At 38.0% G+C, this 230,686-nt stretch carries 214 protein-coding genes, 2 tRNA genes, 6 pseudogenes, 1 riboswitch and 1 other annotated feature (2 of these 224 only partly in view); of the genes and pseudogenes, 31 read left to right on the forward strand and 191 right to left on the reverse strand.

Annotation, left to right across the window (positions count from 1 at the left end):
* The 40 genes and pseudogenes from eutL to rpsJ form a co-directional block, all read right to left on the reverse strand.
* Nucleotides 1-8 carry the 5' end (the start) of an ethanolamine utilization microcompartment protein EutL gene (gene eutL, locus I2490_RS11105; protein ID WP_206459839.1) on the reverse strand. It extends 643 nt beyond the left edge of the window, so only the first 8 of its 651 coding nucleotides appear in the window; it begins with the start codon at nt 6-8; its stop codon lies beyond the left edge, outside the window.
* Between the two features lie 22 nt (nt 9-30).
* The gene (gene eutC, locus I2490_RS11110; protein ID WP_206459840.1) at nt 31-921 is read right to left on the reverse strand and encodes an ethanolamine ammonia-lyase subunit EutC; all 891 of its coding nucleotides are present in this window, start codon (nt 919-921) and stop codon (nt 31-33) included.
* A gap of 15 nt (nt 922-936) precedes the next feature.
* Nucleotides 937-2,307, reverse strand: a complete 1,371-nt coding sequence (locus I2490_RS11115; protein WP_206459841.1) for an ethanolamine ammonia-lyase subunit EutB — start codon at nt 2,305-2,307, stop codon at nt 937-939.
* 53 nt (nt 2,308-2,360) lie between these two features.
* Nucleotides 2,361-3,779: an ethanolamine ammonia-lyase reactivating factor EutA gene (eutA, locus tag I2490_RS11120; protein WP_330634627.1), complete on the reverse strand. Its 1,419-nt coding sequence runs from the start codon at nt 3,777-3,779 to the stop codon at nt 2,361-2,363.
* A gap of 144 nt (nt 3,780-3,923) precedes the next feature.
* On the reverse strand, nt 3,924-5,357 hold the full coding sequence (locus tag I2490_RS11125; protein WP_206459843.1) for a sensor histidine kinase: 1,434 nt from the start codon (nt 5,355-5,357) through the stop codon (nt 3,924-3,926).
* 15 nt (nt 5,358-5,372) lie between these two features.
* Entirely contained in the window at nt 5,373-5,954 is a 582-nt protein-coding gene (locus I2490_RS11130; protein ID WP_206459844.1) for an ANTAR domain-containing response regulator, read from the reverse strand.
* A gap of 53 nt (nt 5,955-6,007) precedes the next feature.
* The gene (gene eutS / locus I2490_RS11135) at nt 6,008-6,352 is read right to left on the reverse strand and encodes an ethanolamine utilization microcompartment protein EutS (RefSeq protein ID WP_209010612.1); all 345 of its coding nucleotides are present in this window, start codon (nt 6,350-6,352) and stop codon (nt 6,008-6,010) included.
* A gap of 235 nt (nt 6,353-6,587) precedes the next feature.
* Nucleotides 6,588-7,097 (reverse strand): EutP/PduV family microcompartment system protein, encoded by a 510-nt coding sequence (locus I2490_RS11140; RefSeq protein ID WP_206459846.1) that lies wholly within the window; start codon nt 7,095-7,097, stop codon nt 6,588-6,590.
* Between the two features lie 241 nt (nt 7,098-7,338).
* On the reverse strand, nt 7,339-8,601 hold the full coding sequence (locus I2490_RS11145; protein ID WP_206459847.1) for an S-layer homology domain-containing protein: 1,263 nt from the start codon (nt 8,599-8,601) through the stop codon (nt 7,339-7,341).
* Between the two features lie 216 nt (nt 8,602-8,817).
* Complete coding sequence (gene rplQ / locus I2490_RS11150; RefSeq protein ID WP_206459848.1) at nt 8,818-9,159, reverse strand: 50S ribosomal protein L17; 342 nt, start codon at nt 9,157-9,159, stop codon at nt 8,818-8,820.
* Between the two features lie 20 nt (nt 9,160-9,179).
* Complete coding sequence (locus I2490_RS11155) at nt 9,180-10,127, reverse strand: DNA-directed RNA polymerase subunit alpha (RefSeq protein WP_206459849.1); 948 nt, start codon at nt 10,125-10,127, stop codon at nt 9,180-9,182.
* Between the two features lie 91 nt (nt 10,128-10,218).
* The gene (gene rpsD / locus I2490_RS11160) at nt 10,219-10,839 is read right to left on the reverse strand and encodes a 30S ribosomal protein S4 (protein WP_206459850.1); all 621 of its coding nucleotides are present in this window, start codon (nt 10,837-10,839) and stop codon (nt 10,219-10,221) included.
* Nucleotides 10,840-10,860: 21 nt separating this feature from the next.
* Nucleotides 10,861-11,259 (reverse strand): 30S ribosomal protein S11, encoded by a 399-nt coding sequence (gene rpsK / locus I2490_RS11165; protein WP_206459851.1) that lies wholly within the window; start codon nt 11,257-11,259, stop codon nt 10,861-10,863.
* Between the two features lie 15 nt (nt 11,260-11,274).
* Nucleotides 11,275-11,646, reverse strand: coding sequence for a 30S ribosomal protein S13 (gene rpsM / locus I2490_RS11170; RefSeq protein WP_206459852.1), 372 nt, complete (start codon nt 11,644-11,646; stop codon nt 11,275-11,277).
* A gap of 180 nt (nt 11,647-11,826) precedes the next feature.
* Nucleotides 11,827-11,940, reverse strand: coding sequence for a 50S ribosomal protein L36 (rpmJ, locus tag I2490_RS11175; protein WP_005999442.1), 114 nt, complete (start codon nt 11,938-11,940; stop codon nt 11,827-11,829).
* A gap of 20 nt (nt 11,941-11,960) precedes the next feature.
* The gene (infA, locus tag I2490_RS11180; protein ID WP_206459853.1) at nt 11,961-12,179 is read right to left on the reverse strand and encodes a translation initiation factor IF-1; all 219 of its coding nucleotides are present in this window, start codon (nt 12,177-12,179) and stop codon (nt 11,961-11,963) included.
* Between the two features lie 85 nt (nt 12,180-12,264).
* Entirely contained in the window at nt 12,265-13,011 is a 747-nt protein-coding gene (map, locus tag I2490_RS11185) for a type I methionyl aminopeptidase (RefSeq protein ID WP_206459854.1), read from the reverse strand.
* Nucleotide 13,012: 1 nt separating this feature from the next.
* On the reverse strand, nt 13,013-13,657 hold the full coding sequence (locus I2490_RS11190; RefSeq protein WP_206459855.1) for an adenylate kinase: 645 nt from the start codon (nt 13,655-13,657) through the stop codon (nt 13,013-13,015).
* A 16-nt stretch (nt 13,658-13,673) separates the two neighbouring features.
* Entirely contained in the window at nt 13,674-14,954 is a 1,281-nt protein-coding gene (gene secY, locus I2490_RS11195; RefSeq protein WP_206460324.1) for a preprotein translocase subunit SecY, read from the reverse strand.
* Nucleotides 14,955-14,961: 7 nt separating this feature from the next.
* The gene (gene rplO, locus I2490_RS11200) at nt 14,962-15,402 is read right to left on the reverse strand and encodes a 50S ribosomal protein L15 (protein ID WP_206459856.1); all 441 of its coding nucleotides are present in this window, start codon (nt 15,400-15,402) and stop codon (nt 14,962-14,964) included.
* Between the two features lie 18 nt (nt 15,403-15,420).
* Nucleotides 15,421-15,600, reverse strand: coding sequence for a 50S ribosomal protein L30 (gene rpmD / locus I2490_RS11205; protein WP_206459857.1), 180 nt, complete (start codon nt 15,598-15,600; stop codon nt 15,421-15,423).
* A gap of 14 nt (nt 15,601-15,614) precedes the next feature.
* Nucleotides 15,615-16,118 (reverse strand): 30S ribosomal protein S5, encoded by a 504-nt coding sequence (gene rpsE, locus I2490_RS11210; protein WP_206459858.1) that lies wholly within the window; start codon nt 16,116-16,118, stop codon nt 15,615-15,617.
* A 16-nt stretch (nt 16,119-16,134) separates the two neighbouring features.
* Nucleotides 16,135-16,503, reverse strand: coding sequence for a 50S ribosomal protein L18 (gene rplR, locus I2490_RS11215; protein ID WP_206459859.1), 369 nt, complete (start codon nt 16,501-16,503; stop codon nt 16,135-16,137).
* 16 nt (nt 16,504-16,519) lie between these two features.
* Nucleotides 16,520-17,067, reverse strand: a pseudogene (rplF, locus tag I2490_RS11220) (50S ribosomal protein L6).
* 28 nt (nt 17,068-17,095) lie between these two features.
* Complete coding sequence (gene rpsH / locus I2490_RS11225) at nt 17,096-17,494, reverse strand: 30S ribosomal protein S8 (RefSeq protein WP_206459860.1); 399 nt, start codon at nt 17,492-17,494, stop codon at nt 17,096-17,098.
* Between the two features lie 28 nt (nt 17,495-17,522).
* Complete coding sequence (locus tag I2490_RS11230) at nt 17,523-17,708, reverse strand: type Z 30S ribosomal protein S14 (protein WP_206459861.1); 186 nt, start codon at nt 17,706-17,708, stop codon at nt 17,523-17,525.
* A gap of 12 nt (nt 17,709-17,720) precedes the next feature.
* The gene (gene rplE / locus I2490_RS11235) at nt 17,721-18,263 is read right to left on the reverse strand and encodes a 50S ribosomal protein L5 (RefSeq protein ID WP_206459862.1); all 543 of its coding nucleotides are present in this window, start codon (nt 18,261-18,263) and stop codon (nt 17,721-17,723) included.
* A gap of 24 nt (nt 18,264-18,287) precedes the next feature.
* A complete protein-coding gene (rplX, locus tag I2490_RS11240; protein WP_206459863.1) occupies nt 18,288-18,593 on the reverse strand; it encodes a 50S ribosomal protein L24 in 306 nt (101 codons plus the stop codon).
* Between the two features lie 14 nt (nt 18,594-18,607).
* Nucleotides 18,608-18,976 carry a 50S ribosomal protein L14 gene (gene rplN / locus I2490_RS11245; protein WP_206459864.1) on the reverse strand — a complete coding sequence of 123 codons (369 nt, stop codon included), beginning with the start codon at nt 18,974-18,976 and terminating at the stop codon, nt 18,608-18,610.
* 18 nt (nt 18,977-18,994) lie between these two features.
* Nucleotides 18,995-19,252 carry a 30S ribosomal protein S17 gene (gene rpsQ, locus I2490_RS11250; protein ID WP_206459865.1) on the reverse strand — a complete coding sequence of 86 codons (258 nt, stop codon included), beginning with the start codon at nt 19,250-19,252 and terminating at the stop codon, nt 18,995-18,997.
* A 19-nt stretch (nt 19,253-19,271) separates the two neighbouring features.
* Complete coding sequence (gene rpmC, locus I2490_RS11255; RefSeq protein WP_206459866.1) at nt 19,272-19,475, reverse strand: 50S ribosomal protein L29; 204 nt, start codon at nt 19,473-19,475, stop codon at nt 19,272-19,274.
* Entirely contained in the window at nt 19,475-19,909 is a 435-nt protein-coding gene (rplP, locus tag I2490_RS11260; RefSeq protein ID WP_206459867.1) for a 50S ribosomal protein L16, read from the reverse strand. The genes rpmC and rplP overlap by 1 nt, the downstream gene beginning before the upstream one ends.
* 26 nt (nt 19,910-19,935) lie before the next feature.
* Nucleotides 19,936-20,811, reverse strand: coding sequence for a 30S ribosomal protein S3 (gene rpsC / locus I2490_RS11265; RefSeq protein ID WP_206459868.1), 876 nt, complete (start codon nt 20,809-20,811; stop codon nt 19,936-19,938).
* 24 nt (nt 20,812-20,835) lie between these two features.
* Nucleotides 20,836-21,168, reverse strand: a complete 333-nt coding sequence (rplV, locus tag I2490_RS11270) for a 50S ribosomal protein L22 (protein WP_206459869.1) — start codon at nt 21,166-21,168, stop codon at nt 20,836-20,838.
* Between the two features lie 17 nt (nt 21,169-21,185).
* Nucleotides 21,186-21,464, reverse strand: coding sequence for a 30S ribosomal protein S19 (gene rpsS, locus I2490_RS11275; protein ID WP_206459870.1), 279 nt, complete (start codon nt 21,462-21,464; stop codon nt 21,186-21,188).
* A gap of 20 nt (nt 21,465-21,484) precedes the next feature.
* A complete protein-coding gene (gene rplB / locus I2490_RS11280) occupies nt 21,485-22,318 on the reverse strand; it encodes a 50S ribosomal protein L2 (RefSeq protein ID WP_206459871.1) in 834 nt (277 codons plus the stop codon).
* A 14-nt stretch (nt 22,319-22,332) separates the two neighbouring features.
* Nucleotides 22,333-22,623 carry a 50S ribosomal protein L23 gene (gene rplW / locus I2490_RS11285; protein WP_206459872.1) on the reverse strand — a complete coding sequence of 97 codons (291 nt, stop codon included), beginning with the start codon at nt 22,621-22,623 and terminating at the stop codon, nt 22,333-22,335.
* The gene (gene rplD, locus I2490_RS11290) at nt 22,623-23,246 is read right to left on the reverse strand and encodes a 50S ribosomal protein L4 (protein ID WP_206459873.1); all 624 of its coding nucleotides are present in this window, start codon (nt 23,244-23,246) and stop codon (nt 22,623-22,625) included. Before rplD ends, rplW begins: the two co-directional genes overlap by 1 nt.
* 27 nt (nt 23,247-23,273) lie before the next feature.
* Complete coding sequence (gene rplC, locus I2490_RS11295; protein WP_206459874.1) at nt 23,274-23,909, reverse strand: 50S ribosomal protein L3; 636 nt, start codon at nt 23,907-23,909, stop codon at nt 23,274-23,276.
* 166 nt (nt 23,910-24,075) lie between these two features.
* On the reverse strand, nt 24,076-24,384 hold the full coding sequence (gene rpsJ, locus I2490_RS11300; RefSeq protein WP_206459875.1) for a 30S ribosomal protein S10: 309 nt from the start codon (nt 24,382-24,384) through the stop codon (nt 24,076-24,078).
* A gap of 655 nt (nt 24,385-25,039) precedes the next feature.
* Here rpsJ and I2490_RS11305 point away from each other — a divergent pair.
* Complete coding sequence (locus tag I2490_RS11305; protein WP_206459876.1) at nt 25,040-25,939, forward strand: polysaccharide deacetylase family protein; 900 nt, start codon at nt 25,040-25,042, stop codon at nt 25,937-25,939.
* A gap of 17 nt (nt 25,940-25,956) precedes the next feature.
* Entirely contained in the window at nt 25,957-26,673 is a 717-nt protein-coding gene (locus tag I2490_RS11310; RefSeq protein ID WP_206459877.1) for a bactofilin family protein, read from the forward strand.
* A gap of 186 nt (nt 26,674-26,859) precedes the next feature.
* On the opposite strand, the gene I2490_RS11315 is transcribed toward I2490_RS11310, so the two are convergent.
* From I2490_RS11315 to I2490_RS16685, 3 genes are read right to left on the reverse strand one after another with little or no spacing between them, the layout of a single operon-like run.
* Nucleotides 26,860-28,041: a quaternary amine ABC transporter ATP-binding protein gene (locus I2490_RS11315; RefSeq protein ID WP_206459878.1), complete on the reverse strand. Its 1,182-nt coding sequence runs from the start codon at nt 28,039-28,041 to the stop codon at nt 26,860-26,862.
* Entirely contained in the window at nt 28,038-28,940 is a 903-nt protein-coding gene (locus I2490_RS16680; RefSeq protein WP_245157163.1) for an ABC transporter permease, read from the reverse strand. Before I2490_RS16680 ends, I2490_RS11315 begins: the two co-directional genes overlap by 4 nt.
* 45 nt (nt 28,941-28,985) lie before the next feature.
* On the reverse strand, nt 28,986-29,966 hold the full coding sequence (locus I2490_RS16685) for an ABC transporter substrate-binding protein (RefSeq protein ID WP_245157164.1): 981 nt from the start codon (nt 29,964-29,966) through the stop codon (nt 28,986-28,988).
* Between the two features lie 333 nt (nt 29,967-30,299).
* Between I2490_RS16685 and I2490_RS11325 the strand changes: the two genes are divergently transcribed.
* Nucleotides 30,300-31,814 carry an N-acetylmuramoyl-L-alanine amidase gene (locus I2490_RS11325; protein ID WP_206459879.1) on the forward strand — a complete coding sequence of 505 codons (1,515 nt, stop codon included), beginning with the start codon at nt 30,300-30,302 and terminating at the stop codon, nt 31,812-31,814.
* A 229-nt stretch (nt 31,815-32,043) separates the two neighbouring features.
* On the forward strand, nt 32,044-32,724 hold the full coding sequence (locus I2490_RS11330) for an ATP-binding protein (protein WP_206459880.1): 681 nt from the start codon (nt 32,044-32,046) through the stop codon (nt 32,722-32,724).
* 175 nt (nt 32,725-32,899) lie between these two features.
* Here the strand turns inward: I2490_RS11330 and I2490_RS11335 are convergent, their stop codons facing one another.
* The 49 genes and pseudogenes from I2490_RS11335 to I2490_RS11570 all read right to left on the reverse strand — a co-directional run bounded on the left by I2490_RS11335 (nt 32,900) and on the right by I2490_RS11570 (nt 86,060).
* Nucleotides 32,900-34,090 carry a cation:proton antiporter gene (locus I2490_RS11335; RefSeq protein WP_206459881.1) on the reverse strand — a complete coding sequence of 397 codons (1,191 nt, stop codon included), beginning with the start codon at nt 34,088-34,090 and terminating at the stop codon, nt 32,900-32,902.
* A gap of 173 nt (nt 34,091-34,263) precedes the next feature.
* A complete protein-coding gene (tuf, locus tag I2490_RS11340; RefSeq protein ID WP_206459882.1) occupies nt 34,264-35,457 on the reverse strand; it encodes an elongation factor Tu in 1,194 nt (397 codons plus the stop codon).
* A 78-nt stretch (nt 35,458-35,535) separates the two neighbouring features.
* Nucleotides 35,536-37,599 carry an elongation factor G gene (fusA, locus tag I2490_RS11345; protein WP_206459883.1) on the reverse strand — a complete coding sequence of 688 codons (2,064 nt, stop codon included), beginning with the start codon at nt 37,597-37,599 and terminating at the stop codon, nt 35,536-35,538.
* A 21-nt stretch (nt 37,600-37,620) separates the two neighbouring features.
* On the reverse strand, nt 37,621-38,091 hold the full coding sequence (gene rpsG, locus I2490_RS11350) for a 30S ribosomal protein S7 (protein WP_206459884.1): 471 nt from the start codon (nt 38,089-38,091) through the stop codon (nt 37,621-37,623).
* A gap of 115 nt (nt 38,092-38,206) precedes the next feature.
* Nucleotides 38,207-38,623, reverse strand: coding sequence for a 30S ribosomal protein S12 (gene rpsL / locus I2490_RS11355; protein WP_206459885.1), 417 nt, complete (start codon nt 38,621-38,623; stop codon nt 38,207-38,209).
* Between the two features lie 192 nt (nt 38,624-38,815).
* Nucleotides 38,816-42,496 carry a DNA-directed RNA polymerase subunit beta' gene (rpoC, locus tag I2490_RS11360; protein WP_206459886.1) on the reverse strand — a complete coding sequence of 1,227 codons (3,681 nt, stop codon included), beginning with the start codon at nt 42,494-42,496 and terminating at the stop codon, nt 38,816-38,818.
* A 60-nt stretch (nt 42,497-42,556) separates the two neighbouring features.
* Complete coding sequence (gene rpoB / locus I2490_RS11365) at nt 42,557-46,378, reverse strand: DNA-directed RNA polymerase subunit beta (protein ID WP_206459887.1); 3,822 nt, start codon at nt 46,376-46,378, stop codon at nt 42,557-42,559.
* Nucleotides 46,379-46,680: 302 nt separating this feature from the next.
* Nucleotides 46,681-48,135, reverse strand: coding sequence for a sodium-dependent transporter (locus I2490_RS11370; protein WP_206459888.1), 1,455 nt, complete (start codon nt 48,133-48,135; stop codon nt 46,681-46,683).
* 386 nt (nt 48,136-48,521) lie between these two features.
* Nucleotides 48,522-49,424, reverse strand: coding sequence for a ribose ABC transporter substrate-binding protein RbsB (rbsB, locus tag I2490_RS11375; RefSeq protein WP_206459889.1), 903 nt, complete (start codon nt 49,422-49,424; stop codon nt 48,522-48,524).
* 65 nt (nt 49,425-49,489) lie between these two features.
* Nucleotides 49,490-50,455, reverse strand: coding sequence for a ribose ABC transporter permease (gene rbsC / locus I2490_RS11380; protein ID WP_206459890.1), 966 nt, complete (start codon nt 50,453-50,455; stop codon nt 49,490-49,492).
* Nucleotides 50,443-51,954 (reverse strand): sugar ABC transporter ATP-binding protein, encoded by a 1,512-nt coding sequence (locus tag I2490_RS11385; protein WP_330634629.1) that lies wholly within the window; start codon nt 51,952-51,954, stop codon nt 50,443-50,445. The genes rbsC and I2490_RS11385 overlap by 13 nt, the downstream gene beginning before the upstream one ends.
* A 15-nt stretch (nt 51,955-51,969) precedes the next feature.
* Nucleotides 51,970-52,389 carry a D-ribose pyranase gene (rbsD, locus tag I2490_RS11390; protein WP_206459891.1) on the reverse strand — a complete coding sequence of 140 codons (420 nt, stop codon included), beginning with the start codon at nt 52,387-52,389 and terminating at the stop codon, nt 51,970-51,972.
* A 2-nt stretch (nt 52,390-52,391) separates the two neighbouring features.
* Nucleotides 52,392-53,318, reverse strand: a complete 927-nt coding sequence (gene rbsK, locus I2490_RS11395) for a ribokinase (RefSeq protein ID WP_206459892.1) — start codon at nt 53,316-53,318, stop codon at nt 52,392-52,394.
* An 11-nt stretch (nt 53,319-53,329) separates the two neighbouring features.
* Nucleotides 53,330-54,340 (reverse strand): LacI family DNA-binding transcriptional regulator, encoded by a 1,011-nt coding sequence (locus tag I2490_RS11400; RefSeq protein WP_330634630.1) that lies wholly within the window; start codon nt 54,338-54,340, stop codon nt 53,330-53,332.
* A 244-nt stretch (nt 54,341-54,584) separates the two neighbouring features.
* Nucleotides 54,585-54,950: a 50S ribosomal protein L7/L12 gene (rplL, locus tag I2490_RS11405; RefSeq protein WP_206459893.1), complete on the reverse strand. Its 366-nt coding sequence runs from the start codon at nt 54,948-54,950 to the stop codon at nt 54,585-54,587.
* A 77-nt stretch (nt 54,951-55,027) separates the two neighbouring features.
* Nucleotides 55,028-55,525, reverse strand: a complete 498-nt coding sequence (gene rplJ / locus I2490_RS11410) for a 50S ribosomal protein L10 (RefSeq protein WP_206459894.1) — start codon at nt 55,523-55,525, stop codon at nt 55,028-55,030.
* A 16-nt stretch (nt 55,526-55,541) separates the two neighbouring features.
* Nucleotides 55,542-55,672: a sequence feature (ribosomal protein L10 leader region), on the reverse strand.
* A 10-nt stretch (nt 55,673-55,682) separates the two neighbouring features.
* Complete coding sequence (gene rplA / locus I2490_RS11415; protein ID WP_206459895.1) at nt 55,683-56,381, reverse strand: 50S ribosomal protein L1; 699 nt, start codon at nt 56,379-56,381, stop codon at nt 55,683-55,685.
* 49 nt (nt 56,382-56,430) lie between these two features.
* Complete coding sequence (gene rplK, locus I2490_RS11420; RefSeq protein ID WP_206459896.1) at nt 56,431-56,856, reverse strand: 50S ribosomal protein L11; 426 nt, start codon at nt 56,854-56,856, stop codon at nt 56,431-56,433.
* A 113-nt stretch (nt 56,857-56,969) separates the two neighbouring features.
* Nucleotides 56,970-57,617, reverse strand: coding sequence for a transcription termination/antitermination protein NusG (gene nusG, locus I2490_RS11425; RefSeq protein WP_245157165.1), 648 nt, complete (start codon nt 57,615-57,617; stop codon nt 56,970-56,972).
* A 26-nt stretch (nt 57,618-57,643) separates the two neighbouring features.
* A complete protein-coding gene (gene secE / locus I2490_RS11430; RefSeq protein ID WP_206459897.1) occupies nt 57,644-57,865 on the reverse strand; it encodes a preprotein translocase subunit SecE in 222 nt (73 codons plus the stop codon).
* Between the two features lie 15 nt (nt 57,866-57,880).
* On the reverse strand, nt 57,881-58,030 hold the full coding sequence (rpmG, locus tag I2490_RS11435) for a 50S ribosomal protein L33 (protein WP_206459898.1): 150 nt from the start codon (nt 58,028-58,030) through the stop codon (nt 57,881-57,883).
* Nucleotides 58,031-58,291: 261 nt separating this feature from the next.
* Nucleotides 58,292-58,564, reverse strand: a complete 273-nt coding sequence (locus I2490_RS11440) for a DUF1294 domain-containing protein (RefSeq protein WP_206459899.1) — start codon at nt 58,562-58,564, stop codon at nt 58,292-58,294.
* 127 nt (nt 58,565-58,691) lie between these two features.
* Nucleotides 58,692-59,885 carry an elongation factor Tu gene (gene tuf / locus I2490_RS11445; protein WP_206459882.1) on the reverse strand — a complete coding sequence of 398 codons (1,194 nt, stop codon included), beginning with the start codon at nt 59,883-59,885 and terminating at the stop codon, nt 58,692-58,694.
* 76 nt (nt 59,886-59,961) lie between these two features.
* Nucleotides 59,962-60,037: transfer RNA gene (locus I2490_RS11450), tRNA-Thr, on the reverse strand.
* A gap of 88 nt (nt 60,038-60,125) precedes the next feature.
* Complete coding sequence (gene sigH / locus I2490_RS11455; RefSeq protein WP_206459900.1) at nt 60,126-60,806, reverse strand: RNA polymerase sporulation sigma factor SigH; 681 nt, start codon at nt 60,804-60,806, stop codon at nt 60,126-60,128.
* A gap of 32 nt (nt 60,807-60,838) precedes the next feature.
* Nucleotides 60,839-61,597 carry a 23S rRNA (guanosine(2251)-2'-O)-methyltransferase RlmB gene (gene rlmB / locus I2490_RS11460; protein WP_206459901.1) on the reverse strand — a complete coding sequence of 253 codons (759 nt, stop codon included), beginning with the start codon at nt 61,595-61,597 and terminating at the stop codon, nt 60,839-60,841.
* A 2-nt stretch (nt 61,598-61,599) separates the two neighbouring features.
* Nucleotides 61,600-62,109 carry a dihydrofolate reductase gene (locus tag I2490_RS11465; RefSeq protein WP_206459902.1) on the reverse strand — a complete coding sequence of 170 codons (510 nt, stop codon included), beginning with the start codon at nt 62,107-62,109 and terminating at the stop codon, nt 61,600-61,602.
* 18 nt (nt 62,110-62,127) lie between these two features.
* On the reverse strand, nt 62,128-62,958 hold the full coding sequence (gene thyA, locus I2490_RS11470; protein ID WP_206459903.1) for a thymidylate synthase: 831 nt from the start codon (nt 62,956-62,958) through the stop codon (nt 62,128-62,130).
* 133 nt (nt 62,959-63,091) lie between these two features.
* Nucleotides 63,092-64,369 carry an MFS transporter gene (locus I2490_RS11475; protein ID WP_330634667.1) on the reverse strand — a complete coding sequence of 426 codons (1,278 nt, stop codon included), beginning with the start codon at nt 64,367-64,369 and terminating at the stop codon, nt 63,092-63,094.
* Nucleotides 64,353-65,744 (reverse strand): class II fumarate hydratase, encoded by a 1,392-nt coding sequence (gene fumC, locus I2490_RS11480; protein ID WP_206459905.1) that lies wholly within the window; start codon nt 65,742-65,744, stop codon nt 64,353-64,355. Before fumC ends, I2490_RS11475 begins: the two co-directional genes overlap by 17 nt.
* 30 nt (nt 65,745-65,774) lie before the next feature.
* On the reverse strand, nt 65,775-66,947 hold the full coding sequence (locus I2490_RS11485) for an NAD(P)-dependent malic enzyme (RefSeq protein WP_206459906.1): 1,173 nt from the start codon (nt 66,945-66,947) through the stop codon (nt 65,775-65,777).
* A gap of 109 nt (nt 66,948-67,056) precedes the next feature.
* Nucleotides 67,057-68,439: an argininosuccinate lyase gene (argH, locus tag I2490_RS11490; RefSeq protein ID WP_206459907.1), complete on the reverse strand. Its 1,383-nt coding sequence runs from the start codon at nt 68,437-68,439 to the stop codon at nt 67,057-67,059.
* A gap of 28 nt (nt 68,440-68,467) precedes the next feature.
* Nucleotides 68,468-70,012, reverse strand: coding sequence for a Na+/H+ antiporter NhaC family protein (locus I2490_RS11495; protein WP_206459908.1), 1,545 nt, complete (start codon nt 70,010-70,012; stop codon nt 68,468-68,470).
* Between the two features lie 190 nt (nt 70,013-70,202).
* Entirely contained in the window at nt 70,203-72,320 is a 2,118-nt protein-coding gene (locus I2490_RS11500; RefSeq protein WP_206459909.1) for a sigma-54 interaction domain-containing protein, read from the reverse strand.
* A 9-nt stretch (nt 72,321-72,329) separates the two neighbouring features.
* On the reverse strand, nt 72,330-72,722 hold the full coding sequence (locus tag I2490_RS11505) for a Mini-ribonuclease 3 (protein WP_206459910.1): 393 nt from the start codon (nt 72,720-72,722) through the stop codon (nt 72,330-72,332).
* A 75-nt stretch (nt 72,723-72,797) separates the two neighbouring features.
* On the reverse strand, nt 72,798-73,346 hold the full coding sequence (locus I2490_RS11510) for a YfcE family phosphodiesterase (protein WP_206459911.1): 549 nt from the start codon (nt 73,344-73,346) through the stop codon (nt 72,798-72,800).
* A 34-nt stretch (nt 73,347-73,380) separates the two neighbouring features.
* A complete protein-coding gene (scfB, locus tag I2490_RS11515) occupies nt 73,381-74,739 on the reverse strand; it encodes a thioether cross-link-forming SCIFF peptide maturase (RefSeq protein WP_206460328.1) in 1,359 nt (452 codons plus the stop codon).
* Nucleotides 74,740-74,951: 212 nt separating this feature from the next.
* Nucleotides 74,952-75,101: a six-cysteine ranthipeptide SCIFF gene (scfA, locus tag I2490_RS11520; RefSeq protein ID WP_206459912.1), complete on the reverse strand. Its 150-nt coding sequence runs from the start codon at nt 75,099-75,101 to the stop codon at nt 74,952-74,954.
* Between the two features lie 127 nt (nt 75,102-75,228).
* A complete protein-coding gene (gene add, locus I2490_RS11525) occupies nt 75,229-76,245 on the reverse strand; it encodes an adenosine deaminase (RefSeq protein ID WP_206459913.1) in 1,017 nt (338 codons plus the stop codon).
* Between the two features lie 35 nt (nt 76,246-76,280).
* Nucleotides 76,281-77,681 (reverse strand): cysteine--tRNA ligase, encoded by a 1,401-nt coding sequence (gene cysS, locus I2490_RS11530; RefSeq protein ID WP_206459914.1) that lies wholly within the window; start codon nt 77,679-77,681, stop codon nt 76,281-76,283.
* Entirely contained in the window at nt 77,678-78,361 is a 684-nt protein-coding gene (cysE, locus tag I2490_RS11535; RefSeq protein WP_245157166.1) for a serine O-acetyltransferase, read from the reverse strand. Before cysE ends, cysS begins: the two co-directional genes overlap by 4 nt.
* Before the next feature lie 306 nt (nt 78,362-78,667).
* Complete coding sequence (locus I2490_RS11540; protein WP_206459915.1) at nt 78,668-80,086, reverse strand: M23 family metallopeptidase; 1,419 nt, start codon at nt 80,084-80,086, stop codon at nt 78,668-78,670.
* A 280-nt stretch (nt 80,087-80,366) separates the two neighbouring features.
* On the reverse strand, nt 80,367-80,858 hold the full coding sequence (locus I2490_RS11545) for a peptidylprolyl isomerase (RefSeq protein WP_206459916.1): 492 nt from the start codon (nt 80,856-80,858) through the stop codon (nt 80,367-80,369).
* Between the two features lie 35 nt (nt 80,859-80,893).
* Entirely contained in the window at nt 80,894-81,412 is a 519-nt protein-coding gene (locus I2490_RS11550; RefSeq protein WP_206459917.1) for an NUDIX domain-containing protein, read from the reverse strand.
* Between the two features lie 22 nt (nt 81,413-81,434).
* Entirely contained in the window at nt 81,435-83,153 is a 1,719-nt protein-coding gene (locus I2490_RS11555) for a proline--tRNA ligase (RefSeq protein ID WP_206459918.1), read from the reverse strand.
* Nucleotides 83,154-83,200: 47 nt separating this feature from the next.
* The gene (gene ispF / locus I2490_RS17080; protein WP_334300412.1) at nt 83,201-83,689 is read right to left on the reverse strand and encodes a 2-C-methyl-D-erythritol 2,4-cyclodiphosphate synthase; all 489 of its coding nucleotides are present in this window, start codon (nt 83,687-83,689) and stop codon (nt 83,201-83,203) included.
* A gap of 48 nt (nt 83,690-83,737) precedes the next feature.
* Nucleotides 83,738-84,412: pseudogene (gene ispD / locus I2490_RS17085) on the reverse strand (2-C-methyl-D-erythritol 4-phosphate cytidylyltransferase); the annotation flags it as partial.
* A gap of 23 nt (nt 84,413-84,435) precedes the next feature.
* Complete coding sequence (locus I2490_RS11565; RefSeq protein WP_206459920.1) at nt 84,436-85,545, reverse strand: PIN/TRAM domain-containing protein; 1,110 nt, start codon at nt 85,543-85,545, stop codon at nt 84,436-84,438.
* A 41-nt stretch (nt 85,546-85,586) separates the two neighbouring features.
* Entirely contained in the window at nt 85,587-86,060 is a 474-nt protein-coding gene (locus tag I2490_RS11570) for a CarD family transcriptional regulator (protein WP_206459921.1), read from the reverse strand.
* Nucleotides 86,061-86,281: 221 nt separating this feature from the next.
* Here I2490_RS11570 and I2490_RS11575 point away from each other — a divergent pair, with 221 nt between their 5' ends.
* Complete coding sequence (locus I2490_RS11575; RefSeq protein WP_206459922.1) at nt 86,282-86,953, forward strand: response regulator transcription factor; 672 nt, start codon at nt 86,282-86,284, stop codon at nt 86,951-86,953.
* The gene (locus I2490_RS11580) at nt 86,943-88,421 is read left to right on the forward strand and encodes a sensor histidine kinase (protein WP_206459923.1); all 1,479 of its coding nucleotides are present in this window, start codon (nt 86,943-86,945) and stop codon (nt 88,419-88,421) included. Before I2490_RS11575 ends, I2490_RS11580 begins: the two co-directional genes overlap by 11 nt.
* 164 nt (nt 88,422-88,585) lie before the next feature.
* Here I2490_RS11580 and radA read toward each other — a convergent pair whose 3' ends face one another.
* From radA to I2490_RS11705, 25 genes are all read right to left on the reverse strand, one after another.
* Nucleotides 88,586-89,971, reverse strand: a complete 1,386-nt coding sequence (radA, locus tag I2490_RS11585) for a DNA repair protein RadA (protein WP_206459924.1) — start codon at nt 89,969-89,971, stop codon at nt 88,586-88,588.
* 11 nt (nt 89,972-89,982) lie between these two features.
* Complete coding sequence (locus I2490_RS11590) at nt 89,983-91,320, reverse strand: hypothetical protein (protein ID WP_206459925.1); 1,338 nt, start codon at nt 91,318-91,320, stop codon at nt 89,983-89,985.
* A 188-nt stretch (nt 91,321-91,508) separates the two neighbouring features.
* Nucleotides 91,509-93,569, reverse strand: coding sequence for an elongation factor G (fusA, locus tag I2490_RS11595; protein WP_206459926.1), 2,061 nt, complete (start codon nt 93,567-93,569; stop codon nt 91,509-91,511).
* A gap of 303 nt (nt 93,570-93,872) precedes the next feature.
* Complete coding sequence (locus I2490_RS11600) at nt 93,873-94,991, reverse strand: amidohydrolase (RefSeq protein WP_206459927.1); 1,119 nt, start codon at nt 94,989-94,991, stop codon at nt 93,873-93,875.
* Nucleotides 94,992-95,009: 18 nt separating this feature from the next.
* Complete coding sequence (locus I2490_RS11605; protein WP_206459928.1) at nt 95,010-96,413, reverse strand: YfcC family protein; 1,404 nt, start codon at nt 96,411-96,413, stop codon at nt 95,010-95,012.
* Nucleotides 96,414-96,652: 239 nt separating this feature from the next.
* Nucleotides 96,653-98,047, reverse strand: coding sequence for an asparagine--tRNA ligase (asnS, locus tag I2490_RS11610; RefSeq protein ID WP_206459929.1), 1,395 nt, complete (start codon nt 98,045-98,047; stop codon nt 96,653-96,655).
* A 22-nt stretch (nt 98,048-98,069) separates the two neighbouring features.
* A complete protein-coding gene (gene lysS, locus I2490_RS11615) occupies nt 98,070-99,578 on the reverse strand; it encodes a lysine--tRNA ligase (RefSeq protein ID WP_206459930.1) in 1,509 nt (502 codons plus the stop codon).
* A 73-nt stretch (nt 99,579-99,651) separates the two neighbouring features.
* Nucleotides 99,652-100,125 carry a transcription elongation factor GreA gene (greA, locus tag I2490_RS11620; RefSeq protein WP_206459931.1) on the reverse strand — a complete coding sequence of 158 codons (474 nt, stop codon included), beginning with the start codon at nt 100,123-100,125 and terminating at the stop codon, nt 99,652-99,654.
* A gap of 158 nt (nt 100,126-100,283) precedes the next feature.
* Nucleotides 100,284-101,273: a tRNA dihydrouridine synthase DusB gene (dusB, locus tag I2490_RS11625; protein ID WP_206459932.1), complete on the reverse strand. Its 990-nt coding sequence runs from the start codon at nt 101,271-101,273 to the stop codon at nt 100,284-100,286.
* A gap of 18 nt (nt 101,274-101,291) precedes the next feature.
* On the reverse strand, nt 101,292-102,110 hold the full coding sequence (locus I2490_RS11630) for a type III pantothenate kinase (RefSeq protein WP_206459933.1): 819 nt from the start codon (nt 102,108-102,110) through the stop codon (nt 101,292-101,294).
* A gap of 31 nt (nt 102,111-102,141) precedes the next feature.
* The gene (locus I2490_RS11635; RefSeq protein ID WP_206459934.1) at nt 102,142-103,311 is read right to left on the reverse strand and encodes a PucR family transcriptional regulator; all 1,170 of its coding nucleotides are present in this window, start codon (nt 103,309-103,311) and stop codon (nt 102,142-102,144) included.
* A 57-nt stretch (nt 103,312-103,368) separates the two neighbouring features.
* The gene (gene ftsH, locus I2490_RS11640) at nt 103,369-105,381 is read right to left on the reverse strand and encodes an ATP-dependent zinc metalloprotease FtsH (protein WP_206459935.1); all 2,013 of its coding nucleotides are present in this window, start codon (nt 105,379-105,381) and stop codon (nt 103,369-103,371) included.
* A 67-nt stretch (nt 105,382-105,448) separates the two neighbouring features.
* Nucleotides 105,449-106,915, reverse strand: a complete 1,467-nt coding sequence (gene tilS / locus I2490_RS11645; protein ID WP_206459936.1) for a tRNA lysidine(34) synthetase TilS — start codon at nt 106,913-106,915, stop codon at nt 105,449-105,451.
* A 124-nt stretch (nt 106,916-107,039) separates the two neighbouring features.
* Entirely contained in the window at nt 107,040-108,893 is a 1,854-nt protein-coding gene (locus I2490_RS11650; RefSeq protein WP_206459937.1) for a SpoIIE family protein phosphatase, read from the reverse strand.
* Between the two features lie 175 nt (nt 108,894-109,068).
* Nucleotides 109,069-109,887 carry a TatD family hydrolase gene (locus I2490_RS11655; protein WP_206459938.1) on the reverse strand — a complete coding sequence of 273 codons (819 nt, stop codon included), beginning with the start codon at nt 109,885-109,887 and terminating at the stop codon, nt 109,069-109,071.
* Between the two features lie 86 nt (nt 109,888-109,973).
* Nucleotides 109,974-111,944 carry a methionine--tRNA ligase gene (gene metG / locus I2490_RS11660; RefSeq protein ID WP_206459939.1) on the reverse strand — a complete coding sequence of 657 codons (1,971 nt, stop codon included), beginning with the start codon at nt 111,942-111,944 and terminating at the stop codon, nt 109,974-109,976.
* Between the two features lie 119 nt (nt 111,945-112,063).
* Nucleotides 112,064-112,738: a dethiobiotin synthase gene (bioD, locus tag I2490_RS11665; protein ID WP_206459940.1), complete on the reverse strand. Its 675-nt coding sequence runs from the start codon at nt 112,736-112,738 to the stop codon at nt 112,064-112,066.
* Nucleotides 112,728-113,702 (reverse strand): biotin synthase BioB, encoded by a 975-nt coding sequence (gene bioB / locus I2490_RS11670; RefSeq protein WP_206459941.1) that lies wholly within the window; start codon nt 113,700-113,702, stop codon nt 112,728-112,730. Before bioB ends, bioD begins: the two co-directional genes overlap by 11 nt.
* Nucleotides 113,693-114,268, reverse strand: a complete 576-nt coding sequence (locus I2490_RS11675) for a biotin transporter BioY (protein ID WP_206459942.1) — start codon at nt 114,266-114,268, stop codon at nt 113,693-113,695. The genes bioB and I2490_RS11675 overlap by 10 nt, the downstream gene beginning before the upstream one ends.
* A 129-nt stretch (nt 114,269-114,397) precedes the next feature.
* Nucleotides 114,398-115,003, reverse strand: coding sequence for a histidine phosphatase family protein (locus I2490_RS11680; RefSeq protein WP_206459943.1), 606 nt, complete (start codon nt 115,001-115,003; stop codon nt 114,398-114,400).
* A gap of 122 nt (nt 115,004-115,125) precedes the next feature.
* Complete coding sequence (locus I2490_RS11685; RefSeq protein ID WP_206459944.1) at nt 115,126-116,121, reverse strand: lysylphosphatidylglycerol synthase transmembrane domain-containing protein; 996 nt, start codon at nt 116,119-116,121, stop codon at nt 115,126-115,128.
* Nucleotides 116,122-116,154: 33 nt separating this feature from the next.
* Nucleotides 116,155-117,303, reverse strand: coding sequence for an MGDG synthase family glycosyltransferase (locus tag I2490_RS11690; protein WP_206459945.1), 1,149 nt, complete (start codon nt 117,301-117,303; stop codon nt 116,155-116,157).
* 147 nt (nt 117,304-117,450) lie between these two features.
* Entirely contained in the window at nt 117,451-118,380 is a 930-nt protein-coding gene (locus I2490_RS11695; protein ID WP_206459946.1) for a DUF4097 family beta strand repeat-containing protein, read from the reverse strand.
* 1 nt (nt 118,381) lies between these two features.
* The gene (locus I2490_RS11700; protein WP_206459947.1) at nt 118,382-118,975 is read right to left on the reverse strand and encodes a DUF1700 domain-containing protein; all 594 of its coding nucleotides are present in this window, start codon (nt 118,973-118,975) and stop codon (nt 118,382-118,384) included.
* Nucleotides 118,968-119,288 carry a PadR family transcriptional regulator gene (locus I2490_RS11705; protein WP_206459948.1) on the reverse strand — a complete coding sequence of 107 codons (321 nt, stop codon included), beginning with the start codon at nt 119,286-119,288 and terminating at the stop codon, nt 118,968-118,970. Before I2490_RS11705 ends, I2490_RS11700 begins: the two co-directional genes overlap by 8 nt.
* 228 nt (nt 119,289-119,516) lie before the next feature.
* Between I2490_RS11705 and I2490_RS11710 the strand changes: the two genes are divergently transcribed.
* The 6 genes from I2490_RS11710 to I2490_RS11735 are packed head-to-tail and all read left to right on the forward strand — an operon-like array spanning nt 119,517 to nt 126,935.
* Nucleotides 119,517-120,020: a hypothetical protein gene (locus I2490_RS11710; protein WP_206459949.1), complete on the forward strand. Its 504-nt coding sequence runs from the start codon at nt 119,517-119,519 to the stop codon at nt 120,018-120,020.
* 19 nt (nt 120,021-120,039) lie between these two features.
* Nucleotides 120,040-121,404 carry a peptidoglycan-binding protein gene (locus I2490_RS11715; RefSeq protein ID WP_209010613.1) on the forward strand — a complete coding sequence of 455 codons (1,365 nt, stop codon included), beginning with the start codon at nt 120,040-120,042 and terminating at the stop codon, nt 121,402-121,404.
* A 14-nt stretch (nt 121,405-121,418) separates the two neighbouring features.
* Complete coding sequence (locus tag I2490_RS11720; protein ID WP_206459950.1) at nt 121,419-122,777, forward strand: peptidoglycan-binding protein; 1,359 nt, start codon at nt 121,419-121,421, stop codon at nt 122,775-122,777.
* A 14-nt stretch (nt 122,778-122,791) separates the two neighbouring features.
* On the forward strand, nt 122,792-124,162 hold the full coding sequence (locus I2490_RS11725) for a peptidoglycan-binding protein (RefSeq protein ID WP_206459951.1): 1,371 nt from the start codon (nt 122,792-122,794) through the stop codon (nt 124,160-124,162).
* Nucleotides 124,163-124,191: 29 nt separating this feature from the next.
* Nucleotides 124,192-125,550: a peptidoglycan-binding protein gene (locus tag I2490_RS11730; protein WP_209010614.1), complete on the forward strand. Its 1,359-nt coding sequence runs from the start codon at nt 124,192-124,194 to the stop codon at nt 125,548-125,550.
* Between the two features lie 14 nt (nt 125,551-125,564).
* Nucleotides 125,565-126,935 carry a peptidoglycan-binding protein gene (locus I2490_RS11735; RefSeq protein WP_206459952.1) on the forward strand — a complete coding sequence of 457 codons (1,371 nt, stop codon included), beginning with the start codon at nt 125,565-125,567 and terminating at the stop codon, nt 126,933-126,935.
* A gap of 96 nt (nt 126,936-127,031) precedes the next feature.
* On the opposite strand, the gene I2490_RS11740 is transcribed toward I2490_RS11735, so the two are convergent.
* A complete protein-coding gene (locus I2490_RS11740; RefSeq protein WP_206459953.1) occupies nt 127,032-128,297 on the reverse strand; it encodes an O-acetylhomoserine aminocarboxypropyltransferase/cysteine synthase family protein in 1,266 nt (421 codons plus the stop codon).
* Nucleotides 128,298-128,342: 45 nt separating this feature from the next.
* Nucleotides 128,343-129,137 carry a nucleoside phosphorylase gene (locus tag I2490_RS11745; RefSeq protein ID WP_206459954.1) on the reverse strand — a complete coding sequence of 265 codons (795 nt, stop codon included), beginning with the start codon at nt 129,135-129,137 and terminating at the stop codon, nt 128,343-128,345.
* A gap of 329 nt (nt 129,138-129,466) precedes the next feature.
* Between I2490_RS11745 and I2490_RS11750 the strand changes: the two genes are divergently transcribed.
* From I2490_RS11750 to I2490_RS11775, 7 genes are all read left to right on the forward strand, one after another.
* Nucleotides 129,467-130,630: a PucR family transcriptional regulator gene (locus I2490_RS11750; RefSeq protein ID WP_206459955.1), complete on the forward strand. Its 1,164-nt coding sequence runs from the start codon at nt 129,467-129,469 to the stop codon at nt 130,628-130,630.
* Between the two features lie 123 nt (nt 130,631-130,753).
* A complete protein-coding gene (locus tag I2490_RS11755) occupies nt 130,754-131,683 on the forward strand; it encodes a DMT family transporter (protein ID WP_206459956.1) in 930 nt (309 codons plus the stop codon).
* Nucleotides 131,684-131,895: 212 nt separating this feature from the next.
* Entirely contained in the window at nt 131,896-132,939 is a 1,044-nt protein-coding gene (locus I2490_RS11760; RefSeq protein WP_206459957.1) for a biotin--[acetyl-CoA-carboxylase] ligase, read from the forward strand.
* 36 nt (nt 132,940-132,975) lie between these two features.
* The gene (locus tag I2490_RS11765; protein ID WP_206459958.1) at nt 132,976-133,515 is read left to right on the forward strand and encodes a biotin transporter BioY; all 540 of its coding nucleotides are present in this window, start codon (nt 132,976-132,978) and stop codon (nt 133,513-133,515) included.
* A 70-nt stretch (nt 133,516-133,585) separates the two neighbouring features.
* Nucleotides 133,586-133,786, forward strand: coding sequence for a hypothetical protein (locus tag I2490_RS16700; protein WP_245157167.1), 201 nt, complete (start codon nt 133,586-133,588; stop codon nt 133,784-133,786).
* A 9-nt stretch (nt 133,787-133,795) separates the two neighbouring features.
* Nucleotides 133,796-134,107, forward strand: coding sequence for an RNA polymerase sigma factor (locus tag I2490_RS16705; protein ID WP_330634669.1), 312 nt, complete (start codon nt 133,796-133,798; stop codon nt 134,105-134,107).
* The gene (locus tag I2490_RS11775; protein ID WP_206459959.1) at nt 134,100-135,026 is read left to right on the forward strand and encodes a DUF3298 and DUF4163 domain-containing protein; all 927 of its coding nucleotides are present in this window, start codon (nt 134,100-134,102) and stop codon (nt 135,024-135,026) included. Before I2490_RS16705 ends, I2490_RS11775 begins: the two co-directional genes overlap by 8 nt.
* A gap of 152 nt (nt 135,027-135,178) precedes the next feature.
* Here the strand turns inward: I2490_RS11775 and ribH are convergent, their stop codons facing one another.
* The 9 genes from ribH to I2490_RS11820 form a co-directional block, all read right to left on the reverse strand.
* Entirely contained in the window at nt 135,179-135,640 is a 462-nt protein-coding gene (gene ribH / locus I2490_RS11780) for a 6,7-dimethyl-8-ribityllumazine synthase (RefSeq protein WP_206459960.1), read from the reverse strand.
* A gap of 64 nt (nt 135,641-135,704) precedes the next feature.
* Nucleotides 135,705-136,913, reverse strand: coding sequence for a bifunctional 3,4-dihydroxy-2-butanone-4-phosphate synthase/GTP cyclohydrolase II (locus I2490_RS11785; RefSeq protein ID WP_206459961.1), 1,209 nt, complete (start codon nt 136,911-136,913; stop codon nt 135,705-135,707).
* 87 nt (nt 136,914-137,000) lie between these two features.
* Nucleotides 137,001-137,666 (reverse strand): riboflavin synthase, encoded by a 666-nt coding sequence (locus I2490_RS11790; protein WP_206459962.1) that lies wholly within the window; start codon nt 137,664-137,666, stop codon nt 137,001-137,003.
* Nucleotides 137,667-138,758, reverse strand: a complete 1,092-nt coding sequence (ribD, locus tag I2490_RS11795; protein WP_206459963.1) for a bifunctional diaminohydroxyphosphoribosylaminopyrimidine deaminase/5-amino-6-(5-phosphoribosylamino)uracil reductase RibD — start codon at nt 138,756-138,758, stop codon at nt 137,667-137,669. It abuts the gene before it with no gap.
* A gap of 212 nt (nt 138,759-138,970) precedes the next feature.
* A riboswitch (FMN riboswitch) is annotated at nt 138,971-139,085 on the reverse strand.
* A gap of 75 nt (nt 139,086-139,160) precedes the next feature.
* Complete coding sequence (locus I2490_RS11800; RefSeq protein ID WP_206459964.1) at nt 139,161-139,988, reverse strand: chemotaxis protein CheW; 828 nt, start codon at nt 139,986-139,988, stop codon at nt 139,161-139,163.
* 24 nt (nt 139,989-140,012) lie between these two features.
* The gene (locus I2490_RS11805; protein ID WP_206459965.1) at nt 140,013-141,899 is read right to left on the reverse strand and encodes a heavy metal translocating P-type ATPase; all 1,887 of its coding nucleotides are present in this window, start codon (nt 141,897-141,899) and stop codon (nt 140,013-140,015) included.
* Between the two features lie 56 nt (nt 141,900-141,955).
* Nucleotides 141,956-142,177 carry a cation transporter gene (locus I2490_RS11810; RefSeq protein WP_206459966.1) on the reverse strand — a complete coding sequence of 74 codons (222 nt, stop codon included), beginning with the start codon at nt 142,175-142,177 and terminating at the stop codon, nt 141,956-141,958.
* A gap of 15 nt (nt 142,178-142,192) precedes the next feature.
* Entirely contained in the window at nt 142,193-142,558 is a 366-nt protein-coding gene (locus I2490_RS11815; RefSeq protein ID WP_245157169.1) for an ArsR/SmtB family transcription factor, read from the reverse strand.
* 145 nt (nt 142,559-142,703) lie between these two features.
* A complete protein-coding gene (locus I2490_RS11820; protein WP_245157170.1) occupies nt 142,704-144,023 on the reverse strand; it encodes a CCA tRNA nucleotidyltransferase in 1,320 nt (439 codons plus the stop codon).
* Nucleotides 144,024-144,169: 146 nt separating this feature from the next.
* Between I2490_RS11820 and I2490_RS11825 the strand changes: the two genes are divergently transcribed.
* The gene (locus I2490_RS11825; RefSeq protein WP_206459968.1) at nt 144,170-145,045 is read left to right on the forward strand and encodes a YitT family protein; all 876 of its coding nucleotides are present in this window, start codon (nt 144,170-144,172) and stop codon (nt 145,043-145,045) included.
* 131 nt (nt 145,046-145,176) lie between these two features.
* Here I2490_RS11825 and I2490_RS11830 read toward each other — a convergent pair whose 3' ends face one another.
* The 10 genes and pseudogenes from I2490_RS11830 to I2490_RS11875 all read right to left on the reverse strand — a co-directional run bounded on the left by I2490_RS11830 (nt 145,177) and on the right by I2490_RS11875 (nt 155,718).
* Nucleotides 145,177-146,583, reverse strand: a complete 1,407-nt coding sequence (locus I2490_RS11830) for a YfcC family protein (protein WP_206459969.1) — start codon at nt 146,581-146,583, stop codon at nt 145,177-145,179.
* Between the two features lie 20 nt (nt 146,584-146,603).
* Complete coding sequence (locus tag I2490_RS11835; RefSeq protein ID WP_206459970.1) at nt 146,604-147,782, reverse strand: M20 family metallopeptidase; 1,179 nt, start codon at nt 147,780-147,782, stop codon at nt 146,604-146,606.
* A 117-nt stretch (nt 147,783-147,899) separates the two neighbouring features.
* A complete protein-coding gene (locus I2490_RS11840) occupies nt 147,900-148,193 on the reverse strand; it encodes an ArsR/SmtB family transcription factor (RefSeq protein WP_206459971.1) in 294 nt (97 codons plus the stop codon).
* Between the two features lie 30 nt (nt 148,194-148,223).
* Complete coding sequence (locus tag I2490_RS11845) at nt 148,224-149,594, reverse strand: YfcC family protein (RefSeq protein WP_206459972.1); 1,371 nt, start codon at nt 149,592-149,594, stop codon at nt 148,224-148,226.
* 86 nt (nt 149,595-149,680) lie between these two features.
* Complete coding sequence (locus I2490_RS11850; protein ID WP_206459973.1) at nt 149,681-150,484, reverse strand: ABC transporter permease; 804 nt, start codon at nt 150,482-150,484, stop codon at nt 149,681-149,683.
* Nucleotides 150,477-151,367 carry an ABC transporter ATP-binding protein gene (locus tag I2490_RS11855; protein ID WP_206459974.1) on the reverse strand — a complete coding sequence of 297 codons (891 nt, stop codon included), beginning with the start codon at nt 151,365-151,367 and terminating at the stop codon, nt 150,477-150,479. Before I2490_RS11855 ends, I2490_RS11850 begins: the two co-directional genes overlap by 8 nt.
* Nucleotides 151,368-151,616: 249 nt before the next feature.
* Nucleotides 151,617-152,084, reverse strand: a complete 468-nt coding sequence (locus I2490_RS11860) for a hypothetical protein (RefSeq protein ID WP_206459975.1) — start codon at nt 152,082-152,084, stop codon at nt 151,617-151,619.
* Between the two features lie 240 nt (nt 152,085-152,324).
* A complete protein-coding gene (locus I2490_RS11865; protein ID WP_206459976.1) occupies nt 152,325-152,927 on the reverse strand; it encodes a hypothetical protein in 603 nt (200 codons plus the stop codon).
* Nucleotides 152,928-153,086: 159 nt separating this feature from the next.
* A pseudogene (locus tag I2490_RS11870) lies at nt 153,087-154,450 on the reverse strand (IS1182 family transposase).
* 668 nt (nt 154,451-155,118) lie between these two features.
* Entirely contained in the window at nt 155,119-155,718 is a 600-nt protein-coding gene (locus I2490_RS11875) for a hypothetical protein (protein WP_206459977.1), read from the reverse strand.
* 603 nt (nt 155,719-156,321) lie between these two features.
* Here I2490_RS11875 and I2490_RS11880 point away from each other — a divergent pair.
* Nucleotides 156,322-157,569, forward strand: a complete 1,248-nt coding sequence (locus tag I2490_RS11880) for an IS1634 family transposase (RefSeq protein WP_206459978.1) — start codon at nt 156,322-156,324, stop codon at nt 157,567-157,569.
* 197 nt (nt 157,570-157,766) lie between these two features.
* On the opposite strand, the gene I2490_RS11885 is transcribed toward I2490_RS11880, so the two are convergent.
* Complete coding sequence (locus tag I2490_RS11885) at nt 157,767-158,792, reverse strand: IS110 family transposase (RefSeq protein ID WP_245157171.1); 1,026 nt, start codon at nt 158,790-158,792, stop codon at nt 157,767-157,769.
* Nucleotides 158,793-159,095: 303 nt separating this feature from the next.
* Nucleotides 159,096-159,171: transfer RNA gene (locus I2490_RS11890), tRNA-Ala, on the reverse strand.
* Nucleotides 159,172-159,498: 327 nt separating this feature from the next.
* On the opposite strand from I2490_RS11890, the pseudogene I2490_RS17190 reads away from it, so the two are divergent.
* The 7 genes and pseudogenes from I2490_RS17190 to mnhG form a co-directional block, all read left to right on the forward strand.
* Nucleotides 159,499-159,681 (forward strand): annotated as a pseudogene (locus I2490_RS17190) (hypothetical protein); the annotation flags it as partial.
* Between the two features lie 39 nt (nt 159,682-159,720).
* Complete coding sequence (mbhE, locus tag I2490_RS11895; RefSeq protein WP_245157172.1) at nt 159,721-162,234, forward strand: hydrogen gas-evolving membrane-bound hydrogenase subunit E; 2,514 nt, start codon at nt 159,721-159,723, stop codon at nt 162,232-162,234.
* A 13-nt stretch (nt 162,235-162,247) separates the two neighbouring features.
* A complete protein-coding gene (locus I2490_RS11900; protein WP_206459980.1) occupies nt 162,248-162,595 on the forward strand; it encodes a Na(+)/H(+) antiporter subunit C in 348 nt (115 codons plus the stop codon).
* The gene (locus I2490_RS11905) at nt 162,585-164,084 is read left to right on the forward strand and encodes a proton-conducting transporter transmembrane domain-containing protein (RefSeq protein WP_206459981.1); all 1,500 of its coding nucleotides are present in this window, start codon (nt 162,585-162,587) and stop codon (nt 164,082-164,084) included. The genes I2490_RS11900 and I2490_RS11905 overlap by 11 nt, the downstream gene beginning before the upstream one ends.
* 9 nt (nt 164,085-164,093) lie before the next feature.
* Nucleotides 164,094-164,576, forward strand: a complete 483-nt coding sequence (locus I2490_RS11910; protein ID WP_206459982.1) for a Na+/H+ antiporter subunit E — start codon at nt 164,094-164,096, stop codon at nt 164,574-164,576.
* Entirely contained in the window at nt 164,569-164,940 is a 372-nt protein-coding gene (locus tag I2490_RS11915; protein WP_206459983.1) for a monovalent cation/H+ antiporter complex subunit F, read from the forward strand. Before I2490_RS11910 ends, I2490_RS11915 begins: the two co-directional genes overlap by 8 nt.
* A 2-nt stretch (nt 164,941-164,942) precedes the next feature.
* A complete protein-coding gene (gene mnhG / locus I2490_RS11920; RefSeq protein ID WP_206459984.1) occupies nt 164,943-165,302 on the forward strand; it encodes a monovalent cation/H(+) antiporter subunit G in 360 nt (119 codons plus the stop codon).
* Nucleotides 165,303-165,366: 64 nt separating this feature from the next.
* On the opposite strand, the gene I2490_RS11925 is transcribed toward mnhG, so the two are convergent.
* The 30 genes and pseudogenes from I2490_RS11925 to I2490_RS12065 all read right to left on the reverse strand — a co-directional run bounded on the left by I2490_RS11925 (nt 165,367) and on the right by I2490_RS12065 (nt 197,547).
* Entirely contained in the window at nt 165,367-165,735 is a 369-nt protein-coding gene (locus tag I2490_RS11925; RefSeq protein ID WP_206459985.1) for a VOC family protein, read from the reverse strand.
* Between the two features lie 32 nt (nt 165,736-165,767).
* Nucleotides 165,768-166,571: a hypothetical protein gene (locus tag I2490_RS11930; protein ID WP_206459986.1), complete on the reverse strand. Its 804-nt coding sequence runs from the start codon at nt 166,569-166,571 to the stop codon at nt 165,768-165,770.
* A 121-nt stretch (nt 166,572-166,692) separates the two neighbouring features.
* Nucleotides 166,693-167,085 (reverse strand): 30S ribosomal protein S9, encoded by a 393-nt coding sequence (gene rpsI / locus I2490_RS11935; RefSeq protein ID WP_206459987.1) that lies wholly within the window; start codon nt 167,083-167,085, stop codon nt 166,693-166,695.
* A gap of 18 nt (nt 167,086-167,103) precedes the next feature.
* Entirely contained in the window at nt 167,104-167,532 is a 429-nt protein-coding gene (rplM, locus tag I2490_RS11940; RefSeq protein ID WP_206459988.1) for a 50S ribosomal protein L13, read from the reverse strand.
* 226 nt (nt 167,533-167,758) lie between these two features.
* Nucleotides 167,759-168,205: a phosphate-starvation-inducible PsiE family protein gene (locus tag I2490_RS11945; RefSeq protein ID WP_206459989.1), complete on the reverse strand. Its 447-nt coding sequence runs from the start codon at nt 168,203-168,205 to the stop codon at nt 167,759-167,761.
* 44 nt (nt 168,206-168,249) lie between these two features.
* Nucleotides 168,250-169,590: an ABC transporter permease gene (locus I2490_RS11950; protein WP_206459990.1), complete on the reverse strand. Its 1,341-nt coding sequence runs from the start codon at nt 169,588-169,590 to the stop codon at nt 168,250-168,252.
* Nucleotides 169,583-171,619 carry a COG1361 S-layer family protein gene (locus I2490_RS11955; RefSeq protein WP_206459991.1) on the reverse strand — a complete coding sequence of 679 codons (2,037 nt, stop codon included), beginning with the start codon at nt 171,617-171,619 and terminating at the stop codon, nt 169,583-169,585. The genes I2490_RS11950 and I2490_RS11955 overlap by 8 nt, the downstream gene beginning before the upstream one ends.
* A gap of 2 nt (nt 171,620-171,621) precedes the next feature.
* Entirely contained in the window at nt 171,622-172,392 is a 771-nt protein-coding gene (locus tag I2490_RS11960) for an ABC transporter ATP-binding protein (RefSeq protein WP_206459992.1), read from the reverse strand.
* 459 nt (nt 172,393-172,851) lie between these two features.
* Nucleotides 172,852-174,285, reverse strand: coding sequence for a Na+/H+ antiporter NhaC family protein (locus tag I2490_RS11965; protein WP_206459993.1), 1,434 nt, complete (start codon nt 174,283-174,285; stop codon nt 172,852-172,854).
* 219 nt (nt 174,286-174,504) lie between these two features.
* Entirely contained in the window at nt 174,505-175,884 is a 1,380-nt protein-coding gene (locus tag I2490_RS11970) for a sigma-54-dependent transcriptional regulator (protein ID WP_245157173.1), read from the reverse strand.
* Nucleotides 175,881-177,992, reverse strand: a complete 2,112-nt coding sequence (locus tag I2490_RS11975; protein WP_206459994.1) for a transporter substrate-binding domain-containing protein — start codon at nt 177,990-177,992, stop codon at nt 175,881-175,883. The genes I2490_RS11970 and I2490_RS11975 overlap by 4 nt, the downstream gene beginning before the upstream one ends.
* 31 nt (nt 177,993-178,023) lie before the next feature.
* Complete coding sequence (gene tyrS, locus I2490_RS11980) at nt 178,024-179,283, reverse strand: tyrosine--tRNA ligase (RefSeq protein WP_206459995.1); 1,260 nt, start codon at nt 179,281-179,283, stop codon at nt 178,024-178,026.
* A gap of 81 nt (nt 179,284-179,364) precedes the next feature.
* Nucleotides 179,365-179,994, reverse strand: coding sequence for a uracil phosphoribosyltransferase (upp, locus tag I2490_RS11985; protein ID WP_206459996.1), 630 nt, complete (start codon nt 179,992-179,994; stop codon nt 179,365-179,367).
* A 15-nt stretch (nt 179,995-180,009) separates the two neighbouring features.
* Nucleotides 180,010-180,441, reverse strand: a complete 432-nt coding sequence (gene rpiB, locus I2490_RS11990) for a ribose 5-phosphate isomerase B (RefSeq protein ID WP_206459997.1) — start codon at nt 180,439-180,441, stop codon at nt 180,010-180,012.
* A gap of 10 nt (nt 180,442-180,451) precedes the next feature.
* Nucleotides 180,452-181,492 (reverse strand): L-threonylcarbamoyladenylate synthase, encoded by a 1,041-nt coding sequence (locus I2490_RS11995; protein WP_330634632.1) that lies wholly within the window; start codon nt 181,490-181,492, stop codon nt 180,452-180,454.
* A 7-nt stretch (nt 181,493-181,499) separates the two neighbouring features.
* Nucleotides 181,500-182,567, reverse strand: coding sequence for a peptide chain release factor 1 (gene prfA, locus I2490_RS12000; RefSeq protein WP_206459998.1), 1,068 nt, complete (start codon nt 182,565-182,567; stop codon nt 181,500-181,502).
* A 118-nt stretch (nt 182,568-182,685) separates the two neighbouring features.
* Nucleotides 182,686-182,886, reverse strand: a complete 201-nt coding sequence (gene rpmE / locus I2490_RS12005; RefSeq protein WP_206459999.1) for a 50S ribosomal protein L31 — start codon at nt 182,884-182,886, stop codon at nt 182,686-182,688.
* Nucleotides 182,887-183,036: 150 nt separating this feature from the next.
* Nucleotides 183,037-183,933, reverse strand: a complete 897-nt coding sequence (prmC, locus tag I2490_RS12010; protein WP_245157174.1) for a peptide chain release factor N(5)-glutamine methyltransferase — start codon at nt 183,931-183,933, stop codon at nt 183,037-183,039.
* Between the two features lie 3 nt (nt 183,934-183,936).
* The gene (locus tag I2490_RS12015) at nt 183,937-184,992 is read right to left on the reverse strand and encodes a DUF1385 domain-containing protein (RefSeq protein WP_206460000.1); all 1,056 of its coding nucleotides are present in this window, start codon (nt 184,990-184,992) and stop codon (nt 183,937-183,939) included.
* Nucleotides 184,993-185,003: 11 nt separating this feature from the next.
* Nucleotides 185,004-186,479, reverse strand: a complete 1,476-nt coding sequence (rho, locus tag I2490_RS12020; RefSeq protein WP_245157175.1) for a transcription termination factor Rho — start codon at nt 186,477-186,479, stop codon at nt 185,004-185,006.
* A 2-nt stretch (nt 186,480-186,481) separates the two neighbouring features.
* Nucleotides 186,482-187,474, reverse strand: coding sequence for a class II fructose-bisphosphatase (gene glpX, locus I2490_RS12025; RefSeq protein WP_245157176.1), 993 nt, complete (start codon nt 187,472-187,474; stop codon nt 186,482-186,484).
* Nucleotides 187,475-187,649: 175 nt separating this feature from the next.
* Nucleotides 187,650-188,672: an LCP family protein gene (locus I2490_RS12030; protein ID WP_206460001.1), complete on the reverse strand. Its 1,023-nt coding sequence runs from the start codon at nt 188,670-188,672 to the stop codon at nt 187,650-187,652.
* 106 nt (nt 188,673-188,778) lie between these two features.
* Nucleotides 188,779-189,765, reverse strand: a complete 987-nt coding sequence (locus I2490_RS12035) for an LCP family protein (RefSeq protein ID WP_206460002.1) — start codon at nt 189,763-189,765, stop codon at nt 188,779-188,781.
* Nucleotides 189,766-189,924: 159 nt separating this feature from the next.
* Nucleotides 189,925-189,999, reverse strand: a pseudogene (locus I2490_RS17195) (hypothetical protein); the annotation flags it as partial.
* Nucleotides 189,978-190,823 (reverse strand): annotated as a pseudogene (locus I2490_RS12040) (3-hydroxybutyryl-CoA dehydrogenase); the annotation flags it as partial. The pseudogenes I2490_RS17195 and I2490_RS12040, both read right to left, overlap by 22 nt.
* 143 nt (nt 190,824-190,966) lie before the next feature.
* A complete protein-coding gene (locus tag I2490_RS12045; protein WP_206460004.1) occupies nt 190,967-191,740 on the reverse strand; it encodes an enoyl-CoA hydratase-related protein in 774 nt (257 codons plus the stop codon).
* Between the two features lie 76 nt (nt 191,741-191,816).
* A complete protein-coding gene (locus I2490_RS12050; protein WP_206460005.1) occupies nt 191,817-193,094 on the reverse strand; it encodes a glucose-6-phosphate isomerase in 1,278 nt (425 codons plus the stop codon).
* Nucleotides 193,066-195,081, reverse strand: a complete 2,016-nt coding sequence (locus I2490_RS12055) for a polysaccharide biosynthesis protein (RefSeq protein WP_206460006.1) — start codon at nt 195,079-195,081, stop codon at nt 193,066-193,068. The genes I2490_RS12050 and I2490_RS12055 overlap by 29 nt, the downstream gene beginning before the upstream one ends.
* 65 nt (nt 195,082-195,146) lie before the next feature.
* The gene (locus I2490_RS12060; protein ID WP_206460007.1) at nt 195,147-196,100 is read right to left on the reverse strand and encodes a hypothetical protein; all 954 of its coding nucleotides are present in this window, start codon (nt 196,098-196,100) and stop codon (nt 195,147-195,149) included.
* A 25-nt stretch (nt 196,101-196,125) separates the two neighbouring features.
* Nucleotides 196,126-197,547 carry an MBOAT family O-acyltransferase gene (locus I2490_RS12065; RefSeq protein WP_330634633.1) on the reverse strand — a complete coding sequence of 474 codons (1,422 nt, stop codon included), beginning with the start codon at nt 197,545-197,547 and terminating at the stop codon, nt 196,126-196,128.
* A gap of 142 nt (nt 197,548-197,689) precedes the next feature.
* Between I2490_RS12065 and I2490_RS12070 the strand changes: the two genes are divergently transcribed.
* Nucleotides 197,690-198,868 carry a patatin-like phospholipase family protein gene (locus I2490_RS12070; RefSeq protein ID WP_206460009.1) on the forward strand — a complete coding sequence of 393 codons (1,179 nt, stop codon included), beginning with the start codon at nt 197,690-197,692 and terminating at the stop codon, nt 198,866-198,868.
* 33 nt (nt 198,869-198,901) lie between these two features.
* On the opposite strand, the gene I2490_RS12075 is transcribed toward I2490_RS12070, so the two are convergent.
* From I2490_RS12075 to I2490_RS12170, 20 genes are all read right to left on the reverse strand, one after another.
* Complete coding sequence (locus I2490_RS12075; RefSeq protein ID WP_206460010.1) at nt 198,902-199,138, reverse strand: hypothetical protein; 237 nt, start codon at nt 199,136-199,138, stop codon at nt 198,902-198,904.
* Nucleotides 199,139-199,418: 280 nt separating this feature from the next.
* On the reverse strand, nt 199,419-200,543 hold the full coding sequence (locus I2490_RS12080; RefSeq protein ID WP_206460011.1) for a DegT/DnrJ/EryC1/StrS family aminotransferase: 1,125 nt from the start codon (nt 200,541-200,543) through the stop codon (nt 199,419-199,421).
* Between the two features lie 30 nt (nt 200,544-200,573).
* The gene (locus I2490_RS12085; protein WP_206460012.1) at nt 200,574-201,125 is read right to left on the reverse strand and encodes an acyltransferase; all 552 of its coding nucleotides are present in this window, start codon (nt 201,123-201,125) and stop codon (nt 200,574-200,576) included.
* A complete protein-coding gene (locus I2490_RS12090) occupies nt 201,122-202,201 on the reverse strand; it encodes a Gfo/Idh/MocA family protein (RefSeq protein ID WP_206460013.1) in 1,080 nt (359 codons plus the stop codon). The genes I2490_RS12085 and I2490_RS12090 overlap by 4 nt, the downstream gene beginning before the upstream one ends.
* Before the next feature lie 15 nt (nt 202,202-202,216).
* Nucleotides 202,217-203,113: a DapH/DapD/GlmU-related protein gene (locus I2490_RS12095; protein ID WP_206460014.1), complete on the reverse strand. Its 897-nt coding sequence runs from the start codon at nt 203,111-203,113 to the stop codon at nt 202,217-202,219.
* Nucleotides 203,114-203,515, reverse strand: a complete 402-nt coding sequence (locus tag I2490_RS12100) for a MaoC family dehydratase (protein ID WP_206460015.1) — start codon at nt 203,513-203,515, stop codon at nt 203,114-203,116.
* Between the two features lie 13 nt (nt 203,516-203,528).
* Nucleotides 203,529-204,254 (reverse strand): hypothetical protein, encoded by a 726-nt coding sequence (locus I2490_RS12105; protein ID WP_206460016.1) that lies wholly within the window; start codon nt 204,252-204,254, stop codon nt 203,529-203,531.
* A 2-nt stretch (nt 204,255-204,256) separates the two neighbouring features.
* Nucleotides 204,257-205,516, reverse strand: coding sequence for a nucleotide sugar dehydrogenase (locus I2490_RS12110; RefSeq protein WP_442859745.1), 1,260 nt, complete (start codon nt 205,514-205,516; stop codon nt 204,257-204,259).
* Between the two features lie 64 nt (nt 205,517-205,580).
* Nucleotides 205,581-206,615, reverse strand: a complete 1,035-nt coding sequence (gene wecB, locus I2490_RS12115) for a non-hydrolyzing UDP-N-acetylglucosamine 2-epimerase (protein WP_206460338.1) — start codon at nt 206,613-206,615, stop codon at nt 205,581-205,583.
* Between the two features lie 70 nt (nt 206,616-206,685).
* Nucleotides 206,686-208,386 (reverse strand): glycosyltransferase, encoded by a 1,701-nt coding sequence (locus I2490_RS12120; protein WP_206460018.1) that lies wholly within the window; start codon nt 208,384-208,386, stop codon nt 206,686-206,688.
* A gap of 4 nt (nt 208,387-208,390) precedes the next feature.
* Nucleotides 208,391-210,583 (reverse strand): class I SAM-dependent methyltransferase, encoded by a 2,193-nt coding sequence (locus I2490_RS12125; RefSeq protein ID WP_206460019.1) that lies wholly within the window; start codon nt 210,581-210,583, stop codon nt 208,391-208,393.
* A gap of 98 nt (nt 210,584-210,681) precedes the next feature.
* Nucleotides 210,682-212,976, reverse strand: coding sequence for a D-glucuronyl C5-epimerase family protein (locus I2490_RS12130; RefSeq protein ID WP_330634635.1), 2,295 nt, complete (start codon nt 212,974-212,976; stop codon nt 210,682-210,684).
* A complete protein-coding gene (locus I2490_RS12135) occupies nt 212,958-214,748 on the reverse strand; it encodes an ABC transporter ATP-binding protein (RefSeq protein ID WP_206460021.1) in 1,791 nt (596 codons plus the stop codon). Before I2490_RS12135 ends, I2490_RS12130 begins: the two co-directional genes overlap by 19 nt.
* Nucleotides 214,741-215,538 (reverse strand): ABC transporter permease, encoded by a 798-nt coding sequence (locus tag I2490_RS12140; RefSeq protein WP_206460022.1) that lies wholly within the window; start codon nt 215,536-215,538, stop codon nt 214,741-214,743. Before I2490_RS12140 ends, I2490_RS12135 begins: the two co-directional genes overlap by 8 nt.
* Nucleotides 215,539-215,557: 19 nt before the next feature.
* Nucleotides 215,558-217,462: an asparagine synthase (glutamine-hydrolyzing) gene (gene asnB / locus I2490_RS12145; RefSeq protein WP_206460023.1), complete on the reverse strand. Its 1,905-nt coding sequence runs from the start codon at nt 217,460-217,462 to the stop codon at nt 215,558-215,560.
* 75 nt (nt 217,463-217,537) lie between these two features.
* Nucleotides 217,538-220,603, reverse strand: a complete 3,066-nt coding sequence (locus tag I2490_RS12150) for a D-glucuronyl C5-epimerase family protein (RefSeq protein WP_206460024.1) — start codon at nt 220,601-220,603, stop codon at nt 217,538-217,540.
* A gap of 34 nt (nt 220,604-220,637) precedes the next feature.
* Nucleotides 220,638-222,557 carry an asparagine synthase (glutamine-hydrolyzing) gene (gene asnB / locus I2490_RS12155; protein WP_206460025.1) on the reverse strand — a complete coding sequence of 640 codons (1,920 nt, stop codon included), beginning with the start codon at nt 222,555-222,557 and terminating at the stop codon, nt 220,638-220,640.
* Nucleotides 222,558-222,561: 4 nt separating this feature from the next.
* Nucleotides 222,562-223,659 carry a glycosyltransferase gene (locus I2490_RS12160; protein ID WP_206460026.1) on the reverse strand — a complete coding sequence of 366 codons (1,098 nt, stop codon included), beginning with the start codon at nt 223,657-223,659 and terminating at the stop codon, nt 222,562-222,564.
* Nucleotides 223,656-225,350 (reverse strand): glycosyltransferase, encoded by a 1,695-nt coding sequence (locus tag I2490_RS12165; RefSeq protein WP_206460027.1) that lies wholly within the window; start codon nt 225,348-225,350, stop codon nt 223,656-223,658. The genes I2490_RS12160 and I2490_RS12165 overlap by 4 nt, the downstream gene beginning before the upstream one ends.
* A 253-nt stretch (nt 225,351-225,603) precedes the next feature.
* Nucleotides 225,604-227,079: a transglutaminase-like domain-containing protein gene (locus I2490_RS12170; RefSeq protein ID WP_206460028.1), complete on the reverse strand. Its 1,476-nt coding sequence runs from the start codon at nt 227,077-227,079 to the stop codon at nt 225,604-225,606.
* 265 nt (nt 227,080-227,344) lie between these two features.
* On the opposite strand from I2490_RS12170, the gene I2490_RS12175 reads away from it, so the two are divergent.
* Entirely contained in the window at nt 227,345-228,079 is a 735-nt protein-coding gene (locus tag I2490_RS12175; RefSeq protein WP_206460029.1) for a glycosyltransferase family 2 protein, read from the forward strand.
* Between the two features lie 200 nt (nt 228,080-228,279).
* The gene (locus I2490_RS12180) at nt 228,280-230,244 is read left to right on the forward strand and encodes an O-antigen ligase family protein (RefSeq protein ID WP_206460030.1); all 1,965 of its coding nucleotides are present in this window, start codon (nt 228,280-228,282) and stop codon (nt 230,242-230,244) included.
* A 70-nt stretch (nt 230,245-230,314) separates the two neighbouring features.
* Here I2490_RS12180 and I2490_RS12185 read toward each other — a convergent pair whose 3' ends face one another.
* A protein-coding gene (locus I2490_RS12185) for an NAD-dependent epimerase/dehydratase family protein (protein WP_206460031.1) crosses the window boundary here: on the reverse strand, nt 230,315-230,686 show its end. It continues 435 nt past the right edge of the window; 372 of the gene's 807 nt are visible here — the last part of the coding sequence; its start codon lies beyond the right edge, outside the window — the gene reads right to left on this strand; its stop codon occupies nt 230,315-230,317.

The following is a 230,686-nucleotide window of genomic DNA, read 5'->3' on the forward strand; positions in this document are numbered from 1 at the left end:
CTTTTCATTTCCTAATTTCCTCCTTTTTGATTACAATTTCAAGTTTGTTCCACTTGCTTTCTTTTCCAGCATTATCTTAATAATCTCAGCAATATGAGCGCCAGCTTCTACCGGCATAGTTCCAGCTTTATGAATATTGGAAACTACAGTTCTTCTTGCTTCCGGCATACCTACGGTTGCTTTGTAAGCAATGTATGCACTCATAGATTCTGCGGTAATTAAACCAGGTCTTTCTCCAATTAAGGCGCAAATAACATCTGCATTTGTAATTTCGGAAATTTGATCCATAACACCGACACGTCCGTACTTTACAAAGAATGGTGTACCTACATCAATACCTTGACTTTGCAATCCCTGCATGATTCCAGGAAGGAGATCTTCAATGTTTGCTGCTACCGCTGCGGAAGATAATCCATCTGAAACGTAAATCTGTACGGTTGGATTCTTTTTACACTTTTCCTTAATTGTATTTACCGCATCTTCATTGAGCTTTCTACCTAAATCCGGTCTCGTTAAATAAATATCTTTATTTTCACACTGCGTTTGAACTGCAAATAAATTCATCTTTTCTAAAAACTCTTCATCAACATCGTTGAAAACAGCATCCTGTGCTGCAGAATGAGCTGCCTTAAATTGAAGCATAGGATCCGTTTTGTAACGTGCTCCACACTTTCCGATACCAAGACGACAAGGTGCAAATTGTTTTAATTCATAAAACACCTCACCATTTTGCGGATTTTCAACAAGGTATTGTTCACGAATATCCACTTCAGTTACATCAGGAATCGATCCATCTTCTATTTCTGGTATTCTCCTCTGCTCATCTTCACCATCACATTTCTGGTTTTCATTTGGTGCACTGCAAAGCTGCATTTCCTTTAACACCTGTTCAATAATTTGCTTTAAATCATTTTGTTCCATTGTTTTACCTCCCTTCTATTTTTTCAAAAATACAGAAGCATCTCCTGCCAAAGGTGTCAACTTCCCATTCTCTGAAAATCCCATTTTTTCCAACCAAAGATCAAACTCTTTAATTGGTCTTAATCCGAAAACTTCTCGAAGTGCAGCAGCTTCATGATATCCGGTGCACTGATACATAAGCATACAGTCATCACCCTGAGGTACACCCATGATATAGTTGCATCCGGAAGCAACAAGAAGGGTGGCTAGATTTTCAATGTCATTTTGGTCTGCTTTCATATGATTGGTATAACAAGCATCACATCCCATAGGAATTCCTGTGAGTTTCCCCATAAAATGATCCTCTAAACCTGCACGAATGACTTGCTTTGAATCATATAAGTATTCTGGTCCAATAAATCCAACTACTGTATTTACTAAGAATGGATTGTAACGTTTTGCAAAACCGTAGCACCGTGCTTCCATTGTCACCTGATCCCATCCATTATGTGCTTCTGAAGACAATTCCGATCCTTGCCCGGTTTCGAAATACATAACATTTGGCCCTGTACTCGTTCCTTTTTTCAGCATCATGTCGTGACCTTCATCTAACATAGTTGCTGTCAATCCAAAAGCTTCATTTCCTTTTTGCGAACCGGCGATGGACTGAAACATTAAGTCAATTGGGGCATTAAATTTGTCTGCTGCCTCTGTTTGTGTCGTTACATGAGCCAAAACACAAATTTGAGTTGGCACTTCCCATTTATTTTTAAATTCATCAAAACTCTTTAATATCCTTGCAACACTTTCTACCGAATCATCAACCGGATTTAATCCGATTACCGCATCACCACAACCTAAACTTAAGCCTTCCATCACGGATGCCATGATTCCTTTTGGATCATCAGTCGTATGATTTGGCTGAAGACGAGAAGAAAAAGTACCCGGAAGTCCAATGGTCGTATTACAATGTGCAGAAACTCTCATTTTTCTTGCACAGTAAATAAGGTCTAAATTCGTCATCAGCTTACAAACTGCTGCAACAATTTCACTTGTGATTCCTCGGGACGCTCTCCTTATCATGCTTGAAGTTGTCTTTTCATCAAGTAACCATTCTCTGAATTCTGCAACCGTCATGTGTTTCACTTCGTTAAAAATAGACTCATTCACTGCATCTTGTATGATTCTGGTTACTTCATCCTCCTCATAAGGAACTGCTGGTTGATTACGCAGTTCTTCCAATGTAATGTGAGATAGCACAACTTTAGCGGCTACACGTTCTTCTGCGGTTTCCGCAGCGATTCCCGCTAATTTGTCACCGGACTTTTCCTCGTTTGCCTTAGCCATTACTTCTCTGAGCGATTTAAACTCATAATTGTGGCCAAATAGCTTTGTTTTCAGTATCATGCTCCTTTTCACCTTTCCTTTCTCTATATTGATTTCTTCCAAATGGAAGCCATCTACGAATTAAAAATTAATGTTTTTACTACTACAGGCAATACATGACCACCCCCAACAGGCTCTCCTAAATCGACATAATCTCCACCTTGCGCTTTAATTCCGTCAATACAAACAACATCGGTCTTTCCTCGAAGCTTTATATTAATTGCATTACCTAAGGCTTTACCAACATCGGATTCCAACATTACAATTAAAGGTATCCCTTTTTTCTGTATAGAGACCGTCGCATTTATAATTGCATCCGCAAGTTTTTGAATAGAAGTAAAAGAAGAATACCGACTTCCCGTTAATGATATAGCGATCGGATCTAACTTATCTTCCGACTGATAAATGGGCATTTGTCGTAAAATTGCCTGAGAAACCAAATCTGGTGTTTCCTCATCCGCATCAGCAAGTCTAAGTATTGGAACGTTTTTCATCGGTAGCTTTTCTTTTTTATAAAAGATAGTACTTCCACTCACTTCCGTGGTATGGGTTCCCGCTCCAACCACAGTAGCGCGTATGGTTTCATCACTTTTATAACAAAGGACCTGATCCAAAATTCCACATCGGTTTATTTCCTGTCCAAGAAGAACACCAACATCCCCATATCGGAATAAGTCTTTCTCTTCTGGCTCATAGACATATCCTGCAACTCCGCCCGAAAAAGTAACTGCACTGATTTTTAAGTCTTCCGGTAAACCTTTCCCATCATTGGTATAAAGAATAAAATTCTTTTCTACATTTTTTGATAATTGTAAGGCTTCTTTTATTTGATTTGCCATCAGCTTGCAAATTTTTCTTAGCTTTGCTTCCTCAGCACTTTCTCCAACTTGAATCAAGATTCCATTTCTTTCTGCCAATTCTTTTAACTTCGTATAGATATATGTAATTTTTCCATTCTCCACTTTTACGAGACGCCCTCCGACATCAAGACAAGTTACTGCATAAAGGCTTCCTTTTCGAAATACAGAAATATTTGTTGTTCCTCCACCAATATCTAAATTTGCAACGATATTTCGATTTTCTTCGCTTAGTCGGTCAGCTCCGGCACCCCTACCGGAAAGAACAGACTCTAAATCAGGTCCTGCAGTTGCTACTACAAAATCACCTGCTAAATCACTGAGTCGATTTAATACCAAATTAGCATTTTGTTTCCGTGCAGTTTCTCCCGTAATGATTACCGCTCCAGTGGTAACTTGATCTGGAGTCATGCCAGCTTTTTGGTATTCATTTCGTATTATTTGGCTGACAGCTTCTGCATCAATTTCCGTAGAAGATTGAAGAGGAGTAAAATAAATTTCACTGGAATAAATCACTTCTTTATTTACAATCTCTACTCTAGGCACTGCATAAGCAGAGGCTCGATTTTCAATGGTTAATCGACTAAAAATAAGTTGTGTTGTTGAAGTTCCAATATCAATACCTACACTTATCACAACTTCCCTCAAATAAATCACATCCCTTCCATTCGTCTTTTATTGAAAACATAATGCAAAGTAATATTGTATTTAAACAAAAAACAGCCTAGACACAGAATTACTATCTGTACCTAAGCTGCTTCACTTAGTCTCGGAAAAATGTTACGTCACATTATCCATATTCGCTATTTTATTTTTAAAATCAAAATTGATTTTCGTTCCAAGATTTCCTGAATCAATTCGTAAGTTTCCTTTTAACTTTTCTTTTATAATGGATATTACTATGTTCAGTCCAAGACTGCTACCCTTAACCAGTTCAAAATCAAATCCTTTTCCATCATCGCTTACTTCAATATTGGAATACATTTGACCTCGTGTAATTTGAATGTGAATTAGCCCTTCAGGACGATTCGGAAACGCATGTTGCAAAGAATTATGCATAAGTTCACTCACAACTAATGCAACGGAAGTGGAAATTTCGGAATCGACTTGAAAATTATCACCTTCAATTTTTATAGCTACTTTTGTTGTTGGTTTTTGAAAATACTGTAAGGTGTTATTTTTAATATTTTCTAATACATCTCGAATATTAACCTGATCGACACCTACCTTAGCAAGCAACTCATGCGTGGTAGCGATGGCTAAAATTCGATTCATACTTTCATCTAAAATCATTTTTGCTTCTTCATTTTTTGTTCTTCTTCCCTGTAGCCTTAGTAAGCTGGCAATCGTTTGGAGACTGTTTTTTACTCGGTGGTGCATCTCTTTAATCGCTACAGATTTTAAAATCAGCTCTTTTTCTTTTTCTCTTATATGTGTAATATCTCGAATCATAATCGCAAAATCAACATTATTATTCTTTAAAAAAATTTGTTTTACTGTTAAATCTAAATTCGAAACGGAAACCTCTATACCGGAATAGCTGGCATCTTGATCAAACCATTCAAGATCTGATCCATGAAGTGCAATACCTTTATATGGCATCCCCAAAATATCATTCGTATAGCCCAATCGTTCAAAAATATCCCGCGCCATTTTATTTCGGAAGCTTACATACCCTTGCATGTCTACAAGAATGACTGCTTCATCAATATAATCTGTAAGCCATGAAGATTGTTCATCCATACGAGTAAGCATATCTGCTACAATTGCATAACTCGCATCGGAAAAACGAATGCGCTCACTCATTTCGCTGTTTTCATCGGCACGTTTTTCCTCAATCAGTACCCCAATCACTCGATCCCCATGCTTAATGGGCTCTACAGACTGTATTACCATGGTGGATTCTTGGGTAACTGCTTTCATCTGTTTCGTTGATAGCCCTAACCGAAAGGTTCTAGCAACAGCTGGCTCATTATTCGGTTTTGCCAATAGACCTACTACTGTTTTTTTATAAGAAGATGGAACATTCTCCGGTTTTGCTTCCGCAACTACGATTGCATCCACACCATCCGTAGTGGGACAATCAATAAAAAAATCTGCATCCTCTAAATTTGCCAACAGCTGTAAACCTAAGCCTAGCTGTTTAATTACCTCAATTTCTTCTCCTGTTAAATCTGTATATTCTTTACATAGTCTTTCAATGGTATCTGGCATACTATCACAATCCTTCTAAGTCAATATGATTTCTGCAATACGCTTCATAGAGACTTTTTTTTCTTTGCTTAAATTTTTAATGTATTCGTAAGCTTCTGCTTCCGACATTTTCATAGACTCCATCAAAAGTCCTTTTGCCTTTTCGATTATTGTCCTATTTTCTAATCTTTGTGATATACATTCACATTCTTTTTTTACTAGGGCCATTTCACGACTTCGAGCAACGGCAATTTCAATATTTGGAACTAGAGATTTTTCATCAATTGGTTTGACCATATATCCCGAAACACCTATATCTGTAGCGCTTCGGATAAATTCGCTATCACTGTATGCAGTAAGTAATAAAATGGTTTGTGCACTTCCTTCTTCGCAAATTACTTTTGCAGCGGACAATCCATCCAATAAGGGCATTTTAATATCTAGAAGGACGACATCTGGTTTTTCTTTTTTACAAAGTTCGATTGCATCAAATCCTTCGGATGCTTCACCGACTACATTGTAACCTGCGGTAATGAGCATTTCACGTAAATCCATTCTAGTTATGGGCTCATCTTCGGCGATGATTACCCGAATTCCTTTTCTTCCATTTTCCTTCATGGTATCACTCCTAAGGGCTATATTATGTGTTTTTTCCAGTCTCACGATGTCAATTATGTTTTGCTAATCTCAGTTGCCGCAAACCCCATTTTGTCACATAAAACTACCATAACATCTCTAATTGCAGCCTCGACAGCTGCAACATCACCTAGTATAACCAGCGTCCCATTAAATCGATCAACAAACCCAATGGAAATATTTGCTGCCTTGGATGCTACATCCGCCGCGATCATTGCTCCTTCACTTGGTGTAATTGTTAAAATGCCGATTGCACCCTTCTCTTGCACCATTCCCAACTTCGGATATAACTCTTTGTTCGGATTCGCAATAACATGCGCTAACGTAACCTGTTTTCCAGGAACAAATTCTTGTATAATTCGTTGTTTTACCTCTTCCAAATGCCTCACACACCTTTCTTGCTTAAGGATAATGAGTTGCTTACCATGATATTGTACAAGCAATTTTACAAAAAAAGCACCTAAACAAATACATTGTATTCTGTCTAGATGCTACTTCGCATTCTTCCATTGAGCCCTTTACTACGCCGCACAGTGCTCTTTAACTTTATAGTAAGCATTATATAGAAATGTATTTTTGTTGTCAAGCATCTATTCATTAATTTTTCTCAATATTCTATGAATTGGATATTGCTTTCACTTTATTTCTGATATACTTTAGAAAGGGTTCAAAACCCAATCCCTTAATGCTGCTCGTAACAAAGCATTTTTCTGCACCTGCACGGACTAAATGACTGATTGCTTGTTGAATTTGCTCTGTATTTGCAGCATCACTCTTTGTTATTATACCGATGATTGGTTTTCCTGCAAACATCATCCCGAAAGAGGGCGCAAACATTGTACCATCTTCTGTAGCATCTTGTACAAGTACAATTATCTGAGCGTCGGCTGCTGTGACAGAAAGTGCACCATAAAAACCCTTTTGCTCTAAATATTCACCTGGTGTATCTAAAATGCAATGATCAATAAACTGTACCGTTTGGGTTTTATGATAATGTAGTTGTTGGTTTGTTAAATATTGACAAAGTGTTGTTTTACCGCTATGAGATCTTCCTACTAATATCATTCGAGGAAAACTGTTTCCACTATCTTTTAAGGATTCTAAGGTAATCTCTTTCTTTATCATAAGAAGAACATCCTTTCATTTTTGCTGTTTCGTCAATTATAGCATTCCTTATTATAATTTCAAATCCTTAAATTCTTTTCTATTCCATACAAGGTATGCTCACGATATTTTTTTATAACAAAAAATAGAGCATATAAGAAATTTCAATTTAAATACTCTTAATAGGAATCCTTATTGAAGTTTCTATCTATGCTCTTTCATAATATTTCTTTGTATTGTAACTTTTTATTTTATATTTGCGCTACATATTAATGGCATCTTGTTGCGTTACAATAATAATAACATCTGCGCTTTCTATTGAATCATCTGTGATATCATAAGCCCGAATTAAACAACCTTTCTCTATAGCATGAATCCTTCCATTTTCATATTCATCAATCGCCCCCTTATAAAATTCCGCTGTATAAATATCAACATACTTCGATAATTTTATTTGTGTTGCATTAGCATCTTCCAGAGTGATAATGTCATCCTTTTTATCTGTAACAGTTACCCATTTGTGTGTCAATTCTTTAAAATGACTTATAAATTTGCCATCTGCACTAATATCGGTTATGAAGCCATTCACCACTTTTAAACAATACAGTTCGCCATCTTTTACAATTGGATATGGGACTTTGCAGTTCTCATCCGTCACTAATAAATATGTTCGATTAGCTGATATTAATTTTACCTCATAAACTTGTATCTTATTAGCGTTATTTACTTTCATTATATCTGAAATTATCCCTACTTTTACCTCTATAACATCCTTCTTATTATCTGTATTTTTTTCATTTATTACAAGATTTTTGTCTTCCGTATTCTTTTGCTCCTTCTCGTCTGCTTTTATTGCAGATTCGGTTGGTATTAAAGTAGCCGGATTAACGGTTACACTATCATCCACTATTTTACTTTTTCTATCTATTTGATTGATAAATTCATTCATCATTAATACTGCATCGCCTCTATTTACTTGCTTGCCTGAATCAAAATGGCTTAAATCGCTGCTGATTTCTTTAAAAAACGAAAGTTCGAAAGCTTTGTTTAAATAATTCTCTGGCCATTCCCCTTGTAGATCACTTCCTCTATACCCCATGGCATTTACAAGCATAGCAGACAATTCGTTATAATTTACATTTTGCTGGGGCATAAAAGTACCGTTACCATATCCACTTACTATGCCGTTTTGTGCTAAATAATTGATTGCCTGTTCAGCCCATTTATATCCTTGCAGATCTTCATATCCGCTATCTTTTGCCTTCATCATTGCAGCATTATTCACGTTCATACAATTTAAAATTGCAATGCAAGCTTCAGCTCGGTTAATGGCATACTCTGGGCGAAAAGTGCCATCTTCATATCCCTTGATAATCCCTCTGCTCATTAAATTCTGTACTGCATCTTCATATCTTGTTCCTTCCACATCAATCGGCAAATTCTGATTGATTTCAACTGCAAATGAAACTATGCTTCCTGCTGATACCATCAAAAGTACCAAAAAAAACATCAATACTTTTTTCATTTTTTCCCCTTTCAAATTTCATATTGTAAATAAATAATTTTATAGTTTTATTATATGTTAATATTTAAAATTTTCAATAATTTATTTAAACTTTAAAAATATTTAATAATTTAAATAAATTTTGGAAGGGCAAGAATGATTAAACAAATATTTTTACATAATAAAAAAAGCCTGAAGGAAATCCTTCAGGCTCTGTATTTGATTCACAAAATCAGCTTATACTAATTCTAAAAATACCAATTCGGCACAGTCCCCTCTTCTAGGTCCTAGCTTTAGAATTCTGGTATAGCCACCGTTACGTTCTGCATATTTTGGTGCAATTTCATCAAACAGCTTTGTTACTACATCTTCATCAAAGACATAAGCAAGTACCTGTCTTCTTGCATGCAAATCTCCACGCTTTGCCAATGTGATCATCTTTTCTGCTTCTCTTCTCGCTTCTTTTGCTCTTGTATCAGTCGTTGTAATACGACCTTCTCTCAGAAGATCGGTTACAAGGTTTCTCAACATAAGCTTTCTATGAGCAGTCGGTCTGCCTAATTTTCTATAACCTGGCATAATTCATCCTCCTTCCGCAATTATTCTTCGCTCGGCTTTAATCCAAGGCCTAATTCTTCTAACTTGTGCTTTACCTCATCCAAAGATTTCTTACCAAGGTTTCTAACCTTCATCATATCATCTTCCGTTCTATGAGTCAGCTCTTCTACAGTATTAATTGCCGCACGTTTTAAACAATTGAAAGAACGAACGGAAAGTTCAAGCTCTTCAATAGTCATCTCTAAAGCTTTTTCTTTCTGATCTTCTTCTTTTTCAACCATGATTTCAACCGAATCCATGCTATCTGTTAAGTCAATAAATAATTTCAAATGCTCTTGCATAATCTTTGCACCAATAGAGACGCCTTCATCAGGGGCAATGCTACCATCAGTCCAAACCTCTAAAATCAGTCTATCATAATCTGTTACCTGACCAACTCTAGTATTCTCAACCATAAAATTGACTTTACGAACCGGTGTATAAATGGAATCCACCGGAATCACCGCAATCGGAGTAGATTCTGTTTTATTCTGATCTGCAGGTACATAACCTCTTCCTTTTGCAATGTTAATTTCCATTACTAAAGTCGCATTTTCCTCCAAGGTTGCTATATGCAGATCCGGATTGAAGATATCCAAATCACTGTCAGCAATGATATCTGCTGCAGTTACCACTTTCGGCCCAACTGCATTGATGATTACTCTTTTTGTACTTTCATTGTTTAAGCGAACAGCGAGTTTCTTTAAATTAAGAATAATCTCGGTAACGTCCTCTTTTACACCCGGAATGGTTGAAAATTCATGAAGAATGCCATCAATTTTTACAGATGTTACAGCGGCTCCAGGAAGTGAAGAAAGTAGAATTCTTCGCAAGCTGTTACCTAATGTTGTACCATATCCTCTCTCCAGAGGTTCAACTACAAACTTACCATAGCTCATATCCTCATCCGAATAGATACACTCGATTGTTGGCTTTTCAATTTCGATCACTCAAAATCCCTCCTTTTTTAATCGAATTAACTGGAGGAATTCCCACTCGGCCTAGGCCGCGGAATTCCCGTATGGGACCATCTTACGTGGCTTACTTTGAGTACAATTCGACGATGAGATGTTCTGCGATCGGTGTATCGATGTCTTCTCTTCTTGGCATTGCAAGAATTTTACCTTCAAGCTTATCTGGCTCAACCGTAATCCAGTTTGGAGTGCTGATAGACATTTCTCTAATTTCTTTAAACTTAGGAGAAGAAGCACTCTTTTCCTTTACTTTAATTACGTCACCCGGTTTTACTTCAAGGGAAGGAATGTTTGCTTTCTTTCCATTAATCGTAAAATGTCCGTGTCTCACGAGTTGTCTTGCTTCTTTTCTTGAAGAAGCAAATCCCATTCTATATACTGCATTGTCAAATCTTGTTTCTAACATGATTAACAAGTTTTCACCGGCAATACCCTTTTTCTTTTCTGCTTTATCAAAATAATTTCTAAACTGAGTTTCCAGTATACCATAGAAACGCTTTGCTTTTTGCTTTTCTCTTAGCTGTAGACCATAATCAGAAATCTTCTTTCTGCTCTGACCATGCTGTCCCGGAGCGTAGCTTCTCTTATCAATAGCACATTTGCTGCTATAGCATCTTTCGCCCTTTAAGAACATCTTTTGGCCTTCTCTTCTGCATAATCTACAAGCAGGACCTATATATCTAGCCATATTAACTACACCTCCCTTTCACTAAACTCTTCTTCTCTTTGGTGGTCTGCATCCGTTGTGTGGAATTGGAGTAATATCTTTAATCATATTAATCTCAAGACCTGCAGTCTGTAATGCTCTGATTGCAGCTTCACGTCCGGAACCAGGTCCCTTTACGTATACTTCTACGGTCTTAAGTCCATGTTCCATAGCGCCTTTTGCAGCTTCTTCTGCCGCCATTTGTGCTGCGAATGGTGTAGATTTTCTAGAACCCTTAAATCCTAAAGAACCAGCACTGGACCAAGACAATGCATTACCGCTTAAATCGGTAAGAGTTACAAGAGTGTTATTGAAGGTCGATTGGATATGAGCTTGACCGCGTTCAATATTTTTACGTTCTCTTCTCTTTTTACGAACCGTCTTTTTTATTGCTTTTGCCATTTTAATCTCCCCTCCTTACTTCTTCTTCTTTCTACCAACTGTCTTCTTAGGACCCTTACGAGTTCTTGCGTTGGTCTTTGTCTTCTGTCCGCGAACAGGAAGACCTCTTCTATGTCTGATTCCTCTATAGCAACCAATTTCCATCAATCTCTTAATGTTTAAGGAAACTTCTCTACGAAGGTCTCCTTCTACGTTGTATTCGCTATCAATGATTTTTCTGATTGCACCTACCTCGTCCTCAGACAAGTCTTTAATTCTGGTATCTGGGTTGATTCCAGCTTCTTCTAAAATTTTAGCAGAAGTTTTTCTACCGATACCATATATATAGGTGAGTCCAATTTCTACTCTTTTGTCTCTTGGTAAATCGACACCGGCTATACGAGCCATCCTTACACCTCCTATTTTTTCCTTTTTTTGTCCTTTCCATACAGGACTTTATGGAAAACAATTTACTAGTCTCCAATTGCTTCTATTTGAATGCCCTTAAGTTGTTTCGTTGCCTCCCGGCAAGAAAACACAGCCGCTCCCTAGGGTACATCCTTCTGATTTTGTGACGATTGTCGTTTATCAGCCTTGTTTCTGCTTATGCTTTGGATTTTCGCAGATAACCATAACTTTACCGTTTCTCTTGATTACCTTGCACTTTTCGCAGATAGGCTTTACTGAGGCTCTTACTTTCATATTAATCCTCCTTAACTGCTCTATTTGTCTCTCCAGGTAATTCTACCTCTAGAAAGATCGTAAGGTGACAATTCCACCTTTACTCTGTCTCCCGGTAGAATCCTGATAAAGTTCATTCTAATCTTACCGGAAATGTGTGCAAGCACTTCATAACCATTTTCAAGTTTTACAACAAACATAGCATTAGGTTGTGCTTCCAACACGGTGCCAAATACTTCTATGACATCTTTTTTTGCCATATATGGCGCACCTCCTCCTTTACCCGGTTCTACTTATTTAACAATACCGATTCATTCATTTGCAATAGATTTTACTTAGCTGCTTTTATAAAGTCAGCAGTTCAGGTTCATCTTCCGTAATCACAACCGTATTCTCATAATGAGCGGAAAGCTTTCCATCACAGGTCTTTACTGTCCAATTGTCCAGCATTACATCTACCTCATAGCTTCCTTGGTTAATCATTGGCTCAATTGCAAGTACCATTCCCGGAACAAGCTTTGGACCTCTACCGGGCTTTCCGTAATTCGGAATCTGAGGATCCTCATGCATCGATCTTCCAATGCCATGTCCAACGTAATCTCTTATGGCAGAAAATCCAGCGGCTTCAACAGTTACCTGAATGGCATGAGATACATCTGATAGACGAAATCCTGGCTTGCAGAATTTTAAGCCTTCAAAAAAACTCTGTTCTGTTACTGTGATTAAGCGTTGTGCTTCTTCAGAAATTTTTCCTACACCATAAGTTCTTGCAGCATCGCTGTAATACTTATGGTGTATGGTTCCTAAATCAACACTGACAATATCTCCGTCTATCAGCTTCCGTTTCTTTGTCGGAATGCCATGAACAACTTCGTCGTTTACCGATATGCAAGCACACGCAGGGAATCCACCGTAACCTTTAAATGCAGGAATCATATTATTTTTTAAAATGGTTTCCTCCACATAATCATCGATGTCCTTTGTACTCATTCCCGGCACAATGATGCTCGGGAGTTCTTTCAGCATGGCCTTTGTCACAGTAGCCGCTTCTCTCATAATATCAATTTCTTCTTGTGATTTCAGAATAATCATTCTATGCTCCTAAAACCTCCACAATTTCGCTAAAGACTTTGTCTAAAGCGCCAGCTCCATTAATATGAGCAATGTTTCCGGCTTTTTCATAATAATCAATCAGTGGACTCGTTTGCTCAAGATAAACTTGAAGACGATTGCTTACTGTCTCCAATGTATCGTCCGCTCTCTGGTAAATCTCTCCACCGCAAACATCGCATATACCTTCCTTTTTCGGAGGCATATTTTTTACGTGATAAGTTGCACCACAGTTTTTGCAAACTCTTCTACCAATCATTCGGTCAATCAATATATCTTTTTCTACATCAATGTCCAAAACCTTATCGATTGCCGAATTTTTTTCTTTTAAATAAACATCAAATTTTTCTGCCTGATAAACGGTTCTTGGAAAACCATCCAATAAAAATCCGCCCTTGCAGTCATCTTCTGTCAAGCGATCCTCTACTAATTCAATCACTAAATCATCCGGAACAAGCTCTCCCTTAGACATATACTCTTGCGCTTTTTTGCCAAGAGGTGTTCCTTCTTTTACATTCTTTCGAAAAATATCACCAGTAGAGATATGAGGAATATTATATTTCTCAGCAATTTTGGTTGCTTGTGTACCTTTGCCGGCACCCGGAGGGCCTAACAAAACTAAATTCATTTTTTTTATCCTCCAATTATTTCAAGAAGCCTTGGTAGTTTCTCATTACCATTTGCGATTCCAGCTGCTTCATCGTGTCAAGTGCAACACCGACTGCAATCAGAAGGGAGGTTCCACCGAAACCAATCTGCAAATGTGTAAACTGTTGCAGAAGGGTTGGCATGATGGCAATGGCAGCTAAGAATACTGCTCCTACAAAAGTAATTCTTGTCATAACTTTGTTTAAATAATCAACGGTTGGTCTTCCCGGACGAATTCCAGGAATAAAACCGCCATTTGCTTTCATATTATCAGCTACTTCCATCGGATTAAATGTAACTGCCGTATAGAAATACGTAAAGAAGATAATTAACAGTACATCCAATGCTGCATACAGCCATATACCGGGTGCTGGAGCTGCTGGAGATAACCATGCATGCACAAAATTAGCAAATCCCGTATTTGGCCAGAAATAAGTTAAGGTCAATGGGAACTGTAACAAGGAAATCGCAAAGATAACCGGAATTACACCTGCCTGATTTACCTTCATTGGAATGTGTGTGCTTTGTCCGCCATACATCTTTCTTCCAACCACTCTCTTTGCATACTGAACAGGAATTTTTCTCTGTCCCTGTTGTATAAGGACAATACCTACGACTACAACAAATGCAAACAGGATAAAAAGAATAACGGAAAGCCAAGATACATCACCAGCTTGAAGCTTCGTCCAAGTCTGAGCAATACCACCAGGCATTCTGGATACAATACCGGCAAAGATAATCAAAGAGATACCGTTTCCGATTCCTTTTTCATTAATCTGTTCACCGAGCCACATAAGGAATGCCGTACCAGCTGATAACGTCATAACAATGACTATTACAGAAAAAATATCTGTGCTAACCAATGCGCGACGGAATAAGCCAACTGTCAATCCAACTGCTTGAACCAAAGCCAAAACCACTGTTAAATATCTTGTATATTGTGCTATTTTTTTCTTACCTTCGGTACCCTCCTTTGCAATTTCCTCAAGACGAGGGATTGCAATGGTGAGTAACTGAAGAATAATCGATGCCGTAATGTACGGCGTGATGCTGAGAGCAAAAATGGTGAAGTTACTAAACGCACCGCCAGAAAACAAGTCAAACAATCCAAATAGGCCCGCATCATTTGAGTTAAATAACTGTGACAACGTAGCTCTGTTAATACCCGGTACCGGAATGTTCGATCCCAAGCGGAAAACAACCATCATAAATACTGTAAACATAATTTTATTACGAATATCTGAAATTTTCCACGCTTGAGCCATTGTTTTAATCATGCTCATATTAGATCACCTCTGCCTTTCCTCCGGCAGACTCGATTTTTTCAATTGCTGTTTTACTAAATTTCTGAGCCTTTACGGTTACGTTCTTCTCGAGTGTTCCATTTCCTAGAATTTTAATACCGTCAACAACCTGCTTCGCAAGTCCTTTTTCCATTAGTAGCTCAGGTGTAACCACGGTTCCATTTTCAAATACGTTTAATGCTTCGACATTAACACCAACGTATTCTTTTCTCCAGATGTTTGTAAAACCTCTCTTCGGGATTCTACGATACAATGGCATCTGTCCGCCTTCAAAACCAAGTCGAACGCCGCCGCCACTTCTAGAATTTTGACCGTTCATACCTCTACCGGCAGTTTTACCCTGACCAGTAGCAGTACCTCTACCTTTTCTCTTCGGCTTTTTGGTTGACCCTTCAGCCGCTCTTAATTCATGTAGTTTCATTCTCATACACCCCCATTCTTAGTCTTCTACTTTTAAAAGATGTGATACTTTTGCTACAGCTCCGCGCGTTTGCGGTGTATCTGGGAGCTCAACTGTATGTCGAATTTTTCTTAGTCCTAACGCTTCTACCACTTTTCTCTGAGCAGGGGAAGCGCCGATTACACTTTTAATCAGTGTGATTTTCACTGTCTTAGCCATTTTGCGTTTCCTCCTTATCCTAAGATTTCTTCCTTAGTTTTCCCTCTTAGTCTGCATACTTGATCAAGTGTTTTCAGGTTTCTTAGTCCTTCAACTGTCGCGTAAGCCATATTTCCATTGTTATTAGAACCAATCGATTTCGCTCTTACATCTTTCAGTCCAGCATGTTCCAATACGGTACGAACGGAACCACCCGCGATTACTCCAGTACCCTGTGCAGCAGGCATAATCAATACTCTTCCTGCTCCAAATACACCTAAAGATCTATGTGGTATCGTTGTTCCAACCATTGGAACTAATATTAAATTCTTTTTAGCATCTTCGATTGCTTTTCTTACTGCTTCAGGAATTTCCTGAGCTTTTCCAAGGCCGCAACCTACATGACCTTCACCGTCACCGATTACTACAGTTACGCTGAATCTGAAGTTCTTACCGCCTTTAACAACCTTCGCAACTCTTCTGATGTTTACGATCGATTCTTTTAAGTCAAGCTTGGATGCATCAATCATATTTCGCATTCTGTTCCTCCTCCTGTTAGAATTTGAGTCCAGCTTCACGAGCACCGTCAGCTAATTCTTTCACTCTCCCGTGATATAAGAATCCACCTCTGTCGAAGCATACTGTTTCGATACCCTTCTCTAAAGCTCTCTTTGCAATTGCAGCGCCTACTAGCTTTGCAGCTTCTTTGTTCCCACCATAAGCAGCCTGTGCTTTGATGTCATTATCCAAAGAAGAAGCAGCAACTAAAGTCTTTCCAGCAACATCATCAATGATTTGTACGGAAATGTTCTTTATGCTTCTATAAACGCACATTCTTGGTCTTTCAGGAGTTCCAGATACATCTTTTCTAACTCTGGCATGTCTTGCCAGACGTCTATCATTTCTACTATCTTTCTTTGCCATTTCTATTCACTCCTTCCTACTTTTTCTTAGCGCCGGCCTTGCCTTCTTTTCTACGAACTACTTCATCAATGTAACGAACGCCCTTGCCCTTATAAGGTTCTGGCTTTCTCCACTTACGAATGTTTGCTGCGTAGTTTCCAACAAGTGCCTTGCTGATGCCTTTTACCGTAACTTCCGTAGGAGAGGTAACCTCCGTCTGGATTTCATCTGGATCCGGCATTTCGATTGGATGTGAATATCCTAAATTAAGAACAAGTACTTTACCTTTTTCTCAGCCTTGTAACCAACACCAATCAATTGAAGTTTCTTTTCAAATCCGTTGGTTACACCGACAATCATGTTCTGAATTAATGTTCTGGAAAGTCCGTGTGCGGATCTTGCTTCCTTAACATCATTGTCTCTCGTTACGGTCAACACACCGTCATTCATTTCTACTTTTATTAAATTGCTAATCTGCTCCTGCAGCTCTCCCTTTGGTCCTTTTACAGTAACAAGATTGCTGTCACTGACTTTTACTTCGACACCAGCAGGAATCGTTACAGGGAGCTTGCCTATTCTTGACATTTGCTATACCTCCTAATTCCTTCTCTTGTTACCAAACGTAGCAAATTACTTCGCCGCCGACACCAAGTTCTCTAGCTTCCTTGTCGCTGATCAATCCCTTAGATGTAGAGATGATTGCAATTCCTAAGCCACCAAGTACCTTAGGCACCTCGCCGCTTTTTGCATATACTTTTAGTCCCGGTTTGGAGATCTTTTTGATTCCACTAATTACTCTTTCTTTGTCAGTACCGTATTTCATTTGAACTCTAATTACGTCCTGAACTTCGTTCTCTATTACATCGTACCCTTTAATATAACCTTGTTCGATTAAAATTCCTGCAATCGCTTTTTTCATCTTAGAAGCAGGAATATCAACGGTAGCGTGTCCTACAGTATTGGCATTTCTGATTCTTGTAAGCATATCTGCTATAGGATCTGTCATGGTCATAGTTCAAGTGCCTCCTTCCTTTTTAATACTACCAGCTGGCTTTTCTTACGCCAGGAATTTCTCCTTTATAAGCCAATTCTCTGAAACAGATACGGCAGATACCGTATTTTCTCAAGTATGCATGCGGTCTTCCACAGATTCTGCATCTAGTGTATTCCTGTGTGCGATACTTTGCTTTTCTCTGTTGCTTTACTTTGAGAGATGTCTTTGCCATAATTCCCTCCTACTACTTTTCAAACGGCATACCGAGCAATTCCAAAAGCGCCTGCGCTTCTTCGTCAGTCTTAGCCGTTGTTGTGAATACAATGTTCATGCCTCTGATTTTTTCTACCTTATCATAGGAGATTTCAGGGAAAATTAATTGTTCCTTGATACCCATGGAAAAATTTCCTCTTCCATCGAAGGAATTTTTACTTACACCCTTAAAGTCTCTTACGCGAGGAAGTGAAATGTTAAAGAATTTATCTGCAAATTCATACATTCTTTCGCCTCTTAAGGTTACCTTTGTACCGATTGTCATACCTTCTCTAAGCTTAAAGTTAGCGATAGATTTTCTTGCTTTTGTAGCAACTGGCTTTTGACCGCTAATCAAAGCAAGCTCTTCAATTGCCATTTCAACCAACTTTGCATTGTCTTTGGAATCTCCAAGGCCCATATTAATGGTGATCTTCTCTAGCTTAGGAACTTCCATAACATTCTTGTATTTAAACTTATCCATTAAGCCGTTAAATACTTCATTCTTATATTTGTCTCTTAGTCTAACTGCCAAGATTATTCCCTCCTTTCAAACTGATTAGTCCAAAACCTGGCCCGTTTTCTTGGATACTCTCTTCTTATGACCGTTCTCAACCTTGTATCCAATTCTGGTTGGAGCCTTAGCCTTTGTATCGTAGTACATTACATTGGAAACATGAATAGAACCTTCCTGGTGCTTGATTTCACTCTGCGCCGTTCTGGTTTGTTTCTGATGCTTTGTCTGAATGTTTACACCTTCTACGATGACTCTTTCAGTCTTAGGGAATACCTTTAAAACCTTACCCTTTTTACCTTTATCTTTACCGGTAATTACTAATACCGTATCATCTTTTCTAATCTGCATCTTCTCACCTCCCATTAAAGTACTTCAGGTGCCAAAGACACGATTTTCATGAAGCTCTTATCTCTTAGTTCTCTTGCAACAGGCCCGAAAATACGAGTCCCAACAGGATTCTTATCATCCTTAATAATTACTGCTGCATTTTGATCAAACTTCACATAACTGCCGTCAATTCTTCTGGCTCCCTTGCAAGTACGTACCACTACGGCCTTTACAACATCACCCTTCTTTACAACACCACCAGGTGTTGCATCTTTAACGGCACATACGATAATATCGCCAATGTTCGCGTATTTACGGCGTGTTCCACCGAGAACACGGATACACAATAATTCCTTAGCGCCTGAATTATCAGCAACTTTTAATCTGCTTTCCGGCTGAATCATAATTGGTGCCTCCTTCTACTATTTTACCTTTTCAATTATGTTTACAAGTCTCCATCTCTTATCTTTACTTAGAGGTCTTGTTTCCATAATTCTTACTTTATCACCGATATTGCACTCATTTTCTTCATCATGTGCCTTAAAGTTCTTCGTTCTCTTTACTGATTTTCCGTAAAGGGAATGTCTAACGGACTGTTCCACAGCGACAACGATTGTTTTATCCATCTTATCACTGGTAACGAAGCCAACTTTTGTCTTTCTTCTGTTTCTGTCTAACATGTTTGCACCCTCCTTCCGGTTAACCTTCTACTTTCTTAAGTTGTTTTTCTCTTAAGATAGTCTTTACGCGAGCGATATCTTTCTTGATATCTCTCAATTTAATAGGGTTTTCTAACTGACCAGTTACATGCTGGAATCTTAAGTTGAATAATTCATTCTTAAGCTTCTTTACCTCTGCGTTCAGTTCAACCTCAGACATATTTCTAATGTTTTCAATTTTCATTACGCTTCACCACCTTCTGCTAACTCTTGGCCTTTGATGGCAAATTTACACTTTACAGGGAGTTTGTGCATTGCAAGTCGCATAGCTTCTCTTGCAGCTGCTTCCGATACGCCCTCAATTTCGAACATAACTCTTCCCGGTTTTACAACAGCTACCCAATACTCAGGAGCACCTTTACCGGAACCCATACGTACTTCAGCTGGTTTCTTAGTCACTGACTTGTGCGGGAAAATCTTAATATATACTTTACCGCCTCTCTTGATGGATCTTGTCATCGCGATACGTGCGGATTCTATTTGGTTTGAACGAATCCAACCACATTCCTGTGCAACTAATCCATACACACCATAGGTGATGGTATTGCCCTTGGTTGCTACGCCCTTCATTCTTCCTCTGTGGACTCTACGACGTTTTACTCTTTTTGGCATTAACATCGTTTCACTCCTCCTTTCTCTGACGATTATTCTTCTACGCTTGCAACTTCTGCTTCTACAGCTACTTCTTCTTGAGGTGCTGGCTGAGCCGGTTTCGCAGGACGTTTTCTAGGGTTTACAAACTTCTTTTCTTCTTTAAAGTCTCTGTCACCTCTAGAGCCTCTTCTGTCACCGCGATCACCACGATCTCTTCTTGATCTGTCGTTATTGCGGTTATTTCTACGGCCTTCTGGTTTTCCAGATTCTTCTGGTAAATTGCTCTTTAAACCTTTAGTCAAAATTTCTCCATGGTTAATCCAGACCTTAACACCAAGCTTACCATAAGTAGTGTCTGCTTCTGCAAAACCATATCCGATATCTGCTCTCAAAGTGTGTAGTGGAACATTACCTTCACTGTATTTTTCGCTTCTTGCAATTTCCGCACCGCCAACACGACCGGAAACGACAACTTTAATTCCCTTTGCGCCAGCTTTCATTGTTCTGCCGATTGCCTGCTTCATAGCTCTTCTGAAAGAAATTCTCTTTTCCAAAGCCTGTGTAATATTTTCTGCAGTTAATTGCGCATCAAGTTCGGTTCTTCTTACTTCTATAATGTTAATTTGAGTGGTCTTTTTCGTTAATTTTTCAACCGCACGCTTTAATTGGTCAATGCCATCTCCGCCACGACCGATTACCATACCTGGCTTACCTGTCAGTACGGAAATCTTTAACTGGTTGTTTGCTGCTCTTTCGATTACTACTTTAGAAACTCCAGCGGCATATAGCTTTTTCTTTACAAATTCTCTGATTTTCTGATCTTCTACCAGATAATCAGCAAAGTTTTTCTTATCTGCATACCATTTGGAATCCCAGTCTTTTATAACGCCCACTCTTAATCCATGTGGACTTACTTTCTGACCCATTCAATAAACCTCCTGTCCTGAAAATTATTTTTCCTTTAGTGTTACGCCAATGTGGCTGCTTCTCTTAAGAATAACGGATGCACGTCCTTGAGATCCTGCTCTCCATCTCTTCATAGTAGGTCCCTGATGTGCATACACTTCAGCAACATAAAGCTTATCGACGTCCATATCGTGATTATTTTCTGCGTTTGCTGCTGCAGATTTTACTACGTTTTCCACCAACTCCGCACCTTTGCCCGGAGTAAATTTTAAAATAGTCAGTGCCTCCTGCAGGCTCTTTCCTCTTACTAAATCAGTAACAGGCTTAAGCTTGATCGGAGACATTCTAACGTATTTTGCAACTGCTTTTGCTTCCATCTTTCATATCTCCTTTCTTATCTCTTGACCTTAGAAGACTTATCCGCATGTCCTCTATAGTTTCTTGTAGGAGCAAACTCTCCAAGTCTGTGTCCTACCATATCTTCAGTGATGTACACTGGAACATGTTTCTTTCCGTCATGTACAGCAATTGTGTGTCCTACCATCTGCGGAAATATAGTTGATGGTCTTGACCATGTCTTTAATACTTTCTTTTCGTTTGCTGCGTTCAACTCTTCAATTGCTTTCAAAAGCTTTGCATTGACGAAAGGGCCTTTTTTTAGCGATCTACCCATTTAATTTATCCTCCCCTCAACTATTTTTCGTTACGTCTTTTTACAATATATTGGTTAGAAGCTTTGTTCTTCTTTCTGGTCTTATATCCAAGAGCAGGTTTACCCCAAGGAGTAACCGGACTCACACGACCGATACCAGCTTTACCTTCACCACCACCATGAGGGTGATCGTTCGGGTTCATTACGGAACCTCTTACAGTAGGTCGAATACCCATGTGTCTTTTACGTCCAGCTTTACCGATCATAATATTACCATGATCTAAGTTACCAACTTCACCAATGGTTGCTCTGCATTCAATTCTGATCTTACGAACTTCACCGGATGGCAGTCTAACCGAGCAGTAATTGCCTTCTTTTGCCATCAACTGAGCACCGTTTCCTGCAGAACGAACTAATTGAGCTCCTTTTCCAGCTTTTAATTCGATACAGTGAATCACTGTACCAACTGGAATGTTACGAAGAGGTAGTGCGTTACCAACCTTAATGTCTGCTTCAGGACCGGAGAAAATCACATCACCGACGTTTAATTTGTTTGGTGCAATAATATATCTCTTTTCACCATCTGCATACACAACTAATGCAATGTTTGCACTTCTGTTTGGATCATATTCGATTGTAGCAACTTTACCAGGAATTTCGTCCTTATTTCTCTTAAAGTCGATAATTCTGTATTTTGCTCTTGTACCGCCACCTCTATGTCTTACGGTAATTTTACCTCTTACATTTCTACCGGCATTCTTTTTAAGTGTGACTGTCAAAGATTTTTCCGGTGTGCTTGTGGTGATTTCTTCAAATGTGGAAACCGTCATACCTCTTACTCCAGGAGAGGTCGGTTTGTACTTTTTAATACCCATTTAAGCGTCCCTCCTTATAGACCCTGGAAGAATTCGATTTCCTTACTGTTATCTGTAAGGGTTACGATTGCTTTCTTGGAAGCAGGCCGTCTTCCTATATTTCTTCCCATTCTCTTTAATTTACCGTTAACGTTCATAATGTTGACTTTTGCAACTTCTACACCAAAGATTTCTTCAACTGCCAACTTAACTTGAGTTTTGTTAGCGTCTACTGCAACCTTGAACGTGTATTTCTTTTCCTGCGCATCATCCATACTTCTTTCGGAGATTACAGGCTTTATAATTACATCATAAGGCGTTGACATTATGCGTACACCTCCTCGATTTTATTAATCGCATCCTTTGTAATGATGAAGCTTGTATAATTTACGATTTCATACACGTTCATCTGGGATACCATAGTGGTTTTAACTCCAGGAATGTTCGCTGCGGACTTCACTACATTTTCATCCTTTTCGCCTGTGATAATTAAGGCTTTCTTTGCAGCTTTTACATTTTCTAATACTTTAATCATTTCCTTTGTTTTTGGAGCATCAAACTTTAATTCATCCAAAACAATGATTTCGTTTTCTAAAACCTTTGAAGAAAGTGCAGACTTCATTGCAAGTCTTCTTAACTTCTTAGGTAATGTGTATCTGTAATCTCTTGGCTTTGGTGCAAATACCACACCACCACCAATTTGGTTCGGGGATGTTAAACTTCCCTGACGACCGCGGCCTGTTCCCTTCTGTCTGAAAGGCTTTCTTCCGCCTCCGCGAACTTCAGATCTTGTCTTTGCGGACTGTGTACCTTGTCTTTGATTTGCTAAATAGTTCTTAACAACGGCATGTACCGCAAACTCATTAATTTCTATTCCAAAGATATCATCTTTCAATTCAATCTTACCGGCTTCTGCTCCGGCCATGTTCAGCATAGTTACTGTTGCCATTTGACTTCCTCCTTTCTGAGTCGATTCTTATTTTTCCTGTCCTTTTATTGCATATTGGATACGAAGCAATCCACCCTTGCGTCCAGGAACAGCTCCCTTAACAAGCATTACGTTTCTGTCTGCGATTACTTTAACAAGCTCTACATTCTGAACCGTGATGGTTTCTCTACCCATTCTTCCAGGACCTTCGTTTCCTTTGAATACTCTGGAAGGATACGTACCAGCAGCCAAGCCGCCTGGCAATCTCTTATGCTTAGAACCGTGAGTCATAGGTCCTCTATGATGTCCGTGTCTCTTAATGTTACCCTGAGTACCTTTACCCTTTGAAGTACCGGTTATGTCAAGCTTTACACCTTCTTCAAAGTCAGCAACAGTAATCACTTGACCAGCTTCATAGCTTTCGCCGTCAGCAAGTCTGATCTCTGTTAAATGCTTCTTCAAAGGAGCCTGCCATTTTGCGAAATGTCCTTTTGTTGGCTTGTTGAGTCTGTGTTCTTTGGCATCTTCAAAACCAATCTGTACAGCATTGTAGCCGTCTGTCTCAACAGTCTTGATCTGGGTAACCACTGCCGGTCCTGCTTCGATTACAGTTACCGGAATTGCTGCACCCATCTCAGAAAAAATTTGTGTCATTCCGACTTTTTTCCCTAAGATTGTTTTCATTCTTTCTTCCTCCTAATTTCTTACAGCGGATTACGCTACGTAATCATACTAAGTGGTGGAGATCCTTTTGAAGCCCTGCCTGTACGGCGTGCAGGCCTCATACAGAAATTTCCGAAATCTGCGATTTCGTGAAATTTTTCAGTTGGAATCTATCTTTTCTTAGTACTTACAGTTTAATTTCGATATCTACGCCAGCTGGCATATCAAGCTTCATCAAAGAATCGATTGTCTTTGGTGTTGGGCATAAGATATCAATCAATCTCTTGTGGGTTCTCTGTTCGAACTGCTCTCTGGAGTCCTTATACTTGTGAACCGCTCTCAAGATAGTTACTACCTGCTTTTCAGTTGGTAGTGGAATCGGTCCGGAAACTTCTACTCCGGTTTTCTTGGCTGTTTCCACAATTTTAGCTGCGGACTGATCTAAAGATTTATGATCGTAAGCCTTTAATTTGATTCTGATTTTCTGACTGCTCATTTTTCTTCCTCCTTAATTTTCGTACGTTTTCGCTATGCTGTACGAGGGGTTTTCATTCCCGACTTTACGGTTTTTTGCTTTTTTCATCATTCACACGTCACCGTGTGTTTCATAAATTTTTACTCAAAGCAAAAAGCATGAGAATCCCTTCGCCCGTTTCTAGAACGGACAATTCTCTGCAGAAATTACCTGATAGCTCAGCAACTTCCTGCTTCATCGCATTACAAGCAAGCTTTTTTAGTATAAAACAGTACAGCCCATAATGCAAGCTTTTTTTAAAAAAAAATCAATTTTTTTCAAAATTTTTTTATTGATGATTTCTTGATGTTTTCAATGCTTTTGACGATTATACACTTTCGAATTCGTCGAACACGCATCCTAGTGTTTCTTTTTATGAAAAAAATATCATTTTTTTCTGAATATTAACCAATATTATAAGGATAAAAGAAAAAAATTATATCATTATTATTTAATTTATTTATATAAAATATCTTTTCAGTGACAAAATAATCTAAAAATTCTTCATTCTTATGCAAATTTCTTGTTTTTATCTTTGTTTTTTACAATTCTTTTGTTATAATTAGTTATTAAGCGAACAGATTTACAAAAATATGAAAAAAGTTGCACTGCTTATTGCAGGATTAAAGGAGAAAATATGTATTGGGGCAGCGTTCGTTTTTTTAAACATTTAATTTTTGGTATTATTTTTCTTTTAATTCTTATTCCAACAATTGGTTGCGCTGTATTGGGAAATGCTTATCTTACTTTAGAAAAAGAAATTTCCGAAAAGAATTCTTCAAAGAATACAGCGAGCGACATAAAACCCGAAGCGGTTTATGCTTTAGAATTAAATAATAATTTGGATAAAATGGACTATCAAAAAAAATATGAGGACTTGTACATTAAACGTGTAATCGAGTATAAAACAGAAATGCCCAAGACCGTTTATTTAACATTTGATGATGGTCCTTCTATAAATACAGAAAAAATTTTAGATATTTTAAAAGAACTTCAAGTACATGCAACCTTCTTTGTAATATATAAAAATGATGCAAAGTCACGTGCTATTTATAAAAGAATTGTTGATGAAGGTCATACCTTAGGCGTTCATAGTACCTGTCACGAATACAGCATTATTTATCAATCGGTAGAAGCTTATTTAGATGACTTTGCTACGACTGCTCTATTATTAGAGGAAGTTACCGGTATAAAACCAACCATTTTCCGGTTTCCGGGTGGAAGCATTAATGCTTATAATCATACAATTTATCAGGAACTTATTGCAGAAATGCTTCGTCGTGGTTATACTTACTATGATTGGAATGTTGCTTCAAGCGATACTTCTACTAATATAAATGTAGATAAAATTACAAACAATGTAATAAATGGTGTCCATAAAAAAGAAAAAGCAATCGTTTTAATGCATGATTCCTATTCTAAAACTGCTACTGTAGCAGCCATTCCTAAAATAGTTCGGAACCTTCAGGTGGAGGGTTATCAATTTGCAAATCTGGATAACACTATAAAACCCATCTGTTTTAGCTATATTAATTAATTTAAAGGAGAACAACAATGGCAGAGAGACCCTTAAACAACTTCAAAAGTGCAGTAAATGACCTTATGAACGGAAAAATAAAGACCGAGGAAACTACAGGGGCTACATACACCTCAGAGGTAACAAAACCGTTATATGCTGAGCATTCATCCTCCTCTACTTTTACAAAGGTGGTCGAGGATACAATCCCTAAAAATGGTATATCCATTATTTCCTCCGATTTAGTCATCGAAGGAAATGTGAAATCCAAATCCGATATTCGTTTAAATGGATACATCAAGGGAGACATCCTTTGTGAAGGTTCTTTAATTTCAACCGGTACTGTAGATGGAAATGTTAGAGGTATCGGTGTAACGTTATCCGGTTCTACAATCAATGGTAATGTGATTGCAAAAGGCGATCTTGTATTGGATAATTCTTCTACTATTATTGGCGATGTTCGCTCTGCAGCTTTAAGTGTAAATGGTAAAATTAAAGGAAATGTCATGGTATCCGGTAGTGTTATCCTACAGGAAAATGCAATTGTTATGGGTAATATTACAGCAAAAAGTATTTCTGTTGAAAATGGCGCTAGTATCAAGGGTACTATGGAAATTCGAAGTGCTGCAATTAATGACGAGGACTTCAATGCAAAAATGCCATCACCAAGATCTACATCCACATCGGTATCAAAAACAGCAGCGGCCACTTCCGTTGCAACTGCATCCGCAGCATCCGCTACTTCAAAGGAATAAATGTTTTATACAGCAGGTTAAGGGTACCAAAACATTGTAAACAGATAAATAGAAAGTATTAATATGAGACACTCATATGTCTAATAATCCTGTTGGGTTTAAAAAAGTGGGCAATCCTGCCATTGAAATAGCGGGATTGTCCACTCGTTTTTTGCAACTATTAACTTGTGCTTACACAAAGACTTTTTAGTTGAGGGATGAGAGGATACTTGCTTTTGTTACGATACCCAACATAACGCCGTCCTCATCGGTGACGGCAATGGGATAGGCGGATTCGGTAGCAATGAGAATTACATCAGAGACCAGCGTATCCGCTGAAATAGTTGCGATGCCCGTTTGCAACACTTGGGCAATTGACTTTCCATCTTTTCGTGCTTGCAGGGCTTCACCGATAAAAAGCATTCCCTTAGGGTGAAGCTCATCGTCCATAACGATAACGGAGGACAGGTTATTCTTACGCATTTCATGAACAGCTCTGTCCATATTATCGCCAAGACGAACGATGCACGACGGAGTTATCATAATATTACGGACGGTCATCACCTTCGTTTTGTCCGCCGTCTCAAGAAAGTCACGCACATAATCATCGGTGGGATTCATGCTCAGTTCCTCTGGCGTGCCCGTCTGCACCACCTTGCCATCCTTCATGATACAGACGGTATCACCCATCTTAAACGCCTCGTCGATATCGTGGGTGATGAATACAATGGTCTTTTTCAGTTTCCGTTGGATTTGCAGAAGCTCAAACTGCATATCCCTGCGCACCAGAGGATCCAGTGCCGAAAAGGGCTCATCCATTAAAAGTACCTCCGGGTCGTTGACCAGTGCCCGAGCGATCCCCACACGCTGGCGCATTCCACCAGAGAGCTTCCCACAGGACTGATGCTCCCAGCCGTCAAGTCCAATCATGGAGATAAACCGTTTTGCAATTTCCTCCCGTTTGCTCTGCTCTATTCCTTTCACCTCAAGACCATAGCTCACATTGCCCAAAACGTCTCTGTGACTCATCAAGCCAAAGGACTGAAATACCATGGATATTTTATTGCGGCGGTATTCAAGGAGCTCTTTTTTGCTCATCTCATGTACATTCCGATCTTCATAGACCACCTTTCCACCGGTAGGATCGGTCAGCCGGTTAAAGCAGCGTACCGCGGTAGACTTACCCGAGCCGGAAAGCCCAATGATAACAAATATTTTTTCTTTGGGGATTTCCAGATTTACATCCCACAATGCAACGGTGCATCCAGTTTTTTTATTCACCTCATCCTTGTTCGAGCCATTGGTCATCATTTTTGAGGCCTCCGCACGGTTGGGACCATAGAGCTTTGTCACATGCTCCATCTTTAAGATGAAATTATTTTTTTTCATTGCCCTTGCCCCCCCTCGTTTATATTCTCTACTTTCTCCGCAGACTTATTTTTATCTGACGTAACACCACCTTGCGTCAACCGGTCAAGGACAATGGCAAGAATCACAACAGCACTGCCGGCAACCAGCCCTCGGCCGATTTCGATGCGGTTTACGGCATTCAGCACTTCCATACCCAATCCACGCACACCAATCATAGATGTGGTAACCACCATTGCCATGGCCATCATCAGAGTCTGATTGACACCGGTCATAATCGTGGGCATCGCCTGAGGTACCTGAACCTTTTGCAGCAACTGCCACCTGGTTGATCCAAAGGACTTTGCGGCCTCGATTACTTCCTTATCGACCTGTCGAATACCTAAGCTGGTCAGGCGGATCACTGGAACCACCGCATAGATGACCGTGGCAATGACGCCGGAAGCGTTTCCGGTGCCAAAGAGAAGCAACGCCGGTATCAAATACACAAATACCGGCATGGTCTGCATGGTGTCCAGAATGGGGCGAACGATTTTGTTCGCCGTTTCCGAATTTGATATCAGTATCCCTATGGGTATTCCTATCACAAGGGCGATAGCCACACTGGCCAGTACCACGGCCAGTGTAGTTCGCATAAGCTCCCAAAGGCCTACCGCGCCGACCAAGAAGACTAGGGTTCCATAAAGGATGCCGCTTTTCAGGCTTTTTCGTATGCGCCATCCTAAAAATACAATCAACAGTAGGAAAATCGGCCACGGTATGTAACTTAAGAACATACTGACGAAATTTACCTGCCCATTAAGCCCTCCTTTTATCATATCCAGCACAGCCTCCGCACTTACGGCAAAGGATCGCACTGCATTATCAATCGCTGTAGTATCCAGATCAAAGAGCTCCGGAAAATTAAATAACCACTCCATAGTCTACCCCCTTTATTTGTATGACTTTGCCAAACAGTCGTCTTCTTACAGTGTGTTTTTCAGTTCAGTAGCCTGCTCTTCATCAAGCCATTCCTCAATCAGTTCAGGATGAGCTTCTGAGAGGAGCCATTTTGCCGCCTCCTCGTAGTCCGCATTCGTCTCATTCATATATGCCAGTGTTTCGCTGATAACAGCCGATGACATTTTGAATCTACTCAGAAATTCACAGTATTCTGGATTGGTTGCGGCAAAATCGTTGCTGACTGCAATCGTGACAGTCACAGCCGGGCAGGCACCATAACCTGTTTGAAATTTTTCGGCATCATAGGCTTCATCGTCCAATAGAACAAAATCATATTTTCCCAGCAGCCAGGTCGGCTCCCAATAGTAAGCAACGATAGGCTCCTGCTTATCCCACGCCGAGGTCATTGCTGCACTGAGTATGGCATCACTACCACTCTCAAAATAGTTATAGAATTTATCTAAGCCATAGAGTTCCACTTTTTTCGCCATAATCTCTGTAATTTCCCAGCCAGTTACGCCGCCATAAATGATGCCCAAGGAGGAATCCTCAGGGTCTGGGAAAAGCTCCGGGTACTCGGCCAGATCCTGGACGGAATTCAGATCCGGGTACTCGTCGGCAACATATCTGGGAATGTAGAAGCCCTGATAGTTATCGTCAAAATTAATGCCTAGCTCGGTGAATTTCCCTTCTTCCAAGTCAGGAGCGTAAGAGGGAATATTGTTTGTCCATTCCTCCATATGTATATCCACCTCACTCTTTATCAAAGCCTCGTGGGAAATTGGAGTAGACCCGGGCGTTTCCTGCCATGTATAACCAAACACCTCTTCCGCAACAAGACCAGCTAAAGCATTGTTCAGCTTGATGGAGTCCCAACCTACATCAGCAAAGGAAATTGTCGTCTTCTCTGCTGTGCCGCTTTCGTCTCCATTTGAACCGCCACAGCCGGTTAGCGCTAAAACTAAGGCAAGCGCCAATATAAGTGCTATTTTAAGTCTCTTCATTGTAAAAGTACCTTCCTTCCATTGTTGTTCGGGACAGAATCAACGATTCGACGTCTTCTTTCCCTAAAATAATTAGTGCACAACGCACTAACATCACAAAGTAACTACTTAATGCTATCATAAAGTTGGTACTTTGTCAAACACACGCCACAAACTACCTTTGCACTTACGTTTCTTATCTTGTTCCTATGGGACTGTCGAATTACCTATTTTTTCTTTTTTTAAAAATTGATGTCGGATATCTTACAATTATGTAACATTGCAGTCTTTTCTTTTTCATTTTGACGAAATGCAGTATACTATAAGTAAGAAAATAGAAATGGGGTAAAAACTATGAAACAATCACGAAGAAATTCGCTTCTGCGTATGACAATACAACTTCTGTTACTAATTTCATTACTTTTATTAAGTACTATGATTTCATTTGCTATTGGTTCACCCGATGGCAGTGATCATCGACTGACAATTGACGGTAATCTGATTCAAACATCAGTACCTCCTTACATAGAAAATGATCGGTCTTTGGTTCCGGCAAGAGCAGTTTTTGAAGCGATTGGTGCCAATGTTACTTGGTCACCGAGTGATCCAAATCATGTGGGTATCTCCTATGCAAATACGCAGGTGTCTCTGACTCTTAATTCTCCTATTGCTTACGTCAATGGGGAAGAAAAAAAGCTAGATGTACCGGCAAGACTTCATAACAATAGCACAATGATTCCAGTTCGTTTTGTATCGGAGTCCTTATCCTTTGGTGTCGGATATGACGTAGATCAGCGTATCATCCAATTAACTTCACCAAAGGTAGAGCCGATTTATGGTTCCGTTTCAAAAGTTAGCTATGAGGATCTTCAATATTTCTACCGTGTTGAAATAGATGCGACAGAGCCTATTAAGATATATCAGGATTCAACATTGGCTGATCCAAATCGTTATATTTTAGATTTAACTGGATTTACATTAGATGCTTCAATCAATGAAAAGCTTGTACCATCTGATGAAACAAACAATGAGGTTTTTTCTGCAATTCGAAGCTCACAATTTACCCCTGATACGGTTCGTGTTGTAGTTGATTTAAAGGACAAGCAAACAGGCGCAATCACCTTATCACCAGATGAGAAAAATATATACATTGATTTTTCAAAACCTTATATAGATAATAATAATGACACCTCTGACCCTATTGAAATTCCGAGCGATCCTATAAACCCAGTGAATAAAAAACCAGCAAACTTAAATGAAGTACTTATTGTAATTGATCCTGGTCACGGGGGGAACGATCCCGGTGCACAAGGAAAATCAAATGGTGCTGTAATATTGAATGAAAAAGATATAAATTTAGATGTAGCAACTCGACTAAATGAAAAGTTACAGGCAGCAGGATTAAATACGATAATGTCTCGAAACGGTGATCATTCTGCAAGCCCTAATTCAAAAAATGCACTTGAAGATCGTATCTATCGCTCCAATTGGGCAAATAGTGAAAATGCTACTCTATTTGTATCAATTCATAACAATTCCGCAGGAAACGTAACCAGTGCAACCGGTACAGAAACATTTTACAATGAAACCGAAGGCAAAGCAGCTTATGGTATCTCAAGTAAGGAATTAGCTGCATCCGTCCAAAAAAAGATGACAGCCTATCTAGGCACACGCAACCGGGGTGTAAAAAACGGATCGGAATTGTCTGTTCTTCGCCGAACAGAAATGCCTGCAATTCTTATGGAAGGCGCTTTTCTAAGCAATCCAGACGATTTACAGCTTATGCTAACCGATACTTTTCGCGAGAACTACGCAAATGCAGTGTCCGAAGCTATTATTGAATATTTGAATGAAATGTATCAAAATTAAATTCTTTATTGCAATATTCCAAGCCTGTCAGAAATAGACAGGCTTTTTTTATTTTATAGTTGTGTCATGTACTCTCTCAAGCTCGCAATTCAATAGAAAAAAAAATTGTTTTTGCGTTGTAAAAACAACAGAATAAATAAAAAAAATACTTTATACTAAAGCTACAATATGCAATACAAAATAAATTAAAAATGAGTATAACTTAGATATAAATCCAAAGGAGGATATTATGAAAAGACGAATTATAAAAATTAATGAAGAAAAATGCAATGGTTGTGGAATTTGTGCTGCCGCTTGCCACGAAGGGGCAATCGGCATGGTCGACGGCAAAGCAAAATTGCTTCGCGAAGACTATTGTGATGGCTTAGGCGATTGTTTGCCTTCCTGTCCGACAGGAGCCATCACCTTTGAGGAGCGAGACGTTCCGGCTTACGACCATGCCGCAGTTTTGGCCGCCCAGGCGGAAAAAACTGCAGCGGCAGGCGGATGTGCTTCCGGTGGTTGTCCCGGCTCACAATCCAGAACTCTGCATCATTCACCGCAAGGCTCACAATTGAATCAGTGGCCAGTTCAAATAAAATTAGCTCCTATCAATGCACCTTACTTTTCCAATGCGCATTTATTAATTGCAGCCGATTGCACCGCATATGCACATGGTAATTTTCACAATACATTTATGAAAAATAAAGTAACCTTGATTGGATGTCCAAAGCTCGATGCAGTGAATTATGCCGAAAAGCTGACTGCAATTCTAGCAAACAATGACATTCAGGCTGTTACCGTTGTCCGTATGGAAGTTCCTTGCTGTGGCGGTATTGTACAAGCTGTAAAAACCGCAATGGAAAATAGCGGAAAGCACATTCCGTGGCAAGTCATTACAATTACAACTGACGGAGAAGTACAATATTAATCGAAACAAAAAAGCAAAGAAATGGTTTTTGATAACCTTTCTTTGCCTTTTTAATTATCTTATATCATTGGATAAACCGATGCAATTTCTCACTTTTACATAACAGTCAATTCCCTTAGATGACAACATTTGACGAATTTCACACCCACTTTTTAAATTTTAATTCTTATAAAATTTATCCGGTTGCACCTTCTATCTTTGTCCGATCTTTCATTATTAATCCCAAAAGAACTGGTGTGATGAGTGTTGTTACAATAACCATTAATACCAAAGCAGGAAATAGTTCTTCATCAACCAAAGCAGCTTCTGAACCTTTTTGCGCTACAATCAATGCAACTTCACCTCTGGATACCATACCGATTCCCACACCTACTGCTTCTTTATTACTAAATTTGCATAGCTTTGCACCTAGGCCACAGCCAACCATCTTTGTCAAAATAGCAACCACTGTTAATACAATGGAAAAAATAAGAATGGACCCGCTTAGACCTCGAATGTCTGTTTTGATTCCGATACTTGCAAAAAACATTGGTGAAAACATAAGATAAGATATAACTGTAAGTTTTTTAACAATATATTCTTTTGTCTTGGTAATATTACAAAGGAATAAGCCGGCAAAATAAGCCCCTGTGATATCTGCTATCCCAAAAAAGACTTCTGTAATATATGCCATAATCAAACAATATGCAAATCCATAAATCGCCATACGCCTTACGGTTCCATGCCATTTTTCTAAAGATTTAAAAACTCTTGGAATAAAAATACCAACAAAAAATAAAAAGACAAAATAGAGTCCAATTTTTATAAAGACTTGCTTTGGCTGAACATTAGGATTCGTAAAACTTGTAACCAAGCTTAAGATGATGATGCCTAAAATATCATCAATAATAGCAGCTCCTAAAATACTGCTCCCCACTTTACCATTTAATTTTCCCATTTCTCGAAGTGTTTCTACCGTAATGCTGACAGAAGTAGCGGTTAAAATAACGCCTACAAATACAGCTTTTAAAAAATGCTGCGGATCGGTTGTATCTTGAAAAAACATTTGGTATACACCATATCCGCCAATCAACGGTACAATAACACCAATTATCGCAATCACTAATGATGCAATGCCAGTCTTTTTTAATTCCTTAATTTCAGTATCCAGACCGGCAAGGAACATCAAAATAATCACGCCTATTTCCGAAGTCTTAAACAAGAAGTCCGTTTCTGCGATCTGTCCTAGAACACTTGGCCCTAAAACGACACCTGCTACCAGCGCACCAACCACTTGCGGCATATGCACCTTTCTCGACATGAGACTAAATATTTTGGTAACTAACAAAATAATTGCTATAGACAATAAAAAATCGTAAGATTCCATATCTGATCCTTCTCTACATATCTTCAACAATAATTGACACTTAAATATAAAAAAGTATAAATTCCATTAATATATAATCGATATTTCATATAACAAAAAAGCACGCTGATTCCAGCGTGCTTTCTATGCTAAATGATTTCCTCAATAGCGCCGGAAGTCTCTATTATAAGCAATTACGCTTCAATTTTAGCTACAACTCCGGATGCTACGGTTCTTCCGCCTTCACGAATAGCGAAACGTAAACCTTCTTCAATTGCGATTGGAGTAATCAATTCAATTTTCATTTGAATGTTATCTCCAGGCATACACATTTCAGTTCCTTCTGGTAATGTTACATTTCCAGTTACGTCTGTTGTTCTGAAATAGAACTGTGGTCTGTATCCGTTAAAGAATGGAGTATGACGTCCGCCTTCTTCCTTCTTTAATACATATACTTCAGAGCTGAACTTTGTGTGTGGATGAATCGTTCCAGGAGCAGCAAGTACCTGTCCTCTTTCGATTTCACTTCTCTGTACACCACGAAGCAATGCACCGATGTTATCTCCTGCTTCGCCCTGATCTAACAGTTTACGGAACATTTCGATACCTGTTACGACTACTTTTCTTGCTTCGTCTGCAAGTCCTACGATTTCAACTTCATCAGATACCTTTAAGATACCTCTTTCTACTCTTCCTGTTGCTACTGTTCCACGTCCTGTGATGGAGAATACGTCTTCTACCGGCATCAAGAATGGCTTATCAGTTGCTCTTGTTGGTTCAGGAATGTATACATCAACCTGTTCGAACAATTCAACGATCTTATCTCCCCATGGACCTTCTGGATTGTTTAATGCTTCCAATGCAGATCCTCTGATGATTGGTGTATCATCTCCTGGGAATTCATATAAGTCAAGTAATTCTCTTACTTCCATTTCTACTAAGTCAAGTAATTCTTCGTCGTCTACCATGTCGCACTTGTTTAAGAATACTACGATGTATGGTACGCCTACCTGTCTGGAAAGCAAAATGTGCTCTCTAGTCTGTGGCATTGGACCATCGGTTGCTGCTACTACTAGGATAGCTCCATCCATCTGTGCAGCTCCTGTGATCATGTTCTTTACATAGTCAGCATGTCCCGGGCAGTCTACGTGTGCGTAGTGTCTGTTTGGTGTTTCATACTCTACGTGAGCGGTCGCAATTGTAATACCTCTTTCTCTTTCTTCTGGTGCCTTGTCAATCTGGTCAAATGCAACCTGTTCGCCAAGTCCATATCTCTGTTGAAGAGTCTTTGTAATTGCAGCTGTTAATGTAGTCTTTCCGTGGTCTACGTGACCAATAGTACCGATGTTTACATGCGGTTTTGTTCTCTCAAATTTAGCCTTTGCCATTATAAAATTCCTCCATTTTATAAATATGTCAGACATTCCTCACAGCTTATGCATGCAAGGAATGTCTCTTATATTTCATTATTTATTAATTTTGTCAATTAAGCTATCTGGTAACTTTTCAAAGTGATCCATCTGCATTACATAAACGCCACGGCCCTGTGTCTTAGAACGTAAGTCTGTTGCGTATCCAAACATTTCAGATAGCGGAACAAAAGAACGAACGGTTACAGCTCCGTTATTGATTTCAGAACCTTCGATTCTTCCTCTTCTGGAACTGATATCACCGATAACGTCACCCATATAATCTTCTGGAGCGTTTACTTCTACCTTCATAATTGGTTCAAGCAATGCTGGCTTTGATTTTTTAACTGCTTCTCTGAATGCCATGGAAGCGGCAATTTTAAATGCCATTTCAGAGGAGTCAACTTCATGGTAAGAACCATCATATAACTCAACACCAACATCTACAACCTGGTAGCCTGCTAAAGGACCATTTTGCATTGCTTCACGAATACCTTCATCAATTTTTGGAATGTATTCCTTCGGAATTGCACCACCGATAATGGCATTCTTAAATTCATAACCTTCACCCGGATTTCTTGGGTAAATTCTAATTTTAACGTGACCATACTGTCCACGACCACCAGACTGCTTCGCATATTTATGGTCAACATCAGCATTACCAGTAATAGTTTCTTTGTAGGATACTTGCGGTTTACCTACATTTGCTTCCACTTTGAATTCACGAAGAAGTCTGTCAACAATGATTTCCAAGTGAAGCTCACCCATACCAGCAATGATTGTCTGTCCGGTTTCTTCATGTGTAAATGTCTTAAAAGTAGGGTCTTCTTCTGCTAATTTAGCAAGAGCAATACCCATTTTTTCTTGACCGGCCTTTGTTTTAGGCTCAATTGCGATTTCAATTACCGGTTCTGGAAAATCCATAGATTCCAGAATAATTTCTTCCTTTTCATCACACAGAGTGTCACCAGTTGTTGTATCTTTTAATCCTACTGCTGCTGCAATATCACCGGCATAAACCATGTCGATTTCTTCTCTCTTGTTTGCATGCATCTGTAGAATTCTTCCGATTCTTTCTTTTTTACCTTTTGTGGAATTATAAACGTAAGAACCTGAAGATAATGTACCCGAATATACACGGAAAAATGCTAGCTTACCAACAAATGGGTCAGCCATAATCTTAAATGCCAATGCCGAAAACGGTCCATTGTCATCTGCGATTCTTTCCGCTTCTTCTTCTGTATCCGGTAGAATTCCCTTAATTGGAGGAATATCTATTGGAGATGGTAAGAAGTCAAGTACTGCATCAAGCAAAGGCTGTACACCTTTGTTTCTATATGCGGAACCACAAGTTACAGGAACCATTTGTCCTGCAATGGTCATCTTACGAATGGTTGTCTTGATTTCATCATTCGTTAGCTCTTCGCCATCCAAATACTTCATCAAAAGTTCTTCGTCACCTTCTGCAACCGCTTCGACCATCTTTGCTCTCCACTCTGCAGCAATTTCTTTCATATCATCCGGAATTTCTACAAATTCAAGTTCTCTTCCAAGCTCATCTTTGTATACTTCCGCTTTCATTTGAATCAAGTCAATGATTCCAACGAAATGATCTTCCTTTCCTATCGGCAATTGGATTGCTACTGCATTTGCCTTAAGGCGATCTACTATCATGTTCATAACATGATAGAAATCAGCACCTAAAATGTCCATCTTATTGATAAAGATCATTCTTGGTACTCCATATTTATCTGCTTGTCTCCAAACAGTTTCGGACTGTGGTTCAACACCGCCCTTTGCACACAATACCGTTACAGCACTATCCAATACTCGAAGAGATCTTTCAACTTCTACGGTAAAGTCAACGTGTCCTGGCGTGTCAATTATATTAATTCTGGTATCCTTCCACTGAGCAGTTGTTGCAGCAGAGGTAATAGTAATTCCTCTTTCCTGCTCTTGCGCCATCCAGTCCATGGTAGCCGCACCTTCATGAGTTTCACCAATCTTGTGAGTTCTTCCTGTGTAAAACAAAATTCTCTCTGTTGTTGTGGTTTTTCCTGCATCAATGTGGGCCATGATACCTATATTTCTAGTCTTTTCTAACGGAAACTGTCTAGGCATATCTGACTCCTCTCTCTATGATTACCATCTGTAGTGAGCAAATGCCTTATTTGCTTCAGCCATCTTATGGGTATCTTCTTTCTTCTTTACGGAAGCTCCGGTATTATTAGCTGCATCCATAAGTTCTTTTGCAAGTCTTTCTGCCATATACTTTTCGCCTCTAAGTCTGGTATATTTGGTTAACCATCTCAAACCAAGTGTCTGACGTCTTTCTGCTCTTACTTCAACCGGAACCTGATAGTTTGCACCACCAACACGTCTTGCCTTAACTTCAACAACAGGCATAATGTTGTTCATTGCTTTTTCGAACACTTCTAAAGGTTCTTCATTTGTTACTTCCTTAATTTTATCAAAAGCGTCATAAACGATCGACTGCGCTACGCCCTTTTTTCCATCCAACATAATGCTGTTGATTAGCTTCGCTACAACAACACTGCCGTACACTGGATCAGGAAGCACTTCTCTCTTTGGAACATTTCCTCTTCTTGGCACTTCTCTTCCCTCCTATTTCGGTACTCGACACAATGCATTCATGTGCCGCGGTGCCACTCAATATCTATATTAAGGGCACGTTTTAGTTTTCCCGATTCTTTCTTAAATATAACTCTTATTTTTTCTTAGCTCTCTTCGCACCATACTTGGAACGAGCCTGGTTTCTGTTAGCTACTCCAGCTGTATCAAGTGTACCTCTAACGATATGGTATCTTACACCTGGAAGGTCCTTAACTCTACCACCACGAATTAACACAACACTATGCTCTTGCAAATTGTGTCCAATACCTGGGATATAAGCAGTAACTTCGATACCGTTAGTAAGCTTAACTCTTGCTACTTTTCTTAGTGCGGAGTTTGGCTTCTTAGGAGTTACAGTCTTTACGGAAGTACATACGCCTCTCTTCTGAGGTGCTTCTGTTTCGGTAGGTACTCTCTTAATGGAATTCATACCTCTTAACAGTGCCGGAGAGTTGGACTTCTTTTCAGCTCTGATTCTTCCCTGTCTTACCAGTTGATTAATTGTAGGCATCTAAATCTCCTTTCTTTGCACAAATCTAACCGTGCAAAAACTAAATAATTTATGTTTAAACCAAAATGGTTTAAATCCATAGCGAACCAAAGCTCAGTATATCATTAAACAAACAAAGTTGTCAATTTTTTTCATACTGAGCAATGATTATTTTTTATTCTTTTATTTTTTACAAATTTTTATCTGTTTTTACTAAACCTCAGTAAACCCTAAATCTAAATCTTCACTTGCATCATTTGTTTCTGTTGCAGCAGCCACCTCAAGGTTTACAGTTTCATCCTCTGGCTTGAAAAATGGCGCGTTATCTTCTAAAACATCTTCAAATTCATCGTCTTCTTCAGAATGTGTTTTAAAAGAATTCATGTATTCAGTATTTACACCATAGTCCAAATTAATGTTACGATAACGTTTCATTCCAGTTCCTGCCGGAATCAGCTTACCGATGATAACATTTTCCTTAAGTCCAAGAAGCTTATCATTCTTACCCTTAATTGCTGCATCAGTTAGGACTCGAGTTGTTTCCTGGAAGGATGCGGCTGATAAGAAAGAGTTCGTTGCAAGGGATGCCTTTGTGATACCAAGGAGCACACGCTTGCCGACAGCCGGCTGCTGCCCCTCTTCCAATGCAGCATTTGCTTCTTCTAATTCCATTTGACTGTAAAGACCTCCCGGAAGGAGTGCCGTGTCACCAGCTTCTTCAATCTTACACTTAGAAAGCATCTGACTTACAATTACTTCAACGTGTTTATCATTAATGTCTACACCTTGCTGCTTATATACTCTCTGTACTTCCTTCAGAAGATACTGATATACACCTTCTACACCATTGAGTCTTAAGATATCATGCGGATTAAGCGGTCCTTTTGTAATCGCATCACCTGCTTTGATAAAATCACCTTCCAATACACGCAAACGTGCACCGTAAGGAATGATATATACATGTTCTTCTTCACCTTGAATCTTAACCTCTGTTTTATTATCTTTCCGGCTTTCGATGGATACAACCGTACCATCGGCTTCACAAACTTCGGCAAGACCCTTTGGCTTTCTGGCTTCGAACAATTCTTCAACTCTTGGAAGACCCTGTGTGATGTCATTTCCTGCAACGGATACACCGCCCGTATGGAATGTACGCATTGTCAACTGAGTACCCGGTTCACCAATGGACTGAGCAGCTGTAATTCCGACTGCCTCACCGATATTAACCGACTCACCCGTAGCAAGATTTCTGCCGTAACATTTTGCACAGATGCCAGACTGGCTCTTACAAGCTATTACGGAACGAATCTTAACTGCTTCAATTCCAGCGTTCTCAATTGCCTCTGCTGCAGCTTCTTTGATTTCCTCTCCACCTGCGACAATCAAATTGCCCTTTGGATCGTAAATATCTTCCATTGCAGTTCTTCCTACAATACGAAGTTTTAAAGCTTCAATAACCTCTTTTCCATCCACAAACGCTCTTACTTCAATTCCTTCTCTTGTTCCGCAATCCACTTCACGAACGATAGCATTATGGCTGACATCTACTAATCTTCTTGTCAAATATCCAGAGTCAGCGGTACGAAGAGCCGTATCAGCTAGACCCTTTCTTGCTCCGTTGGAGGAAAGGAAGTACTCCATAACAGAAAGTCCTTCACGGAAGTTTGCTGTGATTGGAATTTCGATGGTTTTACCAGTTGCGTTTGCCATCAGACCACGCATACCACCGACCTGTTTAATCTGGTTCTTACTACCACGGGCTCCAGAATGAGCCATGATATATAAGTTATTTAAAGTTCCTAAGGAAGCCATCAAAGCATCTGCAACATCATCCGTTGCTTTATGCCATGTCTGGATTACCTTTTCATAGCGTTCATCATTAGACATCAAACCACGACGATAAGCAGATTCATATTTATCAACAGTTGCCTGCGCCTGTTCAATGATTGATGCCTTTTCCTTCGGCATTTCCATATCTGCAACACTGATGGTAATTGCCGCCTTTGTTGAATAACGGAACCCCGTACTCTTAATGTGATCAAGCATCTTTACCGTCTCAGTGTTACCATGTCGACGATAACATTTATCAATAATTTGACCTAACTTTTTCTTATCACAAAGGAAATCAACCTCCAAAGAATATGGGTCAACAGTTCTATCAATATAACCCAAATCTTGAGGAATTTTATCATTAAAAATAAAACGTCCTACGGTTGATTCAACCAATTTACCGGAATCTTCCTTAGATAGCTTTTTTCGAACCTTAACTTTTGCGTGAATTCCAACTGCATCGGTTTGATAAGCCATCAAAAGTTCATCATAGTCAGTAAAGATTCTTCCATCGCCCTTTTCAGCCTTACTGCTTCTGTCCTCTAAACCTGGATGAGTCAAATAATAACTTCCCAGAATCATGTCCTGTGTTGGAGTGGTGATTGGAGAACCATCTTTTGGCGCAAGGATATTGTTGACGGAAAGCATCAAGAATCTGGCTTCTGCCTGTGCTTCTACCGAAAGCGGAACGTGTACCGCCATCTGGTCACCGTCAAAGTCAGCATTGTATGCAGTACATACCAATGGATGAAGCTTAATTGCTTTTCCTTCTACCAATACTGGTTCAAATGCCTGAATACCCAATCGATGCAACGTCGGTGCACGATTTAAAAGTACCGGATGATCCTTAATAACTTCATCTAAAACATCCCATACTTCCGGACGTACTTTTTCTACCATACGCTTTGCACTCTTAATATTGTGTGCATGACCGTCCTGAACTAATTTTTTCATAATAAATGGCTTAAATAATTCCAATGCCATTTTTTTTGGAAGACCACACTGATAGAATTTCAGTTCTGGACCTACAACGATTACGGAACGTCCAGAGTAGTCAACACGTTTACCTAACAGATTCTGACGGAAACGTCCTTGCTTACCCTTTAACATATCTGATAAAGATTTCAATGGTCTGCTTCCCGGTCCAGTTACCGGTCTGCCTCTTCTGCCATTATCAATCAAGGCATCGACAGCTTCCTGAAGCATTCTTTTTTCATTTCGAACAATGATGTCTGGTGCTCCCAAATCTAAAAGTCTTTTTAGACGATTGTTTCTATTAATTACTCTTCGATATAAATCGTTTAAGTCGGATGTCGCGAATCTTCCGCCATCCAATTGTACCATCGGTCTAAGATCCGGTGGAATAACAGGAATGACTTCTAAAATCATCCATTCCGGTTTATTTCCCGAAGTTCTTAATGCTTCAATGACTTCCAGTCGACGAACAATTCGGATTTTCTTCTGTCCGGAAGCTTCTTTCAACTTATTTCTTAAGTCCTCAGATAAGGCAACCAAGTCGATTTGAGAAAGCAATTCTTTAATCGCTTCCGCACCCATAGCGGCTTTAAATCCGCTTCCAAATTTATCTTTTGCTTCTCTATATTGCTGTTCGGTTAGTATTTCTTTGTAACCCAATCCGGAATCACCCGAATCGGTTACAATATATGCCGCAAAATATAAGACCTTTTCTAGATTTCTAGGTGAAATATCAAGTACTAAGCCCATTCTGCTTGGAATACCTTTAAAATACCAAATGTGAGAAACTGGAGCAGCAAGTTCAATGTGCCCCATTCTCTCTCTTCTAACCTTTGCCTTTGTTACTTCAACACCACAACGGTCACATACAATTCCCTTATAGCGAATTCGTTTGTATTTACCACAATGGCATTCCCAGTCTTTTGTAGGACCAAATATTTTTTCACAAAACAAACCTTCTTTTTCCGGTTTTAATGTTCTGTAGTTAATGGTTTCCGGCTTTTTGACTTCACCGTGCGACCAGCTTCGAATCTTTTCTGTGGAAGCTAAACTTATTTGTAATGATTCAAAATTGTTTAATTCGTACAAGGAGCGTCTCCCCTTCCCTTTATTCGTTCTCAAGTGAAACAACGGATGCTTTTGTATTGTCTAAACAAGATCGTCGTCTACGAAATCTTCTTCCAGATCTAACTCGCCGTCGGCATCGTCCAAATCCCCATCCATCAATTCTTCACTGAATCCGGACTCTTCTTCGAATAATTCTTCTTCAGAAGAAACCGCCTCAATATCAATGATGCTTTCCAAGCCGGAAGCACTGTCTAAGTCATCGGATTCTTTGATCTGAATCTCTTGCTCATCATCAGTTAAAACCTTTACATCCAAGGCCAAACTCTGCATTTCTTTGATCAATACCTTAAACGATTCCGGAATTCCTGGTTCTGGAATGTTTTCATCCTTTACAATCGCTTCGTATGTTTTTACACGACCCACTACATCATCGGATTTTACGGTTAAAATTTCTTGTAGTGTATACGCTGCGCCATAAGCCTCAAGCGCCCATACTTCCATTTCTCCGAAACGCTGTCCGCCAAATTGAGCTTTACCGCCCAAAGGCTGCTGTGTAACAAGAGAATACGGACCCGTACTTCTTGCGTGAATCTTGTCATCAACAAGGTGATGCAGTTTCAGCATATACATATATCCTACGGTTACCGGATTATCAAATTCTTCTCCGGTTCTGCCATCACGCAGCAAAAGCTTCCCGCTTTCCGGATAACCACATTCTTTTAATAATTCAATAATATCTATTTCGCTTGCGCCATCAAATACAGGAGTAGAAATATACCAACCTTTATATCTGGCAGCCAAACCCAAATGTACTTCCAATACCTGCCCGATATTCATACGAGAAGGTACGCCAAGAGGATTTAACATGACTTGAAGCGGTGTACCATCCTGCATAAATGGCATATCTTCCTGCGGCAGAATTCTGGAAATAACACCCTTATTTCCGTGGCGTCCTGCCATCTTGTCTCCAACATTAATTTTTCTCTTTGTTGCAATATAGCAACGTACCAATTTATTTACACCAGGAGGCAGCTCATCGCCGTTCTCCCTTGAGAAAATCTTTACATCGACAATAATACCGGTTTCTCCGTGAGGTACGCGCAAAGAAGTATCACGAACTTCTCTGGCTTTCTCTCCAAAGATGGCACGAAGTAATCTTTCTTCTGCCGTTAATTCGGTTTCTCCTTTTGGTGTTACTTTTCCAACCAAAATATCGGATGCATCTACCTCCGCACCAATACGGATAATACCTTCTTCATCCAAATCTTTTAACGCGTCTTCACCAACATTCGGAATGTCTCTTGTGATTTCTTCCGGTCCCAGCTTTGTATCTCTGGCCTCTGATTCATATTCTTCAATATGAATGGAAGTCAAGGCATCCTCCATAAGAAGCTGTTCATTCAAAATAACAGCGTCTTCGTAATTGTATCCTTCCCAAGTCATGAAGCCAATCAGTAAGTTCTTTCCAAGTGCAACTTCTCCTAAATCCGTTGATGGACCGTCTGCAATGACTTCACCAGCTTCCACAAACTCACCGTGAGATACAATCGGCTTTTGATTGATGCAAGTACCTTGATTGGATCTCTTATATTTAAGCATCTTATATTCATCTAGGCCGCCGTCCTTATCTCTGCGGATTTTAATACGAACCGCATCTACATATTCAACGACACCTGTATTCTTTGCTAAGATTACAACCCCGGAATCACAAGCGGCCTTGTATTCCATACCCGTACCTACGATTGGGGCATCACTAATCAATAGAGGCACGGCCTGACGTTGCATGTTAGCTCCCATCAATGCACGGTTTGCGTCATCATTTTCAAGGAATGGAATCAGTGCTGTCGCAACAGATACAACCTGTCTTGGAGATACATCCATGAAATCTACAACTTCTTTATTGTAAAGGTCAATTTCTCCGCCGGCACCTCTGGCTACTACCTTACGATTAACAAAATGTCCTTCGCTATCCAATGGTTCATTCGCCTGAGCAATAATAATCTGTTCCTCTTCGTCGGCAGTCAAATAATGAATGTCTTCGGTTACAATACCAGCTTCTTTATCAACTCTTCGATATGGCGTTTCAATGAAACCATATTCGTTCACAATTCCATAAGTCGTAAGGGAACCGATCAAACCAATGTTTGGACCTTCTGGAGTTTCTATCGGACACATTCTTCCATAATGAGAATGATGTACGTCACGAACCTCGAATCCAGCTCTTTCTCGAGAAAGACCACCCGGTCCCAATGCAGAAAGTCTTCTCTTATGAGTCAACTCTGCCAATGGATTGTTCTGGTCCATAAACTGTGATAACTGTGAACTTCCAAAGAATTCTTTGATTGCAGCCGTAACCGGTCGAATATTCATAAGAGCTTGCGGTGTTGTTACTTCAATGTCCTGAATGGTCATTCTTTCTTTTACAACACGTTCCATACGAGCAAGACCGATACGGAATTGGTTCTGAAGCAATTCACCAACCGTTCTCAATCTACGATTTCCCAAATGATCAATGTCATCAATGATTCCAATGCCATCAGAAAGATTTAAAATGTAACTTACCGAAGCAATAATATCATCTATAATAATATGTTTTGGCGAAAGTTGATTTTTCATAGATATCAACGTTTCTTTCAAGTTAGCTTCATCCGTATTTTCCAAAATAGAACGTAATACCGGATAGAAAACCTTTTTCGGAAGCTTATTTTCTTCCGGATCAAAGTCTACATAATTCTGCAAGCTGACAAAATTATTACCGATTACTTTTACGGCTTTTTCTTCATCAATCTTACTGTAGACCATCACGCTTTCAACACCAGCATTTTCAATCATAAATCCTAGTTCTCTGGAAATTTTCGTATCTTTTTCCACTAAAAGCTCGCCTGTGGAAGGATCAAATACATCCTCAGCAGCGATACAACCTATAATACGATTACTTAATCCTAGCTTTTTATTATATTTGTAACGGCCAACCTTAGCTAAGTCATATCTCTTGGCATCAAAAAACAACGCTTCAATCAAATCATAAGCGCTATCAAACGTAGCAGGTTCACCAGGTCTTAATTTTTTATATATTTCTTTTAAGCCTTCATCATAATTGCTTGTAACATCCTTTGCCATAGACTTATTTAGTCTCTCATGGCTACCAAAAATTTGTTCAATTTCTACGTTGTTACCTTCATAGAGAATTTTTGCAATCTCTGTAGAAAATTCATTATAACGGCGAATCTTCTTAGCAATTTCTGCTTCTGTAATATTCGGGTTCTTTCTTCGTTCCGTTTCCACCTTGTCCTCAACGGATTTATAAGCCAAAGCTCTTAAAATGGTGGTAATCGGCTGTTTTCTTGTTCGGTCTACACGAACCGAGATAATTTCATTCGAGTCTGTTTCATACTCCAACCATGCTCCTCTATTCGGAATGATTGTAGTTGAATATAACTTATTATTTGATTTATCAATTGCTACATCATAATAAGGTCCCGGTGATCTTACAAGCTGTGTAACAACAACACGTTCTGCTCCATTATAGATAAAGGTTCCCTTTTCGGTCATAATCGGGAAATCTCCCATAAATACTTCCTGTTCCTTTACCTCTCCGGTTTCCTTATTGACCAGACGAACCTTTACCTTCAAAGGAGCCGCATATGTTACATCGCGTTCCTTGCATTCTTCCTGATCATATTTTGGTGCATCCGTTAAGGAATGTCCAATAAATTCTAGTACTAGATTGTCGGCATAATCCCGTATCGGGGATATGTCTTCAAAAACTTCTGTCAAACCCTCTTCCAAAAACCATTTGTAAGAATCTGTCTGAATTTGAATCAGATTTGGCATAGGAGCTACAACATTAATTTGCGAGTAGCTCATGCGTTCTTTTTTACCTATTTTAACGGGTTGAGGCATGTTCTTCCCTCCTTGCATTGAAAACAAAATACTTTGCGTGGCAATGTACTATAATAGCATACGTTTTTCAACTAGTCAAGGAAATTATTGACTATTTCATAAAATATTAATCCAAAAACTATATTTTAAAAGAAAATGACTACTAAATACGTAAAGTATAATTAAAAATTATACTTCTAATATAAAAAAAAGTGATTTTGCCACGATAATTTCTATTCAATGAAAAAAGAGGTCGTCTCTGAATGATTTTTTCAATCATTTGGAGACAGCCTCTTTTTATCTTCTATTATTAATTATTTCTATTAAGCTTTTTTATTTTTTTTCCCGCCAAAAGAAACATATCCAATATATGCTAAGAATGCAAATCCAACAAGCATCCAACCTACAGAATGGAATTTATCCCAATAACCTTTTAAGTAAATTCCTACTACAAGTATTGGTAATACATAGGTCATATATCCTCTCATAGAATTAGGGAATCTCATACCTTCTCCGGAATTTGCCTCTGCAATGAAATTATTCCAACCCCATCCATAACGTGACGTACAGAAAATCAAATATACCATAGAACCCAAAGGAAGCAGATTACTAGAAACAATAAAGTCTTCTAGATCCATGATATTTGTACCTTCGCCAAGAGGCTGAATTGCAGAAAGTGTGGAAAAACCTAAAATACAAGGAAGTGATAATAAAATGATAGCTACCATATTAACTAATACAGCTTTTTTACGTTCCCAACCCCATAAATCAATTGCAAAGGAAATAATGTTTTCAAATACTGCAATAATCGTCGACAATGCTGCAAAGGATAAGAAAAGGAAGAAAAAGGCTCCCCAAATACGTCCACCTACCATTTGTTCAAAAATATTCGGCAGTGTAATAAATACCAAACCAGGGCCAGCGCCAGGTTCTACATCAAATGCAAAGCAGGCCGGAATAACAATCAATCCTGCCATAATCGCAACAAAGGTATCCAAAAGTGTGATACTCGCAGCTTCGCCACCCAAAGAGCGAGATTTATCTAAGTAACTCCCGAAAATTGCCATAGAACCGATACCGATACTTAATGTAAAGAATGCCTGTGAAAGAGCTCCAAAAACAACATTCCCTACTCCATTTTCAACCATCTTTTCAAAATCAGGTATTAAATAGAATTTAATGCCTTCTTCGGCACCAGGCAAAGTCAAAACACGAATAACTAATACCACCATGATTGCTAAAAGACAAATCATCATAATTTTTGTAATACGCTCTACTCCATTTTGCAATCCAATGGAACAAATTCCAAAGGAAAGTATAACAGCAATGATCATCCAAAGTGTCATTGTCCCTGGGCTTCCAAGCATACTCCCGAATCCGTTTGCCACTTCATCTGGTGAAGCACCCACAAATTCACCACTCATCATGCGGTAACAATAATACATCATCCATCCGCCTACCATGGTATAAAACATCATAAGTACATAGTTTCCAATCATTCCAAAATATCCGAAATTATGAAACTTGCTGCCTTGAGGTTCTAATGTATGGAAAGAGGATGCCACACTCTTTTGACTGGCACGCCCTACTGAAAATTCGCACACCATAATTGGTAACCCCAAAATAACTAAAAAAATTAAATAGATGAGGATAAATGCAGCGCCACCAAACTGTCCAGCCATGTAAGGGAATTTCCATACATTTCCCAGTCCAACAGCGCAACCTGCGGAAACAAGAATAAATCCTAACCGTGATCCGAATTTTTCTCTTTCTGCCATTAAAAACACATCCTTTCTTATTATTATATTGCATTAATGCAATCATACTTAGTATAATATATTGCTTTTATTTACAGGTCAATCATTCTCAATTGATGAAATGTCCAATTCTTCAACAAATAATTCTGTCGAATACTTATTTTACAGAATTTCCTAAACTTATCTTGTAAAATCGTCGCCTGTTCACTTACCCAAAAAAGAATGTATCGCAATTTCAAATTATTTTTACAAATAGAATTTACTTCCTTTTTTCGACGAATCTTATTCTATTAATAAAAAATATAACGTACACAAATAAATAATATTTTTCAAAAAACAAATGCCGAGCAAATTATCTGCTCGGCATCTACTATTTTATTTTATACGTTTGAATAAAGATAATCTCATTATTCTTTTGTAACAAGTGCCAATTCAACTGGAATGTAAGAATCCACTTCTTCTCCAGCAATTACTTTAAATGCTGCATCCACACCATTTGCACCAATTTCTTTCGGAAGCTGCTGCACGGTTGCAGCCATAGTTCCAGCCTCTACTGCTGCCACAGCGTCATCCGTTGCGTCGAATCCCACAATCATAATTTCTCTCCCGGAATCTTTAATTGCTTCCAATGCTCCAAGAGCCATTTCATCATTATGTGCAAATACTGCATTGATTTCAGGCTGTGCCTGTAAAATATTTTCCATTACGGAAAGACCTTCTGCGCGGTCAAAATTTGCAGTCTGCTTTGCTACAACTTCCAAACCACTTCCTTCAATAGCTTTATTGAAACCTTCGCCGCGATCTCTTGCTGCAGAAGCACCCGGAATTCCTTCCAGTTCAACAACCTTTCCACTGCCACCAAGCTGTTCAACGATATACTTTCCAGCCATTTCACCACCTGCAACATTATCCGATGCAATGTGAACTGCAACCTCACCAGAATTTGCTGCCCGATCTAATGTAATAACCGGAATATTCGCCTCATTTGCTGCTGCAACAGCACTTCCAACGGCATCTGAATCAGTCGGATTAATTAGAATCAGGTCAACCCCCTGTGTAATCAAATCTTCTACATTTGACATTTCTGTTGCTGCATCATCCTGAGAATCCAAAACAACAAGAGTGGCTCCTAATTCATCCGCTTTTGACTGTGCTCCATCTCTTAAATCTACAAAGAATGGATTATTTAATGTAGAAACAACTAGCCCGATTGTAGGTGTGTCGCTCTCTTCCGTTGTTTGGTTAGCGCCACACGCACCCATTCCGAAAGTAAGAACAACTACTAATAAAATAAGAAATCCTTTTTTCATTTTTTTCTCCTCCTCACTTTGGTTCGAAATTTTTTTATTTATCTTAATCCAATTGGATTAAAACCTTAACGAGATGCTTTTTGTTGTCGATCAAGCAATACGGCAATTAAAATAACAACTCCTTTTGCAACACCTTGGTAATAGGATGGTACTTGCATCAAATTTAAAGCATTATTTAAAATTCCAATAATCAGAGCACCGATTGCCGTGCCGAAAATAGTACCAACACCTCCAGACATACTGGTTCCACCTAATACAACGGCTGCAATCGCATCCAATTCATATCCTTCCCCAGCTGTCGGCTGTGCCGAACCCAATCGCGCTGTAACTAAAATTCCAGCGAGGGCAGCCAATAAGCCAGCTGTCCCATATACAAATATCTTGATACGATCCACTTTGATCCCGGAATAAATCGTTGCTTCTTCATTAGACCCTAAAGAATAGATGTATCTTCCAATTCTCATATGTCTTAAAATATAGTATGCAATGACGAAAATGATAATCATGATACAAACAGGGACCGGAATACCAACAAAAAATCCTTTCCCAATTTTACCAAACACATCAGCTGCCTCTGCACCGCTTGTACTGATTGGCTTTCCTTGTGTATAGACCAAGGTAGCGCCTCGAAGCAATGTCATAGTGCCCAAAGTCGCAATAAAAGGCTGTAATCGTCCTTTGCTTATCAGTAAACCATTGACAACACCAATGCCAAGCCCCAGAAGGAGTGTCAAAAACAGCGTCAGGACTACATCCATGCCTGCTGCAATCATCGTTGCTGCAATTGCACCGCAAATACCCAAAACCGACCCTACAGAAAGATCAATCCCCCCAATTAAAATTGCAAATGTCATTCCTGTAGCAATCACTGCATTAATTGAAGTTTGACGTAAAACCGTAATTATGTTTCCCCATGTGAAAAATCGATCATTCAAGAATGACATAGTAAGTCCTAAAATAAATAATACGATTAATGGCTTATTTTTTAATAAAATTTCCTTCATAGAAGTTTCTTTTTTTAAATATCGCATGCTGTTCTCACCTCTTTTCCAACTGCCAAGCTCATTATCTTTTCCTGGTTCGCTTCTTCATGGCTAAGCTCACCCATAATTCTTCCTTCATGCATAACAACAATGCGATCACTCATTCCCAATATTTCCGGAATCTCTGATGATATCATTAAAATGCTCATGCCTTGTTTTTTAAATGTATTAATTAAATCATAAATTTCCTTTTTCGCACCAACATCCACCCCTCGTGTCGGTTCATCTAAAATTAATACCTCCGGACTAACATTTAAATTTTTTGCCAAGGATACTTTTTGCTGATTTCCTCCGCTCAAATGTTTAAGAAGCTGCTTACTGCCTGAAGTTTTAATTGACATCTCTTTCATATATTGTTGTGCAGAACTCTCTTCCTTTTTTCTATGAAGATTTCCCAGTCTTCCACTGAATTTTTTAAGAGATGCCAGAGTAACATTCTCTCTAACACACATTCCCAATACAATTCCATTGTTCTTACGGTCTTCTGAAACATAAGCAATTCCATGATTTAATGCATCCGTTGGATGATTGATTTTTATCTTTTCTCCCTTTACGTAAATATCCCCTTCCTTAGCTTTATAAATTCCATATATCGTTCTTGCAAGCTCCGTACGTCCAGAACCCATAAGACCTGATATGCCAACAATTTCATTTTTTCTTAAAGATAAATTTACCTTTTCCACAAATTGATTGCTTATATTTTTTACTTCTAAAACAGTCTCTCCCGCCTTGCAGGAAACTCTGGGATATTGTTCGGTTAGCTTTCTTCCAACCATACTTTCAATTATTTTATCTTCATCCAATTCTGAGATGGGTTGTTCACTCACAAATTGGCCATCCCTCAAGATTGTAACATCATCGCATATTTCGAAAATTTCCTTTAAGCGGTGTGAAATATATACGATACTTTTCCCTTCTGCCTTTAACTCCTGAATCACCTGAAACAATTTTTCTGTTTCAGAAACAGTAAGCGCTCCTGTAGGTTCATCCATAATCAGAATTCTTGCATTCAAAGAAAGCGCTTTTGCAATTTCTACCAATTGCTGTTTCCCTACACTGATGTTCTTTACTAAGGTTTTCGGATTCTCATTTAGTCCTAACTTCTCAAGCCATAAATAAGCATCTTCATTTAATTTTTTCCAATTAACCTGCATACCTAATCTCAGAGGCTCTCTTCCAAGAAAAATATTTTCTGCAATGGACAAGTCCTTTACAAGATTTAACTCTTGATGAATAATAGCAATTCCTTTGGCTTGGGACTGCCGAATGTTTTGAAAATCAATCGGTTCACCATCCACGATGATTTCACCCTGATTTTTCTGATAGGCACCTGTAAGAATTTTCATTAATGTAGATTTTCCTGCTCCATTTTCACCTAACAGTGCCATGATTCTACCTTCATACACGTTAAAATCAACGCCCTTTAAAACAGGAACGCCAGAAAAGCTTTTGGTGATACCTTTCATTGCAATTAACTTTCTTGGCAATCATTCCACCTCCTTTTAAAATACAACACCAGAGACCAATATGATGTTTGCAAAAGGAGTAAATTCTCCCGTTCTAACAGCGCCCATACATTGCTGAGTTTCCTCTTTAAATACTTCATGCGGTACATATACAACCTCCAACTCAATTTCCTCTCTCTGCTCCATTTCAAAAAGCAAAACAATTACCTTCTGATGTAAATCAGGGCTTATTTGCGTAAATTCTTCTGCCATAATAACCTTTTCAATTTTTTGTTCCGATAATATTGCCTCTAAAACGGTTAAAAAATCCGGTACTCCTTCAGAAACTGCCAAATCAATTTGTTGAACTTGATTTGAAATAGGAAGTCCAGCATCACCAACCACCAAACTGTCCTTATGTCTCATTCTTGCTATAAGATAAGAAATTTCTGAATGAATCAGTTTTGTTTTTTTCATTGCTATTTCTCCCTTTCTTTTAGCCAAGTATTAAATCCCTTTACTTCTTCCTTATATGGAAGTGATGTCTGTGCACCTTCCGTAGTCACAGTCATTGCTCCGACCTTCATCGCAAATTCAATTGCCGTTTCTATGTTTTCTCCCGTGCTCAATGAAACGGCTAACGCACCATTAAAGCTATCTCCTGCGGCAGTAGTGTCAATACTCTTTACTTTATAAGCTTTAAATACTTTTTCAGTATTTTCTGTGACATAAATGCAGCCTTTTTCCCCAAGTGTAACAATAACTTCACTTATACCATTATTAATTAGTTTTCTTGCTGCATTTACAATCTGATCCTTTGTATCCGTTTCACACCCGGTTAATGTCTCTAGTTCTGTCTCATTTGGGGTTAGGATATCAATGTTTTTTAAGAAAGTATGACTCAACGATGCAGCGGGTGCAGGATTCAATATGGTTTTTTTTCCAGCCTCCTTTGCTATATGCAAAGCATTTTCAACGACATCCATTTTTGTTTCTAATTGCATAAGAACAATGTCAGTATTTTGAATGATATCTTTTTTGCTATTTAAATCATCGACCGTAAGCTCAAAATTTGCACCAGGTGCAACCGTAATCATATTGCCTCCGGACTCTTCAACAAGGATTGCGGCAACACCAGTAGAAATGTTTTCTTTCTCAATAATGTGATTCGTATCAACACCATCCTTTTCTAAAGACTTTTTCAGCACTTCTCCCATTGCATCTTTGCCGATACAGCCAATCATCTGTACATTAGCTCCCAACCTTGCAATTGCCGCTGCTTGATTTCCGCCCTTTCCTCCAGGTACCTGCTTAAACTCTTTACCCATAACAGTTTCCCCTGGTTTTGGTAACTTGGATGTATTGATTACCAAATCCATATTTAAACTACCTATAACTGTAATCATAAAGACCTCCTTTATTTTGTAGATTGTCTTATAACAAGTTCGGTATCTAAAATAATTCGTTCTTTTTTCTCTTCTTGCTTTTTCTCTTTTTCAATAACATCAATTAATAATTCTGCTGCCCTATACCCCATCTCATACTTTGGCTGTCGTATAGTCGTCAGCGGCGGCGTTGTCATTTGTGCGAGATAAACATCATCAAAGCCTAGTATGCCCACATCTTTTGGAACATAAATCCCTTTTTCTTTCAACGCCTTAATTGCACCAATTGCAATTAAATCATTTCCGCAAAATATAGCATCAAAAGACAGAGATTCCTTCTCAAATTCCTGAATGGCATCATAGCCCCATTGACTTCGGTAGCTGCCTTTCTTAACCCACTTTAAATCGTATGGCATTCCATGTTCCATCAGTGCTCGACGATAGCCTGCCAAACGATCCTGTGCCGTTTTCGTTTTCATTGACCCGGCAATGTATGCAATCTTTTTATATCCCTGCTGGATTAAGTAGCTCACACCCGCCATTGAAGCTGCTTCATTGTCCACCAAAACTCTTCCGACCACATTATCAGCTTTTGAATCTCGATCGATTAATACAATTGGAATGCGAAATTTATTAAAATCTGCTTCTGCTTTTTCTGCAGAGTGTGCAAAAATAATCCCATCGACCATTTTCTCTGTTAATATCTTAATGTAATTATCTTGTCTCTTTATCTTATCATCGGTATTACAATAGATTACGCTGTATCCTGATTTACTCGCCATGTCTTCTGCACCTCTTGCAATTTCAGGAAAAAATGGATTTGTAATATCCGGAATAATCAAACCGATTGTTTTTGTTTTTTTAGTAACTAAACTACGTGCCATGACATTAGGTACATAGCCTCGTTTCGCGATTAATTCTAAGATCCGAGTTCTTGTTGCTTCACTTATATTTTTATCTTTGTTATTGCATATCATGGAAACAGTGGCGATTGACACTCCCGCTTCTTTGGCAATATCCTTCATGGTCACTTGTCTTTTCACACTTATCTCCTTTTATAAATATTGTAAATACTATTAGTTAAACGTTTAACTTAAGGTACCACTATTCTACTATAGACGAATCAATATTACAACTCAAAACTTTATTTTAACCATTTGTACCTTATTTCAATCATTGCTGTTATTGGACAAAATTCTTCTTATTCAATAAAAAAACCGCTGCATTCTTTCGAATGCAACGGTTTTTATTTCGCTAATAATCAGTTTCTTTCCAAAAAGAATCAAATTACTTTAATTCTACGGAAGCTCCAACTTCTTCTAACTTAGTTTTGATTTCATTAGCTTCTTCCTTAGTAACGCCTTCCTTCAATGTTGCAGGAGCGCCATCTACCATGTCTTTTGCTTCCTTAAGTCCAAGACCGGTGATTTCTCTTACTGCCTTGATAACCTTAATCTTTTCTCCACCAGCGGATGTTAAGATTACATTGAATTCAGTCTGCTCTTCAGCAGCAGCTTCGCCACCAGCAGCACCAACTACAGCAACTGGAGCAGCTGCAGATACGCCGAATTCTTCTTCACAAGCCTTAACTAATTCATTTAATTCCAAAACGGTCATCGCTTTGATCGCTTCAATGATCTGATCTTTGTTCATTTTTTAATCCTCCATATAGATTTTTCATTTAGAAAATTTTACTTAACATTTTCATTTTTATTTTTTATATAACTGCTTTATTCAGCAGGCTTTTCATCTGCAATCGCCTGTAAAGTACGAACAAACTTGGATACAGGGGATTGGATGCTTCCCATAAATTTCGCAATCATTTCGTCTCTGGACGGTAGATTTGCGATTGCTTGAACGCCTTCTGCGTCAAACAAAGTTCCTTCAATAACACCAGCTTTGAACGACATTTTCTTGTAATCCTTGATAATTCCGTTCAATACTCTAGCAGGTGCTACTGCATCATCGTAACCAATCGCAATTGCACTTGGTCCTTCCAAAACGTCTTTTAGACCTTCGTAAGGAGTTCCTTCAATGGCTCTAGCCATTAATGTATTCTTATAAACTGTGTAATCTACGTTTGCTTCACGAAGCTTTCTTCTCATTGCATCCGCCTGCGCAACGGTGGTTCCGATGTAATCAATGACAACAGCAGACTGTGCTTTTTCAAGCTTTGCTTTGATTTCATCAATAATCAGCTGTTTTGCCTGTAAATGTTCTACTGACATTTCAATCTCCTTTCCGGCTTTTATAAAAAAAGCCTTTTCGGTTCTGTAGACGGAAAAGGCTCATAAATTATATGATACAATAACCTCGGCAGGATATTAAGTCCGTCTTCGGACACCGGCTGTCTACAGTTCTTATTTACTTTTTAATTGATTTCCCTTATAGGGTAATCTTTAGTGCATTCACCTTTACTCCAGGACCCATAGTTGTAGCTACGGTTACACTCTTCAAATACTGTCCTTTTGCTACGGATGGCTTTGCCTTTAAGATTGCTTCAAGCAATGCATTAAAGTTATTAGTCAATTTTTCCGGTCCAAAAGAAACCTTTCCAATTGGTGTGTGGATGATGTTTGTTTTGTCAAGTCTATACTCAACTTTACCGGCTTTAATTTCTTGAAGCGCTTTTTCAACATCCATAGTAACGGTTCCAGACTTTGGATTTGGCATTAATCCCTTAGGACCTAACACTTTACCTAATCTACCTACAACACCCATCATATCAGGAGTTGCAACCACTACATCAAAATCAAACCAATTTTCTTTTTGAATTTTTTGAGCTAATTCATCAGCACCTACGTAATCAGCACCAGCTGCTTCCGCTTCTTTTGCTTTGTCGCCCTTTGCAAATACAAGAACTTTCTTGGATTTACCAGTTCCGTGTGGAAGAACAATCGCGCCTCTAACCTGCTGGTCAGCGTGTCTTCCATCAACACCAAGCTTTACATGAACTTCAACTGTTTCATCAAACTTAGCCTTTGCTGTCTGCACTACCAATGCGAGTGCATCATTCACCTCATAAAAGGTGGCTCTGTCAACTAATTTTGCAGAGTCTTGATACTTTTTACCTCTTTTAGGCATTTCTTACCTCCTCGTGGTACAAACGGTTCTTCTCGAACCTCCCACCTTCTTAGTCTTCAATAACGATTCCCATGCTTCTTGCAGTACCCTTGATCATGGAAGTTGCAGATTCAAGGTTTGCAGCATTTAAGTCAGGCATCTTGAGCTTAGCAATCTCTTCTACCTGTGCAGTTGTCAACGTTGCAACCTTCTTTTTGTTCGGTTCACCAGATGCGGATTGAAGATTTGCAGCCTTTTTCAGCAATACTGCTGCAGGCGGAGTCTTCGTAACGAACGTAAATGATCTATCAGAATATACAGTAATAACAACTGGTATGATCATCCCTGGTTGGTCAGCTGTCTTTGCATTAAACTGCTTACAGAAATCCATAATGTTTACGCCCTTTTGTCCAAGAGCCGGACCTACTGGTGGTGCAGGGGTTGCATTACCCGCAGCAATCTGCAGTTTAATTAAGCCTTCTACTTTCTTTGCCATTTCTATGTCTCCTTTCTTTCTTTACACAATAAAGCTGCTCTTATACAGCCTATTATACTTGTAAAGAATAATGATTTTGATGCGAATTCATCATTTTATTTGCAATGTTTGTTCTAGATTTTATCAACCTGTCCAAATTCAAGCTCAACCGGCGTATCTCTTCCAAACATAGATATCTTGACCTTAAGAGTCTGCTTATCCATATTGACCTCTTCAACAACACCCATAAAGCTTTCAAACGGCCCGTTGATTACCTTAACATTATCGCCAGGTTCGATATCCAAATCAATGTATACCTTTTCGATACCCATTCTTCGAACTTCCTCATCCGAAAGCGGAATCGGCTCGGAACAATGACCAACAAAACCGGTTACACCCTGTGTGTTTCTTACCAAATACCATGATTCATTGGTTACAATCATTTTTACAATAACGTAACCCGGAAACATTTTTCTAGTTTTTACCTTTCGTTGACCGTTCTTAATTTCAACTCGATCTTCTGTAGGCACCACAACAGCGAGGACCAAATCTTGCATTCCTCTATTTTCAACGAGCTTCTCAATATTAACTTTTACTTTGTTTTCGTGGCCAGAATAAGTGTGCACAACATACCATTTTGCAAGTTTGGAAGGATCGGTATCATCCGGTCTTCCATCTTTGATTGCTTCGTCTTCCTTCCAATCGTTTTTCGATTCTTCCGGTTCAAAATCCATCAAAGGAACTTCTTCTTCCACAAATTCTCTGTTTTTTTCATCTGACATTTTTGCCTTCCTTTTCGCTTGAACTCTTAGAAAGTAATATTTAAAATGCCTTGCAATGCAGCTAGAAATACGCTGTCTACCAGCCAAATTCCAAGAGCGGAAACAGCACAAGTAAGTATAACCACACTAGTATAAGAAGAAAGCTCCTTCTTTGTTGGCCATACTACCTTTTTCATCTCTGTCTTGATTCCTCTAAAATATTCACGCGTACCGCCTGACTTTTTAACGGCTGTGTTTTTATCTGCCATATTTCACACCTCCTATTATTTGGTTTCCTTATGAAGTGTGTGCTTTTTACAGAATTTGCAATACTTTTCAAACTCAAGACGATCAGGATCGTTCTTTTTGTTTTTTGTCGTGTTGTAGTTTCTTTGCTTGCATTCTGCGCACGCTAATGTAACTTTTACTCTCATGACTGACCTCCATTATAAATTTTCAAAGCCACAATTTAATTGCAACTTATCTTTTTATTTATGACATACTGTGAACAATTTTATCATATTAACCATAGATTCACTTTATAAAACTATCATAGTTGTACCCGTATGTCAATACATTTATTTTAAAACGGTTTTACTTTTGAATTAGATATAGAATAACATTCAAATTTAATACCATTTAAAAAGACCTCCGCATCTGAAGCGGTAGGTCAATGTCTTATTATTATTTTACACCTAAATGAAATAAAATACAAGTCGAACTATAATACAATCAAAAATAATTCCCAAAGGAACTAAAATACGAAAACTCAAATGACGCGTTTTATGGTGAAAAGTAAGCATACCCATCCCAATCCCAATTCCTGCAAAACACCATGCCAAAAGGAAGAGCGTTTTTTCAGGAATACGCCACTTATGTTTGATTGCACATCGTTTGTCCCATCCCATTATAAAAAAGGAAATGGTATTCCATACAATTAATAGTGTTATCCAAAATTCAAACGTCATACAATTACTCCTTTTATAAAAAACATATAAAAGTGGAACCAGTCTTTACGTTCGTTGCACCCTTTATCTAAAAGAAAAAAAGCCCAATCATTGGATTGGGCTCTTAAAAATCTATTGTTGTGAGCAATTAAGCTTCAATCTTAGCTACAACTCCGGATGCTACGGTTCTTCCGCCTTCACGAATAGCGAAACGTAAACCTTCTTCAATTGCGATTGGAGTAATCAATTCAATTTTCATTTGAATGTTATCTCCAGGCATACACATTTCAGTTCCTTCTGGTAATGTTACATTTCCAGTTACGTCTGTTGTTCTGAAATAGAACTGTGGTCTGTATCCGTTAAAGAATGGAGTATGACGTCCGCCTTCTTCCTTCTTTAATACATATACTTCAGAGCTGAACTTTGTGTGTGGATGAATCGTTCCAGGAGCAGCAAGTACCTGTCCTCTTTCGATTTCACTTCTCTGTACACCACGAAGCAATGCACCGATGTTATCTCCTGCTTCACCCTGATCTAACAGTTTACGGAACATTTCGATACCTGTTACAACTACTTTTCTTGCTTCGTCTGCAAGTCCTACGATTTCAACTTCATCAGATACCTTTAAGATACCTCTTTCTACTCTTCCTGTTGCTACTGTTCCACGTCCTGTGATGGAGAATACGTCTTCTACTGGCATCAAGAATGGCTTATCAGTTGCTCTTGTTGGTTCAGGAATGTATACATCAACCTGTTCGAACAATTCAACAATCTTATCTCCCCATGGACCTTCTGGATTGTTTAATGCTTCCAATGCAGATCCTCTGATGATTGGTGTATCATCTCCTGGGAATTCATATAAGTCAAGTAATTCTCTTACTTCCATTTCTACTAAGTCAAGTAATTCTTCGTCGTCTACCATGTCGCACTTGTTTAAGAATACTACGATGTATGGTACGCCTACCTGTCTGGAAAGCAAAATGTGCTCTCTAGTCTGTGGCATTGGACCATCGGTTGCTGCTACTACTAGGATAGCTCCATCCATCTGTGCAGCTCCTGTGATCATGTTCTTTACATAGTCAGCATGTCCCGGGCAGTCTACGTGTGCGTAGTGTCTGTTTGGTGTTTCATACTCTACGTGAGCGGTCGCAATTGTAATACCTCTTTCTCTTTCTTCTGGTGCCTTGTCAATCTGGTCAAATGCAACCTGTTCGCCAAGTCCATATCTCTGTTGAAGAGTCTTTGTAATTGCAGCTGTTAATGTAGTCTTTCCGTGGTCTACGTGACCAATAGTACCAATGTTTACATGTGGTTTCGTTCTCTCAAATTTAGCCTTTGCCATTTGAATACTCCTCCCTTTTTACTCGCGTGTTCTCGCAAATATCATTTCATAAATAAATTTCGTTTATTACTAAAATTGGAGCTGTTGAGCAGGTTCGAACTGCCTACCTCTTCCTTACCAAGGAAGTGCTCTACCTACTGAGCTACAACAGCGCATCAACAAATATAGACAACTTGCCTACATCGTTACATATTCTACTATGGTTTAGGTATGAATGTCAACCTATTTTATATTTTCTTTTTAATTTCCATTTCTAAGGTAGGCTGCAATTTTTCTTTTCGTTCTTTGTATTGCATTATCTATTGTTTTCGGATTTTTTCCCATTCGATGTGCAATTTGTGTATAGGTACTTCCTTGCAAATATTCATACCAAACCTTCAGCTCCAATTCACTGAAAATATTAGCTCCATTCCCATGTATATAATCAACAACTTCCTTTAGAAGCAATCTTGCCTCCGGATCGGAATTGCTGTCAGAAAATAAGGTTTCCTGCAATGTATTATTTTCATTCTCTTCAGAAAGCGGTTTACTTAGAGAGATAGAGGTATTTAAGGGTGCATGCTTTAACCGACTTGCTCGTTTAATCGCCGTGATAATCTGACGATTAATGCAAAGCTCTGCAAAGGTACGAAATGATGCCTTTCGACCGGTCTTATAACTTCGAATCGCTTTAAAAATACCAATCATTCCTTCTTGAACAACATCTTCGCGATCCGCTCCCACCATAAAATAAAGGTGAGCCTTTGTTTTTACCACATCTTTATATTTCCGAATTAAATATTCCTCTGCATCCGTATCGCCTTGCTGCGCCAAGTGAACCAATTCCTCTTCCGTATATTGGTCACTGAATGACATCCAATCATTTGCATCGTTCTTCTGGAGTTCTTTTTCCTTTAAACGTTCCAAATTTTCCTTGCTCATATTTCTAATCCCGTTCCCCTATTCTAATTTCATTATTTTGTCTCAGTATTTTTTCTCTGCCGAAATACTTCATACATCAAAACAGCGGCTGCATTTGATGCATTTAATGATGTTATCTTTCCTTTCATCGGGATGGAAAGAACAAAATCGCATTTTTCACGAACTAAGCGACTTACACCTTGGCCTTCCCCACCTACAACAATGCCGATTCCTCCGGTCAAATTCGCTTCATAAAACGTTTGTCCATTCATATCACAAGCACCAATCCAAAGTCCAGCCTGTTTTAATTTTTCTATTGTCTGTACCAAATTTGAAACCCTTGCAACCGGTACGTATTCTATTGCACCAGCTGAAGCTTTTGCGACAGTATCTGTCAGCGACACCGACCGCCGATTAGGTATGATCACGCCATGCGCTCCGACCGCGTCGGCTGTACGCATAATGGCACCCAAATTATGCGGGTCTTCCAATCCGTCCAACAAAATAAGAAACGGATCTTCTCCCTTTTCTCTTGCAACATGCAAAAGATCTTCCATTTCACAATACTCATAAGCTGCAATGTAGGCGGCAACACCTTGATGGCTTCCACCTTCTGCAACACGATCCAACGCCACTTTATCAACATATTGGATAATAATCTTTTGTTCACGAGCCATCGCAGCAATTTTTTTAATGGAACCTTCCCCATCTTTTTGCATTAATATTTTATCAATTTTTCGACCACTTTTCAGTGCTTCTATAATTGGATTTCTACCAATTAATAGATTTACATTATTGTTCTGCTTCGCCAAAGCTATTTTCTCCTATATTCCATAAAATGATAGGAGTGCCCATTTTCTGTTATCGGGGCCTCCTCAGATATCACTTCCCATATATCCGGCTGCATATCCAAATTTGGAAAATGCTTATCCGCTCCCGGAAATGCGAAATCAATCTTAGTAATATAAACTTCCGTGCAATACTCTAAAAGCTGCTTATATATTTTTTCTCCTCCAATGACAAAGGAGTCCTCCATATCTCCATTCGCAATTAGCTCAGTAAACAATGTACCCATGGAACTACAAACTGTAAAATCACATTTCATGAAATCTTCAGTCAAACGTGCATTTTCAGTCAGCACTATATTTTTTCTTCCAGGTAATGGCTGTTGCTTCGGTAAGGATTGCAAGGTCGCACGTCCCATTATTACGGTCTTTCCCAAAGTAATCTCTTTAAAATGTTTTAAATCACCGGAAAGATGAACCAAAAGCCCCCCGTCTTTTCCAATGGCCCAGTTTTGATCCACTACAACAATTGCTTTCATCCTAAGTACCCCCTCATTTTAAACCGCTACCGGAATGCCTTTAATCTGCGGTCCGGCTTCGTAATCCTCAAATATAAAATCACTGACTTTAAAATCATAAAAGTTTTTTACATCAGGATTGATTTTTAATCTAGGTGCAGAATACTGCGGACGTTGGATCAACTCTTTAACCAAAGGTATATGGCGATCATAAATATGCGCATCAGCAATAACATGTACCAATTCTCCAACCTGAAAACCATTTACCTGTGCAAGCATGTGCACTAAAACAGCATATTGGGCAACGTTCCAATTATTGGCAACCAATATATCTTGAGAACGTTGATTCAAAATAGCATTCAATCGACCATCCACAACATTAAAAGTCATACTATATGCACATGGATATAAGTTCATCTCATGAAGATCTTCGTGTACATAAATATTGGTCATAATTCTTCGGCTGTACGGATTATGCTTCAAATCATAAAGTACTCGATCAACCTGATCCATCTCGCCCTCGCTGTATTTATGCTTAACGGATAACTGATACCCATATGCTTTCCCAATGGAACCCGTTTCATCCGCCCAAGCATCCCAAATATGGCTTGCTAAATCATTTACATTGTTTGATTTCTTGCTCCAAATCCAAAGAAGCTCATCTATCGCTGATTTCATTGGCGTAGGTCTTAGGGTTAATGCTGGAAATTCCTCAGACAAATTATACCGATTTACTACACCAAATTTTTTGATTGTATGCGCCGGTGTTCCATCTTCCCAAACAGCACGAACGCTCTGTCCTTCGGAAGAATACCCATTTTGAATGATGTCGTTACACATTCCTACAAAAATCTGATCTGCCTTACTCACTGGCGCCTCCTTTATCTTTCACTTCGTATTTTATTGATCAATTCTATTATTCTTTATCTCTCAATTTATTTTACCATAGTTCTACTATTTCTCAACTATATTAGCTTAAATGTATTATATAAAATCTTAAAATTCATGCGATATCCTTAATGTTATTATAATTATGTTTCATTGTTTGTTCAATCCGAAAAAGAATAAAAAGAACAATCCCAGTTAAAACACAAATCCATGCGATCAGAATCCAAGCCGCTGCCATACTATGTTTTAAAAGAAACAAGCCAAATACCAAAGGTCCAAAGGCTTTTCCCACACCGCGGGCAAACTCATATAAGGATTGAAAGCGCGCTCTATGACTTTCTGGCGAATGAGAAGCTATGTATTCGCCGGAGCACGTAGAAATCAAAATCTCTCCAGACGTCCAAATTGCTACAAATACCATATATAATAGAAGCGAACGTGTTATCGCATAAAATCCAAATCCGACAGCATAGAGCAATGCTGCAATAAACATATTAAACAACGGCTCTTTTTTCTTTGTCATTAACACTAGAATCGGAGAAGCTATTACAACCACAAAGCCATTACAAGCACTCATAATCCCAAAATATTTTGCGCCGGCTTCTATACCGAATATATCCTTCACCTGCAAAGGTAAAATAAAATCGACTTCAATATAGCAAAATGTCAGCACTGCCAGACAGAAAATAAAACACAGTAAAACAGGACGTTCTAACAATAACAAAAATAAGCTTTTTTCTGCATCTTCCCTTTTTCTATCTTTTAAATCTATGTCCTTTCTATTATCTTCTAAGTTTTCTTCCTTTGTGATATTCAATGATGAGTCAGGCATAGTATCATTTATTGTAAAAAATACAATCAATGCTGTTACCATACAGCTGATTCCCTGCCCCCAAAAAATCCAGGAAGTATAATTATAAAACAGCATTCCCGCAATTAAAGGGCCCATTGAAAATCCAATGTTGGTACTTAAATATAAAAGAGAGAAACATTCTCTTCGATTGTTTTCATCTGATAAGTCTGTAATCATTGCAGCCAAAACAGGCATGGTCATACTTACAAAAAAGTAAACCAGCACTACCACAGGTACTATTAAAAACTTCTCACAAACAAAGCCTCCAAAAAACAAGGAAGCAACGCAGCCGATCAGTGCATAAAGATATATTTTCTTTCTTCCAAACCGATCAGCCAGTTTTCCTGCAAGCAAGGTTCCTATTATGTTTGCAACGGCAATATAAAGCATAACTTGACCGATTTGAAATTCATTATAGCCTAACCTTGTATTTAGCAATAATGATAAAAAAGGATAAATGAACATCCCCATAGCTGTAATCATTCGTGCTAAAGAAAGTAAATAAATAGGCCTTGGAAGTCCTTTATATTGTTGAATCACATTCAATTGTTTTTACCATATTGGCCGGAACCACTGCCTTATCAAATTCTTCTGCTGTTAATAACCCCAGTTTTACTGCAGCCTCTTTCAGAGTAATTCCCTCCTTATGAGCGGTCTTAGCAACCTTAGCTGCATTTTCATAACCAATATAAGGATTTAATGATGTTACCAGCATCAAGGAACGATTTAGATTTTCCTTAATTTTCTCTTCGTTTGGTTGAATCCCAATTGCACAATTGTCACGGAATGAAACTAACGCGGTAGAAAGTAATCGCACTGACTGCAAAAAGTTATGGATAATCATCGGCATAAACACATTTAACTGAAAGTTTCCTTGTGAAGCTCCCATAGATACCGCAAAATCGTTTGCCATTACTTGTACACACGCCATGGTCATCGCTTCACATTGTGTTGGATTTACCTTTCCAGGCATAATGGAGCTCCCTGGTTCATTCTCCGGAATTTGAATTTCACCAATACCACAGCGAGGTCCGCTCGCAAGCCAACGTACATCATTTGCAATCTTCATCAAATCACAAGCCAATGCTTTTAAAGCTCCATGGGAATAGACCAATGCATCTTTGCTGGTCAGGGAATGAAATTTATTCGGTGCAGTTTCGAATTCTTTCTGTGTTATATTTGAAATTTCCTCTGCAACAAGTATTCCGAATTGCTTATGGGCATTCAGTCCTGTCCCTACAGCAGTTCCACCCAAAGCCAGCTCTCTTAATCCATTCTCAGATTCGACAATCATATCTGCACATTTTGAAAGCATTTCTCGCCATGCACTGATTTCCTGTCCAAGTGTAAGCGGTGTTGCATCCTGCAAATGGGTTCTTCCGGTCTTTATGATGTCCTTGTTATCCTCAGATAATTTATGAAAGGTTTCTTCTAATTTCCAGATTGCCGGCAGCAATGCATTCTCGATTTCCATAATTGCCGCAATATGCATCGCTGTAGGAAAGGTATCATTTGAACTTTGTGATTTATTAACGTGATCATTTGGATGTAAAAGTTTCTCACCCAAAATCTCATTCCCTCGATTTGCAACCACTTCATTTACATTCATATTTGACTGTGTACCACTTCCTGTCTGCCAAACAACCAAAGGAAAATGCTCGTCCAATTTTCCTTCCATGATTTCATCACATACAGCAGAAATGGCATTTGCTCGTTTTTCATCCAGCATTCCAAGCTTACAATTTGTAAGCGCCGCAGCCTTTTTTAAAACGCCGAAAGCACGAACGATCTCAATCGGCATTTTCTCGCCTCCGATTTTAAAATTTTCAAAACTACGTTGCGTTTGTGCCCCCCAATATTTATCGGACGGTACCTTGACTTCTCCCATTGTGTCATGCTCAATTCGATACTCCATCGTACTCCTCCTTTACAATATTTCATTCAATTATTTTCGATTCAAACCCAATCGGATCGCTTCTTTAGCCACTGCTTCAGAAACTGCCTTTACTACATTGGGATCAAACGCATCCGGAAGCACATAATCTGCTTTCAAATGTTGTTCATCAATGACACCTGCGATGGCTCTTGCCGCTGCTTCTTTCATGGAATCGGTAATTTCTCTGGAACGAACCGATAAAACACCCTTAAAGATTCCGGGGAAAGCAAGCACATTATTTACTTGATTTGGAAAATCACTTCTTCCAGTTCCCACAACAGCTGCACCTGCCTCCTTTGCCAAATCCGGCATAATTTCCGGGGTTGGGTTGGCCATAGCAAAAATAATTGGATCGTTCGCCATAGAACATACCATATCCTGTGTCACAATACCCGGCTTAGAAACACCGATAAATACATCAGCACCCTTCATTGCATCCGCTAAGCTGCCAACCAATTTTTCTTTGTTTGTAACCTTTGCCATTTCCTGTTGTGCTTCATTATTATAAGGAGCATTTTCATAAATGGTACCTTTGCTACCGCAAAGAATTACATCTCCGAATCCCATTTGTAAAAACAATCGAGCAATAGAAATTCCTGCAGCACCGGCACCGCTAATCACAATTTTTAATTCTCCCATTTTCTTCCCGGTTAAACGGATTGCATTTAGGAGCCCGGCTGATGTAATGATTGCTGTACCATGCTGGTCATCATGAAAAACCGGAATATCGCATTTTTTAATCAATTCTTTTTCAATTTCAAAACAACGAGGTGCAGAAATATCTTCAAGATTAATCCCACCAAAACTTTTAGAAATGGCAACTACCGTATCTATAATTGTTTTTGGATCTTTTGAATCAATGCAAATTGGGAATGCATCAATATCTGCAAACCGTTTAAATAAGGCGCATTTTCCTTCCATAACCGGCATACCGGCGCTCGGTCCAATATCTCCCAAGCCTAAGACAGCACTACCGTCTGTAATAACCGCGACCAAATTTCCTTTTCTAGTATAATCATAAGCCAAATTTTCATCTCGCGCTATTTCCAAGCATGGTTCTGCAACCCCCGGCGTATAAGCAATCGCCAACTCTTCTCTTGTATTAATGGGAGCTCTCGTAATCACCTCAAGTTTTCCTTGCCACTCCAAGTGCTTCTCCAATGCAACCGATTTTTTTGTCATGCTGAAATTCCTCCTCTGTTCTATCTACGAAACAATGGAAGGTCAAAAGAGCCTTCCATTGAAAAATACCATATTATCTCTACACTCCGATTTTAACATAAATTTTATTTTATGCAAATGCGTTAAGCCAATCTTCTTCTTGTCGAATTTGACGACGAACCTCATCTGGGGCTGTTCCTCCAAAGGATACTCTTGCATTCACACAGCCTTCAATGCTTAAATCCGGCATTTTCTCCAAAGAAAGACGTTCATCAATCTCCTTTAAATCACTCTCTGTTAAATCACAAAAATCATTATTATGATGTTCACAGTATTTAACCATTTTCCCAACAATTTCATGCGCTTCACGAAATGGAATCTCAAGCTTAACAAAGTGTTCTGCTAAATCCGTTGCATTTAAGAACCCTTTGCTTAAATGCTTTTCAATCACATCCATTCGGAATTCTGTTTTTTCTATCATCTTTGCAAAAATTCTCAAAGAAGCTTTCCAAGTATCAATGGTGTCAAACATCCCTTCTTTGTCCTCTTGGAAATCCTTATTATAGGCAAGTGGAGTTCCTTTCATCACAGTAAGAATTTGCATCAAATGGCCATAAACACGTCCTACTTTACCGCGAAGAAGCTCTGCCATATCCGGATTCTTTTTCTGCGGCATAATGCTGCTTCCGGTACAGAAGCTGTCATCGATAGCAATATAGCTGAATTCTTGAGAATTCCACCATACAAATTCTTCTGCAAAACGACTGATATGCATCATTGAAATGGATGCATCACTTAAAAATTCGATGATATAATCACGATCACTGACACTATCCATTGCATTTTGGGTCGGTGCTTTAAATCCTAAGAGTTCTGCCGTTCTATGACGGTTCGTTGGTAACGTAGTCCCTGCTAATGCACAAGCTCCAAGCGGGCAATAATCCATTCGTTCATAGGTATCCTGCAATCGCTGAATATCTCTTTTAAACATTTGAAAATAAGCCATAAAATGAAATCCAACTGTAACCGGCTGTGCATGCTGCATATGTGTAAACCCAATCATAATTTTATCTGCATAGCTTTCTGCTTTTTCTAAAAGAACACGTTCCATGTAAATTAAATTTTCAAGGATTTCTTTTATTTGCTCTTTTAAGTAAAGTCTTGTATCTACTGCCACTTGGTCATTACGGCTTCTCGCAGTATGGAGCTTTTTTCCAACATCGCCAAGTTCCGAAATTAAAGTACCTTCTACTGCCATATGAATGTCTTCACTTTTAACAGTGAAAGTCAATTCTCCCTTATCAATACGTTCTTTGATGCTCTTGAGTCCATCAATAATCTTATCCTTTTCTTCGCTGCTTACAATCCCTTGCTCAGAAAGCATAGTTACGTGAGCAATGCTGCCCTGAATATCACAAGCGTACAATCTCTCGTCAAATCCAATGGATGCATTGAATTTTTCAACAATTTCATCCATTCCTTTTTCAAATCTTCCGCTCCATAAATTTGCCATTTTTCCATTTCCTTTCTTCGAGTTCCTATTATTCTTCTATTTTTTCTATATCAGCTAAAGTTAAGTTATCTACCTTAATGCCCCAAATTTTTGCTGCTAAAGCATATACGATTGTTATTGCAGCAATACATGCAATTGTGACAATTACACTTTCAAAGAATCCTGCAAACAAATAACCAACAATTGAAACCGATGCACAAAGTAATGCATAAGGGAACTGCGTTTTTACGTGATCCAAAAGAGAACAATTGGAACCCGTTGCAGCTAAAATAGTGGTATCCGATATCGGTGAACAGTGGTCACCAAATAATCCACCAGAAAGTACTGCAGCAATAGAAACATATAGTGGTGCTCCTAAATGAAATGCCATAGGGATAGCAATCGGCATCATAATTGCGAATGTTCCCCACGAAGTACCTGTTGCAAAGGAAATTAAAGCACCTACAATAAAGATAATTGCAGGAATACTCCAGCTCGGTATATTTCCTTTTGCTATGTTTACGATAAAGTCCGGCGTTCCAATGGCTTTTCCCACTGAACTTAGCGACCAAGCCAATATCAATATAACGATACACTCAAACATTTTACCATATCCTTTAAAGTAAATGCGTATACCCTCTTTAATGGTTTTTACCTTATACCATGCCATCATTAATATCATTGTAATTGCTCCGTAGAAATATCCACTGATCAAAGCAATACGAAATTGACTGCCGGGAACCTGTTTTACAGGAAAACCCAAAGGAGCTAAAATCCCAAATAACGTTACAAATAATACCAACAAAGGGATAATAACAACTAGTGGTGAAACGTTATTATTCGTTAACATAGTCGGTGCCTTGACTGCATTTTCATCAAGCTGACTGAAAATACCTTTTTGTGCATTTTGTTCTGCCTTTGCCATAAAGCTGAATTCCCTTCCGGAAAATGCAACCAATGGTACAATCACAAGGCATAATATTGGATAAAATTGAAATGGAATTGCAGAAATAAATGCAGTCCAATCTGTAATTTCTGTAATCTTCAGTGCATCAAATTCTTCTTGAATTAACCCCATAGAGTAGACGCCCCATCCAATAAACGGAATTAATACACAAACCGGAGAAGCCGTTGTATCAATAATCCATGCAAGTTTCTCTTTTGAAACTCGAAGTTTCTCAAACAAAGGTGAAAATACAGGCCCTACAATTAACGGTGTTCCCAATTCAGAAAAAAATACAAGAATACCGCCAATCCATGCAGCTAGCTGTACTTTACATCGATTGTTTACCAATCCTGCAACCTTTTTTGCAAAGGCCTCAGCACCTCCGGACTGCTCAATTAAGGTTACAAACCCTCCTATAAAAACAAGTAGAATAATAATGCCCGCATTATAGCTATCCTGAAGCTGAGCAAACAAATAGTCTCCAACCATTGTCGTTGTAGCAGTAATCGGATTACCACCCACCTGTAACAACACGCCGGAAAACACACCGATTCCCAAAGACAATATTACATTTTTCGTCTTAATTGCAAGACCAATCGTTAGGATTACCGGTATGAGTGATAAAATTCCCAAATAAGATGTTTCCATGATGATTCCTCCTTTTTCATACTGGTATTAAATAGAGCAAACACCATGCCAACTATAATTTTCGTCCATACATATTTTAAATAAACTACTTTAAAGCTTCTAATTTTAATAGAAAAAATATTTTATATTCATTTATTCAACAGTTAATTTCGAATTATTAGATAAATCAAAAGGTTTAATTGGCTATTTATTAACCTATTAAACCTTTTATATCATTTAATAACATAAAACCACTAGTGGTAATCGCACTACCGCTTCTTCCAACTCCTGTAGAAACAAATCCAAAATCATCTAATTTTCGAAGCGCAGTTCGAATTTCAGCTTCAGTAAAAATTAAATTTTTATTTATTGCCTTTTGCATTAAGGAGACACGCCCCAAACGTTCTCTACGTTTATATGCATCCGCCAGCTCTGATAATATAAAATCAAACAGTTCAATTCGTTTCCCTTCTCTTAGAAGAAACCGAGAATTAAAATGCTCTGAATGATTTTTTTCTATAATTGACGGTTCTTCCAATGAATGGATTGTATTTATAACTTTTTGTTCGACTTTCTGTTCTTCTGCAAAATACTTTATGGCTGGCGGCAAATCCGTTACGTCAATATTTGTTTTATCGAGATTCGCCATATATTCCGCAGCATTACGCAATTCACGAATGTTTCCTTTCCAAGGATACTGTTCAATAACTTTCTTTGCCAAATCACTAAAGGTAAAATGGCATCTCATAAGAAACATAAACCATTCTAATAATCCTATGATATCTTCAGAACGCTCCCTAAGGCTTGGTATCTGTAACGGAAGTACATTAATTCGATAATACAAATCTTCTCGAAATTTTCCTTCTTGAACCAGCTGTAATAAGTTTTTATTACTCGCTGCAATAATTCGCACATCCACATTAATCACTTTATGGGATCCTATTTTTACAATCTTTCTTTCTTCAATAACACGAAGCAGCTTTGACTGCAGCAGCAGCGGCATTTCACCAATTTCATCTAAAAAAATGGTTCCTTTATGTGCTAATTCAAAATAACCGATTTTACCACCTTTTTTTGCTCCCGTAAAGGAACCCTCTTCGTAGCCAAACATTTCGCTTTCTAATAAGTTTTCAGGAATAGCAGCACAATTAACTGCAACAAAATTATATCTTGCTCTAGAAGACTCATTATGAATACTTTGTGCAAATACTTCCTTTCCTACACCACTTTCTCCTGTAATAAGCACGGATGAATCTGACGATGCCATCCGTCTTGCAGCCAAAATAACTTCTTTAAGGCTCTCGCTTTTTCCTTTAATATCTTCAAAGTGGTACCGTGCTTCATGATCAACACCGCTTAGTTTGGTTCGAAGTCCATGCTGCTGTTCTTCAATCTTTTCAAAATCATCTAAAATAATTACATTTCCTAACCGTTCTTCATCGTGAACAATACCAGTTAATGAAACGACTAAATTTTCTCCATTAATTTCAATAAGCTCTTTATCTCCAAATTCTTTTCCATTTTTATCAATTAAATGTTTTAATTCAGGCAAAAGATCTAACATATCAAAACCCATTAAAAGTTCTGACCGATGCTTTAAAAGAGATTGTGCCTTATCATTATGTAAGCATACTTTGCCAAGAACATCCGTAATAATAATCCCTTGATCCATAAGATGAAGTAAAGCCCCTATACGTCCAGATAAACTTTTATTAATACCTAAAATACGTTCTATGTTTGCATTGCCAAAATACATGTTATTTTTTGCTTCAAACGCTTCTCTTGAACCAAAAATAGTCTCTGCACCAAGCTTATCTGCAATGTCATAAATACAATTTAAATCAACAATACGTTCACCGATATTAATAATTCGATCCATATCATTTGGCACTAACCATTCTTCATCCGGCGTGATTGCTAATTTAATGGTTCGATCATAATCGTTCTTTCCCCAATAAGGGATTAACTCTACATTACGGAATCCGGCAGCATATAAAGAGGTAATCACTTGCATGCAGGTTCGTTCGTCAATGTTTACAAGAAGTGCACGCGTACCTTTCGGGAGATTACGCAAAGGCTCAACCTTTTCTTTATTTAAAGTAATACTTATTACAATTAATTCCGAAGATTCTTTGATTTTTTGTTTTACTCTTTGAAAAATCGTGAAGGCAGATACCACTACAAATTCCTCAGAAATTTGCAACATTTGTTCCACCTCTGCTACGGTGTAATAACGAATTTCTGCATACTGATCCAAATAAAGAGCCAGATTATCTCTTAAATATTTCGCATATTCCTTTTCCATCGCAACGACTGCAATTCGTTTCATAATATTCCCTCAAGATTTCTCAATAATAGAAACAGTTTTTTCCATAATTTCATTCCTGCGATCCAGTTGCTCACTTAAATGCAAATACCCAATTAAAGCTTCAAAGGCAGTTGCCCATTTATACGTAATCGGGTCTGCATTCTTCGGTTTAGATGTAATTTTTTTATTTCGAGCGCGCTTTACTAGAGCCAATTCAGTTTCGGATAATTCCTCTAACATACTCTTTAAAGCCTTTGCTTGTCCCTCTGCTCTTACATATTTGATTGCAGAATGATGAAGCTTATCCGCATGAATCTGTCCGGTTGCAATTACGCGTTCCCGAACAAAAACCTCATATACAGCGTCACCCATATAAGCAAGCACTGTCGTATTCATATATGCTATATTTTCTGCTTTTACCATCTTATTTCCTATCCGTAGCCAATTACTCCGCTACCATTATTCTTCCCCAAGAATGCGCCTTTTTAATTTAAAACTTTATGCTCGATCACTGTTATTCAAGATATCTCGCAAATATCCTCCTGTTACCTTTGGTTTTTTAGGAGGTTCAAATAAAATAGAGGCTTTAAATTCACCCTCCGCGATTTCGACCATCGCATAAGAACCTGGGTTTCCCCCTTTAGGCAGAGATAAGCTTCCTGGATTCAATAAATAAATCCCATTTGCATCCACAAAAGAAGGTATATGGGTGTGTCCAAAAAGGGCAGCCTTGCAGCCAAGTTCCTCCGCCCGATACAATAGATTCTGCGTAGTTACTTTTACATTTTGCATATGTCCATGACACAGCAATAATTTCCCATACTCAGTTTCTAATATTTTATAATCCGCCTCCGAATGACTTCCATCCATATTGCCCTTTACGCTAATTACCTTTGCATTAAGCCTTATTCTCAATGCGTTAGCATCAGATACCAAATCGCCTAAATGAACAATGCAATCAATGGGCTGTAATTCATGCTGCATACGATATATCTCCATTGCAGACTGTACATACCCATGCGTATCGCTTACCACTAAAATTCTCAATCGTTTCCTCCTGCTTCCCTTCCAATTTCCTTCTCTATTCCTGACAAGCCTCTATAGCCTTAATGCCAATCGCACATTCCAACCGTTTCTTCTCCAGTTCACATCCAAGTTCATACGGCTTTAGAACATCCCCATTGCTGTGATATGCATTTGCATGACATCCACCACTGCAATAAAATTTTGCCCAGCATTCCTGACAAGCTTCTTTATTATAAATATGCGCTTTATTAAATCGGTCAAAAAGTTTGTTTTCAAACACAGAATCCGAAACATTACCAAGTTTAAATTCTTCATTGCCTACAAACTGGTGACAAGGATAAACATCACCTTCCGGCGACACAGCAACGTATTCCGTTCCGGCTCCGCAGCCAGCCACTCTCTTATAAACGCATGGGCCTTGATTTAGATCTAAATTAAAGTGGAAAAAAGAAAATTCCTTTCCCTGTTTTTCATATTCCAAAAACAACTCTGTCAAACGATCATACTCTGCTTTTATAGTTTCTGCATCACTGTCATGAAGAGCATAATCTAAAGAAGGATCTGTTACTACAGGCTCGACCGATACATTTTTAAACCCTAAATCAACTAAATGTTTCACATCTTCAGCAAAGTCTAAATTTTTTGCCGTGAAAGTACCTCTCACATAATAAAGACCCTCTCTCTTTTCTACAAAACGCAAATAGTTGTCCATAATTACATCATAGCTTCCCTGACCGTTTATGGTTTGCCGCATCTCATCGTTTACTTCTTTTCTTCCATCTACACTTAAAATAACATTTGACATCTCTTTGTTAATGAAATCCATCTTTGCTTCATCTAATAAAACACCGTTTGTTGTAATAGTAAAACGAATGTTTTTATTCAAAGGTTTTTCTGCTTCTCTCCCATAACGGACCAATTCTTTGACGACATCAAAATTCATAAGCGGTTCTCCACCAAAGAAATCAAGTTCCAAATTTCTTCGGCTTCCTGATTGATTTAACAAGAAATCAATTGCTTTTTTCCCGGTTTCCAAAGACATCAATGCACGTTCTCCAACGTAAGCACCTTTATCGGCAAAACAATATTTGCAGCGCAAATTGCAATCATGAGCTACATGCAGACACATCGCTTTAATGACAGAGCCACGTCCTTCTAACATTTCATTCGTAATTTGAGAATCGTCTGAAAAAAGCATGTTTTCCTTTTCCAAGGTTTGAATGTCTTCATATGCCTTTTCCAGCTCCTCTTCATCATATCTATTATTTAATGAAGAAATAATCTCTTCCTTTGTTTTCTCTTTATAACTTTCTAAAATGTCAAAAATGCTGTCACTCACAAGATGAATAGCCCCACTGTTAACATCTAAAATAATATTTTGGTCTTTAAATTTATATTTATGTACCACAATTATCCTCCTATTTGTCCTTAGTCGTTAATTACTTATATATTAAAAATTATCCAATCAAATAAATGGGTCATTGAATAAAAAAAGTGGCTTTACCACGCCACTAGGGAACCCCATGGTTCCCTTTGGCGCTCATTTCATTCGCTGAGCACCCTCCTAATATTTCCTACTAGATAAAAAAAACAGCAAGACTGCTGTTTTTTTAACTTCAAATTTAACTATCTGCGTCTAGTATTTTCACATTCCTGATTTGCAACAGTGCAAGAAGTCTTACAAGCAGACTGGCAAGAAGTCTGGCATTCGCCACAGCCACCCTGACAAGCAGATGTTTTTAATGTAGGTTTTGCAATTGTTTTTACATTTTTCAAAGTAGTCCTCCTTCGATGTCCTCGGTTTAGTGAGTCCTTCTAATTTTATTAATAATACATTGTAAATTGTATCGAATAAATATTCTATTGTCAAGTTTATAATCCCTCAAGGAAAAAAGGGTAAATCTTAACGATATGATTTCATTCTATTAAGATAATCTGCCTTTTCCGCCTCAGATAAAAATGATGCCCGAATGCTGTTTTCATTCAGTGTAATCAAATCCAACCTTGTAAATCCATATACCTTTTGTGCAATGGCATACTCCGAATCCAGTGTCACATTCGAAAGTACCATATTATCCGTGTTCATTGTAACCGCAGCTCCCATCTCATAGAGCAACTTAATCGGATGCGCCTCATAAGACGGCTGATTTTTGCATTGAATATTACTTGTAATACAAATCTCAAGTGGGGTTTTTGTTTCTAATACAAGACGTAACACGTTTGCATCATCAATGCAATGGTGTCCATGTCCAATTCGTCTTGCACCAAACTCTATGGCAGTTTTCACATTTTCCGCACACTCTACCTCTCCGGCATGAATGGTAAACGGTATATTCAGTTCTTTCGCTCGAGAAAAAAGAGGTTTACGCTTAATGAGCGGTACAATCCCTTCCGCACCTGCCATATCAAGACCAACCACACCCTGTCCAAGAAACTCTTTAGCCAGTTCTACCGTCTCAAGGTTTTCCTTTTGATTTTGTTCTACTGTCATCAATGTCATGGTGCATAGTAATATACCCACTTGAATCGTTGTTTTTTGCTGCATCGCCCTCTTAGCACCACGAATTACGGATTCTACAATCTCTCTTTGGGTACAACCTTTTTTTGTATGCAGCTGAGGAGCAAAGCGAATTTCAGCATAGCACAATCCAAGATCCGCCAAATGCAAAACAAGCTCAAAGCTGACACGTTCCAAAGCCTCCGTGTCTTGTAAAATTGCAGTTGGAACATCAAATTTTTTCAAATAATCATAAAGGCTTTCAATTTCTTCCTCTAAAACCATACCTTTTCGAAATTGTTCAAATGGCACATCTGCAATCAAAAGCTTTCGTTCTTTCGCCATCTCATATGCACTTTTGGGATTTACAGAGCCATCTAAATGCAAATGTAAATCTACCTTGGGAAAATCATAGCGATTCATACATTCCTCTTTTTCTTAATGGTATTTATAAAATTTTATTCTCGAATAATTTGAATCCCTTGCGGTGTATCTTTTAACGTAATGCCTTTTTCTTTCAGCAAATCACGGATTTCATCGGCTCTTGCAAAATTCTTTGCCTTTCTTGCTTCCTGTCTTTCATCAATTAATTTCTGAATGTCTTCATCAATAGAATCACCAGCGTCATCTTTACGAAGCAACCCTAAAACTTCGGTTAATTCATCTAATAACAATAGACACTTCTCTGCAAATACTTTAGAAGCACCTTCTTTTGTTACAGTATTAATGTCTCGAATCAATTCAAATACAACGCTAATTGCATCAGCTGTATTTAAATCATCTTCCATAGCATCAATAAACTTTTGACGATACTTTTCTAGATCAGTATATTGAGCAGATTCTTCCGCTGTCATTTCACCGTTTCCATTTTGAATCAAATGCTGTAAGTGAAGTTTTGCATTTTGCATGCGCGCCAAACCATTTTTTGCTTGATCCATCAATTCTTTACTAAAATTAATTGGACTTCGATAATGACCAGAAAGTAAGAAAAAGCGCATTACTTCTCCATCATAATTTTGCAAAATGTCTCTTACTGTGAAAAAATTACCCTTTGACTTTGACATTTTTTCATTATCAATGGTGATATAACCATTGTGCATCCAATAGTTTGCAAACGGTTTTCCTGTTTGAGCCTCCGTCTGAGCAATTTCATTTTCATGGTGCGGGAAAGTTAAATCTTGTCCACCTGCGTGAATGTCAATTGTCTCACCCAAGTATTTTGTAGACATAACCGAGCACTCAATGTGCCATCCGGGTCTACCCAATCCCCAAGGGGACTGCCATGCCAGCTCATCCTCCGTTTTCTGTGCTTTCCATAGAGCAAAATCCAATGGATCTTTCTTCTTTTCCCCGATTTCAATACGTGCACCTGATTCCAGATCCTCAATGTTCTGTTTCGATAATTTTCCGTAATCAGCAAACTTGCGTGTGCTATAATAAACATCACCATCTACTTCATACGCATACCCCTTCTCAATCAAACCTTGTACAAAATGAATAATTTCATTCATGTTTTCAGTTACCTTTGGATGTACGCTTGCTTTCTTTACATTTAATGCAGATGCATCCTTATAGTACTCTCCAATATATTTTTCACTGATTTCTCCGGCAGAAACGCCTTCTTCTCTAGCTTTATTAATAATTTTATCGTCAACATCTGTAAAATTCTGTACAAATTTAACATTCTTGCCACGGTACTTCAAATAGTTTCTTAACGTATCAAATACTACAAAAGGTCTTGCATTTCCAATGTGAAAATAATTATATACCGTCGGACCACATACATAAATTTTAATCTCATTTTCATCAATAGGCACAAACTCTTCTTTTTGTCGTGTCAAGGTATTGTAAATTTTCATTTTGTTTCCTCCTCACTATTGCACGTCTCGTGCACTTTGCCTTTTTCCGTTTCACGCAACTTGTTCTCTAACATAACAATACGCCTGCGTAAGCATTCCATCTCCACTGCAATCGGATCTGGCAAATCTACCTGGTTTAAATCCTCTGCTTTTTGGTTTCCACGTTTTACAATCTTACCTGGGACGCCCACTACCGTACAATTAGGGGGCACCGCTTCAAGCACCACGGCACCTGCACCAATCTTTGAATTGTCGCCGACTGTAAAAGGTCCTAAAACCTTCGCTCCGGAACTAATCATTACATTATTGCCAATGGTCGGATGCCGTTTGCCGCTATCCTTCCCTGTTCCTCCTAAAGTAACTGCTTGATAAATCGTAACATCATTTCCAACTTCTGTCGTTTCTCCAATGACCACAGCCATACCGTGATCTATAAAACATCGACGTCCGATTGTAGCACCAGGATGTATTTCAATCCCAGTAATAAATCTTACCAACTGTGACAATATTCGTGCAATCAGCTTTAGATGATGATGATACATCCAATGCGCCGGTTTATGTAAAATCAACGCCCAAACACCTGGATAACAAAGCAATACTTCAAAACCGGTTCTTGCAGCAGGATCTCGATTCAGTACTGCCTGAATATCCTCCTTTACTTCACTAAAAAAAGTCATCATTGCCTCCATCCATATAAAAAAGTGGCTCCGCCAATCCGCTGGAAACCCTAGCTTCCCCTCGGCGCCTGTTTCACAGACTGCGCATCCTGCTTTATGACTGCGCCACTACTGTATAAAAACCTTATAACTGATAATAAGAACTACTATGTCCTATTATACAAAAAATCACATAGTATTATTAATACCACGGATTTTATTATGTAAACAGTTTAGAGCGAGTATACGATACTCGCTCTAAAAATTATATATCATATTTGATTTTTAATCAAAAGTTTTCTTATTGAAAATTCAAGTTCTAATGAATTCTTATAGATAATTCATTGGATTTTGTGGCACACCATTCTTTCGCACCTCAAGATGAAGATGGTATCCTGTTGCTCTTCCCGTTATTCCTACGGTTGCAATTTGCTGTCCTTTGCTCACGCGTTCACCAACCGATACCAACATTGTATTACAATGCGCATACCAAGTCTCAATACCATTACCATGAGAAACCTTTACAATATTACCGTAGCTTCCGGAATAAGCAGCAAAGGTTACGACTCCATCATCAACAACATGAATCGGCGTCCCTTTCGGATTTCGTAGATCGACACCAGTATGTCTTCCTCCGCCTCTAGAACCAAACGGAGATGAAACATTAAGAGGTACCGGTCTTGTAAAGCTTCCGGATCCTACAAACGTAGACAATGATTTTGTCCCTCGATAAGCAACCTGTGTCTGCGGTTCTGAAACAACAGTTGTTCCTAAATCTACGGCAGAAGTTTGAACACCATTCTCTTTAACTATCTCAGTTATGGTTTCTTTCTTGCCGTATACACCAGCTGTTTTTACTTTTACTTCTCCCTTATATAACGTATTTGTGTTTTCAAAAACAGTCTCAAAATTAATCTTTTCTTCTTTTGCAACTTGTTCTTTTGTAACAATTGTAATATAAGGATGCATTTCAACCAGATTTAAAGTTTGTCCGATTTGAATTTTATTCGGATCAAATCCCGGGTTCATATGCTGAAGCTGATCGGTTGTCATATTATTTCCTTTAGCAATATCCCAAACGGTATCACCGGACTGAACAACATAGGTTTTAGGTTCAGCGTTTCCCGTAAGAAGTAAATTTACTCCATCTTCAATGGTCAAAACGTCAGAAGCAGGAACTTTCTTCTGTACAACTTTTACATTTTCTTTATAAACCGTACTCACAATTTGTGAACCTGCGGTTTGATAATTTGCAATGACCGAATCCAATACTTTTTTTGCATCTTTTTCGGTTGCCAATGCGAAAATATTATTATCATTTACTGTAATACTCCAAGCATTTGCAGTGAATAGCTTTGTTAACAAAAACTTTTCCTTCAATTGCTCTTCGGATAAAATGTTTGCATTCTTTTTTAAATTTCTTACTGCAGTGCATTTTAATGCGGAATCATCAAAAATGATTTCTTCTACACCTTTGGATTCACTCATCTCTGTCTTAATATCATCAATTGCTTCTTCCATTACAGTCTGATTCGCAATATAAGCAAACGGCACATCGTTTACCGCCAACATATATGCATCCGGACTCATCATCTTGATTGCTGCAAACGATACAGCTGCAATACCAATCACAGCAGCACTTGCAATTGCAATACTTTTTCTTTGGCGAGAATGGTACAATACCTTGTCCTTTATTATTTGAAGTATTTTAAAAATCTTTTCTTTATTAAAATTATCTTTTAAGTTCATTTTACTCTCCTTTGTGCAAATCTACCGTTTTATTTACATACCTCCTTGCTTCTGGATTTCGTATTAAACTTTTATAAAATAATTATAGAATCTTTTAGTAGTTTCTCCTATTTATTCTTATGTATGTACCATATGAAAAAGTACATTTAAATGTTACAAGAATGTTACAACAAAGTCAAGCAAATCACTATTTTTTCATAATATTTCATAATTCCTACATAAAAAAAGTAAGAGCATCCTATTAATGGGAATTCTCTTACTTTTAAGTCTTTATTATATGTTAGTCTTCCATTTCCTCAACTGTAACACTCTTCATTTTTTGTTCAACTTTCGGCTTATCCATTGCATCTCTTTTTACAGAAACAATCATTCTTGCTACATCCAATCCTTCAATCAGTTTTCCAAAGCCTGCATATTGGCCGTCAAGATGCGGAGCATCCTCTACCATAATAAAAAACTGTGATCCTGCTGAATTTGGATCCATAGCTCTTGCCATAGATAAAACACCAGCTGTATGTTTTAAGTCATTTTTAAAACCGTTTGCCGCAAATTCTCCTTCAATGGTATGTCCCGGTCCTCCCATTCCAGTACCGGTCGGATCACCACCTTGAATCATAAAACCTGGAATGACTCTGTGAAAAATAGTCCCATCATAAAACTTTTTTTCAATCAGACCAACAAAGTTTTCTACCGTTTTAGGAGCAATCTCCGGATAAAGTTCTGCCTTCATCACATCGCCATTTTCCATTTCAATGGTTACAATCTTTTTCATACAACATCTCCTTTTCTAAATTACAAATCATTTTATTATTTTCTTAGTTTAAATGGATTATATCCATTTTCTTTCTCTTTAAAATGATCCAGCATAAGTTTATGAACTGAATTGGACAATACGTCACAGTCAATATAACGTCCAATGGCATACCAAAGCTCATCTCGTAAGTAGTCTGGATAAACATGCTCCAACTCTAAAACTTCTTTTTGTGTAAGAAATCTGATATCACGTAATACCTGATGTTCAGAATCAAATTCCGGATCTTCACCAAGATGCAATTCCCCTCCGACTTTATTCGCTAGAAAGAAATTAACAAAACGTTGCCCCCTTTGTTCCGAAACTTCTTCTACATGCCAAAGCAGCTTTACTACTTCAACATCAAGTCCAGTTTCTTCCTTAACCTCACGTACTGCGGCTTGTGATGCATCTTCTCCCTGTTCAATGGCTCCACCAGGCACCATCCAAATGTCTTTATCCTCATGATGCTGCTTTACCATTAAAATACGCTTGTATTCATCTAAAATAACAACACGTACACCACCAATCCACATATTAACCCCTCCTACCTTTTGATTATTTTCTCTGATTTACCAAAACAACCGTTTCTTCTACCGCTTCTGTAGCATTCATATTGATAGAATCACTACACTCACGAAGCTTAAATTCAACGATTTTATCGGAAGCCTTCTTCCCAACTGTAATACGGACCGGGATACCTAATAAATCAGCGTCCTTAAATTTAACACCAGGACGTTCTTTGCGATCATCCAGCAACACTTCTACACCTGCACGCTGTAATTCTTCATATATTTCTTCTGCAAGAGCAACTTGTTCCTCATCACCTATATTTACAATAGTGACTACAACATGATAAGGAGCAACTGACATTGGCCAAATAATACCATTTTCGTCATGGTGCTGTTCAACGATTGCAGCTAGAGTACGGCTCACTCCAACTCCATAACATCCCATAATCATTACTTGGTCTTTCATGTTTTCGTCTTTATAATAAGCATTCATTGCTTCACTATATTTTGTACCAAGCTTAAATACCTGCCCCACCTCAATGCCTCTTGCAAGCTTGACGGGCGCACCGCATACCGGACAAGGATTTCCCTCTTTTAATAATTTTAAATCGGTTACAACGTCACCTTTATAATCTCTTCCATAATTCACATTCTTGATATGGTGATCCGTCTTACATGCACCGGCACACAAATTTTTAGTCTCTACTAATTCTGTGTCAACGACAATTTTACAATCGTGCAATCCAATCGGTCCCGTAAATCCACCTACGCATCCAGTTTCTTGATGCATTTCATTTTCATCGGCAAATTCGATTTCATGCTCTGCAATCTTCAAAGCATTGATCAACTTTGTCATATTTAATTCTCGATCCCCTCGAATAAAAGCAGCTACATATTTATAATCTTGATCGTATACACGGAATAAGAGTGCTTTCATCGTCTTTGTTTCCGGAATGCCTAAGAATTCAGCAACCTCGGCAATGCTCTTTGTTCCCGGAGTCAATACTTCTTCTAACGGAAGTTCCGCTTCATCTGGTGCTTTGTCATCAACGCAAGCAGCACGTTCTGTCGTTGCAGCCATTTGACATTTTTCACAATAAGCAATTTCACTTTCACCGACTTCTGATAGTGCACAAAATTCATGCGAGTTACTTCCACCCATTGCACCTGTATCCGCTTCAACAGCGCGGAAGGTCAAGCCACAACGTGTAAAAATTTTCGTATATGCATCATACATATCATCATAGCTCTTATCCAAACCTTCCCAATCCCGGTCAAAGGAGTAAGAATCCTTCATAATAAATTCACGGCTTCTCATAAGTCCAAATCTTGGTCTTTTTTCATCTCTGTATTTTGTTTGAATCTGATATAGATTTAAAGGAAGCTGTCGATAAGAATTCACTTCGTTGCGAACAATATCCGTAAATATCTCTTCATGTGTAGGCCCCAGACAAAACTGTCTCTCATTTCGATCCTTAAGGCGGAACATCTCCGGACCAAACGCAGCCCATCTTCCGGATTCTTCCCACAATTCTGCTGGCTGAATCGCAGACATCAATATCTCCTGTGCGTTCTTTTTATCCATTTCTTCACGAACAATTTGCTCAATTTTACGTAAAGAACGATAGCCCAAAGGCATAAATCCATATACACCGGAAACCAATTTTCGAATCATACCGGCACGTAAAAGCAAGATATGGCTTGGTATCTCTGCTTCAGCCGGAACTTCTCTCAACGTTCTTAGGTACATCTTTGAAAGTCTCATATAAGAATTCTCCTTCTATCTTTATAGTTTCTATATGTTTTGTTTTCTTATCGATATAAAATAACAGAAGCCTGTGCCGCAATTCCTTCTCCACGGCCGCAAAATCCAAGTTGCTCTGTCGTTGTCCCCTTTATATTAATGCAATCTAATTCTATTTGCAATGTCAAGGCTATTTTTTGTCTCATTTCTTGTAAAAATGGGGCAATCTTTGGTTTTTGGGCAATCACTGTAGCGTCAATGTTCCCAATTGAAAACCCTCTTTCTCGAATTGCTTGTTCTACTTTTTTTAATAATTTCAAACTGGAAACACCATAATATTCTGGATCGTTATCCGGAAAATGTCGCCCTATATCTCCCAATGTTGCAGCACCAAGTAAAGCATCCATAATTGCATGCAGCAATACATCTGCATCCGAGTGTCCCAGCAAACCTTTTTCATAAGGAATTTCTACGCCACCTAAAATCAACTTTCTTCCTTCAACCAGTCTGTGAACATCATATCCAGTTCCAACTCTGAATTTATTTTGATTATGGATTGCTTCCAAAAGTACTCCACCTTCTTTATCCGCTCTCTCCGCAATTGCTTGTCCAAAAATCAAGTCTTCTTCTGTAGTAATTTTAATATTATTATAATTGCCTTCTACAAGATACACTTTTTGACCGATTCTTTCAACCAAAACCGCATCATCTGTCCCATAAAAACGATCTGCATTTGCTTTTTCTATAGCATCTTTTAAAACAGAAAAATGAAAACCCTGTGGTGTTTGCACTCCAAAAAGAAGATCACGATTTGGTGTTCCTGTAAAAACACCTTCCTCACATGTTTTTATGGTATCCTTTACCGGTACAGCTGCTGCCACAGCATTATGCTGAAACAAAGATTCAATCGTTCGCGTTATAATATCGGATGATACAAACGGTCTCGCTCCATCATGAACCAAAACAAAATCAACACTTTGGCTTAAAGCATTGATTCCCTTATAGACAGAATCCTGCCGTTGTTCTCCACCAGCAATAACCGCCTTTACCTTTTGCAATCCATATTTTTTTACCATATGTGATAAGACAAACTCTCGCTGTTCTTCTTTTGTTACAATATAAACTTCATCAACCAAAGGATGCTCAGAAAAAGCACCAACGGCTCTTACCAATACAGGCAGGCCGCTGATTTCTCTAAACTGTTTTGAGATACCGCTGCCCATTCTCGTTCCGGAACCAGCGGCCGCAATAATAACAGCAATTTTTTTATTTTGATACATAATTATCCCTATGATTTCTACTTCTAACGTTTTGGCTTTGCGAAAATCATACGTCCGGCAGATGTTTGCAACACACTGGTTACTGTGACATCAATTGTTTTTCCAATATATCTTTTTCCCTCTTCTACAACAATCATCGTTCCGTCATCTAAATAAGCAACTGCCTGATTATTTTCTTTTCCTTCTTTTACAAGAAAGAGCTGCATGTCCTCACCCGGAAGTACAACTGGTTTTAACGTATTTGCCAATTCATTGATATTAAGAACCTCAACCCCTTTAATCATGGCTACTTTGTTCAAGTTGAAATCATTGGTAACAACCTTTCCGTTCATAATCTGTGCAAGCTTTAAAAGCTTTACATCTACCTCCGGAATTTCATCCAAAGATTTCTCAGAATTTGTATTATAAATATCAATACCATAATCATTTTGGATACGGTTGAGGATATCCAAACCTCTTCGTCCACGATTTCGCTTTAGGCTGTCCGAAGAATCTGCAATGTGACGAAGCTCCACCAATACAAATTCAGGAATGACAATATTGCCTTCAATAAACCCTGTTTTCATGATATCGGCAATACGACCATCAATAATAACACTGGTATCTAAAATCTTTGGGCTGGCATCGTTACCCTTACCTTTACCCTTGGATTGTTTTTTTGAAGTTGTCATCCATTGATAAGCCGGCACATCTTTGCTTTTCTTTTGCGCTACACTCATTCCTAGATATCCTAAGAATAAGTAACTAATAACAGACAAAATTGTATTAATATAAGCAACATTTAAAACAGTAATGGAATACAATATTTGACTAATAAAAAATGCGATGATTAATCCAATGATTAATCCAATAATTCCCGCAACCATATCATTCGTTGGAACCTTTGCCAAATCCGACTCAATTCCTCTGGCCACTTTCACGCCATGTTTCCGAACAAATGGTGCCAATTTAAAAAATATAATACCAGACAAAAGAACAAAAGCTACAGACATGACAACTTCTTCTGAATGACTCATTCCCAATGCCACACTTAAATTACTCACCATTAAAAATTTATTAATTAATAAGGCAACGCCGTATCCAAATAACAGCCCGCATAGTGTAAATACAATCCGAAATATTTTAGTGAACACGCTTTCACCTCCCTCCTTTATTTTTTGTTTTCCTTATTTGTTCATACTGCCGCATCAACAATTGCCGTTGCAGCATCTTGATCTATGTCTTTGACTAAAATAATTTCACTAACTAAAATCTGATTTGCATTGATAAGCATTTTCTTTTCTCCAGTAGATAGTTTTTTATCTCGCTCACAACGAGTCAGATCTCTCACAACTTCTGCAACTTCTTCAATTTCTCCCGTTTTTAATTTTTCCATATTTTCTCGATATCTACGATTCCAATTTGTGGACATAACGGAAGACTTACTATGCAATATTTCAAAAACACAAGATAGTTTTTCCTCTGACACGATCCCTCTTACTCCTATATCATTAGAAGTATCTACTGGAATCATAATTTTAATGTCACTACAAGACAGCTTTAATATATAATACCGCCTTGATTCTCCTAAGATTTTCTTTTCTTCAATGGTTTCAATTACACCCGCACCATGCATTGGATATACGATTTTTTCACCGATTGTAAACATAATAAACGCCCCCAGTCTATTTATAGTATAAATGACGGCAGCATAATATGTCAAGAAAACAATTTTTTATTTTATCACAATGAAATTTGCGTGTCAACACAAATATTTTATTAAAAAAACACTTGTTTTTCACAAAGGAAAGTTATTCTTAAAGAAATCGTTATGTTATAATGTTATAATCAAAAATATAACTAAAGCACGAAGAGAAAGGAGACATTTTTATGCCGCATATTTTAATTGTAGATGACGAACAAAAAATTCGTGAGGTCATCCGCGAATATGCCGAATTCAACGGTTATGAAGTCAAAGAAGCTGCAGATGGCATGGAAGCCATTGCACTTACCAAGCAATTTGACTTCGATCTCATCGTGATGGATATTATGATGCCAAAGCTGGATGGATTTTCAACTTGCAAAGAGATAAAGAAAACAACCGACATTCCTGTTATCATGCTTTCCGCTCGCGGAGAAGAATACGACAAATTATTTGGATTTGAACTCGGTATTGATGATTATGTAGTAAAGCCCTTTAGCCCCAAGGAATTAATGGCGCGTATTAACGTTGCATTGACTCGAAGAAAGCAGTGCGATGCACAGAATAATGATATTCTTTCATTTGATGGCTTGGAAATTGACATCCCTGCTCGTAATGTAACAATTGATGGGGAAAAAATAGAATTAACGCCAAAGGAATACGATCTTTTATTTTATCTCGTTCAAAACAAAAACATTGCTCTATCCAGGGACAAGCTGCTGCGTGATATCTGGGGATATGATTTCTTTGGAGACGATCGTACCATTGATACGCATATTAAAAATTTACGTAATAACTTGGGTAAATATCGCGATCATATCGTGACACTTCGAGGGGTAGGTTATAAATTTGAAATTTAATTTGAGTTCGTATAAAACGATAGATACAAAAAGCCTTCAATTTAAGTTATGGCTATATTTTGGCTTGTTTGCAGCTTTCGTTTTGGTTATCTTGTGGTTTTTGCAAATATTTTTTCTACAAACCTATTATCAAGATATGAAAGCACGCCAAATTTTAAAAATTGCAGATGCCATCTCCAAAGATTATGCATCTGCAGATGCATCAACCTTTACAAGTATGATTGAAGAAATCACTCAGATTTCTTACAAAAATGATATGTATGTGTTTATGGAGTTTCCAGAAGGAATTATTCTTACTTCCTGTGGAGATTATCCTCCAACGCGTGCTTCTTATAAACCATTGCAAGATATAAATTTAATCAAACATCAAGTAACTCAAAGTCCTACACATACCGTTTCTTTTACCGCAGCAAGCCCTTCGGGTGAAAAAGATACGATGATATACGGTAGTTTGATTACGAATAACAAGAATGAAACAACCTTTCTTTGTATTTTTGCACCGCTTTCGCCGGTGGAAGCAACGGTAGATATCTTAGCCAATCAATTGATTTACGTAACCATTATCTCTTTGACCTTGGCCTTTGTATTTTCTCTGTTACTTTCACGTCGAGTTACCAAGTCTATTATTCATATTAAAAATTCAGCTGCGCAACTTGCGAAAGGTAATTATAACGTTACCTTCGATGGTGGGCATTATTCTGAAATGATTGCACTTGCTGATACGCTTACTTATACATCACAAGAATTAGCAAAAACAAGCAATTTACAGAAAGATTTAATTGCAAACGTCTCTCATGATTTACGTACACCGCTTACAATGGTAAAATCCTATGCAGAAATGATTCGAGATTTATCGGGAGAAAATCCGAAAAAGCGTAATGCACATTTGCAAGTAATCATTGATGAAGCGGATCGTTTAAATCTATTGGTAAGTGATTTACTCACGATTTCTAAAATGCAATCAGGAGTAGAAGCTTTGCAAATTCATGATTTCGATTTGAAAAGTGTAGTGACAAGCCTTCTTCAAACCTATCTTATTTTAGAAGAACAAGAAGGATATCAATTTGAATTTAATTGCAATATGGAGAATTCCGAGAGTTATATGATATCAGGAGATGAAACCAGACTAACACAAGTGGTTTCAAATCTTCTGAATAACGCAATTCGATATGGAGGCGATTCAAAGCACATCCTTGTAACGCTGAATAGAGAAGATGAATGGGTTCGACTAAGCGTAACTGATTTCGGACAAGGCATTCCACCCGAAGAACTCGATCACATCTGGGATCGTTATTATAAAGCCAGCAGTAATCGAGTACGCTCACTATCCGGTGGTTCCGGACTCGGTCTTTCTATTGTAAAAGAAATTCTCCTCCTTCATAAAGCTCACTTTGGCGTCGAAAGCAAAGAAGGAAAAGGGAGCACATTCTGGTTTGAAATAGAAGCAAAGGAAATGCCCGATAAATAACCAACCGAATTGGATTATGGAATAACAATATTTAAAAATTGAACAAGGGAGCAAGATGTTCGAAGTTATCACTCGAATCACCTTGCTCCCATTTTTAATAAGAATTATTAATTTTATTCATATACTTATTCTTTTTATATAATTTTCTATTGATTATTTAAAAACTATGCCTTATATATTTTTTCAATGGCTTCCTTTAAACTGATTACACCAATTAATGTAATCCCTTTTGGTATCTCAGTTATTTTTTCTGCATTCTTTTTTGGCAATAAGATTCTTTCAAATCCCATTCGAGCAGCTTCTCTTACAATTTTGTCTGCATTTTGAACAGAACGTAAATCACCAGTCAATCCGATTTCACCCATCGCTAACATTTTAGAAGATCCAGGCATACCCTTTAAGGTTGAATAAATTGCCAATGCTACTGCTAAATCGGTAGACGTTCCTTCAGGTTTTAATCCTCCCACCACATTAATATATACATCTTGATTGACAAGTGATACACCGGCTTTTCGCTCAAGTACGGCTAAGATCATGTTTAACCGGGATAATTCCACGCCCAAAGCCGTCCGTCTGGCAAATCCGATATTAGTCGGAGATGTTAATGATTGCACTTCTAACAGCAAAGGCCGTGTTCCTTCATAAACAGCAGTCGCCATAGCACCTTCTGTTCCATCCTCTAACCCTTCTAAAAAACTTTTTGAAAGATTTTCTATCTCAATTAAGCCTTCTTCCTCCATTTCAAATGCCCCAATTTCACTGGTTGTTCCGAAACGATTTTTATAGGCACGTAAAATACGTAATTCTTGATTTCTCTCTCCTGTAAAATGTAAAACACAATCTACAAGATGCTCTACAATTTTGGGGCCTGCCAAATCACCATTTTTTGTGACATGTGCCACAATAAAAATAGGAAGTTGTCCATTTTTTCCTATCCGCATTAACATATTTCCACAAATGCGTACCTGTGATACACTACCCGGCGCCGAGTCCAAATCCTCAGAATACATTGTTTGGATGGAATCTATAATAAGAAAAGTCGGCTGCAGCTCTTCCGCAACCTTAGCAATCACATCCATATTCGTTTCCGCAAGAAGAAATAAATCCTGCAAATCGCCTTCACAAACACGATCAGCTCTCATCTTAATCTGCTCCTCTGATTCTTCTCCGCTTACATAAAGAACTTTTCCATACTTCTTTGCTATTTTTGAGGCTGCTTGTATGATTATCGTTGATTTTCCAATTCCCGGTTCACCTGAAATTAAGGTAAGAGAACCTTTTACAAGACCACCTCCCAATACTCGATTTAACTCCGAAATTCCCGTATCTAATCGGCTATAGTCTCCAGAATGTACCTGATTAATCGGAATTGCTTTTGGACAAACACTACTATTGCTCGTTCCTCGTCTCCGCTTATCATCGGTTTGAATTTCAACTACCTTTTCTTCTACCATCGTATTCCATGCACCACAAATGCATTGTCCCATCCATTTTACACTTTCATATCCACACTGTTGACACACAAACACTGTTTTTGATTTTTTTGCCATTACTACTCCTTTTAAGCCGCCTCTTCTTCATATAGCGGGTCAATTTCCGGACTAAGATCAATTTTATTTTTCTTTACATTATTTAAAATTTCATTCTTCAATTCAACAAATTCCGGATATTGATCAAAGAAATCATATTTATTTTTTAACTGAGGAGATTTTGCTTTTTCTTCTAATACATAACCAGCAAAGCTTTCTGCGAAGTCCTCAGAACAATCCGTAGCTGCATATTCAGTTGGAAATTCACTTTGATGTCTTGAATAAAAGTATTCATTTTCCGAATCCGACAGCCAATCCATATAAATCGGTTCCCAAAATTGTTCGTAATACGCTTGCAGATAAGAATCTTTCTTTGCTATACATTCATAATCCCAATACGTATCCATTGGATAAGCAACATCACTGTCATAATACTCCACTTGATTATTATTTAAAGAAAGATAATGCGCATATTCATGTACAATGGTATATGGGAACAAGCCATCATCAATTTTATCTGCAGGGTCAATACTAATACACCAATTCTCTCCTGTTTTATCGATACGCATTACATAAGCACACGTTCCCCATTCACCATCACTGGTTACTGCAAAATATTTAAACTGATTTAATTTACTCTCCGGTAAAATACTCTTTATTTCATTCCAATGGCTCCCCATTTCCTTTTGTTTTTCTATATTTAAATCATTTAAACCACTTTTACTTCCCTTTTCATAAATAATCGAATAATCGTTTTGAATTCGATATACTGCTATATGATTTTGAGCGGGTTCATCCAGTAAGTTCATAATAGTTGCAGACACATCAAGCTGAGAATATTTTCGTAATATTAATTTCATCTTATCCTGCGCATCAATTGTCTCTTCTACACTGGAGTCGTCAGCGTTCACTACCTCCATCAGTTGATGAATCTCTGCATAATCTTCTTTTGAGATTGTCTTCTTTAATCGAGTAAGAACTTCCTCTACATAATCAACATCAGGCGATTCCTCATACTCATCCTCATCATCTTCTATTTTCCCAAACTGACGAATAGTTTCTTTATCTAATATACCGGAAATTTTATTCCATAATTTTCCCTCAGTTTTTCCCATTTCATAATTTTGTTTATTTTCACGCTTTTGGCATAAAGAGATTGCCTCCGCTACCAGACCCTCTAACTTCTCCCGATTTGAATCCGACACTTTATCGTTCAGATCACCCAATAAGGAAATTGTCTGGGTACTTGCCTGTTTCAGTATTTCGGGATTTATTTCTATTTGTTCGGCAAACAGGTCACATCCTGATAAAAAAACCATCGTGCCGAGCATCAATGGTAAAAAAAACCGATTTAATTGTCTTAATTTCATAAATAATACTCCTTTATTGCGTATAATGCGTGATTTTTTTTTATTCATTTACTCAGCCCAAATTATAAACGGATGATTCAGTCCCGTCAACTATTTGTCATATTTTGTAATATAATTATGATTGAATCAACAAAAATACCGCGGTTAATTGGAGGCCCGCGGTATTTTTGTTATTCAAAATTTAACGGTTATTCGCCGTTCTGTTTTGCTTCTTCAATAATTTTTTGGCTTAGATGCATTGGTACTTCCTCATATCGTTCGAACCACATACGGAAGCTTGCTCTTGCCTGTGTCATTGAGCGTAATGTAATTGCATAGGAAAGCATTTCTGCCATCGGTACCTCGGCCATAAGCTTTTGTTCGTCGGACAGTGGCTCCATACCTAAAATCTTTCCTCTTCGCTTATTGAGATCCCCCATAACATCGCCCATGTATTCATCTGGAACCAATATTTCTACATGCATGATTGGCTCTAATAAAATCGGTTTTGCTTCAACGATTCCCTTTTTGAAAGCTAAGGATGCTGCTATTTTAAATGCCATTTCATTAGAATCTACATCATGGTACGATCCGTCATATAATACAGCCTTTACATTTACAACCGGATATCCAGCCAAAGGTCCCTTAGCCATACATTCTCTTAAACCCTTTTCAACCGCAGGAACATAAGATTTTGGAACCGATCCGCCAAATAATGCTTCGCTAAACTCAAATTCCTCTGTGGAAGGTGAAAAACGAATGTGTACATCACCATACTGCCCTGCACCTCCGGATTGTTTTTTATGTTTACCCTGTACATCGGAATTCCCTTTGATCGTCTCTCTATAAGGAATTTTTTGGCCTTCAATTTCCACATCAACACCAAATTTTTCTTTCAGTTTTGCCATTATAATGCTGATCTGAATTTCACCCTGACCACCAATTAGCATTTGATGTGTTTCCGGGTTACGGATAATCGTAAAGGATGGATCTTCCTCCATCAGCTTATTTAAACCAGTTCCTATTTTTTCATCATCTCCCTTAGACTTTGGAACAATTGCCATTTGCAAAGATGGTTCCGGGAAGAAAATTTCAGGAAAACGAATCGGAGCCGCTTTATCACAAAGTGTATCACCAGTTTTCGCATATTGTAATTTTGCGATGGCTGCAATGTCTCCAGCCTCAGCTGCCGGTGTATCAAACTGTGATTTTCCTCTCATAAAAAACAGCTTTCCAATTTTTTCATTTTTTTCTGCATGCATATTGTAATATTCATTTCCAGCCTTTATTGTACCGGAAATCACTTTTATCATAGAAATTTTCCCTACGAATGGGTCAACAAGTGTTTTAAAAATAAATGCGGAAGTATTTTCATCAGAGGAGCATGTACGTACCTCTGTTTCATCTTTTTCGTTTAAACCAGTGTATTCTTTATGTTCTTTTGGCGTTGGGAAGTAATCACAAATCATTTCCAAAAGTGCTTTGATCCCTACAACTTTTGTTGCAGAGCAAACCATAACCGGTGCTAGCGTTCCGGCATTAATCCCAGCACGCAATCCTTTTAAGATTTCCTCATCGGTAAACTCTTCCCCTTCAAAGAATTTATCCAAAAGTGCTTCATCTGACTCTGCCACAGATTCAATCAGCAACTGACGATATTCCTCCATCATAGCTTCTTTATCTTCTGGTACTTCAATCTCTTCTGAGCCTTTACCTGTAAACTTGTAAGCCTTTCGATTCACAACATTTACATAACCCTTCAGCTCTTCTCCATCCATAATCGGAAGCATAAAAGGTGTCACAATTTTACCGAACTTTTCTCTTAGGCTGGATAAAACGCTTTCAAAATCTACGTTTTCTTTATCCATTTTATTTATAAGGAAGAATGCAGGCATATCACTATGTACAGCTTTCCATGCTTTTACGGTCCCAACTTGAATTCCCGCCGACGCATCAACCACTACAATGGCGCTTTCCACAGCGCGTAGTGCTGACTTCATTTCACCAACAAAGTCAAAATAACCTGGAGTATCTACAAAGTTGATCATAGTGTCATTGTATTCTGCAGAAACGATAGTTGCGTTGATGGAATAGCCTTTTTCCATTTCCATTTTGTCATAATCGGATACGGTATTTTTTTCTTCTACCTTACCCATTCTGGTAATGACTCCGGTATCAAATAAAAGAGCTTCGAGCAGCGTAGTCTTTCCACAGCCTCCGTGCCCGATAAGGGCAACATTTCTGATCGCATCACTTGTATATCCTTTCATCTCAGCATCCTCCTAAACTTTTTATTTTCTTTTTCAGCTTTTCACCTTGGGTTTATTATAGCATTCAAGATATGAAATAGCAAAATAAAAATCAAAATAGTTCGCCTTTTCAGAATTGTTTGTCTTGTGTTTACCTAAAAAAATTAAAGCAATTTTAATAATTATTTTAAAAAAAACCTGCTCATACATACGTAAAAGCAGGTTTCCTTTATTTTTTTCTCAAAACACATTAAAGTACTTTTCTATCTTTTTTTAAATACAATCAATATCCCCGATATTTCTGATGTCCTTTCCTAATATTTTCTAGTTTTGCAGGATTGCCATATAATTTAAAAGCACTTTTGCCCCATTAACGATTCCTGTATGAGTCTGCTCATTCGTCATAGCATCTGCAAACTCCTTTGTATGTACATTCAATTCTTGTCCAATACTTACCACAGGATGAAAAGCGGGACAAATATAATCTACATTTCCTATATCGGAAGAACCTACAAATTTCTCATAGGAAAGTTCCAATCCAACTTCTTTGAAACACTCTTCCAATATCGTTTTTTCTTCTGAACTGACATGCAGGTCAAAAAATGGTTCCCCTAACGGCTGTATTTTCACTTCTGTACGCGTAGCCAATGCTGCTGCTCTTCCGCAATCTTTCATCCAATCTACAATGTCTTTTACTTCATCCGTGTGGGGTGCTCTCGCTAAGAATTCCGCTTCTGTATAATCTGGTACAACATTGGATGCATTTCCTCCATTTTTAATATATCCATGAATGCGAGCTTCCGAAGTAACATGCTGGCGCATCATATCTACACTATCAAACAGTAAACGAACTGCATTTAATGCATTTCTTCCCTTTTCCGGTGCTTGTGCAGCATGAGCTGCTTGTCCATAAAATTGAAATGTCAAACCAGTTAATGCAATAAAATCAACTTCTAATGTATTGGTACCACCCATGTGTACCATGGCTGCAAAGTCATATTCATCAAAAACATGATGATCTGCCATGAGACATTTCATTCCATTCATTTCCTCATCTGGAGTTCCAATGAGATCAATCTGTGCATCAATCTCATCCTTTGACAAATATAACGACAAACCTGCCATTATACTTGCCATGCCGCTTGCACAATGCCCACAAGCATGACCTATGTCTGGAAGAGCATCGTATTCTACAAGCAAAGCTACTTTGTTTTTCTTTCCTTTATTAATAGATGCTTTAAATGCTGTATCCATCCCGTCAAATGGATAAATTACATCTAACCCTTCATTTTGAAGTAGATTTACAATTTTTTTTGATGATTCAAACTCTTCACTACCTAACTCAGGATGTAAAGCTATATAATCATTTAACTCAAAAATCTTATCCATTACCTGAGGAATATTATTTTCAATTAATCGCATTAATGTTTCTTTACTCCACATAAAGCTCTCCTATTCCCTTTAAAATGGTCCATAATTTATCAGTGCTGCAAAAATCAAAAATGCAGACTGTAACAGGAACATAATTCCAAACAGTGGCAAGAAATAACGATACCACTTTCCAAGAGGTATCTTTGCAATACCACACATAATAGAACAAGCAGCTGTCGGCCATATAAGATTAGAAAAACCGTCTCCAAATTGATAAGCAAGAATCGCTACTTGACGATTTAATCCTGCTAAATCTGCCAAAGGAATCATAATTGGCATAATAGCAGTTGCCTGCCCGCTTCCAGATGGGATAAAGAAATTTAAAATATTTTGCACAATCAGCATTGCTTCTGCTGTAATCCAGTTTGGAAGAGATTTCATTGGTGCATTTAACGCATAGATAATCGTATCAATAATTGTCCCATCTTGAAGAATTACCAATATTGTTCTTGATAAGCCTACTACTACCATTGCAACGGTCATCTCTGAACAAGCTGTTAAAAAGTTAGAAGCAATTTTTTCTGCTTTATCACCCGCAATAATAGAAGACAACAATCCAGAAATTAAAAAGACTCCACTCATTTCATTAATATACCAGCCTCGATTTAAGGATCCAAATACAATAACACCAACCGTTAACACCATACCTAGCATTAATATTTTATGTATTGCAGTAAATTCTGCAGTATCCTTACTCAATTCTAAACGAAAAGACGAATAATCAAGTTCAGAAACAATACTTCTGGATGGATCTTTCTTAATTTTTGCTGCATAATGCATAACCCATGCAATTGCTGTCGCTAAAAATACAAAAAATACAATCCACCTCAGCCAAAGGCCTGAGAAAATAGGAAGTTCACCAAATGATTGTGCAATACCCAACGTAAATGGATTTGTAGTTGCTGCTGCAAATCCAACTGCTACAGCCATTCCCGAAATACTTAATCCTACCAGTGCATCATAACCTAATGCAATCGATAAAGCAATAAAAATTGGTATGAGTCCATAAATTGTCTCAAATTCACCATACGTAGATCCGGCCAAAGCAAAAATAGTCATAACAATAGGAATAAACCATTTACTATCTTTTGCCTTTCCTGCAAGTAAACGTTGAATCATTGCTGAAAAGGCACCAGTTTGCATAATAGAATATACCCAAAAATACCCAAATAAAATCAAGAAAATAATGGATGCTCCATTAATAAAGCCTTCTTGAATTGCTACAAACATACGGAATGGGCTTACAGGACTTTGATCTACAACATGATAAGAACTGGCATTAATCATTTCCGTACCTGTTTTCTCGTTCATCATGGTATCAAACTGCCCAGCTGGTACAACATAGGTCATTATTGTAACAATACATATAAGTATAAATAGCATAACTGTACTGCTTGGCAATTTGAACCCTTTTTTAGTTTTACCGATTTTCATGACTTCAACTCCTTCTTTATTTTAGTTCCCGCCCCCTTGTGTTTCATATATTATATATTATATATTATATATGCACAAGCAAAATTCATTTAATTTAAAATTTTCTTTCTTTTTAATGAATCGATTTGTTTTTTGTATTCCATTTCATTTTTACCGAATATGTCCACTATCTATTTTTCTATAATAAAAAAAGAGAGCTAGAATTTAACTCTAACTCTCCTTAAGATTTCATAATTCAATTAAAATTCAGCATTCTTTGGTGTTCTAGGGAACGGTAGTACATCTCGAATATTACTCATTCCCGTAATATACATAATGATACGTTCAAATCCTAAACCATAACCGGCATGTTTTACACCGCCATATTTTCTCAAATCTAAATACCAACTATAATCTTCTTCATGAAGACCAAGCTCCTTAATTCTATTTACTAAATGATCAAGGCGCTCTTCTCTCTGGCTTCCACCAATGATTTCACCTACACCTGGAACCAATAAATCCATTGCCGCAACCGTCTTATTATCGTCATTCATACGCATATAAAACGCTTTGATTTCTTTTGGATAATCGGTTACAAATACCGGCTTCTTAAAAATTTGCTCGGTAAGGAAACGTTCATGTTCGGTTTGTAAATCAATCCCCCAAGAAACTGGGTACTGGAATTCCTGACCAGATTTAAGAAGTAAATCAACGGCTTCTGTATAAGTTACTCTGGCAAAATCAGAATTTACAATATGATCCAAACGCTCTAATAAACCCTTATCAATAAATTGATTAAAGAATTCCATTTCTTCCGGTGCATTTTCAATAACATAACGAATGATGTATTTTATCATTGCTTCCGCAAGCTCCATGTTATCCTCTAAATCAGCAAAAGCTACCTCCGGTTCAATCATCCAAAATTCTGATGCATGTCTTGCTGTATTGGAGTTTTCTGCACGGAATGTAGGGCCAAATGTGTAAACATTTCGGAAAGCTAAAGCAAAGGTTTCCGCTTCTAATTGTCCGCTGACCGTTAAGCTCGTCTCTTTTCCAAAGAAGTCTTCCGAATAATCAATAGAACCATCTTCTTTCTTAGGAAGATTGTTAATATCTAAGGTAGTTACACGGAACATTTCACCTGCACCTTCACAATCACTGCCCGTAACGATTGGTGTATGCACGTAAACGAAATGATTGTCTTGGAAAAATTTATGGATTGCATAAGCTACCAGCGATCTTACTCGAAATACTGCTGAAAACGTATTGCTTCTTGGCCTTAAATGTGCAATTTCTCTCAGAAATTCTAAGCTATGACGCTTTTTTTGCAAAGGATAATCCGGTGCTGAATCAGCTTCTATGACTACTTTCTTTGCTTTTATTTCAAAAGGTTGTTTTGCTTCAGGAGTTAAAACGAGTTTCCCCTCCACATAAAGAGCTGCTGCAATTGGTGCCTTAGCAATTTCTTCAAAATTATCAATCAATTCCGTTTCATAAACAACCTGAACGGATTTAAAAAAACTTCCATCATTTAATTCTATAAAACCAAATTTATTGGAACTGCGGTTCGTCCTTACCCATCCCCGAACCACAATATCTTGCTCTTCATAACCTTGGGTATTTCGAAACAGTTCCCGCAGCTGTATATCTTTCATCTTATGTTACACTCCTTTTTGTTTATAGCGGTTTCATTGTAGGGAATAAAATAATATCACGAATGGACGGTGAATCCGTCATTAATATAATCATTCGGTCGATACCAATACCCAAACCTCCGGTTGGAGGAAGTCCTACTTCCAATGCATTAACAAAGTCTTCGTCCATAGGATGTGCTTCATCATCGCCGCCTTCAAGTTGAGCCTGCTGATCTTTGAATCTCTGATACTGATCAATTGGGTCATTTAACTCGGAAAATGCATTTGCTACTTCCCAAGTGTTGATGTATGCTTCAAATCTTCTTGTGATTCTAGGATCTTTCGGATCTCTTTTCGCAAGCGGAGATATTTCAACAGGATGTCCTGTAATAAATACCGGACCATCCAAATATTCTTCACAATGTTCCTCGAAAAGCTCAGCAATAATTGTCCCTCTTGTCATTGTCTCTGCTTCTTCTGGATCAATTCCATGAGCGATTGCTGCTTTTCTTGCTTCTTCATCCGTTTGTATTTCATCAAAATCTACACCAACCCATTTTTTAACAGCTTGTGCCATGTCCAATCTCTGCCAAGGTGGCTGTAAATCAAACTTCTTTCCTTGATATTCAATCACGGTCGTGCCGTAAAGTACCTTCGCTACATTTGCAAATACATTTTCGGTAATATCCATCATATCATCCATATCACCATACGCCTGGTATAATTCCATGGAGGTAAATTCCGGATTGTGGTTACGGTCCATACCTTCATTTCGGAACATTTTTCCCATTTCATAGACACGATCCAAACCACCTACAATAAGCCTTTTTAAGAATAGCTCGTTGGAAATACGCATTTTCATATCGATATCTAAAGTGTTATGGTGTGTAGAAAACGGACGTGCATTCGCTCCACCCGCAATTGTTGTTAAAATTGGTGTATCAACTTCCAAAAATCCTCTTTCTTCTTCTAAGAATCTCTTTACTTCATGAATAATCTTAGAACGTAGAATAAAGGTATCTCTCACTTCAGGATTCACAATTAAATCTACATATCTCTGACGATAACGCATATCTTGGTCTTTTAAACCATGCCATTTATCCGGAAGTGGCTGTAAGGACTTAGATAACAATACCAATTCCTTTACTTTAATGGATATCTCTCCATGTCTTGTCTTAAAGACTTCTCCTTTAATTCCAATAATATCACCCAAATCGTATGTTAAAAATACTTCATATTCTTCCGGTGTGATGGCATCCTGTCTCACATAGCACTGAATGCGGCCCTGTTTATCCTGAATATCCACAAAGGAAGCTTTTCCCATTTGACGTTTGGCCATAATACGACCTGCCATAACAACAAATTTTCCTTCCACTTGTTCAAAGTTATCTTTAATATCTTTGCTGTGATGGTCAACATCCCATCTTTCAATTAAGAAAGGATTTCTTCCCATATCCTGCAATTTTGTTAACTTTTCACGACGGATTCGAACCTGCTCGCTGTGCTCTTGCTCCTCTGTCTGAGGAGTCATTGTGTTCATTTCTTCACTCATAAATGCCCTCTTTCCCGGATATTACAAAATATCCCTTTGTCTATTGTATTTTTTAAGTCTATTGTATTTTTTATTATTTGGTAATTTCCATAATTTTATAACGAATCAAACCGATTTCAGCTTGAACTTCAGCAACATCACCAACTGCTTTTCCAAGCAGTGCTTTTCCGACCTTAGACTCGTTGGAAATTCTTCCTTCAAAAGGATCTGCTTCTGTAGATCCAACAATACTGAACTCCATAACTTCCCCTTCATCCAAGTCCTTTACTTTAACCTTTAATCCTAAATTAACATGTTCTCCAGTTAATTCAGAATCATTAATAATCTTACCCTTTCGGATCATATTTTCCAATTTTAATATCTTTTCTTCTAATTCAGCTTGTTCATTTTTCGCAGCGTCATATTCAGAGTTCTCAGAAATGTCTCCATAGGAAATGGCTTCCTTGATACGCTCCGCAACCTCAGCTCTTCTTACCGAAACCAATTCCTCATGCTCTGCTACAATTTTATCATAGCCTTCTTTGGTTAATAAGATTTCATCTGCCATAGCATGTTCTCCTTTTCTACTCTTATAATTTTCGCATATTTACTAATTCTATGCTCTTTTATTTTCCTTATGATAAAATCAGCCATATTCTTTTTGCTGGTTTACACCCAGCGATTCAATATTCATAAAATTATAAATCAAATGTGAAAGTTTGTCAATTAAATGTTCCGGCGCTTAAAATTCTCAAGTAATTCCAGTAATTGCTTCGCTTCTTGTATCTCATTTACCTGCCTCCGAATTTCTGCTGAACCGTATACACCCTTTAAATACCAACCCACATGTTTACGCATTTCTCTTACCGCAGCATACTCACCTTTTTCTGCTAAAAGATCCGTCAGTTGCTTTTTTATCGTGTCTACTTTTTCTTCAAACGAAGGTGCCTCTGGCAGAGATTCTCCATTCCAAAGCGCTAGAGCTTCTTTGAAAATCCATGGATTTCCAAGTGCACCTCGAGCAATCATTACAAAATCACATCCGGTTTCTTCCATCATCCGTATGGCATCCTCCCCGCAAAAGATGTCACCATTTCCAATCACAGGGATTCCTACTGCATTTTTTACTTCTTTTATATATGCCCAATCAGCCTTTCCGGTATAAAATTGCTCTCGGGTTCTTCCATGAACTGCAATGGCAGAAGCTCCTGCTTTTTCCATTGCTTCTGCAAAGGCAACGACATTTTTTGTCTTCTCATCCCATCCAATTCGTGTTTTTACTGTAACAGGCTTCCCTGCATTTGCAACCGCTGCTTCCACAAGCTGTACAGCAAGTTCAACATCCTTTAACAATGCTGCGCCTTCCCCATTCTTTACTACTTTAGGGACTGGACATCCCATATTGATGTCAAGCAAGCAATTGTCACGTTCCGCCAGTGTTTTCGCTGTGATTTCCATAATCTTTGGGTCGGCACCAAAAACCTGAAAGGCCACGGGCTTTTCCTCATCGTAAATACGAAGTAGGCGCTCTGTGGCTTTGTCATTATAGAAAAGTCCTTTCCCACTGACCATTTCAGAATATACAAGGCCTGCGCCCTGTTTTTTACAAAGGCTTCGAAAAGCTCCGTCTGTAATTCCCGCAAGTGGTGCCAGAAAAAAGGGATTTTCAAATGAGACAGAGCCTATGCTTAATTTTTTATTTTTATTTACTTTCAAAATCTTCACCAATACCCACTATCCGTGGTGCTTGCCTTTTCCATTTCCATGAGAACAACGATTTTTCTCATAAATAATTTTAAGACCCTCTAACGTTAACATTTTATCTACGTAATCAATACAGTCAATGCCACTTTCAATCAACGTTGCAAGTCCCCCTGTAGCAACAACAATTGGTTCACGCTCACTTTCACAGCATTCCTTCAACTCTTTTTTCATTCTTTTTACGATATAATCAACGACTCCCATATGTCCATAGACCAAACCGGATTGCATACTCTCATTGGTATTTTTACAAATGGTATGCCCAGGCTCTTCTAATTCTACACGAGGCAGCTTTGAAGTTTTCTCAAATAAAGCATCGGAAGAAATCTTAATTCCGGGAGCAATTGTCCCTCCCAAGTATTCGGATTTGTCCGAAACCGCACAAAAAGTCGTAGCTGTTCCAAAATCAATAATTACTAAAGGACCGCCATACTTTGCCAAAGCAGCTACCGCATTTACAATACGATCAGCTCCGACTTGCTTTGGATTATCATATTTTACAATCAGTCCGGTTTTAATCCCCGGTCCGATCACAATGGCACGTTTGTTAAAGTATTTTTGCGACAGATGCTGTAGCGTATAAAGAATGGACGGAACTACTGTAGAAATAATCACATCACGTACTTCCGATATATCAAGCCCTTCATATGCAAAAAGTTGATTGATAACCATTCCGTATTCATCTGCACTCTTATCTTTGTCTGTTTCCATTCTCCAATTCTGGATCAAATCACCGTCTTTAAAAACACCAAGTACGATGTTTGTATTTCCCACGTCGAATGCTAATAACATTTACTAGTTCTCCTTTAATTTCTGAAAGTATTTATAACGATTTTACCATTTTTTCAATTCGACTCACTGCCAATGCCATCATCAAACCAGGTACAATCGTATTGCCAGTAATGTCTACACCCAAAATTTCTTTGATTCGTTTTAATCGATACTGTACTGTATTTGTGTGAATATCCATAAGGCGAGAGGTTTTCGCTGTATTTAGACCTGCATCCAAAACGAAGGATTCTAACGTGTCCAACAACTGTTTTGCTTTTGTCTCTCCTGCACTTTTTAACGGTTTCAGTAAATCCAAATAATTCTTTTTCACTTGTCCACCTTTTAGTGAGATGTTCACACAATCCGAAGCAAGCGCTAGTTCATACTTAGAAAAGGCTCGTTTCTGCGGAAAAATAAGTTGAATGAATGGTTCCGTCTCATTGATAATTTGAAATGCACTTCCAGCATCCTCAATACCATCAATTCCATTAAAATAAAAGATTTTTTTTGCGCCAACTCCTGCAAGTTGTTTGGCTAACTTCTTCCACTCTTCTTCTCCTATTTGAATCGCATCTGCATTAGAAAGCAAAACACCGCAAATTTCATCTCCCTCTGCAATTTTTAAACTATGAATTTCATATTCTTTTTCAAAATTAGCTAAAATTTTCAAACCAGCATCCTTGTCCACTTCAGGAATATCATAAATTCCTTCAATCTTCGCATCACTGAATTCTGCTTCAGACTTTAAGCTGTAAGCTAGACTCTTGTTGCCCCTACGGAGTGCTTTAATAAATTCTGCAGTCAAATCACGTTCCGGCGAATATTTCCACATTCCCATTGCCAACTCAATAATTTCCGCAAGCTTCGCAATTTCTTCCTGCGAATAAGATTCATCATTGTCAACTAGCATTAAATAATGACGAATGCCATTGATGCTAACCGGCCCCCAATAAGTAAGCACACCATTTACATCCACACGGGTATTAATCTGATTTTTATCCACATCTTTTTCAATCCCATGCCGGATGGCATCCTCAATTGTGGCTCGATGCTGTGTTTCAACTGAAAAAACGGTATTAAAATCTTGGCTAAACAAAACAATTTGAAAATTATTGTTGATCGCTGCTTCTCTTGCTGCAGATTGAAAACTACTGTGTTTTTCAAAATTCAACAAGTGATAAATCGTATTGCTAATTAAACTGTTGGAAAACGTTTCCCTCATTAAAAATGCCCCCTTACAGACACGAAACGCAGGGATTTCCCCTGCGCCTCAGATCCACTATTCTTCGTCATCAGAGTCAGCGTCATCTACCATTTCTTTCAGTTCGGATTGCTCTTCACTCGATTCCTCAATGGCTGGTTCTGTGTCGTTTAAAGTTTCCTCCACATCCCATGCGGCCTCTTTTGCTTCTTCCTTATCCGCTTCTGCCTTTACCTGTTCCATATCTCGAACTTCCTTGATAATCTCTTCAGAAGTCTTATCTCCACTGAACAAATCTTCAAATTGAGTACCATCTAAGGTTTCAATTTCAAGCAGCACATGCGCTACTTGGTGAAGTTTCTCCATATTCTCGTTTAATATCTGCTCAACCTTTTCAAACTGCGCTTCTACAATCGTCCTTATCTCATGGTCAATTCTTGAAGCAACTTCCTCGGAGTAATTCTTCTTAGAAGTAAAATCTCTTCCTAAGAAAACTTCATCCGATTCACTGTAGCTAACTGGTCCAAGCTCATCACTCATACCATACTTCGTAATCATACCTCTTGCAATATTCGTTGCACGTTCCAAGTCATTGCTAGCACCAGTACTGATGTCATTTAACGTAAGCTTTTCAGCAACACGGCCACCGAGGAGATGAGCAATCTGCTCTTCCATATCCGTTTTGGTCATATAGTATTTGTCTTCCTTTGGTAAAATCATCGTAAAACCACCAGCTCTGCCTCTCGGCATAATGGTAATTTGATGAACCGGGTCCGTATGAGGAAGTACTCTCGCAACGATTGCGTGTCCGGCTTCATGAAATGCAGTTAACTTACGTTCTGCTTCACTAATTACTCTGCTTTTCTTTTCCGGACCTGCAATTACTTTTGTAATCGCCTCTTCAATATCTGCCATGTGTATTTTACTGCCATTTCTTCTTGCAGTAAGCAAAGCTGCTTCATTCAATAAATTTTCAATGTCCGCTGGAGTAAATCCAGGTGTTCTTCTTGCTAATACCTTAGGGTCAACTGTTTCATCAAGCGGCTTATTTTTCGCATGCACTTTGAAAATTGCCTCTCTGCCCTTAATATCCGGTACTCCTATTACAACCTGACGGTCAAAACGTCCCGGTCTTAAAATCGCTGGATCCAATACATCCGGTCGGTTGGTTGCTGCAAGAATAATGATTCCTTCATTTACGCCAAATCCATCCATTTCAACTAAAAGTTGATTTAACGTTTGTTCTCTTTCATCATTTCCACCGCCAATTCCAGCGCCTCTTCTTCTTCCAACCGCATCAATTTCATCGATAAAAACAATACACGGCGAATTTTTCTTTGCTTGCTCAAACAGATCTCTAACACGGGAAGCACCGACACCTACAAACATTTCTACAAAGTCAGAACCACTGATTGTAAAAAACGGTACACCTGCTTCTCCTGCTGCAGCTTTTGATAAATAGGTCTTTCCAGTTCCTGGAGGACCGACAAGCAATATCCCCTTTGGAATTCTAGCTCCTAAGCTTACATATTTTTTGGGATTTTTTAAGAAGTCAACAACTTCTGTTAATTCCTCTTTTTCTTCATCCAACCCAGCCACATCAGCAAAGGTTACTTTTTTCATATCTTCTTCTTTATGAAGACGCGCTCGGCTCTTACCAAAGGTCATTACACCTTTTCCTCCGCCTTGCCCCTGATTCATAAATGAAAACCAGAAAAAAGCGAAGATTACAATCATTACAAGCGTAGGCAGCAGATTCCAAATCCATCCGGAATTATCCGGTTTTACACTTGGTACTTTTAATATTCCCTCAGCGGCCTGCGGCATAACATAGGTCTGGCTAACCTGCATCAACTCATAAGGAGTTGGTGCATAAGCACTTACTATGGTTCCATTTTTCAAGGTTCCCTTAAGGTGTGTGTCCTTTATCGTCAACTCGGTTACCTGTTGTTTTTCCAAATAGGTTACCATCTCTGAAAACTCAATCGATTTAATCTCTTTTGCTGGCACTCCTTTATATACCCATGCCATCACAACTACTATGACAAAGATTAGTAAGTATATCCCAACATTTTTTGCTGTTCTATTCAATTTAATATTGTTCCTCCTACCTCTTAACTTTTCATTTTCTAATTACACTCAGTAATGCTTTATTTTATCATATTCTTTCATCGTATTCAAGCAAAAGGATGACTTCTGATTTCTCGGTCACCTTGTAGTTTTCATTGGTTGCTTCTCCGATAATCCAAAGAATTTCTGATCCGCATGCAACCAAAGGTATTTTATCACGTAATTCTTTCGGAATTTTCCGATCAACAAAATAGTTTTGTAGTTTTTTTGTACCTTTCATTCCAAATGGGCGTAAAAAATCGCCTGGCTTTCTTGTACGAAGTACCAACGGCATTCCAGTTGCTTTTACAGCATTATAATCAAAAGCTCGTTTATTTTTTTCCATTTTTTTTAAATTCGGAACATCTTCCCACTTCACCAGTTTTTCCTTTAGTTCTCCATTTAATGCATTCTCTTGTATCTGCTTATCCATATAAATTGTTTTATCATTTTTTTTATTTTTTAATATGAAATTTTCTTCATATACGATTCCAACTTTGTCATATGCAATTCTTAACCGATAACCATTTGGAAACTCCGCAGTGCTGGGTTGGCTTCCAGTTTGAATTAAATGATCTGCATGCTCCAAATGAACTGCGGATACATTTTGAAAAAGTCCTTTTTCTTTTAACATTAAAAGTAAAATCCTCTTTCTAAGTGCCGCAGGTTGTTGCTGCAAACGCTTTAAATCAACAAAAGTCAATTCGGTCTGCATATCGATCTTATCCCCTTTACAACTTTGAAGCTGACAATAATTCCATGCTTTTTTCGCTTCATCGTTTAAATACGATGCATCTTCAGATACGATTTTAGACAAACGTGTTAAAGCACCAATCACGTTTTGATTAAAATATTGCTCCATATAAGGAATTAACTCCAAGCGAATTCGATTTCGGGTATACACCGTTTGTAAATTCGTATGATCAATACAAGGATTCAAATGGTTCTCGTTGCAATATTGCTCAATCTCTTCTCGAGAAACATCCAAAAGAGGACGAATAACACCATCCTTTCTTTTATATTCAATTCCAATCAATCCATCGAGGCCTGTCCCTCTCATAATCCTCATTATTATTGTTTCGGCTTGATCATTTTGATTTTGTGCAACCGCAATCACAACGTCATCAAGAGAATTCTGTCTTTTCAACTCTTCTTCAATTCGTTTTTTTTCTTCAAAGAATGCTTGATAGCGTACTCTGCGCCCAGCATCTTCTGTACTTAATCCTTCCTTCTTTGCAAGTTCTCCTACATCACAGGAAACTACTTTACAAGGGATTTGCATAGAAGCGCATACACGTTCTACAAAAGCTTGATCTCGATCCGCAGCTTCACCACGAAGCTGATGATTTACATGCACTGCAAAAATTTGTATAAAAAACTCTTTTTTTATTTCTTGTAATACGGATAACAAGCATAATGAATCCGGACCGCCGGAAAATCCTACAACTACTCGAGTTCCTTCTCGAATTAATTCATGCTCTTTAATTGTATTTTTTACTTTTTGAATGACTTCCATCTTCACTCTCCTTTTTAAGAGTCTTCTATTATTAGTTTAACAAAAAAAAAAGATTTCTCAAAATAAATTTGAGAAATCTTTTTTAAAAGGTAAAGAAGGATATTTGGAAAAGAGAATATCCTTGTTATAGGATGGTCGTTACAATTACAGTCATATCATCACGTTCACGAATCCCACAGCGTTCGACTGCTTTATTAATAATCAAATCCGCTGCTGTTTGCGGATCGGTTGATTTAATTCCGGCAATCGCTTCTTTGAGCCACAAAAGCCCCAATTCTCCTCGATCCGCTTCTGTAATTCCATCGGAAACAAGAATAATTTGATCGCCTTTTCGTAAGGTGACTTCTAAGGATTCAATTGGAATCTGATCAATAATACCGATTGGCAAAGCAGAAACTTTAATCATATCCACCTCATTGCCACGTTTAATAAAAGTTGCAGCTCCTCCTATTTTAAATAATTTCATTCGCCCTGTATATAAATTCAGCAATGCCAAATCAACTGTAGAAAATATTTCTTCAGTGGATTTTACAAGAAGAATGGAATTAATGATTTTAAGCGCCAACTCCGCATCAAATCCTGCTTTCATTAAATAATGCAAAGTATTAACCGTTAAAGCACTTTCCTCAGCCGCTTTTTTTCCCTTTCCCATGCCATCACTGAGAACCATCATATATTCTCCAGGTCGAAACTCTGTACAAAGATAACTGTCTCCTGATATTCCCTCTGCCTTCGCATATGTGGAAACACCCCTTTGCACACTGTATCGTACAACCTTAGGAATTAAACGTTCCCCTTGTCCAACGGTTTCAATCTCCTCCATCATACCGCCTACTGCTTTTGCCATGCCCCGAAATTGACACGCCATTACTTGACGACTGTTTTCTGCACTGCGAAGTCTTGCTTCCCCTCGAGATTTTCCGTAAGCCAAAGATAAATATTGAAACGTATCGTAATAATTTTTAAGCTTTGCTTTCATCTGCTTTTTGGCAACCAATTCATAACGTGCTCCGGGCCTACCGACTTTTGCCAATAGAAGGTCTACCTTTTGTAAGATTCTACTCGGTATTAATACAAAAATGGCACCGGCCAAAACCGGTTCATACACTGCCATATATAAATCTGGATTTCCTCTAAGAACACCAAAACAAAGGCACACTCCCATAAATCCCAGTGCACATAAAATTCGATGTTCCCGACGAAGAACTCCAGCCGTCATTCCACCGCAAGCTAGGATTCCACTAATCGAAGGCATCCCATTTGCAAGCCCCATAATCATGAGTCCCCCTACTACACCGCAAACCGCTCCTTCCATAATTCCTAATTTATAACCTATCATAATGGATAACAACAAAGCGCCTATGTAAACGGGAGAAAGTTCAAAAATCAATGAAGGAAAAGCCCCTGCAACGAAAACCAAAGCCACAATCGTGACCGTTGCAATATTTTCGGCAGTCGACTTCTGTTTGCTTGTATTCTCCTCCATAAGTGTAAACATTCTTGCAAAAATATGTGTAAAAAACAATATGAGAAGTCCTTCTCCTCCAATCTTTACACCATCGTATAAATAAAAAACTTGACTATTCAAACCATACACAACTTTTATTATTATAGTAATCCCAGCCGCAAACATAGCACGCTTTGAAAGAGAGAGCCAATTCTTTTTCCAAAAGAAGAAAAACACTCCGCAAACACCAACTGCAAGCAAATCTCCCCAAAGCGGGTATCCAACCTTTTGATTTGTCAGAAGACTTAAAAGAATAACGGGAAGTACATAAATATTCCCCTTTTCCCGACTCATAAGTAAGGTAACCAGCGCAACCCCACAAGGATACATATAATAAAAAAATGAAACTCGTGATACAAAAAAAGCAAATACTAACGTCCCAATTATAGAAAAAATCAACGAGAGATTTTCCCCTTTTATTTTTTGCCTTTCTGCTAATACCGTTTTTAAATTATCCATGAGCAATTCCATGTTTTCTTTCCTCCTGTTCCCCTTAATGATTCCATCCAGAACCGAAAGCTTGTCCTCAGTATATCGAAAAGAAAGTATTTTTTTTGTAAAAATCTGCTCATAATTCGGATAATTTAATGACAATTTATTCCTTTCCTCTTACCTTTTTCCCATTTTTTCCTTCTTTCTTATCTTATTACCCTTCAATATCAAAGAATCGTTTGGCATTTTTACACGTAATTTCTGCCACTGTCTCATAGCTCATTCCCTTAATTTCTGCAATTTTTGCTGCTGTATGTTCTACAAATGTAGGTTGATTTCTTTTCCCTCGAAATGGCACAGGCGTCAAATAAGGAGAATCAGTTTCAATCAATAAGTGCTCTAAATCAATTGCTTCCACTACCTCTACCGTCTTTCTGGCATTTTTATACGTAATCGGTCCTGCAATAGATAGAGTTGCTCCTAACTTAACATACTGCTCTGCCAGTTCTCTGCTGCCGGAATAACAATGTAAAAGTAAGCGCGCATCCGGCAGCCCTGATGGCTTTTTAGGGAAACACTGCAACCGTACCGGAGCGAATACCCCCTCCTCTTTTAAAATACGAAGTACATCATCATTGGCTTCTCGATCATGAATAATAATCGGCATTTTTAACTCTAAAGCCAATTGCAGTTGTCTGCGAAACCAATACTTCTGATCCTCTCTTTCCGAATTATCATAATGATAATCCAAACCAATTTCTCCGATCGCCTTTACCTTTGGTTTTTTTGCAAGCCCTTTAAATAGCAATAACATTTCTTCATCCATATTTTTCGTGTCATGTGGATGACAACCAACCGCTGCATAACACCAAGGGTATTTCTTCGCATCTTCAATCGCCTTTATCGAGCTCTCAAAATCAAATCCAACATCCATTACATAGGACATCTGTGAATCTTCAATTTGCTTGCATACCTTTTCCCTATCAAAGTCAAAACGCTCATCATTAATGTGCGCATGTGAGTCAAATAACATAATATCTCCTCCTCATAAATCGTGAAAACAGCTCGTCCTCCAAATTGAGACGAGCTGCCATTCATTCTTTATTTCATTCAGCACTGTTAGCTTACAATTTCTCCATCTCTTGCAATGGTTGTAACAAATTCACATCGTCCGCCATTTTCTGCAAACAGAAGCATACCATTGGATTCTTCTCCACGCAGCTTTCTTGGTTTTAAGTTGGCTACTACAATGACCTTTTTTCCGATGCATTCTTCCGGTTTAAAATCCGCAGCCACGCCAGAAATAATCTGACGAACTTCTTTTCCCATTTTTATTTGGAAAATGAGTAATTTATCTGCTTTCGGATGTTTTTCGCAAGAAAGTACTTTACCAACACGGAAATCAATCTTTGCAAAATCATCATATTCAATCGCATCTTTATATGGAACTTCCGGAGCCTCACCTTCCGCTTCTCCTTCTTCCTTCTCTGCGTTTACAGCATTGTTCGCTTCTGCTTCCGCCTTAGCTTGTTCCTGCATTGCAGAAAGCTCTGCAAGTTCTTTTTCAATATCTAACCGAGGGAATATTCCTTCACCCTTCTTTACTTGGTCTCCGTTCATCATATCAAAGGTAAATGCATCCTCCCAAGCAACATCTGCATACCAAATTCCGAGCTGCTTTCGAATCTTCGTTGATGTAGTATGCATAAACGGATAAATTAATATGGAAACAATTCGAAGAGATTCTGCCAAATTATGAAGCACTATATTTAAACGATCTTTATTCGCTTCATCCTTTGCTAAAATCCAAGGTGCATTTTCATCAATGTACTTATTTGTTCTTCGAATGAGTGTCCAAATTTCTTCTAAGGCTAAGCTGAAGCTGAACTTATCCATATGCGCTTCTACCTTACTAGCAGTACCGATTGCCAATGCTTTCAGTTCACCATCGGTTCCTTCATCCGCACCTGCTCCTGGAACAATCCCTTCATTATATTTCTCTATCATGGATACGGTTCTACTTACTAGGTTTCCAAGATCGTTTGCCAAATCAAAGTTCATACGGTTCAACATCACTTCATTGGTAAATAAACCATCCTGTCCAAAGGTATATTCACGTAACAAGAAATACTTTAATGCATCTACCCCGTAACGCTCAATTAGTTTCACAGGGTCTACGACATTTCCTCTCGATTTGGACATTTTGCCGCCTTCTAAGAGAATCCACCCGTGTCCCAATACCTTCTTTGGTAGAGGAATCTCAAGAGACATCAACATTGCAGGCCAAATAATGGAGTGAAAACGTACAATTTCCTTTCCAACCAAATGCACATCCGCAGGCCAATACTTTTGATACTTTTCCGGATCATCCGGATAGCCTAATGCAGTGATGTAGTTTGAAAGTGCATCCAGCCACACATAAATAACATGTTTTTCATCAATCGGAACTTGAATACCCCAATCAAAACTGGAACGAGAAATACAAAGATCTTCCAACCCCTGCTTTACAAAATTTAACATCTCATTTCTTCTGGATTCCGGCTGTAAAAATTCAGGGTTTTGCTCGAAAAGTTCTATTAATTTATCTTGATATTTGGAAAGCCTAAAAAAGTAAGCCGATTCCTTTGCTTTTTCTACCGGTCTTCCACAATCGGGACACTTACCGTCCACAGCTTGTGTCTCTGTCCAAAATGATTCACATGGTGTGCAGTAAAGTCCTTCGTATTCACTTTTATAGATGTCTCCCTTTTCATACATCTTTTTAAAAATTTCCTGTACCCTTTTTACATGTCGCTCTTCCGTCGTTCGAATAAAATCATCATAGGATATCTCCATTGTTTTCCAAAGTTCTTTGATTCCATCTACGACATGATCCACATAAGCCTGTGGCGTGGTATTGTTTTCATCCGCAATTTTTTGTATTTTTTGGCCATGTTCATCCGTTCCTGTCAAAAACATAACGTCATAGCCGGTCAAACGCTTAAAGCGTGCCATCGCATCTGTCATTACCGTACAATAGGTATGTCCAATATGAAGATTGGAGCTTGGGTAATAAATCGGTGTTGTAATGTAATAAGGTTTTTTTGTCATTTGCATTCTCTCCTTTTTACGCCGTGCGAATGAGCACAGTCGTTTTTTGATTGCTTCTTTAAAAAACTATACCTATATCTTATGGAAAATGCAAGCAAATACACATCTTACTTTATAAATTAGCCAAATTTTATACAAAATTCCGGTTCATCAGCGTTTTCTCGCACCAATGCAATCACTGGAATCCCCGTGAGGCGTTCAATTTGTCTTCGATTATCCTCATGCAAATAATTCCCCTCTTCATAATGATTTAATATAATCCCCTGAATTGAAATATTATGTTTCTTTGCAAAATCGACTGTTAATACAACTGTGTTTATGGTTCCCAAACCTGCAGATGCAACAATCATCAGCTCTAGTTTAAGCATCTGTATAACATCCGCTAACATTAAGGGGTCTTCATCTAACCTAAGAGGGCAAACAATGCCCCCGCAGCCCTCTACAACCATATAATCAAATTCCTGGCTTACTCTAAGAAAATCTTCTAAGATTTTTTCCTTTTTAATAAGCTTATTTTCCAGCTTTGCGGCTAAGTGAGGAGAAACGGCCGGTTCAAATGCATAACTTACCAGCTCCTCTGCATTTTTCTCTAATCTTGCTGTACTGCAAACATAATGAACATCACTGTCAATCAATATTCCCTCTTTTTTTTCGGCACCACTTAGCACTGGTTTAAAATAGCCTGCATGAATTCCCTGTTTTCGCAGATATTTTACAAGAAGAGCAGAAACAAAAGTTTTACCGATATCCGTTCCGGTTGCCGTAATAAAAATTCCTTTCTTCCTAACTTTCATCTTTTAGCCTCCTTATTTTAAATCCGATTTTTTTTAGCATTTTTTTATCTTCCAGTATACTGATTCCTGAAGTGGTAAGCATATCACCTGAAATAGCTGCATTCGCGCCTCCTTGAAAGAGAGACCTCCCCTTATCAGAAAGCCGTCCTCTTCCTCCTGCAATTCGCAACACTGCCTTTGGAAGAATAAAACGAAAAATCGCTATACTTCTTCTAATTTCTTCTAACTCTAACAATGGCAAATTGCCAAACGGTGTACCCTTTATCGGATTTAAAATATTAATAGGTATGGAAGTAATGTGAAGTTCCTTTAACGCAAATGCCATATCAATTCGATCTTCCATGCTCTCACCAAGTCCTAATATACCGCCGCTGCAAACCTCAAGTCCTGCATTTTGAGCAGCCTGAATGGCAGCGATTTTTTCCTGATAGGTATGTGTGGTACAAATATTTTTAAAATAATTTGGAGAAGTTTCTAAATTATTATGGTAACGGCCAAGACCTGCTTTCTTTAATTTTATAAATTGTTCTTGTGTTAATAACCCATGTGAAGCGCAAAGGGAAATTTTGCACATACTTGCAATGCTTTGATAGCTTTCCACTAAAACTTCAACTTCTTCATCTGATAAAGTTTTCCCGGATGTCACCGTTGAAAATCGTAAGATTCCCTGCTTCTCATTATAAAGCGCAGCATTCTGTAACTGCTCTTTTGTAAGTAATGGATGCTCTTGTATACAGGCATTATAATGTAACGATTGTGCACAATACTTACAATCCTCTGTGCATCCTCCACTTTTTGCATTAATAATGGTACATAAATCAAATGCATTTCCACAATAAAAACTCCGGATTTCATTTGCCGCACTAGCTAGCAAATCAACATCTTTTTTAACTAAATCGAAAGACTGTTGTCGGTCAATTTCCCCTCCAGACAACACAAATTCTTTGTAATTTTTTATCTCCATTTTAAGTTCTCCTTCTTTAATGCGAAGATAATCCGCCGAGCAAGGCTAGCCGCTATAATACACAAAACCGTATCTCCTGGAATGTCCAAAGGAAAAGCGGAAAGTAATATAATAGAAAATGGAGTGACTTCGCCCATATAGTAGTTGAGAATGGCGTATTTATAAATAAAGCCAATCATATAAGTTGTCACCATGCCCACCAATGCAGAATACAAGGAATACCTAAACGTTAACGTATCAACCTTTTCACACAACAGCCCGACAATAAAAGCTGCTACAATAAATCCTATCAAATATCCAAAGCTTGGTCGAAATACATAACTAATTCCCCCACCAGCTGCAAATATCGGAAACCCTACAAGCCCTGCCGCAACATATACAGCTACTGAAATCATCCCCATTTTTGATCCTAGAATCATTCCTGCTAACAGAACAAAAAGAAATTGTAACGTAAAATAGTCCATAAAAGGTACCGGTATTTGAATAAATGCTCCAACTGCAATCAATGCAGAAAACAAAGAACACAGTACTAATTCTTTTGATCTAATTTTTCTTTTTAATGTCATATAATTTACTCCTTATAGAAAACAAACTTTATTTTGTTGTCAGTAATTTTTCTTATTATAATATGAAAAGAACCTATTGTAAACTATTTTTAAAATATAGTTTACAATAGGTTCTTGAAACAATCATCCTTATTTACTGCTTGGAGCCCTAAGGCCTTGCAGCATTGCAAATTCTGACTCATAATGAATGTCAACAATCGAAGCCGGATCTATTTTAATATGCCAAATATCATCCAAATCAATTTTAAGTAAATATGATAATGCGGATCGAATCACCATGGAATGGGTAACAAATACTATGGTTTGCTCTTTCGAATGTCTTTGAAAAATTTCTTCTAAAAACAATTTCACTCGATCCCGTACCATTTTAAAAGATTCTCCCTGTGGAATCACATAATGAGTGTAATTATTTATTAACGCATCGTACTCTTTTTCATACTTTTTCTTCGCCTCTTCGTTTGACATATTTTCAAAGATTCCGCAATGCATTTCGAGGATTCGCTCTTCAGACCGAATATCAGTAAAATTATGATCCTTTGCAATCTGCTCTGCTAAAAATGTTGTTCTTTTTGAAGGACTTGCATACATCACATCGAAATCCAAATTTCTCATCTGCTCTACTACCCATAAAATGCTGGTTCTCCCTGCTTCAGAATAATCCGATTCACTTCTACCATAAATTAATTTGTTCACGTTTGCCTGCGTTTCCGGATGCCGTATAAATATTAATCTCATGTATGTCCTCCCTATATTATATCTCTTAAAGTTATTTTCATAATAAATGAATTTCTTCTTACTATCATATCGGTTAGTACGCTTTTTTTCAACTCAATAAAAAAATAGGGATGTAAGATTTCTTACACCACCCATTCTTTTTGTTTATAGAGTTTCAGTCCAGACGATAAAGAGAAAATTCCACCGCTTAATAACAGTACGGCATAAAAACTTATACCTCTGGTTAAAAGCATTGCCGGCAACAAAAAGCTCGGCGTAAATAACATTCCGAAAAGCAAGAGAAAGACACTTTCACTCACTCCCACAGAACCCGGTAATGGAAGCGCTGAAACAGCAACGGTTAAAATAGCCTGCATCGCCACCATCTGTAATGCCGTATGTCCTTTCAATCCTAAGGAAAGATATACGAAAAACGGTACTAAATATAATAACGTCAATCGAATCATTGTAATTATAAATAGCTTTCCAATTAACAACGGATGATTGCGGATATACATTGCACCCGCTTCATATTCAGAAAATAGTTTGTCCATTTTTCCTTGCCAAACATTTATTTTTTTGCATGCTTTAATATAATACAGACCTTTTAAAATAGTATGTGAACATTCGCGCAGCCGCTTTGGAAAAAATAAAGCCAATAAAATTAACATGACGCAAATAATATTAATTGCTGTACTCAATAAAAGAAGCCATTTAATCTGTACGACAGACTGTGCTAAAAAATGATATTGTAAGGCATACATAAATACACCATAAATAAGCATAGAAATCTGATAAACACTACTGATTAAAAGCAAAGCAATCATTGAATGAGAAACGTTACACCGATCTTTTGCCATAAAATAAATCTGTGCCGGCTGTCCACCTGATGCAGATGGTGTAATACCACTAAAATAGAAACCGACAAATGCATATCCTATACATCGTAAAATCGATGGCCGTTCACCCATACGATGCATCGTAGCTTTGATACAAACACCTTCCAAGATGACATAAATCACCATAATCGAAAAACCCAGTAATAAATAAGAAACATTTGCCTGTAAGATTGCCGCCGCCATCTCCTTAAGAGGAGCTTTTCGCAGTAAAAAATAGAACGTAGCTCCGATTAATAACAAGGTTACTCCTAAGAAAACGGTCGGATTTTTTTTTCATGACACCCAGTCTCCTTTTCTAATCGGATCCTTTGAACGAATCCCCTGTTCTACGCGTTTTAATATATATTCCACTGCATTCTGATTGAATTGCTCCTTTAGTGTTTTAATATTTGCCTTCATTCTCTCTAAATTGGTTTCATCCTGCATTGTTTTTTTGATTAACGCAAGACACTCTTCTTCTTTGCCGCTAATCACCGTTCCTACATGATTTCGCAAAACAAAACGCATATTATTTACTTCCTGCTGCAAAAATGGTCGGAATAATAAAAGTGGCTTTTCACAAAAAAGTGCTTCAAAAATACTGATTCCTCCCGGTTTTGTCATAATAACATCTGCATCATTCATGTACATTGCAACATTTTTTGTATAAGAAACTGCTTCCACATTCTCATATCTTCCATTTATAAGATTATATAATTTCTTATTGTTTCCTGTAATCACTGTCGTACGTACCCCATTCAGGGAATTCAGCCCTTCATAAAATTCCTTTGTCCTAGGCAATAGTCCTAATCCCCCGCCCATAACCAATAAATGTTTTGAGGCTTTTTGTCCTAATTTCTTATTTACCTTTTTCCCATCGAAATCATCTGTAATCCTATGGAAAGCTTTTCTCACCGGAATTCCCGTCACAAAAATCTTCTCTTCATAAACCCCTTTTAGTAATAACATCCGTTTTACTAATTTACTGCCAACTAAATAATAATTGGTATTTTTATGAATCCACTCTTCATGGCTGCTAATGTCAGTAATACAGGTTACTAATGTAAAGCTCGCGCCAACTTCTTCCTTATACCACGATACCAATCTGGAACAAAGCGGCAACGTTGATATGATAACATCCGGCTGCGTTTCCAAAAAAAGATTCTGTAGCTTTTTTTTAAAAAATCGGCACCAAAACGAAGTATCATTTACATTCTTATGATCTGTTTGTTTATAAATTAAATTGTAAAACGAATTTCCGCTTTTCGCTACCAAAGCAAATGTTTTATAAATGCTTTCTGCATACTCCGGCATCGTATACTCAAAAATATCCGAACAAGCAATGTTTGCCGTCGGATATTTTTCCATAATCTCTTCCTTCAGTGCTTGGGCCACAGCAATGTGGCCCATCCCAAATTTCCCCGTTAGAATTAATACGTTCATTTTTCCCCCTAATATCCTTCTTTATCTCTTGTATCCTTTTACCCTTTATATCTTGTTTTTTCTTTTGCTTTCTCTTCCCCTTTTCCCTTACAAAGATAGTATGACACCCTTTTGTTAAATGCCTCTTAACAAAATCTTACGATTTTTTTAATTTTCTTCACTTGGTTCGAAATTAAGTTTGATATCCCCTGCACCGGCATTTAAATCTATTTTATTTTCAACATTTTTATTAACAGAACTTCCGCTTTTTACTTTTTTTCCATCTACATGAATGTCTCCCAAATCCACATCAATCTGATAAGAATAGTTGTCTTTTGAATCCAATACTTGTAGCTCGATACTCCCTAAATCACAATCGATATTGGTTTCCCCTAAAAAAACACCATTTAAATCAGCTTCCCCGCCGCTTAAGTCTGCAACCAATCCTTTTGTATTCCAATTTTCTGTTTCTAATGATCCCAAATCCAGTTCAAGCTCAGCACGATCAGCGCTTCCATTTGAAAGTGATACATCACCGGCAGCTGCGCGTACCTGTAATGTTTGAACGTTTATTTCCTTCAAATCAATAGATCCAAGGTCTACCGCTACCTGAAGATTGTTTGAATAAAAATTCTCTGCTTCCACTTCCCCCATGTCACTGACAATTCGAACATCTCGAAAAGCGGTTTGCTTTGGATAAGTGATTTCAATCACTCCTACTCCTTCCGTTCCATTAATAATATCTAATAAATCATTTGATAAACCAACCTTATCCTTTCTCTCTTCGCTTATCACTAAAGTGCCATTTTTTATTTCATGAGAAAGTTTACTGTATTCACTGTTATAGCTGTATGCAATATGAAAAGTTTCCCCCTCTTTTAATACAACTTCTTGATAATTTGTATCAACTGAAATACTTTGAAATTCTTGAAGTTCTTCTTTTACCGTCTGATCCATGGAAGATATATTCTTATGCTTGATCGCATCAAAAAGATGAGTTGGATTCATCCCAAAAACAAAAGTCAATCCCACCATAAGGATTCCCACCCCTATTAATGCTGCAGCGATGATTGTAATAATCTTAAACGTTTTATTCATTTCATTTCGCTCCCTTCGATTTACTATTTAATGCTCGGCTTAAAACCTTTGCTAAAGCACCAAATATAGCTCTTCCGGCAAATACAACCAAAATTCCTATTAGCAAAGAAATACCTACCATTATACATCCTAATCCAACGACTCCAAGACCAATTAATGGCTGTGCAAACATCCCCATAAAACCGGTTCCCAGACAAACAAATCCCGCAATAAAAACTGCCAATACGCTGACTAACATTGCAAACATTACCGCGGCAACCGTCACGACTAATCCAAAAATACAAGCTGCAACAGCAATAGCAACCGGCAAAGCAATGGGAGCCGCAAAAATAGCCAGTATGATTAACCAAATTGCAGAAACTCCTTTTTTTACTGTAGGCATGGAATCCGTACCTATCGTTTTTGCAGCAACATCTGCCATGATTTTAGATGCAATGGTCTGTGGAGAATCAAGCTCTTTTAAAACTTCCTGTTCGTTTTCTTCCCCTGCCTCATCAAAATATTCATTATAATAAGCAAGTACACTGTCCCGCTCATCCTTTGGTACCCTAGAAAGGGCATCCTCTAATTGCCTCATAAACTCTGCTCTACTCATCTTGCAATCCTCCAAACATGACTTGATCTACACGATTCTTATAATCCGTCCAATCTCTCCGATACGCCTCAACTTTTAATTTTCCTTCTTCTGTAATTGCATAATATCTTCGATTTCTCCCCTGAAACGGCTGGTCATACGTTGTCAAATAACCACTCTTTTGTAGTCTTCGCAATACCGGATACAGCGTTGATTCTGATATATCCGTTGCTTCTCGCATTTTCTGTGTTAATACATATCCATACATATCTTCATTTGACAACACAGCCAGCACACAAGCGTCTAAAAATGCAGAACCTACTTGAAATGCCATTTTTTATCCCCTTTCTGATTCTAATATTATCGTCTTATCAATACTATACGTCGTATAATATTAAATGTCAATAATATTATATATGTTTATTTATTAAATATTCCTTAACAATGCTCCTGCAAAATTACAACAAATCACAAGTCACTCTTACAGACCTGCCTAATATAATAGTATAAGTAATCATACTGACAGACTTTAAAACATTGTATATTAAAAGGAGGACTATCTATGTTAGATAACATAGCCGATAATGATTTTGACATGAATTCTATAGCCAACAAAACAGAAACCAGAACTATCATTGATGAAGCTGGAGTTATGCCCTTGCTCGAAAATTATCTTGCTGAAAATCCGAAAATCGGATATCTTGTTTTCCAAGTATTTCAAAACTCTGCATTGGAAGGTGTTCTTCCAATAGCAGATGCAACGATAACTATATGCAAGGATATGGGTGATGACTATTACATTTCTAAAGTTTTAAGAACGAATGCGGATGGGAAAACAGATCAAATTGCCATGCGAACCGTAAGTGCTAATCTTTCTCAGAGTCCTGACAATGATAAGGTATATACTACCTACGATGCCTATATAGAAGCACCTAACTTTTTGCCAGCAAGTGTAGAAGATATCCCTATTTTTGAAGGCATTACAACCATTCAACCCGTTAGTTTATTTCCGAGTTATGGATTTGCACCCACTCCCTCCTACGAAGGAGACTTAGAAACTATGTAATACAGAAAGGACATAATATATGGCTATTATCAGCCGGCCGGATCAGCCATTTATCCCCGAAGAAATTACAGTTCATCTTGGAGAGCCGGATGCTCCTGCAGAAAATGTTACCGTATCCTTTCCAAATTACATTAAAAATGTTGCTTCCAGTGAAATTTATCCTACTTGGCCGGAAAGTTCCATTCGTGCCAACATCTATGCACAAATTACTTATGCATTAAATCGAGTTTATACGGAATGGTACCGTAGCCGTGGATACGATTTTGACATAACCAATTCAACGAAATATGATCAATCTTTTGTTCCGGATCGTGATGTTTTTGAAAATGTTGCGAAAATAGTAGATGAAATTTTTAACAGTTATGTAGCAAGACAAGGTAGAATTGAGCCAATCTTTACCTCATATTGTGACGGCAGAAGAACTACCTGTGCAGGTTTATCTCAATGGGGTACTGTACCTCTCGCAGAAAATGGCTATACTCCCTATCAAATTCTACAGCATTATTATGGAGATGACATTAATATTATAAGAGACGTTCCTGTTAATGCCAATTTCGAATCCTATCCACTCTACCCCTTACGCCTAGGGAGTTTTGGGCAGGATGTAACAGTCATTCAAAATGAATTAAACCGAATCAGTCAAAATTATCCTTCTATTCCTAAAATCATTAATGATCGAAATGGAGTTTTTGGTGCAGAAACGGAAGCTGCTGTCAAACAATTTCAAAGAATTTTTAATCTAACGGTCGATGGAATCGTTGGCAGCTCAACATGGTATAAAATAAAATACGTTTATAATGGTGTTAAAGGATTGAGTGAACTTGTATCTGAAGGAATTTCCCCGGAAGAACTGGAAAGCCCGTTTGAAGTGGCTTGGCAAGAAGGATCCACAGGGATTTGGCCAAGGTTAATACAATATTATGTAAGAGTTTTAGGTTGTTATTATCCAGATGTACCAATTATAGAAATTACCGGATATTTTGGGCCGGAAACAACAGCGGCGGTTATCGCGATTCAGAAAAAATTCAATTTAATTGTAGATGGTGTTGTCGGTATTCAAACATGGGCACTCCTTGACAGTCAATACAAAAAAATCTTAAGTTATATTCCAGAAGGCTGTTTAAAAAATAAGGCTATTTATCCCGGGTATCTTCTTTCTAAAGGCATGGGTGATAATAATGTAGCATTAATGCAATCCTATCTTGATAAAATTTCAGAAGTTTATTCTGAAATCCCTAAAGTAAATAAAAATGGCCTTTTCGATGAAAAAATGGAAACCGCAGTGAGAGCTTTCCAGCAAAAATTCATGGGGGATAAATTAGGCTCTGGATTGATTGGTCCAAATACTTGGAGTAATATCGCAGCTGTCTATGAAAGCTTATAAAAGGAGAAAAATGTATGGCCATAATCAGTCGTCCAGATCAACCATTTATACCAGAAGAAATTACCGTACACCTGGGAGATCCCGATACCCCTGCCGAAAACATAACTGTGTCTTTTCCTAATTACATTAAAAATGTTGCTTCCAGTGAAATATATCCAACGTGGCCGGAAAGTGCCATCCGTGCAAATATCTACGCTCAAATTACTTATGCACTAAATCGTATCTATACGGAATGGTACCGTAGCCGGGGATATGATTTCGACATAACCAATTCTACAAAATATGATCAATCCTTTGTACCAGATCGTGATGTTTTTGAAAATATCGCAAAAATAGTAGATGAAACTTTTAACAGTTATGTAGCAAGACAAGGTAGAATTGAGCCTCTCTTTACTGCTTATTGTGACGGCAAAAAAACAACTTGTGAAGGATTATCACAATGGGGTACAGTCCCTCTTGCAGAAAATGGATACACCCCTTATCAAATTCTGCAATATTACTATGGGGATGACATAAATATTATAAGAGACGTTCCTGTTAATGCCAATTTTGAATCTTATCCACTCTATCCTTTACGCCTTGGAAGCTTCGGGCAGGATGTAAGTGTTATTCAAAATGAACTAAACCGTATCAGTCAAAATTATCCTTCTATACCTAAAATCATTAATGATCAACCAGGTATTTTTGGTGCAGAAACCGAAGATGCTGTTAAGCAATTTCAAAGAATTTTCAATTTAAGCGTTGATGGTATTGTTGGAAGTTCTACCTGGTATAAAATAAAATACATTTATAATGCAGTAAAAGGACTAGGAGATCTTGTCTCTGAAGGTGTTTATCCGGAAGAAATCGAAAGTCCCTTTGAAGTGGCTTGGGAAGAAGGCGATTCCGGTATTTGGATTAAATTATTACAGTATTATATACGTGTTCTTGGATGTTATTACCCTGATATCCCTGTCATTGAAATCACCGGTTATTTTGGACCGGAAACAGCAGAAGCGGTGATTAAAATTCAAAAAAAATTTAATTTAATTGTAGATGGTATTGTCGGAATTCAAACTTGGGCACTCCTTGACAGACAATACAAAAAAATCTTTAACAATATCCCAGAAGGCTGTTTACAGAATAAAAGCATTTATCCTGGTTATATGCTCTCAAGAGGAATGGGTGATAGAAATGTTACCTTACTTCAAACATATTTACAAAAAATTTCTGAATCCGATCCTGAAATTCCAAATGTAGATGTAAACGGCATCTTTGATGATAAAACAGAAGCTGCCGTACGAGCAATTCAACAAAAATATTTAGGTGAAAACACTGGTTTGGTTGGCCCAATTACTTGGAGTCAGATTGCAGTAATTTATGAAAATTTATAGAAAGGAGAAAAAACATGCCCATAATCAGTCGTCCGGATCAGCCATTTATACCAGAAGAAATCACTGTTCACCTGGGGGAACCTAATGAAGCTGCAGAAAATATAACAGTTTCTTTTCCCGATTATATTAAAAACGTTGCTTCCAGTGAAGTATATCCAACATGGCCGGAAAGTGCCATCCGAGCCAATATCTATGCACAAATTACTTATGCACTAAATCGAATCTATACCGAATGGTACCGTAGCCGCGGATATGATTTTGATATAAGCAATTCAACAAAATACGATCAATCTTTTGTGCCAAATCGAGACGTCTATGAAAACATAGGGCAAATAGTAGATGAGATTTTTAACAGCTACGTAGCAAAACAAGGAAGAATCGAGCCACTTTTTACTGCTTATTGTGACGGCAGAAGAACAACTTGTGAAGGATTATCACAATGGGGTACGGTCCCCCTTGCAGAAAATGGATATACACCGTACCAAATTCTGCAGCATTATTATGGGGAAGACATTAACATTATAAGAGACGTTCCCGTCAATGCCAATTTTGAATCCTACCCCTTATATCCTCTTCGCCTTGGTGCTTTTGGGCAGGATGTAAGCATCATTCAGCATGAATTAAATCGAATTAGTCAAAACTATCCTTCTATACCTAAGATAGTAAATGATTTGCCAGGTATATTCGGTGCAGAAACCGAAGCTGCTGTTAAGCAATTTCAAAAAATTTTTAATTTAACAGCAGATGGTGTGGTCGGAAGTTCTACCTGGTATAAAATAAAGTACATCTATAACAGTGTCAAAGGATTAGGCGAGCTTATCTCCGAAGGCATTACGGAAGAAGAAATGGAAAGTCCATTTGCCGTGTCTTGGCAAGAAGGTGATTCCGGTTATATGGTAAGAGCGTTGCAATACTATATACGTGCCCTCGGCTGCTATTATCCGGATGTTCCGGTGATAGAAATTACCGGATATTTTGGACCGGAGACTACAGAAGCCGTAATGGCACTTGAAAAAAAATTTAATATCATTGTGGATGGTATAATTGGAATTCAAACTTGGGCTCTTCTCGACAAATTATATAAATCGATTTTAAATCAAATTCCTGAAGGGTGCTTTGAAAGTAACATACTTTATCCCGGCTATATCCTAACAAAAGGAATGGGCGATAAAAATGTAACCTTACTTCAAACATATTTACAAAAAATATCCGAATCAGATTCTGACATTCCTAAAGTAGAGGTGACCGGTTATTTTGATGAAACAACCAAAGAAGCCGTACGTGCAATCCAAAAGCAATATTCTATGAATGTAGCCAAGGAAGTAAGCGGGGCAGTTGGCCCAATTACTTGGAATCAGATTGCAGTACTTTATGAAAATTCATAAAGTTTATATCAAAAGGGGAGGGCAAACGCTTGGCTATTATCAGTCGTCCGGATCAACCATTTATACCAGAAGAAATTACCGTGCACCTCGGAGAACCTGATGCACCCGCCGAAAACATAACTGTATCCTTTCCTGATTACATTAAAAACGTTGCTTCGAGTGAAGTATATCCAACATGGCCAGAAAGTGCAATCCGTGCAAATATCTATGCACAAATTACTTATGCATTAAATCGTATTTATACGGAATGGTATCGAAGCCGCGGATACGACTTTGACATAACCAACTCCACAAAGTACGATCAATCATTTGTTGCAAATCGGGACGTTTATGAAAACATAGCACAAATAGTAGATGAGGTGTTTAACAGTTATGTTGCAAGACAAGGAAGGATTGAACCTCTTTTTACTGCCTATTGTGATGGCAAGAAAACAACTTGTGAAGGACTATCGCAATGGGGTACAGTCCCCCTTGCTGAGAATGGATACACTCCTTACCAAATTCTACAGCATTATTATGGAGAAGACATCAATATTATAAGAGACGTTCCTGTCAATGCTAATTTTGAATCCTACCCACTCTATCCCCTACGTCTAGGAAGCTTTGGCCAGGATGTGAGTATTATTCAGCATGAGTTAAATCGAATCGGACAAAATTATCCGTCTATCCCGAAAATTGTTAATGACCAAAACGGAATTTTTGGTGCAGAGACGGAAGCTGCTGTAAAACAATTTCAAAAAATCTTTAATTTAACTGTAGACGGTGTCGTTGGAAGTTCTACCTGGTATAAAATAAAATATATTTATAATGCAGTAAAAGGTCTTGGAGATCTTGCTTCAGAAGGTTTAATCTCTGAAGAAATCCAGAGTCCATTTGAAGAAATATGGGAGGAAGGCGACTCCGGTATCTGGGTAAAAATAATACAGTACTATGTACGCGTCGTTGGATGCTATTACCCTGATATTCCAGTTATAGAAATCACCGGATACTATGGACCAGAAACAAAAGCTGCAATTATGGAGCTTGAAAAAAAGTTTAATCTTATTGTAGATGGTATCGTTGGAATTCAAACTTGGGCTCTTTTAGACAGCCAATATAAAAAAATTTTAAACGACATTCCGGAAGATTGCCTAGAGAATAAAAGTATTTATCCCGGCTATATCCTAACAAAAGGAATGGGCGATAAAAATGTAACCTTACTTCAAACATATTTACAAAAAATATCCGAATCAGATTCTGACATTCCAAGGGTTGATGTTAACGGTATTTTTGATGAAAAAACGGAAGCTGCTGTGCGGGCCATTCAACAAAAATATTTAGGAATAAACGTAGGTTTCGTTGGTCCAAACACTTGGAGCCAAATCGCAGTGATTTATGAAAATTTATAAAAGGAGGTAGACGCATGGCCATAATCAGTCGGCCGGATCAACCATTTATCCCAGAGCAAATAACGGTACATCTTGGAGAGCCAGATGCCCCTGCCGAAAACATTACCTTATCCTTTCCGGATTATATTAAAAACGTTGCTTCCAGTGAAGTTTATCCGACTTGGCCCGAAAGTGCAATCCGAGCAAACATCTATGCACAAATTACTTTTGCATTAAATCGTATTTATACGGAATGGTACCGAAGCCGTGGATATGATTTTGATATAACCAACTCAACTAAATACGATCAATCTTTTGTTCCAAATCGTGATGTTTTCGAAAACATTGCAAGAATAGTAGATGAAATTTTTAACAGCTACGTTGCAAGACAAGGTAGAATAGAACCTCTTTTTACTGCCTATTGCGATGGAAGAGAAGTAACCTGCGAAGGATTGTCTCAGTGGGGCACGGTACCTCTTGCAGAGGACGGTAAAACACCATACCAAATTTTGCAGTATTATTATGGAGATGACATCAATATTATAAGAGACGTTCCAATCAATGCAAATTTTGAGTCCTACCCCCTTTATCCACTCCGATTAGGGAGCTTTGGGCAAGATGTCAGTGTCATTCAAAACGAGCTAAACCGGATCAGTCAAAATTATCCTTCTATCCCGAAAATTGTCAATGATCAACCCGGTATATTTGGTGCAGAAACGGAAGCAGCGGTAAGACAATTTCAACAAATTTTTAACTTAACTGTAGATGGAATTGTCGGCAGTGCTACTTGGTATAAAATCAAATACATTTATAATGCTGTAAAAGGTCTTGGTGAACTTGTCTCAGAAGGCATTGCCCCCGAAGAAATTGAAAGTCCATTTGTAGTCGCTTGGCAAGAAGGTGATACCGGCATATGGGTAGAAGTCCTCCAATACTACATACGTGTTCTAGGATGCTATTATCCGGATATTCCAATTATAGAAATAACGGGTAATTTTGATGCAGAAACTACGCAAGCTGTCATTGCAATTCAGAAAAAATTTAACTTAATTATTGATGGGGTGGTTGGAATTCAAACATGGGCCGTACTTGATAAGGAATATAAAAAAATACTAGATAAGCTACCCGAAGAATGTCTACAAAATAAAACAATTTATCCAGGCTATCTCCTTTCAAAAGGTATGGGTGATAAAAATGTCACTCTAATGCAGACTTATTTGCAAAAAATATCGGAAGCCTATCCTGAGATTCCAAAAGTTGAGGTTACTGGTTACTTTGATGAGCAAACGGAAAACGCTTTAAAAGCATTTCAGCAGAAATTTGTTGGAACAGTTACCGGATTAATCGGACCACCTAGCTGGAATAAAATATCTAGCATATATGAATCCCTGACAGAAGCAACTTAACTTTAAGATGCTTTAACAAAGGATTTAATATTACAATCAAATGAAAAAGCACTCAATTTAGAAGATGTACTCCATATGTTTGAGTGCTTTCACTTTTTATAATTGATTTAAACTTTGTTTGATATCATCTAGTATATCTTCTACATTTTCTAGTCCGACAGAGATACGAATCAAACCCGGATTCACACCGGCAGCAATGAGTTGTTCATCAGTAAGCTGTCTATGCGTAGCGCTTGCCGGATGAAGTACACAGGTTCGTATATCTGCCACATGAACTTCGTTAGAAGCAAGCTTTAATCCATCCATAAATTTGACTGCAGCCTCTTTCCCGCCTTTAATATCAATGGAAATGACACCACATGTTCCTTTCGGAAGATATTTTTTTGCTCGCTCGTAATATTGGTCTCCCGATAAAGCCGCATAACGTACGGCTTCAATTTTATCTGATTCTTTAAAAAACGTTGCAATCTTCAATGCATTTTCACAGTACTGCTTCATTCGAATTGGTAACGTTTCCAGCCCTATATTTAAAAGGAATGCAGAATGGGCTGCCGGATAAGCTCCAAAATCTCGCATTAGCTGCATACGCGCTTTAATGATGTAAGCCATTTTCCCAAAGTCTCTTGTATATACAACACCGTGATAGGATTCATCAGGCTGTGTAAACTCCGGAAATTTCCCCGAAGCAGTCCAATCAAAATTCCCGCTGTCAACGATAACACCGCCAATTTGTAACGCATGACCATCCATATATTTTGAAGTAGAATGAATGACAATGTCTGCTCCAAAAGAAATTGGCTTACAAAGAATTGGTGTTGCAAAGGTATTATCAATAATTAAAGGGACCTTATTTTCATGAGCAATTTTAGCGAATTTTTCAATATCCAAAACAGCGAGTGCCGGATTTGCTAACGTCTCTCCAAAAACTGCCTTGGTATTCGGTTTAAAAGCTTTTTGAATGGTTTCCTCATCTGCTTCTGAATCGACAAAAATACACTCTATTCCTAATTTTTTTAAAGTAACTGCAAAAAGATTTACTGTACCGCCATAAATAGTTGTGGTACTAATAAAACTATCTCCACTATTGCACAAATTTAAAATAGAAAGTAGGGAAGCAGCCTGTCCCGAAGACGTACACATAGCACCAATACCGCCTTCTAAGTCTGCTATCTTTTTCTCTACAGCTTCTACCGTCGGATTCGAAAAACGGGAATACATATGTGCGGTTGGCATATCAAATAATGCACCGATTTTCTCGGTACTGTCAAATACATATGTTGTGCTCTGCACAATCGGCATTACTCTAGGCCCACCATTTTCCGGTACATAGCCGGAATGTAGGCATTTTGTCTCGTCTCTCATAGTCAACGCTCCCTTCCTGGTCAAAAATATTTTAGAGTTATTCTATCACAAAGCCTTTTTCTTTTCTATCAATTCTTTTTGTTTTTTTGCACAAGCCTGTGCCATTTCAAACAAACGCTCTGCTCTGGTATGTACCCCTTTACTCAAACCTCGATTATCCCATACTTCCATATCAAGATTATCCTCTGCATAAAAAAACTGTGCTAAACTTATTCCTCGAAAACGAGAAACGGCTAAAAGAGAAGCGCATTCCATATCAACAGCAATACACCCTTGCTGCTTTCTGCGAGCTGTTTTTTCTACCGTCTCACGATAAATTGCATCTGTCGTCCAAACCTTTCCACACACATAAGGCTCATTATATTCTTCAAAAACACTTTTCAAAAGTTCTAAGGAATCCGTTTCTACTCTTATCTCATCGGATGGGGGAAGATAATGATAACTCACACCTTCATCTCTCATCGCAGAAGTAGGAAGAATGATATGCCATTTACCTAAATTACGATCCAACACTCCGCAAGAACCAAATACGACAAAGCTTTTTGCCCCTCTTGCAATCATTTCTTCCATCTGTACCGCACATGCAGGTGCACCGACTCGTGACATATAGACTGCCATATTAGTTCCTTTATAGCAAACACGATAAACCGGCGTTCCTCCTTCCTCTGTATCAAGCGTACATATATGCTCTTTTTCTACTTTCTCCAATGCCGTTTGCAACAAATGATTGGAAAAACATGTTACTGCAATCTCTGGGAAACCTTGCAAAGGAGGTGCCACCATCTCAGGTTCTATGATTGCATTCTGATTGGTATCAAACTCTTCTAATAATATCGCCATTGATTTTCTCCTTTTTCCTTATTCCCTATAGTATAATCGATAAACCTTTGGGATTCCACCTACACGCAAAATTGATTTTTATAAATATTACAACTCAATTTGATTATCTTTGTGATTATTACAATTTATTATTGGGTATAATGATATTACAAAGGATGATTCTACTCGCAAAAGAATCAAAAAATAGTAAGATAAGATGGCAAAGGATCACAGGAGACTGTGATTCTTTGCTTTTTTGGTATATATCATTGTATTTATTCTAACAAACCAATATAATATTAGTAAAAATAACAATGTTTATGGCTCCAATTTAGAAAGGAGAAGCATCTATGTCATTAACAATCGCTGATGCTTATAAATTAAAAAGTTTGCAAAATGTCACAATACTTACTGGACAAAGTGGATTTCAAAATGTAATTGACCGCATGTCTATTTTGGACTATGAATTTATATCGTATAAAATGCAAGGAGAATTCATTAAAAATGATTTTGTTCTCTCAAGTTTTTTATTTGCAAAAGACGATGTAAACCTTCTGATTGCAGCAGTGAAATCACTAATTGATAATGGTGTTTCCTGTCTTGGTATTAAAAATGTTTATTATAAAGATCTTCCCGAAGACTTGATTTCCTATGCAAAAGAAAAATCATTCTCTATTTTTTTATTTGGTCACGATATTTACTTCGAAGATATCATTACAGAAGTAACAGATACATTAAGGCTAATAGATAATAACCAACTGCTAGAAATGAAAGTTGACAATTTAATTGGAAATGAATTGAGCCGTTCCCTGGTAAGAGAACTTGCTTTAGATATCAATTCCAATTTCAAAGAACGCTTCGTCGTTCTTTATTGTAAAACGTTGAAACATACCGGTGAAGGGACACATTTTCGCGCCTTAGAACGCTTAAAAAACTTAGATTACTTTAAAAAAGAACATTCTATTTTTAAGTATAACCAAGGTATGCTGGCCATTCTTACATTTGATAATCTAAGAAAAATAAATTCAAAAAAAATAGCTCAAGAATTTTGGTTATATACAGCTTTGGATCCTGATAATTATATCTTAGGTGTTAGTGATTGCCTTCTTGCACTTCACCAATTGGACAAAGGGATACAACAAAGTCTATACGCTTGTAAAGTCTGTGAAATTCAGCAAAACCGTCAAAGACTTTATGAAGAAATTGGTTTGTATAAAGTAATCTTACCTTTTCAGGATAGTTTTTGGCTTAACCATTATTATAAAAGCATTCTCAGTCCACTCGAACAATACGATGAAAAATATTCTGCCGATTTATTAAAAACAGCTATTTCCTATGTAAATAATGATGGTAATATACGAAAAACAGCGGAAGCTCTGTTCCAGCATGAAAACACCATTCGATATCGGCTGAATAAAATTAAAGAAATTCTATCTATGGGCGAAGATAACAGTTCATTTTATCCTCAACTTTGTTTCGCAGTTCAAATATATGAGCTCGAGTCTTTTGTGTGATTTCTACAAATTTATTGTTATATCTTTATAATTTTTACAAAGATATTTATTATATGATTTATATTGAAAGAATGCACTTTTTTTTATTATTTTACATCATGAATAAAGGAGAATCAGAAGCATATGAACAAGAAAACGCTAATCGGAAATATTATGTTACTTACAACTTCATTCATTTGGGGTACTGCTTTCGTTGCGCAAAGAGTCGGAATGGATCACATTGAACCTTTTACTTTCGGTGCTTCCCGCTACATATTAGCTACTTTTGCATTACTTCCTATCATCTATTTCTTAGAATCTAAGAAAAGAAAAACAGAGATAGCAAATAGTAATAATTTTGATTTTACTCCAGAACAAAAAAAAGAAGAACGGCTCGCTTATTTAAAGGGTGGTGCTACATGCGGATGTGTTTTATTTATTGCTTCCTCTCTTCAACAGATTGGACTTGTATACACAAGTGCCGGCAAGGCAGGCTTTATAACCGCTCTTTACATAGTTCTTGTTCCTATTTTTGGTATTTTCCTAAAAAAGAAAGTTCGTGGTCTTACTTGGCTTGGAGTTCTTTTTGCAACCATTGGTCTTTACCTACTTTGTATTAAAGAAGGCTTTACTTATGAGTTTGGTGATCTAATTATATTTATCGGTGCTTTTTTCTGGACCGGTCATATTTTATGCTGTGACTACTTCACCAAAAAATCCGACCCTGTAAAACTTTCCTGTGTACAGTTTTTCGTTACCTTTGTTTTTTCAGTGATTGCTGCATTCTTATTTGAATCCCCTACTTGGGCCGGCATTGTTGAATGTACCATTCCGATTGTGTACTGCGGTGTTTTTTCTGCAGGAATCGGATACACACTTCAAATGGTTGCGCAGAAAGACACGGATCCAACCATTGCTTCTCTAATCTTAAGTTTAGAAGCGGTATTCGGTGCTTTGGGCGGCTACTTCTTACTGAGTGAAATACTAACCATCCGTGAACTTATAGGCTGTGCCATCATGTTTGCTGCAATCATCATAGCACAACTTCCAAGCAAGGAAACAGAAACCGTTTAAATTTAATTAAAACTCATTCCATTGAATGATTTCCACATTAAAGTCACAGCTGAGGTTTATTTATCTCATCTGTGACTTTTTATATGATAATTTAAAATAACTATAGTAGGAAAGTAAAAGGTTGATTGTAAACCTTTTACTTTAGTTTAGTTGACATATAATTTTTGTTTTATTATAATTAATACTATCTTTTAACATAGAAAGGATTTCTCATGACAACAAAAGAACACGTTTTAAAGCTTTTAGAAGAATATAAGGGGCAAACCATTTCAGGAAGTAAAATTGCAAAAGAATTGCAAATTTCACGTGCTGCAGTATGGAAAGCAATTGAAGATCTCAGGCAAAACGGCTATAACATTCAAGCAAGCACAAACAAAGGGTATTCTCTTCCTTCTGAGAGTGATCTTCTTTCAACGCAAGGAATTCTTTCTCACTTAAAAAATAAAGATTTAGGGAAAGATATATTAACATACAAATCTTTGGAATCTACAAATCAAACAATTAAGAAGCTGGCAGCTGACGGAGCCTGTCACAATACCGTCGTTGTTTCAGAAATGCAAACCAATGGCCGAGGTCGTTTAGGCCGCAGCTTCTATTCACCAAAGGGAAGCGGTATTTACATGAGTATATTGTTAAAGCCCTCCAAAACCGAACAAACAACTTATCCATCTATCTTGATCACAACCGCTGCTTCCGTAGCGGTATGCCGTGCGATTGAAGAAATGACAGGAAAACAAATAAAAATAAAGTGGGTTAACGATTTATATTATAAAAACAAAAAAATCTGCGGTATTCTTACTGAAGGAATTACTAATTTTGAAACAAGTGCCATAGAATCAATTATTTTAGGTATAGGAATTAATTTTTCCTTTCCTACAGAAGAATTCCCGACAGAATTAAGTGAGATCTTTGGCTCTTTATTCAATCGCAAGGAAGACTTATTAAATTGCGAAAAATCAAAACAAACCCAAATAATTCCTTCAAAAAATGCGTTGATTGCTTCTATTTTGGATCATCTGTTTGAAATCCAACCACAACTGAACGATGGTTCTTTTTTAAAAGAGTACAAGCAGCGCTCCTGCGTCCTAGGCAAACGCATTACCGTCTTGTCACCAAGTGAAGCAATTCCTGCATTAGCAATTGACATTAATGAAACCGGAGGACTTATTGTTCAACTCTCAGATGGCAGCAAAAAAACTTTACAATCCGGTGAAATCAGTATACGCCCTGAAGATTTAACCACCGGATGGGAATAACGAAAAACTATCTTGCAATACTAGAAAGGATTAAAAATGTCCAACTCAAAATTAAAAAAACAAATTCTCTGTGCATTATTTGCAGCCTTAACTGCTATTTTTTCACAAATATTAATCCCCTTACCATTTACTCCCGTACCAATTAACCTAGCTACCTTAGCTATATTTCTCTCTACTACGTTATTAGGAACATACTATGGTACCCTTAGCCAAATCCTATATTTATTACTCGGACTTGTTGGGCTTCCTGTTTTTGCACATTTTTCTGGCGGTGCATCAATTGTTTTGGGTCCAACAGGAGGCTATCTCATTGGTTATGTTCTTATTGCACTTGTCAGTGGACTTTTAATCGAACTAAGTCAAAAACAAGGGTATGCTTTTCTTACCTTACCAGTGGCTTTAGCCGCAGGAATGCTGTTCTGTTATTTACCGGGAACGTTATGGTTTATGTATGTAACACATACGAAATTACTTCCGGCACTGAGCCTATGTGTTTTCCCATTTCTTCTTGGAGATGCACTAAAAATAATCACAGCAACCATCCTTACAAAGAAATTAAAAAAACATATTTCCTAATTCTTTTTCAAACTTGCAAACTTTTCTTTGACTTAGACCGTCGATACTATGTAAGGAGGAGCAAACATTAATGTCGACATTAAAAGAACCAAATAAAATTATTTACGATGAATTTGTCAGCTATGTACAATCCAATCAAGAGCGCTTTTATCGTTTGGCTTACAGCTACGTAAAAAATCAGCAAACATCATTGGATGTCATACAAAATGCAATTTACAATGGTCTTCGATCCATTAACTCCTTAAAAGATCCTTCTTATATGAAGACTTGATTCTATCGTATTTTAGTCAACGCTTCTTTGGATGAAATTCGAAAAAACAAGCGTATCCTTTCAACCGATCCATTTGAAATGCCGGAAAATATTGTTCAGGAAAGCATCACCCGGGACGAAATTATGGATTTGTACCAAGCCTTAGAAGGATTAAATCCGGATATGAAAGCCATTGTGATTCTTCGTTATTTTGAAGATATGAAGCTTCAAGAAATTGCAAGTATTTTAGACTTAAACATCAGCACAGTCAAAACAAGACTGTATAGTGCTTTGGAAAAACTAAAGCTACAGTTGAAAAGTGAGGTGTTCAACGATGAATAAGCTTGAAGAATTGAAAAAAATCTACGAAGGGACAACTATTCCCAAAGAACTTTCTCAAGTAGTACAAAGTGCTTTAAGAGAAAATTTTGATGATGATCCATTCGTACCATTAAAAACTGAGATTTTTGAGAATAAGGGAAAAACAAGAATGAACGAAAACAAAAAAAATAAGAAATTACACCGTACCATTGCGAGTACTGCTGCTGCATTGATTATTGTTACCGGTATTTTTTCTGTAGGAATTCACACAAATGAGGCTTTTGCCGACTCTGTCAGCAACGTACCTATTTTAGGGAATTTGGTTCGTGTTTTAATCGGGGAACAAATGGACGAAGGCGATTCCGTAGTGCATGTAGAAATGACGTTACCAAAGGTCGAAGGTCTTTCTGACAAAACGACAGAAGACCGTATCAATAAAGAAATTCACGATAAAATGACTGCCATCGTCGAAGAATCTAAGCAGCGAGCTATCGAAGATAAAGAAGCCTTTGTAGAAACAGGCGGCAAAGAAGAAGATTTTATGCAACGTGAAGTCATCGTTAATTACGAAGTAAAAAATATTTCTGACAATGTTTTGTCCTTTATCATACGTAAAACAGAAACTTCTGCCAGTGCGTACTTCGAACAATTTTATTACAACATTGACTTAATAACGAATAAGGATGTTACATTGAAAGACTGTTTAGGTTCAGATTATAAATCCATTGCAGATGAACAGATTAAAGCTGAAATTGCTGAAAGAAGCAAAGATCCGGACAATATATATTGGGATGGCTCGGATGGCATTGCAGGATTTAATACCATCAGCGACCAACAAAATTTCTATATAAATGAAACTGGAAACCCTGTCATTGTCTTTAATAAATATGAAATTGCACCGGGATATATGGGAATTCAAGAATTTGAAATTCAAAAATAAGTTCTGAAAAGATTAATATTAGTTGCCATAATAAAATCTTCCAAAGGATATGTACTTTGGAAGATTTTATATATATTGGAGTTTTAAATTATGATTTTAATAATAATCTACTTTAGATATAAGTTAAGTTTAAATAAAATTGATTACCTTAATTATATCTGCTTCATTAGATTGACCATCTCAATAGCGGATGCAGCACAGTCAAAGCCTTTGTTTCCACTCTTCGTTCCAGCACGTTCAATCGCCTGCTCAATGGTATCCGTTGTTAAAACACCAAACATAACCGGAATTTGAGAATCCAATGCAACTTGTGCAACGCCTTTGGAAACTTCTGCACAAACATAATCATAGTGTGAGGTTGCCCCTCTAATAACTGCCCCAAGGCAAATCACTGCATCATAATGCCCTGATTTAGCCATTTTCTTTGCAATCAAAGGAATTTCAAATGCACCTGGTACCCATGCAGTTGTAATGTCCTCTTCTTTTACCCCATGACGTACCAAACCGTCCAATGTACCGCTTAAAAGCTTTCCAACAATAAATTCATTAAACCTTGCAGCTACAATTCCAACCTTTATGCCTTCCGCAACAATATTTCCTTGTATTACTTTCATCTTTCTCTTTGCATGGCATTCGCCATACGACTCCTTTCTTAAATCATTCTCATATGTTTAAAATTTATTTCCCGCAGCAATGCAACAGATGTCCCATTTTTTCTTTCTTCGTTTTTAAATAAAAAGCATCGTCTTCTTGTGCCTCCATTTCAATGGAAACACGTTCCGTTATTTCAATTCCAAATCCTTGAAGACCATATATTTTACTAGGATTATTGGTCAATAGACGAATTTCTTTTACCCCTAAATCGGCTAATATCTGCGCGCCCGGCCAATACTCTCTCAAATCAGCAGCAAAACCCAAATCTAAATTTGCCTCTACGGTATCTCTTCCCTTATCCTGTAATTCATAAGCGCGCAATTTATTAATTAATCCGATGCCACGTCCTTCTTGACGCATATAAAGAAGAATCCCTCTACCTTCTTTTGCGATTTTCTCCATAGCAGCGGCAAACTGCTGTCCACAGTCACACCGAAGAGAACCAAATACATCTCCCGTTAAGCATTCTGAGTGAACACGGCAAAGTATAGACTTCCCGTCTCCAATATCACCTTTAACCAAGGCAACATGGTGTTCTCCATTGATTTTATTGATATAGCCGTAGACCGTAAAGTCTCCATATTTCGTTGGCATTTTTGCACAAGCTTTTTGCTCTACCAACTTGGTATAGCGCTGTCTATATTCCTGCAAGTCTTTAATGGTGATGAACTTCAATCCATGCTCTTGCGCAAGTTCAATCAATTCCGGTGTTCGCATCATTGTACCGTCTTCGCGCATAATTTCACAGCAAAGCCCGCACTCCTTTAATCCGGCAAGTTTCAAAAGATCTACCGTGCCTTCCGTGTGCCCTTCACGAACTAACACGCCACCGTCTTTTGCTGTCAGTGGAAACATATGTCCGGGTCGTCTGAAATCCTGTGGTTTTGCATCATCTGCCACACATTCCATTGCCGTTACGGAGCGTTCCTTTGCCGAAATCCCTGTTGTCGTTGAAACGTGATCAATGGAAACGGTAAACGCTGTACTATGGTTATCCGTATTTTCATTTACCATCTGTGGCAAATCCAAGCGTTCTGCAATCTCTTGGCTCATCGGCATACAAATCAAGCCTTTTCCATGCGTCGCCATAAAATTTACATTTTCTTGTGTTGCAAATTCTGCCGCACATATAAAATCTCCTTCATTTTCTCTTTCCGGGTCATCTGTTACTAAAATAATTTTCCCATCTCTCAAATCAGCAAGGGCTTCTTCAATTGTATTAAACTGAAACATATTTTCCTCCTATTACCTTTCTATCTTTTAATGAAATATTCCTTATTCGTTCTGTTTAACATTTCATCCTTCATACTTTAATTTTATTTAAAATCCATGTATCCTTAAAAATTCTGTAGTAATTTCTTTATTCTCTATCTTACGATCGGTATTGTGAGAGTCTGCAAGCGGCTGCATCAATCTTTCCACATATTTCCCTATGATATCGTTTTCTAAATTAACAGGATCTCCAATTGCCTTATGAAGCAGCGTTGTTTCCGATCCCGTATGCGGTATAATGGAAACCTGAAATCCATCCTTCTGCAAAGCGGCTACAGTCAAACTCACCCCATCAATTGCAATAGAACCCTTCTCTACAATATATCGAAGTAGCTTCGGCGTTGTTTTTATTGTTAACCATACTGCATTTTCCTCACGTTCCTTATGCACGATCGTACCGGTTCCATCAATATGGCCGGAAACGATATGACCTCCAAATCTTCCATCCGCTGCCATCGCACGTTCAAGGTTTACTTTACTGTTAATCTTAAGTTTCCCTAGATTGCTTCTTCGAAATGTTTCTGCCATCACATCTACAACAAAGTTGTTTCCTTTCATTGCAATCACTGTAAGACAAACTCCATTCACGGAAATACTGTCACCGATTTGTGTTCGCTCTAAAACTTTTTTACCTTGTATTGTCATTTGTGCCGAATTTGCACCGGACTTTACTCCAAAAATGGTTCCTATTTCTTCAACAATTCCGGTAAACATCTAGTTTTCCTCCACCTCATATTCTAAGAATAAATCTTGTTCAATCCATTCGTTTTTTACACATACTAATTTGGAACTTTCGGACGGGGCTGCAACACCGTTTCCTGCAACCGGAGTTTTTGCTTGTCTACCACCGAAAATCTTTGGTGCAACGTAGACCAAAACTCTTTGAGCAAGGTGCTCATCAAGCACACTGCCATTTAAGGTTGCGCCTCCCTCTATCAAGATACTGTCTATGTTTTCTTCTGCCAAACGTTTAAATAAAAAATGCAAATCCACTTTCCCTTGATTGCAAGGTGTTTTGATAAGACGAACACCTTTATCTTTCAGTTCCTTTTGCCGATCCTCATCTTCACAGCAATGCGCTACAACAACAGGAGCCTCGTCAATGGTATTAACTAATTGGCAATCCAAAGGCAATCGCAAATACGAGTCACACACAATACGGATTGGGTTTCTTCCATTCTCCATTCGACAAGTCAGAAGCGGATTGTCTTCCAGCACTGTCTGTATACCTACCATAATTGCACGGTACTGATGACGTAATCTCTGTACATGAGCCCGCGCCATTTCCCCTGTAATCCATTTGGATTCACCTGTTTTTGTTGCAATTTTACCGTCTAACGTCATTGCATACTTTATGGATACATATGGAAGACCGGTTGTAATGTATCGAAAAAAGATAAAATTCAAAGTGTCACATTCTTCTCGAAGAAAATCTTCTTCAACGCTAACTCCATTTTCTCTTAATATTTTGGCACCTTTTCCTGCCACTAATACATTAGGATCTCTCGAACCTATAATGACGCGATGTATTCCTGCTTCTAAAATAGCCTCCGTACAAGGCGGTGTCTTCCCATAATGACAGCACGGCTCAAGCGTTACATAAAGATCTGCACCCCTGGGGTCTTCTTTACAGTTCGATAGTGCATTTCGCTCTGCATGAAGTCCCCCAAAGCATTCATGCCATCCTTCACCTATGATTTCACCGTTTTTTACGACGACTGCGCCGACCAAAGGATTGGGATTTACAAAGCCAATTCCTTTTTTTGCCAATTGAATGGCTCTTCTCATATAATCCAGTTCATTCACAGTACCACTCCCTTACTCAAATGTACTTTGAATAAAAAATCCGAGCATATTATTTCGCTTTTTATATGAATTCCATTTTAACAGCGAAATTATTCTATGGTTGAAATTTTACGGTTGTTTATTCTAAAAAATTGATATAAAAAAAGCTCTGAAATGAATGACATCTCAGAGCAAATCGCACAAAAAACAATTGCAAAAATATTACAACCGTCCCTTATCTTCTTCCATCCAGACTGTAACTGTCGGCTTCGGAATCTAACCGAATCTGCCTTGCGGCTCGTGGGCTATACCACCGGTAGGGAATTGCACCCTGCCCTGAAGATTAATTTATCCAATATTTAATTTTCTATGTGCTATTATATACTGCTTGTTTCAAAAAGAAAAGAAAAATTTTATTTTTATTTAAATTAACTCAATCAGCTTCTTTTCATCAATCAATAAGATTATTTGCTCTTTTGATCTTGATACACCAGTAACAAAGTTCATTTGGTGATATTCATCAATTTTAATTGTATCCTTCATTGGTTCTAAATGCTCAACACGAAGTACTTCATCGACTGCTATACCGCCTTGTTTCTGCCCATCATCCAAGACGAGCATCATCTCTCGTACACTCTCACCCATTACCTGCTTTGTTTCATCCAATAGACGTAACATTATCGGCAATATTTCATCTTGCAATTGCTTTTGGATATCATCCAATGCTTTCATACGTTCCTCTTCATTCGGTATATCTAACGCATCTTGTAAACGAACGGCCATATTATGAAGTTTCTTATGAGGTTCATCAATTTTCTTTAAATGAAATTGTACCATTGGATTTTCGGTTTTATAACTATCATACCATTTTCCGAATGCACATTGATGTGGATCAGAGGTTAATGTAAAGGGTTCTTTTTGATTGATGCTGCGAACCAATTCTGATGCCCATTTTTGATGATCCTGCTTTCGCTCTTCAAGCATACTCTCAAATAAACGAATCTCTTCTTCAAGCGTTTGCATATTTAACACACTTCGTAAATCAACCACGGGAATACAGCCATCTCTCAAGTTTACGAGTCCTCTTACATACGATGGCGCTTCCGGCATGCCGGTTATCTCCTTCGACAAAATCGAAATAGAACTTACGATCTCACTTGATATGGCAAAAACTCCATGCCCTGCTTTAAAAACAATCCAAGGGATCTCTTTTGTAATAATATCTTGATTTGATTGTATTTCCTGTTGCATATAGATTCTCCTTTTCCTGCTGAATCAGCCCTGGTATCTTGAAACATCCAAAGCTCTCATCGCATTTAATATAGCAATTACCGACACCCCTACGTCAGCAAATACGGCTTCCCACATTGTAGCCATACCAAACGCACCTAATAATAAAACAATTCCTTTTATGCCTAAAGCTAAAATAATATTTTGTTTTACAATCTTAAGTGTTTTTCTTGAAATTTCAATTGCAGTCACAATTTTGGAAGGCCGATCATCCATAATAACAATATCTGCAGCTTCAATCGCCGCATCGGATCCTAATCCCCCCATAGCAATCCCAACATCTGCTTCGGCCAAAACCGGCGCATCATTGATTCCATCCCCAACAAAAGCAAGATTCCCATAAAGTCTCTTTTGCTTTATTAATTCTTCCAGTTGGTTTACCTTATCTGCCGGCAGCAGCTCTGCATAGACCTCATCCAAACCTAATTCCTCAGCAACCATTTTTCCGACTGCCTTAGAATCACCGGTTAACATAATCGTACGCTTAACACCAGCATTCTTTAAATTTACTACAGCATCTGCAGAGTCTTCTTTTATCTCATCGGCAATAACAATACATCCAGCATAAGAATTCTCTATCGCAACATATACAAGAGTTCCAGGAGTCGTTTTTCTTTCAAAGTCTATTGAACATTGCTCCATAAGCTTTGCATTTCCAACGTAAACCCTTTTCCCGTCGACAATAGCTTTCACACCGTATCCGGAAATCTCTTCGACACTTTCTAATTGCTTACGATCAATCTTAATCCCGTAAGCTTCTTTTAAAGAGGTTGAAATTGGATGATCCGAATAACTTTCAGCGGTAGCTGCTAACTTTAATATCTCATCTTTATGTATTGTCGCTCCTTTTGCAGGATAAATTTCTGTTACTTTAAAATTACCCTTTGTTAAAGTTCCGGTCTTATCAAATACAACCATCCCTGTTTTCGCCAATACTTCTAAGTAATTACTGCCTTTAATCAGCACCCCACATTTAGATGCCCCTCCAATCCCACCAAAAAATCCCAAAGGAATGGAAATGACCAATGCACATGGGCAAGATACCACTAGAAAAATCAAAGCACGCTGAATCCATTCAGAAAATAACGCACCATCAATCAATAAAGGAGGAATAATCGCTAAAAGTGCAGCACCTATAACAACAACTGGTGTATAGTAACGTGCAAATTTCGTGATAAAGTTCTCTGCTTTTGCTTTTTTACTGCTTGCATTTTCTACTAAGTCTAATATTTTAGATACGGTAGATTCACCAAATTCTTTCGTAACCTGAATTGACAGCACTCCATTTAAATTAATACAGCCACTTAATGCTTCGTTCCCTTCACTCAGATCACGTGGCAGCGATTCCCCTGTTAAAGCAGAAGTATCAACAGAAGAAGTTCCTTCTTTTACAACGCCGTCCAGAGGGATTCTCTCTCCGGGTTTTACAATAATGATATCCCCAACAGAAACCTCCTCAGGATCAACTTGCTTTAAAACCCCATCAATTTCTATATTCGCATAATCTGGCCGAATGTCCATGAGACTTGCAATGGACTTTCGGGATGCATTGACCGCATAGCTCTGAAAAAGTTCCCCAATTTGGTAAAAGAGCATAACTGCAACCCCTTCGGGATATTCTCCAATTGCAAAAGCACCTATAGTTGCGAGAGCCATTAAAAAATTTTCGTCAAAAATTTGGCCTCTGATTATATTTTTTATGGCATCTAAAAGAACGTCGCCACCCACAATCAAATAAGGGATTAAAAAGAAAGCAAACAAACTTGCTTCGTTGAATGGATTACTCCCTGTTATTATAAGTACCTCACCTGCAGCAAATAAAACACTACTTATTAAAATTCTTATTAAAACTCTTTTTTGTTTCTTTGACATATTCAAACACCTGCCCTAAGTCAACTTTATAATGTCGAATTCCTTCCTTAATTTTGTTACTTTGTTATAATTACACAATCAGGCTCAATCTTTTTACAAATTTTCATTGCATCCTGCAATATCTTTTCAAACAATTCTTCTGGAGCTTCTAAGGTAATTTTTTGTGTCATAAAGCTTATTTGAGCATTCTGAACACCTTCAATTCTTTTAATCGCATTTTCCATCTTTGCAGCACAATTTGCACAATCCAAGTCTTTCATTTTAAATGTTTTTTTCATTTTTTTCTTCCTTTCCTATTCTGAAATATGTTCCATTCCCTGATCAATAATTGTTCTAACGTGATCATCTGCTAATGAATAAATAACAGATTTTCCTTCTCTTCGAAACTTAACAAGGCGTGCTTGTTTCAACACGCGTAGTTGGTGGGATATTGCGGATTGCCCCATATTCAATAACTGCGCAATATCACAGACACATAAATCGGCTTCAAATAATACATATAGAATTTTTATCCGCGTGCTATCACCAAAAACTTTATATAACTCTGCTAAATCATATAAAACTTCTTCTTCCGGCATCATTTCGGTTACGCTATTAACGACTTCTTCATGTACATGAAAAGAATCGCAGCATTCAATTTTAATTTTTTCCTTTTCCAATATATAGTCCCCCTTATTTTTTACTCTTTTAAACAAGTGTTCATATTATCATATGAATACTTGTTCACATGATAATTATAACTCTCCTATTCTTTCTGTCAATCCTATATTAAAAATTTTTTTATGTTATGAATTATAACTTACTTTATATAAGTCTTCCTTCTTTTAAAAATTGTAAAAGTTCTTCTTTTTCATTGGCTACTTGATCCTTCATAACATTCTTTAATGCGTGTCGTAATATGCGACCCACTTGCTCTCCGTCTTTAACCCCATATTCAATTAAGTCGTTTCCATTTATTTTTAAATCTTTTAGCTGATAACATTGACCACTCTCTAATATATTATTTGTTACATTGCATAACTCAGCCAATTTACGGTCTTTTTTCCCATTCAATGGATTCTGACCTGCTAAATCTGCTTTTTTTAATAATAATAAATCCTCAAAGGTTTCTTTTCCTAATTTACACAGCCATTCTTTAACAATTGCAGGCTGCGCCTCCATACGAACATCATGATATCGTATTAAGGTTGTTACTTTTTTTATCGTATCACGATCCATCTTCAGACCTTTTAAAATCATTTCTGCCATGATTTCACTTTCGTTTGCATGCCCATAAAAATGTCCGATTCCACGTTTATCAACCGTGTAACACCATGGCTTTCCAATATCATGAAGCAATGCTGCCCAGCGTAAATGAGGGATTGCAGGAATTGAATCAATTACAACCGCAGTATGACAAAGAACATCATATTTATGATGAGGATTTCTTTGTTTGAATCCCTTCATAGGTAGAATCTCCGGTAAAACGACTCCTAAAACATCAATCCATCGTACAACAACTTTTCCTGCATTATTTCCACATAGAAGCTTTGTGCATTCCTCGCTGATTCGTTCTTTTGATACTTTCTCTAAGAGGGATTTTTGTTCGAAAAGTCCTTGCACTGTCTGTTCTTCTACCTTAAAACCAAGTTCGGATGAAAAACGCAGAAGACGAAGCATGCGCAAAGCATCTTCTTTAAAACGTAACGCAGGTGTTCCGACACACCGTAATATTCCTTCTTCTAAGTCCTTTTGTCCTTCGTAAAAATCAACCAATCCTTCTATTTCATTGTATGCCATCGCATTGATAGTGAAATCCCTTCGGGCTAAATCATCTACCAAAGATGTACTAAAGGATACCTGATCCGGTCTACGGTGATCGCTGTAAACACCATCTCTACGATAAGTCGTAATTTCAAATGCTTCATTTTCAAAAATAACCGTTACCGTGCCATGTTTTATACCTGTTCGAATAATCCGATAATCGAAAAACACTTTTTCAATATCCTCTGGTAAAGCATTGGTTGTAATGTCAAAATCCTTTGGAATCTTTTTTAATAAATAATCACGTACACAACCGCCGACTAAATACGCCTCATAACCGGCATCCAATATTTTTTGAAGAACCTTTTTTGCTATATCCAAATGAATTTTTCCTCCTTTTCCCATCCCTCAATACACCCTTTTCAGTATAATTAAATTTACTATTATGCTGAAAAAGGATTTGTAAAAATTTATAAAAAAATGTATACTATTATCATACAAAAAAAACAATTTAAGAGGTGAACAAAATGCGTTCGAAGCTTCAAACGCCAAAAGAATATTTAAACTTTTTTCTCATTAATCTACTAGGCTCCTATTCCTACGCTATGGGAGTACAGATTTTTACCAAACCATTTCAAATTGCACCAGGCGGAGTAACCGGAATTGCTACGATTATTAATCACCTATTTCATATTCCTATTGGAACGATGATTTTTTCAATCAATGTTCCTCTTTTAATTTTATCATGGTTTTACGTATCCAGGGGATTTACTATAAGAACGGCAGTCTCTATTTTTATTTTTAGCTTTTGCATCGATGTACTGGTTATTTGGATGCCACCTTATCCTTCTACCTCTCCCATTGCTCCTCTTTTAGCATCCATTTTCGGGGGGATTCTCATGGGAGCTGGCAATGCACTTGTTTATATGAGCCACTCAACAACAGGCGGCACTGCCATCATTAGCGCCATTGTTCAAAAACGATTTCCTCATTTTTCTATGGGGAAGCTTCTAACCGGCACAAATTTAATCGTTGTAATTGCATCTATTTTTGCATTCGGTAATATTGATGTTTCAATTTTTGCAGCAATTTGTATCTATATATCCGGTTTAGTAATGGATAACATGGTTTACGGGCTTAACATTAATCGTCTTTTATTTATTATCTCCGATCAAAGCAAAGAAATTCAAGAACGAATTCTAAATGAGCTTCACCGAGGAGTAACGGTAATGAAAGGAGAAGGCGGATATGACCATGGACAAAAAAATATTATATTTTGTGTAGTCAGCAAACCACAATTCTATAAAGTCCGTGATATTGCTCGTGAAGTTGATAAGAATGCCTTTTTAGTCGGCTGTGAAGCAGGCGATGTAGTTGGAAAAGGATTTAAACATTTGGATTAATATAAGCATAACAAAAATGGCTTTGTTCACAGAATTTTGTGCCCAAAGCCATTTATTTATTAACAATCCTAAAATAACCTCATAAATTTCTAACTGTATTCCATCCCCATATCCGTCTACGATTTCTTCCCTTAGAAAGGTCCATAATTTATTAATACGGATGCAAATATTAAAACGGATCCAATGACACACCAGATTAAAAACAATGGCCACATCCATTTTGCCCACTTATCCCATTTGATGCCACCAATTGCTAATGCTGCCATGAAGTATCCGGAAGTTGGTGAAATCACGTTGGAGAATCCGTCTCCAAATTGGAAGGCCAATACAGATGTCTGTCTTGTAATTCCGACAACATCTGCCATTGGTGCCATAATTGGCATGGAAACTGCGGCTTGCCCGCTTCCGGAAGGAACGAAAACATTAATGATACTTTGAACGAAAAACATTCCAACTGCACTTAAAGATGGCGGTAATGCTTTGACTAAATTGGCAAGATAATAAATCAATGTATCCATGATTTTTCCTTCTCTCATGATTACCATAACTGTCGTTGCCAAACCTATGATTAAAGCCCCATATACCAATTCTTTTGCACCATCTACAAATTTTTCAGCGACTTGATTAACCGATAATCCTCCGATGATTCCTCCCAATAATCCAATGATTAAAAAGACTGCGGTAAGCTCGGTAACGTAAAAGCCAAGTTTAATTACTCCGAAGGAAAGAATAATAAGTCCCAAAGCGAAAACCAGAAGTACCATTTTCTGACGACCATTCAATGTATTTACTTCATCTACAAGTAGATCTGTCTTCTCTTTATCCTCTTGATAAACCAAACTCAACTCCGGATTTTTTTGAATCTTGCTTGCATAACGATATACATAAATGATAGTTACACTTAAAATTATGAAGTAGCATAATAAACGATATTTCATACCGGAAAACAACGGCAGACCTGCAATACCCTGTGCAATACCAATTGTAAACGGATTTAAAAAGGCTCCTGCAAATCCAGCACCAGCTCCCAGTAAAACAATCGCAGTTCCTGTGATGGAGTCAAATCCCAATGCAATGGCTAAAGATATAATAATAGGATAAAACGGAAGCATTTCTTCTGCAGAACCTAGAATTGCTCCTGCAATGGAAAATACGAACATCAGAATCGGAATAACTAATTTTTCTTTGCCTTTTGTCTTTTTAACCATGCTTCCGATACCGGCATCAATTGCGCCTGTCGCTTGAATGATTCCAAAAGATCCTCCTATAATTAAAACAAAGAAAATAATGTATCCCACTTCGTTCATTGCAATATGTATCGATCGAAACATATCAAACGGAGAAATGGGAGCACTTTCCACCTGATGAAAACTATCGGCAACAACAAAGATTCGGCCCGTTTGCTCATCCTGCGCTCGATCAAACTCCCCTGCCGGCACAATATAAGTTAATATCGTTACCAACACAATAATTGCAAAAATTAATACATAAGTATGCGGTATATGCCATTTTCTTTTTTCTGTATTATTAGATGTCATAAATGTTCACTCCTTTCAAATTAACCACAAATTTTTTCTATAAGCTTTAAATAAATTTCAGCAGCTTGATATACTTCTTGCAAATCACAAAATTCATCGTTTGCATGTGCCTGCGTGATATTTCCAGGTCCTAAAATAATACATTTTGCATCTGTATGTACTCCAAGAATCCCGGCGTCACTCCATGCAGGAAAGGCTTCGACTTCTTTTTTATAATTCAATACATCCTCTGATGCATCACATACAAGACGTATCCATTCATCTTCTTCCTTTAACGCATACGGTGCATTTATCATAGATGCCGTAAACTCCCGCATAGCTCGAAATTGATATTTGCACTGATACTCTTCTGCAATTTGTTTTGCAAGTTCTTCAACTTCACCATGCACCATTTCCAAGGTTTCAGAAGGAAGCCATCGGCGATCCATAGCAATGATACATTCATCCGGAACAATATTGGGATCGTTTCCCCCTATTATACTTCCGACATTAATTGTCCCTGCACCCAGCATCGGATAGGAACGCATCTCAATTTCATCCTGAAGCTCACGTTCAATCCGACTGCAAAATTGAGCGCCTGCATACACTGCATTGATTCCGTCATGCGGACGGCTTCCATGTGTGGAACGCCCAATGAATTTTACTTCCAGCCATTCCATTCCCTTATGTGCAATACATGGATGCAACGATGTCGGTTCAGCGATAACAACATACTTTGCTCGCTTCCCTGTCTTTATCAAATGCTCTGTGCCATTCGATCTCTCTTCTTCTCCGGTTACTCCGGCAAACATTACAGTCTTCTTCGGCTGAAAATCAGCTCGTTTTGCCGCAATCAGTGCGGCAAGGTACGCTGCAATTCCACCTTTCATATCTGCAGAGCCTCTGCCATAAATCTTTCCTTCTTTAATAAATGGCTGAAATGGCTCATAATCCATCTGAAATCCAGGGATGGTATCTATGTGTCCATTGAACATTAGCTCCACTGAATCCTCAGTTTTACCTAAAAATCCATAAACATTCGGCTCCTTCGGTTCCACATAATCTAAGCTCGAAGCAATTCCTTCTTTTTGCAGCTTTTCATGAATGTATTTAGCAACCTCTTCTTCTTTTCCTTCATACTCTCGATGACTCTCAATTGAAATAAGATCCATTAAAATTTTCAGAATTTCCTCTTTTGTTACATAAGAAAACAGATTCATTTACGCCTCCTTCTACCCATGAATTAACTTAAAACAAATATATATTTAAATAATTTTCCCCTCCTTTCTATTTATATGTTTATATGTTTACACACGTCAACATGTTATACAAAAAAATTAAAATCGCCCTGTGTTTACAAAACCGAGTAAGGCTCTGGCCAATGAAGTAAATGCAGTCATATTTACACAGTAATAAATTTCTTTTCCCTCTCGTCTTGAAGAAACAATCCCTGCACGCTTTAGAACTTGCATATGATGAGAAACAGTAGGACGTGAAATTTTCATTTTATCTGCAATTTCACTTACATTCAACTCTTGTTTCCCAAGTATATTTAAAATGTCAATTCTGGCATCTTCCCCTAAAACCTTGAAAATCTCAGAATCAAAATAATCGTTGTTCATACCCGACATTCTTCATTCCCTCAACACCACATTATTGATTTAATATATATATAAAGATACTACTAATATTACACATCCTATCATACACCAGATGGCAAACAATGGAAACATAAATTTCACCCATTCACACCAATTGACACCTGCGATACCCAATGCCGCCATAAAATAACCTGATGTCGGACTAATTACATTGGAAAACCCATCACCAAATTGAAACGCTAATATCGCCGACTGTCTAGGTATTCCGGTTAAATCTGCAATATTTTTCATTATAGGCATAGTTACGGCTGCCTGACCACTTCCTGAGGTAATAAATAAGTTAATAATACTTTGTACCAAAAACATTGAAATTATATTGACTGATTCTGAAAAATTCTCAATGAGCTGCACTAAATAATAAATGACAGTGTCTAATATTCCAGCATATTGCATTACCACAAAAATCGATTTGGCCATACCAATGATAAGTGCTCCATATAATAAGCTGGAAGCTCCTTTCATAAACTCCGAAACAATCTTACCTGAATTTAGTCCTCCAATCACTCCGGAAAAAACACCCATAAAGAAAAAGCAAGACGCAATTTCCAAAATATAAAAATCCCACCATAAAATTCCGCACATCAAAATAATTGTAAAGAAACAAAGAGCAATTACCACTCCGGTTTGACGTTTTGTTAATTCAAATACTGTACAAAAATCATATTCTGCTAAATAAGAATCTGCCATCACTTCTTCATTTAAACTTGTTTTAAAGCGATTTTTCCTAGAATAATTTAAAACATATAAAATAGTTACGGTCAAGAAAATGATATATACAATTAGACGATAAGCCATACCTGAAAAAAGAGGTAATCCAGAGACTTGCTGTGCAATTCCTACTGTAAAAGGATTTAAAAAACCTGCCACAAACCCAACTCCGGTACCTAAAAGTACAATCGAAACTCCTGTAATTTTATCATAGCCTAAAGACAAGGCTAATACCATTACGATCGGATATAAAGGCAATGCTTCCTCTGCAGTTCCAAAGACAGCTCCTGATAAAGAAAAACATACCATAAGTAATAGAATTGTGAAGCTTCCATGCTTTTTAAATTTTGAAGAGACTGTGCTAATAAAGCCATTAATTGTCCCCGTCGCATTAATAATCCCTAAACTGCCTCCCGCAATCAAGACAAAAATTATAATCTCGCTTGCCTGCATCATCCCATCCGGAATGACTTTCATAAAATCAAGCAATGATAAATTCGTTTTCTCTGTAAACACAAAGCTGTCGGGTACAACGTATTCGATTCCATTTCCTGTATCCACATATCGCTGATAGGACCCTGACGGTATCAAAAAAGATGCAAGAGCCGTAAAAAGTATTATTAACAACAAAACTACATAGGTATCCAGATGTCTCCGCTTCATACCAACCTCCTAAACGCGATTACATGTTTAAGTATATCAACATATTAGCATTATTCTAGTTTCACGTCAAGAATATAGCGTAAGTCCTAAAGAGGTAAGTCTTTTTTATTAAATACTGCAATGCCTCCTAAATATAAAACAATCGTAATTGCGATTAAACTTAATATTTGCGGCAGAATATTTTCTCCAATGATTAACTTTGTCGGTTCGAACAGCGAAAAGATAGTCAGAAATCTAAAAGTTTCAATCTCCTTATTTGCGTTAGAAAGCATTTGCAGCAGTAAAAAGGCGATTGGCAAGCCAGCACCAACCATCAGTGAAGTTCTACTTTCGTTAAAAAGGCACGAAGAAAAAAAGCAAATTCCACTGATTGCATAATGAAGAAGCAGTACACCGATATTTAGTAATATAAACCCCTTTATATCGAGCATCCCCGCTAAATTAATAGAACAATAAACGATTCCCCATATAAAAACAAATCCTATAAGTCCCGTAATTGTAATCAATAAAAACACACCTTGCGTTAGTGCTACACTTATTCGAGTATTCGGAGTTGCTAAGATAGAAGCCATAGAGCCTTTGTCAACCAATGATGCAACTAATTTATTCCCAAGGATAATGTAGCATATCATCGGAAAAGCGAGCATTAAAAATCCATAAAAATAAGAAGAAATAAATCCGATTAAGCTCGTATCAATGAGCGTAAATCCCATTGCATTAAGTAATTCCGGGGATAGTTTTAATGATGCTAATTGATTGAGAATATCTAAATCTTCCGGGTCATACATCCCAATAATAATACTCATATACATTGCTAAGACACCCATAAATATAAGGATTAACTTATAATTAGATTTTAAGGTTTTTATAAAAAGCACTAAATTAAACATGGTTTTCACCCCCATAATACGCCATAAATATTTCTTCTAATCTTTGCGAAACTACATCAATTCCGATAACCGGATGACGATCTAATGCCGATGTCAAAGTTTTTAAATCACCGCTGACTGCAACATCAACCCGATGGTTGTTTTGGAAAACGATATCCAGAGGTTCTTTTGCAAAAGCAATGGCCTCGGTTTCATTATCAAATGTAATGCTATAAATTTTACGCTGCGCTTTTTTGATTTCTCTCATTTTTTTAACTGCTATCAATCTTCCATTTTTAATGATACCAGTTCTGTCACAGGTTCTTTCGATTTCCTCAAAACTATGAGAAGACATTAAAATTGTTTTGCCTTCCTTTTTCTCTGATAATATTAGTTGTACAAATTTACTCTGCATTAAAGGATCAAGTCCACTAGTTGGTTCATCTAAAATTAACGTTTCAGGATTGTGCATAAAAGCAGATACAATCGCCATTTTTTGTTTCATCCCCTTGGACATCTTTTTTATTTTTCCCTTGGGATCCAGTTCAAAGTATGCAATAAGCTCATTCATCTTAGTAAAATCTTTCATTCTTCGTAATTTTGCAATAAACTTAAGATATTCCATTCCATTCATATCTTCAAAAAATGCAATTTCACCAGGTAAATAACCCAGTGTTTTTTGAATTTCTGCACTATCCTGACGGCAATTATATTTATCAATTTGACAAAATCCTTTATCTGAATTTAAAAAACCTAAAAGATGTCGAATTGTTGTTGTTTTTCCTGCACCGTTTGGTCCAAGATAGCCAAATACCTCTCCGCTATTTATTTGCAAATTTAAATCAAATATTCCTTTTCCATTCCCGTAGTCCTTCGTTAAATTGTTTATACTGATAACGCTCATAAAGATACTCCTTTTAGATTTTTAGATGCTTCTTTTTCTATTAGGTTTCCTTCTTATTTATAAAATAATCAAAATTATAATTATTTAAATGAAGTTAAGATGCTAACAGGACATTAGAATTTCTATATAACAAAACGGATAAGCAATTAATCTCAATTCGCTTATCCGTTTTTTCTTTGCTTTATTTATAATAATCTTGATTACCTTTCAATCCACTCAAGCTTTAAAAACATTCTTGTCTTCCATTTATTAAATTATCGCTATGAGTAAATTTGCATTATAGTAAATTACAATAGGAATCGATAACAGAATTAAATAAACTTTTATTTTTACTGACTGAATCATATGGAATCTGGCCAAAAGCCATATAGTAATCAAGCTTGCCGCCAATGCGATCCATAAAAAAACAAAATATACGTCCAATATTAAAAGGTTTGTATTTGGAGGCAACCCGAATATACCCAGTCCGATAAATAAAAATAAAATCATCCTTGAAACAAATAAGAATAACCCAACCGAACTGAATCGCTTAAAATATTCTTTCTTCCAATTATTTTGGAAATCTTCGGGGCTTTTTTTACGAACCAAGAAGATTGCCACTGAAGCAATTATCAGTTCTATTAGCAAGTGAATAAGAACAACAAACTCTGCTCCTGTCCATAAAACGACATCCCACCAATCAGAAATGCCAAATAAGAATCTTTCTAGCATCGTCAAAATAATCCCCCCTTATAAGAACAATGTATTAATGCAATTAGGTATATTGTTATGCACGATAACTTCTTTAAATAGCTCTATAGACATTATTACAAATTATAGTAAAACATACAACCTAATAAACTATTATCAACTACCTTGTGTACTTTTTGTGTTTCTCTTCTTTCATTATGACATAAAAAAAACAGAAGCTTTTACCTCTGTTTTTTCACTTGGCGGAGAATAGTCCCCTTTCGGAGATTACTTTAATTTTTTATATATATTTGGATTTTGAGCTAAAAAAATAATTCCTCTTGCCATATAATTTGACATTAAAAAATTAATAGTTTCAAGCTCTTTAAGTAGTTTTTTTTCAGTTTCATGATCACCTTGTATCACAGCATTGATTTCATCTATTTTAAATTTAATATATTGATAAAGTAAATATTTCCATTGGTTTTCATCCCAATACACATTAATCTTTGCAAGAAATGATGATATTTCATCCGCAACTTCATACCATTTAATTATTCTTGAATTGGCCAATACTTCATCACCATATTTAATAGGCTCAACTACTTCTATTATTGCTTTAAAAAAATCAAAAAATAGTTTTTTCATAGTCTCTGCAACTTGAGTACCAAAAAATATACTGAATAAGTCATAAACTTCAGAGGGTAAATCATCATTCAACATGCTAGTAGTAAGTGATAAGTTTGGCGTATCATAAATATAGGCCCTTATATATGCTCTAACCCATATGGCAATTCTTATCCATAATTTTTCAAAAGTATTGATTATATTCATCTGATCATACGAAATGTATTTTTCATTCGGTATACTTTCTTGATTCTTATAAATCATTATACTCCTCCAAAGATTTAAAAATAGTTCATATATTAATATATGAACTTCAGACTGTAGACAAAATACCTTGCTAAATTTATATTCTTATAATTTCTGCAAGGTATTTTCTATTTTTTCTATAAAGCTTTTAAAAAAAGAAAAAATAAAAGGATATCTCTATGCCATTTGATTCCTTCTTTCAGATTTATGAATCCATGTTGCTAGTTTTTTTAGATTCATGGACGCAAAAAGAAGATTCAGTTCCATTTCTATCTTCTGAATCCCTCGATATTGTGTATAACGCATATTATGTTTTTCTTTTGCATCGGCAAAGACTCGCTCAATGGTTTGACTCCGTAGTTTGTAAAGATCTCGATACTTTGGAGTATGACGAATGTCCTCACATTGCTCTATGTAGTTTTCCCATATATGACGTGTGACTACTTTTACATGGTCTTTACTTGCTGTGCATTCTGATAAGGAAGGGCAACTCTTGCAAATTTCTCCTTTACTCTTATATTCCCGATACCCTTCTCTATTTGTTGTAGTATAGTTTAACACTTGGTTTTCTGGGCATACAAAGCAATCATAGTATTCATCATAAGCATATTCGTGTTTTTTAAAATAACCATTTTTTGTCATAGGTCGTTTGTATGGTAGGATAGGAATTCGTTTATCTTTGAGTATTTCTCTAGCAATTGCAGGTGTTTTATATCCGGAATCCATTACAATATTTTTTACACCTTTATATCTTTTTACTTTTTCATAAATCTTTGGGAATGCAACTGAGTCATGTACATTTCCTGGATTTGTATGAAAAGCAAGTATGTAATTGTTTCGATCGCAAGCTACATTTGCAGCATAAGCAAATACTACCTTATGCTTTCCTTTATGAAATACACCGCAATCCGGATCTACGGTACTTTTCTTGATTACTTTTGTCTTTTCTTTGGCTTCCGTTTTTTTTTACAAGCTTGTTTTCCTCGTTCAATGCGATCTTCGTTAATTTCTTTCATTAGTTCTTTTTCATAGTATTTAACGGATTCCAAAACGGTTTCTTTTTCACTGTTATGGTTATTTGCACTTGCTTTAATATGTGTACCGTCAATGAAAATGCTTTCTGAATTAATGAATTCATATTCCATAATTTCAGCAATGACTCTTTGAAAGATTTGTTCGAATAAGTCAGTATTTTGAAACCGACGAGAGTAGTTTTTACCAAAGGTAGAAAAGTGAGGAATTTCTTCCTCTAAACTATAACCAAGATACCATCGATAAGCTACATTCGTTTGAATTTCTTTAATGGTCTGCCTCATGGATCGAATACCAAAGGTATATTGAATGAGGGTAATTTTAATTAAGACGACAGGGTCGATGCTTTCTTTTCCCACATCAGAATACAAATCTTTTACAAGGTCATAAATGAAAGAGAGATTAATCGCAGTATCTATCTTACGAATAATATGATCTTGTGGAACAAGAGAATTCAAGGTTACCATTTGAAATTGATCACGACCTAATAAATCTTTCTTACCCATCATAAAGCAAATACCTCCATGTATTTATACATATATTTTACCATAAATACAATAAAATGTATTACATTATGTAAAAAAAACTGTAGGCAAAGATAGAGATATCCTTGTCTACAGTCTGTAGTTCATATATTAATATATGAACTTATAAGCTTATATATCATATGATTTGACGTTATGTTAGCATCCTTTTAGGACTCCTCTCCCCTATTCTCAGTATATCGCTCGGTTTTAATATTAATCACTAATTTATTTGATTATTATGATGAAGTATTACAAGACATTGAATCTGTTACAAACATTGATTTTTCAACAAAAATAAGAACTCTACAACAAATTAAAAAAATAATTTCAGAAACGAAAAAATAGGCCTATTACACTACAAAAAAATGCAAAAAACGAAACCCTTGAAACCCACTAATTCCAGTGTGTTCAAGGGTGTTTTTTATCTATTTTGTTGCAAAACTTAAGATACCATGCACTTTTGCTTTTTTCAAACAAAACTCAAAACTCTAATACTTTTTCACTCTTCCAATTTTCCACCAAAAAATTTAATTCTAATTCAGGTGACATCACTCTACCTGCGAATTCATACACAGTACGTTCCCATCAAAAAACCGAGTAGAGAAATGAATTCTTACCCGGCTTTTTCAATTCTTTTTTGCATTTTCTTTTTACCAGAATGGAAGATCGGAACATCTTGAAAAACGATCATATGGGTCGCTTTCTATGAACGCTAATGTTTCCTCCATCTCCGCAGGTGTTAAATCACCAGAAGAAATCCATTCCGTTTGCACGTTGTTTGATTGAGGATCAAACTCATGTACCCACTCTTTCGTAGATTCCCATTGCAAGCGAATGTGATATTTTAAAACTTTATCCAAAGGTATATTGGTTGCATTGTACAGAAACCATCTTTTTTCTAAAAAGTAAAAATGGCGATCTTGCTTTGTAACAGACTGGATTTCTACTCTTACACTTTCTCCGTTTTCTGCTTCTAAATAAATACATCCTACACAATGCAATCCAACATTCTCCTCTCCGTCAAATGTCAAATAAGCATTATAATCGATTTCTTTTGGTAAATAAAAAGACCAATGTTCCGAGGAATCCAACAATTCCACCGATGAAAAAGAGCATACATCACGAAAAGCGGCCCTCGTTTGAAAAAAACCATTGAGCCAAAGAAAAAGAATCAGGACAATAAATATAACAAGTAACATGCGTAATATGTTTTTCTTTGAAAAATCTACATCGTAATTCTGAAATTTCATATTAACTCACAAATTTAAATGCTAACTAAAAAAGAATATGCATCTGATAATACTTTAGAAAATAATTTTTTCATTACAAACCCCTTTCATATTGAGAAATATTTTATACTTAGTATTATACCCCGCTTCTTTGAAGAGTCAATAGTTTCTGAATTTTTTTAAAAATATAATTATTTGAATATTTTTCTTTTTTCAACGCTCGTGCTTTTTCCAAAAATGCGTTTGCCACCTTTGGATTGGAATAAAAATGAATGTGCGGATACCCCACCATCATATGGTCATTGGTTATCATGCCGAAGTTTTGCAACAAGTATATATTCATATTTTTATGGCAGTTTTATATATTTTATGGTATAATTGTTATATAATGTATATAAAGGGAATATTATGTTTTTAAAGAAAACCAAAAACAACAAAACTGGGCGAACATACTTTTCAGCAATAGAAAGTTATAGAGATAAGGAAAATAATAAATCTAAAAAGCGAACCGTCATACTCTTGAAATCGATAAATTCTTAATAAATAGGCAACGATCTACTAAAATTGAAGCAAACACTAATGACATTATGAAGTTACTGGTTTACTCTAGGCTCTTATGTCCTAGTGACAAATTATACCCTAGACGATGTTTATAGAGCGCTTAGTTTTTTCAACGAAAAAGGCAATGAACTCCAACTTTGGATGAACGAAAAGATTAAGGCAAACTATGTCCGTGATACCAGTTTAGTTTATTATGATGTGACAAACTATTACTTTGAATCTGAAAAAGAGGATGACTTTAGACGCAAAGAGATCTGTAAAGAACATCGCCCTAATCCGATTGTTCAAATGGGACTTTTTATGGATACCAATGGTATTCCAATTACATATGACCTTTATTCTGGAAACACCAATGACTGTCTGACTTATAGACCAACATTTTCTCGTATGAAAAAAGAGTTTGAATTAGGTAAAGTTATTGTCGTAGCCGATAAAGGTATGAATACCGGGGATAATATCTACTATACCCTTTCTGCAAAAGATGGTTTTGTATTTAGCCAAACGGCACGTGGTGCCAATAATGAACTCAAAGAATACATCAAAAGTAATTTAGACTATCAATGGTATGGTGAAGACTATAAATGCAAAGAAAGAGAATACCCAACAGAAATTTGGATAACTACAGAGTCCGGTAAAAAAATAAAGAAAACAATTGATGTAAAGCAAGTTGTCTTTTACAGCAAAAAATATGCTATCAAAGCCCAAATGGATAGAGCAAAAGCGATTGAAAAGGCAAAAAAACTTATTCAATCACCTTCAAGCTATAATCGTTCTACTTCATATGGTGCTGCTGGTTATGTCAAAAACCTTTCTTTTGTAAAGGGAACAGGTGAGATTGCAGACACAAGTTCACTTGTACTTGATGAAGAAAAAATTAGAGAACAAGAAGCGTTAGATGGTTACTATGTAGTAGTAACCAGTGAATATAAGAAAACAGCAAGTGAAATTATTGATATATATCGTGGATTATGGAAAATTGAAGAATCTTTTAAAGTAACAAAGAGTGATTTAGAAACCAGACCGATTTATTTATCAACAAAAGAGCATATAAAGGCTCATTTCCTAACATGTTTTATTGCATTGGTATTAGCTAGAATACTAGAATTCAAATTAAATGGTAAATACAGCATTACCAAGATGATAAAAAGTCTAAAGAGCTGTAGCTGTACAAACATTGATCGAAACTACTACTTATTTGATTATTATGATGAAGTATTACAAGACATTGAATCCGTTACAAACATTGATTTTTCAACAAAAATAAGAACTCTACAACAAATTAAAAAAATAATTTCAGAAACAAAAAAATAGGCCTATTACACTACAAAAAAATGCAAAAAACGAAACCCTTGAAACCCACTAATTCCAGTGCGTCCAAGGGCGTTTTTTATCTATTTTGTTGCAAAACTTAAGATATATGTATTAAATTTAGCATATTTCGACATATAAATCAAATTTACTAGCTTTTTTAAAAATATTCTATAAACAAAAAAGCACCTTTTTAGAGCCTATACCCATTTAAAGAATCTAGAAGTAATTGTACCAAATACAAAGTTTTTAAATGTTGTTTCTGATTGATAGGGTGGTGCGTCTATTCCTGCATATGCAATCAAAGCCTTGCTGCTATGAAATCTTCGAACATCACCAATTTCTGCGATTAGTTTTGGCGCTAATACGTCTCCAACGCCGCCCATAGCCCTTACCACAGGGTATTCTGGCAACCTCTTGGCGAGTTCTTTCATCTGTGTTAAAATACTTCTTAAGGTAGTATTGACTTGCCTTAATACACCAACCGACTGCTGAATCATAATCTGCGTTGATTCCATTTCAGCAGGCAATGTAGGGATACCATCTTGTGCCAGGGAATAAATTTTGACGGCTTTATTCTGGTTCTGATGATATCCTTTTTCTTTTGCCCAAGCTAAATAGCTATTAATAAAATCCTTCTCTGACAGCTCCGCTATATTATCGAAATGCCAATACACTTCTACAAAATCCGATAATTTATCTTTACCTGTTGAATCCTGCCATCCTCTTAGCAGATTTTTAATGCCAGGCATTGTATAGTCCAATAAATGTGTCAAGCACTGTACACTCTCTATTCTCATTCTCATATAGTGTGAATACTGTCTACCTAATATTTTAAGTTCTTGATAAATACCTTCTGATATTTCGTAATTCTTGAGTCTAAACCAGTGATCAACCCCGTAATTTGCTATCGCAATGGAATCTCTCCTATCCGTTTTTACAGTTCTAAGACCTTGGCTTCTGTATTGCTTCATTTCAAATGGATTGATTACAGCTACAAAAATTCCTCGCTCCTGTAGAAAACTGAGCACTGGAAGATGATAGATTCCTGTCGCCTCAATTACAACTTTAACTTCTTCATTAAATTTCAAAAGCATGGATGATAGTTCAGATAAAGCTTTATCTGTGTGCTTTACTTCGAAGGGTGCACAAATTATTTCTCCATAGGGTTTTAAAATACAAGTCATACTCTTTCCTTTTGAAATATCAATACCTACACTAATCATTAATTGCTATGCCTCCCAATCTAAAAATATTTGTAATTGTCCCATCCACACTTATTACAGTTCATTTTAGTTCGTTACACGAAAGCTCATCTATGAGTTCCAACCTGCTTAATCGAATGTTTATAATAAGGGGTTTTTTATGACGGATGTATAAATCCAAAAACAGACTCGCCATACCAATTACTTCCCTTTATTATAAAAAAATAAGTGCAAATGTTAAATCACTAATAATGTGTTTAACAATTACACTTTTATGGTACTAAAAACACTTCCATCAATTCGATAGAAGCGTTGATATTTCAATGGTGGAGAATAGGGGGATCGAACCCCTGACCTTTTGACTGCCAGTCAAACGCGCTCCCAGCTGCGCCAATTCCCCAAATATTTGTTCTATTTAATAATATAGAAAACATTATTTATTTTGTCAAGGCTTCTTATAAAAGGATTTTTTAATCTAATTTTGATTCGCTACATCTAAGGTTTTTATCGTATTTATTCTTCTGTTATGGTAAAATATTTTTATAACAAGTTATATCCCACGGACAACCGTTTTTTCGTTGAAAGGAGACATTTCTTGCTTTTTATATTAACACTTATTCCATTTGTTGCTTCGTTTTTTCTAATACTGATTCACCGATTTATTAAAACGAAACTAGGTTGGGTAGTAATCCCGGTCCCTATAATACTGTTTCTCTTTTATTTAGGGATGCTGCCACAAACTCTAACGGGAAAAACCATATCGACACACCTATCTTGGATCCCAATATTAAACATTTCACTTTCCTTTGAAATCAATGGTCTTTCACTATTTTTTGCTCTTCTCATTAGCTTTGTAGGAATTTTGGTGATCCTATATTCCATATACTATTTATCCGAGCGAGAACGGTTGGCTAATTTTTATGTCTTTCTTCTCTTATTTATGGGAGCTATGTTGGGAGTTGTCACTTCCAATAATTTGATGCTTTTATATCTCTTCTGGGAACTGACAAGCATATCCAGTTTTCTTTTAATCGGTTTTTGGTTTGAGAAAGAACGTTCTCGTTATGGGGCGCAAAAAGCTCTTCTTATTACCGTTTCCGGTGGTTTTTGTATGTTGATTGCATTTCTTCTGCTTGGAAATATAGCGGGTACCTTTGAAATCAATGAATTGTTAAATTCCTACGATTCCATACGTCAAAGTACGCTTTATCCGGCCATTGCCATTTTACTGCTTATTGGAGCTTTTACAAAGTCCGCACAGGTACCATTTCATATTTGGCTTCCTTCTGCAATGGAAGCACCAACACCAATTAGTTGTTATCTGCATTCTGCAACTATGGTAAAAGCAGGAATTTTCTTAATCGCACGATTCACTCCACTTTTGGGTGACACTATATTGTGGAATACTACAATAACCTTTGTAGGCCTTAGCTCTTTACTCTTTGGCTCTTTTATAGCACTTCGTCAAAAGGATTTAAAAGCTTTGCTTGCCTATTCTACAATCAGTCAATTAGGGCTGATCTTATGTTTGTTTGGTATAGGAACAGAAGCAGCAATCTTTGCCGGTCTGTTCCATCTTCTAAACCATTCTGCATTCAAAGGCAGTTTATTTCTAATGACCGGAATGGTAGATCATGAGACCGGAACAAGAGATTTAACTCTATTACATGGTCTAGGTAAAGCAATGCCGTATACAGGAGCCATTGCTTTTATCGCTTCTTTTTCTATGGCCGGACTACCGCCATTTTCAGGTTTTTTAAGCAAAGAATTATTCTTCGAAGCTGCTTCCGAAGCACCTTTACATGGACTTGCCTATTTAGGAAACTTTGCTTACATCATTCCAGTTATTGCCGTTTTAGCAAGCCTGTTTACGTTTGTGTATTCACTCCATCTTTTTGGAACGGTCTTCCTAGGAAAAGAAGTATCATCCAGCACTCCAAAAAATCCTCATGAGGCTCCAATTGGAATGCTTGCACCAACTATGTTCCTTGTTATATTGAACATTCTTGTTTCTCTTTTCCCAAATGCCATCGCGCAAGCACTTATTGCTCCGGCTGCTTTGACCGTAAGCGGTTCTCTACCAGAAATCCATATTATGTTTTGGCATGGATTTACGGTTCCACTCATGATGACTATTGTCGTTGTAATCGGTGGAGCCATCCTTTACAGTCAATTATTTGCATGGAAAAATAAATTTAATAAGCTACGTTGTTCAGTCAGTGCAAATCAGATTTATGACTCTTGTTTATATGCTTTGCCAAAAGTAACAGGACGTTTTACAAATTTCTACATGACAGGCTCACTTACCAATTATCTTTCCTACATTATAATTGCTTGTTTATTACTTGTAAGCTATCCAATTTTACATTATGGTTTTATAACTGCCGTATCTACGAAAGATCTTGCTCATATCGAGCTGATTGAAGTTGTCATGATGATTGTCACCGCGACTGCAGCGATACTGGCAGCAAAAATGAAAAAACGAGTCACTGCAATCCTTGCAATGGGGATTGTCGGCTATATGGTCGCTATGTTCTTTGTAATGTTTGGAGCACCGGATTTAGCATTAACACAGCTTTTGGTTGAAACCGTTACATTAATTTTATATGTATTGGTTTTAAAGCAATTTCCGCTTGGAATGGATCCGCACACACCGAGCAATTCCAAAAAACGTACGATAAATATTTTTATTTCATTATGCGTAGGGCTCAGTGTTGCTTTCCTAAGCCTTTTCTCTCACTCAAATCGATTATACGAATCAATTTCATGGTTCTATACCGCATTCAGCAAATCAAAGGGCGGTGGCAGCAATGTTGTTAATGTAACTCTTGTAGATTTTCGTGGTTTAGATACGCTGGGAGAAATTACTGTTCTTTGTCTGGCTGCCTTGAGTATTTATGTCGTTCTTCACTTATTTACGGATAAAAGCGGTACGGTACAAGCTATTTCAGATACTGCATACTTGGATGATGATGCAACTTATTTAAAAGACTATACCGAAGCAAATGCTTCTCCAGTGACTCTTATGCAGAAAAACCATCAAAAGGATAACGATCTTGTAATCCTTACGTTCTCAAAACCGGTTTCTTTTATTATTTTGTTTGTGTCCATCTACCTACTGCTAGCTGGACACAATGCTCCTGGAGGCGGTTTTATTGCAGGACTGATGACATCATGCGCTTTATTGCTTATGTATATTACGATTGGCAAAGATTTTATGTCTCACATTCCTTTCAAAGTAGGATTATTTTTGCCCTTAGGTCTTTCCATAGTTGGCGGCTGCGGTCTTTTGTCCATCTATTTTCACAAACCATTTTTAACACAGACCTTTGGACACATACTTCTTCCTTGGTTTGGAAAAATAGAACTTGCCAGTGCATTGATTTTTGACATTGGTGTTTATTTTGTAGTACTTGGAACAGTTATGTCGATTCTATTTAACATCGGCAAGACAGAATCATAGAAAGGAGGTTCTCATGGAATTACTTATTGCTTTATTAATCGGCATTTTATTTTCTGCCGGTACTTATATGATACTTTCAAGGAGACTTCTTCGAATCATCTTTGGCACCTCCTTACTTTCAAACGGAACCTTGCTATTTCTGATGACTTCCGGAAAGCTTCAGCGAGGAGAATCTCCGATTTTAGGAAAGCTCTCAACTACGTATACAGATCCTTTACCGCAAGCAATGATTTTAACAGCTATTGTTATCAGCTTTGCAACTACAGCTTTTTGCTTGGTTCTCGCGTATCGAACGTATCAGGAAATTGGAAGTGATGATGTAGACGAGCTTCTAGGAAAGGAGCATGACGATGACCACTAATCTTCCTTTGCTCCCGGTTCTGATTCCTATGATTAGCGGAATCCTATTATTATTCTGTCGTAAAAATGTAATTGCACAACGATTTTTCAGTTTTATCAGCTGTAGTTTAATGCTCTTTGTTACGGTATTTCTACTTTTTAAAATTCATGCAGACGGCATAATGGTTTTCTGCGCAGGAGGCTGGTCTCCACCCTTTGGCATCGTTTTTGTTGCCGACCTTTTTTCCTGCATCGTTCTTTGCTTGAGTGCATTATTGTTTTTTACAGGGCTTCTTTTTAGCTTTGAAACCATTGGAGAAGAACGTGAAAAGCATGACTTTTATGTCCTTTGGCAATTTTTAATGATGGGCATTAACGGGACCTTTTTAACAGGAGATCTATTTAATCTTTTTGTTTTCTTTGAAATTATGCTGCTCTCTTCTTATGCACTCTTAGTTCACGGTGCATCCAAAGCCCAGCTTCGAGAAACCTTTAAATATCTATTGATTAATATCATTTCATCTACAGTATTTTTGATTGCTCTTGGAGTGCTATATGCTATGCTGGGAACTATGAATATGGCAGATGCAGCACAAAAGGCGAGTACAATTGAAAATCAAGGGTTTTTCACAGTAATTGCAATGCTTCTTTTAACGGTATTCGGCATCAAAGCCGCAATGTTTCCTTTGTACTTTTGGCTTCCAAAAGTACATACGGTTGCAACCGCTTCAGTAAGCTCTATCTTTTCCGGCCTTGTGATTAAAGTGGGTGCTTATGCAATGATTCGAACCTTTACATTAATTTTTATTGGAGATACTGCACATACACATCTCATCCTTATCGTATTAGCTATTTTATCGATTTTCCTAGGTGTTTTCGGTGCAGTAAGTCAGATGAATTATAAAAGCATTTTGGCATATCACAGTATATCGCAAATAGGCTATATAATTTTAGGACTCGGTCTTTTTAGTGTTTCTTCGCTAACTGGCTCGATTTATTTCCTCTTTCATCATGGTGTTGTTAAAGGCTGCTTATTCTTAACTGCAGGTGTAACCGAAAAAATTACCGGAACAAAAGATCTAAAAAAGATGGGTGGTCTATTAGCATCATACCCTGCACTTGGATGGACCTTTTTTATAGTTGCGATGTCACTTGCCGGTGTTCCCCCATTATCCGGTTTTTTTGCAAAATATATGATAGCTTTTTCAGCTGTACAGCAAGAAAATTATTGGGCACTTGGATGTGCCATCGGAGCAGGTATTCTAACACTGTTCTCTATGATCAAGCTGTTTTTATATGTCTTTTGGGGAAAAGCTCCGCGCGAATACATTCCTGCGGAAGGATTTCAATATGGGAGAGCGTTAATTCCTTGTTTCATTTTAGCAAGTGTATCTCTTCTTCTGGGTATCTTTGCACAACCTATTTTTTCTCTTTGTAATGAGGCTGCCGAGCAATTAATGGCACCACAAGCTTATATTGATATCGTACTAAATACGATTGGCGGTAGATAAGGAGGCACAATGGCAACACAAATTGTATTAAATTTAAGTTTGGCAGGTATATGGTTATTCCTCAGCGATTCTCCTTCGCTTGGAAGCTTTGTCTTTGGATATTTATTGGGTGCATTCTTTTTATCAGCTTTCTATTCCCAAACACAAAAACAATTTTATCTCAGAAAGATTTGGAGAGCTTTTGTACTCTTTATTGTATTTTGCAAAGAAGTGATTATTGCTAATCTTTCTGTTCTTCGCTATGTTTGCCTTCCATTGTCTCATTTAAATCCAGGAATTGTAGCGCTTAACATTGATCTGAGAACGAATTTTGAAATCGTACTCCTTGCAAATATGATTACATTGACACCCGGTACTCTAACCGTAGAAATTGCGCCTGAAGGAAACATTTTATACATCCACATGTTAGACTGTGCGGATGCTCCAAGGGTGCTTTCCCACATTGAAAAAGAGTTTGTAAATCGTATCAAGGAGGTCGTTGGCTATGATTAATTTTTTACAAGACTATCCAATCATTAATTTAGTGGTTAATATTGTATTGATTTTAATTTCCATATCTCTGGTAATTAATTTAGTCACAGTTGTTACTGGAAAAACACTTGCAGATCGTGTTGTCGGACTTGATGCACTCGGTACGCAAACGCTGGCATTGATTATCTTATATGCCTTTAAACATGGTACGGCTTATTATATGGATGCCGTTTTAATCATATCCATTTTAGGCTTTGTAGCGATGGTTGTCTGGAGTAAATATATGCAGAAAGGAAATGTACTTTATCCATTAAGGCAATATCCGAAAGAGTCAAAAAATTCCAATGGAATGTCACAATCTAAAAGAAAAGATGAGGAGGTTTAAGTATGCAGATGTCCGATATTGTTTGGCAATTTTTTATCTGTGCGTTTCTGTTAATCGGTGCTATTTTTTGTTTTGGAGGCAGTGTTGGTCTTTTACGTTTTCCGGATATTTTTTGCCGTATGCAAGCATTATCGAAACCCGTAACGCTTGGGATTTTCAATTTAATTATCGCTTACATTCTCTTTCTATATTATACTGATTTAGGATTTTCACTAAAAGGAATTCTAGCCATTGTTTTTCTTGTGATAACGGTACCGCTCGGGTCACACATGATGGTGAAAGCTTCATACCTCAGCGGTGTTCCTATGTGGAAGGATTCAATGGTGGATGAACTCAACGAAAACAACAATCATCAAAAATAAAAAAATGTAAAATAAAAGACGGTCAATTTGACCGTCTTAGTTTTTTCTCTTTTATTATGAACCGTTATCGCTGCGGTACAATTTCCAGCCAATATCCATCCGGATCTTCAACAAAATAAACACCAAATTTAGGATTTTCAAAGCAAACGACTCCCATTCCCTTATGCTTGGCCAAAGCTGCCTCATAGTCGTCGGCTAAGAACCCTATATGAATTTCATTATCGCCAAGATTGTACGGTTCGGTACGATCCTTCAGCCATGTTAGTTCTATCTGATGGGTCGCATTCTCATTGGCAATAAACGATAGGATGAATTTCCCTTCATCATCTGTAATACGTCTTACTTCTTTCATATCAAAAGCCTGTTCATAAAATAGTAACGAACGTTCCAAGTCTAAAACATTGATACAATTGTGGGTCAACGTAAATTTCATACATATTTCCTCCTGCTAGTAATTGCCTTATTTTACACCTTCTTAAGCAATTTTGCCAGTTCTTTTTTATAATAAAGCTTGTTTCCATACTCCATCACAAATGCAATGGATTCTTTTGCTTCTTCTTTTTTACCACTTTTAATCAAAATATCCGCTATGTAATAATGCATAGCTACCTTTTGAAATAAATGCTGCGCTGGATTGTTCTTAAAATAAGTTTGCACAAAATTCAAGTCCAAATCTGCACGACGAGTATGGAGTTCCTCTAACCGTAAAATAACGTCCAGATACATTGCATCTTTTTTGCTGCAATGCGCTCTTAACTCTTTAATTTCTCCGACTAAAGTAGCCCTTTTTTGCTCCCAGCAAAACTGGCTGTATGCATTAAGAAGATTATTATAATAAATGGCTCGATACACTATTTTCATACGAGAAGGGTTCTCTATCTGATTCGATATGGAAATCGCTTCTTGTGGCTCCCCTGCGAGAATCATACACTGTGCCAAAGCAATCAACAACTGATTCTTTGAACGTTTGGGTAAAATTCTCCAATTCTTTCGATAATGGTCAATCACCGTATATTGCAAGTACGGATCGCATTTTTCGTAAAGTGGGATTTGGAAATTTTTTTGATTTTTCTTAACAAATTTTAAAACAATAATTAGAATAACAAGTTCAACAATGATATAAACTTGTGAGCTATATAGCTTTACACTAATAAGGATCGCAAAAAGAGCAACAATCAAGACTACAAACTTTTGAAATATAAACTTCTTTGCCAGACGAACTCCAATTTCTTCAACCGCTTTCAGTTCCCTTTGAATGTCTTCATTCATTGTATCTTCTCCTTTCACAGGTAAATTATCCCCGTAAGAATATGGTTGTTTTGTCCTTTTATTCCCTTTCCTACTAGATAAAAAAAGGCGACCGTAAATACGATCGCCATATGGAAACAAATTAACGTTTGCTGAACTGAGAAGCTTTTCTTGCCTTCTTAAGTCCGTATTTCTTTCTTTCCTTCATTCTTGGGTCTCTTGTTAAGAATCCTGCAGATTTCAAAGCAGGTCTGTGTGCAATATCAGCCACACAAAGTGCTCTGGAGATACCGTGTCTCAATGCACCAGCTTGACCTGTAAATCCACCGCCTCTTACAGTAGCGATTACATCAAACTGACCTTCAACGCCAGCAACCTGTAACGGTCTTCTAACTTCTCTCTTAACGATTTCCATTCCAAAATAATCTTCAAGAGGTTTTTTGTTAACTGTGATATTACCTTTGCCAGGGATCAATCGAACTCTAGCAACAGATGATTTTCTTCTGCCTGTTCCGCAGTACTGCATTTTTGCCATTTCTGATTCCTCCCTTTATTAATAATTCCAGATTTCTGGTTTCTGAGCTGCATGATTATGTTCCGGACCTGCATATACCTTAAGCTTCTTGTACATTTCACGTCCAAGAGGACCCTTTGGCATCATGCCCTTCACTGCATGGCGGATAATTTCTTCTGGTTTTCTTGCCTGTAACTTTTCAAAAGTTAATTCACGAAGACCACCTGGGAATCCAGTGTGTCTCTTGTAAATTTTTTCTTTTCTTTTCTTACCAGTTACTTCTACCTTCTCCGCATTAATAACGATGACATAATCACCCGTATCTACGTGCGGTGTATAGATTGGCTTTCTCTTACCTCTTAAAATGGAAGCAACTTCTGTAGCTAAACGACCAAGAGTTTTTCCCTCTGCATCGATTACATACCACTTTCTTTCCACTTCTTGAGGCTTTGCGATAAATGATTTCATTTTTACCTCCTTACCTACTAAGATTGTTTTAACAATCGTGTTCGGTTTCACTGCAATAACGTTTCGGCCACGGCCGGTTAGCCCAGCCTGCACCTTATGTTAAAAACCCCCGGTAGAAGGGTTCTTTACACGATAATAATGTGTTTTTACACACAACGCATGAGTATTATATTATGTTTTTCCATCCAAGTCAAGATGAATATGTTAACTAGAAATATTTGTTTTGTTATTCTTTCCTTTTCTTTGTTTTCAAAGGATTTAGTCCTAAAATGGGTTCTCTATCCTCTTCTTTATTATATAAGAACTTACGAATTGCAAAAATCCCTCCAATTGCAGCAACTGCGAAAAAATTCTCTATCATTGTCGTATGATCTACAATCATTTGACGAGCGATTGCAAATAGCAAAACTTCGAGAACTGCACCATGGGAATGTTCCATAAGCATCTTGATAAATTCCAAACCGATAACCAACCAAAGTATGCTTCCCAAAATAGAATTTATCTGCCCAGAATTTAATTCCCCGAATTCAAATACATTAAATCCTTCGACTAATAGAATCGTTTCTACAACAATAGCAAATAAGATGATAATGGAAATAATCCCTTCAAGGAGACTGCATAAATAAAAAATTAAGTTTGCCATTTTACCCATATTTTGCTTTATTTTTTCCATATAGCTTTCACCACCTTATTTGTATAATATAGACAATTCTCCTCTTATTCATTCTTTAAACTTTCTAAAGCGCTCAGATTCATAGCACGACGGGCCGGATGATACCCGGAAACCACACCGATTGTAGTGGAAAATCCTAGTGATCCCACTGCAACCCACCACGGAATAATTGAAACAGTAGATCCCATGCCTCCACCGATACTTCCTAAAATATTACTCATGACCCCCAAAAGTACCGTGTTCATTAAAAATGACAAAACATAGCTTAAAATCAAACCAATGACGCCACCTAGAAAACCAATCATCGCAGCCTCCAGTAAGAACATTCTTTTAATGTCTCTTAAGTTTGCACCAATTACTTTCATTACACCGATTTCCTTTGTGCGTTCGTAAATGGACATAATCATGGTATTTGTAATTCCAAGTGCTGCAACCAAAAGTGAAATAGCACCAATGCCGCCTAAAATTCCTTGAATCATACGAGCGGTATCCTGCATGGATTTCAGCCAATCATTCAAACTATCTGTTTGAAATCCCATTTCTCGTATGGTTTCACTTACGGTTTCCACGTCGTTAATGTCCCCAACGTAGACCATGGCTCTATCATACCCTTGTGATTTATAGCTTATAGTTTCTTTTCTCGCCTTTTTTAAATCTTTTTGAATTTGTTCCAAGCTTTCTAAGCTCATATAAGTACTCCAGGCAGACTCATCATTTGGATTCGCTAAAATTCCTACACCTTTGGCCTTATACTCTGTGTAATTAATTTTCTCCTCATCTGGAGAATGCTGTCTTTTCTGACCATAATCCGAGTCACCTGTAACCATCAATTTATTAGTTATAACATCCACCTGCGGTTCACCGCCCCAAGCAAAATCTCGCGTTTTCTTAGGATTATAAAACCACGAAGGAATTTGGTTTCCAAATACCACGGCATATTTATCGCCCTGCTGCAAAAGTCGACCTTCTTCAACGTCATATCCAAACTTCTGCATAACCTCCGGTCGAATGCCAATCACTTCAGATTGTGCCACATACTTTCCAATGGCAAACGTTAAGTATTCCGAAATAGTTGGTGATGCTGCGTCCACTCCGTCGATACGTTCAATTTCTGCAATGGTTTTATTGTCAAGCACCGCGGGTTTATCAGAACCTGTACCCGTTCCATAGGACATCATGCCTCCGCCGGAACGCACATTCACCAAATGCAGGTTTCCATAGCTTGCAATCTCTTCTTGGAAGCTGACAGACAAACCAAATCCAATGGACAGCATAACCACGATGGCACAAGTTCCAACGACGACACCTATAATTGCTAATAGGGTTCTGGTTCTCCGCCGTAACAAGTTTCTGCCGCATAAGCTGATTAAATCCCAATTATTCATCGATTTCCATCTCCTGATGTAGCTTCTTTTGTCTTCTCTTCTTCCAGAATACAAATCCACCGATTCCAATGATCGCTGCTGCGCCGATTCCGATTGGAACCCATGGCTTTTTCTTCTCAGGTTCTTCAGGCATCATATCCATCTCATCAAACGGCATTTCCTCCATAACCTGAAATTCAAACGGCTTATCAAACGTCAACTCTTGCCCAGATGCGTCCTCATAAGTAAAGGTAATGACCCCGGACATCGGTCCCGCTTGTCTTGGAATGAAAGAGAAGTCGAAGGAATCGCTTTTTCCGCCTTCCATGTTTCCAACATAATATAAATTGGATTCCATTGTATCAAAATCACCGTTCACGTCTACTCTTAAATTATTAAGTACTGTTTTACCCATATTATAAAACTTAACAGAGCTTCCCGTCTGCATTGCTGCATAAAGTTCCGGCGGTGCAATAATATCATCAATTACCAATCTTGCTTCCTGCATAACCGGTATTGATATAACATCCTTGGAACTAAAAGCATTTCCAGATAAGTCCTCATAGCTCATTTCTACAGTCAGCATTGAAGTTTTTTGTTCCGCATCTCTCTTTGCTGTCATATGTAAAGATTGTGCAGCTCGCTTTTTTGCTTTGACTTCATCTATGTAAAAAGAATTACTGCTTTGTACCGGAATAAAGGTTCCGTCGTCAGAAGTAACCGTTACCTTAATGTTCTGTAAATCATGACTTTTGTTTGTATTATAAAGACCTAATGCTAATACAAATTCATCACCAGCCTGTACATATGAACCACCGTAATCATAGGATTCTACCATAAGCTGCGGTGTTTTCGAGCTTCCTCCGGCATTCTTAACAAGCGTACCTGCAAATTGAGAGATTGCGCTTCCTTCCGTCCCTGACATTGGTTCAACAGTAATTTTAAAGGAATAATATTTTTCTGTTGTTTTATCAGGACAAACCATCGTTATACTATAGTTTTGTATACTATTTTTTTCTAATTTTTTTAAAGAAAAAAGATTTTTCGATTTATTAACAATACCTTCCGGCATTTCAACAGAAACTTTTAAGTCACTAACACTGCTGGTTCCTTGATTTTTCACTCCAAAGGATAAAGTAAAATCATCGCCTCCTAGCACCTGATTCGGAATTGATACATCAGTAATATTGATATTATCCGTTGAATAAGTTCCGCCACCTGCTGCTACAGGAATATAAAACGTCTTCTTTACACTCTGTGAAGAGTTCTTCATGTCTGCACCTGAAATATCCACTTCAATCGGATAATTTTTGCTTTCCATGTTTGAATCTACGGTTAATGGAAATTTTGCTGTATAACGGCTTCCGATTGTAATGTATCCGGCATTTACAGAACTTGCTGCATTATGTAAGGTAATGCCATCCGGCAAAGTCAAGCTGACATCTGTGTTTTTTACATATGTATTTCCTCGGTTAAATAATTCGACTGTCAATACATTATCGGAACCGGCAACCAAACCCTCTGTATGATTCGTGGTACATTCAATGTCAAAGCTAACTGAATACTCACCTGTATATCCTGATTTTGGAGCAGAAGTCTTATCATAGATTTCTAATGCATTTAAAAAGCTCTCCTTATCCACTACTGTACTACCATCATACAAAGTAACGGTCAAATCACTATCTTCCACCTCAGCATAATTATTCAGTGTTACATCAAACTTTAAATAGGATGAACCACCTGAAGGTATCGTTGTACTGCTTCCGGTAATATCCTTTGCGGATACGCCATCAGCCGAAGTATATAAAGTAGCTTTATCGAAAGAAATAGAACTGCTTCCGTTATTTGTTACCTTCATCGTTATCGTTGTATCTGACCCTTGCATCGCTGAAAACCCGCCGGTATGCTCGATGAGTATATCCGCTGCTGCATAAACATTCATTGGCAGATTTGTAAATCCCACAGCCATTAGCAGTGCCAAGACACCTGCAAATAATTTTTTTATGAGATTAAAATTGTTTTGTTCTCTTTTCTGATACACACCCTTCATTGTTACGAAATCTCCTCCTTCGTCCCCACTTGCATATTTTGTTCTTTGGTTTTTTGTTCTATATTTACAATATTCCCATCTTGAATGGTAACGACCTTATCTGCATAGCTTGCAATGCTTCGATCATGCGTTACCAAAATTAATGTCTGATTGTGCTCTCTTACTTGATTTACAATCAGGTTCATTACTTCCTTGGTCGTATTGGTATCCAAATTACCCGTAGGTTCATCCGCAAAAATAATTTTAGGATTTCCAGCTAATGCCCTTGCAATTCCGACACGTTGCTGCTGACCACCTGACATTTGCGACGGTTTTCTTTTCTCATATCCTTTAAGTCCAACCGCGCCTAGGATCTCCTTCGCAGCGGAATTACGTTTCTTTTTTTCCACACCACGAAAAATAAGCGGTAAACTAACATTTTCTACCGCTGTCATCATAGGCATTAGATGGTAAGCTTGAAAAATAAATCCGATGTTTTTCTGTCGAAATAACGTAACGTTGGACTCATTTAATTTATGAATTGGAATACCTCCTATGTAAATTTCACCCTTAGTGGGTTTTTCCAATCCTGCTACCATATTTAAAAATGTAGATTTCCCCGATCCAGAAGTACCGAGGAAACATACAATTTCGCCTTTTTCAATTGTAAGGCTTACATCATCCAAAGCGATGACTTTCTCATCGCCCATTCGATACACTTTTCGTACATGTTTTACTTCAATCAATGGTTTTTTATTTCCATTTTCTGAAGGTTGTATCGTCTGATTTCCCATCTTTTTTTAATCCCCTTTTACCCATCTGTATTTTATTAGACGTCTTAAGTTATCAAAATGTTTCAAATAATTAACTTTTAATTTAAATTTTTTCCATAATTAGCTAATATAATAAAAAGTATTTCCTTGGAAATATTATCTACTTCTTATTATAATAAAAAAACAACATTTTTTTATTTACAAAAAAAGAACTCTATGTGGTTTATTTTACCACATTCGAGCTCTTTTTTCTCTTAAGTTTCTATTAATTTTTCTTAAGGTAAAAAAATCTTCCTTTTCTTAATGTCTACCCGATGCCTTCCATGCTGTCTTACTATAATCTCAAACGAATGTCTTTCTGTAATGAAAATTTGAATTATTACTATGATTTTTACTATATTACCCTGATGTACTACTTGATGTCATTCTTTTTTGCCACAGTGGAAGATTTTTTCAACCAAAAGATCCACATGATTCGCTCTATGCTGCTTTTTGTTCTTTCAACTTATCCATGAAATCATATCTACCGATTCCGAAGACCATACTGATGAACATAACGGCTAACATTGCGAAGGAATAAAATACAAATGGCATAATTTGAACGGCAGTTAATGGTGCACTGCTGTCCGCTGCAAAGCCTAGTGTATAAATCATTGCCGGAGTCCAAGGCAAGCAATAAACCAAAGTGTTTGACTGTGCATCCATTAGATTTGCTGCTCTGTATGGGCTGATTCCATGCTGTTTTGCAAGAGGCTTAGCAAACGATGCTCCAACTGCTAAAATAGCTGGTGCATTTAATCCCATTAATGCAGAAAGAACAATAACCATTAAGGAGATCGTAAGTTCCGCAGAGAACGGAGTCTTTGCAACCTTACCAAGCGCATTTAACAATTGAATGTCTCCCTGACCTTTTCTCATAATGGAAATGGAACCGAAAAGCAATAATGCCAAGATACATACCTGAAGCATACTAGCGATACCTGTATAGATAACACCATCTACAGTACGATCTAAACCTTCTCCATGTACAGAGATTACCGCAGGAACACTTGGATCCACTGCATCAATCTGAACGAAATCAAAAAGTCCAAATGCACAAGCAGTTATGATTCCCAATAAAGAACCGATGGTAGTTGCAATAATGATGTCTCCTGTTTTAATTGCGATGTAAATGGTAATAATAACCGGAATAAACATCATTAATGTCTTTGGATCGTAAGCATAAGATTCAACGGTGCCAGCTTCACCTGCTGTCATCATTCCATATATAACGATACCAACAATCGTAATCGCACCCGCAACCAAAGCATACTTTAATCTGGATCTTACAACTCCAGGAACATCGACACCTTGAGACGTTGCAGAACAAATAGTTGTATCCGATACTGGTGCAAGGTTATCTCCAAATGCCGCACCGGAAATGATGGTACCAGCTAAAAGAGCCGGATTACCGCCCAAAGCAACACCTGCCGGATAAAGAACTCCCATGCCCGCTGCAATTGTACCAAATCCAGTTCCGGACGCGGTCGCAAATACTGCGGATGCTAAGAATGTAATAACGGTAAAGAGTGTGCTGTTTACTCCCATGCCTGCAGCTACACCAGCTACGCCGGAAGCAAGTCCCGACATACGAAGAATTCTTGAAAACACACCTGCAAAAATCCAGCAAACAACCGGAATGATTGCTTCTTTACTTGCCATACCTTCAATGACAGCTTCCGCATATTGTTTCTTACTTTTTGCAAAGAAAAACGGAATGATTAAAGCCGAAAATGCCGGTACCCATAGTGCACCATCAGAAATGGATGCCCAATGGAATGTCGTCAAGATAATCAATGCTAAAAATACGATGAACGGCAGGAAAGACATCCATACGCCGCCATAAAATTCTAAGCGTTTTGTTTCTTTTTCCATAAAACTACCTCCTACTAAAAAATAACTTCCAAATATAATTTCACTTTTATAATAGTGCAAGCATCGTGCCAATTCATATTTGTCAGTTTTTTAATAAAATTCGATGATTTTCTCCCTTTTTTAAATAATAAAGTTTGATATTTGCTTAAAATTAAAAAAGTACCATGCAAAAAATTTCATAGTGGAAATTTTTTGCATGGTACTTTTTTTCCATTTCACTCATTTCTCTCCGGTATCAATTTTATACTCTACAATTTTATTAAAAAGTTGTCTTCTACTCATTCCCATTCGTTCTGCCGTTTTTGTAATATTATTTCCACAAGCCAAAAGTGCTTCCTTAATGTACCTCTTTTCAAATTCCTGTTTTGCTTCCTTATAAGAAAGCAGTTCTTCCTTAACAACAGCACTGTTATCAATCTCTTCAAAAAATTCCATTGGTTCCGTTTGATTCATCCTCAAAACTCCGTCATTGCTTAAAATGACCAATCTTTCTATAATATTTTTCAATTCTCTTACGTTTCCTGGATAATCATAGTTTAATAAAAATTCTTTGGTTTGAGGCTCAATTTCTAAAATGCTTTTTCCTGTCTCTTTACTAAAACGTTGAAGGAAAAAGGAAATAAAATCCTCCAAATCCTCTCGGCGCTTTCGCAATGGAGGAATATGAATCTCAATTGTATTGATTCGATAAAGAAAATCTTCCCGAAAGGTCCCTTCCTTTACTTTCTCATATACATTTTTATTGGTTGCAGAGATCAAACGAAAATCTACATTGATTAATTTGTTTGAACCGATTCTCTCAATTTGTTTGGTTTCCAATACACGTAGCAGCTTTACCTGCGTTCCCAAATCCATGTCCCCAATTTCATCTAAAAAAATGGTTCCACCATTGGTTTCCTCCAGTTTTCCTACTCTTTTAGTTAATGCACCTGTAAAAGCACCTTTTTCATGTCCAAAGAGTTCTGATTCAATTAAATTTTCCGGATAATGTTGACAATTCAAAGGAATGAACGGACGTTTTCCTCTTCCGCTGATCTGATGCAGTCTCTGCGCAACAATTTCTTTTCCAACACCGGATTCTCCCATAATAAGAATGCTTGCCTTCGATGCTGCAACCTGCTGTACCAGCTCCCAAAGTTCACGCATCTCTTTATTTTTACTTCCAAATAATACATCATTGCTATTTTGCATCTCGTTTTGATTCTTTATATTTGCAAGCTCCATCATTTTTTCAGCTTTTTTAATTTCCAGTACCATTTCTTCCGGATCATGGCTTTTTATAAAATATCCAAATGCACCCATCTTCATAGTCTGAACCGCTGTTTCAATGCTTCCATAGCCGGTTACCATAATGACTTCAATGGAATTATTATAAATACTCTTAATTTGTTTCAGAAATTCAATTCCATCAATTCCGGGCATTAAAATATCAGTAATCACCAAAGGAAAATATTCGTCCTCTAAGATATCAAGTGCTTCCTTCGCAGAGCCTGCCGTAACAATCTCATAACCTTTGCTGCAAAGTAACATCCGATAAGTTTCACGATAATCTGCATCATCGTCAACAATTAATATTTTAAAGTTGTTTTTTTGCATCATGACTTCGTCTCCTGTTCTTGTGGAATTAAAATCGTGAATTTAGTTCCTTCTCCTATTTTGCTGTCTACCGTAATCGTACCGTTCAATCTTTGTACCTCAGAATAAACAATAAATAATCCCAGTCCCGTTCCTTTGCCCGGTTCTTTTGTCGTAAAAAACGGATTAAATAAGGTTTCCAAATGCTTCTCATCAATACCACTTCCGTTATCTTCACATATAACACAAAAAGCATCCTCGTGCAATTCACCACAAATACGAAGAATGCCTCCTTCGTCCATTGCATCAATTGCATTCGCCGTCAGGTTTAATAGAATATGCTTCAATGTTTCCGTGCTGCAGTAGACCCAAATATTTGGATCACATTCCAATGTAATGGATATTTTTTTCTTTTTTGTTTCTTCATTTTGAAGGGTAATGATGTCCTGCATATTTTCCCTTAAATTCAAATGTTCAGGTTTATCATCGGATACCCTCCAAAATTTCATTACATTATCTATGATTCCCCCTGCACGTTTTATGTTGGCATCAATAAAATCCAAGGACTTTTTCGCAGTTTCAGAAAGGCTTTCAGCGCTGCGTAGCAGATAACTTTGTGTACGGATAATTCCGAGCGGGTTTCGAATCTCATGTGCCATTCCTGCTGCAAGCTGTCCGATGGCAATCATTTTTGAAGACTGTAGCAATTGGTTCCTTTGAATCTTTTCAATCGAAACATTTCTAAGAGCAATCAAAACGCCGCTTTGAGTCCCTGCCAGTCCATAAACAGCCATCTCATACACTTCATTTTCCATCGTTACTTCACGCTTTACCGTGCCGCCAACCGTCATGCATTCGTCAATTGGGCACGATTCACAGTCTGTGCAAAGATCAGAAAAAAGACTTTTGCAGGTTCTCCCAAAAACCTGTTCTTGATTTTTACGTACACAATTCATTAAACCTTGGTTCGCATTCACAATAATCTTATCCTTACTAATTACTGCAATGTATTCGGTAATGCCGTCAAAAATCATTTGCAATTCATTTCGACTGTCTTCCAGCTCCACCGTCCGTTCCTTTACTTGCTTTTTCAAGGCATGATTATTCAGCATAATTAAAATTAAAATTGCAATCGCCACTCCCATTGGAATCCCAAAAAATTTAAAAAAATCTTTTTTAGGGTTGGCTTTTAAAAGTGGTGTTGAAATTCCAAACCATTTCTGTTGAATTTTTTCTAGCTGCCCTTTGTTCCTAATGGTAGTAATCGCATCGTTTAAAATCGGAATAAGTTCAGCCTTGTCTTTGTTTATCGCCAAAACCACATCTTCCTCATACAATGCGGTATTGATTAATTTAAACGAACTATAATCCTTATTATGGCTCATCGTATAATACACAACCGGTTCATCTCCGATTACCGCATCCACTCTCTCCTCTGAAAGAAGCTTCATTCCGGAAGATACATCCGGCACATATACTAGTTCCGCCTTTGGATAGTTTTTTCTAAGATAATCGTTCGCATAATCTCCTTTTTGAGTAGCTACACTCATATGGTTAATGTCTTCTAAAGTGAAATCAGCATCCTCATGAATCACAAGAACAGTACGAAGATTGTATATCGGTTTTGTAGCAGCATACTTGGAGCTTCGTTCTTCATTCATAAACATATCACAAATATCTGTCTCCCCAGATTCCAAAGCAACCAAAGCATCCTCCCAAAGGTATGGCATAGTCTTAATTTCTACTCCCATTTCCAATGAAAGCTGGTTCATAAAATCAACTACAACACCCTTGTAAATGCCATCTTCGTCCAAAAAACGCAGAGGAGGAGCATTTTTATCTGCGCCATAAATTAGTACACCCTCCTGAGTCAAACGGCTTAAAACATCTCTTTTATGCTGCTGCTCCATATATGCTTTCACTCCAGGTATTGCCGCTAAAATCAACATTGCCAATAAAAAAAATGCTAAAAATACTTTTTGTCTATGATTCATCTTCATAGAGTCTCTGCCCTTTCTTCTTGTTCCCTGCATCAGTTTTGCTTTTTTTGTTATTCTTTCAACATCGCAGACAATATTTCTTACATAATAACAAAAGAAACCGCCATCGAAAAACCATAATATACTTGTCATGGCTTCTCTAAGGCGGTATACATCTTTATTTTTAAATCAATTCCACTCTGTGGAAGGTTTTCTTTCCTTTTTTAATTAGTATCGCGTTGTCTTTGAACATTTCCTTTGTCAACACAAGCTTTTTATCTGTAACCTTTTCATTATCAATGGTTAGACCACCTTGCTCAATCGTACGGAATCCTTCGGCGTTACTTGGAACCAGTCCAATTTCCTTTATTAAAGCAACGATACCCATTCCTTCACCTTCAAAACGTGACGCTTCCATCTGTGTTGTCGGTACATGTTCCATTGCACCGCCTCCTGCAAATAAAGCTCTTGCTGCAGACTGTGCTTTTTCCGCTTCTGCTTCACCATGAACCAGTTTCGTTACCTCATAAGCCAAAATTTCTTTTGCTTGATTGATTTCAGCACCTTCTAAGGAAGATAAGCGTTCCACCTCTTCCATTGGCAAGAATGTCAACATAGAAAGACACGTATGAACATCCGCATCTTCTACATTTCTCCAGTATTGATAGAATTCGTAAGGTGTAGTTTTTTCTGGATTCAGCCATAAAGCACCTTTTTGCGTTTTACCCATTTTTACACCTTCGCTGGTTGTCAAAAGGGAGAACGTCATGCCATAAACCTGCTCTCCAAGTTCTCGACGAACCAAATCAACACCGCCCAAAATATTGGACCATTGATCATCTCCGCCAAACTGCATTTTACAGCCATACTTCTTATTCAATTCTACAAAGTCATAAGACTGCATCAGCATATAGTTGAATTCCAAGAAAGAAAGTCCTGTTTCCAGACGCTTTTTGAAGCACTCGGCACGCAACATATTGTTCACAGAGAAATGTCTGCCAATGTCACGAATAAAATCAATGTAATTTAAATTCCAGAGCCAATCCGCATTGTTTACTGCAATTGCCTTGTCATCAGAAAAATCAATGAATTGATTGAACAGCTTTGTGAATTGATTGCAATTATCCATAACTATTTCTTTTGTCATCATCTGACGCATATCCGTTCTTCCGGAAGGATCTCCAATCATACCGGTACCGCCTCCAACCAATACGATTGGTGTATGGCCGTATTTCTGCATATACATCATGATAATGATCTGCATAAAGTGTCCCACATGTAAGCTGTCTGCAGTCGGATCAAAACCAATATAAAATTTGATTTTTTCTTTTCCTAAAAGTTCACGAATTTCTTCTTCATGTGTGGTTTGCTTGATAAAGCCTCTTTCTTTCAGGACATCAAATACATTTGTATGTTTGCTTACGTTATCATCAATCTTGTACATATCTATCACCTATCCTTACATCTTTCGATGTTTTTATTATTATCAAAGCCATCAGAATAAAAACAGCAATGCTGATTTTTTTTATTTTGTACCGTATAAACGGTCTCCTGCATCTCCAAGACCGGGAACAATGTAGGCATGTTCATTTAAGTGACTATCTTTTGCTGCCACAAAAATATCCACATCCGGATGATCGTTTTCAATTACAGCAATGCCTTCCGGTGCAGCAATGAGGCACATTAAAGTAATTTTCTTTGCACCTTTTTCTTTTAAAAGACTAATCGCCGCACTTGCAGATCCACCCGTAGCAAGCATTGGATCAACTACAAATAAGTGACGCTTGTCAATGTCTTCCGGAAGCTTGCAATAATACTCAACCGGCTGCTTTGTTTCCGGATCACGAAACATTCCAATGTGTCCAACTCTTGCATTTGGTACTAGAGAAAGGAATCCATCTACCATACCAAGTCCTGCTCTAAGAATCGGAATAATTGCCAAAGATTCGCCTGCCAGCATCTTCATTGGTGCCTTACAAATCGGCGTTTCCACTTCAACTTCTTCCAAAGGCAAACTACGAGTTGCCTCATAAGCCATTAAGGTCGCAATTTCTCTTACCAATTCTCTGAAATCCTTCGTTGAAGTTTCCTTATCTCTCATGATTGCCAACTTATGTTGAATCAGCGGGTGATCAAATACATATACTTTTCCCATTCTTTTTCCTCCGTTTTACATTTCGTCCAGCATGTCCACACGTCTTTGATGGCGTCCGCCCTCAAACTCGGTATCAAGCCAAGTATCTACTATTTTCAACGCCTCTTGGGTCTCTAAAACTCGTCCACCCAAAGCCAAAACATTTGCATTGTTATGCTTTTTTGTCATTTCAGCCATATATTCATTGGTTGCAATGGCACATCTTACACCATGTACCTTATTTGCTGCCATACTAATGCCAATGCCTGTTCCGCAGCATACGATACCTAGCTCCGCTTTTCCCGAAGCAACTGCCTCGCCACATGCTTTCCCGAAGGCTGGATAATCCACTGATTCTTCAGAATTTGTTCCCAGGTCCAATAATTCAAATCCTCTGTTTTTTAAATGCTCTTTTATCTGCTCCTTCAGGGCAAAACCGCCATGATCGCTTGCAAGTGCAATTTTCATACTTTTCCTCCTAAACGTGAATGATGTGGTACCCTGCAGATTTCCACATCCGGTTCATAACTGCAAATCCCACCGAATTTTTATCACTTAACGCACCAGCCAAAATTAAATTAACATGATTTTCATCCATCTCGCGTAATTGGGAGAAAAAGTCATGCGCAGCTTGTTCAAAACCATTTTCTTCAAATAAAATAATTCCTACTTTACTGCCTTGTTTTTCTTTCTCCTCTTTAATGCGCTTTATTTCTTCTTTTACGCGGCTGTGTTCACCTTGTAAAATAATCATTTCAGCCTTAGGTGCATAGTGTTTATACTTCATGCCGGGTGCCTTAGGAGCTGGTGCTGCTTCTTCACTGACATCTCTTGGCCTATGAATCAGCAATGCAGGATCCAAAACAACCTTCCCCTCGGTTACCCGACCGATTTGCTCCGGAGTCAAGATTCCCGGTCTTAACACCATTGGAATCTCTCCGGTCATATCTAATACGGTCGATTCAATGCCCACTCTACAAGGTTCTCCTTGTAAAATCACATCAATCGTTCCGTTTAAATCTTGGTATACGTGCTCCCACTTTGTCGGGCTTGGTTTACCCGAAAGGTTCGCACTTGGTGCTGCAATGGGACAGCCGGACTCACGAATCAAAGCAAGTGCAACCGGGTTATCCGGCATTCGCACTGCCACGGTATCTAAGCCTCCGGTGGTCTTATCCGGCACCGTTTCTTTTTTCTGAAAAATCATAGTCAAGGGGCCCGGCCAAAAAGCTTTCATCAACTTCTTCGCCGCGTCCGGCACGACATCGGTGAGTCGTGCCAGGTCTTCCTCCTCCGCAATATGAACAATCAGCGGATTGTCGGAAGGCCTCCCTTTTGCTGCATATATTTTCTCGGCCGCCTTTGAATTCATCGCATCCGCACCAAGGCCATATACCGTTTCTGTCGGAAAGGCCACCAAACCACCGGCACGCAAAAGGGACGCGGCTTCTTTCAGCTGCGCTTCTGCACTTTCTAAATCCGTTACATCAAATAGTTTGGTTTCCATTATTATCTCCAAATATAATTTAATAATTTTTCATTTTTTCGGCTTGTTCTGTTGTAACTAATCCATCAATGATTTCATCGATTTCTCCATCAAGGAAGTTGTCCAACTTATAAATTGTCATGCCGATTCGATGATCCGATACACGACCCTGCGGGAAATTATAGGTACGAATACGTTCACTCCGATCTCCGCTACCTACTTGACTCTTACGCGCTGCAGCTTCTTCTGCTTGCTTTGCGGTCATTTCCAAATCGTAAAGTCTTGCCTTCAAAACCTTAAACGCTTTTTCTTTATTTTTAATCTGAGACTTTTCATCCTGACAAGTTACCACAAGTCCGCTCGGCATATGTGTCAAACGTACCGCAGAATCTGTTGTATTTACACATTGTCCCCCATTACCGGATGAACGATACACGTCAACACGTACGTCATTTGGATTCACTTCTACTGCAACATCATCGACTTCCGGAAGTACCGCTACGGTTGCCGCAGAGGTGTGCACTCTTCCGTTGGATTCTGTCTCAGGAACACGCTGTACACGATGTACCCCACTCTCATACTTCAATCTGGAATAAGCACCCTTACCCTTAATGATAATAACGGCTTCTTTGATTCCTCCGATGTCCGTATCGTTAATATCCATCAATTCTACTTTCCAGCCTCGACGTTCTGCATAACGAGTGTACATACGCAAAAGCTCCGCACCAAAAAGTGCAGCTTCATCACCACCGGTTCCGGCACGTACTTCTAAAATAACATTCTTTTCATCGTTCGGGTCCTTCGGCAAAAGAAGAATACGAAGCTCATCACTTATGCTTTCTTCTTTTTCCTCTAACTCTGACAATTCCATCTTTGCCATTTCACGCATTTCTTCGTCTAAACCGCTTTCATTCAGTAATTCCTTTGTGGCCTGCAAATCGTCATTGACCTTTTTAAAATCTTTATATTTGTTTACAATTGGTTCCATCTCGCTCATTTCTTTGATGTGTTTTTGCCAAACAGCTTGGTTATTGATCACATCCGGGTCTGAAACCTTAAGGCTGAGCTCCTCATATTTTTCTTCAATAAATTTTAATTTATCGTACATTTATAGTCACTCCTACATAAAAGTATTTTTTTGAGTTTCTTGATTTATATCTGAACTATTTTACCACAAAAAGGCTTAAAAAAAAACCGGAAATCGAGATTTCCAGGTTTTTTTGTAGTTATTCGATATTGAACTTTTTCTTGAACTTTTCCACACGTCCGCCTCGATTGATGAACTTTTGCTGTCCCGTAAAGAACGGATGGCAAGCAGAGCATACATCTAATCTAAGTTCTTCTTTAGTCGACTTAGTAACAAATGTGTTCCCACATGCACATGTAACCGTGCATTCCTTGTAATCTGGATGAATTCCTTCTCTCATGCTTTTCACCTCTTTCCTGCGTCTCCACTCACGTGAAAACAATATTATCCATTTGCCATATCTGTCATAGATACGATTCTCTATACACGATAGCTATTACATATTAGCACAAGTGTCGGTTTGTAGCAAGTATTTTTTTAATTTTGTCGATTATTTCCTTATATTTGCCCACACAATACGATCTTTGCCTGCTAGATCTTTTACAACGCCTGTATCTTCAAAATCACCGCTGTCTTCCAGCAGTCGTCTTACGGATTCGGCTTGATCATGACCGATTTCAAGAAGCAAAAGACCTTCTTTTTTTAAATATGCTCCTGCTTCATTCGCGATGCGTCGATAAAAGTCAAGTCCATCCTCACCGCCATCCAATGCCATCATTGGCTCAAAAAGCGCAACTTCTCGCTGTAGAGTTGGGATAACATCACTGCGTATGTAGGGAGGATTCGAAACAATTAAATCAAATTGTTTTTTACCTTTGCCTTTTTTATTTTTCGGAAATGCTTCAAACAAATCACCTTGTATAAAGGTAATCCCTCTTGCAGGACGATACCCCGACGCATTTTCCTTTGCAACCAAAAGTGCTTTTTCACTGTAATCGGACGCTGTAATTTTTGCTTTAATGGACTCTAAATAATAAGCCAAGCTGATTGCAATCGCCCCGCTTCCACAGCATAAATCCAAAATGTCAAATCCACCCAAAGGCATCTTTGTTTTTTTCAAGTAGTCCAATGCCATTTCTACAAGTGTCTCTGTATCCTGTCTTGGAATCAATACATCCTCATTGACAACAAAACGCAAACCCATAAATTCCTGATTACCTAAAATATATTGCAACGGCTTTCCGGATGCACGCGTGTCAATTAATTCAAAATAACGTTCACACCTTCGATCATCCAAATCATCTCCGACGTGGCTAAATAAAAAGCTTCGATCCTTCTGCAACAAATCACAAAGCAGAATCTCTGCATCTAACCTTGCATCCATACAGGAAGCATTCGAAAGTCTTCTTTCGGCAACCGCCAATAGTTCCTTGATCATTAAACCCATCTTTTATTTCTCACCTCTGCCTGCTTCTCCGTCATTGGGCTTTTCTATTTCTTCATTTGTTTCTTCTTCTATTTCTGTAAAAATACCTTCCGGTCCACATTCTGCAACATATGCACGCGGTTCCTCTTCTTTCAGTACTTCCTTCATTGCTGCGATCGCAACCTCAAGCTGTTCATTGCTTGGCGTCTTTGTGGTTAATTTTTGAAGGAGCAATCCCGGTACACTTAACACCTTTACAACCCACGAATCGCTTCTGCCTGCCCATTGCAAAAGTTCATAGGATAACCCTGCTACAACAGGAATCAAGAGCAATCTCGACCCAATTCGTATTAGTAAATTCGGCCATCCCAAAAGGGAAAACAACAATAAGCTGATTACCATAACAAACATTAGAAAACTCGTCCCGCATCTCGGATGAAGGGTTTCAAACTGTTGTGCGTTCTCCGGTGTCAATTCTAGTTTGTTTTCATAGCAATGGATCGTCTTATGTTCAGCTCCATGATATTGAAACACTTTTTTAATATCTTCCATCTTTGAAATCGCTGCAATGTATATTACAAACATTAAAATACGCACAACACCTTCAATGAGATTCAATGCAATTTCATTCGTCGTCAAATATTTAAAAGCACTTACTAAAGCGGTTGGTAAAATAATAAAAACGCCCACTGTAAAAACAATTGCAAGCACTACAGAAAAGTAAAGCATTGCATTGAGTGCACCCTTCTCTCCAAATCGCTTTTCGAGCCACAGTGTCATCTTATCCTTTTCATAAACATTTTCTGTGTCAAAATGCTCCAGCATTTCTGCCGAGTACAGCAAAATGCTTGTTCCCGTTACCAAAGAATCCACAAAGGCAACGACACCCCGTACAATGGGCACCTTCTTCCATTTGCTTGGTTTCTTTAATGGTTCTATTTTCATATGCATTCCGCCATCGGGCTTACGAAGCACCGTAGCAATGCGATCCTTTCCACGCATCATAATGCCTTCTAAAATCGCCTGTCCCCCTACTTTCGTCGGAGATGCATTTTTTATAAAAATTTTACTGAAATCCATAGTATTCCTCTTTAACGATCCAAACGACCGTTTATCTGGTTTTGATTATCCTCTAATTGAATTTTTTTCAAAACTTGTATAAAATCCTCATTATTTTTTGTATGAGTCAATTGATCAATAATTCTCTCTGTAACCTCTTGAGTACCAATATTGGCCATAGCACGCCGCATAATCCAAACTGCTTCCATTTCCTCTTGTGACATGAGTAAATCTTCTCTTCGTGTTCCAGATTTATTTAAATTAATTGCCGGGAAGATTCTCTTTTCCGATAACTTACGATCCAGATGCAGTTCCATATTACCAGTACCTTTAAATTCTTCAAAGATTACATCGTCCATACGACTTCCGGTTTCTACAAGTGCTGTAGCCAGAATTGTAATGCTGCCGCCTTCTTCCATGTTACGAGCCGCACCAAAAAACTTTTTGGGTTTATGCAGCGCTCCTGGATCTAGACCTCCGGATAACGTTCTTCCGGAAGCAGGAACAACAAGATTATACGCTCTTGCCAAACGAGTGATGCTATCCAATAAAATGACAACGTCTCTCCCATGCTCCACCAAACGCTGTGCTCTAGCTAACACCATCTCTGCAACCTTTACATGGTTTGCCGGAAGCTCATCAAACGTGGAATAAATGACCTCGCCCTTAATCGAACGTTGCATATCGGTTACTTCTTCCGGTCGTTCATCCACCAAAAGAACAATCAGCTCAACCTCAGGATATTTTTTTTCAATGTTATTTGCCACTTTCTTTAAAAGCACAGTTTTCCCAGCTTTCGGCGGAGCAACAATCAATCCTCTTTGTCCTTTTCCAATCGGAGCAACCAAATCAATGAGGCGCATTGACAAATCTCTTCCATCCTCAAGACTCATACGTTTATTCGGAAAAATTGGTGTCAAATCGTCAAAATCAGGTCTGCGTATTGCGACACCTGGTTCGTCTCTATTGACTTCTTTCACATAAAGAAGCGCACCAAATTTTTCACCATCGTTCGGTTTTCTGGTAATGCCCCTAATTTTATCTCCCTTTTTCAAATTAAAACGACGAATTTGAGAAGGGGAAACATAGACGTCTCGATCACTGGTTAAAAAGTTATGAAAACGCAAAAAACCAAATCCGCCATCTGCAATGTCTAAAATTCCTTCTACTTCCGGGCGTTCTTCTTGGGAATAAGTTCGTTCTTTTTTTGTCGAAGAACTCTCTTTTTGTTCTTCCTGTTCTGTTCCTTGCGTTTTGTCTCTCGGGTTTTGTATTTTTTGTTCTTTGGTTTCAGCCTTTTTCTCTGCAACTTCAGCCTTCTGTTTTACAATATGCTCCGAATTTTCTTCTATTTTAAGCGAACTTTTTTCCTCAAAATGCATGATTGCTTCTAAAAGCTCTGCCTTTTTCATCTTTTCAAATCCGGTAATTTTCATATGTCGTGCAATTTCACGCAGTTCGGCTACTTTTTTCGTTTTAAGAACTGCCGCGTCCATTTTTTCACTCATGTTTATTCTCCCGGTGCCGCATATACATCTGCATAAGCACTCTTTTTATCCATATCGTGAATGGCCTCAATATAACGGATGGTTCCGGTTTCTCCACGCATAACAACGGTATGTGTTTTCACTCTGCTCCCGGAAAGATATCGTACTCCTCTCAACATATCGCCATCGGAAACACCGGTAGCCACAAAAATAACTTCATTCGTTTTAACCAATTCATCAATCGTTAATACACGATCAAAGTCTTCCTTGCTGGCTTTCAACTTCTCTTCTTGTGTCATTGGGAAAAGTCTACCCTGAATTTCACCGCCCAAGCAACGCATAGCTGCAGCTGCAAGAACACCTTCAGGTGCACCGCCTATGCCCACCATAATATCAATACCGCTATCCTCGATACACGTCGCAATTGCCATCCCAACATCGCCGTCACGAAACAGTTTAATACGACAGCCCAATTCACGACACTGCTTAATATACCCATTATGACGATCGCGTTCCTGAATGGTTACCGTTAAATCTTCAATGCTTTTTCCCAATGCATCTGCAACCGCCAAAAGATTATCCTTCAAAGATTTATTTAAGTCAATGCAGCCTTTTGCTTCTGGCCCTACCGCCATTTTTTCCATATAATACACCTGCGTATTATATAAAGTACCCTTCGGTGCTACTGCAATTACGGAAATGGCATTCGATAAGCCCTTTGCGGTGGACGTCGTTCCATCTAACGGATCTACTGCAATGTCAACCATTGGTGCATGTTGGCTCGCCTTCCCGATTTGCTCTCCAATATAAAGCATTGGCGCTTCATCTTTTTCTCCTTCTCCAATAACCACGGTACCATCTATATCAATGGTATCAAACATACGGCGCATACCGTTAACAGCCGCTTGATCTGCGGCAATTTTATCTCCTCGCCCCATCCATTTTCCGCATTCAATGGCAGCAATTTCTGTAACACGTGCAAGACTTAATCCCAGATTTCGGTTCATGGAATTCATTTAAAATCCTCCTTCAATTACGATGCAATCGTTTCTTCCTATTTATTTTTCTTTTAAAATATTTTTGGCTGATATTTTAGACTTATTTTAAATTGAAAATTGAAATATATAAAAGTTTTTAAAGAAGTGCCAAACAGGTTTCCCCTATTTGGCACAGATAGAAAACAAATCGTTTTTATAGCCCGCCACTATCTAAAACCTTTCCTTTTTCCTCAGTTTGTCCTTCCGTACCTTCTACGGCCTCCTGCGGAGGTTCTATGGAATAAATTTCAGTGAGCATATTTGCAATTTCCTCTGATAGAGGATATACATAATACGGAGCATTTGGGTCCGGTTTGTTTGGAATCATATAAGTCTCAATACTCTCGGGAGACATTCCCAAAGCTTTTTGAGCAATTTTTGCGGCCATACCCAAAGTAATATCGGAATCCACATTTTCAATAATAGTTTTTGTTATTTTCGGTAACTCAAAGCTCAACATTTGTTTAAAGGCAGCTTTCATGAAATTTTGCTGTGCTTTTACACGTCCCAAATCGCCTTCTTTATATCCATGCCGATACCGCAAGAACTGTACTGCATGCTCGCCATCAAGCACCTGCTGCCCCTTCGGTATGTAGATCTTGAGAGGAGGCTTGTCATAAGGGTCGTTGTATTTCATCGTAAATGGGATGTCCATAGGGACCCCTCCCATTGCCTCTACAATGTTTTCGACACCCTCATATTTCACAACAGCATAATAATGAATCGGCATTCCCAAAAGAATATCACTTACAGCTCTTGCTGTATTTACAGGATCCTTTTGATAAGCCGCATTGATTTTCATTTGCGACGGGCTGTTATATCCCTGTCGTTTATAATAAGTATCACGAGGAACGGAAATTAAGTCAACATGCTTTGCTTTCATATCAAAGCTCGCTAACATTATCGTATCTGTCAATCCACTGTTAACCCCCAACAATAGGATATTGACGCGCTCCTTGTCCTCAAATGCTTCGAAAAACGGACTATTCATATCATACAATGGTGACATTTCATCCATTAAACTAGATTCCGATGGACCAAAAATCGGTGTTTCTGCAGCAGATCGGAATGTCCAATGAAATGGTATGCCTATTACAGTAAATGCCACAAATGCAATTATAAAAACTCGGATAAATTGCTTAATGCCTGTTCCCCTTTTCAGACTTTCTTTTCCCAATGCTATCTCCCTTTCTATTCATTAAAATAAGTAATCGTAATTATTTTATCCTTTTTTTCAAAAAAAAGAAATAGGGAATCGCAGATTCCCTAGATTTTTTTCGATATTAATCTTCTTTTTCAATTGCTGAGTCGGTTGTTTCATCACTTACAGCGTAAATTTCCTCAATCAAATCTCTTACTTTTTCATCATCAGCAAACCAATAAGATGCACCATCTACCGTTTTAGGATAACCCGGTGTCAAATAAGTCTGTATATTTTCTTTGGAAAGACTCATTGCATTTGTTGCAATCTTAAGTGCAATTCCTATATCAACGTCAGAATCTACATTTTGAATGACAGTCTTTGCTACATTTGGCAAATTAAAGCCTAAGGCTTGACGAAACGCAGATTTCATAAATTCCTGCTGTGCCTTGATTCGGCCGATGTCTCCTTCCGGATAACTCTTATATCCGGAACCCGGATTGGCATGGCGGAAACGAAGAAACTGTATCGCCGTATCCCGATTTAATGTTTGCTGTCCTTCTGGAATGTTAATGTGGAGTGGTGGTTTATCGTATGGATCGTCATATTTCATATGGAATGGGATATTCATTGGAATGCCGCCCAAAGAATCTACAATATTCCCTACTCCTTTATAATCAATCACTGCATAATAATGAATCGGCATGCCCATAAGTACACTGCTGACTGCCGTTGCCGTTCCGACCGCACCGCCCCCATTTTTACTGTGATAAATTGCATTAATTTTCTTCGCAGCAGGACTCTTTGCGCCCGGTCTTGGACAATAGGTATCACGTGGTACCGAAATTACATCCACATGCTGATTTTTCATATCATAGCTTCCAAGCATAATAGTGTCAGTCATTCCATCGTTTACTCCAAGTACAAGAATGTTCACTCTCTGACTGTCTTGAAATGCCTCAAAAAATGGACTGTTCGGATCTACCAGTACATTCATGTCATCCATAAGGTTCTCTTCCCCTGAAAAAATGCGAACCTCACTGACCCGATGAAGCATAAATTGTACGGGTGTTAAAAGCACCGTTAAAATCACAAATGCTATTAGAAATTGTTTTACAAATACTTTCATATAATATACTCTCTTTTTCCTCTTCCCTTTTATTATTCTTCAGCAATTTTCTACATAATTAATAATATACACCGTAATATTCTACTCTTTTTTGACAAAAAATCAAGAAATAAATTCTTAAAAAAACCCTTTCACAAGAAATGTGAAAGGGCTTTGATTTTATTGGTTACTTAAAACAACTCGGTTAATCTTTATTTTTTGCTGTAATCGAAGAAACCTACGCCGCTCTTTCTTCCAAGCTTTCCTGCACGAACCATCTTCTTTAAAAGAACGTGAGCTCTGTACTTAGGATCACCATACTCATTGTAAAGAACGTCCATGATTGCCAAGCAAACGTCCAAACCAATCAAGTCACCTAAAGCTAGAGGGCCCATTGGATGGTTTGCACCAAGCTTCATTGCTGTATCAATGTCTTCTGCCTTAGCAACACCATCAGCTAAAATGCCAACTGCTTCGTTGATCATAGGAATCAAAATTCTATTTACAACAAATCCAGGAGCTTCTTCTACTTCTACTGGAGTCTTTCCTAATTTTTCGGAAAGTGTAAGGATTGTAGCCTTTGTATCTTCAGAAGTTGCAAGTCCCTTAATAATTTCAACCAACTTCATCATAGGAACCGGATTGAAGAAATGCATTCCAATTACTTTGTCTGCTCTGTTTGTTGCAGAAGCAATTTCTGTGATGGAAAGAGAAGAAGTGTTAGTAGCCAAAATGGTATCTGGCTTGCAAAGTTCATCCAATTCCTTGAATAATGCTTTCTTTGCTTCCATATCTTCTGTTGCAGCTTCAATGATTAAATCTGCGTCAGCTACGATGGAAATGTCAGTAGAGCCATGAATTCTTGCTAAGATTTCATCTTTATCTGCTGCAGTCATTTTTTCTTTTGCAACCATTTTATCAAGATTCTTAGTTACAGTTGCAATTCCCTTATCTACGGAAGTCTGTCTTCTTGCTCTAAGAACAACTTCGTAACCATTTTGTGCCAACACCTGAATGATTCCAGCACCCATTGTACCTGTTCCTAATACACCAATCTTTTTCATGTTAAACTCCTCCATTTCAATTTGGGTCTACGCCCATTGTTGTTTGACTATGTATTTGTTTGTTACATTTTTAACAAAGCTTATACTATAAGATTAATCCATAACCGGATAAATTGCAATAGTAAAATAATATTTCCGTTAAAAATATCGATTATTTTTTATTTACCCTTAAATTCTGCTTTTCTCTTCTCTAAAAATGCACCCATTCCTTCTTTTTGGTCCTCTGTTGCAAAGCACTGTCCAAAAAGTTCAGTTTCAAGAGCAATTGCTTCTGACATAGGAAGCTCTACGCCCATTTGAATGGCTTTCTTTGATGCACGTACTGCAAAAGGAGCATTCTTTGTAATTTTTGCCGCAAGCGCCATCGCTTCATCCATTAAGGTTTCCGGAGAAACCACTTTATTTACCAAACCAATTTCAGCAGCCTGCTGCGCGGTAATAATGTCTCCGGTTAAAATCAATTCCATTGCCTTTGCTTTTCCGACAATTCTTGGAAGTCTCTGGGTGCCGGAATATCCAGGTGTAATACCAAGACCTACTTCCGGTTGTCCGAACTTTGCTTTTTCACTGGCAATTCTCATATCACAGCTCATAGAAAGTTCACAGCCTCCGCCCAATGCAAAACCATTGATTGCTGCGATGGACGGCTTTTCCAAAGTCTCAATTTTACGGAATACTGCAGAGCCAAACGTTCCGAATTCGTTTCCTGCTTTTTCATCCATCACACTCATAGCTGCAATATCAGCTCCTGCAACAAATGCTTTTCCTTCTCCGGTAAAAAGCAAAACTTCCACTTCTACATCGGAAGCTGCCGCATCCACTGCATCGGAAATTGCCTGAAGAACTTCTCCATTCAAGGAGTTCATTGCTTCCGGACGGTTGATCTTAATGATTGCAACCTTGTCTTTTTTTTCTGTTACCACTACACTCATTTCATTTTCCTCCATTTGTTTCATCGTTATTTTACTAACGTCAAATTGTGAGTTTTCGATCAAAGATCGTTTTGATTTATTTAGTGAGCGCTTCGCGCATCTCTAACTTGTAGCTTTCCACCCCCGGCTGGTCAAACGGATTGATTCCAAGCAGGTAGCCGCTTAAGGCACAGGTGGTCTCAAAAAAATATACCATCTGACCAAAATGATAGGCGTTTAGAGAAGGAATGTCAACCTTAATCATGGAAATTCCTTCTTTATAATGTGCTTGCATAACACCGGTCATAGCTGCATCATTGATTGCATTCATACTCCGCCCAGCTAAAAATTCTCCGGCACTTTTCGGAACGACTTGGTCTTTCTCCGGTTTTTCTATATGAAGGACGGTTTCAAAGAAAATTTGATTGCCTTGCTGTAAAAATTGACCCATAGAGTGCAGGTCGGCACTAAACTGTAAAGCAGCAGGGAAAATACCTTTTCCTTCTTTCCCTTCGCTTTCTCCAAAAAGTTGTTTCAGCCATTCTGTAAAAAATTGTAATTTCGGTTCGTAATATTCAAAAACCTCAATGACTTTTCCATCGTGATACAATTCATTCCGTGTTGCCGCAAGGAATCCGGCATCACCGGCAGTCTCACTTTGTGCCAGTATGGCTGCCATATCTGCTGCACCGTCAAGCATTTCTACTATGTCAATTCCAGCGACTGCAATGGGTAAAAGTCCTACAGGGCTCAATACGGAATAACGTCCCCCGATGTCATCTGGTACGACAAAGCTTTGGTATCCTTCTTCCAGTACCTCACTGCGCAATACTCCTTTTTCTTGATCCGTAATCGCATAAATACGCTCACGGCAACCCTCTTTCCCATATTTTCTTATCAATAATTCCTTTAATAAAGCAAATGCTACACTTGGTTCCGTTGTCGTCCCAGATTTTGAAATCACACAAAGGCAAACGTCTTTATCCGCAAGCTCCTCAAGAAGCTCATAATGATACGTTCCACTTAAATTATTTCCTGCAAAGTACACCTTTGGTGCGTGAGTGCCGTCTATCGAATCCTTTCTTTGAAACTTAGAAACCAACATTTCAATCGCTGCTCGTGCGCCAAGATAAGAGCCGCCGATACCTATGACGACAAAAGCATCACACTGCGTTTGAATGTTTTTTGCTGTTTGTTGAATTCGAGTTATTTCTTCCCGATTGAAATGAAGAGGCAACTTCACCCAACCGGTAAATGCCTCTTGTCCACTTTGTAGCTTCTCCCAACTTTTTTTTAAAGCTGGCTCATATTTTTTTAAACCATCGATTCCTTTTACCATTGAAACATCAACCGACAGCATCTCTTCCTTGTTCATCAATAATACTCTCCTCTTTTAACCGTACTACATCTTCTTTATTGAGAAGAATGATTGGCTCCCTCTGGATTTTTTTTACAATTTGACTTGTGTAATTAGGAACAAGTTTACTAAGCCATTCTTTAACCTCTTCTTTACTCTCCCCTAAAATTTGATTAATTTCTTGAACAATTCCATCTTCTGTTTCATCCAAAAGTTTTTTCAGGAGAGGGGATGGCGGTACAGAATGAGCTACATAAATTTTATTATGTGAAGTTTTTTTAATATCCTCTTCTTTTAAAAGAAGCTCCTCATAGAGCTTTTCTCCAGGACGCAAACCAACTATGCAGATATCAATATCTACATAAGGTACATAACCAGACAAACGAATTACATTTTCGGCTAAATCTAAAATTCGTATCGGCTTACCCATATCTAAAATGAAAATCTCACTTCCCTCTGCAATAGCACCAGCTTGAATTACTAGTTGTACTGCTTCGGGTATCGTCATGAAATAACGAGTGATTTCCGGATGCGTCACAGTAACAGGGCCACCCTGTGCAATCTGTTTTCTAAAAATAGGAATAACACTACCATTGCTCCCTAATACATTTCCAAATCGAACCGCAGAAAAGCTTGTACGAGATTTCAGGCTCTTATCCTGTATGACCATTTCTGCTACGCGCTTTGTTGCTCCCATTACGTTCGTTGGATTAACCGCTTTATCCGTTGATATCAAAACAAATTTTTCTACCGCGTACTTGTCAGATAAGTCAACCATATTTTTGGTTCCTAAAATATTATTTACAATCGCTTCCTTTGGATTGTCTTCCATTAATGGTACATGTTTATGTGCTGCTGCATGAAATACCACATGTGGTTTATATTTTTCAAACATTTCCTCCAAACGACTTCGATCTCTTACTGAACAAATTACAATATCAAATTCCAAATTTGGATTTGTTTTTTTTATCTCATTGGATAGTTCAAAAATAGTATTTTCATAAATATCTAAAGCAATTAGACGCCGCGGTCTAAAAGTAGCTATCTGCCGACAAAGTTCAGAACCGATTGAGCCGCCCGCACCAGTAACCAATACAATCTTTCCCTCTAGATATTGACTAATTTCTCTTAAATTTACTTGAACAGCATCTCTTCCAAGTAAATCTTCTATATCAACATCTCGAAGCTTACTTACACTTACCTTTTCATTTATCAAATCAATCAATGATGGTAATATTTTCATATTACAACGCGTTTTATTGCATTGTACAACAATTTCTTGAATGTCTTTCTGTGCAGCCGAAGGAATGGCAATGATGATTTCATCTACACCATATTTTCTAGCAAGCTTCTTAATGTCGGAACGGTTACCTGCGATTTTTACACCTGCAATTCTTTTATTTAACTTATCTACATTGTCGTCAATCACTACCACGACTTTCTTATTATATTCTGGATGACGCTTCATTTCTCGAATGATACTTGCACCAGCACTACCGCCTCCTATAATCATAACTTTAGTCAGTCCGGCTGTTCTACCAGTAAGTTTTTCTGCGACGCTGGTTTTATTCCAATCCCAATAGGTATTAAACGAATCCGGTGTACGAAAATTTCTTAAAACGCGATAACCAAGGCGTATCCCACCTAAAAAAAGGATATCTAAATTGCAACTAATCATATAAACACTACGAGGGAAAAATTGCTGAATAAATTCTAAATACGCAATCGCAGTTAAGGAGGCAAAAACAGAAGCCATAACAATTTTAAGCATTTCTTCCATTCCCGCATATTTCCATAAGCTATTATAGAGTCCAAATATCCATAATATCAATATTTTTAAAACCGTCAACCATATAAAGTTATTTGCATAAACTGCAAAATAACCCTCGAAAACATCATTAGTTACATTAAATTCAAAACGTAGTAAGAACGCTAATATGTACGCCAAGTTTATGCAGAAGGCATCTGCTAACACGAGAAAAGTAATTCTCGAATATTTCACCATTTGTCTATCCTCTATCCTTATAGTTTTATATATTTTATTTTACGTCAATATAAAGATTTTTGCAACTATATGGAATTTGCTGCAAGATATGCAGCAAATTGAGGTGTAAGCTTCTGAACTCCTCTATAATTAAGATGACGGCGATCATAAAAATCTTCGTTCAAGTTTAAACCTAATTCCTCATATTTTTGATTGTAATCCACATAAGCAATGTTTCTTTCTTTCGCAAACTGCCAAGCGGCATTATATAAAACCTGCTCATCCTTTGTTGCATTGGAAGGTGCTTTCATTAAAATAAGCTTAATATTTTCTTTATTCGTCAATTCATATATCTTTTGTAAATATTTCATAGTTTTTGGAAGTGGCTGTCCAATCTCCATTATATTTGCAACATCCTCACGGCTTTCAATTGGGGTAATCGGTTCCAAAAGAACATATCCTCGATAAGGATCACGCTTTTTTTTAAAATCCTTTTTATAATCCTCGAGGTTCAGTTCCTCCCATCTTCCATGGTATTTCATTATATTAAATATATAATTTCTTCTTTCTCCTTTGGGAACAGATGCAAAAACCATATCTATTTTATTTTTTGATAAAGGAATAGGGTCCATAGCAGAATATAATGTTCCTTCCTTTGGAACATTTTTGGGCTCAACCATCATATTTACTTCAAGAACCATAATTTTCGGTTTTTGTGTTTTGAGTGCCTCTTTCATATAATAATAACTAATCCAAATTGGCTGCTCCTGTGTCGCTAAAATATAAGAACGTAATCCTGTCTGATCTTCTACAATCTGGGGATCAATGGAGCAATACATATGGCTTGAACCAAAATACATAACATCGATACTGTTCTTCGGTTCATTATAAAAACCTCCGACTTTTACTGACATATTCCACGGCTCAGTCAAGCTTTTACGCACCAAAACATCACTGATTTCTGCAAATAATAGTGTTAAAATTAACAGAAAACAGGCGATACGGAATATTCTTATTGTAATCTTTAAATGTGGTTTCATTTTAATCTCCAATAATTTATTCTATTTAGAATTGAAAATACAGGAATTGACTTTCACTATATCCCGGTCCATATACTCCGAATATGACAATTGAAAAAATCAGTAACAGGTATACACTCCAACGGAACAGAAATCCCTGTTCTAAGACCTTTTTTCGCCAATCTACGCCATGGTATTCAGCAATGCTCATGAGTATCATTATAAAAATCGCACCAAGTGCCAAAACGAAGTTTTTCTGGTTTAAACCAAGCTGCCATAAAGTCCCGTCTACAAATACAATTGGATTCCATTTTAAAAAGATTTGATGAATCACACCAAAAGCATCATCCAAACATGGAGCTCGAAAGAAAATCCATGCAAAGTTCACAAGAAGAAAGGTCAAAATGCCTTGTCCCAATTTATAACTGAACTTCTTGCGGTTGATTCCCAAAAGATCTGTGATTGCATTTTTTATAGGACAGAGCATCTGCCCTATAATCTGGAACGCACCATGCAAAACTCCCCACATTACAAATGTCCAATTAGCTCCATGCCAAAGTCCGCTGACTAAAAATACAATCATAATATTTACATACTTCCGGAACGTTCCTTTTTTGTTCCCACCAAGCGGAATGTATAAGTAATCTCTAAACCAAGTACTCAAAGAAATATGCCATCGCTGCCAAAATTCTTTGATGCTTCTAGAAAAATAAGGCTGCTTAAAGTTATCCATCAATCGAAAACCCATCACCTCAGCTGCACCCTTTGCAATGAGTGAATACGAATTAAAGTCACAATAAATTTGAATTCCAAAGAATAAAGTCGCCACTACCACCTGCAGTCCAAGATAATACGTATATTGCCCATATACTTGATTGACCAAAATTGCTACACGGTCTGCAATCACCAACTTTAAAAATAATCCCCATAGCATGAGAAGCAATCCGGATTTTACTCTTTTATAATCAAAAAAATGACGTTCATTAATCTGTACCAATAGATTTTTAGAGCGTTCAATCGGCCCTGCTACAAGCTGTGGGAAAAAGGAAACAAACAATGCATATTTCAACAAATTTCGTTCGACATAAATTTCTCCACGATATACATCCATTGTATAACTCAATGCTTGAAAGGTATAAAAAGAAATACCGACCGGTAAAACAACATCAAAGGTAGGCTGAATTAAACTGACACCCAGCTTATTAAAGACGATATTTAAATTTGCTATTGCAAAATCAAAATACTTAAAGAAAAATAAAATGCTTAAATTAGAAATAAAGCTAACGGCGACCCATAAACGTTTTTTTATTACGCTTCCCTTTTTTACCGCACGAGCAATCAAAATTCCACTGGTATAGGTAATCATTGTAGATGTTGCGATCAGTAAGGCATATTTTGGATTCCAACACATATAAAAATAGTAGCTTGCCAAAAGCAGCCACAAATAACGAAACTTATGTGGTATCAAAAAATACATCCCCGTTACGATTGGGAAAAACAACATAAAACTAAAGGAGTTAAATAACATCAGAGGAAATCCCTTCTAATTCTGATTTTTAGAACTTCTATTATTTTAAAATAAAAAAACAAGAAGGGCAAGGGGGAATCCTATGACCAACCATCGTATTGCTATGAAACGCAATGTTGGAAATCAAAATATCGGTATTTCATTATCAGGGGGCGGAATTCGTGCTTCCATTTTTCATCTAGGCGTTCTTAAGTGGCTTGCAGAAAATGGCGAATTGGAAAACATCCGTCATGTCTCGTCGGTTTCAGGAGCCAGCTTAGCCGTTGGATTAATTTACGCTCGAAGCGGTTACCGTTGGCCAGACAGTCACTTGTTCCTTAATAAAACCCTTCCAAAAATTCGGAATACGATCTTAAATCATAATATCCAGCAAGACTCTATTTTATCTCTTTTAAGTAAGCCTTGGAAATGGAACCAAAAAGTAAATGTACTTGCACATATTATTGAAAAAAAATGGGGCATTCATGGACTAATCTGTGATTTGCCTTCATCACCCTTATGGTCCATCAACTGCACTTCTTTTGAAACTGGTAATAATTTTCGTATTAATCAAAAACAGATGGTTGATTATAAAATCGGCTACGTTTCCCATCCAAAGATGTCCATCTCTGACGCAATCTCGGCCTCTGCAGGCTTCCCTGTTTTAATTGGTGCTTATAAGCTTTCCCTCAATGATTATCAATGGACAACGCCATTAAGTAAGTCAGGAAGATGCAATAACTCCCTCTACCGACCGACTTTAGAAGATTTAAAAATTTTGCACTTATGGGATGGCGGTGTCTACGACAATTTAGGACTTGAGGCACTGTACAAAATATCAAACGGCGGCCATCTCACGGAGGGACTGGATTTTTTAATCGTCAGCAACGCTTCTTCTCCATGTCCCTACCGTAAATGGGATAACCTTTTTTCAGTTCGTAATCTCAGCCAGCTCCTGGACATTAACATGAACCAAGTGGTATCGCTTCGAAGCCGTGATGTCATTGATTATTTTTTACGTACACAAAGAGGCTACTACGTACAAATCGGAAGCAAGATGAAACATATATTCGCTTACTCTTCAAATGTTTTGCCTTGTACCCAAAAAAGTAAAATGCCTTTATTGAAAAACGAAGAAATCGATTACGTAAAATACTATCCAACGACACTTACATCCCCAACCGAAGCAGATTATGACTTGATTTTAAATCATGGATATGAAACTGCAAAATACACCGAACTTTGCTATTATCGACCCTTACATAACCAAATAAATATATAGTGAAAAATCTACTTTTTTCACTATATATTTATTTTATCGTTTTGAATTTGGTCCAAGTCCAGTTTTCTTGGAGTTATAACCTAGATTCTGATTCTTAATCGTATTTGGAACGCTGTCCTTTTCCACCAATTCCTTCGCAAACTCTACTGTTAGCGCTTCCTGATCCTTCATACTCTGTTCTGCCTGTTCAACCATTGCACGGGTTAAATTTCCATTCTGTCTTGAGGTTAATTCTCCTCGATCAATTCCATCATGATAATTTTTACTCATTTAGTTCACCTCCTAATGGTAGTGTAACCAAAGAAATAAAAAAATCTCGAAAAATGTATACACGTAAAGACACTATAATGTTCTTTTATTTATTTTTGTTTATTTATACCATAATAATCTCAATTTTATAAATTATATTTAACCTCCTAATCAAGCTCTCTTTTTATTTTTAATACTTCAGCATAACAGACTGAAACAGAATCACATACTTATAATAAGAATCCTCGTATCGTTCTTAAAAATACAACAGTACCTTATTGCTATTCTTTACCCTGCCATTTTAAAGATAACTTTTTACATGGTCAACAACCCACTGGATATCCTCCATTTCCATATATGGATGGAATGGTAATGCCAGTACCGTATCACACAATGAATTTGTTACTAAATAATCTTTCTCACAATTTGGAATTTCTTCAAATGCTTTTTGTCTATGCATTGGTATAGGGTAGTAGATCATAGATGGTATGCCAAATTCTTTTAAGTGCGCCTGTAAGCCATCTCTTTGGGCCCGATTGGCAAGTACAATCGTATACTGAGCCCAACTGGAAGCATATTTTTCTGGAATTTGCGGTACTTTTACCACATCCCTCAATGCATTTGTATATTGTTTTGAGATGCGCTCTACTGCCTCCAATTCATATTTTTCAAATGCTTCTAATTTAATGAGCAGTATCGCTGCCTGTATCGTATCCAATCTGGAGTTAAGACCAATACGAACGTTATCGTATTTCTCTTTTCCTTTTCCATGGCTTCTATAAGATTTTATCAACTCTGCCATCTCAATATCGTCGGTAAAAACTGCACCGCCATCCCCGTAGCACCCTAGTGGCTTTGCTGGAAAAAACGAAGTGGTAGAAATATCGCCAAAGCTGCAGGCACGCTTTCCATGTAAACTCCCACCAAAGCCCTGTGCTGCATCTTCTAAAATTTTTATTCCGTATCGTTCCGCAATTGGCCGTATCCGATCGAAATCTGCTGGACGACCAAACAAATCTACCGCAATAATCACGCGAGGGGTTAATATTCCTTCTCCTATGACTTCTTGTATTTTAGCTTCCAACTTTTCTGGATCTAGATTAAATGAATGTTCTTCAACATCTACAAATATGGGAGTCGCTTTTTGCAAAGACACTACTTCTGCGGAAGAAAAAAACGTGAAATCAGGGACGAAAACAGCATCATTTGGCCCGATTTCCCATGCCATTAAAGCAAGCTGTAGTGCATCCGTTCCATTGGCACAAGTAATACAGTATTTTGTTCCTGCAAAATTTGCCAATTTTTCTTCCAGCTCCGCCACCTTTTTACCCATAATAAAATGAGCATCTGCCGCAACCTGTGTAAACGCCCAGTCAATTTCAGGCTTTAATCGCTGATACTGCGTTTTCAAATCTCTAAACTCCATGATTTCCTCCATACTTATATATATTTCACTTTACACTTCACTATATTCCGAACATGTTCTGCCACAAACTGTGCACTGATAATCCTTTAATATAGCACCGCATTCACATACCCACCCTATCTGCTTCGCCGGAGAACCTGCGACCAAGGCATGATCCGGTACATCTTTCGTGACTACAGCACCTGCTGCCACCATGGCCCATTTACCAATGGTATGCCCACACACGATCGTTGCATTTGCACCAATTGTCGCACCATTTTTTAACAATGTCTTTCGATAACCCTCTGAGCCTTTTGGATATTTAGCACGCGGTGTAAGATCATTTGTAAAAACCATAGACGGACCGCAAAATACGAAATCCTCCATCTCCACGCCCTCATAAATAGACACATTGTTCTGTACCTTGCATCCATTCCCAATCTTTACATTATTTGAAACGTTTACATTTTGGCCAAAAGAACAATTCGCGCCAATCCTAGCGCCGCTCTGAACATGACAGAAATGCCATATTTTTGTCCCTTTACCTATGAAAACACCGTCATCAATATAACTGCTTTCATGGACAAAAAATTCTTGGGTCATCTTTCAAATTCTCCTTTCATGTCCAAGCTGGAAAATTGGTCTAAAGGAAATTTTACAACTTGTCCAGTCTTCTGACTCTTATAGATTGCCAATATCATTTCTACTGCATGTTTTCCTGCTACCGCATCCACATAAGGCTGTCTATTATTTTCAATTGCTTCAATCATATCTGCAAACAGACTAGTATGTCCATTTCCATATACATTTTCGGTAGTTTCCTTAAAACCTTTGCTCTGCACGTCATCCTCTGTCTCATCAAAAAAGTTCCATACGTCAATATTGTTGGTGGAGGTTCCTCCTAACTTTACCGTTCCTTTTTCCCCGAACAGATACAGGGTTTCTTCCAAGTTCTTGGGATACACGTTGGTCGTTCCTTCAATCGTAGCTACACTTCCGTTTTTAAATACCACGGTAGCCATCCCAATGTCTTCGGCTTCGAGATATCCGTGAAACTGCTGCCGGGTTACACCATAAACACTTTCCACTGCATCGCCCATCATCCACCGAAGTAAATCAATCCCATGAATGCACTGATTCATTAATGCGCCTCCGTCTTGCCCCCAGGTTCCTCTCCACGGAGCCTGCTCGTAATAATCACGATTTCGATTCCATCTCACATGGATTGACCCATGTGACAATTTTCCAAATCGGCCTTCTTCCACTGCTGCTCTCATCTTCTGTACTGCAATATTAAATCTATTTTGGTGACATGCTGCAACTTTTACTGCATTTTTCTCGGCCAGTAAAATAATTTTATCTGCATCTTCTATACTCATTGCCATTGGTTTTTCAATGATGGTATGAACCCCCTGTCTAATGCAACTTAATGCGATTTCGGCATGCAGACCGCTCTCTGTTGCAATACTGACCAAGTCTGGTTTCACTTCTGCAAGCATTTTTGTATAATCCGTGTAACGCCTAATGGTCTGATCATTCTCTAACTCGTATTCTTTCAAGAGCTGTTCGATGCGTTCTGGAATAACGTCACAAACGGCAGCAAGCTCCAGTTTGTTGTTTAATACGGCTTTTATGTGGTTTCTCGAGATTCTGCCACATCCGATCAATGCATATTTCATTTATAAAACGCCTCCTTAAATACTATTTCTAAGTATCTTTGCCGGTGCCCCGATAACGACCTTACCAGGTGGCACATTTTTTGTAACAACAGAACCCATTCCCACTATCGAATCGGCTCCAATTTCGCACTGGTTTCTGATAACACTCGATGTAATATAAGCATTTTCACCAGTTATTACACTTCCAAACAACTGAGAACAGATCACTGACGCATTATCTTTCACCAGATTATTGTGACCAATATGTGTCGTCGGTGCAATTTTTACTCCGTTTCCAATCACGGTATCGTCAATCGTTCCTCTTGCAATGTTAACATGACTTCCAATAAATACATTGTTTCCAATCACAACTCCGCCGTAATGTTTAATCATCGTTTTTACATGGTTCTCATCTTCTGAATATCCGTAACCGTCTTCTCCTATAACAGTTAACGACTGAATGATGCAATTCTCTCCGATAGTCACACAGTTTCTGATGACTACATTGTCCCCGATTATCGTTCCATCTCCGATTTTCACATCTCCTACAATGGAACAATTCGTTCCAATCTGAACGTTTTTCCCAAGAGTAACTCCAACACCAATCACAGTTCCCGCCCCAATAGGCTCTCCAGTAGAATGATCTCCAAAAAATTCCTCCAGAATAGAGAAAAATACACCTTTCGAATTGCTACAACTGATTACAGTTTGTGCTTTTACATCAATGCTATCCTGTGCAATGCATACAGCAATTTCTCTATTATGGTTGCCGCTTCCGAGTTTATCCGACTTTAGCCAGGTTATCGTATGTTCTTTGTAATTAACAAAAGAAGAAAACCCCGTGACCGTTATATCTTTTTTCCCTTTCACCTGAAAAGTAAAATTATTTCTTTCAAGAAATGCTACAATGTCTGAAACAGAAATTTTTTTCATTTACGCCCTCCATTTCACTGTTGAGTCACCACTCAACACAAGTTTTCCTTCCTGGTTGGTGCAGATTATCTCTATTAGATAAAGATCTTTTTCCTCTATAATTTCTTTTATGACTAGTTTTACCTCAATTTCATCATCCAGATAAATTGGTCTTCTGTAATTGAAATTCTGTGAGAGCAGAATCGACCCGATACCTGGAAAGTAGTTCCCAATGATCATAAACACAGCATTTATACAAAACAGCCCGTGAGCTATACGCTTTCCAAAAATAGTATTTGCAGCATAATCTTCATCTAAATGAATAGGATTTATATCCCCTGATACCTTTGCAATTTCACTAACAATTAACTCTGTGGCAATAAATTTTTTTGAAATGGAATCTCCAACTTGTAAACTTTTCATCAACTTTCTCCTATTAAATGTCTGGTCGATTTAATACCTCGTTTAAATCTCGGATGTTATCAACAAGCGTTTCGTAACGCTCTATAGAAGCTCTACTCACAAATTCCTTTAGACATTCTTTCATGCTCGTTTCATTGATATCATACCAAATTGGATGCGTCAATATATGCAGCTTCGAATGCTCTCCAGATTTGGCCATCTCGAAAACATTCTCCCTCCAGTTTCTTCTGGAATCGGAAACATACTTAAAATTCTTAAAAAATTCCGTGCCATAACTATTCACTATTTTCCCACCGTTTATTTTATAATTCGCCTCCAAAGTCTTGGACGACGGCCTATGCATAGAAACGGTGGTAACTTCCGTACCAATGCATTGTGCTAAAAGCGCTGCCTCTTCTTCAATCGCCTCTACAATATCAGTCTCTTGTCCGTACTTTGCTTCATCAAAATGCAATCCAACGGTATGCCCAAAGCCAATGATTTCTTGAAGGTGTTTTTGGTTATTTTTTGAGAAAACATTATAGAAATCACTGGTTATAAGCACATAATAAGTGGACGAAACACCCAAATCAAATTCAAACTTTGCCATCTCTACCGCCTTTTGCAAGTCCATATCAACGTCGTGGCGAAGAATCACTGATTTATCATAATTTTTATAGTTGAGATAATCAGCAAAACAGTACCCATACTCTCTTAGGCACTCAATCAGTTTTCCATACGCTCCGAAAGTAAATTCCATTATTATAACACCTCTATATTGTCTCTATTAGAAATATGTTTCATTGCATTCTTCGTATCAAATACCGCAATGGAGGCTTCCTGTACCAGGCTGTAATCCACGTTCGTATGGGCCGTTGTAATCAGAACAAGGTCATATCCCTTTAATACATCTCGAGTAAGTCCATCAATTCCTCGCCGTGTCTGCCCCTTATATCGGTATTCCTTTATCCATGGGTCAAAGTAGTCCACTTGTGCACCTTCTCTGTTCAATATTTCAATGACATGCAAGGCTGGACTCTCACGGTAGTCGTCAATATCCTGCTTATATGCAACGCCCAGAACCAATATATTGGATCCATTCAAGGATTTTTCAAAACGATTTAGGATTTTTCCAGCGCGTTGAACCGTATATTCTGGCATATTATCATTAATCATCATTGAACTTTCAATCATAGAAGTATGGAAGCCATATTCTCTTGCTTTCCACGAAAGATAGTAAGGGTCAAGGGGAATGCAGTGCCCTCCCAGTCCAGGACCTGGATAGAACGCTTGAAAACCATATGGTTTAGTCTTAGCAGCGTCAATTACCTCCCACATACTAATTCCCATTTTATGGCATAGTATAGTAAGCTCATTGATAAGACCAATATTGATATTGCGGTAAGTGTTTTCCAATATTTTCTCCATCTCTGCAATTGCTGGAGAAGAGACCTCGTAAACATCACCTTCCAGAACCGAACGATAAATAGCGGCAATCACTTCAGTGGCTTCTTTTCCTATACCTCCCACTACTTTTGGCGTATTTTTCGTTTTATACACGATATTGCCGGGATCCACACGTTCTGGTGAAAATCCCAGATAAAAGTCCTTACCACACGTCAGACCCGATCGTTCTTCCAAAAGAGGCTTTATGAGCTCTTCCGTAGTTCCAGGATATGTAGTAGATTCCAACACAACAATGGTATTCGGCGATAAGTACTTGGCAATTTGCTCAACCGAAGATTTTACGTGACTGATATCTGGTTGCTGATGTGCATCTAAAGGGGTTGGTACGCAAATTGCTACAAAATCAATATCCTTAATGAAACTGAAGTCGTTGGTCGCTTTCAGTTTTCCTTCCTCCACTAATTTTTTAAGATCAGAATCCACTATATCACCAATATAGTTTTTGCCCTCGTTTACCATCGCAACTTTCGATGCTTGCACATCAAATCCAGTAGTAACGTATCCAGCCTTTGCTTTTTCTACCGCCAAGGGTAATCCAACATAGCCCAAGCCCACAACACCGACCTTAATATCCCTATCTACTATTTTTTTTAACAATAATTCTTTCATTATTCACCACCTAAATAAGCCCCGCCGATTCCATAATATCAGCTATTTTTTGCGCAGTAGTTCCATTTCCAAACCAACTTTCATTTTGTACTAGCTCTTTCTTTTCCGTATGCCGTGCCATGTCCAGCTTTCTCGCCACATCTTCTTGATTCTCAAAATCAATGGAAACAACAACCCCACTGTCAACTAGCTGACTCCACGGATTAAATTCTAACATAAAAAAGCACCGTTTCCCTGCAAAATAAGTTTCTTTCGATACACCTCCAGAATCACACAAAATGAACCGGCATTGATTCATCAAAGTCACCATTTCCATATATCCCAGCGGCTCCACTATTTGTAGGTTTTCGATTTTTTTGGCCTTTTCCCATAGATCAAATGCCTCTAACATCTTTTTAGTTCGTGGGTGCATCGGGCACAAAACTTTCTGATTCAACTCGGCAACAAAGTCCAAAATCTTTTCCATTCGCTCTGGGCTTCCGGTATTCTCCTGCCGATGCCAGGTCATAAGTACATAATTTCCTTGCTCTATCCCAAACTTTTTTAAGACGGATATGTCTGACTGCTCCTTACAATACAAGAATGTATCATACATGATGTCACCTGTATTGTAAACACCTTCTACTATATTTTCCTGCCTGAGATTATCTACTGATGCTTGATCTGGACAGCACAGAATTGTAGAGAGATGATCTACCAGAGTCCTATTAATCTCCTCGGGATTATTTTTCTGATGCGTTCTAGGACCAGCCTCAACATGAATAATGGGTATTCCCAGCTTGGCAGCAGCAATAGCAGCTGACAGAGTTGAGTTCGTATCACCGTATATCACTACCACATCTGGTTTGAGTTTCAGCATTATCTCTTCTAATTTCAGCAGTGCCATTGCAGTAATATACCCGTGCGTACCGCTTCCCACCTGCAGATTGACATAAGGCTTCTCTATGCCTAACTCATGAAAAAAAATCTCCGACATATTCTCATCATAGTGCTGCCCAGTATGTATAATAATATCCTGAACTCCTCTTTTTTTAGTTCTCTGGATAACGGAGCCAGCTTAATCAGCTGGGGCCTGTTTCCAACAACATGCATAATCATAAGCCTGTAGCCCCTTTCTATGACAAATCATCAAAATAACCTTCTAAGATTTGCTCCAATATGTACTTTTGCCCTTGATAATTGAATGGACTTTTTACTAGTTTATAATTGTTTTTGATACTAGCCAGTAAAGCATCATCTGCTAAAACATCGGCGATTACTTGTCCAAAAGAATCACCATTAGAAAGGTCAGCACAAATTCCCACTTTTCGATCTTGTAAATTGACGACTGAATCAATTTCCAGCATCGTCTTGTCATATAAAATAGGAACTTTTGTTTCATAATATTCCATTAGCTTGTTTGGCACGGAATACGCATAATAATCATTGGATGCATGATAAGGAATGATGCCTAATGAAGCGTTCAATGTGTATTGATTGAGCTCGGTCTGACGAACCCAGCCTGCAAATAAAACTTTTTCTTCTTTTCCTTCTTTGCGTAGTATATCGACGAATTCTTCTTTATACGCGCCATCGCCTACTATCACAAGGTATTGTTTTTCTTTCAGGTGCTTTGTCGCCCGTGCCAGATTATCTAGATTCCTTAAAGTAGTCATTCCTCCTTGGAATATCGCTACTTTGCTGTCAATATCTATTCCAAATTTCTTATTCCAGAAGTCTGATTTTGGTTCTTTTTTTCCTGTACTTAAACTTTCATTCATACAGGAATAAATCGTTCCGAACGCTTTCGAGTAGCATCTCTCCATGTCACTGGCCAGCAATTTCCCTACAGTTATACAAATGTCACATTGAGGATACATCTCCAACTCATAGTGTTTGGCAAGCTCTACTTTCTGTTTTAAATGTCCTTCCCAAAGCATCGTCTGCTTATACCACCACTCATGACAATCTACAATCAGTCTACATCCAATGGTTTTTTTTAATATTATTCCAATAGGAAGTGTCGGAAGATCCGCAACATAGACGTAATCGGGTTGCTCCACTTCCAACTCACGCTTAACTCTCTCCAAAATATTAGAGTATTCAAACAGCCAGCCCTTAAAATCAGTAAAATTGAATTTACTGTCAGCCAGCTGATCCTCCTGGTACAGGCTACATACAATTGGAGTGGTTGTTTCAAGTGTACCTTGATTAAGATTGTACTTACAAATACATTCCACACCCTGCTTCAATGCACTGTAAATCAGTTCGCCATACTGGTTATATCTACAGTTCACCATGATACCGTTCATATCAACGGTGCTTCGTTCTTCTACGCCATATAGGTCTAAATATTGCCAGATGGCGGATTCATATTCTGGATATGTTTTTTCCGTTCCATACTGAAACTGATTTGTTAGACTGGAATATACCAGACGATATCCCGAGCTTTTATATACCATAAAATAAGACATCACTTCTGATTTCAAAAAAAACTTGTCTTGCGAATCAATGCTTATACTCAAATTCAATTCTCGTAAACTTGAAGCATATTTCCCCTCCTGAGTAAAGTAAGCTCTCTGCTTTGAGATAATCTCCATACAGTTTCTTCTAATTTGCTCAGAATCAAGTTGCTCCAAATCAAAACGATATTGCTTTACGATTTTTTTTTGAGTCGGTCTCACGACATAATTAGGTTCGTCATCTGTGTCCAGTACAAAATAATTCGCACCAAACAGTTTTACATCACAACCATTTGCCTGGAAAACATCCGCAAAAAAGAAAATTCTCCGGTCAATATAGTTATCATGGGTAATAAGCCAGACTTTCTTTTTCATTTATTTACTCCATATTCCTTCTTTTACACTTATTGTATAATCTTTTAATACCCAACTGAATACATAAACCATATAAAAAAGGGCTGTTTCGTATCGTTAAAGCCATTCCTCGAAAAAGCTTTTGTTTTGTTTTTTGGGGCGGACTTTCTTTATTTTTTGGAACTTGCTCAACACATAACTGTGATATCATCAATTCGTTTGAAGCCTGCTGACATAATATTTTATAATCTAATTCTATCACTTTTTCTTGTAATGTAGACATGCAAAAATCCATCTTTGCTTTTTCCCTTTTCAAGCACTGCTGCATCTGATTCACCGTATTTACATATTCAGCGCTGTTCATTCCCTTCTGAAGACTGTCAATCGTCTTTTTATGCAGCTGAATATATTCCATAAGCCAGCTCCCATCAATCGCTTCTCTTCTTTTGCTTGGTTTTGAGACGTCTAGATAGTCTACCGCTCCGGTATAATAAGTGCAGACAAGTCCATTTCTCTGAAACGCAAGCGAACTCTCATCCTTTTTGAGGAAAAACCGATCATAGCAGTGTGGCTCTTTTCTGTCTATTTTCACATAAGACAAAGCTATTTCCGGACTGTTAAAGTAAATCTTGAGAATTGCTCTGTTCCCATAGAACGTAGGCGGGATGGGAATGCTTTCCGTCAGTCTGCCCTGACTTACCTTTGTTTCATATAAACCCGTCTCATTTCCCTGGTTTGTAGTAGTCGTTATTTTAAGCTCCATATCCCATTTGACAGATCCATTGATGCAAAGCACATCATCCTGCTGGAATAAGAACGGATAGAGAATACCCACCCAGCCCCATTCTTTCGTGCTGTCCTTTTGAAAAACACCTTCGTCCTGCATCCAGTTATACTGGTCGTTCTCTATGAAAATGAAAGGCCGACACTCTTGTATGCTGTAAGTATTACATACAGGGTTCTCATACATAAAATCAATTTCATTGTCTTTTAATTTTATCTTTTTTCTTTCCAGTACTTTCGCTACCGGGAATTCGTTGCTGCGATCTTTTTTTATAAAAAGAATGCCAACCTCACTGTACTGAGGAAGCTCCTCCCGGGAACAGTCTAATGTAAACCGCATCTGCTCCAGAAACTCACGGTTTCGCTCTGCCGACTCAGCCCCACATTTCGGGCATTTCCAGCCGGATATCAGATTGCAGGGTAGCCTTGCCCATTCAAAAAATTCATACTCGCGGTGAAGTCGGTTTAAATAAGTTACTTCGCCTGTATAATTGACACGTAGAGGAATCCAGTCCTTCGCCATCAGCTTAACCAAATCTTCTGCATCAAAGCAATTCTTGTGATGATTTACATGCCATACATTTCCGCAATCTAGGCAATATGCCATACCGGCTCTGAGGTTTTCATCGTACGGCACCTGAATATATGCATATTTTTTAGAAACCCTTGTAATTTCACTAATGGCCTTAGATAGCTTTGTCTCTTCAATATGCTCCAACATGTCACAGGTAATCACCAGGTCAACCGCACCCGATTTTAAAGGAATGTCCAACGCATCTCCCAGACAAAACGGCCTCTTATTTTGCTTTAGGATATCCATATCGATATCCATAGCTAAAACATGATAACAGGCAGGGATTTTCTGGTTCACATAACCGGGTCCCGATCCCAAATCAAGTATTCTTTCCACATCCTGAGGAATATTTTCCAGAAGGGTCCGAGTCGCATTCTCGATCGAAACGGCACCACCCTCCTCAATCATCTCAAAAGCATCCAGATAATCTCCAGATTCACTTAAATTAACCTCATTTATGCTGGTTCCCTGTTTCATCTCAAAGTGGGAAAGATGCCCATAGTATTCAAGCCATTTGCTATAAAACCAGGCGTTATCGGTATCCTGTTCTTTGACACTGTAGTTGCAGATTTTTGCGCATACAAACCTAAGGATTGCTGCAAAGGTCTCATAGGGGACTTCCGCTACATTCTTCGTCTTCTTCTCCCCTCCCGACAAATACTGGCAGAGACCATAAAGAACTTCCACCGAAGCACTTTCCGGTGTCTTCCAATGCAAGCATTTACTGTTCATATTGTCCAGCCATTTCCCTATGGTAACAGATTTTTTTGACCTCAGCTCTACCTCGTTAACCTCTTTATCAACTGCATTTAATTTGGTTTCTGTATCTCTGAATTGAAATTCTACGAGATAACCCGCCATTAAACAGGCTGCCCTGATTAAATTTTTGCTAACCGGATTGTATAACTCCCTGCTAAGAACTGATATTTTTTTCAATATTCTGCACACTCACTCTCTTTTTACATAATAGCGCAGCACCGCTTACACGGATCCCACAGTGCCTCTCGGACACAGCTTCTTAACTCGGCCATGGGCTGTGAATAAAACAATTCTTCCAGCGACTTATTCTTAATATTATCAATCTCAAATTGGTAACATCTAGACATTACGCAAACACTTCCGTCGCTGTTTACCTGCATTGTTCGGTATGGCGCGCTGCATCTGGCTGCGCCTACCGAATATTGAGGAAAATGATAAAAATTTTTGTAATCCAGATAATTCTCCAGCTGTGGCACACAAATAAAGTTTTTTCCTGTTTTTTTAGCCTTATTTCGCGCCGACCGCATACTTTTCTCCATTTTCCAAGGATTTACTTTTAATGGATCCATCATTTTGTCCGTACACGATGCTCCGATAGAAAAATACGGATGCAGTTTAGAATGCGCCGCAGCCACCTCAGCAGTTATATAGTTCATATGGGTACACCAAACCGTCTCAATTTCGCTGTCTTTAATCTGTTCCAACAGTCCCTCCAGATAAAGATAGTTCATAGGAGTAACTGCGACGCCAATATTTAACGAAAATCCGTGCTTTTTTGCCTCTCTTATCCGGCCTTTTTCCCGACATAATATTTCCATAATCTCAGCGAAAAGGCCTTTTTTCCCGCGAATCTCATCATGTACTTCTTCCGGTCCGTCGATGCTGATATCCAGTTCAGAAAGTCCTGCTTCGATTAAAGGCACCAGCTGGTTTCTGAGATTAATTCCATTCGTAGTAACCATCACCTTTATACCACATTGACGAAGTTCCTTTACCAAATATGGCAGTTCAGGGTATAACGTCGGTTCTGTGCCTACAATCTGCACAACCTCAAGCTTGGAGCCATACTCCTTGCAGCGACGAATCAGCAAGTCCGGATCCAATTTCTGATTTTCATGCTTCATGTGATAAAACATAGATGATTCTCTATTCTTTATACCAAGATCGCACATTTTGCAGAACAATCCACACTGATCATTCACGCTTACGGCGATTCCTTTCAACTCCGCCTCAACATGAGGTACGGAAGCATAGCTTTCATCATATTTTCTAAATTTATCAAGTAAATAGCTAGCTTTAAAATTTTGCACAAGAAGGTTTAATTCTTCCAGTAACTGAAGATGAAATCGATGATAGACTTGGGATATATGCGGAGCAATCGCCACGCACGGTATAATGGCAATGGCTTTGTTTTTGCCTTTCGCTAATAAAATACGGTCCACATAACCCATGGGCAGAAACCCGCATACGCCACAATTTCGATTCACCCTCAGTTCGGTTGCCCTCTCTGCTTTATATTCTACAACTATTTTAAAGCAATTACCTGAATTCTTAACACGATTAAAGTAAGTATACGTATGCTGCCCCACTTCATTGAGGTTTTCTGGATGTCTATCATTGCCATTCAATATCCTACGGAAGCCTTCTTCATCCGCAGTGCCCCAGTCAATACCGGCAATCCACTCTTCTCTGACTTCAAAAGCCTCCATACCGCCTATATCCAGCGTCCTTTTCATATCTCCTGATTCGACCGTAATACTTTTGATCGCAATTTCTGCCCCTAATTCACACGGAATCAGCTGTATACCCAGATCATAAGCGCTGCGTATATCATAGGCACTTCCCACTCCAGTGTTCATCTTCGGTGCTAGACGATAAAAGGTGTTTAATCCATTTTCAATATAGCCGCTGATCCACTCCTCAGCAAGTACCTCTCGAGCTTTAATCAAGGCGATGAGACTAACGAGATGGGCATTGAAAATATGCGTCATATTTTCACCGATAATTTCTTCAAACCAAATTCCCTCATTAATTTCTACCAAACACCCGCCCTGCTTCGCAGGAAGAACGAGTCCCTTTACGGCTTTTCCCAGTAACGTGCGATAGGTTTCGTCATTTGTATATTTCCACCACTGGATCAAGGCTAGAATGGAATAGGCCTGTCCAAACGCACTGTGCCATGGAGCGTTCAACCGCACGCCTTCATACTCACCGTCATAGTCATAGGAAAATACGATCCCACCTGCCGCCTCTTGATAATGGTTTATCAACCATTCCATCGCTTTTTTCGCATGAGGCTCCTGAACAGGATCATCCAGATCCTCCAGCGTATAGTATCTCGGGATCAACATATTATCTACATTATGGTAGACTTCTAATACAGCCTTTCCCAATAACGCCTGAAGCGCCACTTCAAAGGGATTATGGCATAGCTGTCCATCGCTTCTAAACGATATGATGTCATTCTCATCAAATCTTATATCATGGAATTGCATTGCAGTTTCCTTCCTTCCGCGCTCTGAAGGTTTATCTTCAGCTCTGGTAGAACGCTTCCTATGTTTAGCTGATAATTCAACGGGGATTCAATCTCAAAGGAAAGTCCTCTATCAATTAGGGCAATGGCCGACTGCGCCTTCGAATTATCCATGACATCCAATTCATCATATATCCCCATACTGATTGTATATATGCCTGCGCCAAGCCTAAACCGCTCTAATTCAATCTCAATTTTCACTTCGTCCTCTTGCGACATCTGAACTCTCTGACATTGACTTATAATGATTTCACCCCGTAGGGTAAAAATCAAAAAAGCAAAATAAAAATAGTCCTTTTTCTTCGCAAATTTTGCCTGAAAGCAAAATTTTGAAATTTGGTTTTCAAACGGGAAAACCTTTCGTTCCTGTCCGTTTTGATCATATATCTTTGCCTCAGTAAAGCGGCATTTTTCAGAGTCCTGAAATTCAACTTCAGCAGCGGACACTTCCTGCGCCGGCTCGTCTGCCGATAGACCGACACAGAAACATTCGTCCTCTTGGTCTCCATCGCCTTGCAATATGCCTATGGTCTCATAGCTACCGCTTTGTTCATTGTAGCGCTGAACCTTAACACTGTTACCTTTAAGAATCTCTCCGTCTACGCTTACCTGCAAGGGTTCCGTCAATTCGATCGCCTTACTCCAAGATAAGTAAAACGGCGCATGCCCATAGCTTCCTATTTGATTATCGAAAATCCGGAAAAAACCGATTGGATCCTGCTGTGTATCCGACCAGCACATGATTCCTTTTTCATCTACAATGTGATTGCGATCTTTGTTATCGTTATCCATCGGCATTCCTACTGCAATGGAACCGAGAACCTCCTCTCCCATTCTAATGGAGATCCTTCTGACCTTGGCCCGCACCTTCTTTTCCGAGTACAACCGGCACATGACGGAAGTGTACAGTTCCTCTTCCTTATCTAGTATTATATCCTGCTTTTTCTGCACTTTCTGATCTCTTATGCGCAGTCGGTTTTCCTGGTGTTCTCTGACGACATCAGAATAGCGCTTGATCGCTGTCAGCGCATCTCCATCATAGCGAACGCGGCCCTTATCGATCCATATGATACGCTCACACAACGCCTGTACAGATGCCAGGTCATGGCTAACAAAAAGAACGGTAGTATTTTCCTGATTCGTAATATTCTTCATCCTTTCAATACATTTTCCGGAAAAGTAGGCATCCCCAGCACCGAGAACTTCATCGATGATCAGTATTTCTGGCTCAATAGCGGTTGCGGTAGAAAACGCAAGTCTGGCATACATGCCGGCTGAATATGTTTTTACCGGCTGGTCGATATAATCTCCAAGTTCGGCAAAATCAATGATTTCTTCTTGGCGTTTTTTGATTTCCCCATTGCTCAGGCTATTGTAAGCTAAAGAAGCCCTGATATTTTCCCGCCCCGTAAAATCCGGATGAAAGCCGGTTCCAAGTTCCATCAAAGCCTGAATTTTACCATTTATTTGCATCTTTCCTTCACTGGGCTCAATATTGCCGATTACCATCTTCAAAAATGTACTTTTTCCAGCACCATTATGCCCAATGATACCTACGCGTTCGCCCTTTTTAATTTTAATATCTACGCCCCGTAGCGCCCAAAATTCCTTATAGTAATCTTTTTTTAAAAAACCAAGTCCAAACGCATCTAGCAGTTTGTCCTTTGGATTTTTATAAAGCTTATACATCTTTCCAAGATTTTCTATACTAATCGCATAATCTTTTTTATACATTGTCTACAAATACCTTCTTCATTCTAATAAAAAACTGATATCCCAGGAAAAAAAATCCGAAAGACAGCAATATCATGGTGGTCCAAGTGGAACTGCTCGGGTTTGTCTGGTACATCAATACGTTCTGATTGGCTGTGATAAAATAAAACAGCGGATTCACTTTAATAAAGCTCTTAAACATATCCGGAATAGCTTCCACCGGATAGGCGATGGGACTGAGCATCATTAACATGATAGTACTTAAGGATACGATATTTTGCAAATCGCGAAATAAAACGTTAAGACTGGAAAGAATCCATATCAATCCTATTTCAAACATTACCTGGAGCATCCAGATAATAATCGCCACAAATGCGTAAGGGCTGAACCTGCCAATAGCAATAATCCCCACTAGTAAAATGACAGTTCCGCTAAAATGGGTCATCTGCATGGAAAATACTGTTCTTACCGGCACCAGTTCAATTGGAAACATCGTATTTTTGATTAAAGAGGCATTTGCAGTTACACTGGAAACCCCTACGTTAATGCTTTCTGAAAACCCAAGGAACGGGACAAGGCCACAGAAAATAATTGCAATATATTCGCTTGTACTGAGATTGTTGTAATTGATTTTAAATATATACGTATAAACGACCGCGTAGACGGCCAGAAATAAAAGCGGATACAAAAATGCCCACAGAATGCCCAAGACAGAGCCCGCATATCTTTTCTTTACTTCACTAACAGTAGTGCTCTTCAATATTTTTCGGTTGCGAAATATTGTGAGACACGGCTGAAAAAAACTTTGCATATCTTACTCCTCGTATCTCCTAACTGTTCAACAGCTCTTTATATTTTGTGTGCTTATCATGAAAATTGCGTTGCCACAGCTCTAGGCAAAACATTCCCCAAATGTTTCGTCCGAATTGTCCTTCATTGACAATCTTATCAATCACCAGATGATTATTTACCAATTCTCTGTTTTTCGCTTTCTCTGATGTGAAAATATCCATGACGAAATCATGAGCTTCATTTTTCACATAGAGATTAAACGGTGTGGGAAAGCCCATTTTATCAGTTCGGTTCATGACACTCTCAGGAACATATTTACGAAGTGATTCTCTTAACATATATTTCATCGTTCCATTCTTGAACTTAATATTTGCTGGTATGGTTGCTGCAAACTCCACCAGCTTGCGGTCTAAGAACGGAACTCTAGATTCCAATCCGTGAGCCATGCTCATGCGGTCTTCTACCTGTAAAAGCGCCGGCAGTAAAGTCTTAAAATCAAAGTGAGTCATACGGTCAAAATAGGACTTTTCATTGACATTGTCGGCTGTAAAGAGCTTCTCATAGGTATGATACGGATCGTAGTCAGTCAAAGACTCCCATCTGACGCAGTCTCCCACCTCCGGTGCACGGTTGATCAGTGAAAAATATCTCTTTTCCGGTGCCTCAAACAGCCCGTCACGCCAAAATGACCGCAACATAGGCTTATACCTCTGTAAGCTTGTTAGGTTTGGAATGATGGATTGATAGGTAACGATAAACTCACCGGAGTTCATGGTTCCCTCAATCGCTCCCTTGATACATTGCTCGAAGTAGGCCACCAGGTATCTGGTATAACCGCCAAATACCTCGTCTCCACCCTGACCACCCAGCACTACCTTTCGGTACTTACCAGCTAGCTGCGACACCATATACTGTGAAAAAGCACCCGGTCCGGCCACTGGCTCGTCCAAATAATAAAGTACCTTTTCAATGTTGTCGATAAAATCCTGTGGCTTAATATCCAGCGTATGTAGCGGAAACTGGCTCATCTCCGACACCTTTGCCGCGTAACGGCTTTCGTCAAAGTCGTCTCCATTTGAATATTTCCCTGTAAAGCCCAGATATTCTCCACCCAAAAGCTTGGTCGCTATAGCAGAGACAATGGAAGAGTCTACACCGCCGCTGACATACCCTCCCACAGGAACATCGCTGCGCACATGGTATTTCATAGATTCCAGCATTCTTTCTTCTAGTTCTTCTCTGAAATATTTTTCCGTATGGTTGAAGTCCAAATTATAGTATACCTGCCAATAACGCTGCTCCTTGAATTTTTTATCTTTAAGACTGATATAATGTGCCGGTTTCATAGCGTAAATATTTTTAAACAGAGTTTTTCCCTCCAGGCAAAACTGAAAGGTAAGATATTCTTTAAAGCTGTCCCGGTCTGTCTCTATCTCGTTGATAAAAGGCAACAAGGCTTTTATTTCTGATGCAAAGAAAAAGACTCCATCCACCACGGTATAATAAAAAGGTTTTATCCCAAATCGGTCTCGGGCACAAAACAGCTTCTTGTTCTCTTCGTCCCAAAGAGCAAATGCAAACATCCCTTCCAAATGATCCACGCATTTTTCTCCCCATTTCCGATATGCATGCAGAATTACTTCCGTATCGCTTCCTGTCTCGGATTTGCAGCCGAGCTGTTCTTCAAGTTCTAAATAATTATAGATTTCGCCATTAAAGCAAAGCCAGTTACCTTTGCCATCCGTCATTGGCTGCTTACCATTTGCCAGTCCGATGATGCTCAGCCTATTATGGGCCAGCCCCACGGTACGCTTCTCATCAAACCAGATCCCACTTTCATCAGGTCCTCTATGTTCCTGGAGTAAATTCATTACTTCCAAAGACTTTTTCATATTATCTATCTGTCCATGATCTAAATGAAACAATCCTGCAATTGAACACATATCTATCTTGTCCTTTCATACTTTTGTTCTTCAATATAACAAACCTTCTTTCCCTTGGCGTCGATGCGCTTCTTATCAGGAGGCCAGAGTATTTAAGGCTCGTATCTGCCTCAGTAGTACTTGATTTTGACCGGCGGTCTTCGGTATTGTGAATACTAGCTCCATCACAGACTGATCCAATTTGCAGTCAATGATCTGCTGCACTTTATTGTTGCCCTTGATATCAGCAATATCGACCAGCTTCCCGTCTTCTGTCTTTCCCTGAACGTTCAAGTCAATGCCATAGTGTTTTTTGCTTTCCCAGTCTATCATAAGCTTGCTTACAATCATCGGTTTTTCCAGCTTTAAGGTAAATCTTACGTTTCCGTCAACAGGCTCAATTGCGGTATAATCGTCATTCGAATCCTGATCCAGACTGTTTTCCAGTTCATATCCGCTTTGACTCTTTCCCTGCATCAGTTTCGGTGTAAACCTGATGTTTTCATATTTTGGCATATTATCTCTTACAATGACATTCTCGTCATTCTGCCACTCCTCATAATAGTATTGAAATCTGTCTGCATACTGATTTAGATACCAGCTGTCACTGAACTCAGCAATCTTCTTTAATTCGCTTGCGTGATAGGAGTGATACTCATACCCCATGTACCAGCCCAAATCTGATGGATACAGATATATTTCCTTCGTTTTCCACTTCATATCACCCACACATTCGATGACAGCATTTCTCAGTGGTTCGAAGGCAAAGACATTACCTCGATTTTTAGAACGCATATTTACAATGAATTTTCCTTTTCCGACATCTTTATATTGTATCACTATTTTATGGATAGGTACATCGAACAATTCATCATACTCCCGTTCTGGTAAAATTCCATAAAAATAAGTATTCTGCCTGTTTTCGTTTACACTGCCAACTTCATTTCTCAAGTAGTATCCATTAACGATTGGCCGCACGGTTTTTCCATCTTCTTCTATAGCATTCCCCCAGTCATTGCCGGCGATTAATGGATATCCAGTTCCATCTTCTCTGCTTCCCACATCTATTTTAGTTGCAGTATTGGTCTGTGTATTGACTAACGTTATATCATCCACAAGTAAAGACTCTTCCCCTTCCAGCCAATCCAACTGAAATATCATCTCCTTCTGTGGATTTCTGTCATAAATGCTCCAGTATCCGGTGTCATAATCGGCGATCCACTCTATTAATGCATCAACGCCTTCTTGATATAATTCTTTAACCTCTAGATCGCCCGTCTTGTCAAACACAGACTTTAAGGCCACCACGCTGGCCATCTGCGCGTTCAATATATGAGTACTATTCGGAACCTCCTCATACCAACTCTTTCCATTCCAATAGTTAGAGCAAAGTCCTGATTTATCAACCGGATACGCATATGCTCTTGCCCCAGCTACTGCCATATCCAGTTTGTCGTTTAACAAGAATGCTTCGATAATATGGCGCTGAAAAAAAGCAGATGCCCAAGGTGGAGTCTGAACTACGTCTGAATAAGCATTTTCTTTATCTGCAGTCCATATATAAGCACTCTTATTTTTGCCACTGATTGAGATTTTATTGTCTTCCAGCCACTGCAATGCAACAGCCTTGCTGAGCGTATGTGAATTTTCCATAGAGAGCCACGGCAAACCTCCATATTCCGGTTCTTTTATACCCAATGATTCCAGTTTAATTCCCATATGGAACTCTCCCTTTGCCTGAATCGCAATAGGATATGGAGTCACCATAATATCACCCAGCTCTGATTTTCCATCCCAGATGCCACCTGCAGTTTTTGTATGTTCGCCTGCCAGGCGTTGCACGACCAATCCATCTTGAATTTGCCATGCAATCGGAAACGTCTGTGACGGATAAACCATCTTCGAAAGCTGTTTTACTTCCCGCTGTTCCTTACTGAACTTCAAGTGATAATAGCTTTGCGCCTTCTCACCCCACTTTTTCAATTTCTTGCTGTCTTTCTTCATAAAGTTCAAGAATACAGCGGCTGCTTTCAGCTCGTCTTTATTCATTTCTGTACCAAGGTCGGTGATCCGCACCGGTATTTTCCAAGTCTTCCAAGCTTGCTTTCCATCTACCAGCAGCTCGCCATCCCTAAGTGTTTTAAATCCCGATTCGTTGATGCTACTTTCTATTTCAACCGCCAAATTTGCCCGCTTCTCATCCCTATACGTAATTCCCAGCTCATACCACTCATCCAACGCTTCCTGCTGCGGTTTTTCGTCGAAAGGCACGACAAACTGTGCGTTATGCTTTACCCGGCATACGCTCACACCATCTAATACCTCTGCATTTTTCCAGTCTCCGGCCAGATATTGATGCCCATCGCTTGTGCCGACATCAATGGTAAACTCTTTTCCGCTTAACGGCTCACGCATGGTTATCTTATCAATAGCTATATCATCAATATCATATCCATAGGGATTTACCAAGCGAAATTTTGCTTGATTTACCGGTTCAAGATTTCTTCTTAACCCTTCTCCCGTATCGTAATATTTCAAATTTTTCTCCGCCATAGCTACCGCCCGCTGCAAGATCTCCTGATAGCTGTCATTATGGGTTGTATCCCAGAGCTTCTTAAATACAGCGCAGCCATATAACTGCATGTTTAGATCATTGATACCGTCTGCAGCATTGTCTCCTTTTTCAAACCAATACTCCCGATCCGCTTTATATTTCTTTACCAGTGGTACCGCCCACTGTTCGGCACGCTCTAAATATTTCTTATTTTTGCTTGCATCATACGCTTTCAAGAATGCGTGGATCGCCATAATCCGGTTTTCATCTTTATTTATACGACTGGAATCCATTGACTGCAAAGGATCCAGTGCAGCATAAAATTTTTCTTTATTAAATGCTTCTCCGCCATATTCTCCAGCATAACGAAGAGCGGATATTAGATCTGCCTTCAGGGCTTTACCGTCCGTAGCGTTTCTCGCTTTATCTGCATTTCCAGTTTCCACATGATCATATAAAGCCACCTGCTGTTGGAACACATATCCATATCCTTTTTCGTCCTTATTATTTGCCGCAAAGCCACTTAGGTCACTACCTATACCCCACACTATCAGAGCTGCCACGAAGCTGACCAGAATTCCAGCCCGTGTCCATTGTTTTCGTTCCATCCATTACACCTCATTCTCTATATTCCTGTTATTCCTATTCCACCTCAAACATTCTCATAAACAGCTCGATCGTTACAAAATTGCTCACAGCTACAACTGAGGAATTATCTTTGTAAAGTGTTTTTAATTTATCAATGTCAAAATACCTTGCACTCCGTGCGTGACAAAACAACTCATCCATGTAGCTCTCACTGAATTGCCCCGTCCATTTTTCAATGGGAGCGGAAAAACCTATCTTGTTTTTTCTCCACACGACTTCCTGCGGCATTTTATCCTGCATTACAAAGCGCAGAATATATTTAGTATAGCCATCTCTTATTTTGTACTCCGCCGGCAGCAACGCACAATACTCCATATAACGGTAATCCAGAAAAGGAGCGCGGCTCTCAAGAGAATGCGCCATATAGCCCCGATCATCCATTCGAAGAATAAACGGAAGCTGTCCGTAAAAAAGTTCATTGTATTGCATTTGTTTTAAATTTTCAGGATACAGTATTCTGTGAAGCTCTTTCAATGGGAGGACTGAAAACAGAGAATTGTTTACATACCGCTGCGCCTGCTTCTTTTTTTGCAGGCTCCTTATCCTAGGAAAGTTAAAATATAAAAAATATTTCATCAGCATGCTTCGTGTCAGTTTGGAATTTTGCGCTATTTTGCGGAATTCCCTGACAAACTGCCCAAATTTTTTCTTCTTGAGTATATCCATCAGATAAAACGCATAATACCGTTCATATCCTAATATGGATTCGTCGCTACCCTGTCCGTTTAAGACGACCTTTATCCCTTTTTCCTGTACCGTTTTTAAAACTGAAAAAAATCCAATTAGGTTGAGTGAGGATATTCCTTCCATGTGCCAAACAATCGATTCAAATTCCTTTTCAACGTCCACAGGTTCGGGATAAACAAAGTTTTCCTCGCAGTGGTTTGCCAGATTTATCGTATGGGCATATCCGCTTTCATCGTGCTCCTGATCTTCTCTATAGCAAGCTGTAAATGTCGGCATTTTTTTGCAGTAATCGCCTGCAATGGTAACCAGCGCGGAGCTGTCAAGACCTCCGGACAGCAAGGCACCTACTTTCACATCGCTTCGAAGCCTCAGCCTTACGCTATCATGCAGCAGATTCATATACCCTCTATCTGTTTCCTGTTCATCGACAGTAGCGTTTGCTCCCATATCTAGATCCCAGTATCGGTACTTTGTTACAGTAAATGTATCCTCTCCATCCATCTGCACCATCAGGTTCACGCCCGCTCCCAGTTGCTCAATGCTCTGAATCAGGGTCTGATCATTAAAGTCTGTTATTCCATAGATCAAATTGGCTGCCAGAACTTCTTCATTCATGCGTTTTGGAATACTTTTATCCTTTACAATCTGCTTTAACTCTGAGCCAAAGACAAACCTGCCGTCTCCTATGTAATAATGAAAGGGCTTTACGCCAAATCTGTCACGGGAACAAAATAATCTTTTCTTCTTACTGTCCCATATTGCAAAAGCCCACATGCCATTAAAATGTAAAACACATTCTTCCTGCCAATGCTGATATGACCGCAGTAAAACCTCAGTATCCGATTCCGTTTCAAATATATAGCCTTTTTCCTCCAGTTCCTGCCGCAGCTCCACGTAGTTATATATTTCTCCGTTAAAGGTAAGTGTCAGCCCCTGACGTGTCATGGGCTGATGCCCTGCCGCCGTCAGATCTAAGATACTGAGTCTACGGTGAGCAAGTCCCAGAAAATAATGATCTTTTTTTAAATTTTCAATGTTTTGGACACCCTTCAGGCTTCTGATCTGCGCAATGGTATCCTTCCCATAGCACTGCTGAGATGTATTCTCTCCAAACAGGAGGTATCCAGCATCATCAGGCCCCCGGTATCTGATCACATCGGTCATACTTTTCAACAGAGCAGGTTCTACGCCATGTTTAAAATCCAATATGCCACTAATACCACACATACTACTATACTCCGCCATAAATTTTATCTAAGTTTTTAACAATATCATCCCATAGAAACTGCCGGTCTAATCCTTGTTCTCTGATATTTCTCCGGCAATTCTCCACCAGGTCTCTGCATCCCCGCAGCTTTTGCAGCAGTGCTTCCACATCCTTGCCGGAGCTTCCATCCACAGTAAAACCCACGCTATTCTCCTCCACAAACGCACCCATACTCGTTCCCTTTCCTGCAATTACAGGGGTCACAGAATTCAGCCCTTCATAAAACTTGACCGGATATCCTGTTGTATGATTTTGGATTTTGTCATAAATGGCATAAATATAGTCGGTATTCGCATAAAGTTCTTCCACCTGTTCAGGTAAAAACCTACCGGTAAAATATACATCCGGCCAAGCTTCATATTTTTCAGCCAGCTCCTGATAGCAAACGCCACCGCCATGGATGTTTACCTGAATACCGCCAACCTTTGCCGCTGCTGAAATCAGGTTTTCCATTTCAGTTTTACATCTGACTTCTCCTATATAAGCAATACGAATGGTTTCACAAAACACTTTATTTTGATTTCGAATTTTTTTAGAATAGTTTGGCAAAAATACGAGTTTATTCCTGTTTTTTTTTATTATATCACGTTTTTGCCTCTGATTCAGATAAATAATCCAGGAGGCTCTGCGCTGACAATACTGTACCAACGCAGCCTGCATCCATTTCTTTAAGAAATTGTGTGCATTGACATAATATTCATGCATATCAAAGATGACTGGAATATCTCTTTTTCCACAAAGATATCCAATTATTGCACCATCCAGATCGTGACAATGCAGAAAGTCAAAATTTATTTCTATCAAATACTCACGGCATTCCTTCAAAAACTGTAAATAACTCTTAAACTGCTTACAGGCGCCGCTACCATACTGCGCATAGGGGAAAAATCGGACAATCTGTATTTTCCCCTGATCTTCTGTCGCTCTGTCTTTAAACCGATTGTCCCGGTCCCAGCAGAGGATGGTGATCCTGTATCCAAGAGATTCTAAATACTCAGCTTCTTTTTTTACTCTAACGTCTGGATGATATCCATTCGTCAATATCATAACAACGTGCTTCATCCTAAGTCTCCATCAACAAAACAATACTCTTTCAGAATTGCTTTAAAGTGCTTCCGCTGTGACTCATATCCATATTTTCCTTCACATAAATAGTAATTCTGCCGCATCCTCTCAAGGCCCTCCTCATCTCCGAGCATGCTACCGACAGCTTCTCCAAAGAGCCTTGCATCGCTTAAATCCGCGCCTCTGCCTACTTGGTTTTCTTCAACGATTACGGAAATCTCTTTCATCGAACTATCGAAGAGTATAGGGAGCTTCCCGGCAAAAAATTCAAGACACTTATTTGGTACTGAATAGGAAAAATAATCGTTTAGAGCTACATAAGGAATCACACCTAAATCTGCATTTACCGTGTATTCCTGTAACTCCGATTGCTTCACCCATCCGGCCATTATAACGCGTGCGGGCTCCCCTTCTTTTTTTAAAATTTTAAGAAAATCTTTCTCAAACTCTCCTCCTCCAACCATAACCAAATATTGTTTTTCTTTTAAATATTTTGTAGATCGTGCTAAATTCTCTAAATTTCTGAGAGTTGTCATTGAACCTTGAAAAATAGCAATTTTACTCTCAGACGAAATTCCGAATTTTTTATGCCAGAAGTCATCCGCTCTTCCATATTCCCGGTAGCTTAATTCTCTGCTGAGACAAGAATATATAACCTCAAATTTTTGCTCATAATACTGCTCCATATCCCGGGCAAGATAGTGGCCCACCGTAATGCGCAGGTCACACTTGGGATACAATTCGTTTTCGTAATGCTCCGCGATCCTGATTTTATTGTCCTGTCTCTTGTTCCAAAGTTCCAATTGTTTGAACCACCATTCATGACAGTCCACCATCAGTCTGCATTGCGTCTGCTCTTTTACCATAACTCCGATAGGGAGTGTCGGAAGATCCGCCACATAGACAATATCCGGTACGGAATTTTCCATTTGCTGCTTTACACTGTGCCAAACAGGCGAATACTCATATATAAATTTCCTGAAATCCTCTGTGCCGAAAAGCGCCTCTGATAGCGCCACACCGTTTTGGGGCATCACTTTTATCAGCACTTGCTCCGCAAAGTCAAACAGATAGTACTCGTTGCAGCCTGGTTTTTGCATATAGAGACGCTTATGCTCCCCTTGCCAATCCGATTCACTGCAAATTTTAAAATAAATTCCATTCTTTTTAAAAAGCGTATTATTCGGATAGTTTTCCTGATTTTCCATGTATTCCAGCAAAATTCGCTCAAATTCAATTCCTTCCGTAAAATACGTTTCGGTAAAAATCTGACATGTTTTCGTCTTGCCGTTATACAAGATAGTCCTGTCTTTCGTTTTTATTTCAGCAATAAGAATCTCTTTCTTCTTTAATAGGCGAATCTTCATCCTGCCTCCGGACGATCCCCTTTTTCTTATTTTATTTTTAAGTGTTTTCTGTACACTTGCATCGTTTTCAGCCTGCGTAATTTCTTCTATTATTTCACAGATTTCCTTGTCCAACTTATTCGACTCTACTCCATATTCTTTAATTATGCTTTTTGCAACAGGTCTTTTAATATAATAGGGATCCATATCCTGTTCTACATCAAAATAATAAGAAGCAAACAAAATCACATTATATCCCAACTCCTGTAAAACATTAACGAAGAAAAGGATTCTTCTATCGATATATCCATCCTGAGTAATCAGCCACGCATTCTTCTTCATCTATCCTCTCACTCTAGCCTTGAGCACATCATACATCCGCTTCAAAGGACTATTCAACAGCCAACCATAAAGTAATGGGTTCTTTCTAATTCCATACGCCATACTCTTCCACAGCCGAAATACCTGTTGCACGATTTGACTTTTGCAGCGATAAGTCAATCGCTTCATACGTTTTCGATTATGGTAAAACTCTTGCGCCAGTTTACATTCGTATTGCAAATCCCGTTTCATTTTCACTCTTTTCTTTTTCTGTCTATTCTATGCAAAACCGATCTATATTTATATAATACCAATCTGATCCAAGATAGTGAGGAGAAAGCGTAAGCTTTACAGTTTCAGTCTTTGGCTTGAATCGGATCACCCATTCACTCTTTCCCTCTTGCATATTAAATGTAAAGTTACTTCCCTCTAAAATTTTCCCCTTATCCAATACTGCATACACCCCGAAATTAGGGTCTGCTACTTCTCCTCCTATGAAGGTGCCTCTTATCTTAAAAGAATATACCTTTTCTGATTTCAGGTTTTTTATTGTCCATATATGGAAATTGTTTGCCGGTCCTACCCCTATATATGATGCTCCCTGATAGATGCTACCGAATTCATCATAAGTGATTTCACGGTCACCGTTATAATCAATCTCTAAGGGATAGTACGACATCTTATCAACACCCATAACTACGATTGGATTGGCTTTCTCATAGATATCCGGTCCTAAAAATCCATAGGAAACGTTGCTAACCAGCAATTCTGGAAATCCCACTATGCAGGATGCTAATCGTCCCTTTCCTGCCCTTAATTCTTTGAGAGACAGCACATATGGCGACCTCTTGTTCTCAGGTGTAGTCGTATAAAAAGAGCCAAATGACGGATCATATACCGCCCATTTTCCGTTCACTTTGATCTCGACCACTGCATGTCCCGTACCTTTCGGATAATTGGCCAATGACAGAATTCTAGTTTCCAACCCCTGTGTAGCAGCCAGTGCTGCTAAAACAGAACTGCGGTCTCCACATGCGCCGATCCGATCCTTAATAATGCCTTCCAGAGTCCTAGATGCCCCGACACGATAGTCACGCACAACATTCATGAATAATAGGATTTTTTCATGATCAGTCTGACCACTTACATTTTCCAGTATTTCACCTGCCATCCGATAAATATTCTTACCTATAGGTATTCTGTATATAGACAAAGGATTCCGGCTGTCCTTTGCATCCAAAACCGTTACACCCAACCCTTGTTCCATACTCTTCGGATAATTATAGTCTCCATACACACTTAGTCCCTGCAGCGTACAGCTTTTTTCTGATTCCCCCTCAAATTCAAAAGTAATATAAGCGCTTCTGCTACCATCATAAGAGAATATATGGTCAGCAGTGGTATTATTGCTGATGTAAGCCAATGTCTCGTAATTGACTTGTCCGTTAAAATCTGTCGCATACATTTTTATCTTGTTCGGTGCTTCACCGTTAGCAAACCTTAATTCGATTTTTCCCAGAGCGACCTCACCTTCTGTGCCAATAGTAAAGGTCGTATTTACCGGAATTGTGATTTCTTCGGCATCTCCGTTCAAAAATTGCGTCATCAGTTCTTCGTTTACTCCGGACGTCACACTTTCCAATACCATAGGTTTTTGGGTGTTCGATTCTATCTGCCCTGCATATGATATGGCACCCATTGTCACCACCATGCAAATACACATACACATCATGTTCCATAATCTTTTCATAAAACTGTTTCCTCTCTAGTTAATCTACTCAATCATTGTATTTCAGCACCACCAAAATGACATAGAATCTCATGCTGCTTTCAGCAACTAGGCTGTACTTCCTTTAAGTGTGACTTTATATACATAAAATTGTATTATTGACTACGCTTGCCACAACTGTTTATGGTAACATAATTTTATTTAATTTTTAACGTAATTTGTAATATTATATCACAAATACTACTACTATGATATACTATAGTTGTTTCTAAACAGGAGGTTTTTCATGGATTTAATATCAATCATTATGCCCTGCTACAATATGAAAAATTATATTGCCGCATCTGTGGCGACAGTAATAAATCAAACATACACCTGTTGGGAGCTTCTTATTATAGACGATTGCTCCACCGACGACAGTATCCGCTTAATTGAAGACTTTATTACCGACGACAATAGAATTAAGCTGATTCGCTTAGAAAAAAACAGCGGTATCGCTGTTGCAAGAAATGCTGGACTTCGTGAAGCACGCGGGTCATACATTGCTTTTCTTGACAGCGATGATTTCTGGCATCCAGAAAAATTACAGGTACAGCTTCTCTTTATGAAAGAAAAAAACATTTTATTCTCTTTCACCTCCTATGAACAAGTAAGAGAAAACGGCTCTCATATCGCTTTCATTGAATGTCCATCTGTTGTAGACTACGCCGCTCTTCTGAAAAAGAACACAATAGGCTGTTTAACCGTTATGATTCATCACAGCATGTTGGAAAATTTTTGCATACCCACCGTTCACCACGAGGATTTTGCTGCCTGGCTAGCCTTGCTCCGTGCCAACAGTATAAATGCGTATGGATTAAACAAATGCCTAGCAAAATATAATGTCCGCAAAGGCTCCACTTCAAGAAATAAGCTGCGTTCTATGGGTTGGGTATATATAATTTACCGAAAGCAAGAACATCTTCCCACTCTACAGTCTCTATTTTATCTGGTGCGTTGGTTTTTGCAAAGTATCAAGTAACAACGACCTAAGCCAGAGTTTTTTATTACTCTTAAGCCAAAATCTATGATTCCTTTTTAAGATGACATCCCTCTGCTCCTATGCTATAATATATAAATGATTTTTAAGGATTTTAAAACCATTTATAGCTAGATTATTTCAAATGAATAAGAAGCTTTTATTAAGCCCATATAACCAATAATTAAAAGGAGTATTTACTAATGTCAAAAAATAAAAGTACTAACAAAAGACTATCTCGGTCTATTCCCGGGCAAGAAGATTATTTGCTAAGTATGGCTCACTCAAATACAACTAAAACACCTTGGTTTCTATTTATACCAGCCTCTTTTTTTACAGCTTTGATTATTGTAATTGTCCGAATGCATCTATATACTCGCCCAATGGGGCAATTTTTTTGGTATCCGGGAACAGCAGACGTGGAGTTGGTTGATTACTTCAGTTATTATAAAATGATCGCTATCCTAGCATGTAGTATACTATCATTGCTTGCAATTGCATACCAATATACAACCAAAACTTTATTGATTAAGAAAAGCTTTGCCTATCTCCCTATGGGGATTTATAGTACATTTGTTCTTCTTTCATTCATCGTTAACGACTATAAAGAGTTTTCCCTCCTAGGTTATAACGAACGATTTGAAGGCATGCTCCCAACACTCGGTTATATGGTATTGCTGTTTTATATTATTAATATAATTTCAGATGAACGAGCTGTAAAATGGATTTTATATCCTCTAACCTCCATTTCTTTTTTATTAAGTTTTTTGGGGATCTCACAAGCTTTAGGACATGACTTTTTTAAAAGCCATTTTGGAAAAATACTAATTACTCCTAATGAATTTTGGAACACATTGGATCAGATGGAATTTGCATTCAAGAACAATGAAATTTATCAGACTATCTATAATATTAACTATGTTTCTTTTTATTTAACTTTATTGGTACCATTATTTGGTATGCTATTTATTCATTCTATGATTTGCGGAAAAGAAGAAGTGCTTTGGAAGAAAATACTCTGGGCAGTTTTATTTGCTTTACTTATCTATAATATGATCGGGTCCGCTTCATCTGGGGGTCTCTTGGGTCTAGCAGCCTTAGGAATTATCGGTATCATAATTTTAAACAAACGCATCTTAGAATGGAAAATACCTGTGGCAATTCTCCTTGCAATCACGGTTCTGCTTACCGGTATTACCTACGAACGTTGGATGCCAGAATTAAATAATACTGTAACACATCTTACATCTATAACTACAAATACAAAAGAATCTTTTATTGCTTATGCCACTGATAAACAACAAGCTAATCCAGAAACACCTGTAGCTTGCTCTAAAAAAGCGACCATTGATTATATTGAAACCTCTTACAATAAATTATCAATTAGTATAAACGGAAATCCACTAGTATTTCAGCTAACAAGTGATGAAGCAGGTAATCTTACTGGTATGGCTTTAATTGACAGTAAGGAAAACATTCTTCCACTTTTGCCGGTTGAAGGAGAAGAAGGAGTATTTTATATTGACGATGAACGATTTTATGAATATACAAAAATATCTTATGCAAATTTAAATAGTGCCTTCTATGTAGTTTTGCATAGTAGTGACCGAATTTGGCCCTTCCAAATTACTTCTAAAGGTATTTTATATCAAAATGAATTAAAGAAATTAACACCTCTTTCAAAAACTCCGTCTTTCGGATTTAGTAATAATCAGAATTTCGGTTCCGGTCGTGGATATATTTGGTCTAGAACAATCCCTATGATAAAAAACACTTTCTTTATCGGGCATGGTTCTGATACTTATCCTATTTATTTCCCTCAAAATGACTATGCAGGAAAATATAATACTATGTTTAGTCAAAACATTAATATCGTTGTTGACAAACCTCATAATTTTTATCTAGGAGTCGCTATAAATACTGGATTTCTTTCCCTTTTAGCTTTATTATCGTTATTTGCTATTTATCTAGTACAAAGTGCCAGATTGTATTTCAGCTTAAAATTTGAAAAACATTTTTTATCATTTGTTGGTTCAGGAATTTTCTTTGGTGTTTGCGGCTTTTTAACCTCTGCCCTTGTAAATGATAGCTCCGTATCGGTAATGCCGTTATTCTATGGGCTCTTAGGGACCGGTATTGCAATTAATACTATCCTTTATAAAGAATAACTCAATTATATACTTAAATAAATTCATTTCATAAAAAAGACCGCCGTTTTCATTTACATTCGGCAGTCTTTTATAAAATTAAATCAATCTCTCGATCATATACTAATCCACCCCAAACCTTATGGACCGTTCGAATAAATGGAGTACTTAATAAAACAGCTATTGACAAAAGCTTCGATACATGCAAAGTAACCCCTGCTTCCAATGCAATTTTCTTAGCTAGGTCTAAAGTACATACATACTCTGGATCTTGAGGATGAAAAATACCACTTTTTCTTTCATTTATTATCTCTTTTAATTCTTTACATAAATTATCTATTGAAATCATACTTCTTTGATTACGTATATCAGGAAAAACCTTATATTTAAGAACCAACTGTTTCAGCTTCTGATAGTTTCCCGGACAATCTTTCCCATAGACCATAGGCGGCCGCACAATTGT

Source organism: Anaerovorax sp. IOR16 (assembly GCF_017168145.1).
Classification (GTDB): Bacteria; Bacillota; Clostridia; order Peptostreptococcales; family Anaerovoracaceae; genus IOR16.

What these genes read in the sequence shown, in the direction of transcription:
- rplC (WP_206459874.1), bottom strand. Translation starts at nt 23,909, where the DNA reads ATGAAAACAATCTTAGGGAAAAAAGTCGGAATGACACAAATTTTTTCT.
- greA (WP_206459931.1), bottom strand. Translation starts at nt 100,125, where the DNA reads ATGGCAGATGAAATCTTATTAACCAAAGAAGGCTATGATAAAATTGTA.
- I2490_RS16700 (WP_245157167.1), top strand. Translation starts at nt 133,586, where the DNA reads ATGTCGACATTAAAAGAACCAAATAAAATTATTTACGATGAATTTGTC.
- rpsS (WP_206459870.1), bottom strand. Translation starts at nt 21,464, where the DNA reads ATGGGTAGATCGCTAAAAAAAGGCCCTTTCGTCAATGCAAAGCTTTTG.
- I2490_RS12095 (WP_206460014.1), bottom strand. Translation starts at nt 203,113, where the DNA reads ATGAAAAAAATTTCTGTTTCAGACATTGTAGCATTTCTTGAAAGAAAT.
- rpmE (WP_206459999.1), bottom strand. Translation starts at nt 182,886, where the DNA reads ATGAGAGAAGGAATTCATCCAGATTACAAGGAATGCACGGTTACATGT.
- nusG (WP_245157165.1), bottom strand. Translation starts at nt 57,617, where the DNA reads ATGTCAGATGAAAAAAACAGAGAATTTGTGGAAGAAGAAGTTCCTTTG.
- rplN (WP_206459864.1), bottom strand. Translation starts at nt 18,976, where the DNA reads ATGATTCAGCCGGAAAGCAGATTAAAAGTTGCTGATAATTCAGGCGCT.
- I2490_RS11760 (WP_206459957.1), top strand. Translation starts at nt 131,896, where the DNA reads ATGACAACAAAAGAACACGTTTTAAAGCTTTTAGAAGAATATAAGGGG.
- rbsB (WP_206459889.1), bottom strand. Translation starts at nt 49,424, where the DNA reads ATGAAAAAAGGATTTCTTATTTTATTAGTAGTTGTTCTTACTTTCGGA.
- fusA (WP_206459926.1), bottom strand. Translation starts at nt 93,569, where the DNA reads ATGAAAGGATATACAAGTGATGCGATCAGAAATGTTGCCCTTATCGGG.
- lysS (WP_206459930.1), bottom strand. Translation starts at nt 99,578, where the DNA reads ATGAGTGAAGAAATGAACACAATGACTCCTCAGACAGAGGAGCAAGAG.
- rpsK (WP_206459851.1), bottom strand. Translation starts at nt 11,259, where the DNA reads ATGGCAAAAGCAATAAAAAAGACGGTTCGTAAAAAGAGAAGAGAACGT.
- I2490_RS11745 (WP_206459954.1), bottom strand. Translation starts at nt 129,137, where the DNA reads ATGGCGATATTATTAGAAGAGTTTGATACCAATCAGAATGCAATCATA.
- I2490_RS11830 (WP_206459969.1), bottom strand. Translation starts at nt 146,583, where the DNA reads ATGACATCTAATAATACAGAAAAAAGAAAATGGCATATACCGCATACT.
- tuf (WP_206459882.1), bottom strand. Translation starts at nt 35,457, where the DNA reads ATGGCAAAGGCTAAATTTGAGAGAACAAAACCGCATGTAAACATCGGT.
- I2490_RS11325 (WP_206459879.1), top strand. Translation starts at nt 30,300, where the DNA reads ATGAAACAATCACGAAGAAATTCGCTTCTGCGTATGACAATACAACTT.
- rpsJ (WP_206459875.1), bottom strand. Translation starts at nt 24,384, where the DNA reads ATGAGCAGTCAGAAAATCAGAATCAAATTAAAGGCTTACGATCATAAA.
- I2490_RS11735 (WP_206459952.1), top strand. Translation starts at nt 125,565, where the DNA reads ATGGCCATAATCAGTCGGCCGGATCAACCATTTATCCCAGAGCAAATA.
- rplX (WP_206459863.1), bottom strand. Translation starts at nt 18,593, where the DNA reads ATGCAGATTAGAAAAGATGATACGGTATTAGTAATTACCGGTAAAGAT.
- cysE (WP_245157166.1), bottom strand. Translation starts at nt 78,361, where the DNA reads ATGATGACTTTTTTTAGTGAAGTAAAGGAGGATATTCAGGCAGTACTG.
- I2490_RS11800 (WP_206459964.1), bottom strand. Translation starts at nt 139,988, where the DNA reads ATGCAACAGGAAATACAATCAAATCAAGATATTATTACAAAAGAGATC.
- I2490_RS11840 (WP_206459971.1), bottom strand. Translation starts at nt 148,193, where the DNA reads ATGTCGGGTATGAACAACGATTATTTTGATTCTGAGATTTTCAAGGTT.
- asnB (WP_206460025.1), bottom strand. Translation starts at nt 222,557, where the DNA reads ATGTGTGGTATTAGTGGCATATTGGATTTTAAACATGGCGTAGAACCT.
- I2490_RS11885 (WP_245157171.1), bottom strand. Translation starts at nt 158,792, where the DNA reads ATGATTAGTGTAGGTATTGATATTTCAAAAGGAAAGAGTATGACTTGT.
- rpmC (WP_206459866.1), bottom strand. Translation starts at nt 19,475, where the DNA reads ATGAAAATTGAAAACATTAGAAATATGTCTGAGGTTGAACTGAACGCA.
- I2490_RS11845 (WP_206459972.1), bottom strand. Translation starts at nt 149,594, where the DNA reads ATGAAGCGGAGACATCTGGATACCTATGTAGTTTTGTTGTTAATAATA.
- I2490_RS16680 (WP_245157163.1), bottom strand. Translation starts at nt 28,940, where the DNA reads ATGGAGTGGTTATTTAATTTTCCGGAGCTCTTTGATCTGGATACTACA.
- rpsI (WP_206459987.1), bottom strand. Translation starts at nt 167,085, where the DNA reads ATGGCAAAAATGCAGTACTGCGGAACAGGCAGAAGAAAATCATCTGTT.
- I2490_RS11755 (WP_206459956.1), top strand. Translation starts at nt 130,754, where the DNA reads ATGAACAAGAAAACGCTAATCGGAAATATTATGTTACTTACAACTTCA.
- rpiB (WP_206459997.1), bottom strand. Translation starts at nt 180,441, where the DNA reads ATGAAAATTGCACTTGCAAGCGATCATGGCGGTTTTGCCCTGAAGGAG.
- rpsH (WP_206459860.1), bottom strand. Translation starts at nt 17,494, where the DNA reads ATGACCATGACAGATCCTATAGCAGATATGCTTACAAGAATCAGAAAT.
- I2490_RS12075 (WP_206460010.1), bottom strand. Translation starts at nt 199,138, where the DNA reads ATGAGTAAAAATTATCATGATGGAATTGATCGAGGAGAATTAACCTCA.
- rpsD (WP_206459850.1), bottom strand. Translation starts at nt 10,839, where the DNA reads ATGGCTAGATATATAGGTCCTGCTTGTAGATTATGCAGAAGAGAAGGC.
- I2490_RS11900 (WP_206459980.1), top strand. Translation starts at nt 162,248, where the DNA reads ATGGAATTACTTATTGCTTTATTAATCGGCATTTTATTTTCTGCCGGT.
- I2490_RS12150 (WP_206460024.1), bottom strand. Translation starts at nt 220,603, where the DNA reads ATGGAACGAAAACAATGGACACGGGCTGGAATTCTGGTCAGCTTCGTG.
- I2490_RS12170 (WP_206460028.1), bottom strand. Translation starts at nt 227,079, where the DNA reads ATGAAAAGATTATGGAACATGATGTGTATGTGTATTTGCATGGTGGTG.
- rplK (WP_206459896.1), bottom strand. Translation starts at nt 56,856, where the DNA reads ATGGCAAAGAAAGTAGAAGGCTTAATTAAACTGCAGATTGCTGCGGGT.
- I2490_RS11970 (WP_245157173.1), bottom strand. Translation starts at nt 175,884, where the DNA reads ATGATGCAAAAAAACAACTTTAAAATATTAATTGTTGACGATGATGCA.
- I2490_RS11825 (WP_206459968.1), top strand. Translation starts at nt 144,170, where the DNA reads ATGCGTTCGAAGCTTCAAACGCCAAAAGAATATTTAAACTTTTTTCTC.
- I2490_RS11650 (WP_206459937.1), bottom strand. Translation starts at nt 108,893, where the DNA reads ATGGAATTGCTCATGGATAATTTAAAAACGGTATTAGCAGAAAGGCAA.
- rpmJ (WP_005999442.1), bottom strand. Translation starts at nt 11,940, where the DNA reads ATGAAAGTAAGAGCCTCAGTAAAGCCTATCTGCGAAAAGTGCAAGGTA.
- I2490_RS11635 (WP_206459934.1), bottom strand. Translation starts at nt 103,311, where the DNA reads ATGAGGGAAACGTTTTCCAACAGTTTAATTAGCAATACGATTTATCAC.
- I2490_RS11965 (WP_206459993.1), bottom strand. Translation starts at nt 174,285, where the DNA reads ATGGAAAAAGAAACAAAACGCTTAGAATTTTATGGCGGCGTATGGATG.
- I2490_RS11310 (WP_206459877.1), top strand. Translation starts at nt 25,957, where the DNA reads ATGGCAGAGAGACCCTTAAACAACTTCAAAAGTGCAGTAAATGACCTT.
- argH (WP_206459907.1), bottom strand. Translation starts at nt 68,439, where the DNA reads ATGGCAAATTTATGGAGCGGAAGATTTGAAAAAGGAATGGATGAAATT.
- rpsC (WP_206459868.1), bottom strand. Translation starts at nt 20,811, where the DNA reads ATGGGTCAGAAAGTAAGTCCACATGGATTAAGAGTGGGCGTTATAAAA.
- I2490_RS11145 (WP_206459847.1), bottom strand. Translation starts at nt 8,601, where the DNA reads ATGAAAAAAGTATTGATGTTTTTTTTGGTACTTTTGATGGTATCAGCA.
- I2490_RS11545 (WP_206459916.1), bottom strand. Translation starts at nt 80,858, where the DNA reads ATGAAAAAGATTGTAACCATTGAAATGGAAAATGGCGATGTGATGAAG.
- I2490_RS12050 (WP_206460005.1), bottom strand. Translation starts at nt 193,094, where the DNA reads ATGAACAAGGAAGAGATGCTGTCGGTTGATGTTTCAATGGTAAAAGGA.
- asnS (WP_206459929.1), bottom strand. Translation starts at nt 98,047, where the DNA reads ATGAAAGATATACAGCTGCGGGAACTGTTTCGAAATACCCAAGGTTAT.
- tyrS (WP_206459995.1), bottom strand. Translation starts at nt 179,283, where the DNA reads ATGTACAAGATTGATGATAACGTAAGCAAACATACAAATGTATTTGAT.
- I2490_RS11130 (WP_206459844.1), bottom strand. Translation starts at nt 5,954, where the DNA reads ATGAAGGAAAATGGAAGAAAAGGAATTCGGGTAATCATCGCCGAAGAT.
- I2490_RS11950 (WP_206459990.1), bottom strand. Translation starts at nt 169,590, where the DNA reads ATGAATAATTGGGATTTAATCAGCTTATGCGGCAGAAACTTGTTACGG.
- I2490_RS11485 (WP_206459906.1), bottom strand. Translation starts at nt 66,947, where the DNA reads ATGACAAAAAAATCGGTTGCATTGGAGAAGCACTTGGAGTGGCAAGGA.
- I2490_RS11930 (WP_206459986.1), bottom strand. Translation starts at nt 166,571, where the DNA reads ATGAATGAAGACATTCAAAGGGAACTGAAAGCGGTTGAAGAAATTGGA.
- I2490_RS11370 (WP_206459888.1), bottom strand. Translation starts at nt 48,135, where the DNA reads ATGGCAGAAAGAGAAAAATTCGGATCACGGTTAGGATTTATTCTTGTT.
- I2490_RS12060 (WP_206460007.1), bottom strand. Translation starts at nt 196,100, where the DNA reads ATGAAACCACATTTAAAGATTACAATAAGAATATTCCGTATCGCCTGT.
- tuf (WP_206459882.1), bottom strand. Translation starts at nt 59,885, where the DNA reads ATGGCAAAGGCTAAATTTGAGAGAACGAAACCACATGTAAACATTGGT.
- I2490_RS12045 (WP_206460004.1), bottom strand. Translation starts at nt 191,740, where the DNA reads ATGAGTGTAGTGGTAACAGAAAAAAAAGACAAGGTTGCAATCATTAAG.
- tilS (WP_206459936.1), bottom strand. Translation starts at nt 106,915, where the DNA reads ATGGAAGTCATTCAAAAAGTAAAAAATACAATTAAAGAGCATGAATTA.
- I2490_RS11875 (WP_206459977.1), bottom strand. Translation starts at nt 155,718, where the DNA reads ATGAAATTTCAGAATTACGATGTAGATTTTTCAAAGAAAAACATATTA.
- I2490_RS11720 (WP_206459950.1), top strand. Translation starts at nt 121,419, where the DNA reads ATGGCCATAATCAGTCGTCCAGATCAACCATTTATACCAGAAGAAATT.
- I2490_RS11700 (WP_206459947.1), bottom strand. Translation starts at nt 118,975, where the DNA reads ATGAGTAGAGCAGAGTTTATGAGGCAATTAGAGGATGCCCTTTCTAGG.
- I2490_RS12125 (WP_206460019.1), bottom strand. Translation starts at nt 210,583, where the DNA reads ATGGCGGGTTATCTCGTAGAATTTCAATTCAGAGATACAGAAACCAAA.
- rpsM (WP_206459852.1), bottom strand. Translation starts at nt 11,646, where the DNA reads ATGGCTCGTATAGCCGGTGTCGATTTACCAAGAGACAAAAGAGTAGAA.
- metG (WP_206459939.1), bottom strand. Translation starts at nt 111,944, where the DNA reads ATGACAAAAAAACCTTATTACATTACAACACCGATTTATTACCCAAGC.
- rpoB (WP_206459887.1), bottom strand. Translation starts at nt 46,378, where the DNA reads ATGCCTCAACCCGTTAAAATAGGTAAAAAAGAACGCATGAGCTACTCG.
- I2490_RS11740 (WP_206459953.1), bottom strand. Translation starts at nt 128,297, where the DNA reads ATGAGAGACGAGACAAAATGCCTACATTCCGGCTATGTACCGGAAAAT.
- I2490_RS11710 (WP_206459949.1), top strand. Translation starts at nt 119,517, where the DNA reads ATGTTAGATAACATAGCCGATAATGATTTTGACATGAATTCTATAGCC.
- I2490_RS11655 (WP_206459938.1), bottom strand. Translation starts at nt 109,887, where the DNA reads ATGTTATTTGACTCACATGCGCACATTAATGATGAGCGTTTTGACTTT.
- I2490_RS11835 (WP_206459970.1), bottom strand. Translation starts at nt 147,782, where the DNA reads ATGAATCTGTTTTCTTATGTAACAAAAGAGGAAATTCTGAAAATTTTA.
- I2490_RS12130 (WP_330634635.1), bottom strand. Translation starts at nt 212,976, where the DNA reads ATGCAATTCCATGATATAAGATTTGATGAGAATGACATCATATCGTTT.
- rplD (WP_206459873.1), bottom strand. Translation starts at nt 23,246, where the DNA reads ATGGCAACAGTAACTATGCTGAACATGGCCGGAGCAGAAGCCGGTAAG.
- map (WP_206459854.1), bottom strand. Translation starts at nt 13,011, where the DNA reads ATGATTATTCTGAAATCACAAGAAGAAATTGATATTATGAGAGAAGCG.
- I2490_RS11715 (WP_209010613.1), top strand. Translation starts at nt 120,040, where the DNA reads ATGGCTATTATCAGCCGGCCGGATCAGCCATTTATCCCCGAAGAAATT.
- I2490_RS11790 (WP_206459962.1), bottom strand. Translation starts at nt 137,666, where the DNA reads ATGTTTACCGGAATTGTTGAAGAAATAGGAACCATTTTTGGAGTAAAG.
- rbsK (WP_206459892.1), bottom strand. Translation starts at nt 53,318, where the DNA reads ATGATTACAGTTATAGGTAGTTTAAATATGGATTTGGTAATCAATACA.
- upp (WP_206459996.1), bottom strand. Translation starts at nt 179,994, where the DNA reads ATGGGAAAAGTATATGTATTTGATCACCCGCTGATTCAACATAAGTTG.
- I2490_RS11575 (WP_206459922.1), top strand. Translation starts at nt 86,282, where the DNA reads ATGCCGCATATTTTAATTGTAGATGACGAACAAAAAATTCGTGAGGTC.
- I2490_RS12090 (WP_206460013.1), bottom strand. Translation starts at nt 202,201, where the DNA reads ATGAAATATGCATTGATCGGATGTGGCAGAATCTCGAGAAACCACATA.
- rplM (WP_206459988.1), bottom strand. Translation starts at nt 167,532, where the DNA reads ATGAAATCATTTATCGCAAAGCCTCAAGAAGTGGAAAGAAAGTGGTAT.
- I2490_RS16685 (WP_245157164.1), bottom strand. Translation starts at nt 29,966, where the DNA reads ATGAAGAGACTTAAAATAGCACTTATATTGGCGCTTGCCTTAGTTTTA.
- I2490_RS11910 (WP_206459982.1), top strand. Translation starts at nt 164,094, where the DNA reads ATGGCAACACAAATTGTATTAAATTTAAGTTTGGCAGGTATATGGTTA.
- eutC (WP_206459840.1), bottom strand. Translation starts at nt 921, where the DNA reads ATGGAACAAAATGATTTAAAGCAAATTATTGAACAGGTGTTAAAGGAA.
- I2490_RS12035 (WP_206460002.1), bottom strand. Translation starts at nt 189,765, where the DNA reads ATGAAAGTATTTGTAAAACAATTTCTAATAGCATTTGTGATTTTAACG.
- I2490_RS12135 (WP_206460021.1), bottom strand. Translation starts at nt 214,748, where the DNA reads ATGTATAAAAAAGATTATGCGATTAGTATAGAAAATCTTGGAAAGATG.
- I2490_RS12055 (WP_206460006.1), bottom strand. Translation starts at nt 195,081, where the DNA reads ATGGTGAAATATTCGAGAATTACTTTTCTCGTGTTAGCAGATGCCTTC.
- I2490_RS11960 (WP_206459992.1), bottom strand. Translation starts at nt 172,392, where the DNA reads ATGGGAAATCAGACGATACAACCTTCAGAAAATGGAAATAAAAAACCA.
- I2490_RS11765 (WP_206459958.1), top strand. Translation starts at nt 132,976, where the DNA reads ATGTCCAACTCAAAATTAAAAAAACAAATTCTCTGTGCATTATTTGCA.
- I2490_RS11440 (WP_206459899.1), bottom strand. Translation starts at nt 58,564, where the DNA reads ATGACGTTTGAATTTTGGATAACACTATTAATTGTATGGAATACCATT.
- fumC (WP_206459905.1), bottom strand. Translation starts at nt 65,744, where the DNA reads ATGGAGTATCGAATTGAGCATGACACAATGGGAGAAGTCAAGGTACCG.
- rho (WP_245157175.1), bottom strand. Translation starts at nt 186,479, where the DNA reads ATGAGTGAAAAAATGGACGCGGCAGTTCTTAAAACGAAAAAAGTAGCC.
- rbsD (WP_206459891.1), bottom strand. Translation starts at nt 52,389, where the DNA reads ATGAAAAAAACAAAACTGATTCATTCAGAAATTTCTTATCTTATAGCA.
- I2490_RS11975 (WP_206459994.1), bottom strand. Translation starts at nt 177,992, where the DNA reads ATGACAAGTATATTATGGTTTTTCGATGGCGGTTTCTTTTGTTATTAT.
- I2490_RS11680 (WP_206459943.1), bottom strand. Translation starts at nt 115,003, where the DNA reads ATGAGATTAATATTTATACGGCATCCGGAAACGCAGGCAAACGTGAAC.
- I2490_RS11865 (WP_206459976.1), bottom strand. Translation starts at nt 152,927, where the DNA reads ATGATTTATAAGAATCAAGAAAGTATACCGAATGAAAAATACATTTCG.
- infA (WP_206459853.1), bottom strand. Translation starts at nt 12,179, where the DNA reads ATGGCAAAAAAAGATGTCATAGAAGTATTTGGCACCGTGTTGGAAGCA.
- rplQ (WP_206459848.1), bottom strand. Translation starts at nt 9,159, where the DNA reads ATGCCAGGTTATAGAAAATTAGGCAGACCGACTGCTCATAGAAAGCTT.
- I2490_RS11850 (WP_206459973.1), bottom strand. Translation starts at nt 150,484, where the DNA reads ATGTTTAATTTAGTGCTTTTTATAAAAACCTTAAAATCTAATTATAAG.
- I2490_RS12015 (WP_206460000.1), bottom strand. Translation starts at nt 184,992, where the DNA reads ATGGATTTCAGTAAAATTTTTATAAAAAATGCATCTCCGACGAAAGTA.
- I2490_RS12140 (WP_206460022.1), bottom strand. Translation starts at nt 215,538, where the DNA reads ATGCAAAGTTTTTTTCAGCCGTGTCTCACAATATTTCGCAACCGAAAA.
- I2490_RS11605 (WP_206459928.1), bottom strand. Translation starts at nt 96,413, where the DNA reads ATGAAAATCGGTAAAACTAAAAAAGGGTTCAAATTGCCAAGCAGTACA.
- I2490_RS11855 (WP_206459974.1), bottom strand. Translation starts at nt 151,367, where the DNA reads ATGAGCGTTATCAGTATAAACAATTTAACGAAGGACTACGGGAATGGA.
- I2490_RS11675 (WP_206459942.1), bottom strand. Translation starts at nt 114,268, where the DNA reads ATGACATTAAAAAGAAAAATTAGATCAAAAGAATTAGTACTGTGTTCT.
- I2490_RS11115 (WP_206459841.1), bottom strand. Translation starts at nt 2,307, where the DNA reads ATGATACTGAAAACAAAGCTATTTGGCCACAATTATGAGTTTAAATCG.
- I2490_RS11785 (WP_206459961.1), bottom strand. Translation starts at nt 136,913, where the DNA reads ATGTTTCAGTTTAATACAATTGAAGAAGCCCTTGCTGATTTGAGAGAT.
- I2490_RS12105 (WP_206460016.1), bottom strand. Translation starts at nt 204,254, where the DNA reads ATGGAATTTACTTTCGGAGCGTATGGAAAACTGATTGAGTGCCTAAGA.
- I2490_RS11495 (WP_206459908.1), bottom strand. Translation starts at nt 70,012, where the DNA reads ATGGAAACATCTTATTTGGGAATTTTATCACTCATACCGGTAATCCTA.
- I2490_RS11810 (WP_206459966.1), bottom strand. Translation starts at nt 142,177, where the DNA reads ATGAAAAAAACATTTAAAATGAAAGACTTGGATTGTGCAAATTGTGCT.
- ribH (WP_206459960.1), bottom strand. Translation starts at nt 135,640, where the DNA reads ATGAAAGTAATACAAGGAAATATTGTTGCGGAAGGCATAAAGGTTGGA.
- I2490_RS12080 (WP_206460011.1), bottom strand. Translation starts at nt 200,543, where the DNA reads ATGGAGTTTAGAGATTTGAAAACGCAGTATCAGCGATTAAAGCCTGAA.
- I2490_RS12100 (WP_206460015.1), bottom strand. Translation starts at nt 203,515, where the DNA reads ATGAAAAGTTTACAAGTTGGAGATTCCATTTCAAAAAAATTTATTGCC.
- I2490_RS11505 (WP_206459910.1), bottom strand. Translation starts at nt 72,722, where the DNA reads ATGGTAAAAGCAGAAAATATAGCATATATGAATACGACAGTGCTTGCT.
- prmC (WP_245157174.1), bottom strand. Translation starts at nt 183,933, where the DNA reads ATGGGTTTAATGATCAAGGAACTATTGGCGGTTGCCGAAAGAAGACTT.
- rpmG (WP_206459898.1), bottom strand. Translation starts at nt 58,030, where the DNA reads ATGAGAGTAAAAGTTACATTAGCGTGCGCAGAATGCAAGCAAAGAAAC.
- I2490_RS11305 (WP_206459876.1), top strand. Translation starts at nt 25,040, where the DNA reads ATGTATTGGGGCAGCGTTCGTTTTTTTAAACATTTAATTTTTGGTATT.
- I2490_RS11570 (WP_206459921.1), bottom strand. Translation starts at nt 86,060, where the DNA reads ATGTTTACAATCGGTGAAAAAATCGTATATCCAATGCATGGTGCGGGT.
- rplV (WP_206459869.1), bottom strand. Translation starts at nt 21,168, where the DNA reads ATGGAAGCAAAAGCAGTTGCAAAATACGTTAGAATGTCTCCGATCAAG.
- I2490_RS11690 (WP_206459945.1), bottom strand. Translation starts at nt 117,303, where the DNA reads ATGAACGTATTAATTCTAACGGGGAAATTTGGGATGGGCCACATTGCT.
- rbsC (WP_206459890.1), bottom strand. Translation starts at nt 50,455, where the DNA reads ATGCGATATTTAAAAAAAGAAACTTCTATGAAGGAAATTTTATTAAAA.
- I2490_RS11725 (WP_206459951.1), top strand. Translation starts at nt 122,792, where the DNA reads ATGCCCATAATCAGTCGTCCGGATCAGCCATTTATACCAGAAGAAATC.
- I2490_RS11555 (WP_206459918.1), bottom strand. Translation starts at nt 83,153, where the DNA reads ATGAGACTTTCAAAGATGTACCTAAGAACGTTGAGAGAAGTTCCGGCT.
- I2490_RS11705 (WP_206459948.1), bottom strand. Translation starts at nt 119,288, where the DNA reads ATGGCATTTCAAGTAGGTTCTGCATTTTTAGACGCTTGTGTGCTGGCT.
- add (WP_206459913.1), bottom strand. Translation starts at nt 76,245, where the DNA reads ATGAATCGCTATGATTTTCCCAAGGTAGATTTACATTTGCATTTAGAT.
- I2490_RS11550 (WP_206459917.1), bottom strand. Translation starts at nt 81,412, where the DNA reads ATGTGGATTGGTGGTGTACGTGTTGTTATTTTAGATGAATACAAGCGT.
- I2490_RS11465 (WP_206459902.1), bottom strand. Translation starts at nt 62,109, where the DNA reads ATGAAAGCAATTGTTGTAGTGGATCAAAACTGGGCCATTGGAAAAGAC.
- fusA (WP_206459883.1), bottom strand. Translation starts at nt 37,599, where the DNA reads ATGCCTAGACAGTTTCCGTTAGAAAAGACTAGAAATATAGGTATCATG.
- I2490_RS11500 (WP_206459909.1), bottom strand. Translation starts at nt 72,320, where the DNA reads ATGAAACGAATTGCAGTCGTTGCGATGGAAAAGGAATATGCGAAATAT.
- I2490_RS11600 (WP_206459927.1), bottom strand. Translation starts at nt 94,991, where the DNA reads ATGTGGAGTAAAGAAACATTAATGCGATTAATTGAAAATAATATTCCT.
- rplR (WP_206459859.1), bottom strand. Translation starts at nt 16,503, where the DNA reads ATGGCAAAGAAAGATAGTAGAAATGATAGACGTCTGGCAAGACATGCC.
- I2490_RS11905 (WP_206459981.1), top strand. Translation starts at nt 162,585, where the DNA reads ATGACCACTAATCTTCCTTTGCTCCCGGTTCTGATTCCTATGATTAGC.
- secY (WP_206460324.1), bottom strand. Translation starts at nt 14,954, where the DNA reads ATGATTAAAACAATGGCTCAAGCGTGGAAAATTTCAGATATTCGTAAT.
- rplB (WP_206459871.1), bottom strand. Translation starts at nt 22,318, where the DNA reads ATGGGTATTAAAAAGTACAAACCGACCTCTCCTGGAGTAAGAGGTATG.
- mnhG (WP_206459984.1), top strand. Translation starts at nt 164,943, where the DNA reads ATGCAGATGTCCGATATTGTTTGGCAATTTTTTATCTGTGCGTTTCTG.
- cysS (WP_206459914.1), bottom strand. Translation starts at nt 77,681, where the DNA reads ATGAAAATTTACAATACCTTGACACGACAAAAAGAAGAGTTTGTGCCT.
- I2490_RS11330 (WP_206459880.1), top strand. Translation starts at nt 32,044, where the DNA reads ATGAAAAGACGAATTATAAAAATTAATGAAGAAAAATGCAATGGTTGT.
- rplP (WP_206459867.1), bottom strand. Translation starts at nt 19,909, where the DNA reads ATGTTAATGCCAAAAAGAGTAAAACGTCGTAGAGTCCACAGAGGAAGA.
- I2490_RS12165 (WP_206460027.1), bottom strand. Translation starts at nt 225,350, where the DNA reads ATGAAGAAGAATGCGTGGCTGATTACTCAGGATGGATATATCGATAGA.
- sigH (WP_206459900.1), bottom strand. Translation starts at nt 60,806, where the DNA reads ATGAGCAAGGAAAATTTGGAACGTTTAAAGGAAAAAGAACTCCAGAAG.
- secE (WP_206459897.1), bottom strand. Translation starts at nt 57,865, where the DNA reads ATGGCAGATAAAAACACAGCCGTTAAAAAGTCAGGCGGTACGCGTGAA.
- mbhE (WP_245157172.1), top strand. Translation starts at nt 159,721, where the DNA reads ATGTTGGGAGTTGTCACTTCCAATAATTTGATGCTTTTATATCTCTTC.
- asnB (WP_206460023.1), bottom strand. Translation starts at nt 217,462, where the DNA reads ATGTGTTCAATTGCAGGATTGTTTCATTTAGATCATGGACAGATAGAT.
- I2490_RS11190 (WP_206459855.1), bottom strand. Translation starts at nt 13,657, where the DNA reads ATGAATTTAGTTTTGTTAGGCCCTCCGGGTGCCGGCAAAGGTACACAA.
- I2490_RS12175 (WP_206460029.1), top strand. Translation starts at nt 227,345, where the DNA reads ATGGATTTAATATCAATCATTATGCCCTGCTACAATATGAAAAATTAT.
- I2490_RS11925 (WP_206459985.1), bottom strand. Translation starts at nt 165,735, where the DNA reads ATGAAATTTACGTTGACCCACAATTGTATCAATGTTTTAGACTTGGAA.
- I2490_RS11630 (WP_206459933.1), bottom strand. Translation starts at nt 102,110, where the DNA reads ATGTTATTAGCATTCGACGTGGGAAATACAAACATCGTACTTGGTGTT.
- I2490_RS12085 (WP_206460012.1), bottom strand. Translation starts at nt 201,125, where the DNA reads ATGACCCAAGAATTTTTTGTCCATGAAAGCAGTTATATTGATGACGGT.
- bioB (WP_206459941.1), bottom strand. Translation starts at nt 113,702, where the DNA reads ATGGAGATAAAAAATTACAAAGAATTTGTGTTGTCTGGAGGGGAAATT.
- I2490_RS11590 (WP_206459925.1), bottom strand. Translation starts at nt 91,320, where the DNA reads ATGAAATTAAGACAATTAAATCGGTTTTTTTTACCATTGATGCTCGGC.
- I2490_RS11230 (WP_206459861.1), bottom strand. Translation starts at nt 17,708, where the DNA reads ATGGCAAAGACATCTCTCAAAGTAAAGCAACAGAGAAAAGCAAAGTAT.
- glpX (WP_245157176.1), bottom strand. Translation starts at nt 187,474, where the DNA reads ATGAATTCCATGAACCGAAATCTGGGATTAAGTCTTGCACGTGTTACA.
- rplA (WP_206459895.1), bottom strand. Translation starts at nt 56,381, where the DNA reads ATGCCTAAAAGAGGTAAAAAGTATCAAGACTCTGCAAAATTAGTTGAC.
- rpsE (WP_206459858.1), bottom strand. Translation starts at nt 16,118, where the DNA reads ATGCGAAATATGATTGATGCATCCAAGCTTGACTTAAAAGAATCGATC.
- I2490_RS11125 (WP_206459843.1), bottom strand. Translation starts at nt 5,357, where the DNA reads ATGCCAGATACCATTGAAAGACTATGTAAAGAATATACAGATTTAACA.
- prfA (WP_206459998.1), bottom strand. Translation starts at nt 182,567, where the DNA reads ATGTACGATAAATTAAAATTTATTGAAGAAAAATATGAGGAGCTCAGC.
- I2490_RS11945 (WP_206459989.1), bottom strand. Translation starts at nt 168,205, where the DNA reads ATGGAAAAAATAAAGCAAAATATGGGTAAAATGGCAAACTTAATTTTT.
- rplO (WP_206459856.1), bottom strand. Translation starts at nt 15,402, where the DNA reads ATGAAACTACATGAATTAAGAGCGGCTGAAGGGTCAACCAAAAAGCCG.
- bioD (WP_206459940.1), bottom strand. Translation starts at nt 112,738, where the DNA reads ATGAAAGTTAGGAAGAAAGGAATTTTTATTACGGCAACCGGAACGGAT.
- rplW (WP_206459872.1), bottom strand. Translation starts at nt 22,623, where the DNA reads ATGTCAACGCCTTATGATGTAATTATAAAGCCTGTAATCTCCGAAAGA.
- I2490_RS12120 (WP_206460018.1), bottom strand. Translation starts at nt 208,386, where the DNA reads ATGAAAAAGAAAGTCTGGCTTATTACCCATGATAACTATATTGACCGG.
- I2490_RS11540 (WP_206459915.1), bottom strand. Translation starts at nt 80,086, where the DNA reads ATGAACTTAAAAGATAATTTTAATAAAGAAAAGATTTTTAAAATACTT.
- radA (WP_206459924.1), bottom strand. Translation starts at nt 89,971, where the DNA reads ATGGCAAAAAAATCAAAAACAGTGTTTGTGTGTCAACAGTGTGGATAT.
- I2490_RS11955 (WP_206459991.1), bottom strand. Translation starts at nt 171,619, where the DNA reads ATGAAGGGTGTGTATCAGAAAAGAGAACAAAACAATTTTAATCTCATA.
- I2490_RS11775 (WP_206459959.1), top strand. Translation starts at nt 134,100, where the DNA reads ATGAATAAGCTTGAAGAATTGAAAAAAATCTACGAAGGGACAACTATT.
- rplJ (WP_206459894.1), bottom strand. Translation starts at nt 55,525, where the DNA reads ATGTCAGTAGAACATTTACAGGCAAAACAGCTGATTATTGATGAAATC.
- I2490_RS12070 (WP_206460009.1), top strand. Translation starts at nt 197,690, where the DNA reads ATGACCAACCATCGTATTGCTATGAAACGCAATGTTGGAAATCAAAAT.
- I2490_RS11695 (WP_206459946.1), bottom strand. Translation starts at nt 118,380, where the DNA reads ATGAATAAAACGTTTAAGATTATTACAATCATCGCTGCAGCATTAATA.
- I2490_RS11315 (WP_206459878.1), bottom strand. Translation starts at nt 28,041, where the DNA reads ATGAAAAAAAATAATTTCATCTTAAAGATGGAGCATGTGACAAAGCTC.
- rplL (WP_206459893.1), bottom strand. Translation starts at nt 54,950, where the DNA reads ATGAACAAAGATCAGATCATTGAAGCGATCAAAGCGATGACCGTTTTG.
- rpsL (WP_206459885.1), bottom strand. Translation starts at nt 38,623, where the DNA reads ATGCCTACAATTAATCAACTGGTAAGACAGGGAAGAATCAGAGCTGAA.
- I2490_RS11805 (WP_206459965.1), bottom strand. Translation starts at nt 141,899, where the DNA reads ATGTCAAAGAAACAAAAAAGAGTTTTAATAAGAATTTTAATAAGTAGT.
- I2490_RS11140 (WP_206459846.1), bottom strand. Translation starts at nt 7,097, where the DNA reads ATGATAAAGAAAGAGATTACCTTAGAATCCTTAAAAGATAGTGGAAAC.
- I2490_RS11915 (WP_206459983.1), top strand. Translation starts at nt 164,569, where the DNA reads ATGATTAATTTTTTACAAGACTATCCAATCATTAATTTAGTGGTTAAT.
- I2490_RS11335 (WP_206459881.1), bottom strand. Translation starts at nt 34,090, where the DNA reads ATGGAATCTTACGATTTTTTATTGTCTATAGCAATTATTTTGTTAGTT.
- rpmD (WP_206459857.1), bottom strand. Translation starts at nt 15,600, where the DNA reads ATGGCTAAGACAGTGAAAATCACACTGATTAAAAGTGTAATCGGCGCT.
- I2490_RS12180 (WP_206460030.1), top strand. Translation starts at nt 228,280, where the DNA reads ATGTCAAAAAATAAAAGTACTAACAAAAGACTATCTCGGTCTATTCCC.
- rpsQ (WP_206459865.1), bottom strand. Translation starts at nt 19,252, where the DNA reads ATGTTAGACAGAAACAGAAGAAAGACAAAAGTTGGCTTCGTTACCAGT.
- I2490_RS11750 (WP_206459955.1), top strand. Translation starts at nt 129,467, where the DNA reads ATGTCATTAACAATCGCTGATGCTTATAAATTAAAAAGTTTGCAAAAT.
- I2490_RS12160 (WP_206460026.1), bottom strand. Translation starts at nt 223,659, where the DNA reads ATGAAGCACGTTGTTATGATATTGACGAATGGATATCATCCAGACGTT.